Genomic DNA, 230,686 nt, shown 5'->3' with positions numbered 1-230,686 from the left:
ATCTGTTTTTGCTTCTCTTTATAGTCCGCCGGACGGCTTTCCCCGAATTTCTTCATTTTTGCCTCACGGGCCTGTTCAAACCAGTCGGTCTCCTGCGCGGAAAAAACCGCATCAATCAGTTCACCGTCAAACCCTTTCTGGCGTAATTCCCGGCGGATCCTCACCGGCCCGTGCAATTTTCTCACCCCGGCCTGAAAAAACAGCGCGATACTGCGGGTGTCATCCAGATACTGTGAGTCGGTCAGCCGCGCCATCACCCGGGGCAGAACACGCTCTTCCGTCGGGGAGGTTTCCTGCTTTTCGGCTATTTTCCGTTTCAGTTTGCGGGCCAGTTCTGCGCCGGCATATTCCCGCCGTCCCAGCAACCATATGGCATAATGATAAAGTTGTTTTTCATCCATCGTGACACCTGCGTGTTATCCGTTAAAATCGTGATAACATACCATATTCCCACTATATTCAGAGAGACAGACAATGGCACAACTGACCCCGCAGGAAAAAGTATATGTTGATGACCTCGCTATGCAGCGGGTTGATGATATGAACAGCGATGAATTTCTGGTTCGTCAGCTGGATGACAAAATTCACGGGCTGGCATCTCACCTGAAAGCCTATTTTGAAGAGCGTCTGGCTTTCCATAAACAGAACAAAAACTGATCCTGTCCGGGCAGCCGTAACGCTGCCCGCCGCGTTCCCCGCCTGAAATAATCGCCATATAAACAGTTACACTCGTTATCAGCTGATTCTGATAGTTATCCTTCTGTACCTAAAATAAAGTTGAAAACAATTAAAGTTATCTGTGATTGTGCCGATAATGAATAGCAGGATCATTCTGAGTGATTGATTTTTCGCTGTTAATACTGTTAATGATAATTATTCTTAATTGTTACAATCAATCATTATAAAGAAAAAATAATATTAAATACTGCGTTTTTTAACATATATTAAATGAATATTTAAAAATATTAACAACAATCAATGCATAACATCGTAATAACATAAAAACACAGTATATAAATCCATAAGTAACTGTCTGTATCCGGATATTACAGATAAAACCTACCTTTTAATTATAAAATCAGAAAAATACTTCAATTAATCATTTCGTGACTATATAATCTGTTTCGTTTTAGTTATGCCTTCCATTCTGATGTATAAGAAACTTCTTTCCTGTTAACGGTAATAAAAAATTGCTGGGGAAAACTATTTCTTATTGATGCTACTAACTAAATAAACCCTGCTGATTTGTTTTTTCAGAATCAGCTAAAAATCACTATGACTAAAAATAAATTTACAGGTAACGTAATTAATTCCGTTGCCGGATTTATTATATATTCCATCCCGGAGAGGATAATGAATAAAAAATTCGCTCTTGCAGCGTCTCTTTCTCTTATTTTTGTTGCTAACTCTGTGTCTGCGGCGACCACCGCATCCGGTGGTTCCATCAATTTTACCGGCTTCATTACAGATGCTACCTGTACCATTAATAATGGTAATGCAAACATGTCGGTATTATTAGATCCGATTACGGTTAATCAAATCAATCATCCGGGCGCAATAGATGAAGGGAAAAAAGCATTTTCTCTAGAATTATCAGATTGTAACGCCAGCGACAAAGATAAAAAATCACTGCATATTAATTTCGCATCCACCAATCTGATTGCCAATAACGGTAATTATCTGATCAACCAGGAAACGGATGAGAAAGGCAATCATAAAAATGTCGGGATTGCGTTAACGTCACAAAAAAGTGATGAAGTCATTAATTTAAATACGCCATACGATACAAAAATTATGGCTGATAATGGTGTTATGCAGTTTTATGCAAAATATTACAAAGTCGGCAGTGAACCTGCTCAGCCGGGTAAAATCAATACCATGCTGACATATAATCTGTCTTACTTTTGATATTTTCAGGCCTCTTTAATTCAGAGGCCTGATTTTTGAAAATACCTATCATGAAAAAAAGTATCTTAACATTATTATTATTGGCGGTGACATTTGTCAGCCGGGCGAATGTTATTATTAACTCCACCCGTGTTATTTATCCGCAGGGAAGCAAAGAGGTTCCGGTACAATTATTTAACACCGGGACACAGCAGGCATTAGTCCAGGCGTGGATTGATGACGGCAACCCCGATTCCACCCCGGAGACCGCCAATGTTCCGTTTATTCTGACACCGCCGGTGGTGAAAATCGACGGTAAAAATGGTCAGCAGCTGCGGGTGAAAATGACGCCGGTACAGCTTCCGGCAGACAGAGAGTCCCTGTTTTATCTGAATTTACTGGATATTCCGCCGCTGCCGGAGAACAGTGCGGATAAAAACATGATGCAGATTGCTATCCGCTCCCGTATCAAACTGTTTTACCGCCCGTCCGGCCTGACCTTGAGTGCGGATAAAGCCCATACCCGCCTGACATTCACCCGTGACGGTCAGCACTATATTCTGAAAAATGATTCTCCGTATCATATTAATATTCTCGGCCTGAAAGGGACCGCAAACAGCCGTGATCTGGCGGAAGAAGGCACGATGATTGCCCCTTATTCTCAGTTCACGCTGCCTGCCGCAGCCGGATTACCGGCCGGAAATCACTATTCGCTGACACTGATCGACGATTTCGGTGCCATCAATACCTATCCGCTGTCCCTGAACTGAACAGCAGCATGATGCCGCGCCCTGTCCGCCGTTTTTCCGCCCTGATTTCATTGTTGCCGGTACTGCTCAGCACACCGGCAGCCGGGGCCGGGTTTAACACCAACTTCCTTTACGGCGATTCCGCCAAAGCGGATTTGTCACGCTTTGATCGCGACGACACCCTGCCTGACGGTGAATACACCGTTGAAATCAGTGTGAACGGGGAATGGAAAGGGCGTTTTCCGCTGCGTCTGCAACAGAGCGGACACACGATTCTGATCCCGCAGGACGATGTGCCGAAACTGGGACTGCGTGACAGCACACCGCCGCCGCAGGCAGATGAACACGGTTATGTCGCACTGAGCAGTCTGGTGCCGCCGGACAGCTATACCCTGAATACCGGGCAATTTCAGCTGGCACTGAATGTGCCGCAGGCAATGCTGGATACCGTTCTGAAAGGGTATGTCGACCCGTCGCGGTGGGATCAGGGCATTAATGCCGCGATAGTCAGTTATAACGCCAATTATTATCACGCCGCCAATAAACGTGACGGCAGTGATAACGACAATGCGTATCTGACCCTGAACAGTGGTCTGAATCTGGCGGGCTGGCAGCTGCGGGATCAATCCTCAGTGACCTACAGCAGCGGACAGAGCACGCAATGGAATACCAATACCCGTTACCTTCAGCGCGGTTTTCCGGCAATTAAATCGGATTTCCGTGCCGGGGACAGCTATACCTCCAGCGAACTGTTCGATTCCGTCCGTTTCCGGGGCGCAACCCTGAAAACAGATATGCGCATGTATCCCGATGCCTGGCAGGGCTTCTCTCCCGTCGTGCGCGGTGTGGCACAGACCAACGCCCTGGTCAGAATCTATCAGGATGCACAGCTAATCTGGCAGCAGAGTGTTCCGCCCGGTCCGTTTGTGGTCGATTCCCTGCTTCCGACCGGATCCGGCGGGGATTTGCAGGTGGAAGTGAATGAAGCGGACGGGCAGATCAACCGCTTTATGGTGCCCTTCTCCGCCGTCCCGAATATGTTAAAAGAAGGCCTCTTTAAATATGAGCTGAATGCCGGTGAAGTCCGTCTGACAGATACCGCTTACCATCCGGATTTTGCACAACTGAATCTTCAGTACGGCATTAATAACACGCTGACCGGCTACGGCGGTGTGATTGCGGCGGAAAATTATCAGGCGTTTCTGCTCGGCAGCGGGTTTAACCTGCCGATTGGCGCATTATCCGTGGATGTTACGCACTCCGATGCCCGGTTCGGACAGGACATGCCGCGTTACCGGGGCGAGAGCTACAAGGTGGCCTACAGCCGTTTCATTCATCAGACCAATACCAATTTTTCTCTGGCGGCTTACCGTTATTCCACCAGCGGTTATTTCAGCCTCACGGATGCGGTGCAGTATCAGGAACTGCTTAACCGGCAGGTTCTGACCGGTGATCTCTCCCCGCAGTCACAGAGTTACCGCCAGCGCAGTACCTTTAATGTCAACATCAACCAGCGGATCGGTGCGGATTACGGATCGGTTTATCTCGCCGGTACGCTGCGTGATTACTGGGGCGGCCAGGGCAGCACCCGCGAATATCAGCTGGGTTATGCCAATAACTGGCAGGATATCAATTACACTCTCAGCGCAGGCCGGACCCGTTACAGCAAAGACAGCAATAATCCGGCAGACAGTAATCATGAAGAAACGCGGGTAAACCTGACGCTCTCCGTTCCGCTGACGCTGTCCGGGCACAAGGTGTATCTGACCGCAAACAGCATGACAGAAAAAGGCCGCTATCAGAGCAGCAATATCGGCCTGAGCGGTACCGCCGGGCAGAGCAACGCGCTGAGTTATAACGTCAATGCCGCGCATCAGCAGTCCGGCGGCACCACCTTCAGCACCAGCGCCGCTTACCGGGCAGCCCCGGCGACACTGAATGCCTCTTACAGTGAATCCGGCCGTTACCGCCAGCTGGGAGCCGGTGCCACCGGCAGCGTGGTGGCCTGGTCCGGCGGTATTCTCACCGCAAACCAGCCGGGGGAAACCTTTGCGGTAGTGAATGTGCCGGGCACCGCCAATGCCATCGTAAACAATGACCGCAATGTCACCACCAACACACAGGGTCAGGTTCTGGTGCCGTATCTGTCCGCCTACCGCAAAAACGCGCTGATCCTGGATGCCTCACAGGCACCGGAAAATGCGGCAGAACTGCTGGGCAATGTACAGGATATCGTGCCTTATGCCGGGGCGGTAACACTCGTGAACTTCAGAACGGATACCCGGCAGGAATTTTATCTGCATGCCGTGCGCCAAAACGGTAAACCGCTGCCGTTCGGCACAGAAGTCACTGACGGGAACAATAACAGCATCGGCTATGTCGGTCAGAACAGCCTCATTTATATAAGAAGCGAAACACGGCCGGCGCAGATCAATGTCCGTCTGACGGATACCGGCAGCGGCTACTGCCGCATCACATTCACACCGGATCCGCAGAGTGCGCCGCTGCCTTGTGCAGAATAAAGGAAACATCTCCGATGCTCAGAAAAACACATTTATTTGCCGGTCTGCTGATGCTGATCACCGGTTATGCACAGGCGGAGTGCACCAACGACGGTAACAAACAGGCACCGCCGCTGACGGCTGATCTGTCAGAAACCTTTTACCGTCAGACGGAAACCACGCTCTATTTAAATACCCGCTACAGCGGGGAATTCAGCTGTAACGGCTACAGCAGCAGTGTCTCCAACGCCTCTTACCTGCAAAAACGCTCCGTGGTGGTCGGTTTTCAGAACGGGCGTTATCCGGTCGAGTTCAGGGTGATTGACCTCCAGCCCGGCGGCAGCCAAAAATTCGGTTACAGCCGAAATCCGTATCCGGCGGGAAACCTTCAGGCACGTTTTACTCTCAGCGCGCGGGTGATGCCGCAGGGCTCACGCAGTGATGTGACGGTACCCGGCAGTCAGTACCGTTTTGACGGCGCAGTGATTGCCGCTGACACCACACGGGTCGGGATCTTTCAGTTTTTTATCCGTCTCGGGCTGGATATCCTCACCTATCTGCTGGGCGGGCACTGGCCGGAGCACAATGAAGATCTGTTCCTGCAGCCGCTGGATGTCATTTATCAGCCGCGTGAAACCACCTGTACCTTTGATAACGCAGATTTATTAGTCGAACTGCCGCAGGTGGACAGAGCGCAGCTGGTACGTAACAAAACCGCCGGGATGACCCGCTTTTATCTGGATATCTCCTGCCGGGATCGCCTGAACGGCCGCGCCAGCCGTCCGGTAAGAGCCTATCTGGCCAGCAATCAGGTCTGGCTGCGGGATATGAAAACCCTCGTTGATACCTCACAGGGTGCAGCTCAGGGAGTCGGGATCCGGGTCGGTCGTTATGCGGATACCAATGACAACAGTGCGCTGGTCATCAATCCGCCGGGACAGCAGCCGCGCGCTGATTCCTATCTGTTTGAATGGGGAAAGGACAAATTTATTGAAGTAAACAACGGCTTCAGTCTCTGGGCTTACTACTATGTGTATGATGCTGCCCGGCTCAGTGCCGGCCGCATCAATACCACGGCAATCCTCAATTTCGAGTACTACTGAGGGCAAATCCGGATAAACATGACCGGTAAAAACCGCAGAAAAAAGGGAAAAAATGGCCGGTCACCGCGTGAAAAACATTAATTTTCCGGATAATTCCGCCATTTTTGCTGAAATCCGTTATCGTTTAATGTCCGTTTTAACTTACTAATAGTCATACATAAAATCAAAAAACAGAATTTTATCCTGCCAAAACATACCCGATTAATATTAAACGATGGATAATAAGGCTGGCCTTGGTTTTTATATTTTGCTAGTATTCGTTCGATTTTTGTTCAGACAATAAAACGAGGAAAAAGCAATGCCCTCTCTTTCGATGAGGACAAATGCAGTCTTCGCTTTCTTGATTTTACTATTCTTTACCGGTTCAGGCTTTGCCTCAACCAGTACCACGACAAGCTTGCCGTATTCGCATCAAAACACGCAGCAGTTACAAAAAACGCTGCCTGATTTGAAAAAATACGCGTCAGGTACACCCCGTAAGAAAGCGTTTTTAAATGCCATTGTCCCCGCGATTGACAAAGTGAATCGCGAAATCATGAATGACCGCACCTGGTTACTGGAACGCCGGAATGCCAAACACTGGTCACAGAGTGATATTGCAAAGCTCGGAAAGCTTTGCCGGAGCTATGATATGACATGCAGCTCGCCTAAGCGCACCGACTGGAACGCGCTGCTGAGCCGTGTCGATATCCTGCCCACCCACTTCGTTGCCACACAGGCGGCAACCGAGTCAGGCTGGGGAACATCAAAACTGGCTCAGTCCAACAACAACCTTTTTGGTATGCGTTGCGGACGGGGCTGTAGTGCCAAAGCCGGACAGGTTAAGGGCTACTACGCATACAACACTATTGAGGATAGTGTCACGTCCTACATGAAAAATCTGAATACGCACCGTGCTTATAATTCACTGCGTTCAGAAAGGGCAAAACAGCGTCTGGGTGATGATGACTCACTGAGTACACCGGAACTTATCAGTCAGCTGGAAGGTTATTCGCAAAAGGGAGATGCCTATAACCGTTACCTCCGCCAGATGTATGACAGTAACAAAACACTGATCACATCGGCACAGAAGGTCGCCCAAAACACCTAATCGTTCTGTTCACTGTGGCAGACACCGGAAACCCGCACTAATCTGAAGATTACGCGGGTTTTTTTATGGCTTATCATCATTCTTATTGAATCGTGGTTGATAACTTATATTATACTCATCACGCTAATTATGATATTCCCAACAAGCCTGCACAGAGCCTGATATGAATTTCTTTTCATTTGAATTTCTTGCCTCCTTTACTGCCTTTTTTCTGGTTTACTGGCTCTGTCAAAAAAAGACCCGTTTACAGAATATCCTTTTAATTACGGCGAGTTATCTGTTTGTTTTCTCATTTCAGGCAAGCTTCGCGTATGTGCTGGCCGGGTATACCCTGTTTATTTATCTGCTGACAAATGTTCTGAGCAGCCGCCTGTCCGCCCGCGCGGTATACACCCTGCTGGCAGCAGGGATTATCGGCTGTTTTACGGTGTTCAAATACTACGGGTTTATGCAGGAATCACTGCAAAGTGCGCTGCTGCAGGCTGGTGTGGAGGCTGAGCTGCCGGTGCTTTCGGTACTGGCGCCGCTGGGCTTATCCTTCTACGCTTTCCATTCCGTCAGTTATGTGGTGTCGGTCTGCCGCAAAGAGATTGAAAAAGCCCCCTTTTTGGATGTGGTGCTCTATCTCTGCTTCTTCCCGAGCATTGTCGCCGGCCCGATAAACCGCGCCAAAGCATTCATGCCGCAAATACAGGCAATCTCACGGGAAATTATTGATTACAAAAAAGCCCTGTTACTGATCATCCTGGCGATGGTGAAACTGTTTTTATTCAGTGCTTATCTGTCAGAAAACTTCGCCAATCCGGTCTTCAGTTCGCCGGTCAATTACAGCGCCGGGGAGATTCTGGTGGCGGTGTACGCCTATGCCTGGAATATCTATTTCAACTTCTCCGGTTACACCAACCTGGTCACCGGGATTGCCATGCTGATCGGTTTCAGGGTACCGCTTAACTTCAATGCGCCGTACCTTGCCACCAACCTCAAAGAGTTCTGGGCACGCTGGCACATCAGTCTGTCTACCTTTATCCGTGATTATATTTATATCCCGCTCGGCGGTAACCGCAAGGGCTGGCTGCGGATGAACCTCAACGCCTTTATCGCCATGGTGATTTCCGGGATCTGGCACGGTGCCGGGCTGCCGTTTATCATCTGGGGTGCACTGCACGGACTGGGGATTGTGCTGATGAATATCAAACACAAACTGCTGCCGCCGCGTACTGACCCTGCAGAGACACTGTGGCAGAAAACCGGGGTCTGGATCGCCCGGATTTTCACCTTTCATATACTCTGCCTGACCTGGATTTTCTTCCGCAGCGCCACGCTCAGTGATGCCGTCACCATGCTGACACAACTGACCGCTGACGGCTTTATTGCCTCTGTCATGACCAGTGCGCCGCTGATTATCGCCTTCTGGCTGCTGCTGTTTATTTATCCGCAGTGTGTCAGTCTGTATCACCGCGCCGGACACTATTACCGGCGGATCCCGTGGTTCTGGTATCCTTTACCGCTGGCACTCTTTATGACGCTGGTCTTTATTTTCTCTCCTTCAGGCATGCCGGGTTTTATCTATGCGAATTTTTGATTTTACCGAAAATCTCGAACGGGCACTGAAGGTCGTCTTTATTGTGCTGACAGCAGCTGTGGCGCTGGTCTGGCTGAACCAGAACCCGCTGGCCCGGTACTGGGAACAGACTTACCACCAGCCTGCGCCGTGGGCGAAGCTGGAGGGGCATTACGGATGGGATCTCGGGGGTTACCTTCAGGAAGGCGTGGTGGCGGCCGGAGAGACATTGTGGACCTATGCACAGGGCAACCATATCGTTGAGGAAACGGAAGAGGCTGTTCCGGGCAATACCGCGTTTCCGGAGGAGTTTCAGGTCGGGCTGCATTTTATCAACGGCTACCGTTATCCGGCTGCCGCGCTGTCTGTGACCTTCCCTGAACTGCTGAACCGGGAACGTCCGGCAACCGGCAGTCCGGTACTGAAGCTGAATCCGGAACAGATTGCAGAACACATACTGACGAAAAAAGTACCGAAATCACGAATTGCTCTGGAAGCCGGAGATAAAGTTTTCTTCGTCGGCGATTCCCTCATGCAGGGGGTTGCGCCTGTGTTACAATCCCGTCTGGCCAAAACCTACGGTATTGAAAGCATCAACCTCAGCAAGCAGAGTACCGGTCTGACGTATCCGAAGTTTTTCAACTGGCCGGAGACTATCAAAACCACGCTGGCCGCCAACCCGGATATCCGCCTGATGGTGGTTTTCCTCGGCCCGAATGACCCGTGGGACATGCCGCCGGAAGGCGGCGGGCGCTATCTGCGCTTTATGTCGCCGGAGTGGGAGGCGCAGTATCGTAAACGGATTCAGGATATTCTGTTAACGGCCCGGATACAGGATGTGGACGTCATCTGGATAGGACCGCCGAATATGCGCAAAGACAAGCTGTCAGGTGGTGTACACTATCTGAGCGGGATCTATCAGTCGGAAATTAATAATGCCGGTGAAATCTGGTTATCCGCGAATACCATTTTCAAATATCAGGATAAGATCTATTCAGATTACCCCGGTGACGGCAGCAGCACTATCAAGCTGCGCAGCGGCGACGGTATTCACTTTACCTACAAAGGTCAGAAAGCCATCGCTGACACGGTATTTGATCTGATTAAATTTAATGCTGCGCCGGAGGAAACCCCGGCGGCGCAGGAAAAAACAGAACTACATGATGAAACAACAAAAACGCCCGTCGTGGCACCTTAAACCGGCCGGTGCGATAGCCCTGTTTGCCGCAGCGCTTTCCCTGCTCTCCTGCCAGAACGATTCGGATAAACAGTGGATACAGCCGCAGACACCACCGCCGGTGTCGCGCAATGATCTGACCAACTACGGCGATCCGAACCTCAGCCGCCTGGCACACCGCCTGCGGGATCCGTCTGCGCGTGTTCATATTGTCCAGATTGGAGATTCTCACACCGCAGCGGATTTTTTCTCCGGCACGCTGCGTGACAAATTCCAGGCGCGTTACGGCAATGCGGGGATCGGCTTTGTGCCGCCGAGCATTATCGCCGGACAGCGTACGGCAAACTTTGTCTTCACCGAGCCGAAAAAACAGTGGTCATTCCTGACCAGCCGCAAAGATGATGCACCGAATTTCCCGCTGGGCGGCTTTATTATTTCGCCGCTGACCTCACACAGCACCCTGACGATGAAAGAGCGTAACCCGTCCTCTTATCAGTATGATATGCAGGTGCTGTACCAGACCGGTTATCCTGCCTCCGTTGCGGTACGCGGCGGCAAAGGCGGCACGCTGAACCTGGCACCGTCCTCCGCGTGGCGTTTTTCTGACAGTGTGCCGGTGACCTTCCCGGCAGAGATCACGGCGAACGAACAGAGCCCGCTGAATATCGGCGGCTGGTTTATCACCCGCAACCATCCGGGCGTGATGCTCTCGTCTGTCGGTATCAACGGCGCGACAATTGCCATGACGGAAAAATGGCTGCCGCAGTGGGTGAATACCCTGGCGCAGACCGATCCGGAAATGGTGATCCTGGCTTACGGCACCAATGAAGCCTTTAATGACACGCTGGATTTGGATCTCTACCGTCAGCAGCTGACCAATGCCGTGCGCAGCATCCGCAGCACCATGCCGGACGCGGTGATCCTGCTGGTCGGCCCGGGCGACAGTATCAAGAACAAAACCGCACCTGACTGCCGCTCACAACAACCTGCCAATCTGCACAATGTGATACGGATCCAGCAGTCTGTTGCAAAAAGTGAAGGCTTACTCTACTGGGACTGGCAGCAGTTCATGGGAGGGGATTGTGCAATCAACAGCTGGGTGCTGCGTGATCTCGCACGGCCGGACAAAGTCCATCTCTCCGGCCCGGGTTATGAGAAGAGTGCCACCGCACTCTATAACGCCCTGGAATCGCTCCTCAGCCAACAGTAACCGGTTCTCCCGCAGATAAGCTGAGTTATCTGCGGATCCTTTCTCCTCAGCCGTTTACGCTGTGTCCCAGTACCCCGATCATGGCATTCTCATTCACAAACTGAATCATGCCGTTGTCTTTATCGGTCAGTTCCAGTTCTTTATCGTCCTCTGACGGCACCACAATGATAAAACGGCTGCCGTTACGCTCGGCGTTCCTGCGGCAGGTACTGATCCGCATCCCCGAGCAGTCATTCTTAATGGTGAAATGCGGGAACAGGATTCTCAGACGGCGACCGACCATCAGCGCATGACCGGCAGCGCGGGTGTTTTCCGGGATCAGCACCACATCGGTCGCGTTCTGACGCAGCAGTTGTTTGTGGCATTTGCGGATCAGGAAAATAATCGGGTCGAGCATAAAGGCAAAACCGCTGACCGCCACCTCTTTATCCAGCAGATGTGACGCACTGGCATCATAGCGCCCGCCGCGGCATAACAGCTCATCGTGGCTGTCCGGATGCGTGGTGCGCCATTCAAACAGAGTATGGCAGTAATTATTTACCGGATACAGCCCCGGCGTCACACTGTACGGAATTTTCAGACGGTTGAGGGATTCCAGCAGCTGACGGAAGCGGGCGGCGGAAGTCTCAGAGAGAAATTCACTGAGCCGGGGGGCTTTTTTATTAACGATATCCAGCAGCTTGTGCGGTACGGATAATAACTGCTCCGGTTTATCTTTCAGTTTCACCAGCCACGGCTCCTCAAAGAACGGCAGAAACGGCTGATAATAGTCTCTCAGTGCCTGACGGAAATGACTGAATTCATCTTCGCTGCCAACGGTATTTATTTTTAATTCAATGTACGGCGTGAGATGTAATGAACTGAAAAAATCATACTGCATTAAAATATGCTCCAGCTCGATATCAATATTATCGTAACCGAACGCTTCCACACCGATCTGGTGATATTGTTCAAAATCCTGTTTCTGACCGGCCACATTGCGGAACATCGCACCGATATACCATAACTTACTTTTTGACTGTAAACGCTGATGCTGCGCAATCACCCGCAGACAACCCATCGTCCCCTCACCGCGCAGCAGTGCCGGATGGCTGCAGTTAAGTTTGGGCCCGTTATGGTTATCATCCGCAAACGCAGCAGTATTCTTCATATGGTCATCCCAGTACTCCAGCAGCGGAAAGCGGATTTCCTGATAACAATAGCGTGCCAGCAGCTTCGAGGCCCGGTTTTCCAGCCAGATCCAGTCCGCCACATCATTACTGTAATGTTTGCGCGGCCGTCCGCTGTGATGCGGGCGCACTGTCCGGTTCACTTCAAATTCCAGTTTCTGGCAATACTGGTTGGTACCTAGCACGCAATTCTGATTCAGACAGATTTGAATCCGCTCAATAACAGACTGGCTGATGGTGGTATACAAAAAATGCTGGTAATGGATCCCGCGCTCTTCCGGTGTTTTGCCTAATTGCAAATAACACTGGTGTTCAGTCATTCTCGGAATAGTACATTCCCCGGTGTTATGACCGTAGCTGGAATAATTTAAGTTATGTTTATCATTATTTGATGACTGGTCGGATGTGAATGTATCAACATATTGAGAGACCAAAAGAAAATAGGAATTTGCTTCAATCAGACAGCTGTTATAACGCCGATCCCATAATGCACCGGTACGCTGATATTTATTATTGTAATAAGGAACATACTGGCGTCCGATGTGCTGGATAAAGCGGCTTAAGTCTTCTTTTGATTTTGGTGTCAGCAGCAACAATACCGTATCAGCCTTAAGTGAATAGGCATGAAGCTCGCAATCATATGATTCTAAAGACCTGTCCACACAGGTCAGGAAACGGGTGTAATCATTCTCTTCCTGAAAGAGCTTTTCATGATTGTGTCCGTTAAGTTTAATCAGCTGTGGTAATCCCGGAAAGTAAAGGCGCTCTCTTCTTGGCATAGGTCAGCGCTCCAATCGCTAAAAATAATCAATTTATCTAATGAGTAATATAATATAAAACCGGTTTTATTATTTTAACTCATATCATAAAACCCGTTTTTATTTCTGAATGCCATTCTTTTTTATCGTATTGAAAAAAGTATATTTATTTTTTACTTAACCGCTTTGTTAATTCACATATGACAAAAGTAAAATAATAACCACACCAAAAGTTGGATTATTCACGCCAAAAAAGGGGGACAGAGTCACTTACGGAAAAACGGCACATAAAATATTCATTTTCAGCTGAAACTGTTATAGAAGCGCTGTTTTTTTGATCTATATCAAATTTAGAACGACATTTAAAAATTAAGTTTCCCCTATCTCGGTAATTGTCATCGGGTGCACCTTTCCAATTAAACAATCATTACAGGAAAAGCATTATGGGAAACATGAGTGCCAGTTCCGCCCATAAAATGGGGGTGGTCGCGCTGACCCTGGTAACCGCATCAAATATGATGGGTTCCGGTGTGTTCATGCTGCCGACTAACCTCGCGGGCGTCGGTTACATCTCCTTATGGGGATGGTTATTTACAATCATTGGTGTTATCGCATTAGCATTAGTTTTCGCCAAAACCAGTCTTATCACACCGCGTAACGGCGGTATCGTGGCTTACGCCAGCGATGCTTTCGGTCCGTTTATCGGTTTCCAGACCACTGTTTGTTACTGGATCAGTGCCTGGGTCGGTAACGTCGCGCTGCTGGTTGCCGGTGTCGGCTACCTCAGCTACTTCTTCCCTGAACTGAAAAACCCGGCTATCGGCAGTGTCGTTGCTATCGCGATTCTGTGGGGCTTCGTGGTATTAGCCAGCTTCGGTGCCCGTGTCGCCGGCCGTGCGCAGTCATTCACTGCAAGCTGCATGCTGGTTGTTGTCCTGGGTGTCGGTGTGATCGGCTGGTTCTGGTTCGATCCGCAGATGTTCTCTCAGGTTTATAACGGTACCGGTAAAAGCGATACCACAGCCATTATCACTGCAGCGTCTATCGCACTGTGGGGCTTCCTGGGTGTTGAATCTGCTGTGGTTTCCAGCGGCCAGGTCGATAAACCTGAATACACTGTTCCGCGTGCAACCGTTTATGGTCTGCTGATTGCGTCAGTCTGCTACGTCGGCAGCTGCACCGTTATCATGGGTCTGGTTCCGCATGAAGAACTGGTTAACTCTGCCGCACCGTTTGCGGATGCTGCCCGTTACATGTTCGGTGAAACTGCCGGTACTGTTGCGTCTATCCTGAGTATCATCGCCTGCTTCGGTTCTATCTCCGGCTGGTTAATCCTGCAGTCTGAAGGTCCGCGTGCCGGTGCCGATCAGGGTCTGTTCCCTAAATTCTTCTCTGATGTGAACAAAAATGACGTTCCGATGAAAAGCCTGATTTTCACCGGTGTGCTGATGAGCCTGGTGCTGTTAATGACCGCGTCACCAAACCTGGCCAAACAGTTCGAAATCGTCATCCTGATGTCTGTCTTCGCATCTCTGCTGCCATACATGTATGCACTGATTTCTCTGCCAATCATCATGGTTTCCAAAAAAATGAACCGCGGCAGAACCTTCATTTTCTATAACGTCCTGGTGGTTATCGGCATTATCTACTGTGTCTTTGCCCTGTTAGGTTCCGGTTCTGATTCTATGTTCTGGGGTCTGGTCATGATGTCAATCACTATCCCGCTGTTCAGCTTCGTGGCCGCAGGCCGTGCGAAAAAAGGCAACGATATCCTGTACATCAATGACGAACAAAACAAAGCGTGATTTGCTCCGCTTCACAGTCTTCAATTTTGAAAAACAAGAGGTAATTAAGTATGACTCTGTCTATCAATGATCAAAACAAACTTGATGCATTCTGGGCTTATTGCGTAAAAAACCAGTATTTCAACATCGGTTATCCTGAATCAGCGGATTTCGATTACACCAATCTGGAACGCTTCTTACGTTTCTCCATCAACAACTGCGGTGACTGGGGCGAATATTGCAACTACCTGCTGAACTCTTTCGATTTCGAGAAAGAAGTGATGGAGTATTTCGCAGACCTGTTCAAAATTCCGTTTGAACAAAGCTGGGGTTATGTGACCAACGGCGGTACCGAAGGTAACATGTTCGGTTGCTACCTGGGCCGTGAAATCTTCCCTGACGGTACGCTGTACTATTCAAAAGACACTCACTATTCCGTTGCGAAAATCGTTAAATTACTGCGTATCAAATCTCAGGTTGTTGAATCTCAGCCAAACGGCGAAATCGACTATGACGATCTGATGAAAAAAATCGCTGACGATAAAGAAGCGCATCCGATTATCTTCGCTAACATCGGTACCACTGTCCGCGGTGCTATTGATGATATCGCTGAAATCCAGAAACGTCTGAAAGCAGCCGGTATCAAACGTGAAGATTACTACCTGCACGCTGATGCGGCACTGAGCGGCATGATCCTGCCATTCGTTGATGATGCACAGCCATTCACATTTGCTGACGGTATCGACTCCATCGGTGTTTCCGGCCACAAAATGATTGGTTCGCCAATCCCTTGCGGTATCGTTGTTGCGAAGAAAGAAAACGTAGACCGTATTTCTGTTGAAATCGACTACATTTCCGCACACGACAAAACCATCACCGGTTCACGTAACGGTCACACACCACTGATGCTGTGGGAAGCTATCCGTTCACATTCAACTGAGGAATGGAAACGCCGTATCACCCGCAGTCTGGATATGGCTCAGTATGCTGTTGACCGTATGCAGAAAGCCGGTATCAATGCATGGCGCAACAAGAACTCCATCACTGTTGTGTTCCCTTGCCCGTCAGAACGCGTCTGGAGAGAACATTGCCTGGCAACTTCCGGCGACGTGGCTCACCTGATCACCACCGCGCACCATCTGGATACCGCGCAGATCGACAAACTGATCGACGACGTTATCGCGGATTTTAACTTACACGCGGCATAAAAAAAGGCAGTGGTAAATATCCACTGCCCCCTTACGGTTCGTTGCCGGCGCAGACGCCAATCCTGCCGGCAACGCTCTCTAACCTATACAGCGACACAGGATGATGCAAGAAAAAAGACCAAAAAACACGGCTCAGTTCTCTGATCGTGAGATTTTTTGCTCCCTCATCCGCAGCTGGAGTATTTCTGTGAGGACAAAATGGTATGGTTCCCAATGGTAAATCCACCCACCGCATGGGCCTGACAGCCCTGATCATTATGACGGCTTCCAATATGATGGGAAGCGGCGTGTTTATGTTACCCTCCTCCCTCGCGCATATCGGTTCCATCGCGCTGTGGGGCGGACTGCTGACCTTCTGCGGCGTGCTGGCACTGGCGCTGGTGTTCGCCAAGACCGGTGAAATCTCCCCCTGTAAAGGCGGTGTGATTGCCAACATCGGCCGGACATTCGGGCAGTATATCGGGTTACAGACATCACTTTTTTACTGGCTTTCGACCTGGATAGGCAACTGTGCCTTACTGATCTCCGGTGTCGGTTATCTCTCTTATTTCTTTCCGCAGCTTCACACTCCGCTTTACGCCGCTATTACCGCTATTATTATTCTCTGGGCTTTCGTTCTGCTGGGTTTGCAGGGCGCAAAAGTCGTCGGCTATGCGCAGATTTTTACCGGCCTTTGTATGCTCACCGTTATTCTGAGCATCAGTATTTTCGGCTGGACCAGTTTTGATTACACACGTTATATCACCAGTTTTAATGTTACTCAGACCAGTAACACAGATGCTATTTTTGCCGCCGCCGCCATTTCGCTGTGGGGCTATCTGGGAATTGAATCCGCGTCGGTTTCATCCGCCCAGGTGATTCATCCGCACCGCAATATTCCGCTGGCCACGATTATCGGGCTGGTGATTGCCGCCACCTGCTATCTCAGTTCCACCAATGTCATGATGGGGATCCTGCCCCACGAACAGCTTGTTAACTCCACCGCGCCGTTTGCGGATACCGCCCGTTATCTGTGGGGCGAACATGCGGGACAGATTATCTCTGCGCTCGCGATTATTGCCTGCTTCGGCGCACTGCCGGGCTGGCAGATTTTACAGACTGAAGTTCCCCGTTCTGCGGCGGAAGAAGGCACATTCCCGCGTTTTTTTGCCGATGTGAACCGCCACGGCGTGCCGTATAAAGGGCTGATTTGTACCGCCGGGATGATGAGCGCCGTGCTGCTGCTCACCATCTCGCCAAGCCTGGAACAGCAGTTCCGCAACATCATTATTCTTGCGGTGTCCGCCAGTCTGATCCCGTATGCGTTTGCAGTGATTTCCCTGCCGATCGCCATGATCGCCAAAAAAATGCAGTACGGGCGCACCTTTATTATTTACGCCACTCTGAGCCTGATTGGTCTGGGATTTATTATGGTCGCGCTGACAGGCGCCGGTACCAAACCGCTGTTCTGGGGCATGGTACTGCAAATGGTGACCATTCCGCTGTATCTGTTTTTTATTATGCGCCGTGAAAAAAACACTACTGATCCCCGTCCCGGGCTCGCCCTGTCGTACATCCCGGGGATCTGCACTGAGCAGACCGCTGAGATGGCGTTATCGGCTGACAATGATGACAGCCGGAATTTCTCACAGAGAAACTGTATATAGAGGACTAAAAATGGAAAAGATTCAGTCAATCAGAGGGATGAGAAGTGTGCTTCCGGAAGAAACACCGGTCTGGCAGTGGCTGGAAAACCGGATCCGGAATATCACTTCCCGCTACGGCTATCAGGAGGTCAGGCTGCCGATTCTCGAACCGGTTGCCCTGTTTGAGCGCGCGGTCGGTGAATCCACCGATATCGTCTCAAAAGAGATGTATAACTTCCTCGATAAAAGCGGCGAGCACATCACCCTGCGTCCGGAAGGTACCAGTGGTTGCGTCCGGACCGTGATTGAGAACAACATGTGCTACAACACCACGCAGCGCCTGTGGTATCAGGGCCCGATGTTCCGTTATGAGCGCCCGCAGAAAGGCCGTCTGCGCCAGTTCACCCAGTTCGGGGTGGAAACCTTCGGCATGCCGGGGGCAGATGTGGATGCCGAGCTTATCTTTATGGTGAAAGATATCTTTAAGGCGCTCGGTGTGGATAAGCACGTCCGCCTGGAGATTAACTCCCTCGGGACACCGGAAGAACGTTCAGAGCACCGTCAGCAGCTGGTGAATTACTTTATGCAGCACAAAGCGCTGCTGGATGAGGACAGCCTGCGCCGTCTGGAAACCAACCCGCTGCGTATCCTGGACAGCAAAAATCCGGATATGCAGGAGATGATCGAAGCGGCACCACGCCTGCTGGACTTCCTCGGTGAGGAGTCACAACAGCACTTTGATGAGCTGCGCCGCCTGCTGGACAGCGAAAACATTGCCTATGTGGTCAATCCGCGTCTGGTACGCGGGCTGGATTACTACACCCGCACCGTGTTTGAGTGGATCACAGAAGAGCTGGGGTCACAGGGGACAGTCTGCGGCGGCGGCCGTTATGATGGTCTGGTTGAATTATTCAGCGGCAAACAGTTACCGGCTTCCGGGTTTGCTATCGGGATCGAACGGCTGTTACTGCTGATCCAGACCCTCGGCCTGGATAAAGCGATTGTCAATCAGCCGGATATTGTGGTGACGTATGAAGATCCGGCACAGAATGTGGAAGCTCTGTTACTGGCTAACACACTGCGCCATCAGTTACCGCAATATAAAATTCTGAATGATTTCACCCGTGCCAAACTGAAGCGCCAGCACAGCAGCGCACTGAAATCCGGCTGCCGTTACATTGTGACGCTCAACCGTGACGGACAGATAGGCTTGTGGGATCTTACCGCGAACACCAATGAAACGGTGACCACAGACACACTCGCCAATGCGTTACTGAATAAAACCATCACCGCGATGGCCTGACAAACAGGAATAAAACTTAAATAAAGCACTGTTTTCACAGTGCTTTTTCTTTCATGCTTTTACCGTAAAGTGAAAATGGTAAAAATCACTGCGGCAGATAGCCGTGCCGTACTCCAGCACTCTGCCCAGCTTGTCGCGGCTTCTGAGGATAATTTTCATCAGTGAGGCAGTCGGCGGAATAGCAAGCAATTTTGCCTCCTCCGCAGCCGGATGACAGATAGAGAGTGCATACTCCTGCACATCCGGCTCAATCCCCTGCGCCAGCCAGTGCGCATACAGAGAGCCGTCCAGCAGATCAGGGCGCGGCAAAAAGGCTTCCGGGATAAACATGGTTTCCAGCGAGACCGGAATATCATCCACCAGCCGGACACGTTTGATCACCGCCATGGTATCACCTGCGGATAATTCCAGTTCAGAGGCCAGTGAGTCCGGTACAGAGTCCAGCTGACGAATAAGCCACCGGCTGGACACCTTACCGCTGCCGGCGGCCTGCGCGGAAAAACCACCGCCGGACAGATTGTACTGCACCGGCAGATTAATCTGCGTGCCCTTGCCGTGATGTTTCACCACCAGCCCCTGTTTCAGCAGCAAGTCCAGTGCTTTTACCACCGTCACGCGGGATACCCCCAGCGACTGTGACAAACGGCGCTCGGACGGCAGAACACAACCGTGCGTCAGCTGCTTTTGTGTGATGGCTTCTTCAATGCTTTGTTTCAGCTGAAGATATAACGGAACGGTTGATTGCTGATCAAGCCTGTACTGTAAAAAAGTGAGAAAATCGTGTTCCACAAATAGGTTCCTGTCATGCTGCGGATAACGGCTGAAAACAGTGTAGCAACTTTTGTGTCCGCTATCACATACTGATTAAAATCAATTCAACTGGACTACAACTGGACTTATTTGTCGTCTATTATATACTCTATAAAGATAAAGGCTCCGCAGCAGTTTTATACCAATAATACAGTTTGTTGTTTTTCATTCATTCAACACCAGTCCAGATAATAATAAATGACACAATCAGCAGCAGTCCCGTTAAATGTGACAGAAAAACGTATTCTCGGTTGTCTTTACGGGCAGGCAACCGGAGATGCGATGGGCATGCCGTCGGAACTCTGGCCGAAGAGCCGGGTCCGTCAGCACTTCGGCTGGATTAATACCTTCCTGCCGGGCCCTGAGGAGAATATTGCCGCCAACGAGTTTGTTGCCGGGGAATTTACCGATGATACCAGTCAGTGTGTTGCCCTGATGGATGCCATTATTGAGGAGCACGGTGCGGTCGTCCCGCAGACTATCGCCCGTCACATCATGGCGTGGGCCACCCGGATAAAGGCATTTGAAAAAAATATTCTGGGGCCGACATCAAAAGCTGCGCTGAATGCCATACACCAGGGAATACCTTTAGATAAAATAGAGGCAAATGGTGTGACCAACGGTTCCGCGATGCGTGTCGCGCCCGTCGGTTGCCTGATGCCATCATATAATACAGATCGTTTTATTGAGCAGGTCAGGCTCTCATGTCTGCCGACCCACAAATCCGATATCGCCATTGCCGGTGCTGTCGTGATTGCGCGGGCCGTCAGTCTGGCTGTTGAGGGCACTGACTGGTCTGCGATAAAACAGGCTGTCATACCGCTGGCTGACACTGTTCAGCGCCGGTTTGAGTCCACCTTCAGCCCGCTGCTGGGCCGGAGAATAATGTACGCCCTCAATGTGGTCCGCGGGCGCACGGATGAAGAGCAGGCACTGACCGATCTCTATGAGATAGTCGGTGCCGGTATGGATAATATTGAATCTATCCCGTGTGCAATTGCACTCGCGGATTTAGCCAACACCAATCCCGTACGCTGTGCGGTACTGGCTGCAAATCTGGGCGGCGACACGGACACCATCGGTGCCATGGCAACGGCCATCTGCGGCGCAATTCACGGCATTGACAGTTTTGATGCTGACAGTATCGCATTGATAAATCATACAAATAATATCGATTTTACGCCGTATGCCCGCCGTCTGGCACAGTTCAGACAGGAGTATGCCGCGACGAACAGGATGATGTCATGAGTCAGCAATCTGTCCCTTCAGCGTTGAACAACACCGATCCGACCATCGAAGAACTGGGGATCGGCCTGATCCCCCCTTCCAGACAGACCAAAAAACCCGCCGAACTGTTCTTTGTCTGGTGTGCCGCTAATATCGGTATTCTCGGTGTGGTCTACGGCGCAATTATTGTGTCGTTCGGGCTTTCCTTCTTTCAGTCGGTTTTAGCGGCAGTGGTTGGTGTCGCCTCCTTTATTTTAGTGGGGATCACCAGTATCGCCGGTAAAATCGGCCGGACCACCACCCTCACCCTTTCCCGCGCCAGCTTCGGCAAAAGCGGTAATATCGCACCGACCGCTTTCTGCTGGTTTAACCTGATGGGCTGGGAAGCGGTGAATATCATCACCGGTACTCTGACACTGGCGGCGCTGTTTACCGCCATCGGGCTGGGAAGCGGACACCTGATGACAGCTGTTGCGCTGGTATTATTCGGCGGGCTGACGGTGCTGGTCAGTATTCTCGGGCAGAACACCGTTTTGCTGATGCAGAAATGGATCACGCGGATTTTCGGGGCAATGACCCTGTTTGTCGTGCTCTGGCTGCTGGCGACCGCAGACTGGCAGGCGCTGATCAGCCGTCCTTCCGGTAACTGGATCACCGGTTTCCTGCCTGCGGTGTCCATTATCGCCGCCGGCACCGGGATCAGCTGGGCGATTGCCGGGGCAGATTACAGCCGCGACCAGAGCCCGTCCTCATCCCACAGCCGTATTTTCGCCTCGGTGGTCGGCGGGGCCGCGCTTCCTCTGTTGCTGCTGATCCTGACCGGTATTCTGCTGACCGCGCAACTGCCTGATCTGGCAGCGGAAGAGAACCCGGTTGCCGCAATCGGCGGGCTGCTGCCGTCCTGGATGGCCGTGCCGTATCTGGCTGCTGCGGTGGCCGGGATTGTCACTATCGCGGTACTCAGCCTCTATTCCGCCAGTCTCAACCTGCTGAGCATGGGGATCAAACTCAAACAGCGCACCGCCGTTGCCCTTGATGGCGTGATTGTACTGGCGATCGCGATTTATGTTCTGTTTGTTTCCGGTGATTTCCTCGGGCCGTTTATTTCATTCCTGGTCTTCTGCGGATTGTTCCTGGCCTCCTGGGCGGCGATTTTTATCACCGATTACTACTGCAAACACAAAACAGCCGGTTACGACGACGTTTCACTCTACGGCGACACCGGGGTTATCCTGCCGACCTTCCTGTGCTGGCTCGGCGGCTCGGTTGCCGGGCTGCTGGTCACGAAGACAGGCTTTATTAACGGGCCGTTTGCCACCGGTGTGTTTGAAAATTCCAGTCTGGGGCTGTTTGTCTCCTTCCTGGTGAGCATGGCGGCGTACCGCCTGACACTGATGATGAAACCGGTACGGAGTTAATCTGAACAGATGGATGTATCGTTACTGACACCACAGCGCCCGGTCGTGGTTATCGGCGCGGCTTTCGGTGATGTGATGCTGGAAGTGAATGCCCTGCCGCGCAGCGGGGATGATATCAGCGCCCTGCCGCTCGGGCAGCAGATCGGCGGCTGCGCCTTTAATGTCGCCCGTGCCCTGAGTCGTCTCGGCATTGTGCCGGTCAGCGGTATTCCCGCCGGCAACGGCAGCTGGGGAAAACAGGTCACTGCCGCGATGGAAAAGGAAAATCTGCCGGTTCTGCTGCGCCATCCGTCACACGATAACGGCTGGTGTCTGGCGCTGGTCGAGGAAAGCAAAGAACGCACATTCATCACCATCGAAGGCTGTGAACAGCACTGGAGTGAAGAACTGCTCGCCCAAATCCCGGTGCCGGACAATGCCCTGATTTATGTTTCCGGTTACGAGCTGGTCAGTCCGGAAAGCGCGCCGCTGCGTAACTGGCTGCTGGCGCAGAGTGAGGATAAAACCCTGTTTGCGGATTTCGGTCCGCGTCTGCGGGATATTGATCCGGACTTTATTGAAAAGCTGCTGGCGAAAAAGCCGCTGCTGACCGTCAACCGTGATGAGCTGGCGCAGCTCAATCCGCAGGGCGGAAAACAGTCTGAGATACAGACAGATGATGCGCAGGCCTTTGCCGACAGCTACGGCCTGCCGCTGATCGCCCGCTTTGATAAAGAAGGGGCTGTGGTCTGCCAGCCGGGACAACAACCGGTCAGAATCCCGGCCTTTACCGTACCGGTGGCCGACACCATTGCCGCCGGAGACAGCCACTGCGCCGGTGTTCTCGCCGGTCTGGCCTGCGGACAACCGCTCACCGATGCCGTACAGACCGGTAATGCGGTGGCAGCCATTGTGGTCAGTCGTCCGGGATCTGACGGCGCCCCCACCCGCACGGAACTGTGTAATTTTTTACGTCATCACCCCTGAAACACCGCCCGTTTACCCGACAGCGATGTTCACTCAGCCCCCGGATTCCGGGGGTTTTTCTTTCAGTAACTAATCGATGCCAGCAGGTCATCGATGTTTTCGATCACCGCACGGCTGGCTTCTTCCATGGCCGTTAAATGCAGCTCCTCATCATGAAGTGAGCCCTGCGCCCTGGCTTCCAGCGCCAGACGCCCGGAAAGATGCACCAGCCGGTGCGGCCTTTCCAGTTTCCGGTAGGCATCATGGCCGGTAAACTGCTGTCCGTCGTCCGCGTAATACCATTTGCCGAGACGGCACTGTGTGTGGTCATTAACCGATAAATCCGCGTTTCCGTCCAGCAGGCGGCGGTAGATATCCCCTTTCCAGATAACGTGATCCAGCTTGACGGTATTAAGAAACTGCTGAACCGCCACAAACCGGATGATCGCTTCCATCCGCGAGGAACTGGTGATCATATTCTGTAAGCGATCCTCGGCCTGCACCGCGATATCGCGGATGCTGCTCACCAGCTTCTGATTATCTTCCGCATCCGTATAAATCGCTTTGGCATGTGATTTTATTTTGCCGGTAAATGCAGTGATATTGACGGCTTCGTCCTGAATTTCACCGGATAACTGTTTTATCTCGCGGGCGATAACTGAAAACCCGGCCCCCCGGCTGCCGACATGAGAAGCTTCAATCGCCGAGTTAACCGCCAGCAGATTAGTCTGGTTGGAAAGGCGTTCGATATTATTAATGTTCTGATTAATCTGTCCCAGCACAGAGACCAGTTTTTGCGTGTAATCAAGCCCCTTATCCGCGTGCTCACTGATATCATCCAGCACACTGCACAGCTCCTGCATATAGCGGCGTGTTTCGCTGTTATGCAGCGCGATTTCATCCAGTGTGCCCTGCTCCCCGGCAAGCCGGATGCCGGAATCCAGCAGGGAGTTGCGGATAATCTCTATCGCCGCGATCCCATCCAGCAAATGACGGCACAGAATTTCACCGTGATAGTGCTGCTGTTCATCCGTATTTCCCGTCATCACGTGCTCTGACGGCGCCGGATAAACCGCCGGTTCCTCCCAGAAGACAACTGGCTGTTTTTTTTGTAAAAACATCCATTTTTTCATTATATTCAGCATGTTAATTCCGGTTAAGACAGATAATACAACTCAGGGAAATAGCGCGGATTGCCGCCGGGGTCAAATTGACTATCGGCGGAAAAAACAGAGGCTTTATGCAGACGGCGGGAAGTGATAAAAACGGCAGCGGATTTTAATAACCCGCTGCCGGAAAGTGAAAACAGCGATATTACAGGAAGGCGAAGAACAACATACCGACGATGGCACCGGTGGTGCCGAGGATGGTTTCCATCAGCGTCCAGGTTTTCAGGGTTTGTGCTTCAGTCGCGCCGGTAAATTTCCCGAACAGCCAGAAGCCGGAGTCGTTCACGTGGCTCAGTACAATAGAGCCGCCCGCGATACAGACAGACAGAGCCGCCAGCTGTGCGCCGGAATAGCCCAGCTCACCGATAACCGGCAGCACCAGACCAACGGTGGTCAGACAGGCAACGGTTGCAGAGCCCTGGATCACACGAACTGCAGCGGAGAGAATAAAGCAGGCAGCTGCAATCGGCAGCCCCGCACCAATCAGGGATTCACCCAGCGCAGGACCCACACCGGAATCCACCAGCACCTGTTTGAACACACCACCGGCACCGGTCACCAGCAGGATAATCCCGGCAGGCTGAATAGCGGCAGAGCAGATTTCCATGACTTTATTGCGGCTCATGCCACGGCGGATTGCCAGGCCGTAAATCGCCACCAGACAGGCAATCAGGATCGCGAGGAACGGGTGTCCGATAAACACCAGCCAGGCGTGCAGTTTTGAATCCGGATCCACCATCGGCGCAGCAATAGTCTTCAGACCGACCAGCACCAGCGGGAACAGCACCAGCGCCAGACTCAGGCTGAACGATGGCATTTTGTGTTGTCCGAGAGCCGGTTCAGTCAGATCTTCCGGCAGCTCCAGGGTGACAAACTTACTGATAAAGTTACCGAACAGGGGTCCCGCCAGGATCATACCCGGGATCGCCGCACACAGGCCGATCAGGATCATCCAGCCGAAATCCGCATCCATCTGGTCTGCCAGCAGCATCGGAGTCGGCCCCGGCAGCAGGAAGCAGGCAGCAGCGGCCACACCGGCAAACAGCGGGATAGCCAGGCGCACCACATTACCGCCGGTACGGCGGGCAACAGCAAAAACCACGCCGATCAGCAGCACAATCGCCACATCAAAAAACAGCGGCAGAGCACAGATAAGCCCGGCGATCCCCAGCGCGTAATGCGCCCGTTTTTCACCGAAAGAATTCAGCAGCTTGACGGCTATCTGGTCGAGTGCGCCGGTTTCATGCAGGATTTTACCGAACATCGCCCCGAGCGCGACCACTATAGCCAGGAAACCGAGCGTGCCGCCCATGCCGTTCTGCATGGTCTGTGTGATCTGCTCCAGCGGCATGCCGGAGAACAGCCCCGCGCCGATAGCCACAATCATCAGCGCCACAAAGGCGTGCAGCCGCGCCACCATCACCAGGAACAGCAGCAGTAATACCGACCCGGCGGCGGTTAACACCAGGGTTAATGTTGTCATGACTGACCTCCGGAAACCTGTCTGATAATCTGAACCGCGCCCGCAATCACATCCTCAAGCGGCGGCTGAATGTCCAGCACCTGCACATCCTGCTCTGCGGCAGTGTCCGGTGCTTCTAAGGTATCGAACTGAGTGATCAGCATTTCCGGTTTGAAGAAATGCCCTTTGCGGGCTTTCAGGCGGCTTTCGATCAGCTCAAAATCCCCTTTCAGCCAGATAAATGACAGGTTTTTATTCTGACGGCGCAGAATATCGCGGTAGCTTTTTTTCAGCGCCGAACAAACAATCACCGAAAGCTCATTGGTCCGCTGCATAGCAAAAATCGCGTCATTGATGGCTTTCAGCCACGGTTCGCGATCGGCATCATTCAGCGGGTGCCCGGCCGCCATTTTTTCGATATTGGCACGCGGATGCAGGTAATCCCCGTCCAGAAAGGCCGCATTCAGCCCGGTTGCAACCCCGTTAGCCACAGCGGATTTTCCGCAGCCGGAAACCCCCATCAAAACAAAGGCGTGATGTGGTTTTTGGCTATCACTCATAACAATTCCTCTTATGCGGTCATTATCACCGGATATGTTACCGGTAACTATTACCGGTAACATTACCAACGGATATGGTTACAATGCAATCAAACACTGTTTTCAGATGAATAAATTGTGACAGTTATCTCAAACGAAATTCCTGTCACATCAGGAGGGGCCGGGAGCCGTTAAATACTCTCTCCCGGTAATAATTCGAAGCCGACATCCACTATCTGCTGAGGCGGCAGTTCACCGCGCAGACGCGCCAGCAGTACTTCTGCCGCACGGCGTCCCATCAGGTCACGCGGTGTGAGGACACTCGCCAGTTTCGGGGTCATCACACGGCCGACATCATGGCCGTGGAACCCGGCAACCGCCAGATCCTGCGGAATGCGGATCCCAAGGCGCTGGCACTCAAAAACAGCACCGATCGCAAGGTCATCGTTGGTACAGAACAACCCGTCAGCATCCGGATAATCGGCTCTGACCTGGTGCAGTTGTCTCGCCCCGAGCGAATAGGATGAACTTTCCTGCGTCATCACACTACCCGGCTCGAGCCCGGCGTCCCGCATGGCCTGTTCATAGCCCTGAAGACGCATGAATGTCCGTTCGTCATGACGTGCGCCGAGGTAAATCACACGGCGGCAGCCACGCGCAATCATGGCCTGCGTCATTTCAGACGCGGCACGCATGTTATCCAGCCCGACGGCGGAATCATAGCAGGGGGAAACGCTGTCCATCAGCTCAACCACCGGAATACCGGCGGTGGCCAGCATTTTCAGGGTGCGCGGGGTGTGAGAGCGTTCGGCCAGGATCAGGCCGTCGATATTGTAGGACAGCAGGGAGACCAGGCGATCTTCTTCTTTCTCCGCCTGATAGCCGTAGTGTGCCAGCATCGTCTGATACCCGGCGGCATCCGTCACGGTTTCGATACCGCGGATCACTTCCGCAAACACCTGGTTGGTCAGCGAGGGCAGCAGCACGCCGATAGCCCGGCTGGTGGCGTTGGATAAAATATCCGGCACCCGGTTCGGGATATACCCCAGTTCATCGAGGGTACGGGCAATGGTGCCGCGCAGTTTTTCGGAAACCTGTTCAGGGTTGCGCAAAAAGCGGCTGATAGTCATTTTGGTTACACCAACGCGGTCAGCCACGTCCTGTAACGAAGGGCGTTTTTTCTTCATAGTGCTTATCTTAATACAGACTGGTCTGTGTGTCGTCATATCCGCCAAAAGAGGTCGTAGTTATACCGTATTCCGCCGGGAATTTTACCTTGTTTTGACTTACTTCCCTATTTACCGCTGATTTTATTGACTCACCTCATGCTCTGCGCTAACGTCCCGCTGTATAACAATACATATAACGATAATGACGACTGATCACGATGACACTTAACCGCCTCTGTTCCGGATTTCTTTTCTGCTGCGCACTGCTGTTCACTTTCCCGGCATTGTCAGCCGCTGCCGCGCCGGAAACCGCCTCTCAGGTCTTTATTTATGGTCAGCTTCCGCCGCCGGAAGCCATTCACCGCGTGGTCAGCAGCGGCCCGCCGACTGATCAGCTGCTGTTTGCGGTCGCCCCGGAAAAGCTGCCGGGCTTTGCTTCCCTGTCGGTAAAAAATAACCCGTATTTTGCCCCCCGCTGGCGTGCCCTGCCGGTCACCGGACGCCTCTCCGGACGCGGCAGTACCCTCTCTCCGGAAACCCTGCTGGCACTGGCACCGGATGTGATTGTTGACAGCGGACTGACCGATGACACTTACCGCTCTCAGGCCGCCCGTTTCAGCCGCCAGACCGGTATTCCTTATATTCTGTTGTCCGGTAATCTGACACAAACCCCGGATCTGCTGCGTCAGGCCGGTGCATTGCTGGGGGAAGCAGAACGCACGGAACAACAGGCACAGCTGGCAGAGAAATGGCTGCAGGATGCTGCCGCTTTTGCTGATCGCCAGACACACAAACGTCGTTTTTATCTGGCACGCGGCGCGAAAGGCCTGCAAACCGGTCTGCGCGGTTCGATTCACAGCGAAGCACCGGAATTGCTGGGGTTTGAGAATGTCGCGGCTGTCCCGGATATGCAGGGGCTGGCGGAAGTCTCTTTCGAACAGTTACTGCAGTGGAACCCGGATTTTATTATCGCCCAGGATGCCGTGACGTATGACGCGATTATGCAGGGTGAGGTCTGGCAGAGCCTGGAGGCGGTGAAAAATAAGCAGGTCTTTTACTATGCCGGGCTGCCGTCCGGCTGGCTCGACAGCCCGCCGGGACTGAACCGGTTATTAGGGCTGCGCCGCCTTCAGGCACAGTTTGAGCCGGAGAGTGCCGATCTGAAAGCAGATACCGGTTTGTTTTTCAGTCTGTTTTATCACTCACCGCTGCCGGAGGCACAGATTAACAGTCTGTTATCCGCCCGATGACCACTTCCGCCAAAACCCTGTTACTGCTGGTGCTGCTGGTACTGGTCACCGGTATTGCCCTGAATGTTGGTAAGTTCTCACTAACTCCGCAGCAACTGTGGGACGTGGTGACAGCGAAAATTACCGGCAACAGCGGTGCGGACGATCCGGCGCTGAGCCGCGATATGACGGTTTTCTGGCAAATCCGCCTGCCGCGCATTGCCGCCGCGCTGATCATCGGCGGCGGGCTGGCTATCGCCGGGGCAGCATATCAGGGTATGTTCCGTAACCCGCTGGTTTCACCGGATATTTTGGGCGTTTCCGCCGGCGCGGGGGTTGGTGCGATCCTCGGGATTTTTGCCGGTCAGTCAATGCTTACTATCCAGCTGTTCGCCTTTACCGGCGGGCTGTGTGTGGTTGCCCTCGTCTATTCTGTCGCCCGGCTGGCGCGTCAGCATGATCCGGTACTGTCACTGGTGCTGGTCGGGATCGCCGTCAGCGCCCTGTGCGGCTCTGCCATTTCCCTGATGAAAATACTGGCCGATCCCTATACCCAGCTGCCTGCCATGACCTTCTGGCTGCTCGGCGGTCTGTCCGCGATTTCACCGGATGATATTAAAACCACCGCCCCGCTGATTTTCGCCGGGATGGTGCCGTTGCTGCTGCTGCGCTGGCGCATGAACCTGCTCAGTCTGAGTGATGAGGAAGCCCGCGCACTCGGGCTGAATGTCACCGTGACGCGGCTGATTTTTATTGCCTCAGCCACCCTGATCACCGCCAGTGCGGTCTCCGTCGCGGGGATTATCGGCTGGCTCGGACTGATTGTCCCGCATATCACCCGTTTGTTAGTGGGTGCCAACTTCAGCCACCAGCTGCCGGTATCACTGCTGATCGGTGCCATCATGCTGCTGCTGACAGACACGCTGGCACGCACCATTGCCCCGATTGAACTGCCGCTCGGCATTCTGACCTCTGCGGTCGGCGCACCTTTCTTTATTTTTCTGCTGTTGCAGACCCGGAGGAACGGATGAGCGATGTCCTGACCACCTGCGGCCTGGCGGTCGGCTACGGAGAGAAGTTAATACTCACTGACATAAATCTGCAATTACATCAGGGAGAAATTATCTGTCTGCTCGGTGCCAACGGCTGCGGTAAAACCACACTGATGAAAACCCTGCTCGGCCTGCTGCCGCCGAAAGCCGGGGAAATCCGCATTGATAACACACCGCTGCGTGAATGGAGCGCCGCCGCACTCGCCCGCCGCGTTGCCTATGTGCCGCAGGCGCACAACATGCCGTTTTCTTTCCGGGTGGCGGATATGGTGGCTCTCGGACGCAGTGCCCACCTCTCCCTGTTTGCCGCCCCGGGACGCGCCGAACGGCAGATGGCAGAGCAGGAACTGGCCCACCTGGGGATCGCCCATCTGGCACAACGCGCCTATTCCTGCCTGAGCGGCGGGGAAAAACAGCTGGTACTGATTGCCCGCGCCCTGGTACAACAGCCGAGACTGCTGATTATGGATGAACCGGCGGCCAGCCTCGATTTCGGCAATCAGATAAAATTACTGAATAAAATAGAACAATTACGTGAGAGAGGGATCACCGTGCTGATGTCCACCCACCACCCGCAGCATGCGGCCGCCGTGGCGGACAGTATCGTAATGCTCAGCAAAGACGCCCCCGCCTGCCAGGATAAACCTGCTGCGCTGCTCACACCGGAAACCCTGGCGGCACTCTATCATGTGACACCAGAACATATTGCTGCCCACTTCGCGCAGCCAGCTTATAAGGGATGCTCATGACTATTGATGATATCGATTTCGCACAACTCTACCGCGACCATCTCGCACAGGCCGAACGCACCCGTAAAGATCCGGAACACTGGGATAAACGTGCGGAGAAAATGGCACAAAATTGTGCGAACCCCGCCGATCCGTACCTGATCCGCTTTAAAGAAATTGTTGATACCACCGGCGCGAAAACCCTGCTGGATGTCGGCTGCGGGCCGGGCTCTGTCGCGTTACAGCTGGCGGACAGCTTTGAGCAGGTCACCGGTATTGATTACAGCGAAGGAATGCTGAAAGTCGCCCGTCAGCGGGCAGAGACTCAGGGGTGCTCACACGTCACTTTCCGCCACTGCGCCTGGGAAGATGACTGGTCAGCCCTGCCGCCGTGCGATATCGCCGTGGCCTCCCGCTCCACGCTGGTGATGGATTTACAGGCCGCGCTGCTGAAACTGAACCGCCATGCGCGGCTGCGGGTTTACACCACCCACACTGTCAGCCCGACATTTGTCGATATCCGCGTGATCCGCGCCATCGGGCGCACGCCGGTCACGCTGCCGACTTATATTTACGCGGTGAATATCCTCAACCAGCTCGGTATTCATCCCGATGTGGAATTTATCCGCAGCCCGAACTGCCAGAGCCGCGACAATATGACCTTTGAGCAATTTGCCGAAGGGGTGGTCTGGTCTCTGGGACAACTTGATGACCATGAAATGACGCTGCTGCGCCGCTATTACGACCAGCAGGCGGCTGACGGCCTGCCGGTGGTACCCGCCACCCGCGACTGGGCCATGGTTTCCTGGAGTGTGGTACCGGAATCTGCCCTGCTGCTGCCGGGAGGCCGGAAGTGATCTACTACAGTGATGCCTTTCTGGACAGCCTCCTGCTGGAGGACATTCATTACGGCGATCTCACCACCCGCGCACTCGGCATCGGCGCACAGAGCGGGGAAATGCACTTTTCCCGCAAACAGGCCGGTTATGTCAGCGGGCTGACATTGGGTCAGAAATTACTGGAAAAACTCGGCTTACAGACACAATTACACGCGAACGACGGCGATCATACAGAAGCCGGTGCTCTGCTTCTGACCGCCACCGGTCGCGCGGAAGCGCTGCATCAGGGCTGGAAAATTGTCCAGAATGTGATTGAGTGGAGCAGCGGCGTGACACAGATGACCCGCTGCATGGTGGATACCCTTCGTCAGTATCAGCCGGACGCACAGCTGGCCTGCACCCGTAAAAATATCCCCGGCACCAAGCTGCCGGCAACCGCTGCCGTGCTGGCCGGAAAAGGCATCATCCACCGTCAGGGCTGTGCGGAAACTATCCTGCTGTTTGCCAATCACCGCCGTTTCCTGGCAGAGCCGGAAAACTGGTGTGCGGCGATTGCGGCACTGCGCCGTGAAGCGCCGGAAAAGACCATTATTGCCGAGGCGGATAATCCGGATGAGGCGTATCAGGCGCTGAAAGGCCGCCCGGATGTGCTGCAGCTGGATAAATTCAGTCCTGATGATATCCGCCGTCTCGTCAAAGATGCCGCAGTGCTCGCTCCGGGCTGCACACTGTCGGTTGCAGGCGGGCTGAATACGGAAACCATCGGGCAGTATGCGGATACCGGCGTGAAGTTGTTTGTCACGTCTGCGCCGTATTATGCGTCCCCTGCGGACATTAAAGTCCGGTTATATCCGCGCTGACGTAAAACCGCACAACCTTATAGTGAGTTAAGGGATAAACCGGTCAGGTCACTGAACCGGCCGTTTTATCCTTTTGTTTGGCAAGTCGTTATATAAATAAATACATATCGGTAACAGGAAAAATAACAATGAAACGAACTCTACTCTGCTCAGCTATTCTGCTGGCAACCGCGCCTGCGGTACAGGCAGAAAGCACAGATATTCTGACAGTCTGGGGCAGCCCGGTGGCCTCTAATCCGGATGTCATCACACAGCCGCAGATGCAGTCGCTGAACAAAACCAACGCGGCGACAGCGATCAGCACTATGCCGGGGGTGGTTCTCGAAAAATCCGGCAACCGCAATGAGCTGACGGTAAAAGTCCGTGGTTTTGACAGCCGCCAGGTGCCGGTATTCTTCGACGGCATCCCGACGTATGTCCCGTATGACGGCAACCTTGACCTCGGCCGTTTTATGACCAGCGAGCTGGAAAGCATTGAGGTGAGCAAAGGTTATACCTCACTGTTACAGGGCCCGAACCTGATGGGCGGTGCAATCAACCTCACCACCGCCACCCCGAAAAAACCATTTGAGGCCAATGTGGCATTCAGCCAGGGCTTCGCACGCGGCGCGGATAATGCCTATAACACCAGCGCCCGTGTCGGCGCACGCAACGATCTCGGGTTTATCCAGGTCAGCGGCAGCCAGTACAAACAGCGTTTCCTCGGCCTGCCGGGCTCCGATGATGACAATACCCTGGCGGGCAGCAACGGCCGCCGTGCGCACTCCTCATCCGATGATAAACGCGGCATGGTAAAAGTGGGCTGGACCCCGCGTGAAACCGACCAGTATGTCTTTACCTATCTGAAGCAGGACGGCAGCAAAGACAGCTCGCCGTCTGCGGTGCCGGGCAAAGGCAAATACAGCTGGTGGGAATGGCCGGATTACAACAAAGAGAGCTACTATTTCAACAGTACCACTCAGCTGACAGACGGCGTAAATCTCCAGGGGCGTCTGTTCCATGACAAGTTTGAAAACACCCTGCTGATGTATAAAAAAGACGGCAAAGGGTACGATTACAGCTATTACGATGATTTCAGCAACGGTGCCTCTCTCCAGTTAGGGATCGATATGCGCGAAAGCGATCTGCTGTCATTCTCCGCACACTGGAAAGATGACGTTCACCGCGCACAGAAACAGCGTAACGGGGATATTCTGCGTTACAAAGATCGCACTTATTCTGTCGCCACCGAATACCAGTGGGCGGCCACGTCTGATCTCGATTTTATCGGTGCCATCGGTTATGACTGGCGCGAAAGCCGCCAGGCGGATAAAGGCGCGGATGATAATGATCAGCACGCCTTTAACTGGGAAGTGATGTCAAAATACACCTTCGCCAACCAGGATAACGTGCGGTTCTCCGTGTCTGACCGCAGTCGCTTCCCGACACAGAAAGAGCGCTATACCACTGAAAAACCAAAAGACGGTTCGCTGGGTATCATTAACCCGAACCTGAAAGCCGAACGCGCACTGACCTTCGATTTAACCTATGAAGGGAATATCACTGATAAATGGGGCTACCAGGCCAGCATCTATCACAACCGCGTGGATGATGCGATCCTCGCACACACCGTGATTAAAAACGGTGACCGCTACTTCCAGAACCAGAACAGCGGCCGTGTGGATTACACCGGGCTGGATCTGGGCGTGAAAGGCGAAGTCAGTGACTGGCTGAAAACCGGGATCAACTACAGCTACATCCACAGTGATCCGAAAGATGTTGATCATGCGGAAGGACTGCCGAAGCATAAAATGTATGCCTGGGTAAAAGTCACACCGATCGAGCCGCTGACGATCACCCTGTCCGAAGAGTTCCGTGCCTGGAGCTATCAGTACAATGACAGTAATGAGAAAGTAGCCGGTTATGCGTTAACAGATCTGCGTTTTGATTACGACTTCGGTTACGGCATTTCCGCCAATGCCTCCGTCAATAACCTGTTTGATAAATCCTACGAGTACACCAACGGCTATATGGAAGAAGGCCGTAACTTCTGGCTGGGCGTGGAATACCGCTATTAATCAGCAGGATGCTTTTTGTGCAAAGCCCCCCGTTCCGGGGGGCTTTCTGTGTTTTCAGACTGACGGGGAGAGTGTCATTCCGCCGCCCGCCGCTTCCCGGCGGTTGATCTGACGCAGCAGGAAGGTTGCCACCACACCCAGCAGCGCACAGGCGACCGAGAGCATAAAGATATAGCTGTAGCCGGTTTCACCGTATTTATCCAGCCAGTAGCCGGCCACGGAATAATAGAACGCATCCGGGGAAAAGCCGATAAAAGAGGCAAAACCCACCACCGCACCGGTGGTTTTCATCGGGATTTTCGATTCCGCGACAGAGGCAAAATAGATACCGCGGAAGGCAAACAGTAACGCACTCAGCACTACCATATTCACCACCGCAAACCACATAAAGGCATTACCTTTCGGGATCACGAGGAACAGAGCACAGTTCACCGCCATAATAATAAAGCCGGCAAACATCACGCTGATAGATGATCCGACTTTATCCGTCACGATCCCCGCCACCGGAGAGGCCACCATTTTGATCACATAGGTGCGGATAATCGACAGCGCCGTCACCAGGGTAATCGGTACCACATACACCTGTGACAGATACGGGCTGAGATATGTCAGGCTGGAGAACACAACATAGGTGGAGAAAATAATCAGCCCGATCAGCCACGCTTTCGGCATCGTCACCACACTCATCAGCGAACGGAACGTGGTTTTTTCTTCCGGTTCGCCGCTGTCAGCGGTACTGCTGCGGTGCGCGATCAGGAAGAACAGCAGCACGCCGCAGATCACGGAAGCCCCGGAGTAAAGCCAGACCACATAACGGAAGCCGATGGCCGCCTCGGCGAATTTGCCGAAGAAATAGAGTCCGGTGAACGAAATCAGCGTGCCGGATACACCGGATAATCCTTCATAAAACCCGAAGATCCGCCCCTGCTCTTTTTCCGTTCCCTGCATCCGCACCACTTTGATCGATGCGGCGAAGAATGTCAGGATCGTTGTGACACCCCACAGAATGTGGATCAGCAGGATCGTGTTATACGATGGGAAGGTCGCAAACCAGAATCCCAGTGACCCGGAGGCGATCAGCGAGAAAGTGATCAGGTTGCGCAGTGAAAAACGATCCGCAAACCAGCCGCCGAAAAAGTAGGAAAACATACCGATCAAACCATACAGACTGAGCAGGTTACCGATCTCAATGTGTGTCAGTCCCAGCGCCTGCTGCATCGGATCATAAAACGAGGACTTCAGGTAAGGCAGGCTGTACATTGCGGTGGTACCGAATGCCAGCAGAAACAGAATCAGCATCCGTCTGACGCGGGATTGATTTGCCATGTGATTTGCCATAATTATTATCTCTTTTTATCAGCCGTGAACTGCATCCAGGGCCTGGCGGAAATCCGCAATAATGTCTTTTGCTGATTCAAGTCCGGCAGCAATACGGATCAGGTTTTCGCCGTTCATCTGAACCAGGGTGTGCTCTTCGCCCAGGCTGGTGGCAATGGTGGTCAGTTTCAGGGAGTTGACAAATTTGCGGCTCACCTGGTCGCGGGTCAGGCCGTGAATGTTCTCTTTCAGACGGAAAGAGACAATACCGCCGCCGAGGCCGTTCATCTGTGACTGACACAGTTCATAATGCGGATGGTTTTTCAGTGCCGGGTAGCGGACTTCTTCAATCTCACTCTGTGATGTCAGGAACTCCGCCAGTGCCAGACCGTTTTCACAGTGTTTTTTCATGCGCATATCGAGGGTTTTCATCCCGCGCATAATCATCCAGGCATTGTTTGGTGCCAGTGCCGCACCGGTAAAGCAGCATAATCCCGGCCATTTGATCAGCTCGATCAGCTCACGGGAGCCGATAACCGCACCGCCCAGCGTATCACCGTGGCCGTTCATAAACTTGGTCAGGCTGTGAACCACCAAATCCGCACCCAGCTCCAGCGGGCGTTGCAGGATCGGCGTACAGAAGGTGCTGTCAACAATCAGCAGGCTTTTGTTCTGATGGGCAATGTCCGCCACCGCGCGGATATCCACCAGCGCCAGAGACGGATTAAGCGGGCTTTCCACATACACGAGTTTTGTCGCCGGTTTCATGGCAGCGCGGATATTGTCACTGACCGTGGCATCAGTGAAGGTGATTTCCACGCCGAATTTTGCCAGCAGTTCTGTCATCAGCAGGCGGGTGTGGGAGAAGATCCCGTCCGCGCTGACAATATGATCGCCGGTTTTCACCAGTGACAGCAGGGTTGACGCAATCGCCCCCATGCCGGATGCGCTGACAATCGCGCTGTCCGCCCCTTCCAGCATCGCCAGTTTGCTTTCCAGCTCGGTCAGGTTCGGGTTGCATTCGCGGCTGTAGACATAGCCCCATGTCCGGCACAGTTCTTCGAAATGCTCCACAGAATGCGCCGCAAATGTGGCGGTCTGGTAGATAGGACTGGCCAGCGCGCCGGTGGCCGGATCCGGTGAATGACCCTGGTGGATCAGTTTGGTTTCCAAATCATAATCAGTATTTTTTTGCACGACAGACTCCTCATGAGATCAGCATTCTGATCCGCATGTCATCATTTATTATCATTAGTGAGTTCGGGTTGCTGATTCAGGATCAGCGGGGTAATCGTGTGGCGGTAACGACCTTTTTAACCATTGCTGTAATGTGGATAACTATAGACTCTCCAGTTACTATAGAGTCAATTGAGAGATAGTAGATATGCATCACAAAACGGGTAATTATACGGTGGATAAAAGCAAGACAGGCTGAGGAATATCAGCCTGTTTCTGTATTGAAAGCATGAATACCTGTAGCAGGGGGAGAGTTTTACACCAGGCAGCGGGTATCTATTTCACGCCGTTTCACTTTGATCTGGATTTCTGTCAGCAACTGGCGCTGGTCATTGGTGGAAAGCGGGTCAATCACCGGGATTTCATACATCATGTCATCCACCGGAATACGTTTATATTCCGCATAATCCGTCAGCGCTTTAAATGCTGCCGTATTTTCACTGTAAGGCCCCTGATACATCAGGCAGATAAATTCACCGTCGGGAATTTCTGTAATTTTATCCTGCACCTGCGGATTAAACAGGTCGCGCTCGACAATCACAAAACTGTTCAGATAATGCACCTGCTGTGTGGACAGAAATTCCTCGCGGGAGACCAGACCACTGACGCCGCCGTAGAAAATAGAAATGTTTTCCTCGAGGATATTGGCAATCTGCCGCCGCGAGAACTCCATGGTCTCCTCAAAGCTCAGACCGGGCTCATAATTCATCGATAAAATATGACGGCGCGGAATATAACGGCGGGTGATTTTGCCGATGCTCTCAGTATCAATCCCTTTTTCCAGCGTCTCTTTTTTGGTGGAGAGGACTTTTTTAATCAGCTCGAGCTCGCGGATTTTCTCATCCACCACGGAAATTTTCCGGGTCAGCAGGCTGAGGATCTGTGTGTCACTGTCTTCCAGGCGGTGTTTGATTTCTTTCAGCGGCATACCGAGGTATTTCAGATACTTAATAATATCCAGCTGAGAAAACTGATCGATGGTGTAATAGCGGTAGTTACTTTCCTGATCAACATACACCGGCCGGAACAGCCCCAGCTGGTCATAATAACGCAGTGTCTGAATGCTGATTTTATGGAGCTTTGCCATCTCACCGATGGAAAAATATTTCGCCATATTGTGCCGCCTCTGATGAACCTCTCAGGAATTAACCGGCGGCACAATAACGGAAATAAGGGTGATGGTGCAAGGTGTCAGATCACACTCCCGGCGGTTCGCGGGAGATACTGTTGCGTTCCATATAGAGTGTCCGGCTCGGGAAAGCAAAGTCCGCACCGTTGCGGTGCACAATCTCAATAATCTTCAGATACACCGCCTGCTGTGCTGCCAGCCATTCTGCCCAGACCGTGGTTTTGGTAAAGCAATACACCATGATATTGAGGGCAGAATCACCGAATTCATCAAAATAGACCAGCAGAGTCTGGTGCTGATCAATGCTGCTCTCGGCTTTCAGCATAGCCCGTATCTCACTGACAATCTGCGCAATTTTCTCCGCATCTTCATAGCGCAGCCCGATGGTGGTTTTGATCCGCCGGTTGGTCATGCGCCCCGGATTTTCTACACTGATGGAAGAGAACAGCGAGTTCGGAATATAGAGCGGGCGGTGATCAAAGGTAATGATTTTGGTGATACGCCAGCCGATTTCCACCACCGTCCCTTCTATCTGCCGGTCAGGCGAACTGACCCAGTCACCGATTTTAAACGGACGGTCAAAATAGAGCATAATGCCGGAAAAGAGGTTGCTGAGAATATCCTTCCCCGCCATACCGATGGCAATACCGCCGATACCGCCGAAGGTCAGCAGGCCGGAGAAGCTCATGCCGAAGTGTTCACCGTAGAACAGGAACACCACGATCACAATCAGGATTTTCAGTACACGGGAAACAATATGTGCCGAGGTGATATCGCTGCCGCGTTTGATTTGCGCGGCGGCCAGGCGGTTTATCATCAGGAACAGCTTGCGGATCAGCATCAGCACGATCAGTGTGGTGCAAATCATCCCGACCGTATCTGCGGTGATAAAGCGCCACTGAAAATGGTCAATCCCCTGCTCAACGAAATCGCCGAGGATAATCACCCCCAGCGCCCACATGATAAACTGGGAAACATGCACTAATGTGGCATGTTCGCCCTTTTCCCGTTTGCGGTTATAAATCATCAACCCGCCGGAACCGAGCAGACACAGCACCAGCACAATCAGGCTGAGCACATTATTGGAGAGAAATTCTTCGGTAATCACGATAACTCCTTAGTATTATCCTCTCCTTCTAACGGATTTTGCCCGGAAACTCAATTTATCCTGCCATCTGTTAATGATGTTCAGCCGGCTTATTTTTGAAATTGCACATCCGGAACGGTCGTAACTTCGGCTTCGTTTTCAACGCCGAAGTTAGGTTTGCCGATGTATCCCATGTAGTCAGCAATAATCACGGCCGGGAATTTCCGGATAGTGGTGTTGTATTCGCGGACACGTTCGATATAGCGGCCGCGCGCCACGGCGATCCGGTTTTCGCTGCCTTCCAGCTGTACCATTAAGTCGCTGTAGAGTGCGTTACTTTTCAGATCAGGATAACGTTCTGATACTGCCAGCAGGCGGGAGAGCGAGGAGCCGAGTTCAGTCTGCGCCTGCTGGAATTTGGCCAGCAGAGCCGGGTCATTCAGGTCAGTGACATTGATATTCATCTGTCCGACTTTTGCCCGTGCATTCACCACATCCTGTAAGACCTGACGTTCAAAGTCAGAGGAAGCCTGCACGGTTTTCACCAGGTTCGGGATCAGATCCGCGCGGCGTTTGTACTGGTTGAGCATTTCAGAGGCGGAGGCGGTCACCGCTTCGTCCTGTGTCTGGATGCTGTTGTAATTGGAGACCAGCAGTACGCCGACCAGCACCACCACACCCAGTAATCCGATAATCAGTTGTTTCATCGTATTTTCCTTATCTCAGTGGCGACTATTATTCAGGCAATCCGCCAGGGATTCAAGATAAAGCTAACTGATTGCTTTCCATGTGTTATTGGTGATTACGGTGTTACGCTGATAACCGGTAAAAGCAGAAAGCCGCTGTAAACACATCCGTGTTATACGCTAAATCATTTCGTTCAGAGCAAGGCGGCAAGTGAAGACATTTGGGGATTACGGTGCCTGCACCGGCAACGGGCAAAAACAGAAAGTCGCTGTAAACACTTCCGTGTGCGCTCAGGCTCGCCATCCATGGCTCGCATGCTTTCTGTTTTCTTTGCCCGTCACCTGTGCCCGCAGATATTAATACGCTAAATCATTCTGTTCAGAGCAAGGCGGCAAAGTGAGGACATCCGGGGAGCATACATAAGTATGTGACCCGGATGGACGAACGAAGCCAACGCCGCTATGGACGAAAGGATGATGCGTATACGTTAAATCATTTCGTTCAGAGCCAGGCGGCAAATGAAGGGGCACGGGGAGCATACATCAGTATGTGACCCGTGCCCCTGAGTGCGGCCAACGCCGCTATGGGCGGAAGGATGACACGTATTTACCAGGCCCGGACAGCATCGCCCTTATAAACCTCATCGGCCTTTTTCAGCACCTCATCACTCTGGAATGCCGCGACCAGTTTTTTCAGCTTCTCATTGTCTTTATCTGCTGCTCTGACCACAATCAGGTTCACATACGGGGAATCTGCCCCTTCCATAAACAATCCGTCACGGGCGGCGGATAATCCGACCTGAGATGAGAAGTTATTATTGATAATGGAGAGATACACATCCGGATCATCCAGTGTGCGGGTCAGTTGCGGGGTATCGATTTCCGCGAACTTCAGTTTCTTCGGATTTTCGATGATATCCAGGGTGGTCGGCAGATAACCGACGCCGTCTTTCAGTTTAATCAGTCCCTGAGCCTGTAACAGCAGCAGGCTGCGACCGAGTGTGGTGGCTTCGTTGGAAATAGCCACTGTTGCGCCGTCCGGCAGTCCGGCTGCGGATTTGATTTTTTTCGAGTATGCCGCTATCGGAAAGATAAAGGTTTTACCGATGACTTCAAACTGATAGCCGCGTTCTTTGCTTTGTGCCTCATAGTACGGCACGGTCTGGAACGCATTGGCATCCACATCATTGTTGCGCAGTGCTTCATTCGGCAGGACATAGTCATTGAAGGCGATAACATCAACATCCAGCCCCTGCTTCTCTTTGGCAACTTTTACCACTTCTTCCCAGATAGCCTGATCCGGCCCGGTGTTAATCGCCACTTTCAGTGGTTTTTCATCATCATTCTGCGAGCAGGACACCGCCAGTAATGTGGTGCAGGCGAGCAGTGCTGATACAATAATTTTTCTCATACTATCTCCGGAACATATTGTTATGGTTATATTTTATTGACTAATAATCTTATTTCGCACTGTCCAGTGCCGCACTGATATCCGCCAGGATGTCATCAATGTGCTCGATACCGACGGATAAGCGGATCATATCCTGTGATACCCCGGCACGGGCCAGTTCGGCTTCATTCAGCTGACGGTGAGTGGTGGTCGCCGGATGGCAGGCCAGGGATTTCGCATCACCGATATTGACCAGACGGACAATCAGTTTCAGGGCGTCGATAAACTTCGCTCCCGCTTCTGCCCCGCCTTTGATGCCGAAAGACATAATCGACGCCGGGGTACCCTGCACGTATTTCTTAGCCAGTGCATGTTCCGGACTATCCGCCAGACCCGCGTATTTCACCCAGGCGACCTGCGGGTGTTGTTGCAGGTATTGCGCAACACGCAGGGCATTTTCAGTATGACGCTCCATGCGCAGCGCCAGCGTTTCCAGTCCCTGTAAAATCAGGAAGCTGTTAAACGGCGATAGTGCCGCGCCGGTATTACGCAGCGGCGCCACACGGCAGCGGGCGATAAAGGCCGCCGCACCGAAGTGTTCGCTGTAATTCACTCCGTGATAGGAAGGATCAGGCGTGTTCAGTACCGCAAAGCGATCCGCATGTTGCTGCCACGGGAATTTGCCGGAGTCGATAACAATCCCGCCCAGTGATGAGCCGTGTCCGCCGATATATTTGGTCAGTGAATGCACCACGATATCCGCGCCAAACTCAATCGGGCGGCACAGCGCCGGAGAGGCAACGGTGTTATCCACAATCAGCGGAGTACCGTGGCGGTGGGCGATTTCCGCCAGTTTTTCAATATCCGCGATATGCCCCGCCGGGTTGGAAATAGTTTCGCAGAAAACGGCTTTGGTATTGTCATCAATCAGCGATTCCAGCTGTGCAAAGTCATCATGATCAGCAAAACGGACGTCGATACCGATGCGCGGAAAATTATGCGCAAACAAATTATACGTACCGCCATAGAGTTTGGAGACACTGATAATATTGTCACCGACCCCGGCCAGTGTCTGGATAGCATAGGTGATCGCCGCCATGCCCGATGCCACCGCCAGCCCGGCAATTCCGCCCTCCAGTGCTGCCACGCGCTGCTCCAGCACATCATTGGTCGGGTTCATGATACGTGAGTAGATATTCCCCGCGACTTTCAGATCAAACAGATCCGCGCCGTGCTGCGTGTCATCAAAAGCATAGGATGTGGTCTGATAGATAGGAACCGCAACAGATTTGGTGGTCGGATCCGGTGAATAACCGGCATGGACAGAGAGCGTTTCAAGTTTCATGTGTTCTTCCTTACCGCACAGGTGAATATTTTTATTTAGACGTCCGGACGTTTAGACATTCCTTTCTTATACCGGTATTCCCCGCAGAGATCAAAACGGAAGTGGTAAAACAAGATGAATTTTCTTCATGATGAGAGAGAACATGAAAAAGCCGCTGTCAGAAGCGGCTTTGGTTCATAAGAGGGGAAAAATCAGATTTTCATATTGTTGATCAGATTTTCTGCTGTTGCCTTGCGGTTATCAAACTCACGGAACAACATATCCAGCAATTTTTTCTGGAACGCTTTCTGATCATCCGATACTTTATTGTGTGCTGACATGGCGCTGAGCAATACCTCTTTATTTCCGCGGACAACCTCGCCATCCCCCTGTAACCGCGTTCCCATAGACTGAATCGGCTGGGAAAAGAGCTGCCCGACCGTTTGTGATAAACCGGATGTTGTCTGTCCGATAACCCCGCTGACTGTCGTCGCACCCGGATTAACAGGATCGATTCCTTTGATAGACATTTTTGCACCGATAACAGCCATAGTTACCGACACAACGGCACCAACAACGGCTGCTGCTACCTGATAGTCAGCTTCACTGTATTTCAGTTCTTTCAGTTGTTTTGCCTGTTCGACAACCTGTTTTTCCAGTGAGTTACGCCGTTCCTGTTGCTTCGCCGCATCCTGCATCAGAACATTACATAATGTGATGATGGCACTCATGTGTTTATTATCATACTCCGATAATAACGAAGGGATTATATTCTGTAATACCGGCCTGAAATCGCCGGGAACGGCTCTTACGGCAGCCATATTCTGATCAGGGTAACTATTTCCGCTGACTGACCTCACCATTTCAGGCGTAATCGTTTTCTCCGCTGATACCGCCGTTCCTTTTACGCTGACATATTCTCCGGGGATATATTCCGGCGTTGATGCATTACCCGTTATTAAGACAGACATAATAATTTCCTTTTTAAATTAAACAGCCAATGGGCCTTGCTGTAATATTGATTTCATCCGTTGAAAAGATTCTTTACCGCTTTTACTTATTCTTTCATTTAAAGCAATCAGTTCCTGCTGTGATTCAGAGAAGGTTTCCATAATCTGATTCATGATTTCGGTTATTCTGTCCAGTAATTCAAGATCAAAATCCAGATCGGCACGCTGACGGGTAATATCCGCTTTCAGATCTGCCAAAGTAACAGAGCTGACACTATTCACAATGGTTGATGCCAGCATAACTCTTATCAGCATTATTTTTATTTCAACCCAGGCCTGCCTTGCTGCATCTTTAGTTGCCTTTGATACCATTTGCCCGCCGATTTTTCCGGCAATCGGGCCGGCAACAGATGCCACCACCACTAATAAAGCCATGACCACCACAACAGCCAACACCATTGCCACTATTTCCATGGTTTTTTCCAGTTTTTTCAGTTCCTCAGGTGATTTCCCCATCGCTTTGGCAAAAGCCATAACAAACTTTTTAATGGATTTCTGAATAACCTCTACCAGCTTTGTCACCGGCGCCATAATTGTTGCCATAATGTCCGGACCACCGGCGGTTCTGACCATTTCACTGAGAATACTGATTGCAGCCACAACGATTGCAAATTTCATAGCCAGTGCTCCGCCGGTTGCCACCGTCGCTAATGCCATAAGCGTGGTTAATATTGCACCCAGCCATTTAAAGAGGCTCTGAAGACGTTCTGCTTTTTTTATTTTCTTTTCAATTTCCTCAATGTCTTTATCCATTTTCAGTTGTGACATCTTTTGCTGTAATTGCATCAATTCCCTGTCATTTTCCAGTTTTCGTTGTGCAATACTGTCACGCAGATCAGCCAATTTTCCCATCAGAACAGACAACGTATTGTTATAATCTGTTGTTGACTGACGTTGTGTAAACATCAGGTTCTGCACTGCATCCAGGCTCTCCCTGACTGAATCCTGAAGTTCAGCATCTTTATGCAGCATGTTTAATTCAGATTTCAGTGCTGATAAATTTTCAGTCAGTTTTTTTCCTTCATTATCTTTCATTACCGGTAATGCATTTAACAGCCCACAGAAAATGAGCAGTAATTGTGTTTTTTCTGCACAGAATTCAGCATTATCCATGTTTATAAGAAGATTATCCGCATTGAGTTTTGTTCTGATAAATAACACTAATTCTGATTTTGAACTGAATTTTATATTTTTTTCATTAAATAGTTTTTCTGCTGCATCATTATCTTCAGAAGAAGATAAATGATTAAAATAGTAATCTGCCAGACTATCGATATAGTGATTCAGTGACTGAGGAAATTCATTGATTATACCGACAAGATTATACTCTTTCTCTGATGACCACATACCATCCAGTATTTTTTTGCTGAAGTGTTCACGGGTATCAATACTGACATTTTTTTCACCTGAAAGAACATCGGATAAAAAAGCCAGAGATTCCGATACTGTTTTATTTTTTTTAACGTCATGTTCTACTTTCGCCTGATATGCTCTGTGCAGCACCGGATTTATTTTTTTATGTGTTGGCCTGATATGCCGATCACCCAATTCACGAATTAAAGTGTCTGAGTGACGCTTTTCCTGATATTTAGTCACAACCGGCTTATCTGCTGATGGTTTAACCATATCAGAATCAACATCGGATACGCCGGAATGATTTGATTTTATCGCTGTAACATCCATGTTATTTCCCCCTTAAAAACGCAAAAAGCCCTTTAGTTCCTGAGCTAATTCATTAATCATCGTCGTGATCGTTCTGAGCATATTATCGTAATTACTATTAATGGTATTATAACGTTGAGAATACTCATCCAGCGTCATTTGCAACTCTTTTTTAATACCATCTATAATGGTATTGTAAGAATTAAGCTTGTTGTTAATGACAACCCGGATAGCATCAACATGGTCTTTATTTTTTGCCATGTAGCTGTTATTCATTGCCTTTGTATATGTCAGGGTTATCTCGCTCTCTTCATCTTTATTATTTTTATTAATGTCATAACAGTTAATACCGTCAAAGTTTTCAAGTAGAGACATTGATTTTTCAGAAAATTTATTTATCTTAGAAACATGATCATCATCAAAACTTATCTCAAGCCAACGCATTAATGCCCCGGGATGCACAATAACATCTGCCGTTACTGTTATTTTTTCCGGTTTACCTGTCTGTTTATTTTCATCAGCTTTAATTTTTTTTATTATCTGTGTTCCTATTGCCGCTCTTTTATAGGATGACAGAAAAAACGTCATTTTATTATAGGCATCATCATAACTGACACCCGCATCAATCAATGTATCATCTATATAGATACTGCAATCATTTTTATCTTTACCTATAATTATTTCAAACTTACCTTTATACAATGAACAACTTTTTCCCTTATTATTTTCAATATTACCGGTAACCGGAAAATAACCAGAAAGTATATCCTGGAGATCCTGATAGAAACGGTGCTGTTTTATCCTGACTTTTTTTCCGTCATCCTCAGTTCCATCCATAAATTCACCATATGAACTTAGTTTTTTTGCTAATTCTTCATAGAATTTAGTGTATTTCTGCATGACGTCGCGGTAATACTTAACATTAATATTATAGCTGTACTTAGAGGCAACATTCATTCTTTCTGAAAAATAACCAAATGAAATCATATCCCGCTTCATAATGTATTCGTCAATATCCCCGCTGACGTCCTGCATTGTATTCAGCAGTATCTTACCTTCGGATGTCTCAGCATTTATTCCGCGGTGTTCAGCAGTGATTTTCTGAAAACACTTTATTTCATCCAATGCCTGATTTTCAGTTGTTTTTTTATCATTCAAAACAGAGAATATTTTTTCCAGATCAGCATAAAGGGGAAAAAAATGCCCGCTCTCCGTATTCATATACAGCTGACATGTATTTCCGTTATTTTCTCCATTGAGAATTCCGGTGATACTCTCTGACATCAGGATAAAATCACGGTGTTTTTCCGGTTCATTTCTTATTTTCCGTATAACAATATTACTGTTTATTATTCTGTTAAACCAATCAACATGAAGTTGTTTTTTTCTGCCGCTGATTTCACCATGGCGGGATAATACTTCATGTATTTTTTTGAGTGACTGATAGTCGTCAGATAATGCATTATTTTGTTCACTATCCGACGACGTACCACTCCTGATACCTGCATTTATAATACTAATAGTCATTATTTACCTTCTGAATTATCCATATAGCCGGATATAAACTTTCTTTCACTTTCAGTACAGTTCATGGAAAGACAACATTGAAAATGTTCAAACGCGGTTTTATGATCTCCGGAGAAAAGATAGCATTGCCCGAGATAAAAATAGACCGATGCATTATTTTTATCCAGGCTGACCGCCAGTGAATAGAGATTGATAGCTTTCTGATATTGCTTCTGAACCTGCTTTACGGCTGCCAGACCGAGTAAATAATTAATATTATTAAAATCATATAAACATAATGACCGGAAAATTTTTTCGGCCTGATCTATTAAACCTTTGCTGTAATAATCACAGGCTAATGAATATACACCACTAAAATCACGGGGTTCCTCTGGTGAAAACATCTTTAATACTGTCCCGTTTTCCAGATGAGAAAAAATTTGCTCTACTAACGATTTTATATCTGAATTAATATTGTCATCCATAACAACACTCCTTAATAATATCCGATTATCAAGTCAGGCAATACTATCTTATTGTCCTGATAATCACTTTCATAAAATGCGCCTCAGTCACCCTGCTGATGCATTTGGTGCAGATCAGTATCAGCGAGTGCGGCCTGCTCTGCGTCATTCAGCCACAGTAAGAGATCGAGAAACTTATCCAGATCATCATCAATAATGGTGTCAAAGACATGGTATTTCCGGAATAACGTCCGCGCCAGGCGGATATCCCGGGCAACCGGCACCTTGTGTTTTTCGGCGTAACAGCGAACCGCCAGTGCATATGCCCCTTTCTCTTTCACGGTAATCAGCGGCATCACGCCATTTTCCGGATCGAGGTAGATAGCGACAGCAATATGGGTCGGATTAACCACCACGACATCCGAGTTTTTTATCAGTGCTTTGGTTTCCGCATTCAGCAATTCCCGGTGCTGCTGCTTACGGGCAGATTTTATCTCCTGATTACCTTCACTGTTTTTATGCTCCTGTTTAACTTCATGCTTTTCCATCTTCATGTCATTAAAAAAGAAAAAATATTCAATGATGTAATCAATCACCAGCAATGGCACAAGAAGCAGAATAAAAATAAAGATATAGCGGCCGGTGAAATACAAAAAACCGTTACCGGCTTCAGAAAAAGGCGCCCGGATTAGCTGATAAATATCACCGGTATACAGTGATATAAACACATAGCCTGCCGCTAAATACACAATCAGTGAGATCAGTGCTTTGACCAGGTTTTTCAGCGATTTTTTGGTGAAAATCCGTTTAAACCCGGCAATCGGATCAATTTTCTTTAAATCAAATTTAATCGCTTCGGTGGCAACGGCAAAGCGGGTCTGCATCAGAGAGACAAAGCTGACACTCACTCCGCATAATATAATCAGCGGTAACACCATCTGAAAAAGAATATCCGATAACATCTGTATGTATACAGAAAGAGACAGATGATTCACGTTGCGTAATACCGTCTGATAAAAACGGGAGAATGCGGCCCAGTCGGCGACATAAAGCAGATACGCGATACCGGCCGCATAGCCGGTTGTGGAAAGTAATTCTTTATACTTGAACGCATTCCCTTTTTTGGATTCGTCCTTCAGTTTTTTACTGGTGGGTTTTTCCGTTTTTTCAGCCATCGTTTCCCCTCAGAAATTGCGTCACAGGGGACGTATCAAACAGCAGCGTGACATCCGTTACCGTTGTGCTGCAAAACAGCAGCAGTGCCAGCAGAAAGGCGATAATACTTTTTATTGAAAGTGACAAAGAAAACGGATTGAGCTGGGAGTTATATAACGCCAGAATGCCCAGACTGACTTCAGAAACAAATAAGATAATCAGTACCGGCATACAAAACAGCAAAGAGAGCGACAGGCTGTTTACCAGCCAGTCAAACAGCGGCGCATAATGGATCCCCGTCAGTAATGTACCGGGTGGTAACAACCGGAAACTGTGCTGAACAGACGTCATCAGTAATACCAGGCCGTCATTGAGCAGAAAAAAAGAGACCGAAAACAGGTTCATAAAAGTGAAAAATGGTGATGCGTCCGTGCCGGTTGTCGGGTCAGCGGTATCACTGATATTCGCACCACGCTGGTTATCAATATATTCACCGAAGGCGGCAAAAATAAAAAACGGTGTACTGTAAACCAGCCCCATCACCGTGCCGGTAATAATTTCACTCAGTATGCTGACCACCGAAAATTCGGCCGCCGGGCCGTTCCCATTTCCGCTGAGGCAAAGTGCCGTGAGAAAAACGATAATGCCCCGCGTAGTGCGGCTGAGGATAAATTTATCATTCAGAAACGGCAGAAAAGCGAACGCCGTAAATAACCGCACACTGCTGAGCAGCGCGCCCTGAAACAGATCATGAGCCCAGGAGAATAACGGCACCGGGGATTAACCTGCCGCCGTTGCGCTGAGCGCCAGTGAGAACATTTCGCGGGCATAACTGAGCATTGAATCCCCCAGCCAGGTCAGCTGCATTAAGATACAGACAAACACAGCAATCAGCTTCAGCCCGAAAGGCAATGTCTGCTCCTGGATCTGTGTGACTGTCTGCAGAAGACCGACAGTCAGCCCGACCACGGTGGCCACACTCACCGGCAGCAGCGATAACATAATCACCAGATAAATCCCTTTATCTGCCGCATAAATAACATCCATATTATATATCCATAAGGTCGAGGTACTGAGACACCAGACTGGTGGATAACAGCGACCAGCCATCCAGGGCAATAAATAAGATCAGCTTGATCGGCACCGAAAGCGTCACCGGGCTCATCATCATCATGCCCAGCGCCAGCAGAACACTGGACACCACGAGATCGATCACGATAAACGGCAGATAGAGGTAGAAGCTGATCAAAAAAGCGGATTTAATTTCCCCCAGCGCATAGGCCGCCAGCAAAGGGAAAAATGCGATATCACGGGCATCAGTCAGTTCCGGGTCGGTATCCTCATCAACGCCGGTTTGCGCAAAAAAATACAGCAGAGGTTTATCCGCATAACGGAACAGATAATCCCGGTAATCCTGCAACCCTTCATCCGCAAAACGCGATACTGATTCCTGCCGGGATAATTCCACCGGATTTTCAGCAACATATGCATAGGTTTTACTGATCAGAGGGAACATCACCACCATCGCCAGAATAAACGCAACCGCGTTGAGTACCATATTTGACGGCACCTGCTGAACCCCCAGGGCATTGCGCACCATCACAAAGACAATGGAAAATTTGAGGTAACAGGTTCCGGCCGCCAGGATAAAGGGCAGAACGGATGCTGCGGCCAGCATCAGCATCATTGAAACAGCACTGTCAGTCATCATCCGCCCTTATGAAAAATATGATGAATTTCCACAGCGTATTGTTCCCCGATACGCACCAGTTCTCCCTGCGCAAAACGCTGACCGCTGATTTCCAGTGTGATCAGGTGATTATCCGCCGCTGGCAGCGGCAGTTTATCTCCCGGTTGTAATGCCATCAGTTCCGATAACGGAAATACCCTGCGGTACCGCAGAAAATCCACCTGAACCGGCACTCTCCGGCCATCAAAAACGGTGGCTTCCGGCGGGGTTACCGGCGCTTCCGGAACAATCCCGCATTCAGTGATAACCGTTTCGTCCTGCTCCTGTTTCAGTGTCATCTGAAAATAGCCTCCTGCTCTCAGAAATTGCTGGTTTTGTGTAATGAAAAGGATATCGCCTTCATTGATTTGCTGAATCACACCGGTAAATGCCGGGGTTGAACCGATATAAATACCTGCATTCACCGGAACAGAAAAATCCGCTGTCAGCGGCATGCCGGTAATATCAAACCGGCCTTTTGCCCCGATCAGACAGAAATCAATGCCGTCCCCGCTGAATGCAAGCCTGCGTGTAATATTCGACGCAGGAATGACGGTACTGAGTTCAGGGAAATAACATTCCGGTGAGAAAAAAGGCAGTCTGATCGCTTTTTTATGTTCATTAATCAGTTCAGACAAATAATGTTCCGGAATAATTTCCCACGGAATGGTATTTTCCCCGATCAGATAATGAAGAAATGATTTAACATCAATTAAAACATCCAATGTATTCTGTGTATTAATCAGATGACAATGAATGACACGCGCATTAATCTCTTTTTTTTCCGGAAGGTAACAACTCAGATAATCCATTGCCTGGCATGCATCATAATACATTTATTTTTTTCCGTTTATACTATATCAACACCATCAATTTCATTTATCGCGTTTATCGTTTTCAGTCGACGGTTAAGCGGTTCTGACGCAATTTCCAGTTTAAACCGCCCCGGTTTTTCCCGGTAAATAAGTCCCGGTTCAGGCGACTGATATTTCTGTCTGAAATGATAAGAACAATAATAATCAGGTCTGCCGCTTTCAGAGACAGCCTGATTTTTTCCGGTATAGCAGACAACCTGAGCGGTTTTTTCCTGCGCTCCCTTCTCCTGCTCATAATACCGTAACGTGAGACTCTTTTTCTCCGGTGTGGCCCAGGAGGGCCGTAAAACCGGAAATTCCGGCAATATCGGCGTCATATCGGCTGTTGGCATGTTTTCTGTCTCCGGGGGGTATTCTGCCTCCGGGAGGGGTTCCACCGTTATCCTGTCTGCTGCCATGCTTTCAGAAGTCATATTCTCAGGATGCGCATCAGGGCGTTCATCTGCCGGATTTTCACATAAAATATATCCGGGAATAGTATTCTGCCGGGTTGTATTTTTTATCGTTTCCGTTGATGACATCAAAGTCAGAATAACATCATGCCTGTCACGACAATGATAATCACGGCTTTTTATCTTCGGAAGAAGATATAATATATTGCCATCATAATATTTATCATTATAATATTGAATGGATGGGCTGATTACCGTAATATCATTATCGCACCACCTTTTCTCTTTTCTTTTTATCATCACTGACAATAAATCGTTCACCTGTTTATTAACCATCTCCCCACAAAAACCGGATTCAGACTCACTGTAATAACATTCAATATTCACCATGGCTTCCCGCTTATATTTATAATATTAATTTATTGCTCACTGTATTGTTCAAACTTAATAATTTTCTTCTTCAGATTGTTTATCGTTTTATTACTCTCATCGATATCATCTGAGATTTGTGCCAGCAAAAGGGATGATTCATCGACCCGGATACGGATATCCGGGATTTGTTTACGGTATATTGCCTGTTTACGCCGGCGTTCATTCAACGCGATATAAGATAATAATCCGCTGCACTCAAATTCATGAATTTGCTGCTCTAATCCTTTGATTAACAACAGCAGTTTTTCTTTATTTTCCTGCTCCTGCCGGTAGCGCTGATGCAGTTGTGCCAGTGCTGCCTGTACACAACGCTCTTTCAGGCTGAAGTGCGCGATCAGTTGCTGTAATTCATTGCGTGAGCTGTTCAAGTAACCTGCCTGTCTCATCCGGTGCAACAGATTCCGCCGGTGACTGACATAAAAAATGGCGCATCGGCAGCGTCAGCTCAACCGCTTTATCACTCTCCGCATTCAGCCCGGGTTTATATTCCCCGAGCTCCACCAGCAGTTTCAGTTCATTCTGTTTCGCCAGCCGTGTCCGGAAACGCCCGGCGGCTGCCAGATGCTGCGGTGAAACAATCTGTGACATCACACGGCTGATACTGGCCGGGATATCGATCGCCGGATAGTGATTCTGCATCGCCAGCCGCCGGGAGAGATAAATATGCCCGTCGAGAATGGAACGGACTTCATCACCGAAGCCGTCCGGCTCATTTTCACTGTCAAGCAGCACCGTATAAAAAGCCGTAATCACCCCGCTTTTTGTGGCTCCGGGGCGCTCCAGCAGTGCCGGTAACTGCTCAAATACCGATGCCGGATACCCCAGCCGGACAGGAACTTCCCCGGCACTGAGCGCCACATCCCTCAGCGCCCGCCCGTAGCGGGTCAGAGAGTCAACAAACAGCACCACCTCTTTCCTTTCATCACGGTAATATTCCGCCAGTGACGTTGCCACCAGTGCCGCATTACAGCGATCAACCGCCGGTTTATCAGAGGTGGAGCAGACCAGGATACACTTAGCGGCCTGCGGGCTGTTGCGCAGTTCATCAATCAGTTCCGTCACTTCCCGGCCGCGCTCACCAATCAGCGCTATCACAAAAATATCCGCCTGCGCATGCGCAATCAGCATATTCATCAGCACCGTTTTACCACAGCCCGCTCCGGCAAAAATACCCAGCCGCTGACCTTTTCCGCAGGTCAGCAGGGCATCAATGGCTTTCACACCGGTCGGCAGAATTTCCGTGATACGCTGCCGGGAGAGTACATCCGGCGCCTCTCCGCAGACAGGGCGGGTGATCGCCCGGTTATCCGGCTCTGTTATCTCACTCAGACGGGCCAGCGTATTACCGGACGGATCAATCACCGAGCCCGGGATCTGCGGTGTGAATGTCAGCGTCACCGCACGACCGGTCGGCGCAATAACCGTTGACAGCGTCAGTCCCGCAGCCTGTCCGATAAGGCTCAGCAGGGTATTGTGTTCATTAAACCCCACCACCTGAGCCCGGCCGAGCAGGACGCAACAGGTAACATCCTGCCATAACAGGCAAATTTCCCCGATAAAAACATCCGGCAGCGGTGCTTCCAGGTAATACCCGCGGATATGCACCGGAAATGCCCGCTGACTGAGCAGTGCATCCAGCATGATCAGCCTCTGAGGATCAGCGTGTAACACTGCTGACTGAGACGGACAAACTGATCAAGCGCCTGTACAAAAGATTCCGTATCACTCACGGCACTGTGACTGAAGCACCCGACCAGCTCAGCGCCGTTATCCGTCTGGCGCAGTGCCGGTAAGCCGGGATAAAACAGTGCTGCCGGTTGTTCTGTCAGAATATCCAGCAATCCGCCTTTTACCTCCGGCAATAATGCCGGTAAATCCGCAGGCAGCGGCGCCCAGATAACCGGAGATTCATCCGCTACCGCAATATGGATCACCTGCTGTTCACCCAGTGATAATGAGATTGTTGAGTGATTATCGAGAGAACTGCCTTCCGGCACCAAATCCCCGCGTCCGATCAGTTTCATTCCTTCTGTTACCAGTGTTGCAAGATCCATCTTCAGCTTCCTTTTTATGACATTAAACAGAATCAATAACCGACACCTGCGCCGACGGCACAATTTCAGAGAATGACAGTACCGCCATTCCCGGATAGTGCATTTCGGTCAGTTTCCGGACAAAACGACGGACATCCATTGCCGTCAGTAACACGATATCCCGCCGGTGGCGCAGCGGTATCATCACCAGCGCCAGCGCATCATAAAAATGATCCAGCTGTGCCGGTTCGAGATTAATAAATGTGCCGCCCGCTGACTGGCGGATCCCCTGACGTATCATCTCTTCCAGAGGGTTTGACAACACGACCGCCTGCAATACCTGATTACAGGCAAAATGTGCTGAAATATAACGGGCAAGCTGGCTGCGGACATGCTCAACCAGTACCAGCGGATCTTTTTCTTTCTGCCCCCACTGCACCAGCGCGCCGAGAATGATTTTGATATTACGGACAGATATCTGCTCGGCAATAAGCCGCTGAAAGACATCAGCAACACGCTGGACAGACAAATAGCGGTAACACTCTTTCAGCAGTTCCGGATATTTATTCTCCACATTATCCAGCAGTGTTTTGGTTTCCTGAATACCCAGGAGTTCCTGAATATTCTGTGTCATTATCCGGCTGAATTCGCTGAAAAATACCGTAATACCGTGTTCTGTCTCCATGCCTGCGGCCCGGCAGGCTTCCCCGTGTTTTTTATCCGTCCAGATCGTTTTCTCCCCGCTTTCCTGATCAATACTCTCAGATTCAATATTCAGTGCATCAAGGGCATCATTGATTTCAATGATCCGGCAGCGATCCGGATAGCTGTAAATGACCCCGGACTGAATCTCATTGATTAACACCACCGCTTTATGTTCCGGTATTTCGCGGCTGTAATTGATAATGACAGCGGGTAAAAAGAAACCGTAGCGGAAGGCAAATTCCTCCTGCAGCCAGGCTGTCATGTTTTGTTTTTCAAACAGCGCCTGATAACGGTGATGAAGTGTGATAATAAGCGGAATGGCTTCGTTATTTTCCGCCGTCAGTCCGCGTGGCGCAAAATCCCCCGCAGATGATGCAGATATTGCGGCCGGAGAACCGCTGTCAGAGCGGTTTTTTGCCGGATCAGATGCCTGCTTCGGCTTATTTTGTCTGAGGCGCATACCATAAAACAGCATCAGTCCGGCCGCCAGCAGGCCGAAAATACCCGCCGGAAACCCCGGCAGCATCCCCATACACAGCGCCAGTATTGCGGTGACTATCAGGGTAAAATCATGGGAAAACAACTCCCTGACAATATTGGCCCCTAAATTCTGATTGGTACCGCTGACCCGGGTGACAATAAACCCTGCGCTGATAGCAATCAGCAGTGCCGGGATCTGCGCCACCAGGCCATCCCCGATAGTCAGCAGCGTGTAAGTGCTGAGCGCCTCGCTGAACGGCATCGACATTTGCGCCACACCGATACCGATTCCGCCGGCAAAATTCACAAAAATGATGACAATACCGGCGATCGCATCCCCTTTAATAAACTTCATCGCACCGTCAAACGCGCCGTACATCTGGCTCTCCTGCTCCAGCTCTTTACGGCGTTTACGCACTTCTTCGTTATCAATCAGGCCGGATTTCAGATCGGCATCAATACTCATCTGCTTGCCGGGCATACCATCAAGGGAGAAACGCGCCGCCACTTCCGCCACCCGCTCCGAACCCTTGGTGATAACAATAAACTGCACCACCGTGACAATGGCGAAGATAACAAAACCCACCACAATATTTTCGCCGATAACAAATTCACCAAATGACTGAATAATATCTCCGGCATCCGCATCCAGCAGGATCAGGCGGCTGGTGCTGATAGATAATGCCAGCCGGAACAGGGTGGTGATCAGCAAAAGTGCCGGAAAAGAGGTAAATCCCAGAATCCGGGTGATATAAAAAGAGAGCAGTAACATCAGGATAGAAATCACGATGTTCAGCCCGATGAGAAAATCGACCAGCATTTTCGGCAGCGGAATGATCAGCATGGCAATCACCATGACCATAATCAGCAATACCGCGATCTCCGGCCTGCTTTTCACTGCATTGATAAAAGTTGTCAGCATAGCAATCCATTGCCGGTGAAAGTTATAAGATATTAATAGTTCTGCTCATAAGGGCTTTCAGAAAAGAAACCACCTGCTCTTTCCCTGCTTCCTGCAGAAAAAGGACATCCGGTATCTCACCAAAAATCACAATCAGGCGCTGTAAAATAAGCGGCCTGTTTTTGTCATCTTCTGCCGCCGCCAGCAACGATTCTGTTTCCGTCTGAAATGCCTCCGCGTCACCGAGCCCGGAAATCAGTAACTGGTTCAGCCGGGGCTCATCCGCCAGTACCGGCTCTGTACACTTCAGAGAAGAAATTTTCTGATGAAACATATCATTCAGGGAAATAAGCTGATTCAGGGTATGCAGACGGGTGGTCAGTTCCCCGAATTCACTGTGATGGCTGCAACTGGGCAACGCGGCCGCCATATCACACACCAGCGAGTCGCGGACATAATTCAGCAGGCTTCTGACCCGGCTTTTCCGGTACTGTTCCAGCCACACTTTCCACAGATACAAAATATCGAATTTCCAGCTGATGTAACTGCGGTATACCATTCTCAGCTGCGCGCAATCCAGTTGTGTCACCGGTGCATGCAGGCGGATTTTCAGCGCGATATTGATTCCGGCCCGTGTTTCCTGCGCAAACTCACCGTAAAGTAACTGCTCAATTTCCGCATCAATCTCAGCGGCTTCTTCCGCCGAAAACGGCAGCTTGCGCAACAGGGAACGCAGCGCCATGACATAATCACTGGGATCCGGAAACAGGTTGCGCACATAATCGAGAAACTCACGGACAGAACGTCCGCAAGCCGCAAACCACTTCACGACCCGATCCAGTTTTGTCTCTGCGCCCTCCGTACTGCTCTTCTGCTCTGATGCCGGTAACTGACTGATATTTTCATCTTTTCCGTACTGCCGCCGGTTAAACTGTGACAGCACCATCGCCATATCATCCATCATATCCATCAGCTGCTCGGCGTGATTTTCCGTCTGGTTTTCTGCCGGGCGCTGCTCCGCCGCCACATCACCCGCCTGTTTTTGTGGTGCCGCCGACGGACGGAACGCCGCTGCGCCGGGTAAGCTATTGATCATATCAATAGCCCTGCTTCAGTTTCTGCATCATCTTAATACCTTGTTTATTCTCATTATTAAACGGAATATGCCCGGTAATTTCTGTATCGCTGAAAAAATCCTGTTGCAGAATACGGGGCTGCAATAAAAAAAGCCGGACCATTTTTTCTGTCTTCACTGATTCAAACTGAAACAACCGGCCTGCCAGCGGGATATCACCCAGCAGCGGAATTTTGTCATTATGGCGATGGCTATTTTCCCGCGTGTAGCCGCCAATCAGCAGGGTATTGCCCTGTGCGACTCTGGCTATCGTGCTGATATTGGTACGATTAATCACCGGCAAAGCATCTTCTCCGCCTGTTCCGTCAGCATCCTTTTTCTGTGCGCCGTCTTCAAGCTCGATAATCATCTCCACGGATTTCCGCTGATTGGCAATCCGCGGCGTCACATTCACTTTTGTGCCGTAGGTGATGCTTTCCAGAGATGATGTGCGTTCCCCCTGTAACTTACTGTAAAACGTGGTGTTATTGTCAAAAATCGCCGGTGTGTTATCTTGGGTCAGGATAATCGGCCGGGACACCATATTGGCCTGCCCTTTCGCAGATAATGCTCTGATTTTGCTGAAAAATGAAAAACCAGTGAACTGATTAAGCTCACTGAGATTAAAGGCCACTTTCATGTTTCCCGTGCCGTAATCCGCCTGCCAGTTGATACCCAGCTGATCAGCCTCATTTTTTGACACATCAATAATCCACAGTGATAATTCAATCTGCGGCTTCGTGACATCCAGTTGTTTTATCAGCTGATTGATTAAATGCAGGGCATTGCGGTTCCCTTTTAACAGCAGGCTGTTTTCCCCCTGCAACGGCACAATCCGCACCCGCTCCCCGCCCAGCCAGACGGTTTCGGCAGGCAGAGCCTCTTCCTGTTCCGTATCCTGCGGCATCAGACCGGTTTTGGCTGCGGATCCGGAATCCAGTAATTCCCGTAATGCAGATGCCACACCCGGCAATACCAGACTTTTCCCCCGCGACGTTATTTCCCTGTCCTGTACAAAACTGTTTTCCAGCTTAACCAGCTGAATATGCTCATCTTCCGGAGAAATACCCTGTTCCTGCACACTGTACTGCGCTTCGAGTGCATCCACCGCAGAACGGATAAGTGCCAGGTATCGCGGAGGCGCGGTGACATATAAAATCCGCTGCTGACGATCGGATGTCAGCGGATATTGCGCGTCAAACAACCCGGTTTGTTTCAGAAAAGCTGTCAGTTCATTGCGGGTAATGGTATTCAGCGTCAACATGGAAGATTCAATCTCATTGCTGCTGTAAATATAGAGAGTCCGGTTTTCCCGGTATGACACCAGAGCCATCGTTTTCAGCATCTGTGACAATGCGGCCTGCGGGTCGGATAAATCAAAAGTGCCGGAGATCTTCTTCTTTTTCACCGCATCAGACGAAATCATCATGACATCCAGCTTTCCTGCCAGCGCATCAAAAAAATAATCCAGCCGTGTTTCTTTCGCCACATACTGCTCCTGACGCGGCGGTTTTTTTTCGTATAACAGTGTTTGTTCCGCCATGGCCGGCAGAGAAAACAGGCAGAAAAAAAGGCAGAACAGTCCCCCGGTGCTATTTTTTAACCGCATGATTTAAATTCCTTATTTTCCGGGGAGACATACCAAATAATATTTTGATTTCATTTGAGAAATGCGATGCAGAGCAATAGCCGTTATCTGCCGCGATCCGGGTCAGCGAATGTTCTTTTACCAGGATATCCAGCACCGATGCCACACCGCGCCAGTGCCGCAGCTGGTATTTGCTCTGATTACCGATATAACGCTGGCACAGGCGCCTGAAGTGAGTGCCGGATAACCCGTAACGCTGACTGATATCACGGATATTGTTATTTTTACAATCCGCCGCACTGATCAGATGCTTTACCAGCCAGTAATGCTCGGAATGACGCAGTGAATTCAAAAATGTTTTTATCTCGCTGTTTTCATTCAGCATCTCACAGACAACCCGGTATTCCGGATTATCGGCCTCACCCTGAACAGAAAAAATCACTTCATCATTCTGACCGATTGTATTATCAGTAATTTCATCATTATATTTTTGTGTTAAATGATAATGACAGTCTATAAAAGCTAATAGTTTTATACATTTTGACAGCGGAAAACAGCAATCAATCCGTTCACTTTTTCTGCATCCATCTGTATTATATATATCATTATAAATATATATCCGACTCATCTTTTCCATATGATTTCACATCATCCTTTTCATCCGAATATATAACAGATACGTGTATAACGTTAAACAATCATTGAACAAACTAAAATTTATCAGTGAATTTAAAATATAACACTATTTTTTACTACCATTTTTTTATAAAACTCACTACTATTTAAAAAAAAGGTTATCAAAATAATATAAAGCTATAGAATATACGAATCCATCACCTGGAATAATTAATGGAAAAATTATATAACATAATGACAATGGGAGATTCATCCGGAAAAGAAATAACATTTCCTTCCGGTAAATATCATATTAATAATAATGATACCATTGAATATAATGAGGTACAGATACCATTACCTGTCCCTGTTCCGGATTCATCACTGTGCTGTATCGAAATCGAATTATATGAGAACTATTATTGTGTTTCCTGCATCAAACACAGTAACGACGTTATCACGATGGATATCTGTTATAACGCGCCGTTTTATTATCAGGGAATACCTTTTTTCGCTATAAAAGAACAGCATGACACGTGGAACGGGAACATACTGTCAGTAAAAGAAACAACAGGCTGCTGCAGTCTTTCCCGGCGTTCTTTTTTTTATTCTGCTTTGATATTATCGGTCATACTGACAGCGGGCTTCATATCCTGGCACAACAAAAATGATACAGATAAAAACAGTCATACGATAAATCATGAAGATATTATACATGGCCATATGAATAATAATGAATATATTATAAAAAATAATAATATTCTTTTATTCTCATCAGATGAAAACGGTATCAGTAAGATAAAAAATGTTCTTCCGGGCTATACTATTTATTCAGTTAACAAAACAGACATAAAGATAGATAAAAATGATATTATCATCATGCCTGACCTTAACAAAAGAAAAGAAATTATTTATATATATAACGAAACTAAAAAAGTTAACCCCAAAATAGCTGCTATCCCTGATAAGTTCAGGGAGGATATAACCATCAGAACATTATCATTCAGTGATATTGTTAAATTAATAAATGACCGGTTCAGTCAGCACTTAATCCGGTATTCTGTAAAAAAATCGGAGAATATCATTTTTATTTATGCAGATAAAAGGAGAAACAAAGAAACAGATACGATTATTAAGGATATCAATACCACGATATTCTCAGCCCCCGGAAATACACTGGTACAGTACAGGGAAAGCATACCCCGGGACATTCATCCGGGAGTATATAGCTCAGTAAATTATATTCACCTGTCTGATAACCACACAAAATTTCTCTCTGATAATAAATAAGGATATTTATGGCTGATGTAGCAAAGAAAAGTAATGCTATAACATTTAGCTCTCTGACGAAGCAATTCAAATCACCGATTCAGAAAGACAATGAAAAACTGAATAAGCTGATGGATAATTTACAGTCACACGATAAAGATACCGCCAATGCCTACGATATGGCGATGTTACAGGCCTGTTCATCATCACTGAATATTAAGTGCTCGGTACTTTCAGCAATGATCCGCCAGCATAAAGAAAACCTCTCAACACCGATCGGCAATATGCGCTGATTTATGACGTAAAAATGACAGGTCAGCCGCCTGTCATTCACCATAAAAAGGATTTTATGATGTCATCATTTAACCGGACTTTACCTGTCACAACGATCACCGGGATCACTGAATTACTGGCTGATCTCAATGGCCGCGAGCAGTCAGCTCATCAGAATTTGATATTACCGGGAACCGCAAAAAAAGACCTGCGCCGGAAAACACAGGCACTGAGCACGGAGAACGCCGCCACAGAGACCAGTGATGTCATGATGATGCTGGAAAACCAGGCCGTGATGGCCAAATGGCATACGGAGATCAGCTTTTATTCCCGTATGCTGCATCTGACCCTGAATGCCGCCGATACGGTGATTAAGGGTCAGTGATGCGCAATATACTGTTTATATTACTGATAGGCGGGATAAGCCTGCTGCTCAGCGGCTGCAAAGAAGGAACGATTCTGTCATCACTGAATCAGCGTCAGTCTAATGAAGTGCTGGCCGCGCTGCATAAACATCAGATTCAGGCAGTGAAAACGCCGCAGGGAAAAGGTTTGTTTGCCATTTCCGTGCCGGAAGAGCAGAGCCGTCACGCCATTCATATTTTGCAGGAATACCATTTGCCGACTGATGAACGAATTGAGATAGCCGGGATCTTCCCGTCAGATTCACTGATTGCGTCTCCGCAATCAGAAAAAGCCCGTCTGATTTCGGCCATTGAACAGCGGCTGGAGCAGTCGCTGCTGTCATTTGATGCGGTTACCGGGGCCCGTGTTCATCTCAGTTATCCGCTGTCCGGGCCGGGAAGCCCCCGTAAACAGCCGGAAACACCCCGCGCCTCGGTGCTGATTTACCACTCCGGGATTGAGGATGAAACACAGTTCACTCAGGATATTCAGACATTTGTGATGAACGCCTTTAACGGACTGACGGAAGAAACTGTTTCGGTACTCCTGTATCCCGGAAAACCGGTTATTGACCTGCCGCCGCAACCGGAAAACACAGGTCTGTCCCCGTTTTTTCTGCTGTTTCCCGCCGGTTTAATACTGGCTGCGGCCGGTTATGTCCGGCGCGTGCAATTACGGGCATTTCTGATGCGGAAGAAGGTCAAAACGCCATGAATAACCGGTTTGATATACAAGGTGCCGTCGCCCGGGTAATGTACCAGCCTGCGGATTATCTGCACAGCAGCCGCTTATTTGCCGGGTTGTCGCCGGCAGCACAATCAGTGTCATACCGCAGAATGTATAATGCGGCCATTATTGATCACTACCGGCTGCCGTGTGAGCGGGATTTTGATCTCTTTTCTCCGCTGACAATCCCGCTGCTGCGTCACTGGAGCCAACTGCCGGTAGTCTGTCACTTCCTTGACAGCTTTATCCGTCACGCTTATGACCTTCCGGGTGGCGTTGTACCGGATCTGTCACAACAGGCATTTTTATCCCTGATCCCGGCACTACCGCTACCGGCATGGCCGCAAGCTCAGGCACAGCCAGATATCCCGGCGGTACTGCCCGGCCAGGTTGCCATGACGCAATTATTATCCGGTTTTTCCCCCGCGCTGGCGGCCCGCTTTCAGCTGATGACGGATGCGTCCCTGTCACCGGCAGAAATCCGTCTGCCGCACCTGCCCGATTCCCTTTTACCTCTGGTATTACATTATGTGCCGTTCACTGCCTGATCCTCTGCTGTTACATGTTAAACACGGCGTACTGATTAAACGCCGCCACGTCTCTGCACTTTGCCGTCTCAGTAATCTGACCAGGCAGGCAAACCATCATGCTGCCCGCCTGATAAAACAGGCTGAAAACAAAGCAGAACAGCATCGCAAAACAGGCTTTGATGCCGGTTTTCAGCAGGGGCTGACACAGGCTCTGCCTGAAATGGTACGGGTGATAAATGAGTATAAATCGGTGATCCATCAGAACCTCACCGTGGCAATTGACGACCTGGAAAAAGAACTGACCGCATTTTTTGATGATACCGGAATACGTTTTCAGCTGATTCACCAACTGGCTGAACAGTTTGCTGCGGAGTGTGAATGTGAATTAATTCTGCCGGCTGAACTTAAAAAGGGAATGACGGAGTATCCGGATTTCACTGTACCGGTATCTTTTCATTTCAGCCGTAACATCATATTACGTACCGGGAAAAAATTACTTTTTCTGACACCGGAAACGTTTGCCCGTGAAAAAGTCACACAAATAAATAGCTGTATTGTTCCGGACAGCCCGGCGGGTATCTCCGGCAGCTATTTATCATTATACAAAAAAGGATAATAAATATGAAAATAGACAGTATCACCGGAAAGCCGGATATTCAGACCGGCGAAAATCATGAAAAAGCCAAACGATTGCATGACTGGCTTATCAGTAATTTCAATAAAAAGGAAGATATTTATCACGGGCTCAAGTTAGTGGGAACAGATGGATATAATACCGGTAATAATATAAAAGAAAAAATAACGTTATTAATTACCGTTGAAAATAAATTAACAAAAAATCCGGAATATTCTGATACGGAAATATGCAAATCAGTAAGCCAGGTTGGCGGTGACATTGTTAACTATCATGCCTTTTACCAACAATATCTTCTTAAAATGGCAAATCAAAAACAGCTGGGATTAGCACCGGATGTACTTTCCGCTGATTTTGACCAGAATAATAAAAAAGATGACTGGCTTACTGCGTTTAGCTGATAATGCCTGTTGTATCAAAATTGATAACAGCAGAAACAATATCCTGATTTAAATAAATTGTTTACCGTTCAGTAATACCGTTTCTGCTCTGAACTGATTTGAACGCATCTGAATATGCGGCTCATGCGGATGTTCTGATGCTTCAGCTCTGCCGCTGAGGAACCATTCGACCGGCGCATCTAATAATTCAGATAATTCAATAAGATGATGCAGACTGATTTTACTGACACCGCGCTCATAACGGTTAAACTGTTGCTGACTGATATTCAGTTTTTGCGCTAATTTAACCGTAACAATCCCGAGTTCTTTACGTCTTGATTGGATTCTGTGGCCTAAGACTGCATAAAAGTCGGAAGTTTCCATAATGTCTACCTATTTTCTCTATAAGTCGTGAATTCAATTAAGTAGGTTTACTTAAAAGCTATATTTTTTATGTATAAAAACTTTAAATAAGAACAAAGTATTTCTCGCGAAATACTAAAATGATGAATAATTTCGTTTTAATTATGGCGTAATATTTAAATTCAGTTCAATATCGATATCACACTTCAAAGAAATTTAATTATATCTGTCAGATATAAACAGATTTATCTGAATTTTGATGAAGTGCTTAACCAACCAGGTTTATCTATTTAACCAATTAAAAAATTAAGCGCCACAGAAAAACGTGAGAATCTTTATCACGATATCAAAATTTAAAATCACTCTGCGTATTTAAGACTATTCCCTAAGCAAAATAAGACCGGGATTACTAACTAGTCACATAAAGATAAGTTATATTTTCAGTAATATCACTTAGTCATTTTGCGATTAATTCGTCGCCCTGCTTTTTTTATGCTATCCGTAGCATCAGCCGAAATAATGAGAGAATGTAAATCAGGATGTCTGATTATATCCTAATCCATCCACTAACCATGATTCTTTGATCTGACTACATAAAAAGTGAAATAGATCACACGTAACAAAATATTTTTCATCGCTTTACATCAATTAAGTGGCAACGGTCACATTTCAATCACTTCACCGTCTAAAAAAACAACACAACGGTTAGAAAAAGCTCAAAAACCAGCTGGTAAGCTATCCGCAGGATGAGTTGATTGAAAAAACCAGTAACAAATAATGGTATATATAGTTACCTATTTACACACTACTTGTGTCACTTTCGTAATTATAATCATCTAATTATTTTTAGATAGACACGTGTTATGCTGCCCCGAGAAAAAAATATTAAAATCTGACATTCACAGTGAGTGAGTGTTTAATGCTGCATTATGAATATTTCACTTTAATTTCAAGTTTTTATTCTTAACAAAAAAAGATATCCAGCATGATATTGCAGTCTAATTGTATTTTTTTGTAACTTACTTGTTGTATTTGTAATTTTTTATTTATCGCTTTGCATATCACTTTTCATTTACGCCGGAATACGTATAATTATCTATTATATATCAATAAATTAGATGATTATTGATATAAAACAACCCTCTGAGACAGCATTAAATTCACCTTGTGACTGGTATCATTTACCGTTTTTTTATAAAACAGATTATTGATTCAGCTTCTGTTTAATAATTAAAAATATTTCTGCTCACCTGCTTATATATTATTTGCAATGAAATTATTCAGGTTATGTCACTTTATTACAGACATAAAAAAAGCACCTCAGGGGTGCTTTTTCAAACGGAGAGTGAAATCAACGGCCGGCTTTCAGCTTCTGATAATAGTTTTCATAGAGTACACTGGTGTCACCCACATCATCCTGCCATTGCCCTTTACGGATGGTTTCCTCATCCGGATAAAGTGATTTGTCATTGACAATCTCTGCCGGGAGCCGTTTTTTCGCCGCCAGATTCGGGGTCGGATACCCGATAGTCTGTGCGACCTGTGCCGCAATTTCCGGACGCAGCAGGAAATCAATCAGCTTATGTGCGCCTTCCGGATTTTTAGCGTTAGCCGGAATAGCCAGGCTGTCCATCCAGAAGATCCCCCCCTCCTCAGGCCAGACAACATCAATATTCAGGCCGGACTGACGTGCCACATAAGCAGAGCCGTTCCAGATCATCCCGACATTGACTTCCCCTTCCATAAACGGGTTTGCCGGGTTATCGGAGTTAAACGCTAAAATATTCGGTCGCAATTTTTGCAGCTCTTTATAAGCCTGCTCAATTTCTGCCGGATTAGTGGTATTTGCGGAATAACCCAGTTTGCTCAGGGCAATCTGGAATACTTCGCGGGCATCATCGGTCATCAGCAGACTGTTTTTGTACTCAGGCTTCCACAGATCCGCCCAGGAAGTCACAGATGACGGGTCTACCTCATCACCGTTAATCCCGATAGCAGTCGCCCCCCAGATATAGGGGATCGAGTAATCGTTTTCCGGATCAAACGGTTTGTGCAGCAGATTCGGATCCAGGTTATCAAAGTGACTCAGCTTTGATTTATCGATCTTCTGCAGCATTCCTTCATGACGCATTTTGGCGACAAAATAGGTTGAAGGCACCACCAGGTCATAAGCCCCGTCTTTGTAAGTCTTCAGTTTGGTGTACATGCTTTCGTTGGATTCATAGGTGGAGTAAATCACCTTGATTCCGGTCTCTTTGGTAAACTGCTCTAATAACCCCGGCGGAACATATTCCGTCCAGTTATAGAAATAGAGTGTTTTACTGTCATCTGCTGATGCTGAACTCAAGCCTGCTGCCAGAATACCGGCACCAAGCAGCAAGGACCACTTTTTCATTTCAGTGTTTCCCTCAACCCGGGTTAATCAGTGAATATCACAGGCGGTAACGCCCCCTTTGTTAATTAAGCAGAGCAATTATAAAAGCGGAAAAGCGGGGGGTAAAGCAACGATTACGTCATAAAACGGTAACAGAATTGAAAATTCTGCTGCAATGCGGGATTATTCACATAATAAACCGGCGGATCCGCTGAAGACCGCGCCGGTAACAGAACCGTTACTGCTGTTTGTGTGAGCGGTCACGCAGCACAAGCTGACTGATGATGACCATAAACAGCGAAAGTGCCATTAAAATCGTGGCCAGCGCATTCACTTCCGGCGAAACCCCGACTTTTACCATTGAGTAGATTTTCAGCGGCAAAATTTCATAGCCCGGCCCGGTAACAAATGAGGAAACCACCACGTCATCCATCGACAGGGTAAAGCTCAGCAGCCAGCCCGCAATCACCGCCGGTAACGCCAGCGGCAGAATAATCTTGCGCAGAATGGTGAATTCTCCGGCACCCAGATCCCGTGCCGCTTCCAGCATTTTTACGTCAAAATCTTTCAGCCGCGAATAGACCGTGACCACGACAAACGGCAGGCAGAAGGTAATGTGCGAGAACAGTAATGACCAGAAACCGAGCGACACCCCGAGGATCATAAACAGTACCAGCAGGGAAATTGCCATCACGATATCCGGCGACATCATCACCACAAACAGCATACCGCCGACAAAGGGTTTTCCTTTGAACCGGTAGCGGTACAGTGCCACCGCTGTCAGTGAACCGATAACCGTGGCGAATGTGGCAGACAGAATTGCCATCGTCAGTGAATGACCTGCCGCCTGCAGCAGGCTGTCATTATTGATCAGCGTGCTGTACCAGTCAGTCGTGAATCCCTGCCAGTTGATCCCGAAACGGGATGAGTTAAAGGAGTTCACAATCAGGATAACGATCGGGATGTATAAATAAGCATAGATGATGGTCATAAAACCACCGCGTAACAGGCGTCCTATCATTCCAGTTCACCGTTCTTATTCAACATTTTCGCCGCACGGTAATAAACATACAGCAGCAGCCCCATTGCTGCGGTCAGGAAGATACTGGTTGCCGCACCAAACGGCCAGTCACGGATGTTCAGGAACTGACTTTTTATCACGTTACCAATCAGCAGGTTTTTCGCCCCTCCCATCAGATCCGCCACATAGAACAGCCCCATCGCCGGCAGCAGCACCAGCAGACAACCGGCGATAATGCCCGGCATGGTCAGCGGCAGAATAATGCGGAAGAAGGTCTGAACTTTATTCGCCCCCAGATCGCGTGCCGCCTCCAGTAAGGATTTATCGAGCTTTTCAATCGCGGAATAAAGCGGCATCACCATAAACGGCAGCAAAATATAGATAAGCCCGAGCACCACTGCTTCAGAGGTATACATCAGCTTAAAGGGTTTATCGATAAGTCCTGTCCATAATAAAAACTCATTCAGATAGCCGCGTGTACTGAGGAAAATTTTCAGCCCGTAAATACGGATAAGAGAGTTTGTCCAGAACGGGACTATCAGCAGGAATAACATCAGCGGACGATACTTCTGCGGCATCCTTGCAATAAACGCCGCAAACGGATAGCCGATCAGCAGGCAGCAAACCGTGGCAATCACCGCCATATTAAACGAGTGCAGCATCACCTGTGCATACATCGGGTCAAATAAGCGGCGGTAATTGTCGAGGGTAAAGACCATATCGACCAGATTCGCGTCATTGCGTGTCAGGAAACTGGTGCCGATGATCATCAGATTGGGCAGGAAAACAAACAGCAGTAACCAGGCGACAATCCCCGTGATCACGATAGTCTGGAATGGTTTACGTGTCATTTTCATCGCCCAGCACCACCTCCCAGCTTTCAACCCATGTCACGGCAATTTTCTGATTCAGTGAGTGATCCACATCCGGATCATCCTCATTAAAGAACTCACTGACCATCACCCGTTTGCCGTTTTCCATCTCCACTTCGGAGTCCAGCGTCATGCCTTTATAGTTGCGCTCACGGACATAACCGATAAGCCCGGCAATCGGCTCATTATCATGGATCTCTTCAACGCGCAGATCTTCCGGACGCAGCAGCACATGGACTCTCTGCCCCGGCGTGACATCCAGTGTGGTGTAAATATCACACTCGTGCCCTTCAACATTTGCGCGGATCCGCTGTTCATCGATTCGGTGCAGAACATCCGCATCAAAGATATTGATCTCACCGATAAACTGCGCCACAAACAGGTTTTTCGGCTCCTCGTAGATTTCACGCGGGGTACCGTCCTGCTCAATCCTGCCGTCACGCATCACAACGATACGATCAGACATGGTCAGCGCCTCTTCCTGGTCGTGGGTGACAAACACAAAGGTGATCCCCAGCTGACGCTGAAGAGCTTTCAGTTCACTCTGCATCTGTTTGCGCAGCTTGTAATCGAGCGCGGAGAGGGATTCATCCAGCAGCAGCACTTCCGGCTTATTCACCACCGCACGGGCAATGGCAACACGCTGCTGCTGTCCGCCGGAAAGGTGGCCCGGTTTGCGCCCGGCAAAATCCGCCAGCTGCACCATTTTCAGTGCTTCTTCCACACGCTGTGTAATTTCATTTTCCGGGGTTTTCTGCATACGCAGCCCGAACGCAACGTTTTCAAAGACCGTCATGTGCGGAAACAGAGCGTAGCTCTGGAAAACCGTGTTGATATGGCGCTGTTCGGCAGGAATATGGGTGATATCCTGGTCGCCGAGCATAATGGTGCCTTCATCCGCATCCTCAAGCCCGGCGATTAACCGTAAAACCGTGGTTTTACCGCACCCGGACGGGCCCAGAATGGTGACGAACTCACCATGATTAATTGTGAGGTCTAAATGCTTAATAATGTTCTTGTCATCAAAGCTTTTGCTCAGCCCTTTCAGGGTGACAAGTGGTGTCAGAGAGGTTGTCTCAGTCATTTATGCTATTCACTCTATCCCGGAGGTCATGCAGATAGAACCGTAACTGAAAAAAGACTGTTAAAGCAGATTGGTCTACTTATGGCCAATGCCCAAAACCAGTTACGCCGTCAAAAAAAGAAGAGGGCATAATAAACACAGCGACCTTAAAATGAAAGCTGAAACGTCATCACGCCACTAATTTTTTGTTCATCTTTATTCATACATATCTTAACAATCATCCCCCTGATTGAAGGCATTTTCAAACAGGAATGCGATCTTATTGTCCGTGCGCAATATCTGCCGTTTTTGTACCGTAAACTATTAAAATAAATCCATTGTTAGATAAAACCTATCACATCGATAGCAGCAAGCCATTGGCTTCCCCGCGCAGCTTTCCGTATTGTTGTGTTCAACGAAACAGGAGGAATCATCTATGTCTTTAATTAATACCCCAATCAAACCTTTCAAAAACATGGCATTCAAAAACGGTGAATTCGTTGAAGTCACCGAAAAAGACACCGAAGGCAAATGGAGCATTTTCTTCTTTTATCCTGCTGACTTCACCTTTGTCTGCCCGACTGAGTTAGGCGACCTGGCTGACCATTACGACGAATTTCAGAAAATGGGCGTGGATATCTACTCTGTCTCCACTGACACCCATTTCACTCACAAAGCATGGCACAGCAGCTCAGAAACTATCGGCAAAATCAACTATGCAATGATCGGTGACCCGACCGGCGCACTGACCCGTAACTTCGAAAACATGCGTGAACTGGAAGGTCTGGCTGACCGCGGTACGTTCGTTGTTGACCCGCAGGGTATCATCCAGGCGATTGAAATCACTGCTGAAGGTATCGGCCGTGACGCATCTGACCTGCTGCGTAAAGTGAAAGCGGCTCAGTATGTTGCCAGCCATCCGGGTGAAGTCTGCCCTGCAAAATGGAAAGAAGGTGAGGCGACTCTGTCTCCGTCACTGGACCTGGTCGGTAAAATCTAAGACCCCCCTCTCTCCGTCTTCTTTCTTATTTACTGTTATCGGGTGCATTGCACCCGATTTTTTAAGGGAATAATCATGCTCGATAACACAATGAAAGCGCAGCTTAAAGCGTATCTCGAAAAATTAACCCGTCCGGTTGAGCTGGTATCAACCCTTGACGACAGTGCTAAGTCCGGTGAAATCAGGACATTATTACAGGAAATCGCTGAGTTATCGCCGAAAATTACCGTTCGCGAAGATAACAGTGCCTCTGCACGCAAGCCGTCATTTCTGATTGTAAATCCGGGACAGACTCAGGGTATCCGTTTTGCCGGTTCCCCGCTGGGTCATGAATTCACCTCACTGGTGTTAGCACTGTTACAAGTCGGCGGTCATCCGTCGAAAGAAGCACAGGAATTACTGGATCAGGTGCGTGATCTGGAAGGTGAATTCCATTTTGAAACCTATTATTCACTCTCCTGTCATAACTGTCCGGATGTGGTGCAGGCACTGAACCTGATGACGGTGCTTAATCCGAATATTACACACACGGCCATTGACGGCGGTCTGTTTCAGAATGAGATCACCGAACGCAATATCATGGGTGTGCCGGCCGTTTTCCTGAATGGTAACGAGTTCGGTCAGGGCCGTATGACACTGGCGGAAATCGTCAATAAAGTGGACAGCAATGCCGGTAAACGTGCAGCTGACGCCCTGAATCAGCAGGCACCGTATGAAGTGCTGATTGTCGGCAGCGGCCCTGCCGGGGCATCTGCCGCCGTGTATGCCGCCCGTAAAGGGATCCGCACCGGGCTTATCGGAGAACGTTTCGGCGGCCAGGTGCTGGATACCGTGGATATTGAAAACTATATCTCCGTGCCGAAAACCGAAGGCGCAAAACTGGCCGCAGCACTGAAAGTGCATGTGGAAGATTACACCGCAGATGTGATTGATAACCAGAGCATCACCGCGCTGATCCCGGCCACGGAACAAGGCGGCCTGCATCAGTTACAGACCGCGTCCGGTGCCACCCTGAAAGCGCGCAGCGTCATTATCAGTACCGGTGCCCGCTGGCGTAATATGGGTGTTCCGGGTGAACAGGAATACCGCACCAAAGGGGTGACTTACTGCCCGCACTGTGACGGCCCGCTGTTCAAAGGGAAATCCGTGGCAGTGATCGGCGGCGGTAACTCCGGCGTGGAAGCTGCTATCGACCTGGCCGGTGTGGTGGAACACGTCACACTGCTGGAATTCGCCCCGGAACTGAAAGCCGATGCGGTGTTACAGCAGAAACTACACAGCCTGGCAAACGTGGATATTATTGTGAATGCCCAAACCACCGAAGTGCTCGGCGACGGCAGCAAAGTGACCGGCTTACAGTACAAAGATCGTGTATCCGGTGAACTTCACACACTGACACTGGCGGGGATTTTCGTTCAGATTGGCCTGCTGCCGAATACGCAGTGGCTGAAAGGAACACTGGATCTGAACCCGATGGGTGAGATTGTGATCGATGCCCGTAACGAAACCAGTATTAAAGGAGTGTTCGGTGCCGGTGACTGTACCACCGTGCCGTACAAACAAATTATTATCGCAGCAGGCGAAGGAGCCAAAGCATCACTCAGCGCCTTTGATTACCTGATCCGCACCAGTACCAGAACCGCTGAATAGTCCGCTGTTCAGCTGTTGTACCCAAAGGCATCCGGGGGCGGATGCCTTTTTTTATTCTCCGGTAAAACGATTCCTCAAACGGCAGCGGCCTGTCTGTGAACAGCAGATCAAAATACCGGTCAGATTCAAATCAACCACGGGCGGGTACATCAGCACAATCCGGAAGCTGAAAAACACATCTTTAAGCATCACACTATCCCCATCAGAAAGTCACCCGCCTGATTGTAACTATCTGTTTTTTCTTATCCTGCTGATGAATCGTAAAAGGCTGTTTTCCGTTCCGGAAAAGACAGTTTCCTGTCACGATACAACAACACCGCCTGAGAAAAAGACTTTTTTGTTTACTCTGCGGAAAAATACCGGTTATATATAACCATCTTATCCTTTCCGTTTATAATATTATGTTTATTATCACTCTTTTAACGTGTATACAATGATATCTTCTGCCTGCACTGATTAATATTCAGCACCATGCCATATTTAATATATAAAAATATAACTATCTTTATATTTATCACTATAACAGTAAAGATAAATACCATATTATTATGTTTATTTCGTCACACTCTATTCATATACAAACACCGCAGACATACTTTAAGGTATAGCCCTCTCTGTTCTTAAAATCCGATACAATATATACCCGCCAGAGGAGTTCTCATGCGTTTTAAAACATTAATTCTGATTTCGGGATTACTGACCACGCTGTCCGGCTGTACCAGCGCATCACGGCAAATATCACCTCAGCCCGCACAACCAGTGGCAGAGCCGGTAAAATTACTCCCTGCACCGGCACAGAATTCCACCAGTAACAGCTGTATTGATGATATGTATCTGCTGCGCAAAACCAATGCCGGTGATTACCGGGTATTATCCGGAAAATACGGCGAAGTCATGAACGAGTTTAATTTCCTGCGGGAAAATGAAAGCATCATGGATAATGATATTAAAATTTATATGAGAAACAGTCTGACGATAAAACTCGGTAAGGTATGCAGCGATATCAAACTGAGCGCATTCCGCTCAATCAAAAAGAAATCCAGCCTGAATGCCGGTTCGTAAATAAAAAAGGCTTGCATTCAATACAAGCCTTTTTAAAACCCGGTTTTTGTCATTCAGAATTCTGTTCAATAACATCTCTGCAATATTCATAAAACAGAGTAAGAAATGCAAAATAGTCTTTTTCATTGTAATACTGAAGCGCTAAAAAGCGTTTTGCATCTGAATCGCCCTTTCCGGCCGCAATACGCAAATAATACTTTCCCTTTTCAATATCTTTTTTCACACCATAACGTCCGGTGAGATACAGTGTTCCCAGTAAAAACTGGGCATTTGTTTCTCCCTGTATCGCTTTTATATTCAACAACTCAATATTTTGCGACGGTGTTTCCGCAAAACAAAGTAACGGGATAAAAAATAAGGCTATCAAAAACCGGGAATATATTTTCATTTTTCCTTTATCCGTTAATAGTGTGCCGGGGTAACGATCATTTTTGATTTATTGTCTTTTCTTTACCGGCAACAATGGCTTCAGGGGTGACTTTATGGCTTTTATAAGGCTCGGACTGGCCGGTAAAACGCCCGCCGGTAATAATGGAAAATACTTCAGTCCGGCAAATACCATTCAGTTCACCCTTTTGCAGGATTTCCGTATTTTTGGCATTACAGGTTCCCATCATAATGCCATTAACGGCAACATGTTCTGCAGTCACATCACCTTCAATAACCCCTTTTTCCATAACGGAAACTTTAAATGCGCCGGCATTGATATTCCCTTTTACTTTTCCGTATATTTCGATATTACCTCCAGGGGTCATATCACCGGTTATTTCACAACCTGTTCCCACGATAGTAATACTCTTACCCGCCGGCTCATTTTTTACCGGTTCTGCTTTTGCCTGTTCCGCCTTCACAGATTCTGCTTTATTTACTTTATCTTTTTTATCGTCTTGTCTGAATAATGCCATAAAAAAACGCCTTCCTGTTGTGATGAAAAATAATATAAAGAGAAGCAACACGTACATACTCATATGAAAATACAATTCTCTCCCGGAAGAGATAATGGCTATCAGTATTTCTCCCCAGAGAAACCAGAGACCGTATAAATATAAATGTATTTTCATTCGTTCAGCGTCATCATGCTTGCTGGTATACCGGCATATCACTGATACAATTTATATTGATCTGGATACGCATACCATTCTCTTCATCGATATAAAAAATAACATTATCTGCATCATAGTGATATTTAATATGACATTTCCGTTTTACAAATTTCTTCATAATATCTGCCAAGTCAGTTTTCATATCATCAAAAATCATAGATCCTCCTGATATTACGGTTATAAGTAATAATAAAATATACCTGAGCAGAGATGCATAAGATAAACCTATGGTTTTTCATCATAGATAACCATATAACTGTTGGTATTTAATACGCTGTTTTTTTGATTATTTTTCAGATCTTTTTCCAGATCGCCATCGAATTTGATCGGTATATCATCGCCGTCGTTATCGAAAAATGCCTGCCAGGCACCGGCGATTTCATCCGAGTAAAACTGATCACCGGATTTATCACGCTGCACCGGCACTGCCGGTAATGTACTGAACACATCACTGTGCGGGATCCGGCTGCCGGGCGGCAGTTTTCCGGCAGGTTCCGGTAGTGTGGTCAGATCCATCGGAAACGGCATGCCCCGTCTGCCGGATAAAAATCGGTTTCTCAGAGAATCCGGAGACACGGCAACAACCGCCCCGATACCTTCTATTGTTTCCGATATCACCGGCTCAGATTGCCTGATATCCGGCTTTGCTGCAGACGATACGGCGACTGAAACCGGAAAAATAAAGGGTAAAGAAAACAGCAGATATAATCTTATTTTTTTCATATTAAGCGTGTTATATGACATAAACATAAATATGTCCCGGCTCCGGATTTTCAGAGTTAATGATGATAAAATAATTTATCAATAAGTACTTACGATATCCCCATCATAATGATTTCATTCATTATTTATGTATAAATATATTTTATTATTGTTTAAATCATTTTCTGTAATCATGACAGTATGAGGGTTCTATTCTTCCTTCATGCTCACCGACCTTATGATGGTAATAGCTGCCTAATACAGAGAATAAATTATTAACATCGTTTGGTGTCATTTGCAAAGCAGCAAAATAACGCATAAGCATGTCCAGGTTAAAGCAATTCACACCTCTTTCATAACGGGATATCTGTTGCTGGCTGATGCTTAAAATTTTTGAAAGTTCAATACCTGATAACCCGAGCTGTCGGCGTTTATTTTTAAGAGCCTGGCCTATTACACTGGAAATAGGATGAATATTTTTAATCACAAATCCTCCTGACGACTACATTACACTCTGACTGCTATTTTATAAATAAAACAACATATATTCTGTTTTATATGCCATGTGAAATAATAATAATCACTGAAAAGATAAACTAATATATTGAATACTTGTTTAAGACACCTCCTTCTTTAGTTAAATAATTAGCGTGATAATACATTTACACTCCACATAAGAGTAAAAATATTATTTTCAGCATTCATATTGTTTAGTGGCTAAATAATTAAATAGTTAACTATTTTGTTGATCACAATATCACAGCAGCAGAGATTAATGCTCTCTGCTATCCCGTGTATGGATAAACATTATCGTCACTGACATTTCAGCTGTATTTCTTTTTATCACAGGGGGAATTGGTATTACAAAATGGTCCGGATGATCATCTTGCTGCCATTACCTGTTATCGTTAATAGCCCTCTTTATATACGTTATTTTATTTTCATGTAAAGAGTAAATGACTTATGGCGGTGTGTGCAAATTTTTATTCACCTCTCCATTCAAATCTAACAATAGCTTAAACCTATCAATAAAAATTTATCCATATCTAAAAAATAGCATAATAAGTCAAATTTACTAATTACATCAGTAAGTTAAATTGAAGTGACTGTTTTTACACAATAAATACGATTTATCCTAAATATCCCGCCCACTCCTCTCGCGATTACGTTTGAAGCACTCTGTTACAAAATAAGCATTTTTTATTACCTTTGCCACAAAATGGAATACGTACTTACAACATATTATTAAAATTTTACTCCTTAAAATAATACTAAATCAGATGACAAAACCAGAACATTATTCATATAAATCAATAACCACCAAGATAATTAACCATAATCATATCGTTATCACAAAATAAAGAAGCCACAGACATTTCTGCCTGTGGCTTTTATTATTGTTACTGATTAATAGTAACCTTTCTTATTAAGTTGGCTCAACTGATGTTACCGTTCCTTTTGGTACTACCTGAACCTCATTATTCTCATCAACAATAATATCAAATACAATCCATTGTGCTTTCGCAGGTACAACCACATCCGGTGCATCAAAACTCATCATCCTGGATGTTCCTGACTTCAGGACTAAATCCTTATTCAGGAAAAGCAAGACTTTCGCTGTTGATAATTTAGCATCAGCACCTGCGGAGTAGCGTTTAACAAAGTAGGTATAAGTCCCCTTATGCCCTTTCCTGATCGTAATCGTTTCGACCCCGGGTGGACTTTGCTGATCTTTATCCAGTGATGCATCCGCACCCGCCGGATCTTTAGAGCCGGAAGGGTAGTAAACATGGATTCTTGATCCTCCCCCGACAGGCGGAACCAGTAAATGCGCATCCAGATCGTTAGGTGCTTCACTCCACTGCAGAATAATACGGCCGAACTCTGTGCCCAGCGCCGGAGATAGCGCAAACTTAAAGTTGGTATCCGCACCGCTCTTCACGACCATAAAGTCATCGTAGTCGTCGTAATTATTCGCAGTGATCTTAACTGCATACTTTCCGCCAACCAGATCGACCTTAAACTTACCGGTTGCATCCGTTGTCGTCTCGAACAGCAATTCTGTTCCATCTACCGAGAAGATCTTAACGTGTGCTCCGTTAACCGGCTTATCTCCGGCTGCAATCGCATCAATCACCAGCACTGACGTTGAGAACAGCTCTTCAAAGGAAACTTCCTTATCCGCTTTAACCGTCTGGCTTCCCTGTGCAGCACTGATCACAATGTCATAGACCGGTGTCTTGGTACTGGTCAGTTTGACAGTCGCATTACCCGCTGCATCGGTCTGCTGTGAAGTCTCAGATAATTTAGCTGAAGTACCGGCCGTACTGGTCCAGTTAACGGTCACACCACTCACCGCGTTGCCGTTCGCATCACGGACTTCGGCAATAAATTCAAAAGAATCCGTGCCGTTGGCAATCTTCCGTGTCAACGCACCGTTGAGTTTCACATTTGTGATAGTCGCTGTTGCGGCATCACCTGTCAGCGTGACGGTCACAACCGCAACCGGCATCTCAGTTCCGTTAACGGTTACTGTCAGCGGAGCATCACCGGCGGTTTTCCCTTTCAGGGTCGCGGTATAGGTACCGTCCTGGTTATCCGTCACGCCACTGAAGGTGGTACCACCGAGTGTGGTACTGAACAGCACCGTCTGTCCGGCAACCGGGTTATCGTTGGCATCTTTCAGCGTCAGCTTCAGCGCTGAAGTCGCCGTGTTATTTGCCACGATAGTCAGCGGTGTTGCTGTCAGCACGGATTTATCCTTATCCAGATTACTGCTGTCTGCTGTCAGTTTCACCGTAACAGATGCAACTTCCAGTACATTACCGCCCACAGTGACTTTAATCTCCGCATCACCGGCTTTGGTCCCTTTCAGGGTTGCGGTATAGGTACCGTCATGATTATCCGTCACCGTACCGAACGTGGTGTTGGCCAGCGTGGTGCTGAACAGCACGGTCTGTCCCGCAACCGGGTTATCATAGGCATCCTTCAGGGTCAGCGTCACCTCAGAGGTCGCGGTATTGTTTGCCACGATAGTCAGCGGTGCTGCTGTCAGTGAAGATTTATTTTTATCCAGATTGGAACTGTCCGCTGTCAGTTTCACCGTGACCGGTGCCACCTCCAGTACAGTACCGTTGACAGTCACTTTCAGTAACGCATCGCCGGCTTTGGTCCCTTTCAGGGTCGTCGTATAGGTACCGTCCGGATTAGCCACCACAGTATCGAAGGTGGTGTCTGCCAGGTCAGTACTGAACAGCACGGTCTGTCCGGAAACCAGGTTACCGTTGGCATCTTTCAGGGTCAGTTTCAGCGCGGACATTGTGGTGTTGTTTGCCACAATAGTCAGCGGATCTGCTGTCAGGACAGATTTATTCTTATCCAGATTACTGCTGTCCGCCGTCAGTTTTACCGTTACCGGTGCCACTTCCAGTACCGCACCATTGACGGTCACTTTCAGTAACGCATCGCCGGCTTTGGTCCCTTTCAGGGTCGCGGTATAGGTACCGTCCTGATTATCTTTCACCGCACTGAAGGTGGTATCAGCCAGGCCGGTACTGAACAGCACTGTTTGTCCCGCAACCAGGTTGTCATTGCCGTCTTTCAGGGTCAGTGTCAGCACGGACTCTGTTGCATCATCCGCCACGATAGTCAGCGGTACTGCAGTCAGCAATGATTTTTCCTTATCGAGATTACTGCTGTCTGCTGTCAGGGTGACCGTTACCGGTGCCACCTCCAGCTCAGTACCGCCGACAGTCACTTTGATAACAGCGGCCCCGGCTGTTTTACCCTGCAGGTTTGCCGTATAGGTACCGTCCTGATTATCGGTCACTGTACCGAACGTGGTATTGGCCAGGCCGGTACTGAACAGCACGGTCTGCCCGGTCACAGGGTTATCGTTGACATCCTTCAGGGTCAGTTTCACCAGAGACGTCGTGGTATTGTTTGCCACGATAGTCAGCGGATCTGCCGTCAGTGCCGACTTACCTTTGTCCAGGTTATCCTGGTCGCCGATCAGTTTCACTGTCACCGGTGCCACTTCCAGCACCGCACCATTGATGGTGACTTTCAGTAACGCATTCCCGGCTTTGGTCCCTTTCAGGGTTGCCGTATAGGTACCGTCCTGATTATCCGTCACGCCACTGAAGGTAGTATCAGCCAGGCCGGTACTGAACAGCACAGTTTGTCCCGGAACCAGGTTGCCGTTGACGTCTTTCAGCGTCAGAGTCAGCGCGGACTCCGTGATATTGTTTGCCACAATAGTCAGCGGTACTGCGGTCAGTGAGGATTTACCCTCATCCAGATTACTGCTGTCCGGTGTCAGGGTGACAGTGACCGGTGCCACTTCCAGCGCATTGCCGCCCACGGTCACTTTGATCTCCGCAGCCCCGGCAGTTTTACCCTTCAGGAGCGCGGTATAGGTACCGTCCTGATTATCTTTCACCGCACTGATGGTGGTTCCGCCGAGCGTGGTACTGAACAGTACTGTCTGTCCGGACACCAGGTTACCGTTGACATCTTTCAGTGTCAGCTTCAGCGTGGATTCCGTTGCGTCATCCGCCACAATACTCAGCGGAGTCGCTTCCAGAACAGATTTATCGTTATCCAGATTTGAACTGTCCGCTGTCAGGGTGACGGTGACCGGTGCCACTTCCAGAGCATTACCGCCCACAGTGACTTTAATTACTGCATCACCGGCAGTTTTGCCTTTCAGGGTCGCGGTATAGGTGCCGTCCTGATTATCGGTCACTGTACCGAATGTGGTGTTGGCCAGTGTGGTACTGAACAGCACGGTCTGACCGGAAACCAGGTTACCGTTGGCATCCTTCAGGGTCAGTTTCACCTCAGAGGTCGTGGTATTGTTTGCCACGATGCTCAGCGGTGCCGCTGTCAGTGAGGATTTATTCTTGTCCAGATTACCGCTGTCCGCAGTCAGTTTCACCGTGACCGGCGCCACGTCCAGCACCGCACCATTGACGGTGACTTTCAGTAACGCATTCCCGGCTTTGGTCCCTTTCAGGGTCGCAGTATAAGTGCCGTCCTGGTTATCTTTCACCGCACTGAAGGTGGTGTCTGCCAGGTCAGTGCTGAACAGCACAGTCTGACCGATCACCGGGTTGTCATTCACATCTTTCAGGGTCAGCGTCAGTGACGAGGTCGCGGTGTTGTTTGCCACGATGCTCAGCGGTGCCGCTGTCAGTGAAGATTTATCCTCATCAAGATGATCCTTATCCCCGATGAGTTTCACGCTCACCGGTGCCACTTCCAGCACCGCACCATTAACGGTCACTTTCAGTGCCGCCGTACCGGATTTGGTCCCTTTCAGTGTCGCGGTATAGGTACCGTCATGGTTATCTTTCACCGTACTGAACGTGGTGTCTGCCAGATCAGTGCTGAACAGCACCGTCTGTCCCGGGATCAGGTTACCGTAAGTATCTTTCAGGGTCAGTTTCAGTGAAGACGTCGCAGTATCGTCCGCCACGATGGTCAGCGGAGCCGCAGTCAGTACTGACTTATCTTTATCCGGATTAGCGCTGTCCGGTGTCAGAGTAACCGTTACCGGTGCAACTGCCAGTCCGGTGCCGTTAACAATAACCGTCAGCGGAGCATCACCGGATTTGGTACCTTTAAGGGTTGCGGTATAGGTGCCGTCCCGGTTATCCGTTACGCCACTGAAGGTGGTATCTGCCAGTGTGGTGGTGAACTGAACAACTTGTCCGGAAACCAGGTTACCGTTGACATCTTTCAGCGTCAGCTTCAGCGTGGATTCCGCCGTACCATTCGCCACAATATTCAGCGGCGCCGCTTCCAGGACAGATTGATTTTTATCCAGGTTACCGTTATCCGCTGTCAGGGTAACAGTCACCGGAGCCACTTCCAGCACCGCACCATTGACGGTCACTGTCAGTAATGCGTCACCGGCTTTGGTCCCTTTCAGCGTTGCGGTATAGGTACCATCATGATTATCCGTCACGCCACTGAAGGTGGTTCCGCCGAGTGTGGTGCTGAACAGCACCTGCTGTCCCGGAACCAGGTTACCGTTGGCATCTTTCAGGATCAGCTTCAGATCCGATACCGAGGTATCATCCGCCACAATACTCAGTGGTACTGCCGTCAGCGAGGATTTGTTTTTATCCAGATTGGTGCTGTCCGGTGTCAGAGTGACAGTAACCGGCGCCACATCCAGCGGATTACCGCCCACGGTCACTTTAATTACTGCATCACCGGCGGTTTTCCCTTTCAGGGTCGCGGTATAGGTGCCGTCCTGATTATCAGTCACTGTACCGAACGTGGTGTTGGCCAGCGTGGTGCTGAACAGCACCGTCTGTCCGGACACCAGGTTACCGTTCCCGTCTTTCAGCGTCAGCTTCAGTGCTGAAGTTGTGGTGTCATTTGCCACAACGCTCAGCGGAGATGCTTCCAGGACAGATTGATCCTTATCCAGATTACCGCTGTCCGCAGTCAGTTTCACCGTTACCGGTGCCACTTCCAGCACCGCACCATTAACGGTCACTGTCAGTAATGCATCACCGGCTTTGGTCCCTTTCAGCGTTGCGGTATAGGTACCGTCATGATTATCCGTCACGCCACTGAAGGTGGTGCCGCCGAGCGTGGTACTGAACAGCACCTGCTGTCCCGGGACCAGGTTACCGTTGGCATCTTTCAGGGTCAGTTTCAGATCCGATACTGAGGCATCATCCGCCACAATACTCAGCGGTGCTGCAGTCAGCGAGGATTTGTTTTTATCCAGATTGGTGCTGTCCGGAGTCAGGGTCACTATCACCTGCGCAACAGGCAGTTCCGTACCGTTCACGGTCACTTTCAGTGCCGCATCACCGGCGGTTTTCCCTTTCAGGGTCGCGGTATAGGTACCATCCTGATTATCCGTTACGCCACTGAAGGTAGTGCCGCCAAGCGTGGTGCTGAACAGTACTGTCTGTCCGGACACCAGGTTGCCGTTGGCATCTTTCAGTGTCAGTTTCAGCGCTGAAGTCGTGGTGTCGTTGGCCACAATGCTCAGCGGAGATGCTTCCAGGACAGATTGATCCTTATCCAGGTTACCGCTGTCCGCTGTCAGTTTCACTGTCACCGGAGCCACTGTCAGCACAGCACCGTTCACAGTCACTTTCAGTGCCGCATCACCGGCGGTCTTACCTTTCAGCGTTGCGGTATAAGTACCGTCCCGATTATCCGTCACGCCACTGAAGGTGGTGCCGCCGAGCGTGGTACTGAACAGCACTGTCTGTCCCGGAACCGGGTTATCGTTCCCGTCTTTCAGGGTCAGCGTCAGTGATGAAGTCGCAGTGTCGTTTGCCACAATACTCAGCGGCGCTGCGGTCAGTGACGATTTGTCCTTATCCAGATTGCTGCTGTCTGCCGTCAGTTTGACTGTCACCGGTGCGACGGCAAAAGCCTTACCGTTCAGCGTGACGCTGATTTGTGCATTACCGGATTTGGTGCCTTTCAGGGTCGCGGTATAGGTACCGTCCTGATTATCCGTTACTGTACCGAAGGTGGTGTCTTTCAGCGTTGTGCTGAACAGAGCAGTCTGCCCCGCCACCGGGTTGTTATTCACATCCCGCAGCGTCAGGGTGATTGCGGATGTCGTGTTACCGTCCGCCACGATAGTGTCCGGTACAGCTGCCAGTGAGGATTTACCCTTATCCAGGTTACCGCTGTCTGCGGTCAGTTTTACACTCACCTCAGCGACGGCCAGCACGGCATTATTCACTGTGACTTTGATTTTTGCGGTTCCGGATTTAGTCCCCTTCAGAGTGGCAGTATAAGTACCGTCTGCATTATCTCTTACCGCACTGAATACGGTATCTGCCAGCGTGGTGCTGAATACAACTTCCTGACCGCTCACGGCATTATCGTTCGCGTCTTTCAGGCTCAGGGTCAGCGTTGAAGACGTCTTGCCATCAGCCACAATCGTGTCAGGAACAGCAGTCAGCTGAGATTTATCACCACTCAGGTTACCGTTATCCGCGGTCAGTTTTACGGTGACCGGTGTAACTGCGAATGCTTTTCCGTTCAGCGTGATGCTGACCTTCGCATCCCCGGCTTTAACACCTTTCAGTGTCGCGGTGTAAGTACCATCCGGATTTTCGGTCGTACCGCTCACCGTTGTTCCCGCCAGCGCGGTTCCGAAAACCACAGTCTGGCCCGGGATCAGGTTCCCTTGACGATCTTTTAAGATGAAATGCAGCGTTGATGTTGTCTGTCCGTCTGCCACGATCGTCATCGGATCAGCTGTCAGCGAGGATTTCTGAGCATCAGGGTTCGCACTGTCTGCCTTAAAGGTGACAGTAACAGAAGGCTCACTGGTGTTAATCTTCGCTTTAACCGCAACCTGTACCGCACGGGTACTGGTCAGGCTGAAGGTTACTTCACCCTGCTCATTAGTCAGCAGTGATTGTGAAGCCGGAGACGCACCATTATCCGCAGTGAAAAGAACGGCCACATACGGCACAACGTTACCCTGTGCATCGGTGACAATCGCTTTCACACTGTTGACGGATGTACCATCCGCTGCGCTGTTATCTGCGGTTATCGTGAGATTTGATGCCAGAATTTCCGCTGTCGAGCTGTCCGCTGTAAACATCACGGTTTTTGATGCGGATTTGGTATTGACCTGTGCAGTGACTTTAGTGTTACCCGCACGGGTATTTGTCAGTTCAAACAGTGCATTACCGTCCGCATCCGTATTGATCTGCATCTGAGACGGAAGTGCACCGTGATCGGTGACAAACTGCACCGCGATCCCCGGAACCGGGTTATTGTAAGCATCAACAATGGTCGCTCTTACACTGTTTGCTGCCGCACCATCCGCTTTCTGATTATTGGTGACGATAACCAGGCTTGCATCCGTAATGGTTGCTGTGGTTTCATCCGCCACAAATTTCAGTGCGCGTACCGCATCATCGCCGTTAATGCTGAAGGTATAGTTATCAGAACCGGCTTTGGTATTGCTGATACTGACACGCAACTGACCACGGCTGTCTGTCAGACCACTGACCGGCTGGGTCTGATAACGGGCTGTTCCCGGCACTTTGATGGTGACCGGTGCACCGGCTAACGGGTTATTGCGGCTGTCAGTGACAGTCACCAGAACCTCATTTTTCGCTTTACCGTCGGCTTTCGCCCCATCCTGAGTCACGACCGCACTCTGGATCTTCGCGGTACTGATATCCGCGACAAACTGCGAGGTCACACTCTTCGACGTGCCCGTACCCTCTACCACCAGTTTTGAATCCCCGGCAGTTTCACTGCTGAAACGGATAGTGACCTGGCCGTTATCATCAGTCTGCTGGTTCGGATCGGTGACTGTTGCGCCGTTATCCGCTCTGGCCGTTAACGGGAAGTTTTCCACCTGGTTATCGAACTGGTCAGTCACCGTTGCCACGGCGATATTTTTCGCCTGGCCGTCAGCCACCGCTTTGTTATTGGTTAATTCAAGCGTTTTAATTTTTGCGGTACTGAGATCCGCAATATAGACGATCGATTCCGTACGGCTGTTACCGTTACGCATCTTGGCTTTCAGCAATCCTTTACCTGCGGATTTACTGATGATTTTCACGGTCGCCATGCCGTCCGGCCCGGAGATCACGGTCAGGGTCTGGCCGCTGTTGCCGTCTGCATCATAAATGGTCACCCCTTCCGGATTTTTCAGCCCAGACACACTGAAGGTCACCGCTTTATCCGCCAGCACTTCGCCCTTGTCATTCTGTAACAGCGCCACCGCGGTGAACTGATCACGGTTATTCGCCACCAGTGACTGGTTCGGCGTAACGGTCAGCTGAGTAACGGTTTCCACCGACGGGATCACATTCACCCACATTTCTGCGGTGTTGGACGGATTGCCCTCGTTATCCTCACCGACCACCGTCACACGGTAGCCCTGCGGCCCGCCGTTACGATCCATAAAGACATATTCCGGCAGAGTAATATCCGCCGTGGTCAGCCCGGTCTGTCTGATTTCACCGCCGTTTGCCAGCAGTTCAGGTGCTGACCAGCGCAGCGATTTCAGGCCGTATTTGGCCTTCAGCACACTGACCGTCACCGGATGCGTCTGTGCCGCTTCACCGTGCAGTGCCGGCGGCAGGGCGATCCGCAGCAGTTCCTGCTTACGGTACTGCATCACGATGTTGTAGTTTCTGTCGACAAAGTCGTAACGGTTACCCGCCAGGTTACGCATCAGATCAACATTGTCAGTATCCAGCTGCTGTGATAACGGCACGCCGAAACGGTAGGAAAGCTCCATACCGACCTGGCTGTCATTGGAATCACCACGGGAGGTCTGACCTTTAAACGTGATCAGCGGGAACGGGGTGTAACTGAGCCCGAGGGTGGAGACCGACGGGTTACTTTTCAGTTCACCGGAAGAGGTGGTACTGGCCAGGCTGACGCCGTCGCCGAAGTACTGTTCATATTTTGCAAATGCGCCTACCTGCGGATAATCAGGCAGATAGCCCTCCGCACGGATATCAAACCCGTTAGCCGGGCGTTCGTCGTAATCGCGCATTTCATGCAGTGTTGACTGGTGCCAGTCAGTTACCCTGAAGTAGCCGTTAGCCGCAAACTTCAGGTAGTTGGCCCATAACTCACCGCCGACACCGACCCGCGAGTTACTGCCGGTGATATCGTAGTCATAAAAGCTGTTCACGCCCCACATCCAGCCATCTTCATACTGACGATAGCCCAGACCGAGGTTGGTGGTGGTACGTTCTTCATTAGCGCGAAGCCCGATCTGTGAGAAGAACAGGCTGTTCGGGTTATCGATTAACGGCACCAGGACATCAGCATCACCGGTTTTATTACTGCCGAACTGGATGCGGGCATGGCCCACCTGGTTCAGCCAGTCATTAACCTGCTGGTTCAGCAGGTTTTCACCGATACCGCGCACATAACCGAGGGATGCATCCACCGCATCATCTGCGGAGAGGATCTGCCCTGCCTGTGAGGCATTGCCTGCCAGACGGGCTTCACTCTGCGCCGCGTCATCTTCCGGAGAGATATCCGGCAGACCGAGGGTCGGCAACGCACTGAAGATATCGTCAGTCCGCACCGTGTTATCACGCGGTGCAGGGTTTGCCGGGTCCGGCAGTGTGCTGACACTCATCGGGAACGGCATACCGTTCTGTCCGGAGATAAAACCGTTATTCGAACCGGCCGGCATCACACCGTATTCACTGCCGGACGGCATCTCAACGGTAAATCCCTCACCGCTCAGCTTACTGCCGGAGGTGGTTTTTCCGTCCTGCGGTTTCGGAAGCGGAGCCTGAGATGTATCCATCAGTGCATTAAGTCCGTCAAATGTTTCTGACATGATTAATGCATCGTTTTGCTCTGCCGCCTGCGCAACAGATAATGTTGCCGTCGACACCGGAAAAAATAACTGCAAAAAGAGCAACAGATAGGCTGTTACCCTTTTTGTTTTTGAGTAATACGAAGTCACAGGCATGAATACATCCCCGAAAGTAAGATTAAAGCCATAAATTAATAATCAGAAAACACTCTTTCATTATTTCCGCTAATAAGTTCAATCACCGGACACGTTATAAAAATATGTTATTTTTTACTCCCACTAAATGTTTACACATCAAGGGAGTATTTATTTCTTATTGCGTTAATTAATCAGGACGTTATTGCGGTATAAATACACACACCCGCCACCTGTCAAAGGCAGCAGGAAATAAGAGTATCGCCTTGCCGGATTTAATATAAGCAATCAATTTAAATACTTATTATTCGAGTTACACACGCACTATTGAAAGTAAACAATAAGACATATTTTTACATCATTACACAGTATACACAGGGCTCAAAAACAGGTCAAAAACAGACAATAACCATTAACAATCAATGCGTTAAAAAAAATAACAACCAATATAAACCCGAATTACTCCTTCAATGGATTTTTATTTAATTATTTTTTACAAAAAAAAGTAAATACAGACACCCTCAAGGAGTAGATATCATTAATAAATAGCAAATAAAATTATCATTACTTATTATCAGAGTTGATGTTACATTTTATTAAAACATAACAACTCACAAATACCAGTTAAAGGCGTTTAAGTTAATGGTGACTAACTGAGGAAATAAAAAGAAAACACCGTTACCTGATACGGACGATCACTAATACAGTGATACTCATTTAGTGTCCGTCCGTACAGCTGAGTTATTGCACTGATTCTTCCGGGGTTATTATTTAATCTCTGTTGATAACGGGAAGTTGCAGTCAAATGAAACCGATGTTTGCGCACTTCCTGAAGGTGATGAGACATAAAATCCCAGAAATGCTTCCGGAATTTTAAAATTCTCGTCCTTCGTCGAGAATCCCTGAATAGTCATCTTATTCGTTGACGATGACGGTGAGGTTGTTCCGGCATTATTACCGAATAATTTACAGGTCAGCTGAGTGTCGCCATCAGCCGCTGTTTTATCCAGAACCTCATACTTCAGCGTGACATCTTTTGATATTGCGGTTGAAAGCCAGTTAACACAGTCAACCGACACATTATCCACATCATAGTTATAAGGCAGTATTTTCTGATTGGCTGCACCATCATACAAATACAGATTATCCTCAGATAATGACGTTTTAACCGATATGTCTTTGCTGGTAAATTCACAGGCAACCTGCAAATCTTTCATCGTCGTAAAATCTAATGTGTTATTGGTATAACCTGTCTCTGCATAATCTTTACATGTTGACGGTGAATCTGCATTGCAAACGCGCCCCGCCGATGACGTATCGACTGTATATCTGTTGTTGCCGCCGGTCAGTGACGTAATATCTTCACGCGGAATCTCAACAAGCTGCGTTAAATCAACACCATGAGCCTCTGCCACCCGTAATGCATTATAATGAGATGTCGCACTCATCAGTTCCTGATCAAAACTGCCGTCTCCCCGCAAATCAACAAAGCCGGTTTTAATTACTTTACTATTACCGCCGGATGTCACTTTATAATTCAGCACACAGGATTCCAGCTTATTATTTGTATAAGTGCTTCTGCATGTATTTTGATGAAACTCATGACTGGCCAGATATTTATGAACCAGTTCAAATGAAAATATCCTGGTGGTCGTTTTTACATTTTCGACCACATAATGTGCATACGCATTGCCCGACAACACAACCAATGCCATGGCAATTATTTTATTTTTCATTGCATTACCCTTATAAAAACAGAGCTGAATTGCCGGTACAATATTTATACCGGCAATTCAGTAACGGATTAATTGGTTACGATGGCTGACTTCAGAGTAAATTTCACCAGGTCAAATATCAGTGCATAATCTTCAGTGATATCGATTCCGCCTGCATCTTTTGCCGATACAGATAAACTGACATTCTGAATTTTACTTCTGACACCCGGCTTAAATACCCCGTCCGCACCGGTAACACCTTCCGCATTGTCTATCATCACCATTGCAGGCTGTGTTTTTTCGGTAACTTTGATATTCACGCCACTAATCGGGTTATCATTGGCATCAACAACTTTTATTTCTAAGTTATTGACCGATACTGTATCGGCAACCGCATGTTTATCCGTATTTAAATTCGTGATAATCATTTTTGCCGTACTCTTATCCGCGATCAGTTTCACCGTTTTTGATGCAACGCCGAAATCTGCACCATTCACTTTCACTTTGATCTCCGCATTACCGGCTGTTTTTCCTTTCAGAACAGCATTGTACGTACCCTGCGGTGCTTCCGGTTTAGCGGTGATAGTGGTATTGGTTAATTCTGTAGTGAATTCAACAGTCTGTCCGGTGATCAGGTTATTGTTAACATCGCGAAGAACCAGTTTCAGTGCTGACGTTTCTGTGTCATTGGCTGTAATCGTCTCCGGTGTTACCACCAGCTCTGATTTACTGCTGTCCGGATTGTTTTTGTCTCCGATCAGTGTGACATCTTTGGTCAGCCTCGCCAGTTCCGTTCCGTTAACTGTCACAGTGACAGTCGCTGTTCCGGCTTTTGTGCCTTTCAGGGTCGCGGTATAGACACCATCCTGATCCCCCGGTGTCATGGTGATCACCGTATTTTCCAGCGCAGTTTTGAGCTCAACCGTCTGCCCGGTGATCAGGTTACCGTTGACATCACGCAGGGTCAGTTTCAGTACTGATTCATCCGTGTCATTTGCCACGATAGTATCCGGGACCGCCGTCAGCTCAGACTTACCGCTGTCAGGATGATCCTTATCTGCTGTCAGAGTGACCTCTGCCGCAGTGATCGTCAGTACGGTACCATTGACTGTCACACCAATCGTTGTCTTACCGGATGTCGTCCCTGTCAGACCTGCGGTATAGGTCCCGCCGGTATTTTCAGACGTACCGCCGACCGTGGTATTTTCCAGCGTTGATGTGAAAATGACTTCCTGGCCGGTGATCAGGTTACCGTTAATATCCCGCAGAATCAGTTTCAGTCCGGATTCAGCAGTACCGTTGGCGACAATCGTATCCGGTAATGCCGTCAGTTCCGATTTAGTGCCGTCCGGATTATTTTTGTCACCAATCAGTACCACATCAGCGGTAATACCTGTCAGTTCAGTACCGTTTACTTTCACTTTGATCGTTGCTGTACCGGCAGTTGTCCCTTTCAGTGTCGCGGTATAAACGCCGTCCTGAGGTTCGTCATTATCCGTTATTGCCGTATTTCCCAGCGAGGTAATGAACTCCACAGTCTGATCCGGCAGCAGGTTGTTATTGACATCGCGAAGGATAAGTTTCAGTACTGCCCCCTCCTTGCCGTCAGCCACAATCTGGCCCGGTAATGCGGTCAGCTCAGATTTCGTGCTGTCCGGTTTAGTCTTATCACCAATCAGTGTCACATCGGTGGTAATGCCTGCCAGTTCAGTTCCATTTAAGCTGACTTTGATGGTTGCCGTACCGGCCGTTGTTCCATTCAGCGTCGCGGTATAGGTACCACCCTGCGCTTCCGCGTTGTCCGTTATTGCGGTATTTCCCAGTGCAGTGCTGAACAATACGGTCTGGCCGGTGATCAGGTTACCGTTGGCGTCACGCAGGATAAGCTTCAGTGCTGATCCTTCCTGACCGTCAGCCACAATCGTATCCGGTGTTGCTGTCAGTTCAGATTTTGTGATATCAGGGTTAGTTTTATCACCAATCAGCGTCACATCTTTGGTCAGCTCGGTCAGTTCAGTCCCGTTTAAGCTGACTTTGATGGTAGCTGTTCCGGCCGTTGTTCCCTTCAGCGTTGCGGTATAGGTACCGCCCTGCGCTTCCGCATCACCTGTTATTGCGGTATTTCCGAGCGCCGCGCTGAACAGGACGGTCTGCCCGGTGATCAGGTTGCCGTTAACATCACGCAGGATGAGTTTCAGTGCCGAGCCATCTTTACCGTCAGCCACGATCGTATCCGGTGTGGCGGTCAGTTCTGATTTGCTGATATCAGGATGCGTTTTATCACCGATGAGTGTCACGTTCACCGTGGTTGCCGGCAGTTCAGTACCATTGACTTTAACCTTCACAGCCACAACACCCGCCTGAGTTCCCTTCAGCTCTGCTGTATATGTTCCGCCGGTGTTCTCTGCTGCCGGAGTGACGGAGACATTACCCGGATCGGTAATGAATACCACATTCTGTCCGGTGATCAGGTTGTCGTTGGCATCTTTCAGGATCAGTTTCAGTACCGATTTGTCAGCGCCATCCGCGACAATGGTGTCCGGTGTTGCTGTCAGCTCAGACTTACCGTTATCCGGATTCGTGCTGTCTGCGGTCAGTGTGACTGTGGTTCCTGCCACGTTGAATGCATTACCGTTCAGAGTGACAGTAATATGTGCGTCTCCGGATTTGGTTCCTTTCAGTGTTGCGGTATAGATACCCGGAGTGTCTTCACGCGTGCCGCTGATAACGGTACCGCTCAGATCCGCTTTGAACAGGATACCCTGTCCCGGGATCAGGTTACCGTTGACATCACGCAGTGTCAGTGTGAGTACCGATTCCTTTGTATTATCAGCCACGATAGTCGCAGGTGCGGCTTCCAGGACTGACTTCCCGCTGTCCGGTTTTGAGCTGTCTGCAGTCAGTTCAACACTCACTGCATTAACCGCCAGTTCAGTACCGCCGACAAACACTTTAACCGGTGCCGTACCGGCAACAGTGCCTTTCAGGTTTGCGGTATAAATACCGTCCTGATCCTCTGCCGTACCGGAGATAGTCACACCATTCAGTACAGTGGTAAATGTCACCGTCTGGCCGGAAATCAGGTTATCGTTAACATCCCGCAGGATCAGTTTCAGTACCGATTCCTGTGAATTATTCGCCACAATCGTTGCCGGTGCAGCGCTCATCGCTGATTTGTCGCCATCCGGATTCGTGCTGTCAGCAGTCAGTTTTACAATAACCGGTGCAACCGCAAATGCTTTTCCGTTCAGCACAATTGTGATTTTGGCGTTACCGGATTTGGTTCCTGTCAGTGTTGCACTGTAAGTTCCGTCCGGATTTTCCGTCGTTGTACTCACTGTGCTGCCCGTCAGGTCAGATTTAAATTCCACACCCTGAGAAGGGATATTGTTGCCGAATTTATCTTTCAGGATAAATGTCAGTGCTGACTCAGTGCTGCCGTCCGCCACAATGACCATCGGATTTGCCGACAGCGATGATTTACCGGCATCCGGATTAGTGGTATCTGCCTTAAACGTCACCACCGCACTCATATCACTGTTGTTCACTTTGGCAGTCACATTGACCTGCGTTGCCGCGGTATTGGTCAGGCTGAATACGATTTTACCGTTCTCATCCGTCATCAGTGACTGTGATGCAGGCTGTGCACTGTTATCTGTGGTGAAAAGAACCGCCACAAACGGCACAATGTTACCGGAAGCATCCGTTACGGTAACTTCCACCGCGTTCTTCGCTTCGCCGTTTGCCGGCATACCATCCGCCGTAACCGTCATATCCGCAATTCTTGCGGTGGCGCTGTCAGCGGTAAATGTCACATTAACGGATGCCGTTTTACCGTTCACCTGTACCGTGACCTTCGTTTTACCGGATTTGGTATTCGTCAGATCAAAAATGGTTTCACCATTGCTGTCCGTTGTCAGCTGAGACTGCGACGGTTGAGCATTGTTGTCGGTAATGAACTGTACGGTATAGCCCGGGATACGGTTACCATAAGCATCCAGGACAGTCGCCTGTACCCGGTTTGCCGATGTGCCGTCTGCTTTCTGACCATCAGTCACGATTTTCAGTTGTGAGTCAGTGATGGAGGCCGTAGATTCATCCGGTTTAAACAACAACTGTTTGGTGACACTGCTGTTATTGATGCTGAAGGTATAGTCATCAGAACCGGCTTTGGTGTTGGTGATATAAACACGCAGACGACCCTGGTTATCGGTCATTCCGCTTGCCGGCTGAGTCTGATAACGGGCAGTTCCCGGTACGCTGATAGTCACCGGTGCACCCGCCAGCGGGTTATTGCGGTTATCTGTCACAGTCACCAGTACGCTGTTCTTCGCCTGCCCGTTTGCCACCGCACCGTCAGTTTCAGTGGTTACACTGTGAATTTCTGCGGTACTCATATCGGCGACAAACTGCGAGGTCACACTCTTCGACGTGCCCGTACCCTCTACCACCAGTTTTGAATCCCCGGCAGTCTCACTGCTGAAGCGGACAGTGACCTGGCCGTTATCATCAGTCTGCTGGTTCGGATCAGCCACTGTTGCACCGTTATCCGCTCTGGCGGTTAACGGGAAGTTTTCCACCTGGTTATCAAACTGGTCAGTCACTGTTGCCACGGCGATATTTTTCGCCTGGCCGTCAGCCACTGCTTTGTTATTGGTTAACTCAAGTGTTTTGATTTTCGCGGTACTGATATCCGCAATATAGATGATCGATTCTGCACGGCTGTTACCGTTACGCATCTTCGCCTGCAGTGATGCTTTACCGGCGGACTTACTGATGATTTTCACGGTCGCCGTGCCGTCCGGCCCGGAGATCACGGTCAGGGTCCGGCCGTTATTGCCGTCTGCATCATAAATGGTCACACCTTCCGGATTTTTCAGCCCGGAAACACTGAACGTGACAGCTTTATTCGCCAGCACTTCGCCCTTGTCATTCTGTAACAGCGCCACCGCGGTGAACTGATCACGGTTATTCGCCACCAGTGACTGATTTGGCGTCACGGTCAGCTTAGTGATGGTTTCCACCGACGGGATCACATTCACCCACATTTCTGCGGTATTGGACGGGTTGCCCTCGTTATCTTCACCGACAGCGGTCACACGGTAGCCCTGAGGTTCGCCGCTGCGGTTAGCAAACATATAAGCAGGCAGAGTAATATCCGCCGTGGTCAGCCCGGTCTGTTTGATCTCACCGCCGTTTGCCAGCAGTTCAGGTGCTGACCAGCGCAGTGATTTCAGACCGTATTTGGCTTTCAGCACACTGACCGTCACCGGCAGTGTTTGTGCTGCTTCGCCGCGCAGTGCCGGCGGCAGTGCAATCCGCAACAGTTCCTGCTTACGGTACTGCATCACAATGTTGTAGTTTCTGTCGACAAAGTCGTAACGGTTACCCGCCAGGTTGCGCATCAGATCAACGTTATCGGTATCCAGCTGCTGTGATAACGGCACGCCGAAACGGTAGGAAAGCTCCATACCGACCTGGCTGTCATTGGAATCACCGCGGGATGTCTGACCTTTAAACGTGATCAGCGGGAACGGGGTATAACTGAGCCCGATGGTGGAGACCGACGGGTTATTTTTCAGTTCACCGGAAGAGGTGGTACTGGCCAGGCTGATGCCGTCGCCGAAGTACTGTTCATATTTTGCAAATGCGCCTAACTGCGGATAATCAGGCAGATAGCCCTCCGCACGGATATCAAACCCGTTTGCCGGGCGCTCGTCATAATCGCGCATTTCATGCAGTGTTGACTGGTGCCAGTCTGTGACCCTGAAGTAGCCGTTGGCGGCAAGTTTCAGGTAATCAGCCCATAATTCACCACCGACACCGACCCGCGAGTTGCTGCCGGTGATATCGTAATCATAAAAGCTGTTCACACCCCACATCCAGCCGTCTTCATACTGACGATAGCCCAGACCGAGGTTGGTGGTGGTGCGCTCTTCATTGGCACGAAGCCCGACCTGTGAAAACAGGAGGCTGTTCGGATTATCAATTAACGGCACCAGGACATCCGCATCACCGGTTTTATTACTGCCGAACTGAATGCGGGCATGGCCCACCTGGTTCAGCCAGTCATTGACCTGCTGATTCAGCAGGTTTTCACCGATACCGCGCACGTAACCGATAGATGCGTCAACCGTATCATCACTGGAGAGGATCTGCCCCGCCTGTGAAGCATTGCCCGCCCAGCGGGATTCATTCTGCTTCGCATCATCTTGCGGAGAGGTATCCGGCAGACCGAGGGTCGGTAATGCGCTGAAGACGTCATCTGTCCGCACGGTGTTATCGCGCGGTGCAGGGTTTGCCGGGTCCGGCAGTGTGCTGACACTCATCGGGAACGGCATACCGTTCTGTCCGGAGATAAAACCACTGTCTGAACCGGCCGGCATTACGCCGTATTCACTGCCGGACGGCATTTCAACGGTAAATCCCTCACCGCTGAAAGAACTGCCGGAGGTGGTTTTTCCGCCCTGAGGATTCGGAGGCGGTTCCGGGGATGTATCCATCAGTGCATTAAGTCCGTCAAATGTCTCTGACATAATTAATGCGTCATTTTGTTCTGCCGCGTAAGCAACAGATAATGTTGCCGTCGACACCGGAAAAAATAACTGCAAAAAGAGCAACAGATATGCCGTTACCCTCTTTGTTTTTGAGTAATACGAAGTCGCAGGCATGAATACATCCCCGAAATGAGATTAAAAAACTATAAAAAATTAAATGTCAGAAAGTGCTTTTATTTTATCCTTCACACCAATGAAACCGGCGTACTGAACTTTGGTACATAAAGTGTCCAGTTTTTTGTTCAGCGTCATGGATAACACTTCACGGGAGTCTTTATCCATAATTTCTTTATTAACGTTTAAGAAGGTATAGTTCTGATTAATACGTCCGTAGCTTGATGAGAAATCATTAAATTCAGCCTGGTTTACACCTTTAAGGAAATTAAATCCGTCCACACAGGCGTTATTGGTGGATGCAATAACAATCCCCTGAGATGCTAATTGTTTACTTCCCACATACGCCTGTGCCGCGTTATTACCGGTCACATTTGGTGTTGCGGAACGGGTTTGCTGTTTTACCGGCGGATTTTTAACTGCTGCCGTGTTTTTCTTTGCCGGTGATGTTGAGCAGGCAGAAATAACCAGTGAAAGCCCGGCTACAACGAGTGCTTTTTTGTTAATCATCATTTTCATTCATTCCTATTTATAAAATTAACTCTTACAGAGAGAAATTACAGGTTTAATAAAAACACCTGTCTGCTGATGATATGAAGTTAATGCAACATATTATTAACAGCATTCAGATGTCATCAGACAGAAAAAGGTTGGTGATATTAAATACACGCGTAAAGGGAGAGTCATAACAGTTGGATAGTCAGCATTACGGGTTATCAGTGTCATCTGTCTCTTCCGGCCCGGAAATAACAGACTGATAATGGGTGCTGATAATGGAGAAAAGTTCGCTGATCTCACGCTCCGTCATTCCCAGCGCCGCACAATACCTGAGCATGACATCCGGACTGAGCACCGACAGCCCGCGTTCATAGCGGGATATCTGCTGCTGACTGATATTCAGTTTCTCAGCCACTTCCGAACCTGTTAATCCCTGACTTTTTCGCCTTCTTTTTAAGAAAAAACCAACTTCTTTCAATAGAGATATATTATTATCACACATAGCAAAACCTGATTTACCCGGGATATTTAACTCCTTTTAGGTTTATCCGGAATAATTAACGATAGTAATAAACATAAAAATCCCGTTATTATGCACTATATCCACCGGAGAATCAGACCGGAAAGGTAACGATCCCTGTTAATTACTGCATCCTTTATCGGAAAAGAAGCCAGCCACTGCCTTTTATTTTCAGTTGATATTATTCAGCTAAATACAAATTAAGTGAGTTTAATCCCGGTTATTCAGCAGCAATAAAATCACTGATAACAAAATAATACCGATAAATCATCACTATCAGATCGGGTAAAGAATAAGTGAATCCTGAGCAGTCATGCAAATAATCATTCTTCTTTCGTTACCTTAAGAACAATTGGTAAAATCTATCTGTGAGTAACTATAAATAGTAATAACGGGTGAAATAACCATGTAATTTCAGGTTATTATATAAAAACAAACAGGATGGGTAATGATGGCTCGGGAAAAAGGATATTTAAGATAACTCCCTGTATGATTAAACCTGTATCACTTTGTTACAGTTTTTATCCTCTTTTTGTTCATCTGATAATAATAAAATGAATTTTATTATGATTTATTAAATATAACTCCAATAACTTGTATTTTATGATAGTTAAATAAAAACACCGGCCTGTCGGAAGAGGCCGGTGTAATACGGATGCAATATAGCATTAAGAAAAACGATTTTCGTCCCTGTATATTGCAGGGTTATCGGTTATCAGCATCCCCACCCCCCAGTCCGCAAAATGCGCCACCAGCTCCGGATAATTCGGTGTATAGCAAAAAACCTGATAACCGGCTTTTCTCAGCGATTTTGCCGTGTCTTCCCGCAGAAAAAGCCAGTCGCAATGCACACTGAATGCGTCAATCTCCTGAAGCAGTGCCAGAGGCTGCGACGGAATTTTTTCCCAGAGTTGTCCGCGCCGGATGTGCGGCATCCGTTTATGCATATGGCGCAGTGTACGGGTATCAAAGCCGGAAAACAGAATCCGCTCTGCCGGGAAATTCTGCATTTCAAGCACTGCGGCGGTGGCTTCACACAACTGAGCAATCGCATGGTCACTGTCTGTCAGCTCTGTTTTCAGTTCCAGGTTCAAATGCAATCCAAATTCTTCCGCCAGCGCCAGCAGGTCGGTCAGCAGCGGAATTTTTTCCCCCCGGTACACTTCCCCCGCCCATAACCCGGCATCCAGTGCCCGCAGTTCACGTAAGGTCAGATCCGTCACTTTCCCGCTGCCGTTGGTGGTGCGATTCACGGTTTCATCGTGGATCAGTACCGGTACACCGTCGGCGCTGAGCTGAACATCGGTTTCAATCCACAGACAGCCGAACTCTGCCGCCTGCCGGAATGCTGCCATGGTGTTTTCCGGTGCGCGGGCGGAAAAACCGCGGTGTGCTGCAATAATCATAATCTGTTCCTTTATACAGAGAAGCCGGATACCGGTACTATTTGTTTTGCAGCACCCATACTGCTGCTTCTACCCGTGATTTTACCTTCATCTTTTTCATCAGGTTTTTCACATGCACTTTTACCGTACTTTCAGTGATATCCAGTTTACGGGCGATCATTTTATTCGGCTGTCCCTGAGCGATCAGTTTCAGTATGTCGCGCTCACGCGGGGTAAGGCTGTTGATATCCGGCTCATCATCACTGCGCACTTCACGCAGCGCCCCTGCCAGCACTTCAGTCAGTGCCGGGGAGACCACCATTTTACCGGCCGCCGCCTGACGCAGTGCCACCAGCAGTTCCTCCGGCTCCATATCCTTGAGCAGATAGCCATCCGCCCCGCGGCGCAGTGCCGTAATCAGATCTTCCCGGTAGTTGGACACACTGAATACCACCACCCGGCCGGAGAGCGGTTTGCGCCGCAGAATGTCCAGGGTTTCAAAGCCGTTCATGTCCGGCATATTCAGATCCAGCAGAATCAGATCCGGATCGAGTGATTCCGCCAGCGCAATGCCATCGCGACCGTTCCCCGCTTCACCGGCCACTGTCAGGGACGGCTCCATGCTGATTAATTGTCTGACGCCGTTACGCAGCATCGGGTGATCGTCTATCAGCAGGATCGTGGCGGGAGAGGCCGGATCAGCGGCTTCATCCGGATCACTGAGTATAATTTCTCCGGCGGAAAGCGGTACCGCAGTTCTGTTCGTCATTGTTTACTTTGCTCCTGAATCGTCTTCATTTATTCTTATAGTTGTATTCGCGGGAAAGCTTATCAGCACCTGAGTGCCGCCCTGTTCCCGTGTGGTTATCCGGCAGGTTCCGTGCAGTGTGGCTGCACGTTCCCGCATGATGGATAACCCGTAATGATTATTTTTTTCCGGATGTTCCGGGATGCCTTCCCCGTTATCTTCCACGCTGATATAAATCATCTGATCTTCTGACCGGCATATCACCTGCGCCCTCGACGCATTGGCATGCTGGAGGATGTTACTCAGCGCCTCGCGGACAATCTGCACCACATGAATGGTCTGGTGCGCGGAGACCTGGCGCCCGGAGAGCTGAAAATCAAAACCGATGCGGTAACCCATCCGCTGCTCAAACTCCTCCAGTGTGCTCTGTAACGCCGCAAGCAATCCCGGCTCAGTCAGTTTCAGGCGGAAAGTGGTCAGAAGTTCACGCAGCTGATGATAAGCGCCATTCACTTCCTGGCGCATTTCAGTCAGCAGTATCTGACAATTTTCCGGGATCTGCGCGGAATGCATCTGTAAATAGCTTATCTGAATTTTCAGGCAGGATAATGACTGCGCGATAGAATCGTGAAGTTCGCGGGCAATCACTGAGCGTTCATCCATCAGAATCAGCTGTTGCTGCTGCTCATGCTGATACGCCAGCGCAAAAGCAGAGATAATTTGTTTGCTCAGCATCTGCATCATATTCTGCTGCTCACTGTTCAGCTGCTGTCCGGCCGGTAACAGAAGCGTCAATACCCCGTAACGGTTAATCGGTCCGCTCAGATTCCAGGTCAGCTGTTCCTGTGTTTGTGACGGCATACAGCCGCAGTCACCGATTTCAGTAAAACGGGTAGCATTATTATCCTCAAAGATCCGCAGGCACAGTGCCCCTTCCGGCATGATCTGATGCAGGTCGCGCAGAATATCCGTCAGCTGGGTAGTCAGGTCGTTGGTGTTATTCAGCCGCTGCCCGCTCTTATATAAAAAGGCCAGCATCTGGTTTTTTTCCTGCAAATCCTGTGTTTTGACCGCCACCCGCGATTCCAGCTCCCCGTAGAGCGCAGACAGCTCCTCTGCTGTGCGGTTAAGGGTATTGCCGATCATGGTAATTTCGTCGCGGTGGTCATAATCCGCAAAGCGCGGCTGAAAATTCCCCTGCCCCATCGCATCCGCCTGTGCCAGCAGCCGCTGCCACGGATGGAGTATCCGGCGGCGGAAATGCCGTGCCGACAACAGCAGCAGTAAAATCATCAGTGCGATAAAGACCAGCTGAATAGCCGCCACCAGCCGGATGGTGGATTCGGTCTGATGGTCAATGGCAGACACCAGGCTGTCAATCTGACCGACAAACGCAGCCACCGGAACGCGGGCCTCTTCCGGCTGTTTTGCCGCTTCCAGCGCCGGGCGCAGCTTCTGCCGCCAGGTCTGCTCAATAGCCAGAAACTGCTGTTGTATTTTTGCAGGACTCACCGCTTTCATCCCGGCAAGCAGGGTTAAATCAGATTCAAAATCATTGAGATATTGCTGTGAATGCCCGGTCAGCGGGATTTCAGATAAGAAACGGTAGCTCTGCATCCGCAATGTACCGGATTTATTAATCGCATGTGCATTACCCTGCACACTTTCGGTGATCTGATTGGTCAGCCCCATGCCGATCACCGCAAAGACGGTAAGCAGCACCATAAAACCGGTGATTTGTGTGAGAATGGATGTGTGTTTCAGCATGCACTGATGCTCCTCTGAACTGACCGGTTATTTTCTCTGATTTCCCTGAAAAAGCACTTACCACCAAAGTAGTACCCCTTAAAACCCTGAGGGATTAGCCATTATAAACCACACTAATCATACCGATACTAACCAATTGATTTTACTTGTTTTCATCAGATTAACAACCGTACCCCTAAAGTAGAATGACGGTTTTGCGCTTAAAAATCAATCGGTTCACCCTTTGATTAAGATCAGTATCAGCACCTTATAACACACGTAAAACGCCTTTAATTTCAGCATAATTTTGAGGTGTATTATGGCTCAGATCTCCGAAGACAAGGCATCAGCGGGCGTCATTACCGACTGGCGCCCGGAAGATGAAAAATTCTGGGCAGAGAGCGGGCACCGGGTTGCATCACGCAACCTGTGGATCTCCGTTCCCTGCCTGTTACTGGCATTCTGTGTGTGGATGCTGTTCAGCGCCGTTGCCGTCAATCTCCCGAAAGTCGGCTTTAACTTTACCACCGATCAGCTGTTTATGCTGACCGCCCTGCCGTCTGTTTCCGGCGCACTCCTGCGCGTTCCTTATTCCTTTGTGATCCCGATTTTCGGCGGCCGCCGCTGGACGGCGTTCAGTACCCTGATCCTGATTGTGCCGTGTGTATGGCTCGGGTTTGCGGTGCAGAACCCGTCAACGCCGTATGCGGTGTTTGTGATTATCGCCCTGCTGTGCGGCTTTGCCGGGGCAAACTTTGCCTCCAGTATGGGGAATATCAGCTTCTTCTTCCCGAAAGCGAAACAGGGCGGAGCACTGGGTATCAACGGCGGGCTGGGTAACCTCGGTGTGAGTGTGATGCAGCTGGTCGCACCGTTTATTGTGACGTTCGGGGTGTTCAGCTTTATGGGCGGCACCGGTGTGACCCAGCCGGACGGCTCTGAGCTGTGGTTACAGAATGCCGCGTGGATCTGGGTGCCGTTCCTGCTGCTGTTTACTGCTGCGGCCTGGCTGGGGATGAACGATCTCTCGGCCAACAAAGCGTCCCTGAAAGAACAGTTACCGGTTCTGAAACGCAAACATCTGTGGATCCTGAGCTTCCTTTATCTCTCCACATTCGGCTCATTTATCGGGTTTTCCGCCGGGTTTGCCATGCTGTCGAAAACCCAGTTCCCGGATATTGTTATCCTGAAATTTGCCTTCTTCGGCCCGTTACTGGGTGCGCTGGCCCGTCCGCTGGGGGGATTCCTCTCCGATAAATTCGGCGGCATCCGCGTGACCTTTATTAACTTTGTGGTGATGGCGGTTTTCGCCTTCCTGCTGTTTTTCACACTGCCGGGCAAAAATGATGCCGGTTCATTTGCCGCCTTCTTCGGCGTCTTTATGGTGCTGTTTTTCACTGCCGGTCTCGGCAGCGGCTCTACTTTCCAGATGATTGCGGTGGTGTTCCGCAAAATCACCACTGAGCGCGTGCTGGCACAGGGCGGTACCGAAAAAGAAGCCCAGCATGAAGCTATCACCGAAAGTGCTGCCGCACTCGGTTTTATCTCTGCCATCGGCGCTATCGGCGGGTTCTTTATCCCGAATGCCTTTGGTATTTCACTGACACTGACCGGCTCGCCTGCCGGTGCAATGAAAGTGTTCGTTGTCTTTTATGTGGTCTGCATTCTGACCACATGGCTGGTATACGGCCGTAAAAAATAATTAATTCAATTCTGATAATCAGAGCAATGTGAGCGCCCGGCGCTTATCGGGGGATTACCGAATGAGCAAGTTTTTAGACAGATTCCGTTATTTTAAGCAGCGCGGGGAAACCTTCTCCGGCGACCACGGACAAGAGCTGAACGTCAACCGCGACTGGGAAGATGGTTACCGCAGCCGCTGGCAGCATGACAAAATTGTCCGTTCCACCCACGGCGTGAACTGTACCGGTTCATGCAGCTGGAAGATTTACGTGAAAAACGGGCTGGTGACCTGGGAAACGCAGCAGACGGACTACCCGCGTACCCGTCCTGATCTGCCGGATCATGAGCCTCGCGGTTGTCCGCGTGGTGCCAGCTATTCCTGGTATCTGTACAGCGCAAACCGCGTGAAATATCCGATGGTACGCAAACGCCTGATCAAACTGTGGCGTGAGGCGAAAGCACAGCACGCGGATCCGGTCGATGCGTGGGCATCCATTATTAATGATGAGGCAAAAGCCAAAAGCTACAAACAGGCTCGCGGACGCGGCGGGTTTGTCCGTTCCGACTGGCAGGAAGTGAATGAAATGATTGCGGCAGCCAATATTGTGACTGCCAAACAGTTCGGCCCCGACCGTATTATCGGCTTCTCACCGATCCCGGCGATGTCGATGGTTTCCTATGCCTCCGGTGCCCGTTATTTATCCCTGATCGGCGGTGCCTGCCTGAGTTTCTATGACTGGTACTGCGACTTACCGCCTGCCTCCCCGCAAACCTGGGGTGAGCAGACTGACGTGCCGGAATCCGCAGACTGGTATAACTCCTCTTATCTGATTGCCTGGGGTTCCAACGTCCCGCAGACCCGTACCCCGGATGCGCACTTCTTCACCGAAGTCCGTTATAAAGGGACCAAAACGGTCGCTATCACGCCCGATTATGCTGAAATCGCTAAATTGTGCGACCAGTGGCTGAACCCGAAACAGGGTACAGACAGCGCCGTTGCACTGGCAATGGGCCACGTGATCCTCAATGAGTTCCACGCGAAGCGTCAGGCGGAATACTTCACCAATTATGTCCGCACTTACAGTGATATGCCGATGCTGGTAATGCTGGATCCGCGTGCGGAAGGCGGCTATGTGCCGGGCCGTATGCTGCGGGCATCTGATCTGATGGATTCTCTCGGCGAGAAAGAAAATGCTGAGTGGAAAACCATCGCTGTTGATGAAAACAGTCAGCAACTGGTGGCACCACAGGGCTCTATCGGGTTCCGCTGGGACAAATCCCGCAAATGGAACCTGGAGCCGCGTGACGGCAAGAGTGGTGATGAGATCACCATGCAGCTGAGCCTGCTGGATAAGCACGATGAAGTTGCTGATGTCGCTTTCCCGTATTTCGGCGGCATTGAAAATGAGTTCTTCGAAGGTGTGGCACTGGATGAAGTGCTGATGCACAAATTGCCGGTGAAAGTGGTACGTCTGGCAGACGGCAGTGAAGTCCGTGTGGCAAGTGTTTTCGATTTAACCCTCGCCAACTACGGTATTGATCGTGGTCTGAATGATGTGAACTGCGCGTCGGATTACAGCGAAATCAAGGCCTATACCCCGGCCTGGGCAGAAAAAGTGACCGGCGTCAGTCAGCATCACATCTCCCGTATTGCCCGTGAGTTTGCCGATAACGCCGAGAAAACCCACGGCCGTTCAATGGTGATTGTCGGTGCCGGTATCAACCACTGGTATCACATGGATATGACCTACCGCGGCATCATCAATATGCTGGTGTTCTGCGGCTGCGTCGGCCAGAGCGGCGGCGGCTGGTCACACTATGTGGGCCAAGAAAAACTGCGTCCGCAGACCGGCTGGTTACCGCTGGCGTTCGGGCTGGACTGGTCACGTCCGCCGCGCCATATGAACAGCACCTCGTTCTTCTATAACCACTCAAGCCAGTGGCGTTATGAAACTGTTCAGCCGCAGGAGCTTCTCTCCCCGCTGGCGGACAAATCCCGCTTCAGCGGCAGCCTGCTGGACTTCAACATCCGCGCTGAACGCATGGGCTGGCTGCCGTCCGCACCGCAGCTGAACGTGAACCCGCTGACAATCGCGGCGAGAGCAAAAGAAGCCGGTCAGGATCCGCAGGCTTACACCGCAGAAGCCCTGAAGAGCGGTGCAATCCGCTTTGCGGCGGAACAGCCGGACAATCCGCAGAACTTTCCGCGCAACCTGTTTATCTGGCGTTCCAACCTGCTCGGCTCCGCCGGTAAAGGCCATGAATATCTGCTGAAATACCTGCTCGGCACCGAAAACGGTCTGCTGGGTAAAGATCTCGGCGAACAGGGCAGCGTGAAACCGGAAGAAGCGGAATGGGTGGATAATGCCCCGGAAGGAAAAGTGGATCTGGTGGTGACACTCGATTTCCGTATGTCCAGCACCTGCCTGTTCTCGGATATCGTGCTGCCGACCGCGACCTGGTATGAAAAAGATGATATGAACACCTCGGATATGCATCCGTTCATTCATCCGCTGACCGCTGCGGTCGATCCGGCCTGGGAATCCAAAACCGACTGGGAAATCTACAAAGGGATCGCCAAATCCTTCTCTGAACTCTGCCCGGGCCACCTGGGTAAAGAGACCGATATTGTCACCCTGCCAATCCAGCATGACTCCGCTGCCGAAATCGCGCAGCCGTTTGATGTGAAGGACTGGAAAAAAGGCGAATGTGACCTGATCCCGGGGAAAACCGCACCGCACCTGATGGTGGTCGAGCGCGATTATCCGAACACCTATGCCCGCTTTACCTCGCTGGGGCCGCTGCTGGATAAACTCGGCAACGGCGGTAAAGGTATCAGCTGGAATACGCAGGAAGAAGTCGATTTCCTGAAAAAACTCAACCGCACCCGTACTGAGGGCGCTGCGGAAGGCCGTCCGGCAATTGAAACCGCGATTGATGCGGCAGAAGTCGTGCTGTCACTGGCACCGGAAACCAACGGCCATGTGGCGGTGAAAGCCTGGGATGCGCTCGGTAAAGTGACCGGCCGCGACCATACGCATCTCGCTATCCATAAAGAAGATGAAAAAATCCGCTTCCGCGACATCGTGGCGCAGCCGCGCAAAATTATCTCCAGCCCGACCTGGTCCGGCCTGGAAGATGAACATGTCTCTTATAACGCGGGTTACACCAACGTTCACGAGATGATCCCGTGGCGTACCCTGAGCGGTCGTCAGCAGTTGTATCAGGATCATGAATGGATGCGTGCATTCGGTGAGGCCCTGGTGGTGTACCGTCCGCCGGTGGATACCCGCGCGGCACAACCGCTGCTGGGCGCGAAACCAAACGGCTATCCGGAGAAAGCCCTGAACTTCCTGACCCCGCACCAGAAATGGGGTATTCACTCCACCTATAGCGACAACCAGCTGATGCTGACCCTCGGCCGTGGTGGCCCGGTAGTATGGCTGAGTGAGGACGATGCCCGTTCACTGGGGATTGAGGATAACGACTGGATCGAAGCTTTCAACAGCAACGGCGCACTGACTGCCCGTGCAATTGTCAGCCAGCGTATCCCGGACGGTATGATCTTTATGTATCACGCCCAGGAGCGTCAGATTAACCTGCCGGGCTCGGAAGTGACCGGTATGCGCGGCGGTATTCATAACTCCGTCACCCGTGTCTGCCCGAAACCGACCCATATGATCGGCGGTTACAGCCACCTGGCATACAGCTTTAACTATTACGGCACTGTCGGCTCCAACCGCGACGAGTTTGTGGTGGTCCGCAAAATGAAAAATGTGGACTGGCTCGACGGTGAGCAGGATGGTTATCAACAGACCCTGAGCGGGCAGGAGAAAGCATAATGAAGATACGTTCCCAAGTCGGCATGGTATTGAACCTGGATAAATGTATCGGTTGTCATACCTGCTCTGTTACCTGTAAAAACGTCTGGACCAGCCGCGAAGGTGTGGAATACGCATGGTTCAATAACGTCGAAACCAAACCCGGCCTGGGCTACCCGCATAACTGGGAAGACCAGGAAAAATGGAAAGGCGGCTGGATCAAAAACATCCGCGGCAAACTGGTGCCGCGTATGGGTAACAAAATCGGCCTGCTGTCAAAAATCTTCGCCAACCCCGATCAGCCGGAGCTGGATGATTATTATGAGCCGTTCACTTACGACTATGATCATCTGAAAAACGCCCCGGAAGGCAATCTGCCGACCGCCCGTCCGCGCTCACTGATCACCGGTCAGCGCATGACAAAAATCGAAAACGGCCCGAACTGGGAAGATGACCTCGGCGGTGAATTCAGCCGCCGCAGCGCGGACAAAAACTTTGCCGACATGCAGAAAGAGATGTACGGCCAGTTTGAGCAGACTTTTATGATGTATCTGCCGCGTCTGTGTGAACACTGTCTGAACCCGGCCTGTGTCGCGACCTGTCCGAGCGGTGCGATCTACAAACGTGCGGAAGACGGCATCGTCCTTATCGATCAGGACAAATGCCGCGGCTGGCGTATGTGCCTGACCGGCTGCCCGTACAAAAAAATCTACTTCAACTGGAAGAGCGGTAAATCCGAGAAATGTATTTTCTGCTATCCGCGTATCGAAGCCGGTCAGCCGACCGTCTGTTCGGAAACCTGTGTGGGCCGAATCCGTTATCTCGGTGTGCTGCTCTATGATGCGGATCGCATTGAAGAAGCGGCAAGTGCGGATAACGAAAAAGATCTGTATGAGCGTCAGCTCGGGATCTTCCTCGACCCGAACGACCCGGAAGTGATCCGTCAGGCACAGAAAGACGGCATTCCGCTGAGTGTGATTGACGCGGCACAGAAATCGCCGGTCTACAAAATGGCGATGGAGTGGAAACTCGCTCTGCCGCTGCATCCGGAATACCGCACCCTGCCGATGGTCTGGTATGTGCCGCCTCTGTCACCGATTCAGTCTGTCAGCGATGCGGGTATGCTGCCGCACAGCGGCGTACTGCCGGATGTGGAAAGTCTGCGCATCCCGGTTCAGTATCTCGCCAACCTGCTGACCGCCGGGGATACCGCGCCGGTACTGCGTGCCCTGAAACGGATGCTGGCCATGCGTCACTACAAACGTGCGGAAACCGTGGATAAAACCCGCGATATCAGTGCGCTGGAAGAAGTGGGTCTGACAGAAGCCCAGGCACAGGAAATGTACCGCTATCTGGCTATCGCGAATTATGAGGATCGCTTTGTTATCCCGTCATCGCACCGCGAACTGGCCCGTGAGGCATTCCCTGAGCGTAACGGCTGCGGATTCAGCTTCGGTGACGGCTGCCACGGCAGCGATACCAAATTTAATCTGTTTAACAGCCGCCGCATCGATGCCATTGATATCACGCAGAAAACACCGGCAGATGCGCCAATCTCAGAGAGGCATTCATCATGATCAGCTTAAAAATCATCGGCTGTCTGCTGGATTACCCGGGTGAGGAGCTCTGGGCACACCGCGACGAACTGATTGCAGAGATTGAACAGGCGCACGAGCTGCGCCTGACTCAGGCCGCTGCACTGATGTACTTCGTCGCTGAACTGACCTCAGAGCCGCTGCTCGACAGCCAGGCGCGCTACAGTGAATTGTTTGATCGCGGCAGAGCCACCTCTCTGCTGCTGTTTGAACACGTTTACGGTGAATCACGCGATCGCGGCCAGGCGATGGTGTCTCTGCTGGAGCAGTATGAGCAGGCCGGGATCACCCTCAGCAGCCGCGAACTGCCGGATTATCTGCCGGTTTATCTGGAATACCTCTCTGTTATGCCGCCGGAACAGGCCTGTCAGGGACTGAAAGACATCGCACCGATCCTCGCCCTGCTCGGTGAGCGCCTGCGTCAGCGCGAAAGTCATTACCATGAACTGTTCAGCCTGCTGCTGGCAATGGCGGACAGCGACCTGACACTCAGCGCACTGACCCGTCAGGTGGACGGTGAAGCCCGTGATGACACCCCGGCTGCGCTGGATGCGGTCTGGGAAGAAGAACAGGTGACATTCCTGGCCGATAAAGGCTGTGACAATTCTGTTCTGGCACAGCATGAGCGTCGTTTTTCACAGAGTGTCGCCCCGAATTACATTCAGGTGGGTGACGCGCCGGTTCCCCCTGCGGCGAAAGGAGTAACTCCATGAATTTCCTGAATACGTTTTTCTTTGATATCTATCCGTATATCGCGGGTGCGGTGTTTATCATCGGCAGCTGGCTGCGCTATGACTACGGACAATACACCTGGCGTGCCGGTTCCAGTCAGATGCTGGATAAAAAAGGGATGCGTCTGGCCTCCAACCTGTTCCATGTCGGGATCATCGGTATTTTCTTCGGGCATTTCGTCGGCATGCTGACCCCGCACTGGATGTATGAGCCATTTATCACCGTGGCGCAGAAACAGATGCTGGCGATGGTGGCGGGCGGTGCCTGCGGGGTAATGACCCTGATCGGCGGCGGTCTGCTGCTCAAACGCCGTCTGACCAACCCGCGCGTCCGTGCAACATCGTCTGCGGGCGATATCCTGATCATCACCCTGCTGGTGATCCAGGTGATTCTGGGACTGGGCACCATTCCGTTCTCCGCGCAGCACACCGACGGCAGCGAGATGATGAAACTGGTCGGCTGGGCGCAGTCTGTCGTGACATTTCAGGGGGGCGCGTCAGAGCATCTGGAAGGGGTTGCCTTTATCTTCCGCATGCACCTGGTGCTGGGTATGACGCTGTTCCTGATCTTCCCGTTCTGCCGTCTGGTGCATATCTGGAGTGCGCCGGTCGAATACATTACGCGCCGCTATCAGTTAGTGCGCAACCGCCATTAATTAAAATAACAGTCTCATCCTTTAAATGCACAGTTTTGGGTGGCTCCGGCCACCCTTTTTTTATCACCGTGTGATCCTTTCAAAAAAAGTTGAAACAGATAACCACCTCAGAGGCAAAACAGCCGGTTTCTCTGCCGCTGTAACGTGTCACTAACATTTCAGTCATCTTTAGATCAGGAATAAATCCATCAAAATCAATTAAATAAATCACAACCAGCAGAAACACGCTGTTTTATCCCGGTTCCGATGTTCACTTTTGCTATTTTTCACTGCTTTTTTGTTATTAAAATGATTTTGTAATCATTAAAAAATAGTTGAATTTAATATTGACCCACATCACAAAACTGGTATCATACCCCCATCGAAGCAAAACACGCTTACTAACCTAATTCACAAGCAGGAGTTCATTATGAAAAGTATCAAAACTTTCTTCTCTAATCTGACCCGTGCTGCTGCTATCATTGCAAAATACAGCAAAGCATTCTGATTAAATCAGACAGATTTAAGAAAAGCGCCTCCGGGGCGCTTTTTTATTGCCTGCGATCCGGCTTTCAACAAAAGTTGAAGCGACTGACCGGAACTGAGGCACCACCTCTGCTTTATTCGCTGTCGTAACGTGCGTCTAACATTTTCAACATCTTCTTACTGATTATAAAACCCTTACAAATCAATTCAGTAAACAATAACCAGCAGAAAAACACTGCCTTATCCCGGTTCCGATGTTCATTTTTGCTATTTTTCACTGCTTTTTTGTTATTAAAATGATTTTGTAATCATTAAAAAATAATTGAATTTAATGTTGACCCACATCACAAAACTGGTATCATACCCCCATCGAAGCAAAACACGCTTACTAACCTAATTCACAAGCAGGAGTTCATTATGAAAAGTATCAAAACTTTCTTCTCTAATCTGACCCGTGCTGCTGCTATCATTGCAAAATACAGCAAAGCATTCTGATTTATCAGACAGATTTAAGAAAAGCGCCTCCGGGGCGCTTTTTTATTGCCTGCGATCCGGCTTTCAACAAAAGTTGAAGCGACTGATCGGAACTGAGGCACCACCTCTGCTTTATTCGCTGTCGTAACGTGCGTCTAACATTTTCAACATCTTTTTACTGATTATAAAATCCTTACAAATCAATTCAGTAAACAACAACCAGCAGAAACACACTGCCTTATCCCGGTTCCGATGTTCACTTCTGCTATTTTTCACTGCTTTTTTGTTATTAAAATGATTTTGCAATCATTAAAAAATAGTTGAATTTAATGTTGACCCACATCACAAAACTGGTATCATACCCCCATCGAAGCAAAACACGCTTACTAACCTAATTCAAAAGCAGGAGTTCATTATGAAAAGTATCAAAACTTTCTTCTCTAATCTGACCCGTGCTGCTGCTATCATTGCAAAATACAGCAAAGCATTCTGATTTATCAGACAGATATAAAAAAAGCGCCTTAAAGGCGCTTTTTTTATGTCCGCAGTTTTTTCACCAGATAATCAATCAACACCATCATATGCGGCGGCTGATAACGCGACGGCGGATACAGCAGCCAGGCATCCCCGCTGTAACGGGTTTTAAAGGTCCAGTCCGGCAGAACCTGCACAATCTCCCCGCTCTCCAGCGATTTACGTGCCGTAAATACCGGCAGCCCGCCGATCCCTAGGTGTGATTTCACCCCGCCAAGCCGCACGCCACTGTGGTTTGATGAATAACGCCCGTGTACATTCACAGACACCACTTTATTCCCCTGCTGAAAACGCCAGCGGGTATCTGCCGCTTCCTCACTGAGAAACAGGCAGCTGTGATCCTTCAGTTCCTGCGGATGAGACGGAGCACCATGTTCCGCCAGGTATTGCGGCGTGGCGCACAAAATATGGCTGACCGTAAACAGCCGCTTGCCGATAAGTCCCGGCGGCGGTTCATTGGTAATGCGGATGGCAAGATCGATCTCCTCATCAATCAGATCCATATAGCGATCTTCCAGGCGCAGCATCACATTCACACCGGGATTCATTTCGAGGAACTCATTGATAAGCGGATGCACCATAAAGTAACCCAGCGCTTTCGGTGCGCCCAGACGCACCAGCCCGGACGGTATTTCACTGAACTGCCCGCTGGCGCTCATCACCGCGCCCGCAGAATTGACCAGCGCCTGACAGTGCTGATACACAGCCTTACCGCTCTCATTCAGACGCAGCTTGCGGGTCGTACGCTGCAATAACCGGGTATTCAGGGCGCGCTCCAGCCGCGAGACCGCACGGCTGATCGCAGACGGAGTAGCGCCCAGTTGCCGGGCCGCTTCTGAGAAACTGCCGGTTTCCACCACTTTGGCAAATACCGCCATTTCCTCGAGTAATGCGAGGGTTTCATTTGTGATCACAGGGAATAAATCCTTTGCATTTTTGCCGTATTATCATATGACAGTGCCTGCAATACAATGTCAGACAACACGACACAATAATAATGAGGCACACATCACCATGACAGAAAAATGCTACCTGACCAGCCGCACCTTACAAGGCTCCGCCACTGTCCTGGAATGCCGTCCGGCAGAGGACGGGCGCTATGCGGTTATCCTCGATAAAACCCTGTTCCATCCGCAGGGCGGCGGACAACCGGGTGATACCGGCACGCTCGGTGATGCCACTGTGATTCACACTGCTTTTATGCCGGAAGGTATCATTCATTACACCGATATCCCGGTCGCCCCCGGCGAAGTTCAGATGAATGTCGATGCGGAGAAACGTCAGTTGCACTCGCGGCTGCATACCGGCGGGCACCTGCTTTCTCATGTGATGGAAACTTTCGGCTGGAAACCGACCAAAGGCCATCACTGGCCGGATGAAGGGCGGATCCGGTATATTCCTGCCGGTTCCCCGGTGATCGTGGATCAGGAAGATGTCCGCCGTCACTGTCAGGCGCTGATCGACGCGGATCACCCCTGCCATCACTATCAGGATGAGGACGGTATGTTTCAGATCCGGTTTGCGGATTTTGAGCCTTACTCCTGCGGCGGTACACACGTGCAGTCACTCGGTGAAATCGGCACACTGGTGCTGAAATCGGTGAAAACCAAAAAGGGCGTTCTGTCCGTTCAGTACGACGTCGCCTGACGGAGCCTGTCTCTCTGCGGCGGCACTCCTGCCGCCCCTGCTACCTGCTGACCTGCTGACCTGCTGAGGTTATGATAAATCTGTTCAACCAGAGTGAATTTCTGGCGCTTGCGCTCGTCCATTTTTTCATTGTTGTCTCACCGGGGCCGGACTTTGCCGTGACGCTGCGCCAGAGTATTTATCACGGACGCAAAGCCGGGCTGATGACAGCGCTCGGTATCGGTGCCGGGATTTCCGTGCATGTGGTGTACACACTGGCTGGTGTGACAGCCCTGATGCAGGCCACGCCGTGGCTGATGGATACCGCAAAATACATTGGTGCGGCGTATCTTATCTGGCTGGGCATTCAGTTTCTGCGCAGTAAAGGCGCAAGTGCCGTTATCACCCCGGAGAGCCCGGATGCCCGCCCGGCACAAACGGCCGGAAAGGCATTTTGGATGGGATTTCTGACCAACGCCACCAACCCGAAGGCGATGCTGTTTTTCCTGGCCATGTTCACCACGCTGGTCAGTCCGTCCACGCCGGTGACGGTCAAACTGTTCTACGGCGTGTGGATGTGCGGCGTAAATGCGGCCTGGTTTATGGCCGTCTCCGTTCTGTTCTCACACCAGCGTATCCGCGAGCGGTTCCTCGCGCACAGCCGGTTGTTCGACAATGTCATCGGCACTGTTCTGCTGCTGTTTGCCGGGCGGCTTTTGCTGGCGGGCTGATTTTTGGTAATTAATGCTGCCTTTTGCAGTTATCGCCAAATTCATTGCCACGTTAATAGTTTGATATGGTAATGTTTAAGGACGTTAATAATTACGTGTCGTTATGCGCTCATGTATTTACGCCTTGTTGTACCGATGAGGCCGTCCCGGCACTCATCAGTCACCCGGACAGAACGGAGAAGATAATGATTAAACTGAAAGATATAGAACAGGCTCTGCGTCCTCAGCCATCCTACAAAATGCTGATTAACGGCCAGTGGGTCGAAAGCAGTGATCACGCCAAAAGCCAGACATTTAACCCCGCAACCGGTGAATTACTGGCAGATTATCCGGCCGGTACCGCGCAGGATGTTAATACCGCAGTTGCCGCCGCCAAAAAAACCTTTGAAACCTGGCGCCATACCTCCCCTGCTGAGCGTCAGCAATTATTACTGAAAATTGCCGACCGCCTGGAAGCCGAAAAAGAGCGCTTCGCTACCCTGGAATCCCTCGACAACGGTAAGCCGTATAATGAGGCCAATTCCATCGATCTACCGGCCGCGATTGACCATTTCCGCTACTTTGCAGGGGCTATCCGTGCCCATTCCGACCAGGCCGATGTGCTGGATGAAAACACCCTGAGTCTGGTGATCCGCGAGCCGCTCGGTGTTGTCGGTCAGATTATCCCGTGGAACTTCCCGCTGCTGATGGCAGCCTGGAAACTGGCACCGGTCATTGCCGCCGGGGATACAGTGGTAATCAACCCGGCCAGCCTGACCCCGCTGACCCTTCTGGAACTGGGACGTATTCTGAATGATGTCCTGCCTGCCGGGGTGATTAATATTGTCACCGGTCGCGGATCCGTGGTCGGCCAGGCGATTCTTGACCATCCGGATGTGGATAAAGTGGCGTTCACCGGCTCCACCAGCGTTGGTTACACTGTTGCTGCCGCTGCCGCGAAAAAACTGATCCCGGCCACTCTGGAGCTGGGCGGTAAATCCGCGAATATCGTGTTCCCGGATGCCAATATGGAAAAAGCCGTCAAATATGCAGCTATCGCGATCCTGATGAACCAGGGTCAGGCCTGTGAATCCGGTTCACGCCTGTTCCTGCACAAAGATATTCACGACGAATTCCTGAAAAAACTGAAAGCCCGTTTTGAATCTGTCAAAGTCGGTGACCCTATGGCGAAAGATACTCAGATGGGCAGCCAGGTCAGTCAGGGACAGCTCGATACCATCCTCAGCTATGTGGAACTGGCGAAAAAAGAGGGTGCCACCATCCTCACCGGCGGCGAGCGCCTGACCAGTGACGGGCTGGATGCCGGGTTCTTTATGAAGCCGACGATTATCACCAATGTCACCAACCAGATGCGTGTTGCCCGCGAAGAGATTTTCGGGCCGGTACTGGTGGTGATCCCGTTCAGTGATGAGGATGACGTTGTCGCGATGGCCAATGATTCCGAGTACGGGCTGGGTGGTGCGGTCTGGACACAGGATATCAACCGCGCACTGCGTGTGGCAAAAGCAGTCAGAACCGGCCGTATGTGGGTGAATACCTACCATGAGCTGCCTGCACATGCCCCGTTCGGCGGTTATAAAAACTCCGGACTGGGACGGGAAACCCATAAAATGATGCTGGATGCCTATACCGAAGTGAAAAACATCTATATCAGCACCAAGGAGTCATAATTCATCATCATGCAAATGCCCGGCAACGCCGGGCATTTTTTTACTTATTTATTGCCTTTTGCTTCAGGTGGCGGATTTTTCCCGGCAGATCGCGCAATACTGTACATCCGCTGCATCATCATCTGATCCGCAGTTTCCACCACAATAATCACATAGCGCCGCTCTTTCTGGTCATAACGGAAATAGGTACACTCCGGCCTGCCCCGGCGGTTGTAGTAAACCGCACCATTATCTTCCTGATAGACAATACCTTTTTGCTGATTCAGCCATTCATCAAAACGCCAGCGGTATTTCGGGACTGTCACCAGATGAATGATACCTTCCGCATCACTGAGCGGATCACGGAAGCGGTAAACCTCCGTATTATCATCACCACTCTCAATATGAAGGCCGCCGATATCACGGACATAATCGCCGTCCTCCTGCTTTTTCAGGCCGATGGCCATTGTTTCCGGCAGGGTGACGGAGATATTTTCTGTCATTCTGATGGTGTCACCGGAAACCGGCGGGAAACCGTTATCTTTGTAATACTGACGCTGCGTCTCCAGATACCCTTCATAGGCGGAGACTCTGACATCGGACACTGCTTTCATACCTGCCAGTTTTTCGGAGGTGTGATCGGCACGGGAAAGGGTCATTTTCAGGGTGCAGTTAAAAAAGCCGCACGCGCCCTCTTTTTCCGTGGTCAGATAGACGGTTTGCCCGCTGTCCGGTGATGTCCAGGTGGTCTGTATATTATTCAGATCAAACGTATCGCCATGAATCTCACTGTCAAAACGGTTGCCGCTGTTATCCACCGTGACTCTGCCCGGCTCAAACCAGAAGAATGTGGTGTCTTTCAGGCTGACCATGGTGTCGCGGATGGCGGCTTTGACATTTTTTTCCGGATCACTGTTCTCCGGCGCATTATCCGCCGGGTTATCATACGTGACGGTAATATCATCAATCACATAATATCCGTCCGGCGCAGGCGGCGGGGTTTCCTTACATCCGGCCAGCAATGCAATCACCACAGATAAAAAAATACCCCTTTTCATGACTCATCCTTTATTTAATCACCGGAAATCCGTCGTGATCATAGCGCAAAAAATGAGAAATCCTGACCGGAATTATCCTTAAGTGTATTTATCTGCCCGCCATGGGGTATGATAACTCCCCTGTTTGTTCCGGCCGGGGAAAGGACAATGGCCATTATCACAACACTGATCACCGGTGCCTTAACCGGGCTGATTATCAGCACCACCGGTGTCGGCGGCGGGGTGATAGTGCTGCCAATCCTGACGTATCTCTACGGCATGAATGCGCTGATGGCCGTTGCTACCGCCAATCTTCTCTCCATGCTGATGAAAGTCGCCTCCTCCTGGCTGCACTACAAGCTCGGTAATATTCCGCTCCGGCGCGCCATGATTGTGCTGGGAATTATGCTGCCCGCCACCTTCGGCGCCAGTCTGCTGGTGACATGGCTTGCCTCGGTACCGGCCTGGCAGGCGATCACAGAAAAGAGTATTAATCTGCTGGTCGTGGCGGCGATCCTGTTTTCATTGTGGCTGTTTATTCAGCGGATGTTTTTCCCGCCGCCGTTACCGGCGGATACGGCTGAAACCGCCATGTCAGTGCGGGAGTTACTGCTGCCGGGGATCACCGCTGGTGTGGTGCTGGGGGCAACGGGTGTCGGCGGCGGCATTGTGGTACTGCCGATGCTGCTGCGCTATGCAAAGATGGATATCCGTCAGGCGATCGGCACCTCTATTTTTGTCACCACCCTACTCTCCGGCTCTTCCGCTATTGCCTATATGCAGGACGGGCACACCGATGTCCGTCTGGCGTTGTGGCTGTTTGCCGGTTCCCTGCTCAGCATGCCGCTGACCAAAATTCTGCTCACGCGGATGCCGGATCGCGCTTTTCAGTATGCCACGCTGATCCTTATCCTGTGCAGCGCCGTGATGATGACACTGAATCTGTTTTAAACCGTCACCACGCCCTGTGCCTGTAACACCTCCGCCAGACGGCGGATGCCGTCGGTGAGTTTCTCCGCCGGATAGGCGGCAAACCCGAACAATACCCCTTCCTGCGGTGCATCCGGACGGCAGTAACGGGCCAGCGGCTGCATACCCATGCCGCACTGACGCCCCGCCCGGATCACCGTCTGTGCCGGAACACCGTTTTTCATCCTGCACAGCAGATGGATCCCCGAGTCGCTCGGGACAATCGCCAGCAGTGCGGGAAGATACTGATTAATGGCATCCGTCACCGCCTGCCGCCGCTCATAACAGGCTTTGCGCACCCGGCGGACATGACGTGCATAGTGCCCTTCATTAATAAACCGGGTCAGTGTGGCCTGCTCCAGATAGCCGCAGCCGGTATCGGCATAATATTTTGCCACCTCAAAGGCCGGGATCAGGGCTTTCGGCACGACCAGAAATCCCAGACGGAAAGCGGGATAGAGCATTTTGGAAAACGTTCCCGCATAAATTACCCGCTGATGCCTGTCCAGCCCCTGCAATGCCTGGAGCGGACGGTCGGCATAACGGAACTCACCGTTATAGTCATCCTCCAGGATCCAGACATGGTGCTTTGCCGCCCAGGAGAGCAGCGCCGAGCGCCGGGCCAGGCTGAGTGTGCCGCCGCCGGGAAACTGATGTGACGGCGCGGTGAACACCAGTTTCGCGTCCGGCCAGCGGCGCAGGCCGTCATACACATCCATGCCCTCTTCATCCGCCTGTACCGGACGCACTGTCAGCCGCTGAGATAAAAACGCCCCGCGCGCACCGTCATAGCCCGGATCATCCAGCCAGACCTCATCCCCGGGCTGTAACAATGTCTGCACCGTCAGGTTAATCGCCTGCTGGGTGCCATTGACAATCAGGATCTGATCCTCATCGCACTGCAATCCGCGGGTGGCACGGACATAATGACAGATTGCCCGGCGCAGCGGCGGGTAGCCGTGCGGTTCACTGTGCGCATGCAGTGCGTAACGGGACTGACGCCAGACACGGCCGAGCAGCCGCCCCCAGACATCATGCGGAAACAGATCCACACATCCGGTGCCGACCATAAACAGTGCATCAGACGACGCACCGGATGCAACGCGCTGCGACAGCAATGTTTCTGCCAGCGGGCTGATATTGGCAGTCACCTGCTCTCCGGCCGCATCCGCCGGGGATACCACCGGTCCGCTGATGGCGTGATCCGGCAGATTCTCCGCCACAAAGGTGCCCGCGCCGCGCCGGGTGACAAGATAGCCCTCATCCTGCAACCGCTCAAACCCGGCAATCACCGAGTTACGGGAGATCCCCATCATCTCCGCCAGTGCCCGTCCGGACGGTACTTTGCTGCCCGCATGCAGGCGGCCGCTGAGGATCGCCTCACGCAGAGCGTGATACACCTGATCTTTGATGATCCCGTTACCTGTCAGTAATTCGGGAAACGCTGCCGTACCGGATTTTCGCATAGTGATCTGCCGGAAAAGTGGATCTGTTAAAAATACAAAAAGTGTATCTTATAAAGAACCAAGATAACACGTACTCTTCACATCACGGAAAACGCGCGTTTTCTTCACTACAGCAGAATGCAGAATAATGAGGGAAACACCATGAATAATACAATGACATCACCCGCTTTGGATCTGGTGACAGTGGCGCCTGCCACACAGAATGATTATGCGGGCTGGCTGCCGCACTGGCTGGCCTATCAGGAATTTTATAACGTCAGCTTTCCGGAAGAGGTCACGCTGACCAGCTGGTCACGTTTCTTTGATGAAAAAGAACCGATGTTCTGCGCCGTGGCGCGGATGAACGGCAACGTCACCGGGTTCGTGCATTATCTCTATCACCGCTCCACCTGGGCGGAAAAAGAGTTCTGTTACCTGGAAGATCTGTATGTGGATCCGTCTGTACGCGGCCAGCATATCGGTAAGCAGCTGATTGAGTTTGTACAGCAGCAGGCGCTGGCACGTCCGTGCGGCCGGCTCTACTGGCACACCCATAAAGACAATACCCGTGGTCAGCGTCTGTATGACTGGGTGGCAAATAAATCCGGTGCTATCGAATATATTATGCCGCTGAAATAATGGCGGTAATATCCGGTAAAAAGACCCGCAAAGGGTCTTTTTTAGTTTTCTTTATTTTCTGTCCGGCTGCCCGGCGCTTTTCCGCTGATATTCGTGACCGCTCTGATATTAATAACAAACGGTTTAAACGCGAATTTTTTATAACGCTGCAATACATACCAGATACGGAAAAAACGGGAATCACTGTACCGTTTCATATCTGCGGTACTCAGCCCGAAATGTCCCTGAAGCTGATAACTCAGCTGTGCAGTGAAGTGATGAGGTTTGATGTGAAGAAAATCCAGGGTGATTTCTGTCGCCCAGGTATCATTGAGTATTACCGGCGCTCCCTTTTTCAGATCCTGCCAGCGGTTGCAGGCCGGAAACAGTGTTTTATTCAGCCCTTCCCGGAGCAGGTGCTGCAAATCAGCCCCTTCGCGGATCTTTACGCCCTGCCAGTCAATCTGTGCACCAATGATTTTCTTCACTGCCGCCTGCATCGGATTCAGTGCATCCTGATCCAGAATCGTGTCGCGAAAAGCATAATCCAGCGCACGGTCACGATACGGCCTGCCATTGGCATTCTGCATATGGGTGATCAGTTTTTTCAGCACGCCCGGATAACCGCCGGACCAGGTGAATTGTGAGGATAACTGCCGCATCTCATCAAACAGTATCCGGCTGGTCGCTTTCGCACCGAGATTAAAAACCTGCGGCGTGTAGTCTCGTCCCATCAGCAGCGGATGACTGCCTGCTTCCGGTTTCCGCATGGTCCAGGGATCCACCTGCGCGGAGACATCATGCAGCCGCAACAGATCACGTAGCTGAAGTAAATCAAAATCACCGCTGCGCATATCGTCCGGACGATAATCATCCCGGCGGCGCGGCGACTGACAGATTAATAACGGAAATGATAGTGTTGTCATTCTTTCCCTGAATAATCGCTGCATTTTATTTATGCTATGATTATTTTATCATCAGCCGCCGGAAAGATCCCTGCCGTCAGTCTGAAAGCGGAAAAGATAAAAAAGGCCCGTTTCCGGGCCTTCAGGGGGATGATCAGTTCTTAAAGGAACTGATAAACGAGAGGTACTCTTCTTTACTCATCAACGGCTTATATTCAGCCATCAGGGCTTCCGCACCGGCGGCATCATCAAACAGCAAATCAATAATTGTCATTGCCATCATCTGAGCCGGACGGATATAGGCCATATCGTCATCAAAAACGACATAATCTTTGCCGTGCAGCCCGCCGCGCACTGAACCAATCCACGGATGACTGACCGGCATGATGTGGGACAGATCCCCGGTGTCAGTACTGCCGGTCATATGCTCGGCAACCCAGACGTTTTCATCACCAATCAGACCTTCCGCATTCTGCTGTAACAGATCATTCAGTACGGCGTTGTTATACAGCGGCAGATAGCCCGGTAAATCTTTCACTTCCACTTCGGCACCGACAGACATGGCACCCGCCACCAGCGCACGGGTAATGCGCTCGTTGGCATCGATCATCGCCGGTACGTTTGAGGCACGGACATAACTTTCCATGCGCACATCGCTCGGGGTCACGTTGACCAGATCCCCGCCCTGGGTGATGATCGGGTGGAAACGGATATAATCTTTCTCCTGAAAGGTTTCACGGATAGCATTCACACCCATGATACCCATCATTGCCGCATTCAGGGCGTTAATCCCCATATGCGGTGCCGCCGCAGCATGTGCCGGTTTGCCTTTATAATTAATCAGCTTACCGATAAAACCGTTGGTAGTGGTCGAGATTTCAATAAAGCCGTTATCACGCTCAGGTTTGACGCTGGTCAGGTGGATCTGCATTGCCATATCCACATCATCAAACTCACCGAGGGAAATCAGCTCCGGCTTACCGCCGATATAACTGATTTTGCCCTGTTCGATCAGCTTGTTGCGGTAAGCAAGCTCGACATATTCCTCGGCCGGAACGGCGAAGGGCACCACGTCCCCCGCCAGATAGTCCATTGCCCCGGAATCCACCAGCCCCATGGTGACCGCCATCATATTGGCAATCTGCGCATTGTGACCGCAGCAGTGTGCCGCGCCGGTCTGGTCGTCCGCATCAGGGTGTTCAGCACAGATAATGGCATCCAGCTCACCGATCACCGCGACACTGCGTTTACTGCCTTTTCCGCCTTTCAGACGGGCCTTGACCCCGGTGAGCGCCAGCTGATTACGGTAGCTGACACCCAGAGAATCAAATGCTGCTTCGACTTTCTTCGCTGTGCGGGTCTCTTTATAACCCAGCTCAGGCTCTGCCCAGATATTCTCTGCCAGTTTTTTAATGTCACCCTTGCGGGCGGCAATCGCTTCGCAGACTTTGGCTTTCAGTTGTTCTTTGGTCATTGTCATGCTGAATATTTCCCTCTGATCAGATAACGCCACTCCAGGAGAGCGTCAGTTGGCCGATAAGTGCGGCAAATAAGAATGTCCCGGAGAATACCGCCAGTGATACCGGGATAATGCGCCATGAAATCGCTTTGAATTTATCGATATCTTTACCCAGCGAGAGACCCGCGAAGGCCAATACGGTGGTACTGATAACCGCGATAGAAACTTTACCGGTCATGGCAATCATTTCTTTGTCATACGGGAACAGCGGTGAGCACAGACCGGCGGCAATCAGGGAAACCCAGAAGATCACCGGCAGTTTGCCTAACGGCGGGATCATCGCAATCAGGTATGCCGCAAAGGACATACCGCCCAGCAGTGTCATTGCCAGCAGTGTATCGCTGAACACCTGTCCGAAATCGCCGCGGCCGTACATTGACCCGCCGACCGCATCACCGAGTGCGGTAAAGAACACCACCAGAACCAGGATTATGGCTATTTCTGTCATCTTTTTCATGATTAGTTATCCTTATTCAGTATCCGCAGACGCCGTTGCACGTTTTCTTTTCAGCTTGTTGTACAGATAAGACGCAAACGGTAAGGAGAAGAAAATATAGATGTACAGACCTAACACAGAAGACATCAGGTTCGCGGAAGACGAGAACGCCTGAATATCCGCAGCCTGGTCAGGATAGAGTTCCAGCAGAGGGGCAACCGCCGCCGCCAGCATAGATCCGCTGCCGACACCCGCCCCCATCGCCAGAGCAAGCGGACTGAGGATATCCAGACCGGCGATCACACTTGCGAGGATCCCCATCCAGACAGCACCGTACAGCGTACCGCAGATGTACATTGCCATGACACCGCGGCCTTCCGGTGAACTTAAGCCGTATTTGGCTTCGATAATAGCAATGTTCGGCTCACGCCCGACAGAATAGGTGGCACCGACCGCTTCACGACCCATGCCTAACATAATCGCCAGCGGCAGACCCAGCATGATGGTACCGATAAAGTGGCCCACTTCCTGCAGAACCAGCGCACCACCGGCCTGAATGATTTTTTCCCAGGAGGCCCCGACGGAAGTACTCAGCTTGGCGATCAGGATCACCAGTGCCACACTCATGATAGAGGTCGCATGCGCCATGTTCTTTTCGTTGAGGATTTTAAATTTCGGAAAACTGATAATACCACCCATCAGCATGGAGTAGAGCATCGGAAAAACCATCACCAGACTGATTTTAATTTGCCCTATCGCTTCCGCAAGAAGAATGATAAATAAGCTGACCAAAAGCAACTTACTATCTTTTAATATATCCATAGTGTTACCTTTATAGGAATTGTTATTGAGAACTACTCATGTTTATTTATATAAAAACGTACCCTTTCCATATTCATACTACCTGCGGGACTGTTTTCCTGACAATATTCCGAAAATTCCTTAACCATGCCTTTTAGGCATGCCATAGATTAATAAATTAATATTTATTGATTAACCTTGTCTCAACTACTTATTTCGGGTTACTAATTAATATAAAATTTCATAAATTTCAATATGATACAAAATGATATAATTTTGTGAAAAACATTATTTGATAAGTGACATTGGTTTTAATTAAAATAAAAAGAGTAATATTCAAATAAGTCAATAATGTGAAGCGGCTCCTGTTTTTTTAATTTCCGTACACACTTATTTTAATGAGAATGATTTTATATAATGATGAAAAACCCGTTTTAATACTGAATTTATTCAACCATCACCGAGATGAACATCTTATTGCACCTTCTTATCACTGTTATGGCAAAATATTTGACTGGCAGTAAAAAATCATCATTGTAACGGATAACATGAATAAATCAGATACAGATCACATTATTTCATCAATATAGAGACAGGTCACAATATTGACTATTCACCCGCTCCCCGGTACAAAAATCCGGAAAACTGCGTTGTACTAAACGGGTTTCATCCGCAGAGGTATCTCCGGCAGGCTGTTTTTCAGACAAATACAGAGAACGCAGATAAAAGCAGTAAAACTGACCGGCAAGCACCTTATTACGTTACATGATTGTTATTTTTTTGTGATTTTCTTATCTGGCCGGAAATCTGTTTCATCGTGTCTCAAAAATATTTTGCACTTGCTCACACATAATTACTTAAAAAACACATCGGTATCAGAGTATATCCGTATATAAACACAGCGGATAATAAATAAAATTTACTTAACTGTGATGCAGACTATAGTCTTGTCCCGGACAGAAGACAGTGTTTTTCTCAGGGTAAATATGGAGTATGACAGGCATCACAAAATACACGAATGATAAATAAAACTGTACTATCTTATTTTAATAACAGTCAATCACGCTCCATAATTAATTATTAATATAGAACTAACCACTAAAACTAATCACTTTTGTATTTAATTAAAATCAAACACGTTTTGTAAATAGTGACTATCTCCTGATATGAACATATTAAGATTAATATTCGTAGTTAAACGTAGGTCATCATGATAACTAAATATACTTTATCGCTATAAATAGCGATTAATGAAGTATACTAAAAAGACACTCATTTTTTGACACCAGACAATCCACTGTTTTTTAATCGAATTTATGAAAAGATTTTGTTCATCTTCAATATATAATTTCACTCAATTTATGTGTAATGATATTTAAATTTAAATGTTATCGTAATATAAAAAAATAGCAGCCTGCTCCGTATAATTGACACTCTAATAAACAATTATGATAATACTGCGGTATCTAAAAAATATTGTTCATAATTATTATTAAATAATCTCGAATTATAAATAACGGAATTATTTATTTAATTATAGAAATAAAACAGATTATTCTTAAATATTGACGAATACCCCTGATAAAGGAAATAACATGAAACTTCAGAAAATATTACTCTCAGTTGTACTGGGATCTTTATTTGTTGCAGGTACTGCTATGGCAGAAGATCCGGTACAGCCGCCGGAAGTAAAAAGCGGTCTCGGAACTGTACATTTCAAAGGCTTTATTAATAACGTGCCTTGCTCTATCGACAGTAAATTCCTGGATCAGACCGTTGATTTCGGTGAAATCAGCCGTAACGAACTGACCACCGGTACTTACCGTACAGATAGCAAAACATTTAATATCGAACTGAAAAACTGTGATACCAGCACGTATAAAACAGCGCAGATTCAATTCACTGCACCCACCGTTGAACTGAAAGACGGCACGGCAACATCCAAATATGTTGGTCTGGGTTCAATCCAGAATGCCGGTATCGCACTGACAGACAGCGCCGGTAAAGCTATTGAGCTGGGCTCACGTTTCCCTGCTGAAAAATACACCCTGAACGGAGGCCGTGATCAAATCACTCCGCTGAACTTTGCTGCGTATGTGAAAGGTAACCAGTCTACCGTTGCCGGTGAACAGGCAACTACCGGTCACTTCGATACCCCGGTTAACTTCCAGATTTTCTATCAATAACAGAATAGTGACTGAATAGTTTTTGTTTAATATATGCAGTGGTCTGCAAGGACAGCTCCCGCCACTGCATAATAGATTAGCGGCGGCTGGCATATCTCATGAAGCTCAGAACAACAATTAAAATAATAACAGCTTCTGTGGTTGCAGCGATTCAGATAAATACCGCATTTGCGGAAGAAGCCGTTAACTTTAATACATCCTTTTTAGATGCAGACAGTCAGGAAATTGATTTCTCCAAATTCAGCCGGGCTAATTATGTTATGCCGGGTACGTATCTTCTGGCTACAAAACTGAATAATAATGTTATTACCAGTGATGAAAATATTCTTTTTTACGTTCCGGATTATGATCCGGAAATAACTGTTCCCTGTATTACCCCTGAATTATTTTCACAGCTTGCCATGAAAGAAGAGTGGCAGAATAAAGCCGGCTGGACAGAGCAGGATAAATTACAGTGTCTTGATATCCGCACCATTCCTGATATGCAGGCAACGGGTGATATCGCAGGTAATAAACTCAATATCCTGATCCCTCAGGCCTATATGGCTTACAGCGATCCGTCATGGGATCCGCCGGAGCGCTGGGATGACGGTATCACCGGATTTTTATTCGACTATAACGCCACCGCCACGTACAGCAAATACCAGCCCGGCAGTGATAACGATAAAAGCAGCAAAACGGATGTTGTCAGCTACGGTGATACCGGCGTCAATCTCGGTGCATGGCGTGTGCGTGCAGAATGGCAGGCAACCGGCGGCGACAGTGCGGAACACTCAAAACGCTGGCGCTGGAACCAGATCTACGCTTACCGTGCCATCCGCGATCTCAGTGCCCGTCTGATGTTCGGTGAACAGTATCTGACCTCCGAACTGTTTGAAAGCTTCCGCTACATCGGCCTGAGCATGGAAACCGATGAAAATATGTTTCCGCCGCTGCTGCGCGGTTATGCGCCGGAAGTTGCCGGGGTTGCCCGCACCAACGCCACGGTAATTATCCGCCAGGGCGAACGTATCATTTATCAGGAGCAGGTCAGTAAAGGCCCGTTCCGTATCCGTGACATGAACTACATCGGTGACGGCACACTGAATGTCACCATTAAAGAACAGGATGGCAGCGAACAACATTTCACTATCGAAACATCCCGCCTGTCGATGCTGACCCGCCCCGGCCAGTTCCTGTTTAAACTGGCAGCGGGTAAACCGCTGTCAGACGATCACAAAACCGAAGGCCCGGATTTCGGAACAGGGAGTTTTTCCTGGGGGATGAACAACAACACCACACTGTTCGGCGGCGTGCTGGCGGCAACGGATTACCAGAACGTATCATTCGGCATAGGCCGGGATATTGCACCGTTCGGGGTATTTTCCGCGAAAGTCTCCTATTCCCGCGCGGATATGGGGAATGTTGCCGGCAAACAAAATAAAACAGGCGGTTCTTACAGTATCACCTATTCCAAAGAATTCGATGCCATTAACAGTCAGCTGACCTTCGCCGGTTACCGCTTCTCGGAGCGGGATTACATGACCATGAACCAGTTTGTCGATCTGCGCTACCGCGGCGGTAATACCGACAGCAGTAAAGAGATGTATAACATCATCTTTAATAAAGTGTTCCCGTCTCTGCGCATGAACGTTTATCTGAACTACAGCCATCAGACATTCTGGAACAAACCAAGCATCAACAACTACAGTATGACCCTCTCCCGCAACTTTGACTGGGGAGAGAAAAAGAACCTCAGTATGAGTATGTCAGCCTACCGGACAGAATCGGATTCGACAAAAGATAACGGCATCTACGCCAGTCTCTCTGTTCCGCTCGACGACAACAAAGGCATGTTCAGCTACAGCGGCAGTTACAATAAGAACTCTCACAGTAATAACGTTAACTATTACACTGATATTGATAATTCAAGTAACTATTCACTGTCTGCCGGTGAAGGCGACGGTAAAGTCAATCTGGCCGGTTTCTATACCAATGAAGGAGGGAATAACTACCTTTCACTGAGCGGAACCTATATTCAGGATAATGTGATGACAGTATCCGGTCAGTCACGCGGCGGCTTTACCCTGACCCGTGAAGGCGCGGCATTCCACCGCAGCGGCAACAGTATGGCTCCGCGCATTCTGGTGGATACCAGCGGCACACCGGATATTGATGTGCGCGGTACCGGCAAAGCGGTACGGACCAATACCTTCGGCAAAGCGATTATCCCGACCGCGACAGCCTACTCGCGCGGTCAGCTGTCTCTTGATCTCGATGCCATGCCGGATAATGCCGAAGCGCTGACATCCGTACAGCAGGCAACATTAACCTCCGGAGCGATCGGTTACCGGAAATTTAATGTTGTCGAAGGCTATAAAATCATGGGTATTATTGCTATGAATGATAATACTTATCCGCCATTCGGCGCCTCTGTCATGAATGACAAAAATGCGGAGATCGGCATTGTTGCTGATAACGGTTCAGCTTACCTGACCGGGATACAATCGGGCCAGACGCTGACGGTGGCCTGGAACGGGCAGACACAATGTACTGTCCGGATCCCGGAAATAAAGGATGATAACGTTCAGTTTACTATGCTGCTGCCATGCCAGTAAATCCGGCAGCACCGGTTTGTATTTGACAGAATTAACAGATAAATCCGTAAGGAACCCTGACATGAGAAAAGTGACCACCTTATTCTGCGCTGCACTGACCACCCTGGCTGCCATTCCGGTAACCGCACGAGCCGCCATCGCACTCGACAGAACCCGTGTTATTTATAACGAAGGTGATAAAGCCGTACCGCTGACGGTCACCAATGAGCACCTCAGCAAACCGTATCTGGCGCAGTCCTGGATTGAGAACAGCACCGGACAGAAAATCACATCGCCGGTATTTGTTACTCCGCCGGTGCAGCGGATTGAGCCTAACAGCAAAAGCCAGATTAAAGTGCAGCTCTCTCCGGAAGCCGCCTCACTACCGGCTGACCGTGAATCCGTCTTTTATCTGAACGTCCGCGAGATTCCGCCGGCCGTTGAGAAAAGTAACGTGCTGCAAATCGCCCTGCAAACCAAGATCAAGCTGTTCTACCGTCCGAAAGCGATTCAGGTTCAGGAGCGGATGGAAAAAATCGCCGGTGCGGATGGCATCCGTCTGTCGCAGAACGGCGGGCAGTACACCATTGAAAACACCACGCCATACCATCTGTCGGTCACCCGTCTGGATGCCACCGGCGGAAAAGAAGTGAAATTTGAGCCGCTGATGGTATCACCGAAAGCCTCCGCCTCTTTCAGTGCACCTGCGCTGGGTAACGCGCCGGTTATTTATTACGTCAATGACTACGGTGATACCAAACCCCTGAAATTCAGCTGTGCCGGCAGCAGCTGTACCGTACAGTCAGACAGCAAATAATGAACAGGAGGAACCGCCGATGACACTGACCATGCTTTTCCGTACCGGCTGCGCAGCACTGTTGTGCCTGCCGCTGATGGTCTCCGGCGGTTCTTACACCTATATCGATGTGTATGTCCGCGGGGAGATATTTATCGCACCCTGCAAAATTAATCAGGGCGATAATATCCTGATTGATTTTAAGGATGTCTCCACCACCCGGATAGACAACGACAATTACCGCGAAAAACTGGATTACCGGATAGAGTGTCAGGATAACCGTGCCCGCGCCATGAAGCTGTATATCACCGGCACCTCATCCTCCGTCGATTCCCGCTATCTTTCCACCAGTGTCAGTGATCTGGCGGTGAAATTTCTGGCAGATGACAAGCTGATGCCGCTGAATGAAAAAATGACCATTCAGTATCCGGTACAACCCGGCATTATGGTTGTCCTGGCAAAGAAACCGGCAGTAAAACTGCCCGCCGGTGAATTCAGTGCCACGGCCACTATCCATATCGATTATGAATAAGGAATTGTGATGCGACATTTAATCGCACCCCTGATGCTGTCCTGCCTTGCTCTGCCGGTGTATGCCGCTACAGGGGTAGCACACAGTTCTGCTGAAATCCGGATCACCGGAAGGCTTCAGCCGCCGCCGCCCTGTAAAGTGAATAATAACGAAGAAATCCTGGTTGATTTTCAGCGTATCCAGATAAAAACGCTGGAAAAGTCAGATATCCGCAAAGATGTGGATATCCCCTTTGTCTGTGAGCAGGACTCAGAGAATTTCAAATATTTCCTCACCGTTGACGGGCCGCGGGCACAGTTCAATAACAAACTGGTGAAAACCAACCAGAACAATCTGGGCTTTACCGCTGAACTTGCCGGGGTAAAACTGGATTTAGGCAAAGCACACCCGGTAAACAGCCGCAATCTGACATTAACCATTGTGCTGACCAAAAACCCGGACGGGGACGTCACGCCCGGCGCTTTCAGCGGCACCGGCACTGTAACAATGGAGTATTTCTGATGAACCGCCCTGCTGCTTTCAGTCTGTTATTCAGCGGCGCACTGGCATTCTCCGCCGCCTTTATCCCGGCAAGCCATGCTGCCGATAATCTGCGGGTGACAGGGGAACTGTTTAACGACCCCTGTACGCTGCTGCCGGAAAATAAAGATATGCTGGTGGATTTCAGTGATGTCTCCCTGCCGGATCTGTATGAAGGGACTGAGGTGCACAAATCCTTTTCTCTGATCCTGTCTGATTGTGATACCACGGATATGAACCGCTTTAAGGTTAAATTCACCGGGACCGGCACCCCGGATATGCCATCCTATCTCGCTCTGGATCCGTCCAGTGACGCAGGCGGGTTTTCTATCGGCGTGCGGACAGATACTATTCCGCTGATCCCGCTGAATCAGTTTTCCGACGCCATGACCATTGCCGGAAACGGCGAGAACAACATCCGTTTTACCGCGTTTCTGCAGGTTGACCCGAAAGCAAAAGCCGATAAAACCATTAAGTACGGCGCGTTTAATTCCACCGCGTTTCTGACTATCGATTATTTCTGAGGCCGGTATGACCAGGATCTTCCGTTATATCAGTGTGCTGATCACACTCTTTTTATTTATACTGCCCGCGCAGGCGACGCTGTACAGCTACATTATCCGGTCGGAAGGTAAGCCGAAGGATATCGATTATTACTACCGGATTACCGCCTGGACTCCGCCGCCTGCGGGCAGCGTGCATCCTTGTGTGAAAGTGGGTCTGACAAAAAAATGTTACGCCAATATTAATCACCGCCACACAAACGCAGACCGGGGCGGTATATCCTCCCGTAATAACAGCGAATTTCAGGGACGCTGCCGGAATATGAACCTGATGACACTGCCGGATGCTACTGCCGTTTATAACTATATATATAATACCTGTTTCGGCGGACTGCCGTTTGACGGTGAAACCAATCACAAAGGTGATGTTATCCGTAACGAATGCGTGACCCTCTTTTTAACCAGCAGCCCGACCGCCGGTAACGGTTATATGTATCCGGATTCTGTCTGCGGCGTGGCGCCACCACCGGGCGGCATTTGCAGTTTTACTGCTGACTATCCGAGCGCCATTCTCGATCACGGCCGGATTCCGGATAATGAAATTAACGGTGACCAGGCCAGCCAGTACCTGAGAATGAAATGCAGCAAAGATGCCACCGTCCGGATTTACTCGGTGAGTGATACCGAATCCCGCCTGAAGCTGAAAAATAACCTCTACAGCAAACTGACACTGAACGGCTATCCGCTGAACGCGTCCGGCGGTGGTGTGCCTGTTTTTGTGCGCGGTGATTATGAAGCAAACGCACTGCTGAAAAGCACACTGGAAACCACCGGGCCGGTGGAAGCAGGGCCTTTTACCGGCAATATATCCATTATTATGACCATTGACTGATCGTCTTTACGCGCCGGTATGCCCGTACCGGCGTTTTTCCTCCCATCGCCCTTTTCGTGTAGAATAGCCGTACTTTTCACCACCACCGCAGGGTTTCCATGAAGAATGTCGATTATAAATCACTGAGATTGCTGGATCTGATTATCAAAGAGCAGGGATTCGAGAAAGCCTCAGCGAAACTCTTTATCACTCAGTCTGCGGTGTCCCAGCGGGTAAAACAGCTGGAAAATCAGGTCGGTTCCCTGCTGCTGACACGCACCGTGCCGCCAAAGCCGACCGAGCTCGGGCAAAAGCTGCTGGGTCTTCTGTACCACGTTGATTTAATTGAACATGATGCGTTTGATAATGAAAGCGGTAACCACGTGGTCACTATCCCGATCTCCATTAACGCCGACTCCCTTGCGACCTGGTTTTTATCCGCTATCAAGCCGATCCTGGATGATCGCGCCATTCGTCTGGATATTAAAGTGGATGATGAGAGCCGGACACTCGACTATCTGCTCAAAGGGGAGGCGGTCGGCGCAATCAGTATGCAGCCGCTGCCTGCTGTCGGCGGAACCTGTGATTATCTTGGAGCGATGGATTATATTTTTGTCTCCAGCCCGGCTTTTGCGGAAAAATATTTCAGCAAAGGAGTGACCAAAGAGACCCTGCTGCGGGCACCGGTGGTGTCATTTAACCACTCATCAGATATGCACCATATCTTTTTGCAGGAGTATTTCCGTTTAACACCGGGAAGCCTGAACAGCCATATTGTACCGTCATCAGAGGCCTATATTCAGCTGGTACTGCAAAACTCCGCCTGCTGTATGATTGCGGAACATCAGATTAAACATGAGCTTGAATCCGGACGGATGATTAATCTGGTGCCGGAACTGGTGCAGCAAAAACAGCTTTACTGGCACCGTTACCAGCCGGAATCCGGCACATTACAGCGGATTTCACAGGCCATTATTAATAATGCCAAAGATTATCTGACCCAATCCCCGGTGACCGCCTGAGCGGCGGCCACCGCAGGATCTGACGGGGTTACAGAGACTGCCCGGCAGAGCCGAACAGGCGCATACGCTCTTCCACCCGCTCCGCAACCGGCTGCAATCCTTTCATAATCACTTTGCGCGGGTCGTTGATATCATGCGCGCCCTGCTGTTCAAACTGCTCTTTCACAGACAGGCACCACGCATACATATTTTCCGTATTAACGTTGATTTTCGCCGTACCGAGTGAAATGGCTTTCTTCATATCCTCATCCGAAATACCGGTTCCGCCGTGCAGTACCAGCGGCACTTTCACCAGCTGCGCGATATGCTGCATTTCCGCAAAACCGAGCTTCGCCTTGCCTTTATACAGCCCGTGTGTCGAGCCGAGCGCCGCTGCCAGGCAATCCACACCGGTTTCTTCCACCAGCGTCTGACACTCTGCCGGGTCCGCATAAATCACGTGAGAATTCACAATTCCGTCTTCACTGCCCGCGATGGTGCCCAGCTCTGCCTCCACAGACACACCACGGCGGTGCGCGTAAGTCACCAGGCGTTTGGTGATTGCCAGGTTTTCGGCAAACGGCATATGTGAACCGTCGAACATCACGGAGCTGAAACCGGCTTTAATAGCCGCTTCGCAGGCTTCATAAGACTGGCCGTGATCCAGATGCAGTGCCACCGGCACATCTATTTCCAGAAACTCCATCGCATTCACCACAATATCGTGAATACATTTCAGCCCGAGCATATGTTTTATGGTTCCGCCGGAGACACCTAAAATAACCGGGGAACGCAGTTGCTGTGCAACTTTTAATACCGTACCGGTCCACTCCAGGTTATTAATATTAAACTGACCGACGGCGTACTGGCGTGCAAAGGCACGATTGAGCATATTCTCCATCGAAACTAACATCGGATTTCCCCTTGTTGGCGTATAACTGGAATTTAATCAAAAACCAGTATTAATCAAAATAGTGTTTCAGATTTCTTTCGTATTTATTCACCGCATTATGGACATCCGCCAAATCCGGCATTGATTCGCGCACCCCTTTTTTCTCAATTGAGATGGCTGCTGACAGACTGGCAAATAAAATAATATTCTCAATATGCCAGTTATAATGAACCCCGTACGTAAATGCGCCATGAAATATATCACCGGCACCGGTTGTATCAATGGCATTACAGATAAATGCCGGTGATATTGTCAGCATTCCGTTTTGCAGATACGCACAGCCTTTCTCACCCAGCGTAATAAATGCCTCACCCCGGGCCAGTTTATTCAGTTCCGTTAATGCCGTTTTTAACTGAATATCAGTGGTGAATTTATCAATCTCAATCAGATCACGGGCAAAGTTTTCACTGGCGACCAGATAATCGGTATATTTCGCCAGATTTAAATTGCTTTCCCGCAGTGACCCCGCGTCCATCACGACGCGGGCATCAGGCAGACGGGTAAGAATATATTCACTCAGCTCCGGTTCATGACCATCAATTAATACCGTGATGACTTCCCCTTTATCCTCCTGTGTCAGGCGGGCAATCAGCTCATCAATTTTCAGTTTTTCTTCAAATGTCATACGCGGCGGAGAGACCAGTTTGCGCGTAATAATTGTCCGGGAGCCATTTAACTGATTCACTAATACAGATGCCAGCGGTGTGATCATTTCATCGTTAAAAATAACGTAATCGGTATTCACACCCACATCATGAAACTCATCAATAATTTTCTGGCCATAGATATCGTGGTTAAGGTGTCCGGTAAAATAAATATCCTCTCCCCACAATCCCAGTAACCATGCCGCATTGGCACAGGGTCCGCCACCGCTTTCAATAAAATCGCCGGAGAAATTTTTGCTGTTCTCCTCCGGCCAGCGGTTAAGAAAGAAGAACTGGTCGAAGCAGGATAAACCGACAGAAATTACTGCCATAACAACTCCTTAAAACCTTTCGTCAGTATCATGTTTACTTATGTGCGCGGTCTTTTTCCATTAATTCGTCATAGCTCAGGGTATCACCCACCACTTTGACGGATTTAAAGGCAAACGGCGCCAGTAATGCCAGAACCAGAACAAAACAAATCAGGTAAATCGCAATCTGACCGAAGTGGGTAAAGGCTTCACCGATAACAATGCCCCACACCGCGAAGTCAAAGTCTGCAAAGGTACTGTTTTCGAAGCCCAGGTTGCCCAGCGCCGGTAACAGCATGGCCGGTAAGAAGGCGAGGAAAATACCGCCGATAAAGGAGGCGATAATACAGCCCTTTTTGCCGCCCAGTTTGTCCGCAAATACACCGGATGTACCGCCGCAGAAGAAGTGCGGCACCATGCCCGGGATAATCAGCGCCATCCCCAGACCGCCCAGCATCAGCATGCCGACAAGCCCGCCGATAAAGGAGCTGATAAAGCCGATCACCACTGCTGTCGGGCTGAAGGTAAAGAAGACAGCACAGTCGACCGCCGGAATCGAGTTCGGGATCAGTTTCTGGCTGATACCCTGGAACGCAGGCACCAGATCACCCAGGATTAAGCGCACGCCGCTGTAAACAATCGCCACACCCACCGCGAACTGCAGACCGGTCAGGATAGAGAAGATCACCATATTCTGCTCAGTGATGGTGCTGATATAAGCGGAACCGGCAACGATGCTGCACACCAGATAAATCACCACCATCACAATACCGGTCGTTACAGTGGTATCGCGCAGGAAGCCCCATTTTTCGGAGATTTCAGTATCCGCAAATGAGTTTTCCGCTTTACCGGTTTTTGCCGCAATCCAGGCCGACAGGTAATAACCGAGGGAACCAAAGTGCCCCATGGCAATACCGCCGTCTTCCGTTACGCGCTTGGTATAACGCTGCCCGATTGCCGGTGAAATAGCAGACCAGGCACCCAGCAGGAAACCGCCGATAATCACCATTTCCCAGCCTTTGAAATGCGCGGCCTGTAATACCGCCGAGAATAAGCAGGCTAAAAAGAAAGAGTGGTGACCGGTTAAAAAGATATATTTATATTTGGTAAAACGGGCAATCGCCAGGTTGAAAATAAAGCCGAGTAATAAAATACTCATGGTTTCCACGCCCAGTAACTTCTGGGCAACAGACACAATCGCTTCGTTATTCGGAATAACGCCCCGGATATTAAAACCGGCTTCAATAATACCACCGAGCGGATTCAGGTTTGCCACAATAACGCCGGCACCTGCACTCAGCATTAAATAACCGAGGATCGGTTTTAATGTCCCGGTTAATAATTTATTGACCGGTGACCGTAATGCCAGTAACCCCACCAGGGAGATAATCCCCATAAGAAAGGCAGGCTGACTGAATATCTCAGTCAGGAATGAGAGAATATAAGCCATAATTTAATTCCTGTAACAAGAATGAACTATCAGGACTGACTCAGTTTCAGTAAAGCGTCTTTAATATCTTCCGCAATTTTAGCTTTATGCACATAACTGCGGATCACGGCAACTTCACACTGCGGCGGAAATTGTGATGCCAGCTCTTTAATCGTGACATACAGATCCGCTTTCTCACCCACGGCATTGGCAAAATCCACTGAAGCCACATCGGCTTTTATGCCCATCTCCTCACAAATTTTTTTCACGTTATTGGCGGCCATTAATGAGCTGCCGATACCATTGCCGCACACTGTTCTTATTTTAATCATGCTGTCCTCTCTATCGACGTCCGGATAAACTGTAAAATCTGTTCTTTGTTATTCTCTTTTACAAACTCAGTAATATTATTTTCAATCAGATCAGCCACGGTCTGAATCAGATGAATATGGGTATCTGAATCTGTCGCGCTGATAGCAATAATGACATTGACCGGATCAAATTCCTCATGATGAAACACCAGTGGTGTACCGGTCACCACCACGGAGAACGCAGTTTTTAATGCCCCTTTTTCCGGTCTCGCATGCGGCATCGCCACCCCGGTATCCAGCACAATCACCGGCCCGAACTCATGATATACGCGGATCATTTCCTCAATATAATCAGGGGTACAGGCACCTGATTTTTGCAGTAACTCACCGGCATAGCGGATGCCTTCTTCCGGAGAGGCAAAATTCTGATTCAGGGATAACAGCCCGCTCTCAAAATGAATATCCAAAACCGAACTCCTGATGTGATTTTTTCTTATTTTAAAGATGGCTTATTTACGCCTAAATAAATAGCGACGAAGATCACATTCCGGTTTTAAGAATGTGAAGCTGATCTCGTTTGCCTGAAATAACGCTTTATCGTGTAAAGCAAAAAATATTTCTTTTAATTCAATTAATTACTTTTTACAGGAAATTTCGCTGTTTTTATTTCCCGGGCTGAATATGTGGCCTGAGTCATATTTTTACTGGTGAAAATATGATGTTCATCACATTTTTCAGGGCGTTGAGTCGTCACTTTGCGGTGCGGATCAAATTGAGGGGCAAAATTGATTTCTTTTTAACCGGTGATAAAAAAAGAAGCCCGGAGAGGAGCGCTATACCGGACTACAGTGCTGTTATCGGTACGCCTTCCGCCGGTGATAACCGTATTCTCCGTCTCCGTTTCATTCACATAGCGTGTATATAGTCACATCATACAAATATTGACCACAGGTTATCCTTTTTGTAACTTATCGGAATATATTTGATAAGGAATTCTTATGTCTGATACATTCACTGCACTGTTTAAACAAGCGCTCTATCTGCTGGTTAAATATACTCCATTTTTAATATTATTTTCCGGATTAACCATTTGGTTCTATCTTAGCCATATCGGAAGAATAAATATATTCCCTGAGATTCTGTCTTCTTATTCCAGTTTTATCTCAATTTTAGCCTCCCTGTTCTTTATCGGAACAGCATTTAGTATTACATTTATTCTGCCAAGCTTAGTTCTGTTCCTCCTTCATTTAACCCTCAACCAAAAAGACAACTTTAAATACATAAAGAATACACCTATCGTCAGTACATTCATATCCTGTGCTTTTATTGCCATATTATTATCCATATCAGCCTATAATGTCAGTTACAAAAAAGATGTTTCTTTCGACATAACATGGATAACCGTAACTTCAGCATCGTTACTTTATGCCATAATAAATATAGGTATAAACTACACCTACATAAAAAGAAAATCATTGACTAAAAACACATTTTATTTTATTGGAATAACAGTAGCTACAACTGCTTTTATGTCAATATCATCATTATCAATCTCATTCCCCATGTCATTGATTTTAAGCAAAGTCTCTGCTGATAACGCTGTATCATCATTTTTTCTTTCAGTAATTTTATTAACATTTACTTTCTTTTGTTTTATACCGGCATCAATTTACTATCGTCAATTCGATAACAAATTAATTAAACCAGAAAAAAATGAAGTATCATTAATGATTATTTCCATACCTTTGGTTGTTTTCTTTTTGGTTTGTATGCTGGTTCCCGGGTTATCTGTCAGCATTATACACCTATCCCTGAATACCCTTGGTTTTTCAGACTCTCAAACACATTATTACTATATCAGCAACAAAAAATACACTTCAGATATGTTTAACAAAGATGACTGGAATCCTGTCACGCAGGGAACATTTGACAAAAAATTATACATTAAAGGTGTCAGTTTGTTTTCAATGTCAGGGAAAAAACTTATTTGTCCTGAATATACGCATAAGCTTCAAATTGAAACCTACAAAACAGACTTATATAAGCAACACTTTGAACTGGATAAAGATAAAATGAAACAGCTTAAGGCTGCCACACAAAACTGTATCCTGTTTAACAATGATGATATCCAGCAATGGGATACATTATTCGATGATACGGGAAAACTAAAAGGATCTGAATAATTATGGGAGTGGCCGTCCGGCTGCCGGTCAGCAGGGATAAACAGGCCGCACCGGTAAAATAATTTACCGGGCGGCATCACCATTATGCCGCTTTCCTATTCCCGGGCCAGCGCAATTCCGGTAATGGCTCCCTGCTGATAAATAACTTTTTTCCGTCCATCTGACAAATTCACTTTATAAATGCAGCCGGAAAGATCAGCTACATACGCAAGATCATCGTCTGTGTCCATCGCCAGACCGATTGCTTCCCGGAACCCCCGGGCGATAACCCGGTGATTATGCAGCCCCGATTCGTTAAAATCCGCCATATTCAGGCTGTTACCATCCGGCGGTGCCCCCCGGTCAGTCCAATATAATCTGCCGTTCTGTAAATCAAGGCTCAGATCGATAGGTTCCGGCAACCCGGATAACAACACCGAAATATCTGCGTCATTAATTTCTTTGCCATCACTGAATTTATCCAGACTCAACCGGAAAATACGGCCTTGCCCGCCTTTTGATGCCCCTTTTTGAGTCCAGTACAAGTCATTATTTAATGTATCAACGGCAATACCTACACACTGGTCAGCAATATCCGCTACTGTGCTACCCGCAGAACGTCTGCTGACAATTGTCTGTATGTTTTCGCCTGCGGTTGTACAACGCATCACAGCACCACCTTCACGATCACACCAGTACAACTCCTGCCGGGAATGATGTAAAAACAGTTGTTTCCCGGTCATAAATATACCCGGCGGTATCAGTAACTGCGGATTTTCCCCCCGCAACCCGCAACATCCGACAGCACCGTCTTTTTCCGTAAATGGCGCTTCTCCCATGTTTGTCCAGTAAATAACCCGGTTTTCCGTATCAGCCACAATACCGTCGAGCATTCCGGGTACCGGTCCCATAATCACTGTCTGCGAAAAATCCCGCAGATCCAGCCGGATAATCTTATTTCCTTCCGTTTGCAAAAAGTACAGAACTGACTGTGCCATCACGTTTACCCCTCAGAGAAAACAACGGTAAAATTACCGAATCACCTTACCTGATATTTCATTATTGCGGGTTAATGAAAGATATAGCAGTCATCGTTTTTTTAGTAACACAATAACTGCCGCTGCTGTTTCCCGGAGCCCCGGGCAGTGATATAGTGCCGGGGTAAAACCGGCGCACTGCCCGGCGGATGTTTCCCGAACCGGAGATGATTTTGAAAAAACACCCTGAGGACGCCCCTTTCCGGCAGTCACCCGAGGATAATTGCAGATTCACCTTTATCGATCTTTTTGCCGGCATCGGCGGGATCCGGCTGCCCTTTCAGCAACAGGGGGGGCGTTGTGTGTTCACCTCTGAGTGGGATAAATTCGCCCAGCGCACCTATTTTGCCAATTACGGGGAGATGCCTGACGGCGATATCACCCGGATCGCCGCAAAAGATATTCCGGATCACGATATTCTTCTCGGCGGTTTTCCGTGCCAGGCATTTTCACAGGCAGGTGCGCGTCAGGGGTTTAACGACACCCGCGGCACCATGTTCTTCGAAGTTCAGCGCATCATGACGGAGAAACGACCGAAAGCGTTTCTGCTGGAGAACGTCAAACAACTGCGCGGTCATGACGGCGGCCGGACGTTACAGACCATCCTCGATATTCTGCGCGGACAGTATGAACAGACCGTACCGGATAATATTCCGCTGAGTGAGGAGACGCGCAGCGCGTTATCGCAAAAACTGAACTATTGGGTTGATTTCCGTGTGCTGCGTGCCGCCGATTTCGGTATTCCGCAAAACCGCGAGCGTATTTTTATCATCGGTTTCGATCGAGACCAGTTTCCGGATGCGGATTTTGATACCTTATTTTCCTGGCCGGAACCGACTCATCAGCCCACCCGTCTCGGCGATATTCTCCAGAGCAAAAAAACACTGGAGGAAGATGCCGTGCGCTATAAAAAAGATCGTTTTACCATCTCAGATAAATTATGGGCCGGCCATCAAAAACGGAAAAAAGAACATAAAGCCAAAGGTAACGGCTTCGGATATTGTCTGTTTGATAAAAACAGCGAATATACCAACACTCTGAGCGCCCGCTATTATAAAGACGGTTCTGAGATCCTGATTGACCAGTCGCGGGACGGTAAAAACCCGCGTAAACTCACCCCGCGGGAATGCGCGAACCTTCAGGGATTTCCGGAAAATTATATTACTGATGCCGTTTCCCTGGGACAAATTTATAAACAGTTTGGTAATTCTGTTTGTATGACGGTTGTGGAAGCGATTGCGGAACAACTCACTGCAGCATTAGTGCGAGCCGGTGCATTACCGCCGGTAAAATAATCTTCCGGCGGCGTACCGCATATTTTCCCGGCGAAATAGGGTAATCTGGGTTTATTCCTGAAATCAGCGGCTGAAAATCCGATGGATGTACATGACCAAGAAACCCGTTCCCGGAATATGCGTGCCATCCGCAACCGGGATACCAAACCGGAACATCATGTCAGAAAGCTGTTGCATCATAACGGCTTCCGTTTCCGGCTATATCCGGCAGCGTTGCCCGGAAAACCCGATATATGGATGGCAAAATGGCGGACGGCGATCTTTATTCACGGCTGTTTCTGGCATATGCATGATTGTGAGAAATTCCGTCTCCCCGCCACCCGGACAGAATTCTGGCAAAAAAAATTATCAGAGAATAAAATCCGTGATGAAAAATATATCGCAGAACTGCACCGCATGGGGTTACGCACATTAATCATCTGGGAATGTGCCCTGACCGGAAAAACCAAACTGTCTGACCCGATGCTGCTGACATTAATAAAAACCTGGCTGATAAGCAGTGCCGTTTCAGGCAGTATTACGGACTCCGGATTAACGATCACGCCAGGCTGATACCTTATGACACGCACCCAGCGCTTACTCACCTTATTACAGATCCTGAAAGAGAACCGTTATCCGGTCACAGCGGATTCCCTCGCCACGCAATTACACATCAGTGTGCGTTCCGTTTACCGGGATATTGAAACCCTGCGTTGCCAGGGTGCCGACATTACCGGTGAGGCCGGTCTCGGCTATCAGATGAAATCCGGCTTACTGCTGCCGCCGATGATATTTGATGTTAATGAACTGGAAGCCTTAATTCTGGGATTGCGCTGGGTACAGAGTAATGCGGATGATGAACTGAAAGCGTCTGCTGCCCGTGCGGCCAATAAAATTAATGCTGTGGTGAAAAATGAATCCCGTGCTGTTTTCAGCGACAGCACATTATTTGTGCCCGCCTCACAACTGACACAGATTGATAATATCATTGCCGGGAAATTGCGCCGCAGTCTGCGGGAAGAGCTGAAAATCAAACTGCATTATCAGGATAAAGAGGCACAGACCAGCAACCGGATTATCTGGCCGATTGCCATCGGTTATATGAAAGAGGTGCAGGTACTGGCCGCCTGGTGTGAATTACGTCAGAGCTACCGGCATTTCCGGCTCGACAGAATTCAATCCTGTGACGTATTAACCGACAAACTGCCGTACCCGAAAAAATACCTGCTCGATCGCTGGCGAAAAGAAATCCTCTGCATCCCTCCTGACAGATTCTGACACTCCCCTCACTTATGATGATGCCTCAACATATTCAACAGGAGAGCATCATGAGCGGACTGACACTTTATACCAATGCAATGTCACGCGGGAATACCGTCGATTTATTTTTGAAAATTCTGGGTGTGCCGTATCAGCGCACGGAACTGGATTATGGTGCGGATATGCATACCCCGGAATATCTGGCTATCAACCCGATGGGTAAAGTACCGGCATTAACCGACGGCGACCGTGTTATCACGGAAACAGCCGCCATCTGCATGTATCTTGCCGACAAATTTATTGAAAAAGGCTTTGCACCGGCGATTGACGCTCCGGAGCGCGGCACCTATTACCGCTGGTTCCTGTTCACCGCCGGTCCTGTTGAAGCCGCCTTCACCGCCAAAGAAATGGGCCTGGTACTGACAGAAGAAGAACAGAAAATGTCCGGGTTCGGCTCCTTTGACCGGGTAATGGCCTGCCTGGAAACCGGGCTGGCTGAGGCAGCACCCTATTTATGCGGCAACACCATGACTGCCGTTGATGTGTATACCGGCTATTTCCTGATGTTCCTGGCCAAACATGACTTAATTGCCCTCTCTCCGGTCATGAAAGCGTATTTGGACAGCCTGACGTTAAACCCGGCATTTGCCGCAGCCTTCTCCGGAGAATAACAGCAATCCTCCCTGCCATAAGGCGGATGCAAAAATACAGCATCCGCCATTTCTGCACTTTCTTTTACCGTTTATCCGCAGTACAGTTTCCTCATTAATCTCTTTACGGTAACTCACCCGGCAGAGGAAATAATGATAATGAATACTCTGAAAATAATCGCATTCCCGGTTCTGCTTTTTATTTCGGTTTCCGGTTTTGCACAAACGGTTACCGCCCGGGGAGATACATTATCTGACGCAGAAGCCAAAATAGCCCGTCAGGCAGAAAACGCCGGTGCCGGATACAAGATAACCAGTGCCGGGGTCGGCCGGGTCACGTATGTTACGGCCACACTGACACCATTACCGGAACATCTGCAAACACCCCGCAAGATTTCATCTGAAGAAAAATATATTCAAAATAATGTATCACCACACAATGAAAATATAAAAAATTACCGGCTGACTGAAAAGTAAAAAACTATTTTATTCACGGGTATACTATACAGAATAATTCCGGCCTCTTTATTACCCTGCATCATGACAGGCAAAACTCTGCTGAATGTTGCTGCCTGACATACCCGTCAAAAATTATCCTACCGGTATCCGGTAGCCGAATATTAAAACTCACCGTAAATAGTCTGCAGCCACATCCTGAAACACTATTATCCGCTATCCTGACACTTGTTTTTCCGCAGGATAAACGGGTATTTCAGGTTATTTACCTCACAAAAGCCGGTTAATCCGGTTCCTATGGTGAATAATATTGCGCGGCCATTCATGAAAAGCTGAAAACAACATAAAAAATAGGTAATTCACAAAACATCAGAGGAATGATCTGGCCAATCCGGAAAGAAAAGTGTAAGCATGTGTGTATTCACTATCACTGCTTCCGGAGGCGCTATCCGGAAAAGTCGAAACATATAACACCTGCTGAACCATTTCAGTGAAATGCAAAAAACAAAAAATAACCCATTGAATAAAATATAAAAAATGATATTTCACAATTAATTTATGCGGTTTTTTTCTTACACTAATTACACGTAAAAGATCGTTAAAACCGATCAATAATAACGTCGTGATAGTTTTTGCCTATCACGTAGCGCGTATCGATCGTTAATAACAATTTTTTATATTTTTATATGCCTTGTATATTTCATTATCAGATGATAATTATTTATACGCGGCAGGAGAGTAGCTGTAATTAATATTATTACATCCGGATTTGTAATAAATTATTACAGGATATTACGATTTTTATTTTTCTATTAATTAATATCACTCTCTGCTGAATCAGTATCGCTGTCATATAAGGAAGCATATCACACCTGTATCCTGTTATGGCCCGATGAGTGGAATCTATTATGAAAAATAATCAGATATTACTGCATGATGTCGGCGCACTGATACGAAAGTTACGCAAAGAAAAAAGAATGAGCGGTGTTGATCTTGGTGCAGAACTGGGGATCAGTCAACAACAGATCTCGCGCTATGAAAATGCCACGAGTGAAATATCGGTATCAACACTGATTAATATACTTACTGTATTTAATATAACACCTGCTGAATTTTTTACCCGTATATATAATACGGAACATCATTCTTTCAGAAAATACACCACCAGGAGCCGGTAAATACCGGTTAATAAATCTGTTAATTATTGTTGTTACGCATCAGGGAGAACTATCCTGTTTTTCGTCTCACATCAATAACCATAACAATAAAAAATATCTTATTTACATAATTTTTATGTTTTCCGGAAAATAAAAATTATGAAAAGGAATACTATGAAAATTAAATTATTTATCAGGGGATATCAGGGATCCCCTTATTCTGAATTCACCGCATTATCACTCCGGGGCTGGTTAGCCGCCGCCGGACTTCTCAGCCTGAGTACCGCAGTCTGTTTACAGACTGCACAGGCTGCGGATATCGGCAGTCAGAGTGGTACCAATATTACCGTTAACGATGGCGACCGGATCACCGGCGATACCGGGGATGCATCCGGAAACCGCTATGGTGTTCTGAATACTTATAACAATAACTCCGGAACCATCAGCCTTGGTAATAATGTCACTGTTAGCGTGACAGACATGGCCAAATACGCCAAAGGCGTGGTTATTCAGGGAAATAACAGCGTATTAAGCGCCAATGGCTTATCGGTGGATGTAAACGGTAAAAGCGCTATTGGTATTGACCTGTCCGGTAAAAAAGTACAGGCCAACCTGGGAACCGGCACCCGTGTTAACGTTGAAGGAACCGGGATGGCAAAAGGCGTGGTGGTCAGCAATGCCTCCTCACTGACCGCCGATCGCCTCTCTGTTGAAACCAAAGGTGACAGTGGTATCGGCCTGTCCGTTAATGATTACGGCAGTAATGCCCGCCTGGGCAGCGGCAGCACAATCAAAACTAACGGAAGCGGCAGTTCCGGGGTTTATGTCGCCGGACTGAACGGCACATCATCTGAAGGCCCGGCGCATTTTACCGCCACCGGGCTGACCATCGATGCACAGGGATCCAGTGCATACGGTATGAACATCCAGAGTGGCTCAATTGTTGATCTGGGTACCGGCAGCAAAATTATGACCAACGGCTACAACGGCCAGGGCATCTGGAGCTTCGGTAAACTCAAAGCCGATGCCCTGACAATTATTGCGCGGGGTGATATCGCCAACGCACTTGAAGTCCGGGCGGAAACTGCCGACATCGGTGCCGGTAGTCACTTTTCCTCTGAATCCGGCGGTGGTCTGGTCACTAACGGTACCACTGCGACGATTAATTTCACCGGCACAGCGGATAACCGCAATACCATTTTTGCCGGGGGCTCTTACGGAGCATCTGCTCAGTTTTCCGGTGCTAAAATCAATCTGGAAAACACCGATATTACGATTGACCGTAACGGCAGTCTGGCTCTGGGATTGTGGGCGCTGGGCGGCGGCGTCATAACCGGTGAAAATATCTCGGTGACAGGCGCTGCCGGTACCCGTGGTATCTATGCCATGACCAGTAGTCTGATTGATCTGACCGGCGGCCTGACCATTAATATGGCAACCGCTGATCAGATAGCGATTGCCACTCAGCACAATGACGGCTATGCCGCCAGCCGGATTAATGCAACGGGCAAAATGCTGATCAACGGCGGTATTCAGTCACGTGGCGGGCTGATCAATGTGGATATGACATCCGGTTCACAGTGGACCGGGAACGCCTACAGCGATAACCTCAACGGCGGGCAGCTGAACGTCACCATGGACAACAGCCGCTGGAATGTCACGGATGATTCCGGCCTGGATAATCTGGTACTGAATAATACCACCGTCGATTTATCGCACCGGTTATCCGGCACCGGTTACTCAACACTGAGTATCGCCAATCTCAGCGGTAACGGCGCATTCACGCTGCGCACCGATATTGTCGGTGACGGCGATGGTGTCAACAACGCCGGTGATAAACTGGTGGTAACCGGTACCAGCTCTGGTGATCATTCATTAACCGTCTTAAACCGCGGCAGCCTGGCCACAACCGGGAATGAAATTCTGACCGTCGTGGAAACCGCAGATGGTACAGCTAATTTCACTTCCGCGTCTGAAGTCGAGTTAGGCGGCTACCTGTATGATGTGCGCAAGAATGGCAATAACTGGGAACTGTACTCCTCAGGCGCCTATGTTCCGCCACCGGTAGTTCCGGATCCTGATCCTGAGCCGGAACCAAAACCGAAGCCGGAACCTGAAAAACCGAAACCACCGATCACCACCACCGCAGATGCAGGCGGTAATTTCCTGAACGTGGGTTATCTGATTAACTACGCAGAGACTCAGACACTGATGCAGCGCATGGGTGACCTGCGTCAGAACGGCGGAGATAATAATGCATGGCTGAGAGGCTTCGGCGGTAAATTCAATTCCTTTGCCGGCGGTAAAATGAGCGGATTCGGCATGGCCTACGGCGGCACACAACTGGGCTTTGATAAACGTATCTCACCCGACACGCCGCTGTATATCGGTACCTTTGCGGGCTTAACGCAGGGCTCGCCGGACTATCGCGGCGGGGACGGCACTGTCCGCACATACCATCTGGGGCTTTACACCACCTATATGGCAGATAACGGTTTCTATGTTGACGGTATTGCCAAAATTTCACGGCTGAAAAACAAATTCAGCGTATCGGACAGCCAGAACAATACAGTCAGCGGCGACGGCAGCTCAACGGGTGTCAGTTTATCAGCGGAAGCAGGCCGGAAATTCAGCCTGAGCCAGACCGGCAATGGTTTCTATATCGAACCGCAGGCGCAGCTGACCTACAGCCATCAGGGCTCAGCCGGTATTCACGCCGGCAACGGCCTGAAAATCGACCTCAGCAGCTATGATTCCACCATCGGACGCGCCGGTACACTGATCGGTTATGAAACCACAACCGGTGACAACCGGATCAACGTTTACCTGAAAACCGGTTTTGTCAGAGAGTTTCAGGGCAACACCGACTATAAACTCAACGGCTCCCGCGAAGCACACAGCTTCAAAGGAAACTGGTGGAACAACGGACTGGGCATCAGCGCCGGTATCAGCAAAAAACATACCCTGTATGCTGAAGCTGACAGCGCAACAGGCAACCGGTTTGATCAGTACCAGATTAACGGCGGATACCGTTTCAGCTTTTAATATGTGAGGTGCTGTAAGTAAAAAGACGGGGAGGAATCTTCGTCTTTTTTGCTTTCAGGAAAGTCCGGTTTACAGCAGATATCAATGTGAAATATTTCTTCAATACGGTGGCGTTTTTCAGCACCTGTGTTGTCCTGAGGTGAGCATATCACCGCTGTTCAGGTGACCCGATTTATTAAACCATGACAATCACACTTGTTCCGGATAACACCCGGCATATTAACGCCGGTATACTATTGTCCGCTTCCCCTTGCCTCTCATTAATTTCTTGTAATAAAGTGACAGCAGAGTATTGTTTAGAACAGAGATTCAAAGTACTGATAGTTATTTTCCCGGACAGTTTTAACTCTAAGGAGCAAATAATGAGTACATCTAAAGACCTGCAGGTCAGACCCTTAAAAACCCCTTCAGATTTATCTCCGGAAGCGACTAAATCCATCAGCGCTGCAATGAATGCGATACTCGCTGATATTTTCGCTATTTATCTGAAAACAAAAAACTTTCACTGGCATATGAGCGGTCCGCATTTTCGCGATTATCACCTTCTGCTGGATGAGCATAGTGAGCAGCTATATGCAATGACTGATCCGATTGCTGAACGTGTCCGTAAAATTGGCGGTATGACATTACGTTCCGTCAGCCAGATTTCAAAAATGCAAAGAATCAATGATAACAACGCGGACTATGTTGAACCGTTAGATATGCTCGCGGAACTTTGCGAGGATAATAAACAGTTAGCTGCGGAATTCAGAGAAGCACATGAATTAACATCCGGGTATGGTGATTACCCGACAACCAGCCTGATTGAAAACTGGATTGACGAAACGGAGCGCCGTGTTTGGTTTTTATTCGAAGCCTGTCGCGAAGCAAAAACATCCGGCCACTGATTATCAGGTTTTAAAACCAAATTGGTCAAAGCCCCTGTTTCCGGGGGCTTTTCTTTATCGGGAGGCTTACAAAGACTCCCGGGGGTAGTACAAATCTGCTGCAGATGATCTCCTCCCTTTCTTCCGTACCGGTATAAATTTTAGTTCCATACAGCATAACTATGGTTAATAATACTCATTATCGTTATTATTCGTCTTTCCGGGGCACCATGGCTAATTTTTTTTATTTCAAACCTTCGGCTATCACACTTCATGTTTTCGTTGCCCTTTGTGCTGTACCTGCGTACTCACAAACAGCAAACAGTAATACTTCTGACACTGTTGTTGTCAGTGCCGGGGCGCTGAAAGTTGACACCGCATTACAGGAAACACCGCAATCTGTTTCTGTTATTACACAAAAAGAGCTGGAAACCCGTGCACCGCAAAAACTGGATGAAGCACTGCGCTACACCGCCGGGGTAACAGCTCAGCCTTACGGTGCGGATAATGACACTGACTGGTTTAAAGTCCGTGGTTTTGATGCCGCGACCTATCTGGATAACAGTCGTTTATTCCGCGACGGGTATTATACCTGGCTGCTTGAACCTTACGGTTTCGAAAAAATTGAAGTTGTTAAAGGGGCGTCTGCGGTTCTGTTTGGCGAATCTACCCCCGGTGGTGCGGTAAACGTGGTGACTAAAAAACCGCTGTTTACCCCGAAAGGGGAATTTTTCCTTGAAGCAGGAAATAATGATCAGCGCGGATTTGGTTTTGATGTTGCCGGTCATGCCAGCGATGATGGTGATATCCGTTACCGGGTAGTCGGTTTAATGAAACAGGCGGACGGTGAACTGGATAAAACGGATAACAAACGAATTTATCTGGCGCCTTCACTTGCGATGGCGCTTTCTGACGATACCATGCTGACACTGATGGCAACGTATCTGCATGATGACGGTACACCAACCAACCCGTTTTTCCCTGCAGCCGGTACACTGATCGATTCACCTTACGGCAAAATTAAACCGTCAGCGAATCTTGGCGAGCCGGATTATGATAAATACAAGCGCTCACAGTTTTCCGCCGGATATCTGCTGGAACACGATATTGACACGACCTGGCGTTTCTCCCAGCGCCTGAATTATGGTTATAACTCCCTGACGCTGCGCAGTGTGTATGCATTTCCGAACGCAGATACATCTGCAACCTCTCTCGCCCGCGGCGTTGTATTCCGTGACGGTAACAGCCAGAGTATCACATTCGATAACAACCTGACGGGACAGTGGGATTCAGAACGTCTGGAGCACACCCTGCTGGCAGGGGCTGAAATTCAGTATCACCGGACAAAAGGTGATGAACAGGACAGTTATGCATTCAGTCCGATCAATCCGTGGAATCCGGTCTACGGACAATACGTACCACTGGATCCGGCTGACAATATTAACCGGACAATAAATAAAACTCAGGCAAGCCTCTATTCCCGGTATCAAATCAAGCTGGACGGTAAATGGATTGGTGTTGCCGGGATGCGTTATGATCAGGTAAAAACTGAGAATAAAAATCAGACAGCTCATAACGATAAATCCCGGAATGATGGTGAGGTGAGTGTCAATGCCGGGCTGATGTATCTGGCGGATAACGGGTTATCACCCTATACCAGCTATTCACAGTCATTTGAAGTGATGAGCACCATCGACCCTGCGACCGGCGATTTGTATAAACCGCTGAAAGGTGAACAAATTGAGGCCGGCGTCAAGTATACGCCTTCATTCCTCGATGGTTATCTGAATATTGCCTGGTTCAGTATTGAACAGAAAAATGCACTGGTTACCAATCCGGATACCTCTGTTGCCACGCAGACAGGAAAAGTCACATCAACAGGCGCAGAAGCTGAAGGATTTGTGAAATTGACTGATAATGTCAATGTTCAGGCATCCTATACCTACACAAATGCCAAAACAGATAATACCGGTGGTCAGGGACGTAAGCAGACTGCGCTTATCCCTGAGCACATGGCTTCCGCCTGGATCAATTACACACTGCCGGTAACCGGCAGCGGAGAACTGACACTCGGTTCCGGTGTCCGCTATCTCGGTAAATCAAAAGACAATCCGGCGAGCAGTGACCGCACGGTGTCATCTGCGGCATTATGGGATGCTGCGGTAATTTATAAGCTGAACAAACAGTGGCAGCTTCAGGTCAATGTGAATAATCTGCTGAATAAAGAATATATTTCTGCATGTGATTATTACTGTTATTACGGCCAATCCCGTTCTGTTGTCGTTCAGACCAAATACAGCTGGTAGTTATGTTTGCACTGAATGATATCCGTGTTGTCCGTGACGGGAGGGTAATTTTATCCGTCCCGTCCCTGACGATCCCGGCAACAGAACTGACTGTTGTGCTTGGCCATAACGGGTCAGGAAAATCCACCCTGGTTGATCTGCTGGCCGGTCAGACCCGGCCGGATCAGGGGGAAATTTTGCTGAATAATAAAAACCTCACCGCTTACACCAAACGGGAGCTGGCGCAACAAGTGGCATTTTTGCCGCAAAAACTGCCGGTTTCTGCCGGACTGACCGTTCGTGAGCTGGTCAGTCTGGGACGTTTTCCCTGGCGCGGTACATTTGGCCGCCGGCATCCGGAAGATAACATTATCATCTCACAAGCCATGGAGAGTGCCGGTGTCACGGAATTTGCACAAATACCCGCCGATAACTTATCCGGTGGTGAACGCCAGCGTGCATGGGTTGCCATGTTACTGGCACAGCGATCCCCGGTACTGATCCTCGATGAACCGACATCCGCGCTGGATATTCATCATCAATACCAACTGATGAGACTGCTGCAGGATTTAAACCGCACACAGCATACCGGTATCATCGTTATCCTTCATGATCTTAATCTTGCATTGCAGTATGCAACCCATATTATCGCCCTGAAAAAAGGCAAAGTCGCGTTTGAAGGCAATGCTGCACTGCTGGAGGATGAAACCCGTCTTTCCGGATTATATGAAACAGCTATCCGGTTAATACCGCATCCGGGTGCGGAGCAACGAAAAGTAGCAGTCGTATGCAACTGATGTTATTACGTTTAATTCAGTTATCCGCCCTGTTTTTTTTGATGTTCACGGGAACAGGGCTGGCGGCAGTCACAATAAATGATGACCGTGGCGGGCACACGTTTGAAACCATACCGCAGCGGGTCGTGGTGCTGGACTGGGATCTGCTTGAACAAACGCTGTCATTAGGGATAACCCCTGCCGGGGCAACAGAAACCAGCGGTTACCGGCAGTGGGTCGGACTGCCGGTACTGACAGAAAATGTGGCTGACACCGGAACCCGGGCAGAACCGAATCTCGAAAAAATTGCCGGACTGAAGCCGGATGTCATCCTGGCGGGTGCATCACAGGCAGATCTGATTCCGCTGTTAGAGCAGATAGCGCCCGTCGTTTATCTGACCAATTTTTCATCAGCAGATGATGCCGCTCCGGTGGCTATCCGTCACCTTAAAACGCTGGGGATACTTTTTGGCAGAGAACAGCAGGCGGATGAACAACTGGCCGCTTTAACGCAGCGGTTTACGGAGCTGAGCAATAAACTGGCGGCGGTCTATCCGCCGGGTACCCGGGTTACTGTCATTCGCTTTTCCACGCTGACCACCGTTTTTCTGCCGGCTGATAATTCCGCTGTTAACTATGTACTGCGTAACCTTGGCCTGACACCGGCAATCCCCCTGGACGCGCAGCCCTGGGGAATCGCCCAGCGGCGGATCAATGTATTACAGGACGCCGGTGATGGCTATGTTCTCTGGTTTCGCCCTTTTCCGGAAGAAAAAAAACTGGCAGACACCCGTCTGTGGCAAGCGATGCCATTTGTGAAGCAAGGCAAAATCAATGGCGTTGCGCCGGTCTGGAATTACGGCGGTGTCCGTTCATTGCAGCGGATGGCGGATGCCATTACGGATAGTTTACTGGAGATTGCGCCCGCCTCATGAAAATCCGTTACCTTATACTCTTTCCGCTGCTGTTTATTCTGCTGATAGTGATTAACTTGCAGCTTGAGCCCGGATTATCTCCGCAACAGCAACTCAGCCTGATTTTTACGCCGGAAGCGGCACAAACGTTTCCGGCTGTATTTTATCTTTACGGACAATTGCCGAGACTGTGCATGGCATTGCTGGCGGGTGCGACGCTGGGGCTGACCGGCAGCCTGATGCAACAACTGACACAAAATAACCTCACGTCCCCGATGACGCTCGGAACATCATCCGGTGCCTGGCTTGCACTGGTTATTTTATCTGTCAGTTTCAGTGAATTGTCTGCTGATTATGCCGTTCCTGTTGCAACCGCAGGTGCGCTGCTGGCGTTTGCATTTGTCATCCTGATTACAGGAAACCGTAATATTACAGGATTACCACTGATTGTTTCCGGTATGGTGGTCAATATTCTGCTCGGTGCCATTGCAACTGCGGTGATTACACTGAATTCGCAGTTTGCGCAAAATATCTTTATGTGGGGAGCCGGTGATCTGACTCAGGATGGCTGGCAGAATGTCACCGGTGTTATGCCGCGCCTGCTGCCTGTTTTGTTTATTCTGCTGTTCGCCCCGCGGATACTGACGGTATTACGGCTGGGACACCAGGGCGCACAAGCACGCGGATTATCTGTTTTACCGGTATTTTTGCTGTTTATGGTACTTTCCGCATGGCTGGTTTCAGTCGTGATCAGCACTGCCGGTATGATTGGCTTTATCGGATTGCTGGCACCGAATCTTGTCCGGATTGCCGGTGCACGCACTGCGTTACAGGAGCTGATTTTCTCCGTGATTGCCGGGGCGTTTTTACTGTTGTTTGCTGACACCCTGGCTCTGGCTCTCGGGCAACTGATGCAGACGGTGATCCCGACCGGTGTGATGACTGCCGCCATTGGTGCACCTGCACTTATTGTATTCAGCCGCCGCCGTTTCACCGCACAGGATCAGATGACAATTATTCTGAAACCGGTTATTTCTCCCCGTTTTCTGCCGCACGCAATGAGTGTTGTTGTACTTCTGCTGTTTGCAGGGCTGATGACCACGGTCTTTTTTCAGCAATCGGAAACCGGCTTCCTGTGGGAGGCTCCGGAGCCTTTCCGCTGGTCTCTGAGATGGCCGCGGTTATTGTCTGCTGCCGCAGCAGGTGTTGCACTGGCGCTGGCCGGAACCCTGTTACAACGGTTAATTTATAATCCGCTGGCAAGCCCGGATATTCTTGGTGTGTCATCCGGTGCGACGGTTGCACTTATCCTGATAAGCGTATTAACGGGAAATATGATTCAGACTTCCCTCTGGGGAGCAGCACTGACCGGCAGTGCCCTGGTACTCGGACTTCTGCTTTTACTCGGACGCCGGCACCAGTTTGCACCGGCAACATTAATCCTTACCGGGATTGCGCTGACGGCGGGACTGGAAGCCTTTGTGCAGTTCTTTCTGGCGCAGGGGGCATTGAGTAATTACCGGATACTGCTGTGGCTGTCCGGTTCCACCTATCGTGTCAGCGGAGAGCAAAGTGTACTTTTTGCATCCGTGATTGCCGGACTGACAGTGATCATACTGGCACTCAGCCGCCGTCTGACGCTGATATCCATCGGCAGAACATTTGCTCAGGCCCGCGGATTGCATACCGGCCGTACCGCTCTGCTGATGCTGACACTGGTTGCCCTGTTGTGTGCACTGGTGACAGCAACTGTCGGACCACTGGCCTTTACCGGTCTGATTGCGCCACATATGGCGGCGTTGTGCGGTGCTCAAAAAGTGAAATCACAGCTGATTTTTGCCGGTCTGGCAGGCGCCGTACTGATGATATGGGCGGACTGGCTGGGACAAACGCTTATCTGGCCGTCACAGATAGCAGCCGGAACATTGGTCTCTGTCCTTGGCGGCAGCTATTTCCTGGGGTTAATGCTGGTCAGCCGCTTCCGGAAACAATCATGAAACATGACGGGTCCGATACCACCATCAGCCATTTCACCCGGTAACTGCGGAAGTGTTTGTGACTATGCACTGACAGAAAACCGCAGCCGGATTATCCGGGAAACCGGATTACCGGCTGCGGTTTTTCAGATTATCCCAGTTTCCGCAGAGTGCCTGCGGATATTACAGCACTTCCCGCGTCGGCAAATAAGGCGAGTTCACGGGCGCCCGGTTGCGGGTAAATCCGGCTGGACAGCGTTGCATCCCCGTCATTAACAAAGACTTCCGCAGAGGAACGATCAATAAATACCCGGAGTGTCAGCTGCTCTCCTGCCGGTAATGCAATACTACGGTAACTGTTTGAATTATCTCCGGGGTTATATCTCCACAGTATCAGGCGTTTTTGCTGATTATCGGCATATAATTCCATGGCATTGCCCAGCCGTATACCATAACATTCGGCATGACTTTCTGCGGTATTCCAGATTATTTCCAGTTCTGTTGCACCGCAATTTTCAGCTAATACCTTTTTGCCATGTAGTATACCGCTGGTTACCGGGGTACTTTCCCGGCGTAATAACGCTGTTTCACGGACAGGACGCTGACATAACCGGCCATCCCGTTCGAATAATTCCCGCGGCAGTGTCATACATCCGGCCCAGCCTTCCTGTTTTGACGGCATGGGTGATTCCCACATATCCATCCATGCCATGATGATACGGCGCCCGTCCTGCGCGGTAAAAGATTGCGGGGCATAGAAGTCATGCCCGTGATCCAGTTCCTGAAACTTTTGTGTTTGCGCAAATACAGTGCCGGGCTGCCAGTGTCCCCGGAGAGTACCGCTCTGGAAACGATTACGGTACTGATAACCGTCAGGCTGCATACCTTGCGGGGAAAACATCAGATAGTGGTGTTTACCGCAGCGGAAAAAATCAGGACATTCCCACATATAACTGTCGCCGTAATCCGCATGAGCCAGAACACGATCGAATTGCCAGTCTCTCAGTGATGTTCCGCGGTACAGTAATACCTGTCCTGTATCTGAGGCATCGCGGGCTCCCAGAACCATCCACCATATATTATCTTCACGCCAGACTTTCGGATCGCGGAAATGCATGATGCCGTCAGGCGGAGTCAGTACAACGCCCTGTTTCCGGAAATGTATCCCGTCAGTGGTTGTCGCCAGACACTGAACCTCGCGGATAGCACTGTCATCACCTTCATCACCAAGCCAGACATGTCCGGTATAAATGAGTGATAACACGCCGTTATCATCAACCGCACAACCGGAAAAACAGCCGTCACGGTCATATTCTTCCCCGGGAGCCAGCGCTATCAGCTCGTGGTGCCATCGGATCATATCTTTGCTGGTTGCATGCCCCCAGTGCATCGGCCCCCAGTCCGCATTTACCGGGTGATGCTGATAAAAGGCGTGATAATATCCGTTAAAATAGATAAGCCCGTTCGGATCATTCATCCATCCGGCCGGCGGGGCAAGATGAAAGTCAGGATAAAATTCATCACCACGCCGGGAGCGGAGTTGTTCAAGTGCTGATTGCGCGTCCAGAAGTTGTTGTTTCATCATATTACCGTCCGTTTTTCAATGGTGATGTGGCGGGTTCCGGGTGTGCCGGTTTGCGTAAGCAGCAGTCCTGATACTATCGTCATAATCAGAACGACAGAGGCGAGGATCATATAGGTATCGGCGAAGCCCAGGGTGTCGTAACCGTACCCTGCCAGCGGCGACAGAATCGCCGCACATAGTGAGGAAATAAACTGGAATCCGACCAGATAAATCGTTGCTGATAAGCGTTTATCAAATACAGTTGTGATATATTTAAATAGTGAAATCAAAAGGATAGGAAGTTCCACCGCATGCAGTAATTTCATCAGTGAAATAGTGACAGCATCCGCTGCAAGCCCTGACCCGAAAATGCGTAACGCCATCACAAATCCGCTGATAAGCAGGCCGTTTTTGGCTCCGACGCGGTTTACCAGAAAAGGCGCGAGGAACATTCCGCCTGCTTCCAGAAAAACCTGAAGGGAATTCAGGTATCCGAACATTTCATTTCCTTCATTCACATCGGTGAACATGGACGCGAAATATACCGGAAACTGTTGATCATACACATTATAGACACTGACCCCGCAGACAAATATAACCAGTGACCAGAATGAACGCATACGAAGCAGAGCAAAGGCATCTGAGTATGTCAGTGCATTACTTTTTCCGAATTCAAGTTCATTCATTGCGTGAGGCCTTACGTCCCGCAGTGTCCATAATAAAATCAGAAACAGAACTGCGGAAACAGAGCCCATTGCAAAGTTCAGATTAGGGTCGATATTAAATAATATCCCTGCTAAAAATGTGGCACCAGCCCAGCCAAGAGATCCCCACATGCGGGCACGGCCGTATTCAAATCCGGCAATGCGGCTGACCCGTTCAGTGTAAGACTCCAGTGCCCCTATGCCTGCAAAAAAAGTTGCCCCGACATAAACGCCCAGACTGATAGCACCGGAAACAATATTCCACCGTAACAGCGGGGTACAGACAAAAATAAACCACGGACCGCTGATAAGCAGCAGCAAGCCGATAAACAACAGTAAATTTTTACGTAAACCGAGCTTATCCTGAATGAATCCGTACAGCGGCTGAGCACAAAATGCCGTCAGACTGATAACAGAAAAAATAACACCGGTATCGGTTCCCTTCAGGCCGACTTTCTGACTGAGCCAGAGCGACACCAAAGAAAACACAGATGACCATGTCCAGAAGAATGTGAATAACAGGCCGCTCAGAGTCATGTAAGCATAGCGATTAATACGTATTTTATTACTCATGGGCAGATTCTCTTTCGTTGGATTGGTCATATTCTTAATGTCAATGCTGTTTTACGAAAACCCGAATAAGGTGATAACCGGATGTTAATCACTAATGTTAATGTTAACACTAAGGTTTTGTGACTCATGTCACGTTACTCTGATAGGCTGAATAAATAATTATATTATTGGTTGCTATACTCTCTCCGGTCGTCGGGTGACCGTTATTTCCGGGATGAAGGAAGCAGCCAGAGTAATCGGGGGGAAAGGATGGTATTTCTGAAGGATGTGGCGAAGCTGGCTGAAGTTTCCATGATGACCGTATCAAGGGCTATCAACAAGCCGGATAAACTAAAAAAAGAAACACTGGCTCGTGTTCAGGATGCCATCCGTAAAACCGGCTACACGCCGGATCTGTCGGCGCGGATGATACGCAGCACCCGTTCAGGCCAGGGGCCGCGGACGATAGGTGTGTTAGCACTGGATACCGCAACATCACCATTCTGTGTTGATATTATTTTATCTGTTGAGGAAACGGCCCGCTCATACGGCTGGAACAGCTATATCGTCAATATGCTGGCAGGGGATAATCCGGAATCCATTGCGGATCTTTTGCTCTCGCATCGTCCGGACGGAATAATTTTTACCACAATGGGCCTGCGGCAGGTCGAAATTTCAGGACGGATGCTGAAAGTTCCTCTGGTGCTGGCGAATTGTGAAAGTGTTAACACATCGACAGCGTCTTACATACCAGATGATGAAAACGGACAGTATGATGCGGTAAGTGCATTGCTGAAGGCAGGCCGCCGCCGGCCCCTGTGCCTGTACCTGCCGGCTGAACATCCGGCGACAGCCCGCCGTATAAGAGGTCTGACGCGCGCCTTCCGGGACTATGGTGAGGATACCGGAAACTTACTGCATCATTATTTATCTGATGAACATTATGCCGATATTCCGGATGTGGTACGCAGGTATATCCGTCACGGTAAACCGGAATTTGATTCTGTTATCTGCGGAAATGACAGAATCGCGTTTATTGTATATCAGATTTTACTGGCCTGCGGACTGAATATCCCTGCTGATGTTGCCGTGACCGGTTATGACAATATGGTCGGGATCGGAGGGCTATTTATTCCGCCACTGTCGACAGTGCAATTGCCGCATTATGAAATAGGCCGTCAGAGTGCACTGCATATTATTAACGGTGAAACACACCGTGATACCGTTTGTATTTCTTCACCGTGGCTGAGCCGGGCCTCAGTGTGAATAGCCGGAACCGGAAAATACGCCGGTATTCCGCATAGTTTGTGCCGTAAGATTCTCCCTGAATAACGTTACTGTTTTCCGTATTTATCGGGGCTGTATCTTTTGGCACTATAGCTTAATCGTTTTAGCTTAATATAAAATTGTCAGCGGAGTTAATTATGACATCAAAAGTATGGGTTTTAGGTGATGCCGTTGTTGATTTATTAACGGATAAACCGGGTTATCTGTTGCAGCTTCCGGGAGGTGCCCCGGCCAATGTGGCGGCCGGTATTGCGCGCCTTGACGGGAAAAGTGGTTTTATCGGCCGGGTGGGAGATGATCCGTTTGGCCGCTTTATGTACCGGACGCTGACAAATGAAAAAGTGGATACCGCGTATATGATCTGTGACCCCCGCCACCGAACATCCGTTGTCGTGGTGGAACTTGATGAGAATGGTGAGCGGACATTCACATTTATGGTTCGTCCTTCGGCTGATCTTTTTCTGGAGCAGGAGGATTTACCGGTATTTCATGAAAATGAATGGCTTCATGTCTGCTCTATTGCACTAAGCGCCGAACCATGCCGGAGTACAGCATTTCAGGCGATGGCTCAGATATGTGATGCAGGGGGGCGTGTCAGCTTTGACCCCAATATCCGTACCGATTTATGGCAGGATGAAACATTACTGCGGGATTGTCTGCATAAAGCACTGACGTTTGCATCTGTTGTCAAGTTATCGGAGGAAGAACTCTTTTTTATCAGCGGTGAAACGAATATTCAGCGGGGAATTGACCTGCTGGCGGCGAAGTATTCTCCTGAGCTATTACTGGTAACGCTGGGAAAACAGGGCGTCATGGTCTATTGGGACGGAAAAACACAGCATTTCGCGGCAACACCTGTTGTTACCGTTGATACCACCGGAGCCGGTGATGCATTTGTGGCCGGTTTATTGGCTGGTCTTGCAATATACGGACCGGTGGAGGATGAGCAGGTGCTAAGTACGGTAATCCGGCAGGCTCAGGTCTGCGGTGCCCTGGCAACAACAGCGAAAGGGGCTATGACTGCATTACCTTACCGGCGGGAGTTGCTGAATAGCCTGTAAATAAAATCCGTTTGTTATTCTTTTACCGGGTTTTGTATAACAGAGCCGGATGAACGTTCCTCTTGAGCTTGTCGCCAATAACCGCCGGGACTGTTTTTTCCTCAGTGATGAATATTTCACACAAAAACAGTCCCTATATTGAATCCCGCCCCGAAACCCGGGTTCGTCATGACGGAGTTAATCATCGGATTGGCTATTATTCAGTTTGCGCAAAAAAGGGCTGATAATGACCGAAAAAAACCTGCACTCAGGAATTAACTCAGGCAGGTTTATCGGTTTCTCATTGCCCGGAACCACTTTTTACCGGATAAATACAGGCCGGAGAATTAAGGATGCTCCGGTTATCAAAGCGATTTATGCCGGGCTGGAATTATCACCCCGGGCCGGAAACCGGCAGAGCGGATTATCCGTATTTTATCCCGGTTAAAAGAAGAACGCAGGTTACCGGAATATATCCGGGTGGACAACAGATCTGAATTTATATCAGATAAACGGAGTCAGCTTTGTACAGAAAACGGGGTCACGCTGAATTCTATTCAGCCGGGAAAACCACAGCAAAACGGGTTTATTGAGCGTTTTAACGGATCATTCCGCCGGAAATTTTTAAATGCATATTAGTTTAAATCACTGAGCCATGTGAAAGAAATGGCCTGGTTCCGGATGCAGGATTACAACCGGAAAACTCTAATCAGAACTGTTTCAGACAAGGGGGATTGTAAAATTAAAATGTTATTTTACAATAAGTTATAAACTAAAGATGCAGAGGAAAACAGCCGGATAGTGAATTTCAGGCACAAAAAAACCACCTTGCGGTAGCTTGATTTCACTTAAGAATGCCGAAGGCCGGAATCGCAATGGTTAGTAACCTTTTGTTTTCATTTTAAATAATGGGAAAAACATCAGAGATGACCCTGTAGATGGCCTATCCTAACTTTCCTTAATGTTTAATTATAGTTAGAATATTAAATTTGTATCTTAAAAAATTAATATTTAATGACTCATTATCCCTATATGATATACATAATCACCACTTCAATTAAGAGGTAGTGATTATATAAGCATAAAGATATATATTAAATTGAAAAAATACCAACTATGTATTATTAATTTTCAATTGTGGTGTTTTTACAGCATTTCTTTTTTCCATGGCTAATTGATCTTTTACAGGAATATGCAACTTTTCGGAGATCCATGCTTTATCTTCATGATTAGTATAATGCATATGAAGATGCGTAATTATAATTTCTTGTAATAACCTCCGTGTCATTAAATTATCTTTAACTAATAGCCATATAGATTCAATATGAGCCCTGTTTATTTTTTTAGTAAACTCAAGCTGAATAGTAATCTCTACTAGCTTGCTAATCTCCGTGCCAAAATTATCGGATAATTTTGAATAATAACTAGATAAATCTTTATGACCAACAGAATGTGCTATTTTTTTTATTACATTCAATGACATTATATAGCTATATGTCCAATAAAACATGCTAGCTTCTCTTGCTATTTTTTCAGTTGTCCAGTTTTTTTTCTCCGAAATTAATCTATGAACTTCAGATATTATCTCATCCTTAAGCTCTCGTGTTATACTATAATAAAAACCTAAGAATCTAAATCCTATTGAATACGTCTCCATTCCTAATTTCTCTAATTGTGGAATTGGAATGGAACCTTTTCTATTTCTTATTATTTGTCCTAAAACCTCAACCGCTTTATAAGAACGGTTAACATCTAATAAATCCTTATTAACAGCACAAACATCCTCATCCTCATCCTCATTCTCATCTTTTACCTCATCGCCATCACTTTCAGTTAATATAAATTCTCGTTCGTAACGATCTTGGCATTCTAGAGCTTTTGCTCTTTCTTCTTCAACATCTTTTGTTTTATCAATAACTATTTGAGGTATTTCAATAGCCATTTCATTCAAAAAATCCACATCATTTTTTCCTAAAGTAGCATGATTGTGCTCTCTAAATATATTACTTAGCTTAGAAGTAATGCAGTTGATTATATTAATATCCTTAGTATGGTGAGTAATAAATATTAAAATATTTGCATTTTTTTCTGTGTAAATTTTATCGCACAACTCTTCAATAACAGGAATTATTTCATCACTGGAAATTTCAGTTATTTTTTTTGCTGCAAAAAAATAATATATATATTTATACTGAAAACTTAATGAACCTATCCAAAGATTAATTATCTTAGATTTCTTTAAATTATCTAAAATTTCCTCATGTGAGGTAATATAGTAATTGTCTGAATAATAATCCTTAAACTCATTTAACTCATCTTGAGTTATTTTATGATTTCCCTTTTTATAAATAAAATACGCCAATTCACCTAAATAATTAAAGTAGTCATTTAGTTCATTAGGTTTTACATTTGCTTTATTGAATGACTGAATAATTAAGGAATGATAGCAATGGCCATAAGATGTTAGCGAAAAATCACTCTGAGTATTGGTTTCTAATATCTGTAAAATCATCAAAATGAATACTGGCTTACTAGGAACAATATTTTTCATTAAGATTGAGTCTATATTTCTCTTTAATGAATCATTTTGAGCCTGTACATCATCAATAATAGATGTCTCATCTATTCCTATTTGATTCCATTTTTCAACTAGTTCTGTCTTTTGAGTGTGGCTAAACTCTGTAATTTCATAAGTAGTAAAGTCATCAAAATCTTTCAAAAGCTGATCGCTGAACCTTATTTTTGAATCAGCAATAACAATTATACTATTAAAACTACTTACCAAATTAGAAATAAGGTTTCTCTGAAATTTCTCATTCATTGGTGATTCAGTTATATCATCAATAATGAGTATTAAATTATTTCTGTCAATGACACCTGTTGATAAATACTGTTCTCTCATAGCACTATCAATTACATTATTTATTTCTGATGTTTTTTTAAACAGCTCACCCTTAATTAATATTGGAAATCCGCCTGCTTCATAATATTCTCTGAATAAAATTTTAGATAGCGTAGATTTTCCTGATTGTTCACTTCCTATAAGAAATATTTTATTATTAGCAATGTTCTTATAATTTAATGCAATTTTTGAATTCACAAAAAGGTCATAATTATCAAATTGATAACTATATTTTTTTAAGTCAGGATAAATGAAAAGATCCTCAAGATAAAGATATTCTTTTCTTCTATGCTGGATAGTAAAACCGAGATCAGAAAGATAATCTTCAAATACACTATTTAATGAAACCTTTTTTTTATTACTATTTACGTTTTGTGCACAAGTGACTACCACATTATTACCTTTAATTTCACTAATAACTTTATTTATTCCTTTAGCTATATCAAGGTATGCTTTATTAATATTTTCATATGATGCTGCTGGTTGAGCATCATCTGGTAATGCATTATATTCAGATAAAACTGATGAACTAAAAGTACAATAATCAAGTATTACAGGAATTATTTTTACTGCGTCATTATTATATTTTCTTTCTAACGCCCCGCCCAATTCGATTTCATTACAATATTTAGAGTTAAGGAAACTTTGTGAGATTAAAAAAATAAAAATATCACACTCCTTTATTTTATTATCTATGATATCATTGAATTTATCTCCACCTAATAACTTTTTATCATACCATATTTCCAAATCTTTATTAGTCTCTAAATATCTAATTATATTATCTCTATGATTTTCATCATCACGACTATAACTAATAAATGCCTTCACTTTACTATTCAAAGTTAGCCTCACTTTTTAAAAATATAAACAAACAAATAAATAATATAAATAAAAAAGACAGTGGTATTAATTATATAGTAGATGTCATAGTATTTTAGTCTGTAAAAATTATAGATCATGATGGAAATAATGAATAAAATAATAATAATTGGAAAAACTATTTTATAAAAAAATGAAATCATCGTTCTATAGAAGGAATTGCTGCTCTTATAAAACTCTCCTTCAAAAGTAAATAACTTTGTTCCTACAAATTCCTTATTTAACTCAGATTCTATTAAATTTAAATACTTGTAGCACATATTAATAAAAAAACAAGACTGAGTGTACTTAACAAATAATACAAATGACAAAATCACAAATGTTAAAAATAATATTTCATCACCTGGCAATCTATTATTGTCAAGCTTACCAACACTAACTAAAACACCATTAATAAAATCAGAATTCATACTCTGGAGAGCTATTAAAATCATTGATAAAACCAAGAGATAAAATAAAAAATCTCTTTTATTTCCTGCTGATTTCAATATAGATACATTACTTTTATAATGTTCATATATTAAATTACATTTATATTCATCCACTAGGCACCCACCATTCATTACCTATAATTATAATATGAAACAAATCATATGCATGATAAATACATTTAAAAACTTATCAATAGAATTTTAATAAAATGTTACTAATCAATGATATGAATTAATTCCATTTTTTGTATAAATTGCGCCACGATGTTTAGATATATTTTTAGTTTGCCGCAAAAAACATCAATTTATTTTATAAATCGATATATTATTCCAAAAAAAATAAATGTACGCATTTTATCGGAATTAAATGCTGATAACTTCCCTGGGTATCACAACCTTCTCAGTCTCAAGAGAATTAGTAGATATCCCTTGTATAGACCTATCTTCCCGCTACCAACTAAGAATACTAACTTACATTGCCTTTATCCCTCATAGCAGCTATTCTAATTTTATCCCCCATAGGGGATATTATTAAAATATCCGCCACAGAGGATAAAAATGAAAATCACATCACCGACCGCACTGGCTAATGCTGTCAGAGATCAGCGAAAAATCAGTAAGATGAGTCAGACTCAGACTGCTGAGCTGATTGGTATCAAACAGACAACCGTTTCTGATTTCGAGAACAAACCTGAATCCACTAAGCTGGAAACGTTGTTCAAGATCCTTGCTGCTCTGGATTTGGAGCTTCATGTTACGAAACGTGGCTCAGCTCCGGATGAGAAAAAGACCTGGAATAAGGAGTGGTAAGAGATGAAAGTACAGGCACTGACAGTCGCCATGAACGGTGATGTGGTAGGTACACTGTATCGGGATGGTACGGGTGCTATGTCATTCGAATACACGCCGGAGTGGCTGTCTGAGCCCGGTTCCCGTGCTATTTCATTATCACTGCCTCTTCAGCACAACAGAATCAGAGGTAAAGAAGTATTTAATTTCTTCAGCAACCTGCTGCCGGATTCAGAGACGATTATTGCCAGGATGCAGACACGGTTCCATGTTGATACAACGCACCCGTTTGATCTGCTGGCAAGTGTCGGGCGTGACTGCGTGGGCGCAATTCAGTTATATCCGTCAGGCAACGAGATGCCATCTGTCATGGAAACACAAGCTGAGCCACTGGATGAGCATCAGATTGAAACACTGCTTGATGGTTATCAGACCGCACCTCTGGGAATGGAAGAAGATGCTGATTTCCGTATTTCTTTAGCCGGAGCTCAGGAAAAAACAGCCCTGCTCTGGTATCAGAACTGCTGGCAACGACCACAAGGCAGCACACCGACCAGTCATATTTTTAAACTTCCTATTGGACGGATAGAACAAAACAATATTGACCTGCGGGAAAGCTGTGAAAACGAATGGCTGTGTTTACGCATCGCCAAAGCCTTCGGATTTCCGGCAGCCAATGCTGAATTAGCCGTATTTGGTCAGAAAAAAGTGCTGGTCGTAGAGCGTTTTGACCGGAAGTGGTCACAGAACGGCTGGCTGATGCGTTTGCCTCAAGAGGATTTTTGTCAGGCTCTGGGGGTTTCACCGGCACTGAAATATGAATCACATGGTGGCCCGGGGATCTCGGATGCAATGAATCTGCTGTTAGGTTCCCGCTTTGCTACTCAGGATCGTGAGTTATTTTTTAAATCACAGATTCTGTTCTGGATGCTGGCCGCTATCGACGGACACGGAAAAAACTTCAGTTTGTTTATCGAACCTGAAACATCGTTCAGGATGACACCGCTTTATGATGTGATGTCTGCATTTCCTATTTTTGGCAGCAGGAGCATTCCGCTTAAAAAAGCCAAAATGGCAATGGCGCTGTACGGAAAAAATAAACAATATAATTTTGCGATGATACAACCACGGCATTTTATCAGTACCGCCGCACGGGTTGGCTTTTCTCAGGATACCGCCCGTCATCTTATGCTTGAAATGGCTTCCCGCACAGATAAGGTGATTACTGCTGTTACCACCGGGTTACCGGCAGATTTTCCTCCGCATATCAGTGATGCAATTTTCAAAGGATTATCCGGACAGGCAGCCAAGATCATTAAATGGAGTGAAACCGATTAATCACTATTAGCTTAGCAAGCAAAAATCAACAGTTACCCCAATAACCTACCCAGAGCAGCGTTCATTTCTACTGCTGATACACGCTTTATCAAATTTACACATAACCTCCTGTGTAATCGCTCCGATGCGGAATAAGCCAGACACTGAGCTGTGGATGGCTTCAAACGCCGGGCTTTTAAATGTAACCCGCAGTTCAATGTCCCGCGAACTTTCACTGTTAATCTCTTTATCAATTTCGTATTCATTTAACATGATGAATTTAAATGATTTATTGATGGTGGTCATAGCTATATCCTGCCATTTTTCTGCTCAAAAAAACACTACCTTTTCTGACGATTACTTCCCCCCCAATTCTCAATCACCCGATCTACTCCGGAAATCTTTTAAAACCAAAATACAATTACCGATGCTAATTATTAGCGACCTAATTCCGGGTATTTCCTGGCTTTACAGCAGAGCGACCTTTTACGGCCATTTTCAGGATGCGTAAACCCGCTTGAACCTGCCGGGTATTCCCCCTACGGTGATATGCGTAACTCCGCTGTCACTGACAGCAGCCAAAGCCAATGTTTCCCGTGACCTGCAAGAAACGCCTTCGGGTGGTCACATGCCAATGTCATTGTGGTCTGCAACTGACGCCTTCGGGTGACCGCAGTATGCCGTAAAAACAATGCTGTTAAACGTCTGACAGGCGCAATGAGTCTCAGGCGTCACTTTTACGCAGTGAAAGTGACGCCGCTGCACAGACCGCCCTCAGCCCTTGTGAGACACCACTTACACACATCGTCATGCCTCTGACACCACTGTCAGCGTCTGATAAATCACCAAAAAGGAGACCATAACCACACTGAACCGATACCGGGGACGGGCTGCTCAGCCCGTGGGGATAACCTGCTTATGCAGGCGGCTGCACAGAGTGCAATACCGATGCCCCGTAATACCTCAACCTCTGCCCGCTCCGGCGCACAGGTATCGTTCAGCACACCAAACCACGCGCCGGAGACACGCAGTCAGCCGCAATACAGGGAATCCGTATGAGTAAATTAACCCGAGAAATGACCACGCTGGCGAAACAGGCCGGTGGCAGTTTCAAAACCGTGCATGACCGTATCCGGATTATGGAGAGATTCAGCTGTCATCTGCTCGCGCTGAACATCCAGATCAAAGATATCCGGCATCTGAAATCAAAGCATATCGAACAGTTTATTGCGGATCGCCTGTCATCCGGGATCACCCTGCGCTCATTGCAGAATGAAATGGCCGCCCTGCGCTGCGTTCTCCGGACAGGCGGCAGAGATAAGCTGGCTGAATCAGAACGGCTGACCAATAAGGCGCTCGGATTAAGCGGAGCGAGCCGTGCCGGAACAAAACTGGCAATCCCGGATGATCACTTTCAGGCCGCACTGCGACAGGCTCAGGCGCGTGATGAGGGCTTTGCCTGTGCGCTGCAACTTGCCCGTCTGTTAGGTCTGAGATCACAGGAGGCGGTGCAGTGTGGTGCGTCAATAAACAAATGGAAAAATCAGATAAACACTTTCCGCTCAACCGTCACCGTTGTGTTTGGTACAAAAGGCGGCCGTCCGCGGGAAGTACAGATTATCGACCGGGACGCCCTGAAACAGGCGGTGGAAAACGCGCTGCGGGTTGCGGAAGGCCGCAACGGCAGACTGATCGATAAGCCGGATTTAAAGGCCGCGATGAATTACTGGCGCACACATACCGCACGTATCGGGCTGACCGGCTGCTACTCGCCGCACAGTCTGCGTTATGCACGGGCGCAGGATTCTATCGCGCATTACCTGTCTCAGGGCTATTCCCGCACGGAAGCCAGGGCGCTGACATCGATGGATTTAGGTCATGGTGATGGCCGTGGCCGTTATGTCGAGCGCGTTTACACACAAAAAGAGGATTGATGATGTCTGATTACACGTTATTGCGGGTTCGGGATGTGATGAAGAAAACCGGCTTTAAGCGGTCATGGGTTTACGTGCAGATGGAGCGCGGGAAATTCCCGCGCCCGGTCAGAATCGGCGGCCGCTCCATCGCCTGGGTGGAAAGTGAAATAAATGAATGGATTGCATCGTACATAAAAAAACGTGAGGACGCACGCAAGTGATTATTTTTTATTATTTTCTGACAGGCTGTTTACGTTATACTACCGGCGCTGCGGCACAATCCGCAGCCGGAATTGGCGTTCCGAAGTTTCAATTGATCACCTGAAACATCAGCAGCATGTTTCCGGTGATAGCTCGTACCTACCTGCATTCAATGGTAGTCCGGGCGGGGCTTCCGCAAGGAAGGCCGGTATCAATTGGACCCGGTAACGCCAACCCCGTTCGGGCTGCCACCAACGAGATTGGCGTCTCAGGTGGCAGCATCAATATAAGTCCAATTGAGGCTGCCCTATGGCTACTACCCTTACCTTCTCTTACCCGCGATTCTTTCTTACTTCAGCGGGGGTGCCTTATGTATGATCACACCCCTCTCACGCCTGAAGAACTCTCTGACCAGTGCTGTGCCCTCGCGTTTGCCATTATCCGGCTTGAACATCCCTATGCTGAAGAACTGCTGATGTACGTCCTGTGGGAACGTATCAATACGCTTAATACCCTGCTGACAACGGAGGTGAGCAGTGATGAATAAATCAGTGACTGATGTTGTGGCGCGAGGACGCACGCAAGTGATTATTTTTTATTATTTTCTGACAGGCTGTTTACGTTATACTACCGGAGCTGCGGCACAATCTGCAGCCGAAATTGGCGTTTCGAATCTCCCCACGGTCTCCGGAAACATCAGCAGCATGTTTCCGGAGATTGCCCCTATCTGCCTGTATTCAATGGTAGTCCGGGCAGGGCTTCCGCAAGGAAGGCCGGGATCCGTTGGGGCCGGTAACGCCAACCCTGTCCGGGCTGCCACCAACGAGATTGGCGTCTCAGGTGGCAGCATCATGTCGACCCCGACGGAGGCTGCTATATGGCTACTATCCCCACCTGCATTTACCCGCGATTCTTTCTTACTTCAGCGGGGGTGCCTTATGTATGATCACACCCCTCTCACGCCTGAAGAACTCTCTGACCAGTGCTGTGCCCTCGCGTTTGCCATTATCCGGCTTGAACATCCCTATGCTGAAGAATTGCTGATGTACGTCCTGTGGGAACGTATCAATACACTTAATACCCTGCTGACAACGGAGGTGAGCAGCGATGAATAAATCAGTGACTGATGTAGTGGCACGATGCCGCCACAACTGGGCGGCAGTGATGGCGATGATGGATATTCCCCTGCCACCGGATAGCAGACACGGCCCCTGTCCTGCCTGTGGCGGGAAAGATCGCTTCCGGTTTGATGATAAAGCCGGTCGCGGTACCTGGTTCTGTAATCAGTGCGGCCACGGTGACGGGCTGGATCTGGTGGCACTGGTAAAGCAATGCAGTTTGTCCGAAGCGGCGCAACTGACAGAAAACCAGGTGTTGGCAGTGTCAACACCGCCCGCCAGGGAAAAAACCCATCACCGCCGGGTGCCGCAGGAGAGAATCAGCCAGCTCCTCAGCCACAGCGAAATGCGCGAAAGCCCTTATCTCACGGAGAAAGGACTCTCTGCCCGGTTGCCCTGCCTGACCGCGCAGCAAACCCTGCAAATCAGTGATATCACCTTCGGTGAAGGCAGCCTGCTACTCACGCTGAACAATACCGCCGGTGATCTTACCGGAGCTCAGTTGATTAACCCGGCCGGTGAAAAGCGGCTGCTGCCCGGCTCTCAGCTTAAAGAGGCGTTTATCACCGTGCAATTTCCGGAAGCACCGGAGACCATCATTATCACGGAGGGTTATGCGACCGGTCTGACGCTCAGCCTGATTAGTACCTCAGCGGCCATTGTGGCTGCGGTTTCAGCCAATAATCTTATCAATGTCGCGAATGCGTTACGTAATCAGCACCCGGAGGCCATTATTATTCTGGCAGGCGATCATGATATCCGCACTGACGGTACGGCCAATACCGGCAAAACTCTGGCAGAGAAAGCCGCCCGGGCGGTGAATGGCTGGGTTTCACTGCCGCCGGCGGCCTCGCAGTGTGACTGGGATGATTTCCGCCGGCAGCACGGTATTGAGGCCACCAAAGCCGCCTTTTATAAACAGCGTTACCAGCCGCAGCGCGTCCCGGTGAGCTGCATTGATTACAACGCGCCGCCGTTCCGCACCTCTCTTCCGCTGCGTAAAGGCTCTGACGGCTTTGATACGCGTCAGGATTATCTCATCAAGGGCTATCTGCCCGGTTCCTCCGTTGCCAGTGCTTATGGTGCCAGCGGCTCTTACAAATCCTTTCTGGCGGTCTCGTGGGGATGCCATATCGCGACCGGCAAACCGTGGGCGGGCAAGCCGGTCACACAGGGCGCGGTGATTTATGTTGTCGGTGAGGGCGGGATCGGCGTTCCCCGCCGTATCCGTGCATGGGAACAGACGCTGAACGGCGGCAGCCCGATAGATTCACTCTACCGTGTGGATTGTCCGATCTTCCCGGCCAGCCCGGACAGCGTGCAGCAGGTGATACAGGCTGCCAATGATGTGAAAACCACAACGGGTATGCCGGTACGCCTGATCATCCTCGATACCCTCGCCCGCTGTTTCGGTGGTTCGGACGAGAACGCAGCGAAAGATATGGGGGCATTCATTCAGGGATGCGATTTCATCAAAGCCGCCACACAGGCCACCGTGCTGGTTATCCATCACTCCGGCAAAGATCAGGATAAAGGCGCGCGGGGTTCCAGTGCGTTCCGTGCCGCGCTGGATGTGGAGTTCCATGTACGCCGTGAGGGCGAAGATCCGGCCATTATCCTCAGTTGCACCAAAATGAAAGATGCGGAAGAACCGCCGCGTCAGGCCTATGACCTGCACTCTGTGGATTTGTATGTGGATGAGGACGGTGATCACATCACCTCGCTGGTACTGAATGATGAAGGACGGGAGGTCCGGGATGACGACCCGGCATCTGATCCGGATCTGGCCGGTGTTCCGCGCCTGACAGATAACCATGTCGCTCTGTGGCAGGCTATCCGCTCACGGACAGCCAAAGGCGAAAGCTGTACCCGTGCCGTGCTGCGTGACGATATGAAAGCAATGAATTTTGATGTCTCCAAAAAGTTCTCCCGCTGGCTCGATAAGCTGGAAAAAGACAATCTGATCGCATTCCGGGGCGAGGAAATCATCCCGCTGCCACATCAGACCAAAGTGGGGGACTAAACGGGGGAATAGTGGGGGAAGCTGTCCGGAGAACCACAAAAACCGGTGTTTTCCCCCACTTCGCACGTATATATAGGACCTAAGTGGGGGAAATGCTGTAATTTCATTATAAACAGTGAGTTATGGAGATTCCTGAAAATGAAGTGGGGGAAGAAGTGGCACCCTGCTATGTGGGGGACGAAGTGGGGGACGTTTTCACGTTTTTTCCCTGGCAGGCGCCGTTAAATTCCCCAGGTTTTACAGGCAATACATCAGCACCGGCCACCCAAAAAATGGCCGGTGCTGTGGTGAAGAAAGTTACCCTCCCTCAAACTCATACGGCACAACAAATTCCCGGCTGACTGCATCGAGATAATCCGCCCACCATTGCATCATGAGCTTTCGCTCCACAATATGCTCGGCCTTGTGAATATAGGCGGCACGGACGGTGTTGCGTTCCTGGTGGCTCATCTGCCGTTCGACCGCGTCCCGTGACCATTTTCCTGACTCAATCAGGGCGCTGCATGCCATGGTGCGGAAGCCGTGGCCGCACAGCTCGGTGGCGGTGTTATAGCCCAACGTCCGCAGGGCGTTGTTTACGGTATTTTCACTCATCGGTTTTATCAGGCTGTGATCGCCGGGAAAAAGCAGCCCTTCTCCGCCGCTGACGGCACGGATTTCATCCAGAATCAGCAGTGTCTGACGCGACAGCGGCACAATGTGTTCTGACTGCATTTTTGCGCCGCGATAAGAGAATTTCACACCGGGAATTGGTGTGCGCTGCGCCGGAATCGTCCATATGGCGCGTTCTGTGTCGAATTCAGACCAGCGGGCGAGGCGGATTTCACTGGAGCGCGAGAACGTCAGCAGCGTGAACTGTATCGCCAGTTTGGTTAACTCACGGCCGTTGTAATAATCCAGCTTTGTCAGCAGCTCCGGCAACCGTTCCAGCCGTAGTGCCGGACGGTGAGTCACACGCGGCGGCATCAGCGCTCCCGCCATGTCTTTTGCCGGATTACGGTCAATCAGGCCGCACTGAACCGCATACCCCATAATGTCGGTGATCCGCTGTTTCAGCCGCGAGGCCAGCTCAAGGCGGTCATTCGCTTCCACAACCCGCAGTGGTGCCAGCAGATCTTTGGTTTTCAGCGTCCCGACATGCTGATCACCGATTTCCGGGAGAACATGTTTTTCCAGATCGCGCCAGACCCGCCGGGCGTGTGTTTCTGACCAGCGCCGCCGTCTGAGCATCTGCTGTGACCATTCCCGCGCCATTTTCTCAAAGGTATTCAGCGCGTCCTCTTCGGCTTCTTTTTCCGCGATACGTTTCTGCTTCGGGTGAACACCGTCCAGTATCATCAGACGAGCCTCATCGCGTTTCTCACGGGCGCGTGACAGCGACACCAGCGGATACCCGCCGAAGGCAATCCGGCTCTGTTTGCCGTCAAATACGAAATTAAAATACCAGCGCTTTGTACCGGCCGGATTCACCTGAAGATACAGGCCATATTCGTCGGTCAGTTTGTACATCTTTTTACCGGGTTTTGCGTTCCTTGCTGCTATGTCGCTTAATGCCATAAGTCCGGATCACTCCTTTGTCGAATTGGTGTATCGCATCGTGGCTTTTACGTATTTCAGAGACAACAAAGAAGTCTATTTGCGAAATCAAACATTTATTGTGCGGGTGACAGAGAGGCGCAGAACAGTGTGGACAACCGAAAACAATGCAGGATAAATAAACCGGTGTAATGGCGGGTTAATGCAGCCGGTAAGGTGAAATTTAATGCATTGTTTTTATTTGGAAAAATAAAAACACTGTTTTTTTACCGGGATATATCGATGCCGTTATTTATTTCATGAACGCATTTTCATTATTTATTGATAGTGAATCTATTAATGTGCGCCCTTTTCAGCCCTGAAATGGCCCCCTTTTTCCGGGTCAAAATGTAAATCGAAGCGAATTGACCACAAAATTGACTTTTTTTGCCCCGGTAGCGCCCGGACGGCGACGGCGTAACAGGAATGCGTTACACGAACCCGTAATAAAAAATTAAAATGTTATTTTACAGTAAGTTACAAACAAGAAATGCAGAGAAAAACAGCCGGATAATGAATTTCAGGCACAAAAAAAGCCACCTTGCGGTAGCTTGATTTCACTTAAGAATGCCGAAGGCCGGAATCGAACCGGCACGCCCGTGGGCGGTTGATTTTGAATCAACTGCGTCTACCAATTCCGCCACTCCGGCACAGAAGTGTGTTCTGGAAAACGTCGTTATTATACTTGCGGCACTCTGTGGTGCAACAACTATCACAGAGGCGGTTTGCTGAGTGGTTAAAAAGACGGCGTTTCAGCAGGATGCGGGATTTGTGCGGTGGCGGGAGAATCCCGCTTTATTTCCGCACTGAATAATAATATTTTTTTATTTACCGCGATTGTGCCCCGGATGAATAGACTTCAATACAATTGCTTATATAATCCTCTCCGGTTCCCGATAAATGTGAGGTGGGTATGGGCTTTGCCGGATGGGTTGCGACAGGTATTTTTATTGGTATCGTCATTGGTATCCTGTTACGTATCTTCAAAAAATAACTGACTTACAGTGTCATATCCCTGTGTCTGCATGGAAGGCTGTTGAATTATCATGAGTAAATTACACCGTCATATTGTGCGCCTGACGCCGTTATCGCTGCTGGCTATCGCGCTGTCCGCCTGCTCTTCGCAGCCGGAGAAACACAGTACAGCGCCTGCCGAACGTCCGCCGCTTGACTGGTCTATTGTTGAAAGCAATCCGGAAGCGCTGAAGCTGGCACCGCAGCTGGTCGATGAGGTAGGTGAGAAAATTTTCTCCGAAACCGATGCCCGCGGTATGTTTATGGTGGTGATTGATAATAACGAAGTGTTTCACCGCAGCTACGGCGAGACCCGTCCCGGAAATGGTATTAAGCCACGGACGGATTCGCTGATCCGCATTGCGTCCGTCAGTAAGCTGATGACCAGCGAAGTGATGGTGAAGATGGCGGATGACGGCCTGGTGAATCTCAATGATCCGCTGCAGAAATACAGTTATAAACAGTCCTCCGTGCCGTCCTATAACGGCAAGCCGATCCGCCTGTTCCACCTGGCGAGCCACACCAGTATTCTGCCGCGTGAGCAGCCCGGCGGAAAGTGGGGTCGTCCGGTGTTTACCTGGCCGAGCCGTGATCAGCGCTGGACCTGGCTGAAAACCGCCAAACTGACGGCCCAGCCGGGAACAGAGGCCGCGTATTCCAATCTGGCCTATGATTTACTGGCAGATGCGCTGGAAAAAGCCGGAAATCGTCCGTACAGCGAGCTGTTCCGCCACTATGTGACACAACCGGCGGGTATGAAAGATACGACCTATAATCCGTCTGCCGCGCAGTGTAAGCGGCTGATGGTCGGGTTTAAACCGAGTGATTGTTACAGCACGCTGGCGGCTATCGGCAGCGGCGGTGTGTACTCCACCCCGGCGGATATGCAGAAGTGGATGCAGCGCTTCCTCTCTTCCGGCAACACGCAGCGCAAAGCGACGGCCACCAAAGAGCAAACCATCTATTTTAAACGTGGTCATCTCAATGAGATCAAAGGGATGGATGTTGCCGGTGAGGCCGATGGTCTGGGTCTCGGCTGGGTGTATCTGGCACCGGTCGGGGATATTCCGGCGATTTATCAGAAAACCGGCGGCGGCGGCGGATTTAATACCTATATGGCGATGATACCGGAGAAAAATATCGGTGTGTTCGTGGTGATGACCCGCAAAGACGGCAGTAAATTCAGTCCGTTACCGAATGGTGTCAATGACCTGGTCCGCTCCCTGGCAGATCTGCATACCCGTAATTACCTGTGATACATAAGAGCATGCCCGCATCAGGCGCGGGCATGTTCTGTATATGCAGTGACGGTTTTCATCAGAAACCGATCCAGTAACCGGCTGTCGTGATAATACGGCGCTTCCGGTAACGGGTTCTCAGCCTCATTCAGCACATCCTGAATCAGCCGGTCAACCGCCGGCCGCCGCACTCCATAGTGGCTTTCACCGGACGACGTTTTCAGTATCAGTAATTCTCTGATCTCAGCCATTACATCCGTATCGGTTATCGTACCCGCCACCAGCGCGTCAAATGCCATCGGCGGCAGACCTTTCCCGGCGGCTATCCAGCGCAATGCCATCACCGGCCTCAGGACATAAAAGTATTTTTTCAACCTGACCTGCTCTGCCAGCAAATGCTCCTGCGTGTTGCGTTTTGCCATCGACAGGTAGTGATAGCGTGCCTTGCGGACAGAATAAAACTGCCCTGCAAGCGCTTTTATTTCCCCGGTGAATGCTTCATCCTGATAATACACCACCGGCGAACTCAGCCATTCAATCAGCGCAGGATTTGAGTTTCTCAGCAATCTCAGTGCCTTGGATAACTCCCATCCCGCCACATCCAGCTCATCGTCAATCGGTTTTTCGATCACATCCCGCTTTTTGTCGAGCGCGAGATACCAGTCCGGCTGATGCACATAGATAAACCGCACATCATAATCACTGTCGGGGGAGGCAAAACCCCACCCGCGACTGCCGGATTCACAGGCATAGAGCACTTTTACACGGTGTGTTTTTTCGATCTGCGCCAGTGTCTCTTTTATCCGTTCCCGCATGGCAGCGGAGACGGCTCCGTCATATTTCTCTGTCATTTTCTACCCCTTCACACACACTACCTGACGCAGTGTATGCACAATTTCCACCAGCGATGACTGTGCGGTCATCACCGCATCGATATCTTTGTACGCCATCGGGATCTCGTCGATCACATCGCTGTCCTTACGGCATTCCACATGGGCGGTGGCGCGCTGCTGGTCTGCCACCGAGAAGCGTTTTTTCGCTTCGGTACGGCTCATCACACGACCTGCGCCGTGGCTGCATGAGCAGAAGCTTTCTTCGTTTCCGCGTCCGCGCACAATGTAACTTTTCGCGCCCATCGAGCCCGGAATGATCCCCATCTGGCCTTTTTGTGCCGATACCGCCCCTTTTCGTGTTACCAGTACTTCCTCACCGAAATGCTGTTCTTTCTGCACATAGTTATGGTGGCAGTTCACGGCTTCCTGCTGTGTGGTGAACGGTTTGGTGATCTCGCGGGACAGCGCTTCCAGCACGCGGTACATCATCACTTCACGGTTATGACGGGCAAAATCCTGCGCCCAGCCGACCGCTTCCATGTAATCATTAAAATGCACACTTCCTTCTTCGAAATACGCCAGGTCACGATCCGGCAGGTTGGCAATATGTGTCTGCATATCTTTTTGTGCCAGCGAGATAAACAGGTTACCAATGGCATTACCGACACCGCGTGACCCGCTGTGCAGCATCACCCAGACGAAATCTGCCTCATCCAGGCACAGTTCGATAAAGTGGTTCCCGGTTCCCAGCGTTCCCAGATGTTTGTAGTTGTTGGTATTACGCAGTTTCGGGTACTTATCGCAGATACGGCGGAACTGCTCATCCAGCTGCATCCAGTGGTTATCAACGATATCCGGGACATTTTTCCAGGTTCCCTTATCCCGTCCGTGACGTTCAGTAGTACGTCCGTGCGGTACCGCGGCTTCAATGGCAAAGCGGATATTTTGCAGGCTGTCCGGCAGATCAGACGCGGTCAGCGAGGTTTTCACCGCGATCATTCCGCAGCCGATATCCACCCCGACAGCGGCCGGGATAATCGCGCCTTTGGTCGGGATAACACTGCCGATAGTCGAACCTTTTCCGACATGCACATCCGGCATTACCGCCAGATGTTTAAAAATAAAGGGCATTTTTGCCGTATTCTGCAATTGCAGCACTGCTTTCGGATCCACCGGCACACCGTTAGTCCACAATTTTACCGGCGCACTGTTTTCCTGAATCAATTCATTAAAATCACGATTTATCATTGTTACATTCCTTTCGTTTGGTACCGGTAGTATTGCGATAAGTGTGCCAGTTTTGTTTAATCAAAAAATAATTATTTATCTTATTGATATTTAGCATGTAATTTATTTTACTTCTTTTTGAGATAACATCCTGCCCTGAAATCCCGTATGCTGTTTTTATCTTTTAATATCGCCTTTTATCCGGAAAGATAAATTATGTCATCCGCAAAGAAAAACGTTGTAATTGGTGTTCTCGGCACCGTGCTCGACCGGCGCGGCAAGAAAGCCAACCGCTGGCATAAATGGCGGCCGAGTATCGGGCTGTGTCAGCAGCCGGATCTGCATGTTGACCGCTTTGAGCTGGTTTATCAGCCGGGTGATATGCAGACCGCAGGCCGGGTAAAAGAGGATATAGAGCAGGCGTCCCCGCAGACAGAAGTGATGCTGCGTGAGGTGGGTATTGCCGACCCGTGGGATTTTGAGCAGGTGTATACCGCATTGCTGGATTTTGCCACTCACTACCCGTTTGATACTGAAAATGAAGAGTATCTGGTGCACATCACCACCGGCACCCATGTGGTGCAGATTTGCTGGTTCCTGCTGACCGAAGCCAGCTATCTGCCCGCGCGTCTTATCCAGACTGCACCGCGCCATGACGCGCGGGATAAAGATCCTGCCGGGGTGTATACCATTATTGACCTCGATCTCAGCCGCTATACCCGGATCACCGGGCGCTTTCAGAAAGAGCAGCAGGCTCAGGTCGCGTTTCTGAAGTCCGGCATTGCCACACGCAATGCCGGATTTAATACCATGATCGATAAAATCGAGCGTGTTGCTCTGCGCTCCTCCGCCCCTGTTTTGCTGACCGGGCCGACCGGTGCCGGAAAATCATTCCTGGCACGGCGGATTTATGAACTGCGCCGCAGCCGCCATCAGGTAAAAGGGCGTTTTGTGGAGGTCAACTGTGCCACACTGCGCGGCGATAATGCTATGTCCGCCCTGTTCGGCCATGTTAAAGGGGCATTTACCGGGGCGGTTCAGGCGCGCGGCGGGCTGCTGAAAGAGGCCGATGGCGGGATCCTGTTTCTGGATGAGATTGCCGAACTGGGTGCCGACGAACAGGCAATGCTGCTGAAAGCCATTGAGGAAAAACGCTTTTTTCCTTACGGTTCGGATCATGAAACAGAAAGTGATTTTTCCCTGATCGCCGGTACACACCGCAATCTGGCACAGCGGGTCAGCGAAGGGCTGTTCCGGGAAGATTTATACGCCCGCATCAATATGTGGACCTTTGCCCTGCCGGGGCTGGCACAGCGGCGCGAGGATATTGAGCCGAACGTGGATTATGAGCTGGCGAAATACAGACGTGATCAGCAAACCCGTGTCCGCTTTGATACTGATGCCAGACAGCACTATCTGGCCTTTGCCTGCTCATCACAGGCTTTGTGGCGCGGTAATTTTCGTGAACTGAGTGCCTCTGTCACACGGATGGCAACCTTTGCGGAGAACGGGCGGATCACCACAGCACTGGTGCAGGAAGAAACCGGACGGCTGAAAAGCCAGTGGCACAGCACGGAAACAGCGGTGACGCTGCCTGCCGGAGTGGGAGAGATCGATTTATTTGATCGTCAGCAGCTGGAAACGGTAATTGCCGTCTGCCGCCGTTCACAGACACTTTCTGATGCCGGGCGCACACTGTTTGCCGTTTCCCGTCAGCAGAAAAAACAGCCCAATGATGCTGACCGGCTGCGGAAGTATCTGGCCCGCTTTAATCTCAGCTGGGAGCAGGTTACCGGCCGCTGATATGACAGAGCCGGTCAGCATACACTGACCGGCTCTGTATACGGATATCCGCGACTGCCGCTTACTTACGTTTGATCAGCATATACAAACTGATCGCCAGGAACAGCAGGCTCGGCAGCAGTGCACCCAGAAATGGCGGGAACTTGTAGGTGAGACTGAGGGAGCCGAAAATTTCATTGGAAACGTAGAACACGAATCCGCAGGCAATCCCCGTCACCACCCGCACACCCATCGGTACGGAGCGCAGCGGCCCGAAGATAAACGACAGTGCCATCAGCATCATCACGGCCACGGAAAGTGGTGCGAACACCTTTTTCCACAGGTTCAGCTGATAACGCCCCGCATCCTGTCCGCTCTGCTGTAAGTAATCAACATACTGATACAGGCCGCTTATCGACAATGCTTCCGGATCCAGTGCCGCCACACTCAGTTTTTCCGGTGTCATCTGCGTCTGCCAGGTCATTGACAGCTTCTGCTCACCGGTAATCACATAGATATCTTTCAGCACCGATTCCTGCACCTGGCTCAGTGTCCAGGTACCGGAATCCGAATTGTAATCCGCCGCCGCCGCACTGAGGATGGATTTCAGTTTATGGTCGCCGTTCATCCGGTACAGTGTGATGCCTTTCAGCTGCGTCTCACTGTCAACGCGCTGAATATAAATAAAGTCACTGCCGTCTTTGGCCCACATCCCGCGGTTGGTCGCCAGCAGCGAAGCACCGTTTGTTTTCTGTGCGCGGTAGTTACGTGCCCACTGTTCACCGGACGGCGCCAGCCATTCACCGACAATCATGGTCAGGATCACCAGCGGGATAGCGGTTTTCATCACCGAACCCGCCACCTGGAGACGACTGTAGCCGGAAGCCTGCATCACCACCAGCTCACTGCGGGTCGCCAGCGCGCCCAGTCCCATCAGTGCCCCGAGCAGTGCAGCCATCGGGAAGAAAATCTGAATATCCTTGGGGATACTCATGATGGTATACAGCCCGGCATCCCAGGTGGAGTATTCCCCCTGGCCGACTCTGCGCAGCTGATCGACAAATTTGATAATCCCGGATAATGACACCAGCATAAACAGGGTCATCATAATGGATTGCAGAATCGTCCGCCCGATGTAGCGGTCAAGAACAAGTACTTTAAACATCAGGCAACCCCCTGAACACGGGCAGAGCCAAAGCGCAGACGGCGGACGGCTGTGGTATTCCACAGATTCAGCACCACCGCGAGAGCCAGATAACTGAGATTAACCACCCACGGCCAGACCATCGGATCCAGCCTGCCCTTCTCGCCGCTGGAACGCAGCGAGCTTTGCAGCAGGAAGAAAATCAGATACAGCAGCATTGCCGGCAGCATACTCAGCACCCGGCCCTGGCGCGGGTTCACCTCGGAGAGCGGCACCACCATCAGCGCCATCACCACCACGGAGAAAATCAGGGTCAGACGCCAGTGGAACTCCGCGCGGGCGGCTTTGTCTGTCTCTTTCCACAACTCAGACAAGGTCATCTGCTGGTAGTTACTGTCACCGGTTTTTGCATCACGGTGATCAACAATCGCCTGATAATCGGTAAAATCCGTGATCCGGAAATCGCGCAGATACGCGGTGCCTTCATAGCGGGTGCCTTTATCCAGCACCACCACCTGATTACCGTTCTCTTTTTCGGTCATATGTCCGCTGTCCGCCACCACAATGGACGGGCGCTGTTCGTTTTTCGCCCAAATCTGGGCAACAAAGACATTACTGAAGCGGTTACCGTCCACATCCCCGAGATAGAGCACCATACTGCCGTCATCAGAGACTTTAAACTGCCCGCCGACCATGGCTGTCACACCCGGGTTGGCTTTGACTTCCTCCAGGACCTTTTCCTGATACTGGGATGACCACGGGATCAGCCAGACCACGTTGACAGCGGCCACAACGGCGGTAAAGAACGCCAGGATCATGGCGGCTTTCACCAGTACATTATTACCCAGACCACAGGCATGCATCACGGTGATTTCGCTTTCAGTATAGAGTTTACTGTAGGTCATCAGCAGCCCGAGGAAGAGGCTCAGCGGCAGAATAAGCTGCGCCATCTCCGGGATACCCAGCCCCAGCAGCGACACGACGAGTCCGGCCGGGATGCTGCCTTCAACGGCGGCACCCAGGACTTCAACCAGTTTTTGACAAAAGAAGATAAGCAACAGGATAAACAGAATCGCAATCTGTGCTTTTAATGTTTCTCTTACCAGATATCTAATAATGATCACGCTTAATACGCCTGTGAAAACTTGTGTTTTTGCATGAAAATAGCTAACTTCGTTCTGTGTTGACTATTTGTGTGCATTATTTTGCCGGCCTGAGGATGATTCCGGTATCAGACTACATTTTTTCCTTCCTGTCAGGAAAGAAACGGAATTTTCATGAGATTCAGGACTCATAAAGTGCGCACACAGCTTATCATAAACTGTTTATAATCGATGGTGCAGATTAGTGCGAACGCTACATTTTAGCGGCAGCAGATGTCTTTGTCTTTAAGATTCAGGAGAGCGCATGGAGTTTAGTGTAAAAAGCGGCAGCCCGGAAAAGCAGCGCAGTGCTTGTATTGTGGTCGGGGTTTTCGAACCGCGTCGTCTGTCTCCTGTCGTGGAGCAGCTCGATAAAATCAGCGACGGCTACATCAGTGCTCTGCTGCGCCGCGGCGAGCTGGAGGGCAAGGTCGGGCAGTCACTGCTTCTGCACCATGTCCCGAATGTCCTGTCCGAGCGTATCCTGTTAATCGGCTGCGGGAAAGAACGTGAACTGGATGAACGCCAGTACAAACAGATTATCCGGACGACCATCAATACCCTGAATGAAACCGGGTCCATGGAAGCCGTCTGTTTTCTGACCGAGTTACATGTCAAAGGCCGCAATAACTACTGGAAAGTCCGGCAGGCGGTTGAAACAGCCAAAGAATCTCTCTATGTCTTTGATCAGCTGAAAAGTAACAAAACCGAATTACGCCGTCCGCTGCGCAAGCTGGTCTTCAATGTACCGACCCGCCGCGAACTGCCGACCGGTGAGAAAGCAATCAGCCACGGTCTGGCGATTGCCGCCGGTATCAAAGCCGCGAAAGATCTGGCCAATATGCCGCCGAATATCTGTAATGCCGCTTATCTGGCATCTCAGGCGCGTCAGCTGGCAGACAGCAACTCTCCGGTGCTCAGTACCCGGGTGATCGGCGAAGAGCAGATGAAAGAGCTGGGGATGCTGGCCTATCTGGCGGTCGGCCAGGGGTCACGCAATGAATCCCTGATGTCGGTGATTGAATATAAAGGCAATCCGGATCCGGAAGCGCGTCCGATTGTGTTAGTCGGCAAAGGCCTGACCTTTGACTCCGGCGGTATTTCCATCAAACCGGCTGACAGCATGGATGAGATGAAATACGACATGTGCGGCGCGGCAACCGTCTACGGCGTGATGCGCGTGGTCGCGGAGCTGGGTCTGCCGCTCAATGTGATCGGGATTCTCGCGGGCTGTGAAAACATGCCGGGCGGTAATGCCTATCGCCCGGGGGATATTCTCACCACCATGTCCGGCCAGACGGTGGAAGTGCTCAATACCGATGCGGAAGGCCGCCTGGTACTGTGTGACACCCTGACCTACGCCGAGCGTTTTGATCCGGAAACCGTGATTGATATCGCCACACTGACCGGGGCCTGCATGGTCGCACTCGGTAACCACTTCAGCGGCCTGATGGCAAACCACAATCCGCTGGCGCACGAGTTACTGAATGCCTCTGAACAGGCGGGTGACCGCGCATGGCGTCTGCCGCTGGCAGAAGAGTTCTACGAACAGATCGAGTCTAATTTTGCGGATCTGGCAAACACCGGCGGCCGCCTCGGCGGCGCTATCACTGCGGGCTGCTTCCTGTCCCGTTTTGCCACCCGTTATAACTGGGCGCATCTGGATATCGCCGGCACCGCATGGCGCTCCGGAAAAAACAAAGGTGCGACAGGCCGTCCGGTTGCACTGCTGTCACAATTCCTGTTAAATCGTGCGGGTATCAGCACCGACGACTGACCGGAATTGCCGGGCCCTTGCGGCCCGGAAAAAGCATAAAGGTAACGGGGGATTGTGCTATCCTGAGCAATCCCCTTTTCTGCTATCAGAGATATTATGAAAAACGCCACCTTCTACCTGATGGAACAGCCATCCCCTTTTGATGACCTTGAGGCCCACGAGTGGCTGACCTGTCATCTGGCGGGTGAAGCCTGGCGCAGCGGGAAACGGGTGCTTATCGCCTGTGAGTCACAACAGCAGGCGGAGAAACTGGATGAAGCCCTCTGGGCGCGGGAGCCCGATGCCTTTGTTCCGCATAATCTGGCCGGAGAAGGCCCGCGTTACGGCGCTCCGGTTGAACTGTGCTGGCCGCAGAAACGCGGAAATTCCCCGCGTGATTTGCTGATAGCCCTGCTGCCGCAGTTCACAGATTTTGCGACAACCTTCCGTGAAGTGATAGACTTTGTGCCTATCGATGAACACTTAAAACAGTTGGCGCGCGAGCGATATAAAATCTATCGCAGCGTCGGCTTTACGATGACCATGGCCACGCCGCCAGCTTACTGATAAACAAAGATTAAAAATGGAAAAGACAACCGACAACCAACAGGCCTGCGAGCCATCCCTGGATAAAACCTATAATCCGGCGGAAATCGAAGGTCCTCTTTATACCCACTGGGAAAAAAGCGGCTATTTCAAACCGAACGGCAGAACAGACAAAGAAAGCTTCTGTATCGTGATCCCGCCGCCGAACGTCACCGGTAACCTGCATATGGGCCATGCTTTCCAGCAGACCATTATGGATACCATGATCCGCTACCAGCGCATGCAGGGTAAAAACACCCTGTGGCAATCAGGGACTGACCATGCCGGTATCGCGACACAGATGGTTGTTGAGCGCAAGATCGCCGCAGAAGAAGGCAAAACCCGTCACGATTACGGCCGCGAAGGCTTTATCGATAAAATCTGGGAATGGAAAGCGGAATCCGGCGGTAATATCTCCAACCAGATGCGCCGTCTGGGTAACTCCGTGGACTGGGAGCGTGAGCGCTTCACCATGGACGACGGCCTGTCAGCTGCCGTCAAAGAGGCGTTTGTCCGCCTGTATAAAGATAACCTGATTTACCGTGGTAAACGTCTGGTGAACTGGGATCCGAAACTGCACACCGCAATTTCTGACCTGGAAGTGGAAAACCGTGATGTCAAAGGCTTTATGTGGCATATCCGTTATCCGCTGGCGGATGGCGCGAAAACCGCAGACGGTAAAGATTACCTGGTGGTCGCCACCACACGTCCGGAAACCATGCTCGGTGATACCGGCGTGGCCGTTAACCCGGAAGATCCTCGTTACAAAGATCTGATCGGCAAAGAAATCATTCTGCCGATCGTCAACCGCCGCATTCCGATCCTCGGTGATGAACACGCGGATATGGAAAAAGGCACCGGTTGTGTGAAAATCACCCCGGCACATGACTTCAACGACTATGAAGTCGGTAAACGCCACCAGCTGACCATGATTAACATCATGGACTTCGACGGCAACATCCGCACTGAAGCGGAAGTGTTTGATACCAACGGCGAAGTGACTGACGCCTGCAGCAGTGAAATCCCGGCCGCTTACCGTGGCATGGAGCGTTTCGCCGCCCGTAAAGCGATCGTTAAAGAGTTCGGAGAGCTCGGCCTGCTGGAAGAGATCAAACCGCACGACCTGACCGTACCTTACGGCGACCGCGGCGGCGTGGTTATCGAACCGATGCTGACCGACCAGTGGTATGTGCGCACTGCCCCGCTGGCGAAAGAAGCCATCAAAGCGGTGGAAGACGGCGATATTCAGTTCGTGCCGAAGCAGTACGAAAACATGTACTTCTCCTGGATGCGTGATATTCAGGACTGGTGTATCTCCCGTCAGCTGTGGTGGGGTCACCGTATCCCGGCCTGGTATGACAATCAGGGCAACGTGTATGTCGGCCGCGACGAAGACGAAGTCCGCCGCGAAAACAATATCCCGGCGATGGTTGAACTGCGCCAGGATGAAGACGTGCTGGATACCTGGTTCTCCTCCGGTCTGTGGACATTCTCCACCCTGGGCTGGCCGGAAAACACCCCAGAACTGAAAGCATTCCACCCGACCAGTGTACTGGTCAGCGGCTTCGACATCATTTTCTTCTGGATCGCCCGCATGATCATGATGACCATGCACTTCATCAAAGATGAAAACGGCAAATCGCAGATCCCGTTCAAAACCATCTACATGACGGGCCTGATCCGTGATGAGGAAGGTCAGAAGATGTCGAAATCCAAAGGGAACGTGATTGACCCGCTGGATATGATCGACGGTATCTCCCTGCCTGAACTGCTGGAAAAACGCACCGGTAATATGATGCAGCCGCAGATGGCGGAAAAAATCGCCAGGCGGACTGAAAAACAGTTCCCGGAAGGGATTGAAGCCCACGGTACCGATGCCCTGCGCTTTACCCTGGCGGCACTGGCCTCTACCGGCCGTGATATCAACTGGGATATGAAACGTCTGTCCGGTTACCGTAACTTCTGTAACAAGCTGTGGAACGCCAGCCGTTTCGTGCTGATGAATACCGAAGAGAAAGACTGCGGTCAGAGCGGCGGTGAGATGGAATTCTCCCTGGCCGACCGCTGGATACTCGCGGAATACAACAATACCGTGAAAGCATACCGCGAAGCGCTGGATACTTACCGCTTTGATATTGCATCCAATATTCTGTATGAATTCACCTGGAACCAGTTCTGTGACTGGTATCTTGAGCTGTCCAAACCGGCCGTTCATAAAGGGACCGATGCTCAGAAACGTGCGGCGCGTCATACCCTGATCACCGTGCTGGAATCCCTGCTGCGTCTCGCCCACCCGATTATTCCGTTTATCACGGAAACTATCTGGCAGCGCGTGAAAGTTGTCACCGGCGCGGAAGGCGATACCATCATGCTGCAGCCGTTCCCGGAATACGATGCTTCTCTGAACGACGAACAGGCACTGCGTGACCTGGAGTGGATCAAAGAGACAATCGTTGCGGTACGTAATATTCGTGCTGAAATGAATATCGCACCAAGCAAGCCGCTGGAAGTGATGCTGCGCGGGGCAAGTGCTGATGCACAGCGTCGTGTTGCGGAAAACAGCAACTTCCTGAAAGCCATGGCGCGTCTGGAATCCGTCCGTGTGATGGCCGAAGGTGAAACCGCACCGGTTTGCGTGACCAAGCTGGTGGAAGGCGCGGAAATCCTGATCCCGATGGCCGATCTTATCAATAAAGACGACGAACTGGCGCGTCTGGATAAAGAGCTGGAAAAAACGGAAAAAGAGATCGCGGCTATCGAAGGCAAACTGGCGAATGACGGCTTTGTCAGCCGTGCGCCGGAAGCAGTCGTGACCAAAGAGCGTGAGCGTCTTGCGGCAAACCGTGAAGCGAAAGAAAAGCTGATTGCTCAGAAAGCGACGATCGCTGCACTGTAATCGTCACTGAACAGCAAAAACAATCCCGTTAACGGGTTCATGCCGGTCACCTCAGGTGACCGGCATTATTTTCAGTGAATAACACGATGATATAACATCTTATTACATGGACATTTAAAAAGGACTATTTCGTGCTGACGTCATTACGATCGTATACCCTTTCAGTTTTCCTGTTTTTATTTACCGGCTTTCTGGCAGTCTCACCGTTATTTGCCTCTTCATTTGAACTGCGGGATGAAACCCTGGCTGAAGCACATCAGCGGTTTAAAACAAACATTACCGAACAAAGTTTTGATAATACCGATGCTCCCTGGCAGGCACCTTCCGATATATTCAATCTTATCACTTACCCTGCAAAAGCAGGGAATATGTTCGCTTATTTAACACCGCCACCGGTAAAAGAAAATACCCGGCTGCCTGCGGTAATATGGCTTAACGGCGGCTATGGCGGCATTGGTGGTGATGACTATTTCTGGCAGCCGAAGCCGGTTAATAATGACCAGACTGCCGCAACGTTTCGTGATCCGGAGATAGTACTGATGATCCCGAGTTTTCGCGGTGAAAATACCAATCCGGGTCGTTATGAGATGTTCTTCGGTGAAATAGAAGATATTGAATCAGCGAGGCAGTATTTAACAACGCTCCCTTATGTCGATCCGGATCGTATTTATATTGCCGGTCACAGCACAGGCGGTACAAAAGCATTACTCGCCAGTGAATACAGCGATAAATTCAGAGCCGTTTTTTCATTAGGTGGTATTCCGGATCTGAAGCTGCGTACTGCACACAGTATGTCTGTTGCTATTCCATTCGACACAAATAACGAAGAAGAATTTAATGTGCGGTCGGTATATCGCTATATTAAATCCATCAAACGCCCGACCTTCTACTTTGAAGGCGGTGACTATATGTGGCAGGAATTTGCCGATATGCAAAGAGACGCAAAGCAGAATCGTATTCCGTTGTATATTTATCATATAAAAAATGGTGATCACTTTGATATTATTGTTCCTGTCAGCCGGTTAATTAAAAAGAAAATACTCAGCGATACTGATACCAGTAAAGAAACAAATATCCGGTTTACGAAAAAAGATATTGAATGGATCAATCAGCAGATCCGCTGACACAGACGTAAAAAGTATTTATACCTGATACCGGTCACCAGACGTGGCCGGTATTCCTCCCCGTTCCGCAGTCACCTGTTTACTTTGCGTGATAATTATTTATTATCATATTTATCGTTTCATACGATATTCACAGTAATCGCCCCTCAGGTTTATCCCCCGGCTTTACTTTTCACAATAAAAATAATGAGATAATGATATCCATGACAAGCAGCACAACAGAAAACCACACCCTCCGTCTGATCCGTCCGGAAGATAACCCCGGCATCGCACAGGTTATCCGTGAAGTCTCTGCCGAACACGGCCTGACCGCAGACAAAGGCTTTGCGGTCGCTGACCCGATTCTGGACACGTTATACGAGGTTTACAGCCAGCCGCGTGCCGCCTACTGGGTCATTGAAATAGATGGAGAGATCCTCGGCGGAGGCGGAGTTTCCGGCCTTGCCGGTGGTGACGGGAAAACGGCGGAATTACAGAAAATGTATATCTCTTCCCGACTGCGCGGCAAAGGTCTGGCGAAAAAAATCGCCCTTCAGGCGCTCGAATTTGCCGAAGCGGAAGGCTACCACCAGTGTTATCTGGAAACCACTGCCGATCTTCAGGCTGCGATTAAGCTGTATGAAAAACTCGGGTTTATCTTCCTTGATGCCCCGCTGGGCGACACCGGCCACAGCGACTGTGAAGTCCGGATGCTGAAAGTCTTTTGAAAATTCCCGGCGCTTTTCTGATAGTTTCTCTCCGCTGTTTCTCTTACAGTCACTGCATATGTGATGAATATCACGTTTTATAACTGACAGACAGGAGATCAGGATGATCAGCACGATTCACGGAATGAATGACCTGTTATGTACCGCCGTAACGCTGAAAGCACCGGCAGAACGCCCGGTCTGCCGCATACAGGACGATGAACAGACAGAGATACAACAGAAAGGATGGCAGGGAGAGAGCAGGAGCCCGCAGCTCAGAACACAACAAGGCCCGGTACTTTATCAGACCATTGAGGCGATGAAAGAGGCGGAAGATGATATCAATATTCAGGATATTGAATTTTTAGGCTGTGCGCCGCTGCGACCGATGGTACGTGATAATCAGGCCGACTCACGGCGTGAACGCACTGCCCCGCTGAAGTCTGTTTTTTCAGTCACCGCCTGACCGGCAGACACAAAAAAAACCTGCCGCGGCAGGTTTTTCAGTCATGGCAGATGATCAGTGTAACGGCGCCTCATCAGCATCGTCGTCGTCATCTTCATCTTCGGCATCCGGGTCTTCAAAATAGGTGCCCCAGCCGTCGTAATCCACATCCATTTTTTCTGCCAGACGCGCCAGCTGCTCGACCTGAGCATCGATATGTTCCGCCGTCAGCCCGCATTCACTGATGATATCGCAGCATAACACCACCTGGCCGCCTTCCACTTCCAGCTCCTCGGCGTCCGTCACTTCATAACCCAGTTTGAACGCTTCAACTGCTGCTTTTTCCAGCTTATCGTAATTCTCACTCGAAAAATGGTGTTCAATGGTGTATTGCGCATCAGGGTCGCTGCCGTCTTCCAGCAGTTCTGCAATAATCGCACGGGTTTCTTCGCGCTGCTCTTCTAAAAATGCATCTAATTCTGACATGGCCATGTCCTCTGATAAGTGATACCCGCGCATTCTCCCACAGCCGCGCCAATTGAGCCACCCATAATAAAAAAGAATTTCCCGCCGGTGTTGCAATTGAATTTTTATTGATTTATGTTGAATATAAATTCACCGGAGAAACAACTATGAACCCATTTTATCAACAGTCATTTTTGCGGTTGCTCGACTATAAACCTGCCGATATTGAAGAACTGCTCAATCTTTCTGCTTATCTGAAACATGCCAAAAAAACCGGCTCGGAACAGCCGCTGATGAAAGGCAAAAATATTGCGCTGATTTTTGAAAAAGACTCCACCCGGACCCGCTGTGCCTTCGAGGTAGGTGCTTACGATCAGGGTGCACAGGTGACATACCTGGGGTCATCCGGCAGTCAGATAGGCCATAAAGAATCGATCAAAGACACCGCCAGAGTGCTGGGCCGGATGTATGACGGCATTCAGTTTCGCGGCTATTCCCAGAAATCTGCCGAAGCGCTGGCGCAATATGCCGGTGTTCCGGTCTGGAACGGGCTGACCGATGAGTTTCATCCGACACAGCTGATTGCGGATTTACTGACCATTCAGGAGCATGTGAAAAAACCGCTGTCCGACGTGAAATTTGCATATTTAGGCGATGCCCGCAATAACATGGGCAATACCATCGCTGAAATGGCCGCCGTAACCGGGATGGATGTCCGCCTGGTGGCACCGGCAAGGTGTCAGCCGTCAGAAACCCTTATCACGCAGTGCCGCAAAGCCGCTGAACTCACCGGCGGTAAAATCACCCTGACCGCCGATGTGGCAGAGGGCGTGAAAGATGCGGATGTGCTGTACACCGATGTGTGGGTCTCCATGGGTGAGGCGAAAGAGGTCTGGGCAGAGCGGATTAAACTGCTGACACCGTATCAGGTGAACCGGGATGTGGTGGATAAAACGGGCAATCCTGATGTTATCTTTATGCACTGCCTGCCGGCGTTCCACGATACGGAAACCACCATGGGGCAATCCCTCGCGCAAGAGTATGGTTTTACCAGCGGGATTGAGGTCACCAATGAGGTGTTTGAATCAAAACACAGCGTGGTGTTTGACCAGGCAGAAAACCGGCTGCATTCCATCAAAGCGGTGATGGTTGCATCTCTTTCAAAAAACATACAATTTTAGATTCACCGGCAGCGTTGCATAAATTTCATCCGAAAAAGTGATGCCAAACGCTTGCGCCGGGTTGCCGATTGCGTATAATGCCCCGCAATTTTGTCGGGAGGAAACAATGGTCATTGTGATTATCAGCACCGTACAGCCGGTGCCGGACAATGTGACATATCACGGACAGCCGCAGTGCGGCAATGTTTTCCATTCCCCCGTATTTATTTCAGAACCCCTCAATTGAGGGGTTTTTTTTTGCCTGGCCGAACACATGAGGAGACCCCAATGGCAAATCCGTTATACCTGCGCGATATCATCTCGATTAACGATCTCAGTCGTGATGAGCTGGAACTGGTATTAAACACTGCCGCGGCGCTGAAACAACGCCCTCAGCCTGAATTACTGAAGCATAAGGTGATCGCCAGCTGCTTCTTCGAGGCCTCAACCCGTACGCGGCTTTCCTTTGAAACCGCCATTCAGCGTCTTGGCGCGTCTGTTGTCGGCTTTTCAGACAGCAGCAACACCTCGCTGGGCAAAAAAGGCGAAACCCTGGCAGACACCATGAGCGTGATCAGTCAGTACGCGGATGCCATCGTAATGCGCCACCCGCAGGAAGGGGCGGCACGGCTGGTGTCTGAGTTCTCCGGTAAGGTGCCGGTAATCAACGCCGGTGACGGCGCGAATCAGCATCCGACACAAACGCTGCTCGACCTGTTTACCATTCAGGAAACCCAGGAGCGTCTTGAAAACCTGCATATCGCCATGGTCGGTGATCTTAAATACGGGCGCACGGTACATTCACTGTCACAGGCGCTGTCAAAATTCCGCGGCAATCACCTGCATTTTATTGCCCCGCAGGCACTGGCAATGCCGAATCACATCCTGCATATGCTGGATGAAAACGGCGTGGCGTACAGCGAACATCATTCTATTGATGAGGTACTTCCGCAGCTGGATGTGCTGTATATGACCCGCGTGCAGAAAGAGCGCCTCGATCCGTCGGAATATGCCAATGTCAAAGCCCAGTTTGTGCTGCGTGCGGCTGATCTGGCCAATGTGAAGCCGAACCTGAAAGTACTGCATCCGCTGCCGCGCATCGATGAGATAACCCCGGATGTGGATAAAACACCTTACGCATACTACTTCCAGCAGGCAGGAAACGGGATCTTTGCCCGTCAGGCGTTGTTATCTCTGGTGTTAAACGAAACTTTCCCGGCTTAAGGAGCACATCATGACTCAGGATCATAAATTACTGGTTGAAGCCATCAAATGCGGCACCGTTATCGACCATATTCCGGCAAATGTGGGATTTAAACTGCTCTCCTTTTTCCGCCTGACCGAGACGGACAGCCGTATTACTATCGGGCTGAACCTGCCGTCCAACAATATGGGGCGTAAAGATTTGATTAAACTGGAAGATACCTTCCTGACCCCGGAACAGGCCAACCAGCTCGGTTTTTATGCCCCGAAAGCCACAATTAATATTATCGAAGATTATCAGGTGGTTAAAAAACTGCCGATTAACCTGCCGGAGCGGATTGAAGGGGTGATTGTCTGCCCGAACAGCAACTGCATCAGTCACAATGAGCCGGTGGAAAGCAGCTTCACTGTTAAGTCCATTGCGCAGGAAATTGTGTTAATCTGTAAGTACTGTGAGAAAGAATTTGATCACCACGCAATCATTAATAACCAATAAGATAGATCCAGGTCAGTTGTCCGGGAAAATCAGACGATTATAATGAGGGCGTTTTTAAAAGCTTAACAGCAATAATCATCCTACAGGAGTCCGTAATGACTAAAGTAATCGCAACAGAAAACGCACCAGCAGCAATCGGCCCATACGTACAGGCAGTAGACCTGGGTAACATGGTAATGACTTCAGGTCAGATCCCTGTTGATCCGAAAACCGGTGCCGTTGCCGACGATGTTAAAGCGCAGGCACGTCAGTCACTGAACAACATCAAAGCTATCATCGAACAGGCTGGTCTGAAGGTTACGGATATCGTGAAAACAACTGTTTTCGTTAAAGACCTGAACGACTTTGCTACTGTAAACGCAGAATACGCGGCTTTCTTTGATGAGCACAAAGCAGTATACCCTGCACGTTCTTGTGTTGAAGTTGCGCGTCTGCCAAAAGACGTTAAATTAGAAATCGAAGCAATCGCAGTCCGTAAATAATTACTGCGTTTTCTGAGAACGTCAGTAAAAAGCCACCTCTGCAAGAGGTGGCTCTGAATTGAGCGCCTTTACAGGGGCTCTGTCTGTTATGCATCATAAGGATATGTATTATTATCTTTAATTAAATTTTTTACACTGATATTCATAGCACTTAAAAATAATCAGCCACCTTCTTCCGTTATATAGCGATATTTTATAATACAAAAGCGCTGTCATGTTTTAGGAAATTAAAATCAAATACCATTGATAACCTATTACATTAACGGTATATAAAATTACTGCAGAAATTTGTTTTCATTCCGGATACTAAAGGTGAATATTGCTTTTACCGATGTGTTTACAGACAAAAGCGGTCAATTATAGTCTCTTATTCACAAATAAACCACCTACTGTTTATTTCATAACCTTGATACAATTTGCCATAATAATATTGTTTATAATTTCTCATTTCTTTTCAATAAAAATCAGAAATGTTTCAGGCGTAAATATCAGCGGTAAGTATCGGAATTAATGATCTTCTGTCATAAATGGTATCCTATAACTGGTTTTTATCATTAAAATGCTAATTCAAGGTGGAATATGTTAGAAAAAGTAAAAATATCAACAGGAATGCTCTTTATCCTGATTGCGTTTCTTTTGATGCAGCTTATATCATCATTTTATTTTTTCAGGTTTATAAACTCACAGAATGAAATAAATAATACGATGACCGTTCAGTCAGAAAAAACCCATGTACTCGACCGGGTCTGGATTGGATTCTTAGAAAACAGATCATTACTTAATATTATATCCAAAGGTGTAATGAAAGGTGTATATGAAAATGACGAACAGAAAAACAAACGACTTGATTATGCTGAAGAACAAGTAGAAAAAACAAAATCAGATTGGTCAGCATTTAAATCAATGCCGACAAAATTTGGTGAAGACCTTGAAAGAAAAATGGATGCTGCTTTTAATGAATATCATGGTGCCCAGCTTGATCTGATTCATTATTTACGCAACAATAAGTTAGATGATTTTGATAACCAACCTACCAGTGACTATCAGAATACATTCGGGAAATTATATGAGAATTATTATGCTGAAGATGTTATTTATCATGACAACCTTATTCAGAATAGTAAAAGTAATGAAACACTGACAATATGGATAACAATATTACTGCTTGTCAGTATTTGTATTACTATCATTTTAGTCTGGTTTGGTATTCGTCGTTTACTTATTTTACCTATGAATCACTTCCTGGAAAGCATTCAGCATATTGCAAAAGGTAATCTGATAAGACCGATTGATGTGACAGGGAGTTATGAAATCAAAAAACTGTCTGAAACATTGCGTGACATGCAGAATGAGCTTTCCAAAACTGTCAGTGATGTCCGTGATGGTGCCAATGCGATTTACAGCGGTGCCAGTGAGATCGCTGCCGGTAATAACGATCTCTCTTCACGGACTGAACAACAGGCTGCATCTCTTGAAGAAACCGCTGCCAGCATGGAAGAGCTGACCGCCACTGTGCGTCAGAATGCCGATAATGCCCGTCAGGCCAGTCAGCTGGCGTTAACCGCCTCCGAGACCGCAGAGCGCGGCGGGAAAGTGGTGGATGATGTTGTGGATACCATGCGCGGCATCGGCGACAGCTCGAAGAAAATCGCCGATATCATCAGTGTGATTGACGGTATCGCCTTCCAGACCAACATCCTGGCACTGAATGCCGCCGTGGAAGCCGCCCGTGCCGGTGAGCAGGGCCGCGGATTTGCCGTTGTCGCCGGTGAAGTGCGTAATCTGGCTCAGCGCAGTGCGCAGGCCGCCCGGGAAATCAAAACCCTGATCGAAGATTCAGTCGGCAGAGTCGGTGCCGGGGCTGTACTGGTTGAGCGCGCCGGTGAAACAATGGATGAAATTGTCAGCGCCGTTACCCGCGTCACCGATATCATGAGTGAGATAGCCTCTGCCTCGGATGAACAGAGCCGCGGGATTGACCAGGTGGGTGTGGCGGTGACGGAAATGGACAGAGTCACCCAGCAGAATGCGGCATTAGTTGAGCAATCAGCCGCAGCGGCTGCGTCACTTGAAGAGCAGGCAAGCAGACTGACTCAGGCGGTGTCCGTATTTCATATACAGGCCGGAGAACTGAAGGACGGTACCCAAACCAGCATTATGGCGCCGTTACAACGCCCTGCGCTTAAAAAGCCCGCTGATAATGCCGATGACAACTGGGAAACATTTTAATGTGCAGATACTGAGACAGGCAATGGAATCATTACGTCATTACACACGGCAGTGCTGAATTATTTTTACCTCTGTTTGCCCATGCTTCATGGGCTTTTTTTATAACAGTGGCGGATGAATAAATAAAATCATGAATAGCGGATTTTAAAAGATAAAGAGTGACATGACGATTAAATAGCAGCAAGTTATCACTGCATCCTATACCCGTAAATTTTCCAGCAGCTGGTCAAAAGAAACGCTGACTTTTTCATAAGTGGCCTGCGGATCATCACTGTGTACAATCCACATGGCACATTCATACAACCCGCCATTAATAAACAGTGCCAGCACATCCGGTGCCACCTGTTTTATCCGTCCTGCTTCCATCAGGTGTGTCAGACGCCGGGTGATCCCCTGCACACAGGCCAGTTCGTGGGATTTGAGAATGGAGAAATCCAGTACCGAGGCCGCATCACGGAACATAATCCGCTGGACTTCCGTCTCCAGACTCATTGCCAGATAGCCCTGGCAGCGGAATTTGAAAGCAGACCACTCATCGGCCTCACCTTTTTCTGCGGCATCCAGGCGTGCATCGAGTTCGCGATCCAGATCCTGCAACACTGCCAGAAATAATCCTTTTTTATCACCAAAGTGATGATACAGCGCCCCACGGGTGAGACCCGCCTGAGCCGTCAGGTCATCCATCACCGTCGCGGCGTACCCGGCCTCACCAAATTGCTGGCGTGCAGTACGGATAAGCTTGGTCCGCGTTTCTTCTATCATCTCTGCACGTGGCTTGTGGCTCATTTTATCACTCCTGCGGTTAACCTTTTCAGCCGGGGGATTATAGCACTTTTTTATTGACATACATTGCGTATGTCAATAGATTCACATACGCAATGTATGTTAATTGCATTACAGCCGGCTATCTCCGGCAGTTAAAAATTATATCCGTCTGTAATATACCGGATATCTGTGAGGTTGTTATGTTCAGCTCTTATCGCGTCATCTTTCAGCATCCCGGCACCAAAGCCTTTTCAGGTGCGGGATTTATCGCGCGGATGACCGTCTCCATGATGGGGATTGGGATCATTACCATGATTGCCCAATTGCGTGATTCTTTCTTTATGGCCGGGGTAACTGCGGCTGTTTATACCTTTTCGGCGGCATTCTGCGCCCCGCTGATCGCCCGGCTGGTGGATCGCTACGGACAGAGCCGGATCCTGCCGAAAACACTGGTGATCAGTGTTCCCGCGACTGCCGCCCTGCTGTTATGTACGGTGTATGATGCCCCTGACTGGGCAATCTGGCTGTCTGCTGTTTTTGTCGGGGCGATCCCGAGCATGCCCGCCATGATCCGTGCCCGCTGGACACATATCTATAAAGGTGATCCGCGTTTACAGACCGCCTACTCTTTTGAGTCGGTGCTGGATGAAATCAGCTTTATTATCGGGCCGCCGCTGTCAGTCACGCTCTGTATCGCCCTGTTTCCGCAGGCCGGTCCGCTGGCGGCAATTATTTTTCTGATCATCGGGACCGCGCTGGTGGTTTGTCAGAAACGGACTGAGCCGCCGGTGCACAAACGTGACGGGCTGGCAAAAGGCACCGTGCTGCGTCTGCCTGCGATTCAGCTGCTGATGGTGGTGCTGCTCGCACTCGGGGTGATTGTCGGGACGGTGGATGTGCTGGCTGTTGCTTTCGCCAATGCACAGGGGTATCCGGAGGGTGCCAGCTACGTTCTGTCTGTCTATGCCGCCGGTTCCTGTATCGCCGGGTTTATCTTCGGTGCTATCCGGCTGCCGTTCAGCTATACAAAACAGTTCGTCTTCACTGCCGCCGCCACACTGCTGACCACCCTGCCGCTGCTGCTGGTCACTAACCTGACCGGTCTGGGGCTGACCATGTTTGTCGCCGGTTTCTTCTTCTCACCGACCATGATCCTCGCTATCGGTTTTGTCGAGCGTGAAGCGCCGCCTAATATGCTGACAGAAGGCTTTACCTGGCTTATTACCGGGCTGGCGGTCGGTGTGGCACTCGGCTCTGCCGGTGTCGGTATGATCATTGATACTTACGGCATTGATGCCGGGTTCCTGCTGGCTATCGCTGCAGGGGTCTGTGTACTGCTCACCGCCTGCATCGGTTATGTTTTCGTCTTCAAAGAGGATAAAAACAGCACTGATAAGTGACAGAAATAACTTTTACTATAATTTTCAGCAATCAAACCGCACATTTTTACACTTAACCGGAGTGTGCGGTTTGCCTGATGTCGCCAGAATTCTTTGACTTACATCAATTTCTATCGCCTTATTCCGGAGGAAATCTATATCTAGTGCTATATAATACAAAGCACACTAGATATAGTATTTATTCACAGTGTTATCCACAACACCATCAACCCGCATGATGACAGGTTTTGTCCTGTGGATAACCAAACTGCCGGAGAGAAGCAAAGTGCACACTATCGTGATTAAGCGTGATGGATGTCAGGTAAATTTTGATGAATCACGCATCCGGGATGCCATTAAAAGAGCCGCCAAAGCCGCACGTGTTAATGATGATGACTACTGCTCTCAGGTTGCCTCCCGGGTAGCCTCCCTGCTGGGTGACCGGAAAAAGGTGGATATCGGTGAGATCCAGGATGCCGTAGAAAACCAGTTAATGTCAGGTGATTACAAAGAGTTAGCAAGAACTTACATCGAATATCGTCATGATCGTGACGTGGCGCGTGAACTGCGCGGCCGTCTGAATAACGAGATCCGCGGGCTGGTTGAACAGAGTGATATGTCCATTCTCAACGAGAATGCGAATAAAGACAGCAAGGTGATCCCGACACAGCGTGACCTGCTGGCAGGTATCGTTGCCAAGCACTACGCAAAACAGCACATTTTACCGCGTGATGTTGTTATTTCGCACGAACGCGGCGAAATTCACTATCACGATCTGGACTACGCCCCGTTCTTCCCGATGTTTAACTGTATGCTGATCGATTTAAAAGGCATGCTGACTCATGGCTTTAAAATGGGTAACGCCGAGATAGAACAGCCTAAGTCCATCTCTACCGCAACGGCGGTAACAGCACAGATTATTGCTCAGGTGGCCAGCCATATTTACGGCGGCACCACTATTAACCGTATCGACGAAATTCTCGCGCCCTTTGTCACCGCCAGCTATAACAAACATCTGAAAACCGCAAAAGAGTGGCAGATCCCGGATGCGGAAGGTTATGCCAACGCCCGCACAGAAAAAGAGTGCTACGACGCTTTCCAGTCACTGGAATACGAAGTCAACACACTGCACACCGCCAACGGGCAGACCCCGTTTGTCACCTTCGGTTTCGGGCTGGGCACATCAAAAGAATCCCGCATGATCCAGCAGGCGATTTTACGTAACCGTATCGCCGGTCTGGGTAAAAACCACAAAACAGCGGTCTTCCCGAAACTGGTTTTCGCCATTAAAAAAGGCCTGAACCACCAGTATGGTGATCCGAACTACGACATCAAACAACTTGCATTAGAGTGCGCCAGCAAACGGATGTACCCGGATATCCTGAACTACGACCAGGTGGTGAAAGTGACCGGTTCCTTTAAAACCCCGATGGGCTGCCGCAGCTTCCTCGGTGTCTATGAAGAGAACGGTGAAATGATCCACGACGGGCGCAACAACCTCGGGGTTATCAGCCTGAACCTGCCGCGTATTGCCATTGAATCACAAGGCAGCGAAGCGGATTTCTGGTCACTGCTGGATGAGCGTCTGGTGCTTGCCAAAAAAGCTCTGATGACCCGTATCGCACGGCTGGAAAATGTCAAAGCCCGTGTTGCGCCAATCCTGTATATGGAAGGTGCCTGCGGCGTGCGCCTGAAAGCGGATGATTCTGTCACCGAAATCTTTAAAAACGGCCGCGCCTCGATTTCACTGGGTTACATCGGTATCCATGAAACCATCAATGCTCTGACCGGCACTGAAACGCACATGTATGACGACGAACAGCGCCGCGCCCTGGGTGTCGCCATCGTGGAACGTCTGCGCCGAGCAACGGACGAATGGAAAGCCGAAACCGGCTATGGTTTCAGCCTCTACAGCACCCCGAGTGAAAACCTGTGCGACCGCTTCTGCCGCCTGGATACCGCTGAGTTCGGGATTATCCCGGGTGTGACAGACAAAGGTTACTACACCAACAGCTTCCATCTCGATGTGGAGAAGAAGGTTAATCCGTACGACAAACTGGATTTCGAAGCACCGTATCCGCCGCTGGCGAACGGCGGTTTCATCTGCTACGGCGAATACCCGAACCTCCAGCACAACCTGAAAGCGCTGGAAGATGTCTGGGATTACAGCTACGACCGCGTTCCGTACTACGGAACCAACACGCCGATTGATGAGTGTTATGAATGCGGATTTGCCGGTGAGTTTAACTGCACCAGTAAAGGCTTTGTCTGCCCGAAATGCGGTAATCACGATGCTTCCCGCGTCTCTGTCATCCGCCGTGTGTGCGGTTACCTCGGCAGCCCTGATGCGCGTCCGTTTAATGCCGGTAAACAGGAAGAAGTGAAGCGCCGCGTTAAACACCTGAATAACGGACAATTAGGCTGAGTTGTGAATTATCATCAGTATTATCCCGTTGACGTGGTCAACGGGCCCGGTACACGATGCACCCTGTTTGTCTCCGGTTGTGTGCATCAGTGCCGCGGCTGTTATAACCAGAGCACCTGGCGCACTGATTCCGGTGTGCCGTACACCCGTGAACTGGAAGACACGATTATCGCCGACCTCTGTGACACCCGCGTGAAACGTCAGGGGATCACACTGTCCGGCGGTGATCCGCTGCATCCGCACAATGTGCCGGAGATTCTGGCACTGGTGCAGCGCATCCGCCGCGAGTGCCCGCCGGAAAAAGATATCTGGATGTGGACAGGGTATAAACTGGATGAGCTGAATGATGCCCAGCGGGAAGTCATTGAGCATATCAATGTGTTAGTCGACGGGAAATTTGTGCAGGATCTGCACGACCCGATGCTGATCTGGCGCGGCAGCAGTAACCAGGTTATTCACTATCTGCGCTGAAACCCGCGCTGAACCGGGACCAGTGCAGTTTCTTTCCGAATCCCAGCGTATTATTCACCATCTTTATCTCATCCAGCCGCAGCCCCCGCAACGGGGTTTTTGCGGCAACAGCCACCGGAAAACGGCGGCAGTAACGGGCTCTCGCCTGTTTTTCCTCTTCCGCAGACAACGTTGTCACCTCGCCTCTGAACTGGATACCGCGGATTTTTGCCACAGTCACCGTCTGGGCGGAAATGGTTCCCGCCACCAGCGGATTCTGCTGCATCAGGGTGCCGTGCCGGGTATGCGGTTCAGTCAGGAAATAAAGTATCATCGTTTCCGGATCTGCAACATAAAAGCAGGAAGCGCACCACAGGTCATCACCGGCGGAGGCACACAGCGTAAAGACATGATTTTTCTTCAGATAAGACAGGATTGAATCGTGCGGTAATTCCATACAGTACCCCCCAATAAAACCACACCGGCTGATAGAGTATATCATCCGGTGCTGGTTCAGACAGTCCCGTCAGACGGGCTGTATTGTATGGCAAATCTCAGGGATTATTTATACAGTTCTGCAGTACCACCCATCAGGTTTTCACCACCTGCGGAGATGATACGGAAAGAAGTTGCGCCAGCTTCATCAGCTTTTTTGGATAAGGCAGCGGTCACATCAGCCAGGGTATCAACATCGCTGACAGAGACAACACCGACAGGTGCCTGTGTGCTATGTTGTACTTCTGTAGCAGCCATTGAACCAAATGAAACGGCACTTAAAGCTAAAATTGCAGGGATTACTGTTGAAATTTTCATAATATGATTCCTTAGAATAAATGTAATATCATGAGACGTTTTTGTCTCTCTCTGTGATGTGAGTCATATTATGCTCCTCCGGCAAAAAAGAAAATTAGCTATTTCTGCTGTAGTTATTCAATAAAATTGATGATGTGGGTTTTAATAAATCCGTGAAAAGAATTACCATAGTGAATACCACTGATTAATTAGTTAGTTGCGTGACTATTCCGCGACGAAAACCACCAAAATATTCGCCTTTCATATAAATGATAAAACGCACGATTACACAAAAATGAACAACAACACAGACATAAACACGTGGTTTCTTTACATAATCAGGACAGAATCCGGATATCTTTACACAGGGATCACCCGTGATGTCGCACAACGTGTGGCGACACATCAGTCCGGAAAGGGAGCAAAATACCTGCGGGGGAAGAGCGGGCTGCATGTCGTGTATCAGGCCGCGATGGCGGATCGCTCAACCGCATCAAAAGAAGAATACCGGGTCAAACAGCTGACAAAGAAGAAAAAAGAAAGGCTGGTCAGTGACCAGCCTTCCGATTTGACGACATACCTTAACGGTGGCGATTATTCACAGCTGTCAAAATGATGTGAGAAATTAACCAGTCCGTGATAACGGTCTGCGGCATCATTTTCCAGCGGGTAGATAAGAAAATACGGTGCGGTATCCGGCCATTTGCAGTGCAGATCAAACTCTGCTGCCGGTTTAAACCCCCACTTACCGTAGATCTCAGGATCACCCAGCACCACAACCGCGCCGTAACCGAACTCATTGAGGCTGTCCAGCCCCTCATAAACCATCTGCTTCGCAATGCCCTGACCACGGTAAGCCTCAGCCACTGCCAGCGGTGCCAGGCCGACCCACTGGCAATCCTCGCCTTCCACGTCCACCGGTGTGAAACCGGCGTAACCGACCACCTGCCCTTCATCATCAGTAGCAACCACACCCAGGGTCAGCAAACCATCTTCCCGCAGGGCATGCAGGAGATCGGCTTCATTGTCACGCCCGAACGCGCTGCGCAGCAGTGCATCGATACCGGCGGCATCAACCGGAATTTCTGTACGGATCAGCATGAGGTCACCACTGCCGGTGATTCAGCCCCGTCTTCCGCCAGCCCGGCCTGAATAAAGTCAGCCAGCTGCATTAATGCGCTGCGCAGCAGCGGCGGCATACCGTCGAGGTCAATCGAGTCCATCAGGTTTTTGACATACAGACCCAGTTCAGTATCTCCCTCAATGCGCAGACGGCGCTGAAAGAACAGAGTATCCGGGTCTTCCTTGCGGGCAGCGATCAGTACCAAATCATTAGCATTACCGCTGAAGCTGACGTCTTCCTGTTCATCCGCACTGACCACCAGACGGCCGTCGCGGTTACTGATATACCAGTGAAGCGCCAGGTCACGGACTTCCACTTTCAGCCATTTATTTTCCAGAAAATCGAGATCACCTTCTGTCAGCGCCTCTTCAAACTGACGCGCCAGAACCTGCTGAAGAACCTGTTTTTGCAGGGTAAACGGCGTTAATTTCAGCGGAAACCGCAATAACGCCGGCCCGTTGTGTACGAGCGAGGAACGAATTTTGGCAAACACCGTACTGACTCCTTAATCTGAATTACTGCGCCATTGTGCCAGAATCTGCGGAAATAACTCAGGATTCCGGTCAATTTTTCGTGTCATTGTTTCTATTATATACCCGATTTTCTTCCTGCCGCAGAGAACATCCCGCTTTTATATCCGCAAACCGGGTGATTTTTTGTGGTAAATGTTCACTAACCTGCCTCAGGTCAATACCTTTTTTAGCCTGCCATTTACAATTTCCGATCATTTTTATTATTCAGTCTGAGAGTCTCACCATGGAACTATTGTGTCCTGCCGGTAATTTACCCGCACTGAAAGCCGCCATTGATAACGGCGCGGATGCGGTTTATATCGGCCTGAAAGATGATACTAATGCCCGTCACTTCGCCGGTCTGAATTTTACTGAAAAGAAACTTACCGAGGCGGTGGATTATGTTCACCGCCACCGGCGTCACCTGCATATTGCGATTAACACCTTTGCCCATCCGGACGGTTTCAGCCGCTGGCAGCGGGCGGTGGATATGGCCGCACAACTGGGGGCAGATGCCCTGATCCTCGCGGATATCGCCATGCTGGAATATGCTGCGGAGCGCTATCCGCACATTGAGCGTCATGTCTCTGTGCAGGCATCGGCTACCAATACCGAAGCTATCCGTTTCTATCAGCGCAACTTTGATGTGCACCGTATCGTGCTGCCGCGTGTGCTCTCAATCCATCAGGTAAAACAGCTGGCACGCACCAGTCCGGTGCCGCTGGAAGTCTTCGCTTTCGGCAGCCTGTGCATTATGGCGGAAGGCCGCTGCTACCTCTCCTCCTATCTGACCGGGGAATCCCCGAATACCGTCGGTGCCTGCTCTCCGGCACGGTTTGTCCGCTGGCAGGAGACCGCGCAGGGGCTGGAATCACGCCTGAATGATGTGCTGATTGACCGCTACGGTGCGGATGAGAATGCCGGTTATCCGACACTCTGCAAAGGCCGTTACTGCGTGGACAGCAAGCCTTACCATGCCCTGGAAGAACCGACCAGCCTTAACACCCTGGAATTACTGCCGGAACTGATGGCGGCGAATATCGCCTCAGTGAAAATTGAAGGCCGCCAGCGCAGCCCGGCCTATGTGACTGATGTGGCGAAAGTATGGCGTCAGGCAATTGACCGCTGCAAGGCTGATCCGGACAACTATGCACCGGATGCCGCGTGGATGCAGACTCTCGGTGGTATGTCAGAAGGACGCCAGACCACACTCGGTGCCTATCACCGCAAATGGCAGTAACGGAGAGAAAAACGATGCAATTTTCATTAGGTTCAGTCCTCTATTACTGGCCGAAAGCGACACTGGAACAGTTTTATCAGCAGGCAATGCAAAGCAGTGCGGATATTATCTACCTCGGCGAAACCGTGTGCAGCAAGCGCCGGGAAATGAAACCCGATGACTGGATAAATCTCGCTAAAACCGTTGCCGGAAGCGGCAAACAGGTGGTTATCTCCACGCTGGCGCTGTTACAGGCGCCGTCTGAGCTGAAAGAGATCGCCAAACTGGTCGATAACGGCGAATTTATGATCGAAGCCCATGATTTCGGTGTGATTAATATGCTGTACGAGCGCGGGCTGCCGTTTGTCGCCGGACACGGCCTGAACTGCTATAACGCCCCGGCGCTGAAAATCCTGCAAAAACAGGGGATGACACGCTGGTGTATGCCGGTGGAGCTGTCCCGTGACTGGCTGGTGAATCTGCTGAAGCAATGTGAAGAGCTGGGGATCCGCGACAAATTTGAAGTGGAAGTGATGAGCTACGGCCACCTGCCGCTGGCCTACTCCGCCCGCTGCTTCACCGCCCGTTCGGAAAACCGCGCCAAAGATGACTGCGAAACCTGCTGTATCAGCTATCCGCAGGGGCGCAAAGTCCTCTCACAAGAAAATCAGCAGGTCTTTGTCCTTAACGGGATCCAGACCCAGAGCGGTTACTGCTATAACCTCGGTAATGATCTGCGTTCCATGCAGGGATTGGTGGATATTGTGCGCATTTCCCCGGATGCGCCGGATGATCTGGCCGTCATTGACCATTTCCGTCAGAATGAAACCGGCGCACAGCCGCTGGATCTGGCACAGGCACAAAACTGCAACGGTTACTGGCGCAAAGTGGCGGGGCTGGAACTGGTGGAGTGATATAGCATTCATCCCGTAATGACAGTGAAGAACACATTATTCACTGTCATTTTCATTTCCCGAACCGGTCGTTAAACCGCTTATAACTGACCCTTCTTGTCATCCTTGAATTACAATGGGGACAAAGATGTTCTTTTTTACCCTCTATCGTCCATGTATGGTATTTCTTTTTAAAACCTTGTCCACATACACCACAGCGCCTTGGTTTAAAAATCGTATTAAGAACAGCAAGAAAGATAATAATACCAATCACCCATTCCATAAATATTCCCCTGAAATACCTGAAACTGAAAATTTAACTTTAATAAAAAAAATAATGTATTAAAGTGTCCTGAGTACCAATAACGCTTAAATTATATTTAAGCTATCGATGTTGTGATTAATTTATCAGTAAACACAGGAGCTATAATGGAAATCAAACCAGGACCAAAACCTGTTACAGACACAACAGGAAAAGAAGACAGAAGACAGCGTGTTACCCCTGAAAATAAGGGAAAACACCCAGACCTTAAACCACATAAACATAAGAAAGGTGATTAATATCTGCCTGTCATTGATTAAACCATCAATGGATAATGTTTATTATTATAAATAAATCATAACGTTAAAATTTATTTATAAAAAAGGGCGAACTCTTATCGTTTCGCCCGTTTGTTTATTATTTTTACCTGCTTTGTATCATACTGATTTCTGACGCTTTCGCCGGAACATCCGGCGCAGGGAATGTGTGATACGCCGTAATTCCCCGTCACGTAACATACCGATAAAGACGCCGAGCAGCGTATAAATAATCCCGAGCACCAGCATCATAATAATATCGTTCTGCACACTGCTGAACGGTAAATCCATCTGGTTGATACCGGCAATCGCCTTGGTCGCCCAGGTGGACGGCAGCGCGGAAGCAATAAATCGCACCCAGTCCGGCATGGCCTGTAACGGCCAGATAGTGCCTGACATATAAAAGACCGGAGTGGTCACAAACGCCAGCGTCAGGTAAATCATCTCCACACTGCGCAGGCATTCGGTAACCAGTTTTCCCAGCCCCAGAACCCCCAGCAGGAACGGGAATGTCAGCAGCCATAATTCATACATCGGCGCTTCCTGACGGTACCCCAGTACCCACGGCCACAGCGCAAAGAAGACCGTCGAGAGAAACAGCCAGATAGGCAGCAGCGCACTCAGCGCCCCCAGGTAGACCGCCAGCGGCGGTTTCCCTTTCGGTGTGCTGCGCACCGCGATACTGACACGGACACAGGCTATCAGCAGTGTGTGCTGCAACAGCATCACCAGCAGTCCCGGCAGCGCAATGGCGGCAAAACTGACGCCCGGGTTATACATCCCGACCGTTTCCGACTGAATCGGCGCAATCAGTATTGATGCCTGCTCCGGTGTATAACCGTTTGCTGTCAGGATTTTGGTATTGTAATCCGCCAGGATCTGCTGATATGCCTTACTCAGTTCCTGCTGAATTTGCCCGCTGGCGATACGGTTGGTGCCGTCACCAAAGACCGGTACCGTGATATTTTTGCCCTGTAAGAGATTGCGCTCAAAATTCTGCGGAACAATGATGATCGCAAACAGATCACGCATGATCATATCCTGCCGGGCCGTGGCCAGGTTGTCATAACTGTGCAGTTCGACTTTTGCGGTGGCATCCAGCTCCCGCACCAGAGAACGGCTGGCCACCGTATTATCCTGATCCACCACCGCAACCGGTAAATCCCACAGGACCGGATGCACATAGACCAGGCTCATGACACACAGCGAGATAATCAGCAGCATCCACATCGGTTTTTCCAGCATACCGAGCAGTACTTTCAGGAAGGTCTGGAAATAGAGTTTCATACCGCGCCTCCTCTCTGCAATGCCAGCCGTTTCGGCAGGCGGTTACGGATCAGGAAAGTGGCTCCCACCGGATAGAGCAGCAATAACGCGCAGACATACAGGATATGCTGCAGCGAGACTTCCCGCAGGAAGATATCAAACATGGCGTTCAGTGCATGTGTCAGCGGCTCGATGTTCGCGATAATCCGTGCCGGCAGAATCATAGACAGTTCCGGCACGGTCATCCCGGAAAAGGCCATTGCCATACTCACCAGCATCCCGATCATACTGTAAGCCATCATCGGATCACGGGTGAATGTGTAGAGGAGCAGACCGATACTCTGGGCAGCCATCACATAAAAGAAACCGACCATCAGCATATAAACCGGATTCCCGGTCACTTTCGCCTCAAACACGGTAACCAGGACAGCGAGTTCGATCATCAGCAGTACCGTGAAAAACAGCGTATAAGGTGCCAGCTTGCCCAGTACACCGCTGAACAGCGGTTTAATGGAGTGCAGCATGGTGCTGCGTGACATGGTGTAAATGGTGCAGGTCACCACAAATAACTGAAGCATATGGATTGTTGCGGCAAACTGCTGATAATAAATATAACTGCCGCTGGCGTTAAACAGGGTGTCATAGGACATCGTCACCTGTGCCAGTTTCGGGACGTTTTTCCCCATTTCAGAGGCGAGGACAGACCGGTACTGGCCGTTCAGTTCGGCAATCAGTCCGCTGAAGTCCTGAGTGGCGTAGCTGCCGGAAGCATAAAACAGGGCATTAAAAAACATCCGGGTTGTCGGTTGTTTACCGGACAGCACATCACTTTCAAAACGCGGCGGGATCACCAGAATGGCGTAATCTTGCGCACTCCCCATGCGCTCAAGCGCAACATCTTTATCATCCTGCGGCGTGATACTGGCATGTGATGCCGCATTCAGGTTACGTACCAGGGTGCGTGAGAGCGGGCTGTGGTCATAATCAATGGCGGAAACCGGTAAGTCCAGTAATGTGCCTTCCGAGAAGTTGGCACTGACCAGTGCAAACAACATCAGCGGAAACAGCCAGCTCAGCCAGTGAAACACCGGACTGCGCACCGCCATCCGGGTTTCCTGTGAGAATGCGTTGCGGAAACCGCGCCATATTGCCGGAAATCTCATTACTTATCCCGGCGCCACAGCGCACTCATACCGGGTCTTAATCCGTCGACCGGCTGTACCGGATAGAGACGAACCTCAAAGGTCTTCAGATCAAAATCCCCGGTGGCGCGGGTGGCGCGTTTGGTGGCGTAATCCCCCATAGGTGCGATATAGCGGACTTCAGCCTCAATTTCCTGATTTTTCAGTGCCGGTACCGTCAGGGTGATTTTGTCGCCTTTTTTCACATCCGCGAGAATGTCCTCACGCAGGTTATAGACAAAATACGCTTCCGGCAGGCGGATAATCGTCACCAGCGGGCTGCCTGCATTAAACAGTTCACCGATTTCAGCCGGAATCGGCCCGATTTCACCGGTCACCGGTGCGGTCACGGTCAGCTCGTCCTGCTGGACTTTTAACTCCGCCAGTTTCTGTTCTGCCTGACGCAGTGCCGCTTCGTAACGCTGGCGCTGCTCGGTGCGGTCACCGTTTTTCGCCTGGTCAAGTTGTGCTTTGGCGGCCAGTACGCCCTGCTGCGCCACATCACGGGCGCGGCGGGACTGATCAAGCTCGGTTTTTGATACATAGCCTTTTCCGGCCATGCTGCTCATACGCTGAAAATCACGTTGTGCATTCGCCAGTTCAGCCTGAGACTTCGCCAGCTGTGCCGCATAGTTACGTACGCTCTCTTCACGGGTACCGTTCAGAGATTCGGTTAACTGTGCCTGTGCCTGGTCGCGGGCAGCCACCAGCGAGGCGACCTGTGCTTCCAGTTCAGGGCTGGTCAGACGAATCAGCGCCTGTCCCTGTTTAACGTCGTCACCGCGCTCAATCAGACGTTCAACAACACGTCCTTTCGCTTTCGAGGAAACAATGACCTCCGGTGCATCGACTTCACCCTGCAGTAAAAGATACTGGTTGTGGGCACGAAAAAGTGCAGCCATCGCAATTAAGACCAGCATCAGCAGGATCAGATAGATTGTTCTTTTTTTCATTATTGATTTCGGCCTTAACTATCATTTGTGAAACTATTCGGAGTGGAATCATCCCGAATGAAATTGTTCTGGATAAAACGATGAAGAAGGGGAAGGTTTCAGTATTACTGATTTCTGATGAAACCGTTAAGATATTTGTGCGCCAGATCACAGCACAATACTATCAATCTTAGCGCCACGCACCTGTTGTACAACTCTTTTTAATATAAAATCTCAGATAGTTACAAATAATCTTCCCCCGGCAAGTGATCCGACAGAAAAATGTATGACTACAATCTGATTTTCCTGCTGCTTCAGCAGATGTGTGTGTATCTGGTTATCGCCTGGGTGCTCAGTAAAACGCCGCTGGTACTGCCGGTCTTACAGGTGACTGTCCGCCTGCCGCACAAGCTGATGTGCTATCTGATTTTCTCCGTTTTCTGTGTCATGGGCACCTATTTCGGGCTGAATATCAATGACTCTATCGCCAATACGCGGGCTATCGGCTCGGTACTCGGCGGTCTGCTCGGCGGGCCGTCTGTCGGGCTGCTGGTCGGTTTTACCGGCGGATTGCACCGCTATTCTCTCGGCGGGATGACGGCGTTCAGCTGTATGGTGTCCACGATTGTCGAGGGACTGATCGGCGGCCTGGTACACCGCTACTATATGAAACGCGGACAAATCAACAAACTGTTCAATCCGTGGACAGCAGCCGGTGTGACCTTTGTTGCCGAACTGGCGCAGATGGCGATTATTCTGTTACTGGCGCGACCGTTTAATGAGGCCCTGAGTCTGGTGAAAGATATTGCCGCACCCATGATTATCGCCAATACCATCGGTGCCGCCATGTTTATCCGCATCCTGCTGGACAGACGCGCTATCTTTGAAAAATACACCAGCGCCTTTTCCGCCCAGGCGCTGAAACTGGCGATCAGTACAGACGGTGTGCTGCGCCAGGGATTTAATGAGACCAACAGCCGCCAGGTGGCACAAGTGTTGTATGATGAGCTGAATGTCGCCGCCGTGGCTATCACGGATACGGAAAAACTGCTGGCCTTTATCGGTGTCGGGGCGGATCACCATCTGCCGGGTACGCCGATTGCTTCCCGTTATTCCCGGCAGGCCATTGCCCATAATGAGGTGGTCTATGCCGACGGTAACGAAACGCCGTACTGCTGTTCGATCAACCCGCACTGTAAACTCGGCTCTACGCTGGTTATCCCGCTGACCGGGGAAAATAAGCAGGTGGTCGGTACCATCAAACTGTATGAAGTGAAGAACCGCCTGTTCAGCTCCATTAACCGCACGCTGGGAGAAGGGATTGCCAGCCTGTTGTCAGCACAAATCCTGGCCGGGCAGTTTGAACGAAGTAAGCAGTCACTACTGGAAACAGAGGTGAAATTACTGCATGCCCAGGTGAATCCGCATTTCCTGTTTAATGCCCTCAATACCTTACAGGCGGTGATCCGACGGGATGCGGAACAGGCGCGGCATCTGGTGCAGAATCTTTCCACCTTTTTCCGCAAAAACCTGAAACGCCCGGGGGAGATTGCCACCCTCGCCGCCGAAATTGAGCATGTGAATGCTTACTTACAGATTGAAAAAGCCCGCTTCCGTGAACAGCTCAGTGTGGATATCGCCATTCCGGATGCGCTGAAACAGGCCAGTCTGCCGGTCTTTTCGTTACAGCCGATTGTGGAAAATGCGATAAAACATGGTACATCACAGATATTTGAGCAGGGAAAAATTACCATAACCGCACGGGCGGAGGGCAATACCCTTGTCATCCGGATCACCGATAACGCCGGACTGTATCAGCCCACCGGAATGAGTGACGGGCTGGGTATGGGACTGGTCGATAAACGTATCAAAGTCCGCTATGGTAAACAATACGGTCTCAGTGTTCACTGCGAACCGGAAGTAAAAACAACGATTATTCTGACCTTACCCTTCGACTCACCGGCAGGTGCGGCAGCACCGCCTGATAACTAAAAAAATGATAATGACACCATGAATGTTTTAATTGTTGATGATGAGCCACTGGCCCGGGAAAACCTGCGATTACTGCTCGATGCGTATCCTGACATCCATATCCTGGGTGAATGCACTAACGCCATTGATGCCATCGGTAAAATCCATCGTCTGAAACCGGACGTGGTGTTTCTGGATATTCAGATGCCCCGTGTCACCGGACTGGAGATGGTCGGTATGCTCGACCCCGGCCACCGGCCTGCGATTGTCTTTCTCACTGCTTTTGAGGAATATGCGTTACAGGCTTTTGAGGAGGATGCGTTTGATTATCTGCTCAAACCGGTGGAAAAAGAGCGCCTGGACAAAACCCTGAACCGGCTGCGCCAGGGACAGATCCGCCCGGCGGAGATCCCGGAACAGACAGAGCAGCTGCGCTATATCCCGTGCAGCGGCCACAACCGTATCTGGCTGATGCCGGTTGAGGATGTGGTCTATGTCAATTCCCGTATCAGCGGCGTGTTTGTGATGAGTGCGCACGGCCAGGAAGGGTTTACCGAGCTGACACTGCGCACTCTGGAAACCCGCACACCGCTGCTGCGCTGTCACCGGCAGTATCTGGTCAATCTGACCCGCCTGCGGGAAATCCTGCTGGGCGATAACGGCCAGGCGGAACTGATCCTGAGTAATGATGAAACCATCCCGGTCAGCCGCCGCTATCTTAAACCCCTGAAAGAGGCTCTGGGGCTGATTTAATACAAAAATCCGGACACATAAAAAAGCCCGGCAGGGATATCCCCGGCCGGGCTTTTTATGATTCAGAGAATCAATTATGCATTGTTACTGCTGTTGCTGCTGCGGCGGCGCGGAGCAGCATTGCCACCCTCTTCGCGGCGGAAGCTGCGGCGCTCGCCCTGCGGACGGCGATCGCTGTTACCACGGTCAGAACGCTCACCGTCACGGCGGTTACCACCACCGAAACTGCGGCCACCGTTACCACCACGGTCATTACCACCGCTGCGGCGTTCACGGTTGAACGGCTTCGCATCACCGACTAATGTCATGTTCATTGGTTTGTTCATCACACGGGTACGGGTGAAATGCTGTAACAGATCCGTCGGCATACCTTTCGGTAATTCGATAGTTGAATGAGTATCAAACAGTTTGATGTTACCGATGTAACGGCTGTTGATATCCCCTTCGTTAGCAATCGCGCCCACAATGTGGCGAACTTCAACACCATCGGTACGGCCCACTTCAATGCGGTACAGTTCCATGTCACCCACGTCACGGCGTTCACGGCGCGGTTCTGAACCACGCTCCGGACGATCACCGAAACGACTGTTACGATCATTGCGGTCATTACGGCGGCGATCATCACGATCGTTGAACTCACGGCGCGGACGACGTGGTGCATCCGGCGGCAGGATCAGTTTGCGCTCGCCTTCTGCCATTTTCAGCAGAACCGCGGCCAGGGTTTCCATATCGATATCGGCTTCAGACTCATCGCTGTCTGCCGGAACCAGTTTTTTCAGCAGTGCACGATACTGATCCAGGTTACTGCTTTCCATTTCTGCATGGATAGTGGCAGCAAATTTTTCCTGACGGCGCTGGCTGATCATCTCTGCATCCGGTAATTCTACCTCAGGGATGGTCAGTTTCATGGTGCGTTCAATGTTACGCAGCAGGCGGCGTTCACGGTTTTCCACGAACAGCAGTGCGCGACCTGCACGACCTGCACGACCGGTACGGCCGATACGGTGAACGTAAGATTCCGCATCCATCGGGATATCGTAGTTAACAACCAGGCTGATACGCTCAACGTCCAGACCACGGGCAGCAACGTCTGTTGCAATCAGAATGTCCAGGCGGCCGTCTTTCAGGCGCTCCAGCGTCTGCTCACGCAGGGCCTGGTTCATGTCACCGTTCAGTGCCGCGCTGTTATAACCGTTACGCTCCAGGGTTTCTGCCACTTCCAGAGTCGCATTTTTGGTACGGACGAAGATAATCGCCGCATCAAAATCTTCCGCTTCCAGAAAACGGACCAGTGCTTCGCTCTTACGCGCACCGTAAGCAGTCCAGTAGCTCTGGCTGATGTCCGGACGGGTAGTCACGCTGCTCTGAATGCGCACTTCCTGCGGATCTTTCATGAAACGGCGGGTAATGCGGCGGATAGCTTCCGGCATGGTTGCAGAGAACAGCGCGGTCTGGTGATTTGCCGGGATCTGGCTCATGATGGTTTCAACGTCTTCGATGAAGCCCATGCGCAGCATTTCATCTGCTTCGTCCAGTACCAGACCTTTCAGGTTGGATAAATCCAGGGTGCCGCGTTTTAAGTGATCCAGCAGACGGCCCGGCGTCCCGACAACCACCTGCGGCCCCTGACGCAGAGCACGTAACTGGACGTCATAACGCTGACCGCCGTACAGGGCGACCACATTCACGTTACGCATATGTTTGGAGAAATCAGTACAGGCTTCCGCAACCTGAACCGCTAATTCGCGGGTCGGTGCCAGCACCAGAATCTGTGGTGCTCTCAGGTTCGGGTCAATATTGTTCAGTAACGGCAGGCCGAACGCCGCCGTTTTACCGCTACCTGTCTGTGCCATACCAAGGACATCACGTCCGGCAAGCAGGTGCGGAATACATTGTTGCTGGATCGGGGACGGCTTTTCGTAGCCCAGGTCGTCCAGTGCAGTCAAAATATCAGCTGATAAACCAATGTCAGCAAAAGAGATTTCAGTCTCAGTGGTCATGTAAAGGTGCCTCATACAAAATGGCGGCCAGTCTACACAACCCATCGGAAAGCATGTCGGTTGTTTTCATTTAAAAGTGTGAACTGGCTCAAATAAAATTATAAAACGAACAAAAATCCCCCCATCACTTTCGCAATGGTGAAAAATTAACGGGTTGAAGTGTGTTCGTCAGCTATTGTGGATCTGAATCCGTCAGGTCCTGTTCTTCATCACCTAACAGAGCTAATTCCAACAATGCGTAGCGGTGCTCAACGAAATTGTGTGCGTTGTTGGCAACCGTCAGCTTGAACAGCGTTTCAGCGCTGTCCGTATCCCCCAGACTCAGGTAGTATTTACCTAAATAGAAGTAGGTTTCACTGAGATGTTCAGCGAGCGAAGTGTTATCCGTTGAGAATTCCTTCAGCCGATCAAGCAGTGTCTTTTCACTGATGTCGCCGAGATAGAATTCAGCAATATTCCAGCCCCATTGTCCGCCTTTCGCCTGCTGATAGCGCTGACGTAAATCGGTCAGTGCCTTCTTCGGATCTATCTCTTTATCGACGAGATAAAGCCACAGCGAGCGGAACGGATCGTTTGGATCATCCTGATAAAACGCCAGCAAATCATCCCGCGCCACCGGATACCGGCCCCCGTAATACAGGGCAATACCGCGGTTCATACGCGCGTAGTTATAAGTTGGATCAAGCTCTAATACAGAATCATACGCTTCATAGGCAGCATCAAAGTTGCCTGCCTGCGTAAAATAAATGCCCAGGTAATTAAATATCTCCGGAATATCCGGACGCATTGATAACGCAACGGTAAAATCGTTACGTGCCAATGCACGCAATCCGAGGCTGTCATACAACACACCACGCTGATAAAGCAGCTGGGCGTATTCGTCCTCAGTTAATGACCGGCTTGCCAGTATTTGTTCCATTCGGGCGAGGATCACTTCCTGCTGTAATGATGGCTGCAGGGGTACTGCAAGTAAATCCCCGGAGTGCCAGTTTTTACCGCTGCTGCATCCTGCGATAAAAATTATAGCTGCAATGCTCCACCAACGCAGAAAAAAATTCATTTCCTACTCCCGAAGTCAGATCCCTAAAAGGATAATCCTCTGACTGACAATAACCGAGTGCATTTTTGCTTTTTTTGCCGAATGGCGCCCTTTTTACAGGACGCCACGACTTACGTCAAATTTTATTCAGCGTTATTTGCATCAGGGGTTGCATCCGAAGCCGGTACAGCCTCCTGACTGACTGCTTCTTTCATGCTCAGGCGGATACGACCCTGACGGTCGATTTCCAGTACCTTGACCGGTACTTCCTGACCCATTTCCAGATAATCTGATACTTTTTCAACGCGCTTGTCAGCGATCTGAGAGATATGCACCAGACCTTCTTTACCGCCACCGATAGCCACGAAAGCACCGAAATCAACAATACGGACAACTTTACCGTTATAGACACGGCCGACTTCCACTTCTGCGGTGATTTCTTCGATACGGCGGATAGCCATCTTCGCTTTATCACCATCAGTTGCAGCAATCTTCACGGTACCGTCATCTTCGATTTCGATAGTGGTGCCGGTTTCTTCGGTCAGGGCACGGATCACAGAACCGCCTTTACCGATAACGTCTTTAATTTTGTCCGGGTTGATGCGGATGGTGTGAATACGCGGTGCAAACTCAGAGATATCAGCACGTGGTGAGTTGATAGCCTGCTCCATCACGCCCAGAATGTGCAGACGCGCACCTTTGGCCTGATTCAGAGCCACCTGCATGATTTCGCTGGTGATACCTTCGATTTTGATATCCATCTGCAGGGCGCTGATACCGTCACGGCTGCCCGCCACTTTAAAGTCCATGTCGCCGAGGTGGTCTTCATCACCCAGGATATCAGACAGAACCACGTACTTGTCGCCTTCTTTCACCAGACCCATTGCGATACCGGCAACCGCTGATTTCACAGGAACACCTGCATCCATCAGTGCCAGAGATGCACCACAGACTGACGCCATAGAAGAAGAACCGTTGGATTCGGTGATTTCTGACACCACACGCACGGTGTACGGGAATTCTTCCTGAGACGGCATCACTGCCAGCACACCACGTTTCGCCAGACGGCCGTGGCCGATTTCACGACGTTTCGGTGAACCGACCATACCGGTTTCACCCACGCAGTACGGAGGGAAGTTGTAATGGAACAGGAAGGTGTCAGTGATTTCACCCATCACCTGATCCAGCGTCTGTGCATCACGGGCAGTACCCAGCGTTGCGGTTACCAGCGCCTGAGTTTCACCACGGGTGAACAGAGAAGAACCGTGAGTACGCGGCAGAACACCGGTGCGGACATCCAGTGCGCGGACCATGTCTTTTTCACGGCCGTCGATACGCGGCTCACCGTTCAGAACACGGGTACGGACAACAGATTTCTCAACCGCTGCCAGGATGTCGCTGATTTCATGTTTCAGTTCGCCGGTCAGCTCTTCGCCGCGTGCGGCAAATTCAGCTTCCAGTGCACTGATGGTGGCATCTTTAATGATATCAACCTGTGCGTAACGATCCTGTTTCTCAGTGATACGGTAAGCATCACCCAGTGCTTTTTCAGACAGCTCAGCAACGCGGTCATGCAGAGTCTGATTAACAGGCTCAGGCTGCCAGTCCCACTTCGGTTTACCGGCTTCAGCAGCCAGTGCGTTAATATTTTCGATAACAATCTGCTGCTGCTCGTGACCGAACACGACCGCACCCAGCATTTGTTCTTCAGTCAGCAGCTGTGCTTCTGATTCAACCATCAGAACTGCACCTTTGGTACCGGCAACAACCAGATCCAGTTTGCTTACTGCTAATTCGTCAGTGGTCGGGTTCAGAACATACTGGTCATTGATAAAACCAACACGTGCCGCACCAATCGGGCCGTTGAACGGAATACCGGACAGTGCCAGTGCCGCTGAAGCACCAATCATTGCCACGATATCAGGGTTAATCTGCGGGTTCACAGATACCACAGTTGCGATGATCTGAACTTCGTTCAGGAAACCTTCCGGGAACAGCGGGCGTAACGGACGGTCAATCAGACGTGCAATCAGGGTTTCACCTTCGCCCGGACGGCCTTCACGGCGGAAGAAGCTCCCCGGAATACGGCCGGCAGCGTAGGTACGCTCCTGATAGTTTACGGTCAGCGGGAAGAAGTCCTGGCCCGGTTTCATTTTTTTCTGGCCGACAACGGTAACGAATACCGCAGTGTCGTCCATGTTAACCATTACAGCTGCTGTCGCCTGACGGGCCATCATGCCGGTTTCAATAGTGACAGTGTGCTGACCATACTGGAATTTACGGATTGTCGGATTTAACAAAATAATATCCTTCTGGGTCTCTCACCCCGGCAGGGGTAAGTAGTGAAATGGTTCCTTCAGATACATCCTCGCGACTAATGACAACCTTTTCCTGTTGCCGGAAAGTGCTCTCATTAGCCGCGCGAATAGCTGTACCGAAGAATCGTTATTATTGCGGCAACAGCTTAATGTGCCGCATTCAGAAGAAAAGGGGCCGTCGGCCCCTTTCCACTGAAACTTGTCTGAATTAGCGACGCAGGCCCAGACGCTCAAGAATTGAGGTGTAGCTTGCTAAGTCTTTGCCTTTCAGATAGTTCAGGAGCTTACGACGCTGAGCTACCATGCGCAGCAGACCACGACGGCTGTGGTGATCTTTTTTATGCTCAGAAAAGTGACCTTGCAGGTGATTGATCTGTGCAGTCAGCAGCGCGATCTGAACTTCGCTTGAACCGGTGTCGTTTTCGCCACGACCGAAATCAGCGACAATTTTCGCTTTCGCTTCAGTGCTTAGAGACATAATAGAACTCCAAATATACTTTGATTAATAAAATTGAGTGCCGATCTCTAATTCAGCATCTCAGGGAAATTGCCGCGTTATTCTACGCCGCCCGCGCCCTGAACGCAAGATATGGCGGCACTTATTCCGCGTATTCCACGACAAGGCGGCGCGGTGCCACCAGGCCGTCCTCACTGATCACCGCAAGGCCGATAAACTGTGCATCATCACCCTGCGTTACGCGGGTTAATGTCTCCGGTGCCAGGTCGTGTGAAGCCCGTACCGGCTGTCCCAGCTTAAAATATCCGGCGGTCACATCCGTCAGATTGACCTGCGGGAAATGAGACACGGCGGTATCCATCGGCAGCAGCAGCGGATCCAGAGCGGTTTCAAGGGGTGTTTCTGATTCATCCGCCACCCGGCGCATGTCCTGAAGCTGTTCCAGTGTCACCATCCGTTCTGCCGGATACGTGGCCACCTGCAACCGGCGCAGCATGGTCACGTGAGCACCGCAACCGAGTTTCTCACCGAGATCATCAATGATAGTGCGGATATAGGTGCCTTTCGAACAGTGAATCTCCAGCTCCAGTTCATCCCCTTCATGGCGGATAAACAGCAGTTCATACACTGTGATCGGGCGGGCTTCCCGCTCTATGGTGATGCCTTTGCGGGCATACTCGTACAGCGGACGTCCCTGATGTTTGAGCGCGGAATACATGGACGGCACCTGTAAGGTATCGCCCCTGAATGACTCCAGGGCAGCCGCAAGCTGTTCCGCCGTGAATGTCAGCGGGCGCTCACTGATCACCTCACCCTGCGAGTCTGAAGTGTCCGTACGCTGCCCCAGGCGGGCAATCACACGGTAACGTTTGTCGGAATCCAGCAGAAACTGTGAAAATTTGGTCGCTTCACCGAGGCAGACCGGCAGCATACCGGTTGCCAGCGGATCCAGCGCGCCGGTGTGACCGGCCTTGGCGGCATTAAACAGACGGCGGACCTTCTGCAATGCATCATTGGATGAAATGTCCTGCGGTTTATCCAGCAGGACAATGCCGTTGATATTACGGCCACGACGACGGCGTGCCATCAGTTACCCTCTTTGTCGTCCGCAGATTTACGCATATCCTGGTCGTGTTTGATCACATCAGACACCAGATTAGACATACGCATCCCTTCGACCAGAGAGCTGTCATATTCAAATTTAAGTTCCGGAATAATGCGCAGGCGCATCTCTTTCCCCAGCAGGGAGCGAATGTAGCCGGAAATATCATTTAAGACTTTGATACCTGTTTTCACCTGCTCTGAATTATGGTCTTCATCCATAAAGTTCAGAAAGGTCACAAATACCGTGGCATAGGCCATATCGCGGGATAAATCCACGCCGGATACCGTTGCCATCCCCACACGGGGATCTTTAATTTCACGCTGCAGGATAATCGCAATTTCTTTCTGAATTTCCTGTGAAACGCGCTGAGTACGGCTGAATTCTCTCGCCATAGTTTCTCTCCTGAAAATTCGGGGGGCCATAAGCCCCCCAATTATACCATGTTATGTCATACCGTCAGGTGATCAGATAGTACGTTGAACTTCAATCACCTGGAAGACTTCAATCATGTCGCCCGGGCGGACATCATTGTAGTTCTTGACACCGATACCACATTCCATCCCGTTACGGACTTCAGCAACGTCATCTTTGAAGCGGCGCAGAGATTCCAGCTCACCTTCATAGATAACCACGTTGTCACGCAGAACGCGGATAGGGTTGTTACGTTTGATCGTTCCTTCCGTCACCATACAACCGGCGATGGCACCGAATTTCGGTGAACGGAACACATCACGGACTTCTGCCAGACCCATGATTTCCTGTTTGAATTCCGGCGCCAGCATCCCGCTCATTGCCTGTTTGATTTCATCAATCAGGCTGTAGATTACGGAATAGTAACGCAGGTCAACGCTTTCGCTTTCAATCAGGCGGCGTGCTGATGCATCCGCACGGACGTTAAAGCCGAGGATAATCGCGTTGGATGCCGCAGCCAGCGTGGCGTCAGTTTCAGTGATACCACCCACACCGGAACCGATGATTTTCACTTTGACTTCATCAGTCGACAGTTTCATCAGTGAATCGGTGATAGCTTCACAGGTACCCTGCACATCGGTCTTCAGAACGATATTCAGTTCAGAAACCTTACCGCTTTCCATGTTAGCAAACATGTTTTCCAGTTTGGCTTTCTGCTGACGTGCCAGTTTCACATCACGGAATTTACCCTGACGATAGAGTGCCACTTCACGGGCTTTCTTCTCATCACGGACAACGGTCGCTTCATCACCGGCAGACGGCACATTGGACAGACCCAGGATTTCCACCGGAATGGACGGACCCGCTTCGGTGACATCCTGACCCAGTTCGTTACGCATCGCACGGATACGGCCGTATTCAAAGCCGCACAGGACGATATCGCCTTTGTTCAGTGTACCGCTCTGTACCAGGATAGTCGCGACCGGACCACGGCCTTTATCGAGGTAAGATTCGATAACCACACCGCTCGCCATACCGGCACGCACTGCTTTCAGTTCGAGAACTTCAGCCTGCAGCAGGATAGCGTCAAGCAGATCGTCGATACCGATACCTTTCTTCGCGGAAACGCTGATGAACTGAGTCTCGCCGCCCCACTCTTCAGAGAGGATGCCGTACTGAGACAGTTCGTTACGGACGCGATCCGGATCGGCTTCCGGTTTATCAATTTTGTTCACCGCAACCACAACCGGCACACCCGCTGCTTTCGCATGCTGGATAGCTTCGATAGTCTGCGGCATCACGCCATCGTCCGCTGCAACAACCAGAACAACGATATCCGTTGCCTGCGCACCACGGGCACGCATGGAGGTAAACGCGGCGTGTCCCGGAGTATCCAGGAACGTGATAGCGCCTTTATCGGTGGTCACATGGTAAGCACCGATGTGCTGGGTAATCCCGCCCGCTTCGCCGGAGGCGACTTTGGTGGAACGGATATAGTCCAGTAATGAGGTTTTACCGTGGTCAACGTGACCCATGATGGTCACAACCGGCGCACGTGGTTCAGCCTGTGCTTCACCCATGTCACGGTCGTTCAGGATCGCTTCTTCCAGCTCGTTCTCACGGCGCAGGATAACTTTGTGACCCATTTCCTCGGCAACCAGCTGTGCGGTTTCCTGGTCAATCACCTGATTGATAGTCGCCATCGCGCCCATCTTCATCATGGTTTTAATAACCTGAGAACCTTTCACCGCCATCTTGTTGGCTAATTCACCAACAGTGATAGTTTCACCGATAACCACATCACGGGTAACCGCTGCAACCGGCTTGTTAAAGCTCTGCTGCAGTGAGCTGCCTTTACGCTGTTTCTTACCGCGCGGCAGTTGCGCACGGGCTTCTTCACGATCGGCTTTCTCAGAGTGACGGTTGTTTTTCTTCTGGCGGACGTTTTTCGCGCCGCGGCTGCGGCCGCGGTTATCGCCTTCAACTTTCGCATCACTTTCATCTTCCGCTTCACGGGCGTGAGCAGAGGTGGTGGTGTGATAGTCCGCGCTTTCTGTTTCTTCGCTGACAGGAGCAGACCATTTCTCGCCGTTTTCTTCGGCCAGACGGCGCGCTTCTTCCGCGGCACGTTTTACTTCAGCTTCAAGTTTGCGCTGCTGTTCTTCTTCAGCTTTGCGTTTGATTTCAGCGGCTTCGGCTTCGCGGCGCACTTTTTCGCTGTTTTCCCGGCTATCCGCCGGGGCTGATTTCGCTTTATTTTCTTTCACGTTATTCTTTTCCGCTGCTTCACGCTTAGCCGGTTCTGCCGCTTGTTCAGTTACTTTCGCTGCTGCCGCTTCGCGTTTTGCCTTTTCTTCAGCCTCACGTTTGGCTTGCGCCTCTTGTTTGGCCTTTTCTTCGGCTTCACGACGGGCCTGCTCTTCAGCTTCGCGTCTTGCCTGCTCTTCCGCTTCACGCTGTGCCTGCTCTTCCGCGGCTTTTGCCTGTTCAGCGGCATCGCGGTTTACATATGTGCGTTTTTTGCGGACTTCAATATTAACCGATTTGCTCTTGCCACCGGTTACCGGAACACTCAGCGTACTGCGAGTTTTGCGCTGAAGTGTTAATTTACCCGGCTGACTTGCCCCGCCCTGTTCGCGGTTCAGATGGGCCAGCAGGGCCTCTTTCTCTTGCTGGGAAACGTTATCAGACGCCGTTTTTTTGATGCCGGCATCAGCAAACTGCTGTACCAGGCGCTCTACGGAAGTCTGAATTTCGTCTGCCAGTGATTTTACCGATTCTGTCATGCTGCTCCTTCCCGCTACAAATTAAGATGCATCGTCGCCAAACCAACAGATATTACGCGCTGCCATAATGAGTTCACCTGCTTTCTCATCATTCAGACCTTCGATATCTGTGAGGTCATCGATACCCTGCTCTGCGAGATCTTCAAGGGTACAAATACCACGGGAAGCCAGGGTGAATGCCAGTGTGCGGTCCATGCCTTCAAGGTTTAACAAATCATCCGCCGGTGTGGTACCTGACTGGCTCTCTTTCTGTGCCAGTTCGAGCGTTGTTAAAGCGGCTTTTGCACGTTCGCGCAGAACTTCAACGGTTTCCTCTTCGAGGCCGTCGATTTCCAGAAGTTCGCTGACCGGCACATACGCCAGTTCTTCCAGTGTGGAGAAACCTTCTTCCACTAATAAAGTTGCGAAATCTTCATCGATGTCGAGATGCTTAACAAAAGTTTCAATGGAAGCGTGTGCTTCCGCCTGGTGTTTCGCGTTAAGTTCCTCCGCAGTCATGACGTTCAGTTCCCATTTGTCATCACCACGATGTTTTTTCAGCAGTTGTGCAGCGAGACGCACATTCTGGCCGTTACGGCCAATGGCCTGTGCAAGGTTGCTGCTTTCAACAGCAACGTCCATTGTGCATTTGTCTTCATCGACAACAATGGATGCAACATCTGCCGGAGCCATTGCATTAATCACGAATTGCGCCGGGTTGTCATCCCACAACACGATATCAATCCGCTCGCCGCCCAGCTCACCGGAAACGGCCTGAACGCGGGCGCCGCGCATTCCCACACATGCCCCGACAGGGTCGATGCGTTTGTCATTGGTTTTCACCGCGATTTTCGCACGGGAACCGGGATCACGGGCAGCCGCTTTAATTTCAATAATCTCTTCGCCGATTTCCGGCACTTCGATTTTAAATAATTCGACCAGCATTTCCGGACGGGAGCGGGTCACAAATAATTGTGCACCACGGGCTTCCGGACGAACATCATACAGAACTCCGCGGATACGGTCACCCGGACGGAAGTTCTCACGCGGCAGCATATCTTCGCGCATAATGACCGCTTCCGCATTATTCCCCAGATCGAGGGTAATGTTTTCGCGGTTCACTTTTTTCACCACACCGGTGATGATTTCGCCCTGCTGCTCGCGGAACTGATCAACCACCATCGCACGTTCGGCTTCGCGTACTTTCTGTACGATAACCTGTTTTGCGGTCTGAGTGGTGATACGGTCGAAGGTGACAGATTCAATCTGATCTTCGATATATTCACCTAACTGAATGCCCGGCGTTTCATAATCAGCCGCTTCCAGTGTGATTTCACGGGTCGGCTGAGTGACTTCTTCTACCACCATCCAGCGGCGGAAGGTATCAAAATCACCGGATTTACGATCAATTTCAACACGAACATCAATTTCCTGTTCGTATTTTTTCTTGGTGGCGGTTGCCAGCGCAGTTTCAAGTGCCTCAAAAATTTTCTCACGAGGAAGCGATTTTTCGTTAGAAACTGCCTCAACAACAGCCAGAATTTCTTTATTCATCCTAGTTGCCTCTTTTGAACTTTATATTAAAAGTGGGGTACCAGGTTAGCTTTCTGGATGTTGCCAAGTGCGAACACTTCGTCTTTGCCATCCACTGTAACCGTGATCATTTCACCGTCAACGGCTTTGATAATACCCTGCCATCTGCGACGGTTCTGCATTGCAATTCGTAAAGTCAGTGAGACTTCCTCACCGGTAAACCGCTGATAATGTTCTGCCGTAAATAACGGACGCTCCATACCCGGAGACGAAACCTCAAGGTTATAAACGGTTGTAATAGGATCTTCAACATCAAGAACGGCACTGACCTGGTGGCTCACGTCCGCGCAATCATCAACAGTGATACCCTCTTCACTATCAATAAAAATACGCAGTGTTGACACGCGGCCGCGGATAAACTCCACGCCGACAAGCTCAAAACCGAGTGCTTCGACAGGTGCAGTGACCATCTCTGTTAATTTCTGCTCTAATGTGGACAAGACCACCCCCGGGACATAAAAAAAGGGCATAACGCCCAGTATCTCTGTTGACTGATAACAAAAAACCCCGAAATTTCGGGGCTTTATGCAACTGGACCCTGTGTACATCACACTTCTTAATCTTTTTTCCAAATCAGGGATAACGTAAGAGTTGTTGATACAATCAACATTGGAAAAAACGATTTGTTATAAAGAAGTGGTTGCGGGAGCCGGATTTGAACCGACGACCTTCGGGTTATGAGCCCGACGAGCTACCATGCTGCTCCATCCCGCGTTCGAAACGTGAAAAATTCTACGCTGATCACCTGCAAAACGCAAGTGTGAAACTAAATGGTGCCGAGGACGGGACTTGAACCCGTACGCCCGTTTTGTAGGCACTACCACCTCAAGGTAGCGTGTATACCAATTTCACCACCTCGGCACTGAACTGCTCTTTTTTACGGGACTGACTGATGGTGTGTATCAATCCCGTTTAAAACTTTCTACTTCAGACTTGCAACAATCAGCGCGGAATATCGCTGTTAGGAGCTGCTGGTGCTGCGGGAACATCTGTTTTCTGTTCTGTCTGCACCGGCTGAGCGAGATTATCAAACTTGCTGCCTGTACCGGTTTTATTGCTGGTCATGTTGCCCAGAATTAAACTCAGTACAAAAAACAGTGTTGCTAAAATGCCTGTGGTACGGGTCATGAAGTTACCTGAACCCGAAGAACCAAACAGTGTTGCAGACGCGCCTGCACCGAACGAAGCACCCATGTCCGCACCTTTCCCCTGCTGCATTAAGATCATGCCGACTAAGGCGATCGCAACAAGTAAGAAAACGACTAAGAGAGCTGTATACATAAACGTGTACCTATTCCTCGTACGGTATACCGACTGATTCGGTATCAATCTGCACACTCACCGGTAAAATAAATTACCTTGCTGAGCGGGTCAGAATACTAACCAAACAAACGCGGACACGCAAGTCTATTTTAAGCCAGGCGCATCGGTTGCGGAAAAAAACAACAATAAGGGGCGGATTCTGACAGAGCCGGGGAAAAACCGCAATAATTTTTTCCGGCTCTGCCATTCACATCATAAATAATTATACGCATTTCACCGCGTCTGCAATGCGGTTTGCCATTGCAGTGACCTGCGCTTCATCTTCCCCTTCCACCATCACACGGATCAGCGGTTCAGTACCGGATTTACGCAGCAGCACACGGCCTTTGCCGTTCAGCTCTTTTTCCACTTCCTGCGCCACACGGGTGACTTCCTCACTTGCCAGCGGGTCATGCTGACCGGCAAAACGGACGTTCACCAGTACCTGCGGCAGCAGTTTCATACCGCTGCACAGGTCGTGCAGACTCATGTTGTTGCGTACCATGGCACTCAATACCTGAAGACCGGCCACAATACCGTCACCGGTGGTGGTTTTGTCCAGCAGGATGATATGACCGGAGTTTTCCGCGCCCAGACGCCAGCCTTTTTCCTGGAGTTTTTCGAGCACGTAACGGTCGCCAACTTTTGCGCGCTCAAACGGAATACCCAGCTGTTTCAGTGCCAGTTCCAGTCCCATGTTACTCATCAGTGTACCGACAGCACCACCGCGCAGTTGTCCCTGACGCAGTGCTTCCCGGGCAATGATAAACAGGATCTGATCGCCGTCCACTTTCTCACCCAGGTGATCCACCATGATCAGGCGGTCACCGTCACCGTCAAACGCCAGACCGACGTGTGCGCCTTCAGCGAGAACACGTTCCTGTAACTGACGGACATCCGTTGCACCACATTTTTCGTTAATGTTGATACCGTTCGGATCACAGCCGATTGCAATGACTTCCGCGCCCAGTTCACTCAGGACGTTCGGTGCAATGTGATAGGTTGCACCGTGTGCGCAGTCGATCACCATTTTCAGCCCGTTCAGGCTCTGCTCGTTCGGGAATGTCCCTTTACAGAATTCAATGTAACGACCGGCGGCATCCACAATACGGTTTGCACGCCCCAGTTCGGCGGATTCCACACAGGTCAGTGGTTTTTCCATTTCGGCTTCAATCGCTTCTTCCACGTGATCAGGCAGCTTGGTGCCGTCAATGGAAAAGAATTTGATGCCGTTGTCATAATACGGGTTATGAGAGGCGGAGATAACAATACCGGCCTCGGCACGGAAAGTCCGCGTCAGATACGCGACCGCCGGTGTCGGCATCGGGCCGGTAAATGAGGCGGATAACCCGGCGGCGGCAAGCCCGGCTTCCAGGGCGGATTCCAGCATATAGCCGGAAATACGGGTGTCTTTGCCGATAATAATTTTACGTGAGCCGTGACGTGCCAGCACTTTCCCGGCCGCCCAGCCCAGTTTGAGCACAAAATCAGGGGTAATCGGGCTGTCACCCACTTTTCCGCGGATGCCATCAGTACCAAAGTATTTGCGATCACTCATTGTCGTTTGTTTCCTTCGCTAAACGGGTTGCTTCCACCACTTTCATGGCCTGGACAGTTTCTTTCACATCATGGACACGGATAATCTGCGCACCTTTCATCGCGGCAATCACCGCACAGGCCACGCTGCCGGCAACCCGTTCATCCGGGGGAATATCCATCAGCTGACCAATCATAGATTTTCGTGACATGCCGGCGAGAACCGGTAACCCCAGGTGATGAAACAGGTCTAATTTATCCAATAACTGATAATTATGCGCCAGTGTTTTCCCGAAACCGAAGCCCGGATCGAGAATTATGTGATTTTTTTCAATGCCGGCCGCCACACAACGCGCGACCTGTGCTTCAAGATACGTATACACCTCGCGCACCACATTCTGATAGTGCGGTGCCTGCTGCATGGTACGCGGTTCTCCCTGCATATGCATCACACAAACCGGCAGACCGCTCTGTGCCGCCGCCTGTAAGGCTCCCGGCTCACTGAATGAGCGGATATCATTGAGAATATGAGCCCCTGCATTTGCGGCTTCGCGGATCACCAGCGCTTTTGAGGTATCCACTGAAATCCAGACATCTGACTCACGGGCAATTGCTGCCACAACCGGGATAACCCGCTCCGCTTCCTGCTCCGGACTGACTTCCGCCGCACCGGGACGGGTGGATTCACCGCCGATATCAATGATCGTCGCGCCTTCCGCAATCATTTTCCGGGCATGTTCCAGTGCTTTGCCGGGAGTGTTGTGTGTACCGCCGTCTGAGAATGAATCCGGGGTCACATTGAGGATCCCCATCACCTGCGGCGTTGCCAGTGAAAGTGTCTGACCGCGTGCGGTAAGTTTCATAATCCGGCCTTCTTACTGTTTATTATTTCAATCGTGAGGTGATTGTAATGCCTGACTCCGGCGGGATAAAGATATAAAAAAACCCGGCAGATTTTCCGCCGGGTTTTTCACATTACTGCTTCATACAACTGAATGATGAATTATGACTGCTTGTTGTCGTCTTCAGACGGCGCAGCATTGTTGTCATCTGATGATTCAGGTGCTTCCTGAACCGGAACCTGGTTACTGCTTTCCGGCGGACGGGTATCCGCTTTCGGCTTATCACCTTCCCAGCCCGCTGGTTCACGGACCGGCACACGGTTCATCAGATCATCAATCTGTGGTGCATCAATAGTTTCATATTTCATTAATGCATCTTTCATGGTGTGCAGGATATCCAGGTTATCCATCAGGATCTGACGCGCACGTTTGTAGTTACGCTCAATAATCCCGCGGATTTCCTCATCGATAGTCCGGGCAGTTTCATCAGACATGTGCTGTGCTTTTGACACAGAACGGCCTAAGAATACTTCACCGTCTTCATCCGCATACAGCAATGGCCCCAGTTTTTCGGAGAAGCCCCACTGTGTCACCATGTTACGGGCAATGTTCGTTGCCACTTTGATGTCGTTGGATGCGCCTGTGGACACATTTTCCGGCCCGTAGATAATCTCTTCCGCCAGACGACCGCCGTACAGGGTGGAAATCTGACTTTCAAGTTTCTGACGGCTGGCACTGATCTGATCCCCTTCAGGTAAGAAGAAGGTCACACCCAGCGCACGCCCGCGCGGAATAATGGTCACTTTATGAACCGGGTCATGCTCCGGTACCAGACGACCAATGATAGCGTGACCGGCTTCATGGTAGGCAGTCGAGGCTTTCTGCTCTTCTGTCATCACCATAGAGCGGCGTTCCGCACCCATCATGATTTTATCTTTTGCTTTTTCGAACTCGACCATGGTCACAACACGTTTATTACCGCGTGCCGCAAACAGCGCAGCTTCGTTCACCAGGTTAGCGAGATCCGCACCGGAGAAACCCGGTGTACCACGTGCCAGCACAGACGGTTCAACGTCAGGCGATAACGGCACACGGCGCATGTGTACTTTCAGGATTTGCTCACGACCGCGTACATCCGGCAGACCGACCACGACCTGACGGTCGAAACGGCCCGGACGCAGTAACGCAGGGTCAAGCACATCCGGACGGTTGGTTGCCGCGATAACGATAATACCTTCGTTACCTTCGAAACCATCCATCTCAACCAGCATCTGGTTCAGTGTCTGCTCACGTTCATCGTGACCACCGCCCAGACCCGCACCACGCTGACGGCCGACGGCGTCGATTTCATCGATAAAGATGATACATGGTGCTGCTTTCTTCGCCTGTTCGAACATATCACGGACACGGGACGCACCCACACCCACGAACATTTCGACGAAGTCAGAACCGGAAATGGTGAAGAACGGGACTTTCGCCTCACCGGCAATGGCTTTTGCCAGTAACGTTTTACCGGTACCCGGCGGCCCCACCATCAGAATACCTTTCGGAATTTTACCGCCGAGTTTCTGGAAGCGGCTCGGCTCACGCAGATACTCCACCAGCTCGCCGACTTCTTCTTTGGCCTCATCACAACCGGCCACATCCGCAAAGGTGGTTTTGATCTGATCTTCGGTCAGCATGCGAGCCTTACTTTTACCGAAGGACATCGCACCTTTACCGCCGCCGCCCTGCATCTGGCGCATAAAGAAGATCCAGACGCCGACTAACAGCAGCATCGGGAACCAGGAAATGAAAATGGTTGTCAGGATACCCGGCTCTTCCGGTGGTTCACCGACCACAGTGACGTTTTTGTTCAGCATGGTGTTAAGCAGCTGATTGTCCTGCATCGGCAGGTACGTCGTGTATTTGGAGCCGTCTTTTTTACTGACGTTAAGATCACGATTGGAAATACGGACTTCGCGCACCTGATCCTGTGCTAACTCAGTGATGAAGGTAGAGTAGTCCACCTTACGACTGTTTGAATCGCCTGGGCCAAAACTCTGGAACAACGACATCAGCACTACTGCGATGACCAGCCAGAGAATTAGGTTTTTCGCCATGTCACTCAAGGGATTAACCTCTTATTACATCTGTGTTAACAAATAACGCACAGGGTACTACACTTTCCACCCTGTCGCTACAATGTATACTTCACGCGATCGGGCCCGCGAAGCATCGGGTTTACGGATTTTCACTTTCGTGAACAGGGAGCGAACCTCCCGGAGGTACTCGTCAAAGCCATCTCCCTGAAAGACTTTAACAATAAAACTGCCCCCCGGTGCCAGAACAGAACGGCACATATCAAGTGCCAGCTCAACCAGATACATCGCGCGCGGAATATCAACAGCCGGTGTTCCGCTCATATTTGGTGCCATGTCTGACATAACAACCTGGACTTTTTTATCCCCCACGCGCCCCAGCAGAGCATTGAGCACGTTTTCGTCACGGAAATCGCCCTGAAGGAAATCCACGCCGACGATGGGATCCATCGGTAACAGGTCACAGGCGATAACACGCCCGGACTGACCGATGTGATTAACAGCATATTGTGACCAGCCGCCGGGTGCGGCACCCAGATCCACAATAGTCATACCCGGTCTGAAAATATTATCGCCCTGCTGAATTTCTTCGAGCTTAAACCAGGCACGAGAGCGAAGCCCCTTTTTTTGCGCCATCTGAACATATTTATCACTAAAATGTTCCTGTAACCAGCGCCCGGAGCTTGCTGAACGTTTTTTATTGGCCATTGTGTTTTCCGACTAACCTGTTATTTCTGACTCAGTTTTTTCGCATAACCGGACAAAAGTCCCGTTACCGCAGACAGTACTCCTCACCTAATGATGGTGATAAGCATGATATGGCGGTAGAATACACCGTTTTCAATAGTTATTAAGCAAAAAAAACGATGAACCTCACTAAAAAACAAGTCCAGCACCTGAAAGCGCTCGCTCATCATCTGAACCCGGTTGTCATGATTGGCAACAACGGGCTGACTGAAGGCGTACTCGCAGAAACGGAAGTCGCTCTTACACATCATGAGCTTATCAAAGTTAAAATCGCGGGCGAAGACCGTGAAATGAAAACCTTGATCGCTGATGCGATTGTGCGTGAAACCGGTGCTTACAATGTGCAGATTATCGGTAAAATTCTGGTGCTCTACCGTCCGTCGGAAGCCCGGAAGATCATTTTACCTAAATGATAATTGCATATTTATAAAAAAATGCCACCGGCAGATGATTTCTGACGATATCGTCCGGCCGGTGGCATTCCTTTCAGATTTTCTTCATATCCGGGCCGCCTCAGCGCTCAGCCGCCCGAATGTAAAGTTCAGTAAAAACACCTTTCACTGCATTTTTCTGATGAAATATCCGTATTGTGCTGTTTTTTTACGGCACTGCTTACAGGTATTCCACATTGATCACTTCATACTCCACTTCACCGCCCGGCGTCTGGATAACAACGACATCATCCACCTCTTTGCCGATAAGGCCGCGGGCAATCGGGGAGTTCACTGACAGCAGGTTTGATTTGATATCAGCTTCATCATCACCCACGATGCGGTATGTCTGCTCTTCATCCGTTGCGACGTTAAAAACGGTCACCGTCGCACCGAAAATAATCCGGCCATTGTTAGTCATTTTGGTGACATCAATCACCTGCGCATTGGAGAGCTTGGCTTCGATCTCCTGAATACGGCCTTCACAGAAGCCCTGCTGCTCACGGGCTGCATGATATTCTGCGTTTTCTTTCAGATCGCCGTGCTCGCGGGCTTCCGCGATATCAGCGATAATTTTCGGACGGCGCTCATTTTTGAGAAATTCTAATTCTTCACGCAGTTGGTCTGCGCCGCGTACCGTCATAGGGATTTGTTTCATTCTCTACCTCTGAATCATTCCTAAGTAATAGTCATATCATCCTGATTAAACGATAACAGTACCTTATGCACCTTATGTGGCACACTACTATTAAGTAAAACCATGTAAATCTGCGCTGATACGGCCATCGCACTGCGGATGCTGTCAGCGCGGTTGACACGTTGTCCGCGCGGGCTGAACTGAAATCCTGTTCCGGTATTCTATCCCGGAGCGCAATGCGGGTCATCGTTTACTTTTACCGGTCCGTGGCTTTAGTATAACGGGCTCTCACCCCGTATTGTGATGGATAGGTCGCTCAATGAATGTTTTTACCCGGCTCACGTATGCAATGGGATTGTCAGTATTACTGGCCGCCGGTGCGGCAGCCACCCCGGTCGAACAATATACCCAATATCTGCCTGCCGGTACAAACCTGGCAATGATTGCACAAAGGGTGGGTGATTCTCAGCCAATCGTGGAATATCAGGGGCAGCAGATGGCACTGCCCGCCAGTACCCAGAAAGTGGTGACGGCGCTTGCCGCATTGTTGCAGCTGGGGCCGGATTTCCGCTTTACCACCAGTCTGGAAACCAAAGGGCATGTTGAGGGCACTACCCTGAAAGGGGATTTAATCACCCGTTTTACCGGTGATCCGACCCTTACCCGTCAGCAGATCCGCAATATGGTCAATGAACTGCACAAAGCCGGGGTACAGGCCATTGACGGTGACCTGGTGATCGATATCTCTGCCTTTGCCAGTCATGACAAAGCACCGGGCTGGGTATGGAATGATTTAACCCAGTGCTTCAGCGCCCCGCCGGGTGCCGCGATCATCGACCGCAACTGCTTTTCAGTAACACTGCACCCCGGTGATAAACCCGGTGATACCGCGTATATCCGCACGGCGGATTATTACCCGGTCACGATGTTCAGTGAAGTCAAAACCCTGGAGCGCGGCTCTGCCGAAGGCCGTTTCTGTGAGCTGGATGTGGTGCCGGGTGAACTGAACCGCTATACCATCACCGGCTGTATGAATCAGCGCAGTGAACCGCTGCCGCTGGCATTCGGTGTGCAGAACGGCGCAAGTTACGCCGGGGCAATTGTCAAAAATGAACTGATCCACGCCGGGATCACCCTGAGCGGCAACGTCCGCCGTCAGACGCACCCGGAACAGCCGGGCACCGTACTGATACAGACCCAATCCGCCCCGCTGCATGCCCTGCTGACCAAAATGCTGAAAAAATCCGACAATATGATTGCCGATGAAGTTTTCCGCACCATCGGCCGCAGCTATTACGGCGTGCCGGGCACCTGGCGTTCCGGTCAGCAGGCCGTCCGTCAGGTACTGAAAGAAAAAGCCGGCATTGATATGGGCAATACCGTGATGGTGGATGGCTCCGGATTATCCCGTCACAACCTGATCACCCCGGCGACCATGATGGAAGTGCTGCAGTTTATTGCCAAACATGATGATCAGCTGCAGTTTATCAAAATGCTGCCGCTCTCCGGCTATGACGGCACACTGCAATACCGCGGCGGCCTGACAGAAGCCGGCGTTAACGGCAAACTCTCCGCCAAAACCGGTTCATTGCAGGGCGTCTATAATCTGGCCGGCTTCCTCACCACCGCCAGCGGACAGCGTATTGCGTTCGTGCAGTTTATTTCCGCTTATGCCGTCCCGCCTGCCCAGCAGCGCAGCCGCCGTGTGCCGCTGGTTCGCTTTGAAGGGCATTTGTATAAGGATTTATACCGGAATTACTGAGTTGACAACAAAGCCCGGCACCAAGGCCGGGCTTTGCTCTGAAAAAATGGCCCGCTCCTTAAGTTAAATATACATAAAGACATCAGATGAAATGCCAATCAGAAAAGAAACGCCCTGTGAAGTCATGCAGTATGATCAGTAAAAAAGATAAAAAAAGATTAAAGAGAGCCAGGGGTCATATATATTTCGTCAGTATAAAATCAAGCGTGTTATCAACCATACACGCGAGTGTGGTTATGTTTTTCATGGTATTGCTGTTTAAAATAACAAGCCCAGATCCTTTTTTTATTGATGTGATCATATCACTATCAGTTTCATTTATGGTTTATTTATTCATGTCTGCACATTTGTTTGGCAGCATTTTTTTATGCATAAAATTATCAGTGTCTTACTTTCGCATTCTGAAAAGAAAGCATCTGGACTAATCATCAAGTAATTCAGGTATAATTAGTTTTAATTTATATGTGCTCATGCCGGATTGATATAAAAAAACAGGTTTAGACATTTGCTTGAATTTAAATGTGAAATCAGAATGTAATGTATATCAAAGAAAGAACCCGCCTTTATCACCAAACTAATGCTACATTGGTGTTGGATAAACAACTCAAATTCAGGTAAAAACAGGGGAATTAATTACCGCATATTTCTATTGCGTTAATCTGAAAAAATGGCTTAATCCTTAAGTTAAATATACATAAGGGAATAAGATGACGCATCAGGCTTAATTACCGATGCATTTGATAAAGAAGAAAAGAAAAACCCTGTAAAATCATTCAGATGATGGTGTATAATTGAAAAAAATCGAACTGACTTGACTTGAAAAATAACGCCTGGATAATAAATCTCGGCGTTTTATAAAAACAGGATGTGGCATGATAAATAAAAAAGAAAAGATAAAATTAAAAAAACAAAAAAACACTCCACTGTACGGTAATATAAAGATCAGTGTAGAAACTAACATACAAACTACTTTGATCGCTATTGCCTTTTCAATGTTTTTTATTTTCAGTGAAACCGTAACAGCGACACTAACAAATAAAATATTATACTCGTTACTATCAGTTATATTTGTTTATTTGTTTATTTGTTTATTTGTTTGGGTCATGGTATTCATTTCGAGATATACGATTGGCCACGAAACTAACAATTATTTATATAAAAATAAAGAAATTAATCATCCGCTTCTTCAGAAAGTAACAATCTTAATCTATTACCACTCATGCCTGCATTATAGAGAAATAAAGGCCTTGGCATTTGTTTAAACTTATGTGTAAAATCAGAGCGCAGCGCATGCCAAAGAAAGAACCCACCTTTATCACCAAACCAACGTTCCATTAGCGTTGGGTAAACAACACCATTTCGGGTTGAGACTGGGAGGTTTAATAGCCTTTTTGGGTTTTTTAACTTAACTAAAGCACC

At 49.5% G+C, this 230,686-nt stretch carries 192 protein-coding genes, 3 tRNA genes and 6 pseudogenes (1 of these 201 cut by a window edge); 101 read left to right on the top strand and 100 right to left on the bottom strand.

Features of this window, described 5'->3' with window-relative positions:
• On the bottom strand, positions 1-401 hold the 5' portion of the coding sequence (locus U868_RS0106240; protein WP_025152542.1) for a regulatory protein RecX. Its footprint begins 55 nt before the window's first position; only the first 401 of its 456 coding nucleotides appear in the window; the start codon lies at positions 399-401; the stop codon falls past the left edge of the window.
• A gap of 73 nt (positions 402-474) precedes the next feature.
• Here U868_RS0106240 and U868_RS0106235 point away from each other — a divergent pair, with 73 nt between their 5' ends.
• The 9 genes from U868_RS0106235 to U868_RS0106190 all read left to right on the top strand — a co-directional run bounded on the left by U868_RS0106235 (position 475) and on the right by U868_RS0106190 (position 11,278).
• Positions 475-657, top strand: a complete 183-nt coding sequence (locus U868_RS0106235) for a hypothetical protein (protein ID WP_025152541.1) — start codon at positions 475-477, stop codon at positions 655-657.
• Between the two features lie 696 nt (positions 658-1,353).
• Positions 1,354-1,908, top strand: a complete 555-nt coding sequence (locus U868_RS0106230; RefSeq protein WP_025152540.1) for a fimbrial protein — start codon at positions 1,354-1,356, stop codon at positions 1,906-1,908.
• 50 nt (positions 1,909-1,958) lie between these two features.
• Complete coding sequence (locus U868_RS0106225; RefSeq protein ID WP_025152539.1) at positions 1,959-2,657, top strand: fimbrial biogenesis chaperone; 699 nt, start codon at positions 1,959-1,961, stop codon at positions 2,655-2,657.
• A gap of 8 nt (positions 2,658-2,665) precedes the next feature.
• On the top strand, positions 2,666-5,158 hold the full coding sequence (locus U868_RS0106220; protein WP_240182671.1) for a fimbria/pilus outer membrane usher protein: 2,493 nt from the start codon (positions 2,666-2,668) through the stop codon (positions 5,156-5,158).
• Positions 5,159-5,172: 14 nt separating this feature from the next.
• The gene (locus U868_RS0106215) at positions 5,173-6,240 is read left to right on the top strand and encodes a fimbrial protein (protein ID WP_025152537.1); all 1,068 of its coding nucleotides are present in this window, start codon (positions 5,173-5,175) and stop codon (positions 6,238-6,240) included.
• A 298-nt stretch (positions 6,241-6,538) separates the two neighbouring features.
• A complete protein-coding gene (locus tag U868_RS0106205; protein ID WP_025152536.1) occupies positions 6,539-7,330 on the top strand; it encodes a protein bax in 792 nt (263 codons plus the stop codon).
• A 163-nt stretch (positions 7,331-7,493) separates the two neighbouring features.
• A complete protein-coding gene (locus U868_RS0106200) occupies positions 7,494-8,912 on the top strand; it encodes an MBOAT family O-acyltransferase (RefSeq protein ID WP_025152535.1) in 1,419 nt (472 codons plus the stop codon).
• The gene (locus U868_RS0106195; protein ID WP_025152534.1) at positions 8,899-10,089 is read left to right on the top strand and encodes an SGNH/GDSL hydrolase family protein; all 1,191 of its coding nucleotides are present in this window, start codon (positions 8,899-8,901) and stop codon (positions 10,087-10,089) included. The genes U868_RS0106200 and U868_RS0106195 overlap by 14 nt, the downstream gene beginning before the upstream one ends.
• Positions 10,055-11,278 carry an SGNH/GDSL hydrolase family protein gene (locus tag U868_RS0106190; protein ID WP_025152533.1) on the top strand — a complete coding sequence of 408 codons (1,224 nt, stop codon included), beginning with the start codon at positions 10,055-10,057 and terminating at the stop codon, positions 11,276-11,278. Before U868_RS0106195 ends, U868_RS0106190 begins: the two co-directional genes overlap by 35 nt.
• Before the next feature lie 46 nt (positions 11,279-11,324).
• Here U868_RS0106190 and U868_RS0106185 read toward each other — a convergent pair whose 3' ends face one another.
• Positions 11,325-13,226: an ATP phosphoribosyltransferase regulatory subunit gene (locus U868_RS0106185; protein ID WP_025152532.1), complete on the bottom strand. Its 1,902-nt coding sequence runs from the start codon at positions 13,224-13,226 to the stop codon at positions 11,325-11,327.
• Between the two features lie 422 nt (positions 13,227-13,648).
• Between U868_RS0106185 and hdcC the strand changes: the two genes are divergently transcribed.
• The 4 genes from hdcC to hisS all read left to right on the top strand — a co-directional run bounded on the left by hdcC (position 13,649) and on the right by hisS (position 19,125).
• On the top strand, positions 13,649-15,010 hold the full coding sequence (hdcC, locus tag U868_RS0106180; protein ID WP_025152531.1) for a histidine-histamine antiporter: 1,362 nt from the start codon (positions 13,649-13,651) through the stop codon (positions 15,008-15,010).
• A gap of 50 nt (positions 15,011-15,060) precedes the next feature.
• Positions 15,061-16,197 (top strand): histidine decarboxylase, encoded by a 1,137-nt coding sequence (locus U868_RS0106175; protein ID WP_025152530.1) that lies wholly within the window; start codon positions 15,061-15,063, stop codon positions 16,195-16,197.
• 203 nt (positions 16,198-16,400) lie between these two features.
• Positions 16,401-17,843, top strand: coding sequence for an amino acid permease (locus U868_RS0106170; RefSeq protein WP_025152529.1), 1,443 nt, complete (start codon positions 16,401-16,403; stop codon positions 17,841-17,843).
• Between the two features lie 10 nt (positions 17,844-17,853).
• Positions 17,854-19,125: a histidine--tRNA ligase gene (gene hisS / locus U868_RS0106165; protein WP_025152528.1), complete on the top strand. Its 1,272-nt coding sequence runs from the start codon at positions 17,854-17,856 to the stop codon at positions 19,123-19,125.
• A 51-nt stretch (positions 19,126-19,176) separates the two neighbouring features.
• Here hisS and U868_RS0106160 read toward each other — a convergent pair whose 3' ends face one another.
• Positions 19,177-19,914: a GntR family transcriptional regulator gene (locus tag U868_RS0106160; RefSeq protein ID WP_025152527.1), complete on the bottom strand. Its 738-nt coding sequence runs from the start codon at positions 19,912-19,914 to the stop codon at positions 19,177-19,179.
• A gap of 249 nt (positions 19,915-20,163) precedes the next feature.
• Between U868_RS0106160 and U868_RS0106155 the strand changes: the two genes are divergently transcribed.
• Genes U868_RS0106155 through U868_RS0106145 form a run of 3 tightly spaced genes read left to right on the top strand, consistent with a single transcriptional unit; the run spans position 20,164 to position 23,546 of the window.
• Positions 20,164-21,183: an ADP-ribosylglycohydrolase family protein gene (locus U868_RS0106155; RefSeq protein ID WP_240182679.1), complete on the top strand. Its 1,020-nt coding sequence runs from the start codon at positions 20,164-20,166 to the stop codon at positions 21,181-21,183.
• Positions 21,180-22,580 carry a purine-cytosine permease family protein gene (locus U868_RS0106150; RefSeq protein ID WP_025152525.1) on the top strand — a complete coding sequence of 467 codons (1,401 nt, stop codon included), beginning with the start codon at positions 21,180-21,182 and terminating at the stop codon, positions 22,578-22,580. Before U868_RS0106155 ends, U868_RS0106150 begins: the two co-directional genes overlap by 4 nt.
• Positions 22,581-22,589: 9 nt before the next feature.
• Positions 22,590-23,546 (top strand): PfkB family carbohydrate kinase, encoded by a 957-nt coding sequence (locus U868_RS0106145; RefSeq protein WP_025152524.1) that lies wholly within the window; start codon positions 22,590-22,592, stop codon positions 23,544-23,546.
• A gap of 62 nt (positions 23,547-23,608) precedes the next feature.
• Here U868_RS0106145 and U868_RS0106140 read toward each other — a convergent pair whose 3' ends face one another.
• From U868_RS0106140 to gntR, 4 genes are all read right to left on the bottom strand, one after another.
• Positions 23,609-24,670 carry a methyl-accepting chemotaxis protein gene (locus U868_RS0106140; RefSeq protein ID WP_025152523.1) on the bottom strand — a complete coding sequence of 354 codons (1,062 nt, stop codon included), beginning with the start codon at positions 24,668-24,670 and terminating at the stop codon, positions 23,609-23,611.
• Between the two features lie 169 nt (positions 24,671-24,839).
• On the bottom strand, positions 24,840-26,177 hold the full coding sequence (gntU, locus tag U868_RS0106135) for a gluconate transporter (RefSeq protein ID WP_025152522.1): 1,338 nt from the start codon (positions 26,175-26,177) through the stop codon (positions 24,840-24,842).
• Entirely contained in the window at positions 26,174-26,716 is a 543-nt protein-coding gene (gene gntK / locus U868_RS0106130) for a gluconokinase (RefSeq protein ID WP_004241234.1), read from the bottom strand. The genes gntU and gntK overlap by 4 nt, the downstream gene beginning before the upstream one ends.
• A 170-nt stretch (positions 26,717-26,886) precedes the next feature.
• The gene (gene gntR / locus U868_RS0106125; protein ID WP_025152521.1) at positions 26,887-27,882 is read right to left on the bottom strand and encodes a gluconate operon transcriptional repressor GntR; all 996 of its coding nucleotides are present in this window, start codon (positions 27,880-27,882) and stop codon (positions 26,887-26,889) included.
• Positions 27,883-28,082: 200 nt separating this feature from the next.
• Between gntR and U868_RS0106120 the strand changes: the two genes are divergently transcribed.
• The 6 genes from U868_RS0106120 to U868_RS0106095 all read left to right on the top strand — a co-directional run bounded on the left by U868_RS0106120 (position 28,083) and on the right by U868_RS0106095 (position 34,629).
• Complete coding sequence (locus tag U868_RS0106120) at positions 28,083-29,114, top strand: ABC transporter substrate-binding protein (protein ID WP_025152520.1); 1,032 nt, start codon at positions 28,083-28,085, stop codon at positions 29,112-29,114.
• Positions 29,111-30,124, top strand: coding sequence for a FecCD family ABC transporter permease (locus tag U868_RS0106115; RefSeq protein WP_025152519.1), 1,014 nt, complete (start codon positions 29,111-29,113; stop codon positions 30,122-30,124). Before U868_RS0106120 ends, U868_RS0106115 begins: the two co-directional genes overlap by 4 nt.
• Positions 30,121-30,894, top strand: coding sequence for an ABC transporter ATP-binding protein (locus U868_RS0106110; protein WP_025152518.1), 774 nt, complete (start codon positions 30,121-30,123; stop codon positions 30,892-30,894). The genes U868_RS0106115 and U868_RS0106110 overlap by 4 nt, the downstream gene beginning before the upstream one ends.
• The gene (locus tag U868_RS0106105) at positions 30,891-31,730 is read left to right on the top strand and encodes a class I SAM-dependent methyltransferase (protein ID WP_025152517.1); all 840 of its coding nucleotides are present in this window, start codon (positions 30,891-30,893) and stop codon (positions 31,728-31,730) included. Before U868_RS0106110 ends, U868_RS0106105 begins: the two co-directional genes overlap by 4 nt.
• Positions 31,727-32,572 carry a ModD protein gene (modD, locus tag U868_RS0106100; protein WP_025152516.1) on the top strand — a complete coding sequence of 282 codons (846 nt, stop codon included), beginning with the start codon at positions 31,727-31,729 and terminating at the stop codon, positions 32,570-32,572. Before U868_RS0106105 ends, modD begins: the two co-directional genes overlap by 4 nt.
• Before the next feature lie 128 nt (positions 32,573-32,700).
• On the top strand, positions 32,701-34,629 hold the full coding sequence (locus tag U868_RS0106095) for a TonB-dependent receptor plug domain-containing protein (RefSeq protein WP_025152515.1): 1,929 nt from the start codon (positions 32,701-32,703) through the stop codon (positions 34,627-34,629).
• 54 nt (positions 34,630-34,683) lie between these two features.
• Here the strand turns inward: U868_RS0106095 and U868_RS0106090 are convergent, their stop codons facing one another.
• From U868_RS0106090 to U868_RS0105975, 24 genes are all read right to left on the bottom strand, one after another.
• Positions 34,684-35,955 carry an MFS transporter gene (locus tag U868_RS0106090; RefSeq protein ID WP_025152514.1) on the bottom strand — a complete coding sequence of 424 codons (1,272 nt, stop codon included), beginning with the start codon at positions 35,953-35,955 and terminating at the stop codon, positions 34,684-34,686.
• A gap of 30 nt (positions 35,956-35,985) precedes the next feature.
• Positions 35,986-37,143, bottom strand: coding sequence for a trans-sulfuration enzyme family protein (locus U868_RS0106085; protein ID WP_025152513.1), 1,158 nt, complete (start codon positions 37,141-37,143; stop codon positions 35,986-35,988).
• Between the two features lie 295 nt (positions 37,144-37,438).
• Positions 37,439-38,296, bottom strand: a complete 858-nt coding sequence (locus tag U868_RS0106080; protein ID WP_025152512.1) for a MerR family transcriptional regulator — start codon at positions 38,294-38,296, stop codon at positions 37,439-37,441.
• 82 nt (positions 38,297-38,378) lie between these two features.
• Positions 38,379-39,416, bottom strand: coding sequence for a mechanosensitive ion channel domain-containing protein (locus U868_RS0106075; protein ID WP_029990769.1), 1,038 nt, complete (start codon positions 39,414-39,416; stop codon positions 38,379-38,381).
• Between the two features lie 92 nt (positions 39,417-39,508).
• Positions 39,509-40,105: a LemA family protein gene (locus U868_RS0106070; RefSeq protein WP_025152510.1), complete on the bottom strand. Its 597-nt coding sequence runs from the start codon at positions 40,103-40,105 to the stop codon at positions 39,509-39,511.
• A gap of 586 nt (positions 40,106-40,691) precedes the next feature.
• On the bottom strand, positions 40,692-41,495 hold the full coding sequence (locus tag U868_RS0106065; protein ID WP_025152509.1) for a MetQ/NlpA family ABC transporter substrate-binding protein: 804 nt from the start codon (positions 41,493-41,495) through the stop codon (positions 40,692-40,694).
• A 49-nt stretch (positions 41,496-41,544) separates the two neighbouring features.
• On the bottom strand, positions 41,545-42,819 hold the full coding sequence (locus U868_RS0106060; RefSeq protein WP_025152508.1) for a bifunctional O-acetylhomoserine aminocarboxypropyltransferase/cysteine synthase: 1,275 nt from the start codon (positions 42,817-42,819) through the stop codon (positions 41,545-41,547).
• 191 nt (positions 42,820-43,010) lie between these two features.
• A complete protein-coding gene (locus tag U868_RS0106055; protein WP_025152507.1) occupies positions 43,011-43,769 on the bottom strand; it encodes a hypothetical protein in 759 nt (252 codons plus the stop codon).
• A gap of 18 nt (positions 43,770-43,787) precedes the next feature.
• Positions 43,788-45,491, bottom strand: a complete 1,704-nt coding sequence (sctE, locus tag U868_RS0106050; protein ID WP_025152506.1) for a type III secretion system translocon subunit SctE — start codon at positions 45,489-45,491, stop codon at positions 43,788-43,790.
• A 12-nt stretch (positions 45,492-45,503) separates the two neighbouring features.
• On the bottom strand, positions 45,504-46,997 hold the full coding sequence (locus U868_RS0106045) for a hypothetical protein (RefSeq protein WP_025152505.1): 1,494 nt from the start codon (positions 46,995-46,997) through the stop codon (positions 45,504-45,506).
• Positions 46,997-47,461 (bottom strand): tetratricopeptide repeat protein, encoded by a 465-nt coding sequence (locus U868_RS23475; protein ID WP_025152504.1) that lies wholly within the window; start codon positions 47,459-47,461, stop codon positions 46,997-46,999. The genes U868_RS0106045 and U868_RS23475 overlap by 1 nt, the downstream gene beginning before the upstream one ends.
• 83 nt (positions 47,462-47,544) lie before the next feature.
• Positions 47,545-48,615 carry an EscU/YscU/HrcU family type III secretion system export apparatus switch protein gene (locus U868_RS0106035; RefSeq protein ID WP_025152503.1) on the bottom strand — a complete coding sequence of 357 codons (1,071 nt, stop codon included), beginning with the start codon at positions 48,613-48,615 and terminating at the stop codon, positions 47,545-47,547.
• On the bottom strand, positions 48,608-49,369 hold the full coding sequence (locus U868_RS0106030) for an EscT/YscT/HrcT family type III secretion system export apparatus protein (RefSeq protein WP_025152502.1): 762 nt from the start codon (positions 49,367-49,369) through the stop codon (positions 48,608-48,610). The genes U868_RS0106035 and U868_RS0106030 overlap by 8 nt, the downstream gene beginning before the upstream one ends.
• 6 nt (positions 49,370-49,375) lie before the next feature.
• On the bottom strand, positions 49,376-49,642 hold the full coding sequence (sctS, locus tag U868_RS0106025; protein WP_025152501.1) for a type III secretion system export apparatus subunit SctS: 267 nt from the start codon (positions 49,640-49,642) through the stop codon (positions 49,376-49,378).
• 1 nt (position 49,643) lies between these two features.
• A complete protein-coding gene (locus tag U868_RS0106020) occupies positions 49,644-50,306 on the bottom strand; it encodes an EscR/YscR/HrcR family type III secretion system export apparatus protein (RefSeq protein ID WP_115660419.1) in 663 nt (220 codons plus the stop codon).
• Positions 50,303-51,160: a FliM/FliN family flagellar motor switch protein gene (locus U868_RS0106015; RefSeq protein ID WP_025152499.1), complete on the bottom strand. Its 858-nt coding sequence runs from the start codon at positions 51,158-51,160 to the stop codon at positions 50,303-50,305. Before U868_RS0106015 ends, U868_RS0106020 begins: the two co-directional genes overlap by 4 nt.
• 14 nt (positions 51,161-51,174) lie before the next feature.
• Positions 51,175-51,981, bottom strand: a complete 807-nt coding sequence (locus tag U868_RS0106010) for a hypothetical protein (RefSeq protein ID WP_025152498.1) — start codon at positions 51,979-51,981, stop codon at positions 51,175-51,177.
• A gap of 29 nt (positions 51,982-52,010) precedes the next feature.
• Positions 52,011-52,391 carry a hypothetical protein gene (locus U868_RS0106005; protein WP_240182670.1) on the bottom strand — a complete coding sequence of 127 codons (381 nt, stop codon included), beginning with the start codon at positions 52,389-52,391 and terminating at the stop codon, positions 52,011-52,013.
• Positions 52,372-53,664, bottom strand: coding sequence for a type III secretion system ATPase SctN (sctN, locus tag U868_RS0106000; RefSeq protein ID WP_029990761.1), 1,293 nt, complete (start codon positions 53,662-53,664; stop codon positions 52,372-52,374). The genes U868_RS0106005 and sctN overlap by 20 nt, the downstream gene beginning before the upstream one ends.
• 2 nt (positions 53,665-53,666) lie before the next feature.
• Positions 53,667-54,077 (bottom strand): type III secretion system protein BsaR, encoded by a 411-nt coding sequence (locus U868_RS0105995; RefSeq protein WP_025152495.1) that lies wholly within the window; start codon positions 54,075-54,077, stop codon positions 53,667-53,669.
• Between the two features lie 22 nt (positions 54,078-54,099).
• Positions 54,100-56,163, bottom strand: coding sequence for an EscV/YscV/HrcV family type III secretion system export apparatus protein (locus tag U868_RS0105990; protein ID WP_025152494.1), 2,064 nt, complete (start codon positions 56,161-56,163; stop codon positions 54,100-54,102).
• A 22-nt stretch (positions 56,164-56,185) separates the two neighbouring features.
• Positions 56,186-57,238, bottom strand: coding sequence for a type III secretion system gatekeeper subunit SctW (gene sctW / locus U868_RS0105985; RefSeq protein WP_025152493.1), 1,053 nt, complete (start codon positions 57,236-57,238; stop codon positions 56,186-56,188).
• Between the two features lies 1 nt (position 57,239).
• Positions 57,240-58,865: a type III secretion system outer membrane ring subunit SctC gene (sctC, locus tag U868_RS0105980; protein WP_025152492.1), complete on the bottom strand. Its 1,626-nt coding sequence runs from the start codon at positions 58,863-58,865 to the stop codon at positions 57,240-57,242.
• Positions 58,849-59,286 carry a helix-turn-helix domain-containing protein gene (locus tag U868_RS0105975; protein ID WP_240182669.1) on the bottom strand — a complete coding sequence of 146 codons (438 nt, stop codon included), beginning with the start codon at positions 59,284-59,286 and terminating at the stop codon, positions 58,849-58,851. The genes sctC and U868_RS0105975 overlap by 17 nt, the downstream gene beginning before the upstream one ends.
• A 407-nt stretch (positions 59,287-59,693) precedes the next feature.
• Between U868_RS0105975 and U868_RS0105970 the strand changes: the two genes are divergently transcribed.
• The 7 genes from U868_RS0105970 to U868_RS0105940 are packed head-to-tail and all read left to right on the top strand — an operon-like array spanning position 59,694 to position 63,697.
• The gene (locus U868_RS0105970) at positions 59,694-60,749 is read left to right on the top strand and encodes a hypothetical protein (protein ID WP_025152490.1); all 1,056 of its coding nucleotides are present in this window, start codon (positions 59,694-59,696) and stop codon (positions 60,747-60,749) included.
• A gap of 8 nt (positions 60,750-60,757) precedes the next feature.
• The gene (locus U868_RS0105965; protein ID WP_025152489.1) at positions 60,758-61,021 is read left to right on the top strand and encodes a hypothetical protein; all 264 of its coding nucleotides are present in this window, start codon (positions 60,758-60,760) and stop codon (positions 61,019-61,021) included.
• 56 nt (positions 61,022-61,077) lie between these two features.
• On the top strand, positions 61,078-61,386 hold the full coding sequence (locus U868_RS0105960; RefSeq protein ID WP_240182668.1) for a hypothetical protein: 309 nt from the start codon (positions 61,078-61,080) through the stop codon (positions 61,384-61,386).
• Positions 61,386-62,120, top strand: a complete 735-nt coding sequence (gene sctJ, locus U868_RS23470) for a type III secretion system inner membrane ring lipoprotein SctJ (protein WP_025152487.1) — start codon at positions 61,386-61,388, stop codon at positions 62,118-62,120. Before U868_RS0105960 ends, sctJ begins: the two co-directional genes overlap by 1 nt.
• Positions 62,117-62,680 (top strand): hypothetical protein, encoded by a 564-nt coding sequence (locus tag U868_RS0105950; protein ID WP_025152486.1) that lies wholly within the window; start codon positions 62,117-62,119, stop codon positions 62,678-62,680. Before sctJ ends, U868_RS0105950 begins: the two co-directional genes overlap by 4 nt.
• Positions 62,661-63,278, top strand: coding sequence for a hypothetical protein (locus U868_RS0105945; RefSeq protein ID WP_025152485.1), 618 nt, complete (start codon positions 62,661-62,663; stop codon positions 63,276-63,278). Before U868_RS0105950 ends, U868_RS0105945 begins: the two co-directional genes overlap by 20 nt.
• 5 nt (positions 63,279-63,283) lie before the next feature.
• Positions 63,284-63,697 (top strand): hypothetical protein, encoded by a 414-nt coding sequence (locus U868_RS0105940; RefSeq protein WP_025152484.1) that lies wholly within the window; start codon positions 63,284-63,286, stop codon positions 63,695-63,697.
• A 48-nt stretch (positions 63,698-63,745) separates the two neighbouring features.
• Here U868_RS0105940 and U868_RS24430 read toward each other — a convergent pair whose 3' ends face one another.
• The 5 genes from U868_RS24430 to potA all read right to left on the bottom strand — a co-directional run bounded on the left by U868_RS24430 (position 63,746) and on the right by potA (position 69,390).
• Complete coding sequence (locus U868_RS24430) at positions 63,746-64,060, bottom strand: helix-turn-helix domain-containing protein (protein ID WP_025152483.1); 315 nt, start codon at positions 64,058-64,060, stop codon at positions 63,746-63,748.
• A 1,330-nt stretch (positions 64,061-65,390) separates the two neighbouring features.
• Positions 65,391-66,434 (bottom strand): spermidine/putrescine ABC transporter substrate-binding protein PotD, encoded by a 1,044-nt coding sequence (gene potD, locus U868_RS0105930; RefSeq protein ID WP_025152482.1) that lies wholly within the window; start codon positions 66,432-66,434, stop codon positions 65,391-65,393.
• A gap of 217 nt (positions 66,435-66,651) precedes the next feature.
• Positions 66,652-67,434 (bottom strand): spermidine/putrescine ABC transporter permease PotC, encoded by a 783-nt coding sequence (gene potC / locus U868_RS0105920; RefSeq protein ID WP_025152481.1) that lies wholly within the window; start codon positions 67,432-67,434, stop codon positions 66,652-66,654.
• Complete coding sequence (potB, locus tag U868_RS0105915; protein ID WP_025152480.1) at positions 67,431-68,291, bottom strand: spermidine/putrescine ABC transporter permease PotB; 861 nt, start codon at positions 68,289-68,291, stop codon at positions 67,431-67,433. Before potB ends, potC begins: the two co-directional genes overlap by 4 nt.
• Entirely contained in the window at positions 68,275-69,390 is a 1,116-nt protein-coding gene (potA, locus tag U868_RS0105910; RefSeq protein ID WP_025152479.1) for a spermidine/putrescine ABC transporter ATP-binding protein PotA, read from the bottom strand. The genes potB and potA overlap by 17 nt, the downstream gene beginning before the upstream one ends.
• A gap of 415 nt (positions 69,391-69,805) precedes the next feature.
• On the opposite strand from potA, the gene ahpC reads away from it, so the two are divergent.
• The 3 genes from ahpC (at position 69,806) to U868_RS0105890 (ending at position 73,081) form a co-directional block, all read left to right on the top strand.
• Positions 69,806-70,369 carry an alkyl hydroperoxide reductase subunit C gene (gene ahpC, locus U868_RS0105905; protein ID WP_025152478.1) on the top strand — a complete coding sequence of 188 codons (564 nt, stop codon included), beginning with the start codon at positions 69,806-69,808 and terminating at the stop codon, positions 70,367-70,369.
• 75 nt (positions 70,370-70,444) lie between these two features.
• A complete protein-coding gene (gene ahpF / locus U868_RS0105900) occupies positions 70,445-72,019 on the top strand; it encodes an alkyl hydroperoxide reductase subunit F (protein WP_025152477.1) in 1,575 nt (524 codons plus the stop codon).
• A 660-nt stretch (positions 72,020-72,679) separates the two neighbouring features.
• Positions 72,680-73,081: a hypothetical protein gene (locus U868_RS0105890; RefSeq protein ID WP_025152476.1), complete on the top strand. Its 402-nt coding sequence runs from the start codon at positions 72,680-72,682 to the stop codon at positions 73,079-73,081.
• 49 nt (positions 73,082-73,130) lie between these two features.
• Here U868_RS0105890 and U868_RS0105885 read toward each other — a convergent pair whose 3' ends face one another.
• From U868_RS0105885 to narX, 13 genes are all read right to left on the bottom strand, one after another.
• Positions 73,131-73,469: a tetratricopeptide repeat protein gene (locus U868_RS0105885; protein WP_025152475.1), complete on the bottom strand. Its 339-nt coding sequence runs from the start codon at positions 73,467-73,469 to the stop codon at positions 73,131-73,133.
• A 37-nt stretch (positions 73,470-73,506) separates the two neighbouring features.
• Complete coding sequence (locus U868_RS0105880) at positions 73,507-74,142, bottom strand: bactofilin family protein (protein ID WP_240182667.1); 636 nt, start codon at positions 74,140-74,142, stop codon at positions 73,507-73,509.
• A 13-nt stretch (positions 74,143-74,155) separates the two neighbouring features.
• The gene (locus U868_RS0105875; protein WP_025152473.1) at positions 74,156-74,341 is read right to left on the bottom strand and encodes a hypothetical protein; all 186 of its coding nucleotides are present in this window, start codon (positions 74,339-74,341) and stop codon (positions 74,156-74,158) included.
• Between the two features lie 68 nt (positions 74,342-74,409).
• Positions 74,410-74,802 (bottom strand): hypothetical protein, encoded by a 393-nt coding sequence (locus U868_RS0105870; RefSeq protein WP_240182666.1) that lies wholly within the window; start codon positions 74,800-74,802, stop codon positions 74,410-74,412.
• Positions 74,803-75,064: 262 nt separating this feature from the next.
• Positions 75,065-75,373: a helix-turn-helix domain-containing protein gene (locus U868_RS23460; protein WP_051583026.1), complete on the bottom strand. Its 309-nt coding sequence runs from the start codon at positions 75,371-75,373 to the stop codon at positions 75,065-75,067.
• Between the two features lie 939 nt (positions 75,374-76,312).
• Entirely contained in the window at positions 76,313-86,212 is a 9,900-nt protein-coding gene (locus U868_RS25260) for an invasin domain 3-containing protein (protein ID WP_162817213.1), read from the bottom strand.
• A gap of 881 nt (positions 86,213-87,093) precedes the next feature.
• Positions 87,094-88,062 carry a hypothetical protein gene (locus U868_RS0105855; protein WP_025152469.1) on the bottom strand — a complete coding sequence of 323 codons (969 nt, stop codon included), beginning with the start codon at positions 88,060-88,062 and terminating at the stop codon, positions 87,094-87,096.
• 68 nt (positions 88,063-88,130) lie between these two features.
• Positions 88,131-94,577: an Ig-like domain-containing protein gene (locus U868_RS0105850; protein ID WP_162817212.1), complete on the bottom strand. Its 6,447-nt coding sequence runs from the start codon at positions 94,575-94,577 to the stop codon at positions 88,131-88,133.
• Between the two features lie 174 nt (positions 94,578-94,751).
• On the bottom strand, positions 94,752-95,225 hold the full coding sequence (locus U868_RS0105845) for a hypothetical protein (RefSeq protein ID WP_229064302.1): 474 nt from the start codon (positions 95,223-95,225) through the stop codon (positions 94,752-94,754).
• Positions 95,226-95,418: 193 nt separating this feature from the next.
• Positions 95,419-95,625 carry a helix-turn-helix domain-containing protein gene (locus U868_RS24040; protein WP_051583025.1) on the bottom strand — a complete coding sequence of 69 codons (207 nt, stop codon included), beginning with the start codon at positions 95,623-95,625 and terminating at the stop codon, positions 95,419-95,421.
• A gap of 773 nt (positions 95,626-96,398) precedes the next feature.
• A complete protein-coding gene (locus U868_RS0105835) occupies positions 96,399-97,136 on the bottom strand; it encodes a glycerophosphoryl diester phosphodiesterase (RefSeq protein ID WP_025152465.1) in 738 nt (245 codons plus the stop codon).
• Positions 97,137-97,173: 37 nt separating this feature from the next.
• Positions 97,174-97,884: a two-component system response regulator NarL gene (gene narL, locus U868_RS0105830; RefSeq protein ID WP_071997695.1), complete on the bottom strand. Its 711-nt coding sequence runs from the start codon at positions 97,882-97,884 to the stop codon at positions 97,174-97,176.
• Positions 97,885-97,887: 3 nt separating this feature from the next.
• Positions 97,888-99,630 (bottom strand): nitrate/nitrite two-component system sensor histidine kinase NarX, encoded by a 1,743-nt coding sequence (narX, locus tag U868_RS0105825; protein ID WP_025152464.1) that lies wholly within the window; start codon positions 99,628-99,630, stop codon positions 97,888-97,890.
• Positions 99,631-99,928: 298 nt separating this feature from the next.
• Here narX and U868_RS0105820 point away from each other — a divergent pair, with 298 nt between their 5' ends.
• The 5 genes from U868_RS0105820 (at position 99,929) to narI (ending at position 108,095) form a co-directional block, all read left to right on the top strand.
• Positions 99,929-101,311: a NarK family nitrate/nitrite MFS transporter gene (locus U868_RS0105820; protein ID WP_025152463.1), complete on the top strand. Its 1,383-nt coding sequence runs from the start codon at positions 99,929-99,931 to the stop codon at positions 101,309-101,311.
• Positions 101,312-101,372: 61 nt separating this feature from the next.
• Positions 101,373-105,134, top strand: coding sequence for a nitrate reductase subunit alpha (locus U868_RS0105815; protein ID WP_025152462.1), 3,762 nt, complete (start codon positions 101,373-101,375; stop codon positions 105,132-105,134).
• Positions 105,134-106,690: a nitrate reductase subunit beta gene (narH, locus tag U868_RS0105810; protein WP_004241167.1), complete on the top strand. Its 1,557-nt coding sequence runs from the start codon at positions 105,134-105,136 to the stop codon at positions 106,688-106,690. The genes U868_RS0105815 and narH overlap by 1 nt, the downstream gene beginning before the upstream one ends.
• Positions 106,687-107,421, top strand: coding sequence for a nitrate reductase molybdenum cofactor assembly chaperone (narJ, locus tag U868_RS0105805; RefSeq protein ID WP_025152461.1), 735 nt, complete (start codon positions 106,687-106,689; stop codon positions 107,419-107,421). Before narH ends, narJ begins: the two co-directional genes overlap by 4 nt.
• A complete protein-coding gene (gene narI / locus U868_RS0105800) occupies positions 107,418-108,095 on the top strand; it encodes a respiratory nitrate reductase subunit gamma (protein ID WP_025152460.1) in 678 nt (225 codons plus the stop codon). The genes narJ and narI overlap by 4 nt, the downstream gene beginning before the upstream one ends.
• 1,475 nt (positions 108,096-109,570) lie before the next feature.
• Here narI and U868_RS0105790 read toward each other — a convergent pair.
• Positions 109,571-110,482 (bottom strand): LysR family transcriptional regulator, encoded by a 912-nt coding sequence (locus U868_RS0105790; protein WP_025152459.1) that lies wholly within the window; start codon positions 110,480-110,482, stop codon positions 109,571-109,573.
• A gap of 100 nt (positions 110,483-110,582) precedes the next feature.
• On the opposite strand from U868_RS0105790, the gene U868_RS0105785 reads away from it, so the two are divergent.
• The 3 genes from U868_RS0105785 (at position 110,583) to U868_RS0105775 (ending at position 113,595) form a co-directional block, all read left to right on the top strand.
• A complete protein-coding gene (locus U868_RS0105785) occupies positions 110,583-111,215 on the top strand; it encodes a metal-dependent hydrolase (protein ID WP_025152458.1) in 633 nt (210 codons plus the stop codon).
• A gap of 71 nt (positions 111,216-111,286) precedes the next feature.
• Positions 111,287-111,925, top strand: coding sequence for a LysE family translocator (locus U868_RS0105780; RefSeq protein WP_025152457.1), 639 nt, complete (start codon positions 111,287-111,289; stop codon positions 111,923-111,925).
• Between the two features lie 185 nt (positions 111,926-112,110).
• Complete coding sequence (locus tag U868_RS0105775; protein WP_025152456.1) at positions 112,111-113,595, top strand: aldehyde dehydrogenase family protein; 1,485 nt, start codon at positions 112,111-112,113, stop codon at positions 113,593-113,595.
• Positions 113,596-113,639: 44 nt separating this feature from the next.
• Here the strand turns inward: U868_RS0105775 and U868_RS0105770 are convergent, their stop codons facing one another.
• Positions 113,640-114,632, bottom strand: coding sequence for a hypothetical protein (locus U868_RS0105770; protein WP_025152455.1), 993 nt, complete (start codon positions 114,630-114,632; stop codon positions 113,640-113,642).
• 147 nt (positions 114,633-114,779) lie between these two features.
• On the opposite strand from U868_RS0105770, the gene U868_RS0105765 reads away from it, so the two are divergent.
• A complete protein-coding gene (locus U868_RS0105765) occupies positions 114,780-115,562 on the top strand; it encodes a sulfite exporter TauE/SafE family protein (protein ID WP_025152454.1) in 783 nt (260 codons plus the stop codon).
• On the opposite strand, the gene U868_RS0105760 is transcribed toward U868_RS0105765, so the two are convergent.
• Positions 115,559-117,046, bottom strand: a complete 1,488-nt coding sequence (locus U868_RS0105760; protein WP_025152453.1) for a PLP-dependent aminotransferase family protein — start codon at positions 117,044-117,046, stop codon at positions 115,559-115,561. The two genes, U868_RS0105765 and U868_RS0105760, sit on opposite strands and share 4 nt — an antisense overlap.
• A 141-nt stretch (positions 117,047-117,187) precedes the next feature.
• Here U868_RS0105760 and U868_RS0105755 point away from each other — a divergent pair, with 141 nt between their 5' ends.
• Positions 117,188-117,664: a GNAT family N-acetyltransferase gene (locus U868_RS0105755; protein WP_025152452.1), complete on the top strand. Its 477-nt coding sequence runs from the start codon at positions 117,188-117,190 to the stop codon at positions 117,662-117,664.
• Positions 117,665-117,705: 41 nt separating this feature from the next.
• On the opposite strand, the gene U868_RS0105750 is transcribed toward U868_RS0105755, so the two are convergent.
• The 4 genes from U868_RS0105750 to U868_RS0105730 form a co-directional block, all read right to left on the bottom strand.
• A complete protein-coding gene (locus U868_RS0105750; protein ID WP_025152451.1) occupies positions 117,706-118,569 on the bottom strand; it encodes a DUF3289 family protein in 864 nt (287 codons plus the stop codon).
• Positions 118,570-118,702: 133 nt separating this feature from the next.
• The gene (locus U868_RS0105740) at positions 118,703-120,028 is read right to left on the bottom strand and encodes an amidohydrolase (protein ID WP_080694322.1); all 1,326 of its coding nucleotides are present in this window, start codon (positions 120,026-120,028) and stop codon (positions 118,703-118,705) included.
• A gap of 19 nt (positions 120,029-120,047) precedes the next feature.
• The gene (locus U868_RS0105735; RefSeq protein ID WP_025152449.1) at positions 120,048-120,524 is read right to left on the bottom strand and encodes a hypothetical protein; all 477 of its coding nucleotides are present in this window, start codon (positions 120,522-120,524) and stop codon (positions 120,048-120,050) included.
• Between the two features lie 12 nt (positions 120,525-120,536).
• Positions 120,537-121,325: a DUF3100 domain-containing protein gene (locus tag U868_RS0105730; protein ID WP_004241147.1), complete on the bottom strand. Its 789-nt coding sequence runs from the start codon at positions 121,323-121,325 to the stop codon at positions 120,537-120,539.
• 1,574 nt (positions 121,326-122,899) lie between these two features.
• On the opposite strand from U868_RS0105730, the gene U868_RS0105725 reads away from it, so the two are divergent.
• The 8 genes from U868_RS0105725 (at position 122,900) to U868_RS0105690 (ending at position 130,309) form a co-directional block, all read left to right on the top strand.
• Positions 122,900-123,490, top strand: coding sequence for a fimbrial protein (locus U868_RS0105725; protein ID WP_025152448.1), 591 nt, complete (start codon positions 122,900-122,902; stop codon positions 123,488-123,490).
• A gap of 98 nt (positions 123,491-123,588) precedes the next feature.
• Positions 123,589-126,087, top strand: a complete 2,499-nt coding sequence (locus tag U868_RS0105720) for a fimbria/pilus outer membrane usher protein (RefSeq protein WP_025152447.1) — start codon at positions 123,589-123,591, stop codon at positions 126,085-126,087.
• A 61-nt stretch (positions 126,088-126,148) separates the two neighbouring features.
• Positions 126,149-126,883 carry a fimbrial biogenesis chaperone gene (locus U868_RS0105715; protein WP_025152446.1) on the top strand — a complete coding sequence of 245 codons (735 nt, stop codon included), beginning with the start codon at positions 126,149-126,151 and terminating at the stop codon, positions 126,881-126,883.
• A 19-nt stretch (positions 126,884-126,902) separates the two neighbouring features.
• Complete coding sequence (locus tag U868_RS0105710) at positions 126,903-127,394, top strand: fimbrial protein (protein WP_025152445.1); 492 nt, start codon at positions 126,903-126,905, stop codon at positions 127,392-127,394.
• 9 nt (positions 127,395-127,403) lie between these two features.
• On the top strand, positions 127,404-127,895 hold the full coding sequence (locus U868_RS0105705) for a fimbrial protein (protein WP_080694321.1): 492 nt from the start codon (positions 127,404-127,406) through the stop codon (positions 127,893-127,895).
• Positions 127,895-128,437: a fimbrial protein gene (locus U868_RS0105700; protein WP_025152443.1), complete on the top strand. Its 543-nt coding sequence runs from the start codon at positions 127,895-127,897 to the stop codon at positions 128,435-128,437. Before U868_RS0105705 ends, U868_RS0105700 begins: the two co-directional genes overlap by 1 nt.
• Positions 128,438-128,444: 7 nt before the next feature.
• Positions 128,445-129,308, top strand: coding sequence for a hypothetical protein (locus U868_RS0105695; RefSeq protein WP_025152442.1), 864 nt, complete (start codon positions 128,445-128,447; stop codon positions 129,306-129,308).
• A 98-nt stretch (positions 129,309-129,406) separates the two neighbouring features.
• Positions 129,407-130,309 carry a LysR family transcriptional regulator ArgP gene (locus tag U868_RS0105690; RefSeq protein WP_025152441.1) on the top strand — a complete coding sequence of 301 codons (903 nt, stop codon included), beginning with the start codon at positions 129,407-129,409 and terminating at the stop codon, positions 130,307-130,309.
• A 28-nt stretch (positions 130,310-130,337) separates the two neighbouring features.
• Here U868_RS0105690 and fba read toward each other — a convergent pair whose 3' ends face one another.
• From fba to U868_RS0105665, 5 genes are read right to left on the bottom strand one after another with little or no spacing between them, the layout of a single operon-like run.
• On the bottom strand, positions 130,338-131,201 hold the full coding sequence (gene fba, locus U868_RS0105685) for a class II fructose-1,6-bisphosphate aldolase (protein WP_025152440.1): 864 nt from the start codon (positions 131,199-131,201) through the stop codon (positions 130,338-130,340).
• A 49-nt stretch (positions 131,202-131,250) separates the two neighbouring features.
• Positions 131,251-132,216 carry a carbohydrate kinase family protein gene (locus U868_RS0105680; protein WP_025152439.1) on the bottom strand — a complete coding sequence of 322 codons (966 nt, stop codon included), beginning with the start codon at positions 132,214-132,216 and terminating at the stop codon, positions 131,251-131,253.
• A gap of 34 nt (positions 132,217-132,250) precedes the next feature.
• Positions 132,251-133,645, bottom strand: a complete 1,395-nt coding sequence (locus U868_RS0105675) for a PTS ascorbate transporter subunit IIC (protein ID WP_025152438.1) — start codon at positions 133,643-133,645, stop codon at positions 132,251-132,253.
• 29 nt (positions 133,646-133,674) lie between these two features.
• Positions 133,675-133,956: a PTS sugar transporter subunit IIB gene (locus tag U868_RS0105670; protein ID WP_004234686.1), complete on the bottom strand. Its 282-nt coding sequence runs from the start codon at positions 133,954-133,956 to the stop codon at positions 133,675-133,677.
• Complete coding sequence (locus U868_RS0105665) at positions 133,953-134,402, bottom strand: PTS sugar transporter subunit IIA (protein ID WP_004234684.1); 450 nt, start codon at positions 134,400-134,402, stop codon at positions 133,953-133,955. The genes U868_RS0105670 and U868_RS0105665 overlap by 4 nt, the downstream gene beginning before the upstream one ends.
• Positions 134,403-134,933: 531 nt before the next feature.
• On the opposite strand from U868_RS0105665, the gene U868_RS0105660 reads away from it, so the two are divergent.
• A complete protein-coding gene (locus U868_RS0105660; RefSeq protein WP_025152437.1) occupies positions 134,934-136,118 on the top strand; it encodes a hypothetical protein in 1,185 nt (394 codons plus the stop codon).
• A gap of 95 nt (positions 136,119-136,213) precedes the next feature.
• Here U868_RS0105660 and U868_RS0105655 read toward each other — a convergent pair whose 3' ends face one another.
• Positions 136,214-137,095 (bottom strand): hypothetical protein, encoded by an 882-nt coding sequence (locus tag U868_RS0105655; protein ID WP_051583024.1) that lies wholly within the window; start codon positions 137,093-137,095, stop codon positions 136,214-136,216.
• A 212-nt stretch (positions 137,096-137,307) separates the two neighbouring features.
• On the opposite strand from U868_RS0105655, the gene U868_RS0105645 reads away from it, so the two are divergent.
• The 12 genes from U868_RS0105645 to fhuB all read left to right on the top strand — a co-directional run bounded on the left by U868_RS0105645 (position 137,308) and on the right by fhuB (position 151,814).
• Positions 137,308-138,429: a DNA cytosine methyltransferase gene (locus U868_RS0105645; protein ID WP_025152435.1), complete on the top strand. Its 1,122-nt coding sequence runs from the start codon at positions 137,308-137,310 to the stop codon at positions 138,427-138,429.
• A gap of 81 nt (positions 138,430-138,510) precedes the next feature.
• Positions 138,511-138,981 carry a very short patch repair endonuclease gene (locus tag U868_RS0105640; protein ID WP_025152434.1) on the top strand — a complete coding sequence of 157 codons (471 nt, stop codon included), beginning with the start codon at positions 138,511-138,513 and terminating at the stop codon, positions 138,979-138,981.
• Positions 138,982-138,987: 6 nt separating this feature from the next.
• The gene (locus U868_RS0105635; protein WP_025152433.1) at positions 138,988-139,686 is read left to right on the top strand and encodes a helix-turn-helix transcriptional regulator; all 699 of its coding nucleotides are present in this window, start codon (positions 138,988-138,990) and stop codon (positions 139,684-139,686) included.
• A gap of 50 nt (positions 139,687-139,736) precedes the next feature.
• Positions 139,737-140,339 (top strand): glutathione S-transferase family protein, encoded by a 603-nt coding sequence (locus U868_RS0105630; RefSeq protein ID WP_025152432.1) that lies wholly within the window; start codon positions 139,737-139,739, stop codon positions 140,337-140,339.
• Positions 140,340-140,477: 138 nt separating this feature from the next.
• A complete protein-coding gene (locus U868_RS26320) occupies positions 140,478-140,795 on the top strand; it encodes a DUF1471 domain-containing protein (RefSeq protein WP_025152431.1) in 318 nt (105 codons plus the stop codon).
• Positions 140,796-141,682: 887 nt separating this feature from the next.
• Complete coding sequence (locus U868_RS0105620) at positions 141,683-141,952, top strand: helix-turn-helix domain-containing protein (RefSeq protein WP_025152430.1); 270 nt, start codon at positions 141,683-141,685, stop codon at positions 141,950-141,952.
• 153 nt (positions 141,953-142,105) lie between these two features.
• On the top strand, positions 142,106-144,976 hold the full coding sequence (locus tag U868_RS0105615) for an autotransporter outer membrane beta-barrel domain-containing protein (protein WP_025152429.1): 2,871 nt from the start codon (positions 142,106-142,108) through the stop codon (positions 144,974-144,976).
• 362 nt (positions 144,977-145,338) lie between these two features.
• Positions 145,339-145,863 carry a Dps family protein gene (locus tag U868_RS0105605; RefSeq protein WP_025152428.1) on the top strand — a complete coding sequence of 175 codons (525 nt, stop codon included), beginning with the start codon at positions 145,339-145,341 and terminating at the stop codon, positions 145,861-145,863.
• A 209-nt stretch (positions 145,864-146,072) separates the two neighbouring features.
• Entirely contained in the window at positions 146,073-148,148 is a 2,076-nt protein-coding gene (locus U868_RS0105600) for a TonB-dependent siderophore receptor (RefSeq protein ID WP_025152427.1), read from the top strand.
• A gap of 2 nt (positions 148,149-148,150) precedes the next feature.
• A complete protein-coding gene (locus tag U868_RS0105595; protein WP_025152426.1) occupies positions 148,151-148,924 on the top strand; it encodes an ABC transporter ATP-binding protein in 774 nt (257 codons plus the stop codon).
• 41 nt (positions 148,925-148,965) lie between these two features.
• On the top strand, positions 148,966-149,838 hold the full coding sequence (locus U868_RS0105590) for an iron-siderophore ABC transporter substrate-binding protein (RefSeq protein ID WP_029990741.1): 873 nt from the start codon (positions 148,966-148,968) through the stop codon (positions 149,836-149,838).
• A complete protein-coding gene (gene fhuB / locus U868_RS0105585) occupies positions 149,835-151,814 on the top strand; it encodes a Fe(3+)-hydroxamate ABC transporter permease FhuB (RefSeq protein WP_025152424.1) in 1,980 nt (659 codons plus the stop codon). The genes U868_RS0105590 and fhuB overlap by 4 nt, the downstream gene beginning before the upstream one ends.
• A gap of 130 nt (positions 151,815-151,944) precedes the next feature.
• Here the strand turns inward: fhuB and U868_RS0105580 are convergent, their stop codons facing one another.
• Together U868_RS0105580 and U868_RS0105575 are read right to left on the bottom strand one after the other, a co-directional pair.
• Positions 151,945-153,378, bottom strand: coding sequence for a glycoside hydrolase family 32 protein (locus tag U868_RS0105580; RefSeq protein ID WP_025152423.1), 1,434 nt, complete (start codon positions 153,376-153,378; stop codon positions 151,945-151,947).
• Positions 153,375-154,634 carry an MFS transporter gene (locus U868_RS0105575; RefSeq protein ID WP_025152422.1) on the bottom strand — a complete coding sequence of 420 codons (1,260 nt, stop codon included), beginning with the start codon at positions 154,632-154,634 and terminating at the stop codon, positions 153,375-153,377. Before U868_RS0105575 ends, U868_RS0105580 begins: the two co-directional genes overlap by 4 nt.
• Before the next feature lie 249 nt (positions 154,635-154,883).
• On the opposite strand from U868_RS0105575, the gene U868_RS0105570 reads away from it, so the two are divergent.
• The 3 genes and pseudogenes from U868_RS0105570 to U868_RS24425 form a co-directional block, all read left to right on the top strand.
• A complete protein-coding gene (locus U868_RS0105570; RefSeq protein ID WP_025152421.1) occupies positions 154,884-155,879 on the top strand; it encodes a LacI family DNA-binding transcriptional regulator in 996 nt (331 codons plus the stop codon).
• Positions 155,880-156,037: 158 nt separating this feature from the next.
• The gene (locus U868_RS0105565) at positions 156,038-156,961 is read left to right on the top strand and encodes an aminoimidazole riboside kinase (protein ID WP_025152420.1); all 924 of its coding nucleotides are present in this window, start codon (positions 156,038-156,040) and stop codon (positions 156,959-156,961) included.
• 390 nt (positions 156,962-157,351) lie between these two features.
• Positions 157,352-157,576 (top strand): annotated as a pseudogene (locus tag U868_RS24425) (integrase core domain-containing protein); the annotation flags it as partial.
• Positions 157,577-158,054: 478 nt separating this feature from the next.
• Here U868_RS24425 and U868_RS0105550 read toward each other — a convergent pair.
• Positions 158,055-160,685, bottom strand: a complete 2,631-nt coding sequence (locus tag U868_RS0105550) for a TIR domain-containing protein (RefSeq protein WP_025152418.1) — start codon at positions 160,683-160,685, stop codon at positions 158,055-158,057.
• Positions 160,686-161,713: 1,028 nt separating this feature from the next.
• On the opposite strand from U868_RS0105550, the gene U868_RS0105540 reads away from it, so the two are divergent.
• On the top strand, positions 161,714-161,965 hold the full coding sequence (locus U868_RS0105540; RefSeq protein WP_025152416.1) for a helix-turn-helix domain-containing protein: 252 nt from the start codon (positions 161,714-161,716) through the stop codon (positions 161,963-161,965).
• A 3-nt stretch (positions 161,966-161,968) separates the two neighbouring features.
• Positions 161,969-163,282, top strand: coding sequence for a type II toxin-antitoxin system HipA family toxin (locus U868_RS0105535; protein WP_025152415.1), 1,314 nt, complete (start codon positions 161,969-161,971; stop codon positions 163,280-163,282).
• Positions 163,283-163,351: 69 nt separating this feature from the next.
• Here the strand turns inward: U868_RS0105535 and U868_RS24420 are convergent.
• Positions 163,352-163,480, bottom strand: a pseudogene (locus U868_RS24420) (helix-turn-helix domain-containing protein); the annotation flags it as partial.
• 699 nt (positions 163,481-164,179) lie between these two features.
• Between U868_RS24420 and U868_RS25450 the strand changes: the two are divergent.
• The 9 genes and pseudogenes from U868_RS25450 (at position 164,180) to U868_RS25860 (ending at position 168,519) form a co-directional block, all read left to right on the top strand.
• A complete protein-coding gene (locus U868_RS25450; RefSeq protein ID WP_162817211.1) occupies positions 164,180-164,320 on the top strand; it encodes a hypothetical protein in 141 nt (46 codons plus the stop codon).
• A complete protein-coding gene (locus U868_RS0105520) occupies positions 164,317-165,195 on the top strand; it encodes an integrase domain-containing protein (protein WP_025152413.1) in 879 nt (292 codons plus the stop codon). The genes U868_RS25450 and U868_RS0105520 overlap by 4 nt, the downstream gene beginning before the upstream one ends.
• On the top strand, positions 165,195-165,398 hold the full coding sequence (locus U868_RS0105515; RefSeq protein ID WP_080694318.1) for a helix-turn-helix transcriptional regulator: 204 nt from the start codon (positions 165,195-165,197) through the stop codon (positions 165,396-165,398). The genes U868_RS0105520 and U868_RS0105515 overlap by 1 nt, the downstream gene beginning before the upstream one ends.
• Positions 165,399-165,514: 116 nt before the next feature.
• Positions 165,515-165,709 (top strand): annotated as a pseudogene (locus tag U868_RS26145) (ash family protein); the annotation flags it as partial.
• 39 nt (positions 165,710-165,748) lie between these two features.
• Positions 165,749-165,925: a hypothetical protein gene (locus tag U868_RS25880; protein ID WP_234420384.1), complete on the top strand. Its 177-nt coding sequence runs from the start codon at positions 165,749-165,751 to the stop codon at positions 165,923-165,925.
• Positions 165,918-166,277: pseudogene (locus U868_RS25875) on the top strand (ash family protein); the annotation flags it as partial. The gene U868_RS25880 and the pseudogene U868_RS25875, both read left to right, overlap by 8 nt.
• A gap of 39 nt (positions 166,278-166,316) precedes the next feature.
• Positions 166,317-166,493, top strand: coding sequence for a hypothetical protein (locus U868_RS25870; protein ID WP_234420384.1), 177 nt, complete (start codon positions 166,317-166,319; stop codon positions 166,491-166,493).
• A pseudogene (locus tag U868_RS25865) lies at positions 166,486-167,376 on the top strand (primase-helicase zinc-binding domain-containing protein); the annotation flags it as partial. The gene U868_RS25870 and the pseudogene U868_RS25865, both read left to right, overlap by 8 nt.
• 66 nt (positions 167,377-167,442) lie before the next feature.
• A complete protein-coding gene (locus U868_RS25860) occupies positions 167,443-168,519 on the top strand; it encodes a helicase RepA family protein (protein WP_240182677.1) in 1,077 nt (358 codons plus the stop codon).
• A gap of 297 nt (positions 168,520-168,816) precedes the next feature.
• Here the strand turns inward: U868_RS25860 and U868_RS0105490 are convergent, their stop codons facing one another.
• Entirely contained in the window at positions 168,817-170,076 is a 1,260-nt protein-coding gene (locus U868_RS0105490; protein WP_025152409.1) for a tyrosine-type recombinase/integrase, read from the bottom strand.
• Between the two features lie 586 nt (positions 170,077-170,662).
• Positions 170,663-170,744: transfer RNA gene (locus tag U868_RS0105485), tRNA-Leu, on the bottom strand.
• A 396-nt stretch (positions 170,745-171,140) separates the two neighbouring features.
• Here U868_RS0105485 and ampH point away from each other — a divergent pair.
• A complete protein-coding gene (gene ampH / locus U868_RS0105475) occupies positions 171,141-172,364 on the top strand; it encodes a D-alanyl-D-alanine-carboxypeptidase/endopeptidase AmpH (RefSeq protein ID WP_025152408.1) in 1,224 nt (407 codons plus the stop codon).
• Between the two features lie 20 nt (positions 172,365-172,384).
• On the opposite strand, the gene U868_RS0105470 is transcribed toward ampH, so the two are convergent.
• On the bottom strand, positions 172,385-173,197 hold the full coding sequence (locus U868_RS0105470; RefSeq protein ID WP_025152407.1) for a nucleotidyltransferase domain-containing protein: 813 nt from the start codon (positions 173,195-173,197) through the stop codon (positions 172,385-172,387).
• A 3-nt stretch (positions 173,198-173,200) separates the two neighbouring features.
• The gene (locus U868_RS0105465; protein ID WP_025152406.1) at positions 173,201-174,427 is read right to left on the bottom strand and encodes an RtcB family protein; all 1,227 of its coding nucleotides are present in this window, start codon (positions 174,425-174,427) and stop codon (positions 173,201-173,203) included.
• Positions 174,428-174,622: 195 nt separating this feature from the next.
• Between U868_RS0105465 and rtcR the strand changes: the two genes are divergently transcribed.
• Positions 174,623-176,209 (top strand): RNA repair transcriptional activator RtcR, encoded by a 1,587-nt coding sequence (gene rtcR / locus U868_RS0105460; RefSeq protein ID WP_025152405.1) that lies wholly within the window; start codon positions 174,623-174,625, stop codon positions 176,207-176,209.
• A 61-nt stretch (positions 176,210-176,270) separates the two neighbouring features.
• Here rtcR and lptG read toward each other — a convergent pair whose 3' ends face one another.
• Both lptG and lptF read right to left on the bottom strand, forming a co-directional pair.
• Positions 176,271-177,353 (bottom strand): LPS export ABC transporter permease LptG, encoded by a 1,083-nt coding sequence (lptG, locus tag U868_RS0105455; protein WP_025152404.1) that lies wholly within the window; start codon positions 177,351-177,353, stop codon positions 176,271-176,273.
• Positions 177,353-178,456: an LPS export ABC transporter permease LptF gene (gene lptF, locus U868_RS0105450; RefSeq protein WP_025152403.1), complete on the bottom strand. Its 1,104-nt coding sequence runs from the start codon at positions 178,454-178,456 to the stop codon at positions 177,353-177,355. Before lptF ends, lptG begins: the two co-directional genes overlap by 1 nt.
• 283 nt (positions 178,457-178,739) lie before the next feature.
• Between lptF and pepA the strand changes: the two genes are divergently transcribed.
• The 6 genes from pepA (at position 178,740) to U868_RS0105420 (ending at position 185,987) form a co-directional block, all read left to right on the top strand.
• Positions 178,740-180,251, top strand: coding sequence for a leucyl aminopeptidase (gene pepA / locus U868_RS0105445; RefSeq protein ID WP_004234614.1), 1,512 nt, complete (start codon positions 178,740-178,742; stop codon positions 180,249-180,251).
• Positions 180,252-180,347: 96 nt separating this feature from the next.
• Positions 180,348-180,797: a DNA polymerase III subunit chi gene (locus U868_RS0105440; protein WP_004234612.1), complete on the top strand. Its 450-nt coding sequence runs from the start codon at positions 180,348-180,350 to the stop codon at positions 180,795-180,797.
• A 58-nt stretch (positions 180,798-180,855) separates the two neighbouring features.
• Positions 180,856-183,711: a valine--tRNA ligase gene (locus U868_RS0105435; protein WP_025152402.1), complete on the top strand. Its 2,856-nt coding sequence runs from the start codon at positions 180,856-180,858 to the stop codon at positions 183,709-183,711.
• A 131-nt stretch (positions 183,712-183,842) separates the two neighbouring features.
• Entirely contained in the window at positions 183,843-184,835 is a 993-nt protein-coding gene (locus U868_RS0105430; protein WP_025152401.1) for an alpha/beta hydrolase family protein, read from the top strand.
• Between the two features lie 203 nt (positions 184,836-185,038).
• The gene (locus U868_RS0105425) at positions 185,039-185,542 is read left to right on the top strand and encodes a GNAT family N-acetyltransferase (protein WP_025152400.1); all 504 of its coding nucleotides are present in this window, start codon (positions 185,039-185,041) and stop codon (positions 185,540-185,542) included.
• Positions 185,543-185,645: 103 nt separating this feature from the next.
• Entirely contained in the window at positions 185,646-185,987 is a 342-nt protein-coding gene (locus U868_RS0105420; protein WP_025152399.1) for a hypothetical protein, read from the top strand.
• Positions 185,988-186,041: 54 nt separating this feature from the next.
• Here the strand turns inward: U868_RS0105420 and rraB are convergent, their stop codons facing one another.
• Positions 186,042-186,458 carry a ribonuclease E inhibitor RraB gene (gene rraB / locus U868_RS0105415; RefSeq protein WP_024474281.1) on the bottom strand — a complete coding sequence of 139 codons (417 nt, stop codon included), beginning with the start codon at positions 186,456-186,458 and terminating at the stop codon, positions 186,042-186,044.
• Between the two features lie 140 nt (positions 186,459-186,598).
• On the opposite strand from rraB, the gene argF reads away from it, so the two are divergent.
• The 5 genes from argF (at position 186,599) to U868_RS0105385 (ending at position 192,001) form a co-directional block, all read left to right on the top strand.
• Positions 186,599-187,612, top strand: a complete 1,014-nt coding sequence (argF, locus tag U868_RS0105410; protein ID WP_025152398.1) for an ornithine carbamoyltransferase — start codon at positions 186,599-186,601, stop codon at positions 187,610-187,612.
• A 267-nt stretch (positions 187,613-187,879) separates the two neighbouring features.
• Positions 187,880-188,815 carry an aspartate carbamoyltransferase gene (pyrB, locus tag U868_RS0105400; RefSeq protein ID WP_025152397.1) on the top strand — a complete coding sequence of 312 codons (936 nt, stop codon included), beginning with the start codon at positions 187,880-187,882 and terminating at the stop codon, positions 188,813-188,815.
• Positions 188,816-188,825: 10 nt separating this feature from the next.
• Positions 188,826-189,290, top strand: coding sequence for an aspartate carbamoyltransferase regulatory subunit (pyrI, locus tag U868_RS0105395; RefSeq protein WP_025152396.1), 465 nt, complete (start codon positions 188,826-188,828; stop codon positions 189,288-189,290).
• A 95-nt stretch (positions 189,291-189,385) separates the two neighbouring features.
• On the top strand, positions 189,386-189,772 hold the full coding sequence (gene ridA, locus U868_RS0105390) for a 2-iminobutanoate/2-iminopropanoate deaminase (RefSeq protein WP_004234600.1): 387 nt from the start codon (positions 189,386-189,388) through the stop codon (positions 189,770-189,772).
• A gap of 579 nt (positions 189,773-190,351) precedes the next feature.
• Positions 190,352-192,001 (top strand): methyl-accepting chemotaxis protein, encoded by a 1,650-nt coding sequence (locus U868_RS0105385; protein ID WP_025152395.1) that lies wholly within the window; start codon positions 190,352-190,354, stop codon positions 191,999-192,001.
• A gap of 198 nt (positions 192,002-192,199) precedes the next feature.
• On the opposite strand, the gene U868_RS0105380 is transcribed toward U868_RS0105385, so the two are convergent.
• Positions 192,200-192,787, bottom strand: a complete 588-nt coding sequence (locus U868_RS0105380; protein WP_025152394.1) for a TetR/AcrR family transcriptional regulator — start codon at positions 192,785-192,787, stop codon at positions 192,200-192,202.
• A gap of 179 nt (positions 192,788-192,966) precedes the next feature.
• Between U868_RS0105380 and U868_RS0105375 the strand changes: the two genes are divergently transcribed.
• The 3 genes from U868_RS0105375 (at position 192,967) to nrdG (ending at position 197,041) form a co-directional block, all read left to right on the top strand.
• The gene (locus U868_RS0105375) at positions 192,967-194,166 is read left to right on the top strand and encodes an MFS transporter (RefSeq protein WP_025152393.1); all 1,200 of its coding nucleotides are present in this window, start codon (positions 192,967-192,969) and stop codon (positions 194,164-194,166) included.
• A gap of 217 nt (positions 194,167-194,383) precedes the next feature.
• A complete protein-coding gene (nrdD, locus tag U868_RS0105370) occupies positions 194,384-196,570 on the top strand; it encodes an anaerobic ribonucleoside-triphosphate reductase (RefSeq protein ID WP_051583027.1) in 2,187 nt (728 codons plus the stop codon).
• Positions 196,571-196,573: 3 nt separating this feature from the next.
• On the top strand, positions 196,574-197,041 hold the full coding sequence (gene nrdG / locus U868_RS0105365; RefSeq protein ID WP_025152391.1) for an anaerobic ribonucleoside-triphosphate reductase-activating protein: 468 nt from the start codon (positions 196,574-196,576) through the stop codon (positions 197,039-197,041).
• Here the strand turns inward: nrdG and U868_RS0105360 are convergent.
• Both U868_RS0105360 and U868_RS0105355 read right to left on the bottom strand, forming a co-directional pair.
• Positions 197,022-197,477: a YhbP family protein gene (locus tag U868_RS0105360; protein WP_025152390.1), complete on the bottom strand. Its 456-nt coding sequence runs from the start codon at positions 197,475-197,477 to the stop codon at positions 197,022-197,024. The two genes, nrdG and U868_RS0105360, sit on opposite strands and share 20 nt — an antisense overlap.
• 104 nt (positions 197,478-197,581) lie before the next feature.
• Entirely contained in the window at positions 197,582-197,833 is a 252-nt protein-coding gene (locus U868_RS0105355) for a YdgH/BhsA/McbA-like domain containing protein (RefSeq protein ID WP_025152389.1), read from the bottom strand.
• A 274-nt stretch (positions 197,834-198,107) separates the two neighbouring features.
• Here U868_RS0105355 and U868_RS0105350 point away from each other — a divergent pair, with 274 nt between their 5' ends.
• Positions 198,108-198,428 (top strand): GIY-YIG nuclease family protein, encoded by a 321-nt coding sequence (locus U868_RS0105350; protein ID WP_025152388.1) that lies wholly within the window; start codon positions 198,108-198,110, stop codon positions 198,426-198,428.
• Here the strand turns inward: U868_RS0105350 and U868_RS0105345 are convergent.
• On the bottom strand, positions 198,407-198,913 hold the full coding sequence (locus tag U868_RS0105345) for a GNAT family N-acetyltransferase (protein WP_004241403.1): 507 nt from the start codon (positions 198,911-198,913) through the stop codon (positions 198,407-198,409). The two genes, U868_RS0105350 and U868_RS0105345, sit on opposite strands and share 22 nt — an antisense overlap.
• Complete coding sequence (gene ubiT / locus U868_RS0105340) at positions 198,907-199,428, bottom strand: ubiquinone anaerobic biosynthesis accessory factor UbiT (protein WP_025152387.1); 522 nt, start codon at positions 199,426-199,428, stop codon at positions 198,907-198,909. The genes U868_RS0105345 and ubiT overlap by 7 nt, the downstream gene beginning before the upstream one ends.
• 263 nt (positions 199,429-199,691) lie before the next feature.
• Here ubiT and ubiU point away from each other — a divergent pair, with 263 nt between their 5' ends.
• The 3 genes from ubiU to U868_RS26140 all read left to right on the top strand — a co-directional run bounded on the left by ubiU (position 199,692) and on the right by U868_RS26140 (position 202,120).
• The gene (gene ubiU, locus U868_RS0105335; RefSeq protein WP_025152386.1) at positions 199,692-200,687 is read left to right on the top strand and encodes a ubiquinone anaerobic biosynthesis protein UbiU; all 996 of its coding nucleotides are present in this window, start codon (positions 199,692-199,694) and stop codon (positions 200,685-200,687) included.
• A gap of 14 nt (positions 200,688-200,701) precedes the next feature.
• A complete protein-coding gene (locus tag U868_RS0105330; protein WP_025152385.1) occupies positions 200,702-201,580 on the top strand; it encodes a U32 family peptidase in 879 nt (292 codons plus the stop codon).
• A gap of 408 nt (positions 201,581-201,988) precedes the next feature.
• A complete protein-coding gene (locus U868_RS26140; RefSeq protein WP_260242126.1) occupies positions 201,989-202,120 on the top strand; it encodes a hypothetical protein in 132 nt (43 codons plus the stop codon).
• A gap of 138 nt (positions 202,121-202,258) precedes the next feature.
• Here U868_RS26140 and U868_RS0105320 read toward each other — a convergent pair whose 3' ends face one another.
• From U868_RS0105320 to U868_RS0105310, 3 genes are read right to left on the bottom strand one after another with little or no spacing between them, the layout of a single operon-like run.
• Positions 202,259-203,425 (bottom strand): ABC transporter permease, encoded by a 1,167-nt coding sequence (locus tag U868_RS0105320; protein WP_025152384.1) that lies wholly within the window; start codon positions 203,423-203,425, stop codon positions 202,259-202,261.
• Entirely contained in the window at positions 203,422-204,567 is a 1,146-nt protein-coding gene (locus tag U868_RS0105315; RefSeq protein ID WP_025152383.1) for an ABC transporter permease, read from the bottom strand. The genes U868_RS0105320 and U868_RS0105315 overlap by 4 nt, the downstream gene beginning before the upstream one ends.
• On the bottom strand, positions 204,567-205,538 hold the full coding sequence (locus tag U868_RS0105310; protein WP_025152382.1) for an HlyD family secretion protein: 972 nt from the start codon (positions 205,536-205,538) through the stop codon (positions 204,567-204,569). Before U868_RS0105310 ends, U868_RS0105315 begins: the two co-directional genes overlap by 1 nt.
• A gap of 261 nt (positions 205,539-205,799) precedes the next feature.
• On the opposite strand from U868_RS0105310, the gene U868_RS0105305 reads away from it, so the two are divergent.
• On the top strand, positions 205,800-207,509 hold the full coding sequence (locus tag U868_RS0105305; RefSeq protein ID WP_025152381.1) for a sensor histidine kinase: 1,710 nt from the start codon (positions 205,800-205,802) through the stop codon (positions 207,507-207,509).
• An 18-nt stretch (positions 207,510-207,527) separates the two neighbouring features.
• Positions 207,528-208,241 carry a two-component system response regulator BtsR gene (btsR, locus tag U868_RS0105300; RefSeq protein WP_025152380.1) on the top strand — a complete coding sequence of 238 codons (714 nt, stop codon included), beginning with the start codon at positions 207,528-207,530 and terminating at the stop codon, positions 208,239-208,241.
• 74 nt (positions 208,242-208,315) lie between these two features.
• Here the strand turns inward: btsR and U868_RS0105295 are convergent, their stop codons facing one another.
• From U868_RS0105295 to rlmE, 17 genes are all read right to left on the bottom strand, one after another.
• Positions 208,316-210,241, bottom strand: a complete 1,926-nt coding sequence (locus U868_RS0105295) for a DEAD/DEAH family ATP-dependent RNA helicase (protein ID WP_025152379.1) — start codon at positions 210,239-210,241, stop codon at positions 208,316-208,318.
• Entirely contained in the window at positions 210,231-210,296 is a 66-nt protein-coding gene (locus U868_RS26315) for a hypothetical protein (protein ID WP_225875391.1), read from the bottom strand. The genes U868_RS0105295 and U868_RS26315 overlap by 11 nt, the downstream gene beginning before the upstream one ends.
• A gap of 117 nt (positions 210,297-210,413) precedes the next feature.
• A complete protein-coding gene (gene nlpI / locus U868_RS0105290; protein WP_004234572.1) occupies positions 210,414-211,301 on the bottom strand; it encodes a lipoprotein NlpI in 888 nt (295 codons plus the stop codon).
• A gap of 122 nt (positions 211,302-211,423) precedes the next feature.
• A complete protein-coding gene (pnp, locus tag U868_RS0105285) occupies positions 211,424-213,580 on the bottom strand; it encodes a polyribonucleotide nucleotidyltransferase (protein ID WP_025152378.1) in 2,157 nt (718 codons plus the stop codon).
• Positions 213,581-213,806: 226 nt separating this feature from the next.
• On the bottom strand, positions 213,807-214,076 hold the full coding sequence (gene rpsO / locus U868_RS0105280; protein ID WP_025152377.1) for a 30S ribosomal protein S15: 270 nt from the start codon (positions 214,074-214,076) through the stop codon (positions 213,807-213,809).
• Positions 214,077-214,197: 121 nt separating this feature from the next.
• Positions 214,198-215,142: a tRNA pseudouridine(55) synthase TruB gene (gene truB / locus U868_RS0105275; RefSeq protein WP_025152376.1), complete on the bottom strand. Its 945-nt coding sequence runs from the start codon at positions 215,140-215,142 to the stop codon at positions 214,198-214,200.
• Positions 215,142-215,552, bottom strand: a complete 411-nt coding sequence (rbfA, locus tag U868_RS0105270) for a 30S ribosome-binding factor RbfA (RefSeq protein ID WP_004234563.1) — start codon at positions 215,550-215,552, stop codon at positions 215,142-215,144. The genes truB and rbfA overlap by 1 nt, the downstream gene beginning before the upstream one ends.
• A gap of 72 nt (positions 215,553-215,624) precedes the next feature.
• A complete protein-coding gene (infB, locus tag U868_RS0105265) occupies positions 215,625-218,357 on the bottom strand; it encodes a translation initiation factor IF-2 (RefSeq protein ID WP_025152375.1) in 2,733 nt (910 codons plus the stop codon).
• A gap of 21 nt (positions 218,358-218,378) precedes the next feature.
• Positions 218,379-219,890, bottom strand: a complete 1,512-nt coding sequence (nusA, locus tag U868_RS0105260; RefSeq protein WP_004234558.1) for a transcription termination factor NusA — start codon at positions 219,888-219,890, stop codon at positions 218,379-218,381.
• 26 nt (positions 219,891-219,916) lie between these two features.
• A complete protein-coding gene (rimP, locus tag U868_RS0105255; RefSeq protein ID WP_004241392.1) occupies positions 219,917-220,369 on the bottom strand; it encodes a ribosome maturation factor RimP in 453 nt (150 codons plus the stop codon).
• 197 nt (positions 220,370-220,566) lie between these two features.
• Positions 220,567-220,643 (bottom strand) — tRNA-Met (locus U868_RS0105250).
• Between the two features lie 57 nt (positions 220,644-220,700).
• Positions 220,701-220,790: transfer RNA gene (locus tag U868_RS0105245), tRNA-Leu, on the bottom strand.
• A gap of 81 nt (positions 220,791-220,871) precedes the next feature.
• Entirely contained in the window at positions 220,872-221,210 is a 339-nt protein-coding gene (secG, locus tag U868_RS0105240; protein ID WP_025152374.1) for a preprotein translocase subunit SecG, read from the bottom strand.
• A gap of 244 nt (positions 221,211-221,454) precedes the next feature.
• Positions 221,455-222,789, bottom strand: a complete 1,335-nt coding sequence (gene glmM / locus U868_RS0105235) for a phosphoglucosamine mutase (protein WP_025152373.1) — start codon at positions 222,787-222,789, stop codon at positions 221,455-221,457.
• Entirely contained in the window at positions 222,782-223,630 is an 849-nt protein-coding gene (gene folP, locus U868_RS0105230) for a dihydropteroate synthase (protein ID WP_025152372.1), read from the bottom strand. The genes glmM and folP overlap by 8 nt, the downstream gene beginning before the upstream one ends.
• A gap of 140 nt (positions 223,631-223,770) precedes the next feature.
• The gene (gene ftsH, locus U868_RS0105225) at positions 223,771-225,720 is read right to left on the bottom strand and encodes an ATP-dependent zinc metalloprotease FtsH (protein WP_025152371.1); all 1,950 of its coding nucleotides are present in this window, start codon (positions 225,718-225,720) and stop codon (positions 223,771-223,773) included.
• 48 nt (positions 225,721-225,768) lie between these two features.
• On the bottom strand, positions 225,769-226,398 hold the full coding sequence (gene rlmE / locus U868_RS0105220) for a 23S rRNA (uridine(2552)-2'-O)-methyltransferase RlmE (protein WP_025152370.1): 630 nt from the start codon (positions 226,396-226,398) through the stop codon (positions 225,769-225,771).
• A gap of 158 nt (positions 226,399-226,556) precedes the next feature.
• On the opposite strand from rlmE, the gene yhbY reads away from it, so the two are divergent.
• Complete coding sequence (yhbY, locus tag U868_RS0105215) at positions 226,557-226,850, top strand: ribosome assembly RNA-binding protein YhbY (RefSeq protein WP_004234544.1); 294 nt, start codon at positions 226,557-226,559, stop codon at positions 226,848-226,850.
• 199 nt (positions 226,851-227,049) lie between these two features.
• Here the strand turns inward: yhbY and greA are convergent, their stop codons facing one another.
• Positions 227,050-227,526, bottom strand: a complete 477-nt coding sequence (greA, locus tag U868_RS0105210) for a transcription elongation factor GreA (protein ID WP_015422313.1) — start codon at positions 227,524-227,526, stop codon at positions 227,050-227,052.
• 328 nt (positions 227,527-227,854) lie between these two features.
• On the opposite strand from greA, the gene dacB reads away from it, so the two are divergent.
• Positions 227,855-229,267: a serine-type D-Ala-D-Ala carboxypeptidase gene (dacB, locus tag U868_RS0105205; RefSeq protein ID WP_240182676.1), complete on the top strand. Its 1,413-nt coding sequence runs from the start codon at positions 227,855-227,857 to the stop codon at positions 229,265-229,267.
• 1,170 nt (positions 229,268-230,437) lie between these two features.
• On the opposite strand, the pseudogene U868_RS25445 reads toward dacB, so the two are convergent.
• A pseudogene (locus U868_RS25445) lies at positions 230,438-230,686 on the bottom strand (DUF4225 domain-containing protein); the annotation flags it as partial.

The sequence above is a fragment of the Morganella morganii H1r genome (assembly GCF_000633515.1).
Lineage (GTDB): Bacteria > Pseudomonadota > Gammaproteobacteria > Enterobacterales > Enterobacteriaceae > Morganella > Morganella morganii_B.
The sequence above is the reverse complement of the archived record's forward strand: the minus strand, read 5'-3'. Positions and strand labels throughout refer to the sequence as shown.

Bases quoted from the DNA above. Each gene is read 5' to 3' on its own strand.
- U868_RS0106235 (WP_025152541.1), top strand. From the start codon at position 475: ATGGCACAACTGACCCCGCAGGAAAAAGTATATGTTGATGACCTCGCT.
- U868_RS0106230 (WP_025152540.1), top strand. From the start codon at position 1,354: ATGAATAAAAAATTCGCTCTTGCAGCGTCTCTTTCTCTTATTTTTGTT.
- U868_RS0106225 (WP_025152539.1), top strand. From the start codon at position 1,959: ATGAAAAAAAGTATCTTAACATTATTATTATTGGCGGTGACATTTGTC.
- U868_RS0106220 (WP_240182671.1), top strand. From the start codon at position 2,666: ATGATGCCGCGCCCTGTCCGCCGTTTTTCCGCCCTGATTTCATTGTTG.
- U868_RS0106215 (WP_025152537.1), top strand. From the start codon at position 5,173: ATGCTCAGAAAAACACATTTATTTGCCGGTCTGCTGATGCTGATCACC.
- U868_RS0106205 (WP_025152536.1), top strand. From the start codon at position 6,539: ATGCCCTCTCTTTCGATGAGGACAAATGCAGTCTTCGCTTTCTTGATT.
- U868_RS0106200 (WP_025152535.1), top strand. From the start codon at position 7,494: ATGAATTTCTTTTCATTTGAATTTCTTGCCTCCTTTACTGCCTTTTTT.
- U868_RS0106195 (WP_025152534.1), top strand. From the start codon at position 8,899: ATGCGAATTTTTGATTTTACCGAAAATCTCGAACGGGCACTGAAGGTC.
- U868_RS0106190 (WP_025152533.1), top strand. From the start codon at position 10,055: ATGAAACAACAAAAACGCCCGTCGTGGCACCTTAAACCGGCCGGTGCG.
- U868_RS0106185 (WP_025152532.1), bottom strand. From the start codon at position 13,226: ATGCCAAGAAGAGAGCGCCTTTACTTTCCGGGATTACCACAGCTGATT.
- hdcC (WP_025152531.1), top strand. From the start codon at position 13,649: ATGGGAAACATGAGTGCCAGTTCCGCCCATAAAATGGGGGTGGTCGCG.
- U868_RS0106175 (WP_025152530.1), top strand. From the start codon at position 15,061: ATGACTCTGTCTATCAATGATCAAAACAAACTTGATGCATTCTGGGCT.
- U868_RS0106170 (WP_025152529.1), top strand. From the start codon at position 16,401: ATGGTTCCCAATGGTAAATCCACCCACCGCATGGGCCTGACAGCCCTG.
- hisS (WP_025152528.1), top strand. From the start codon at position 17,854: ATGGAAAAGATTCAGTCAATCAGAGGGATGAGAAGTGTGCTTCCGGAA.
- U868_RS0106150 (WP_025152525.1), top strand. From the start codon at position 21,180: ATGAGTCAGCAATCTGTCCCTTCAGCGTTGAACAACACCGATCCGACC.
- U868_RS0106145 (WP_025152524.1), top strand. From the start codon at position 22,590: ATGGATGTATCGTTACTGACACCACAGCGCCCGGTCGTGGTTATCGGC.
- U868_RS0106140 (WP_025152523.1), bottom strand. From the start codon at position 24,670: ATGCTGAATATAATGAAAAAATGGATGTTTTTACAAAAAAAACAGCCA.
- gntU (WP_025152522.1), bottom strand. From the start codon at position 26,177: ATGACAACATTAACCCTGGTGTTAACCGCCGCCGGGTCGGTATTACTG.
- gntK (WP_004241234.1), bottom strand. From the start codon at position 26,716: ATGAGTGATAGCCAAAAACCACATCACGCCTTTGTTTTGATGGGGGTT.
- gntR (WP_025152521.1), bottom strand. From the start codon at position 27,882: ATGAAGAAAAAACGCCCTTCGTTACAGGACGTGGCTGACCGCGTTGGT.
- U868_RS0106120 (WP_025152520.1), top strand. From the start codon at position 28,083: ATGACACTTAACCGCCTCTGTTCCGGATTTCTTTTCTGCTGCGCACTG.
- U868_RS0106115 (WP_025152519.1), top strand. From the start codon at position 29,111: ATGACCACTTCCGCCAAAACCCTGTTACTGCTGGTGCTGCTGGTACTG.
- U868_RS0106110 (WP_025152518.1), top strand. From the start codon at position 30,121: ATGAGCGATGTCCTGACCACCTGCGGCCTGGCGGTCGGCTACGGAGAG.
- U868_RS0106105 (WP_025152517.1), top strand. From the start codon at position 30,891: ATGACTATTGATGATATCGATTTCGCACAACTCTACCGCGACCATCTC.
- U868_RS0106095 (WP_025152515.1), top strand. From the start codon at position 32,701: ATGAAACGAACTCTACTCTGCTCAGCTATTCTGCTGGCAACCGCGCCT.
- U868_RS0106090 (WP_025152514.1), bottom strand. From the start codon at position 35,955: ATGGCAAATCAATCCCGCGTCAGACGGATGCTGATTCTGTTTCTGCTG.
- U868_RS0106080 (WP_025152512.1), bottom strand. From the start codon at position 38,296: ATGGCGAAATATTTTTCCATCGGTGAGATGGCAAAGCTCCATAAAATC.
- U868_RS0106070 (WP_025152510.1), bottom strand. From the start codon at position 40,105: ATGAAACAACTGATTATCGGATTACTGGGTGTGGTGGTGCTGGTCGGC.
- U868_RS0106065 (WP_025152509.1), bottom strand. From the start codon at position 41,495: ATGAGAAAAATTATTGTATCAGCACTGCTCGCCTGCACCACATTACTG.
- U868_RS0106060 (WP_025152508.1), bottom strand. From the start codon at position 42,819: ATGAAACTTGAAACGCTCTCTGTCCATGCCGGTTATTCACCGGATCCG.
- U868_RS0106055 (WP_025152507.1), bottom strand. From the start codon at position 43,769: ATGTCTGTCTTAATAACGGGTAATGCATCAACGCCGGAATATATCCCC.
- sctE (WP_025152506.1), bottom strand. From the start codon at position 45,491: ATGGATGTTACAGCGATAAAATCAAATCATTCCGGCGTATCCGATGTT.
- U868_RS0106045 (WP_025152505.1), bottom strand. From the start codon at position 46,997: ATGACTATTAGTATTATAAATGCAGGTATCAGGAGTGGTACGTCGTCG.
- U868_RS23475 (WP_025152504.1), bottom strand. From the start codon at position 47,461: ATGGATGACAATATTAATTCAGATATAAAATCGTTAGTAGAGCAAATT.
- U868_RS0106035 (WP_025152503.1), bottom strand. From the start codon at position 48,615: ATGGCTGAAAAAACGGAAAAACCCACCAGTAAAAAACTGAAGGACGAA.
- sctS (WP_025152501.1), bottom strand. From the start codon at position 49,642: ATGGATGTTATTTATGCGGCAGATAAAGGGATTTATCTGGTGATTATG.
- U868_RS0106020 (WP_115660419.1), bottom strand. From the start codon at position 50,306: ATGATGACTGACAGTGCTGTTTCAATGATGCTGATGCTGGCCGCAGCA.
- U868_RS0106015 (WP_025152499.1), bottom strand. From the start codon at position 51,160: ATGTATTATGATGCATGCCAGGCAATGGATTATCTGAGTTGTTACCTT.
- U868_RS0106010 (WP_025152498.1), bottom strand. From the start codon at position 51,981: ATGGTGAATATTGAATGTTATTACAGTGAGTCTGAATCCGGTTTTTGT.
- sctN (WP_029990761.1), bottom strand. From the start codon at position 53,664: ATGCTGGATGCACTGCTCAGTCAGCGGGCATTTCCGGTGCATATCCGC.
- U868_RS0105995 (WP_025152495.1), bottom strand. From the start codon at position 54,077: ATGGATCTTGCAACACTGGTAACAGAAGGAATGAAACTGATCGGACGC.
- U868_RS0105990 (WP_025152494.1), bottom strand. From the start codon at position 56,163: ATGCTGACAACTTTTATCAATGCAGTGAAAAGCAGGCCGGAGATCGCG.
- sctW (WP_025152493.1), bottom strand. From the start codon at position 57,238: ATGATCAATAGCTTACCCGGCGCAGCGGCGTTCCGTCCGTCGGCGGCA.
- sctC (WP_025152492.1), bottom strand. From the start codon at position 58,865: ATGCGGTTAAAAAATAGCACCGGGGGACTGTTCTGCCTTTTTTTCTGC.
- U868_RS0105970 (WP_025152490.1), top strand. From the start codon at position 59,694: ATGGAAAAATTATATAACATAATGACAATGGGAGATTCATCCGGAAAA.
- U868_RS0105965 (WP_025152489.1), top strand. From the start codon at position 60,758: ATGGCTGATGTAGCAAAGAAAAGTAATGCTATAACATTTAGCTCTCTG.
- U868_RS0105960 (WP_240182668.1), top strand. From the start codon at position 61,078: ATGATGTCATCATTTAACCGGACTTTACCTGTCACAACGATCACCGGG.
- sctJ (WP_025152487.1), top strand. From the start codon at position 61,386: ATGCGCAATATACTGTTTATATTACTGATAGGCGGGATAAGCCTGCTG.
- U868_RS0105950 (WP_025152486.1), top strand. From the start codon at position 62,117: ATGAATAACCGGTTTGATATACAAGGTGCCGTCGCCCGGGTAATGTAC.
- U868_RS0105945 (WP_025152485.1), top strand. From the start codon at position 62,661: ATGTGCCGTTCACTGCCTGATCCTCTGCTGTTACATGTTAAACACGGC.
- U868_RS0105940 (WP_025152484.1), top strand. From the start codon at position 63,284: ATGAAAATAGACAGTATCACCGGAAAGCCGGATATTCAGACCGGCGAA.
- U868_RS24430 (WP_025152483.1), bottom strand. From the start codon at position 64,060: ATGGAAACTTCCGACTTTTATGCAGTCTTAGGCCACAGAATCCAATCA.
- potD (WP_025152482.1), bottom strand. From the start codon at position 66,434: ATGAAAAAGTGGTCCTTGCTGCTTGGTGCCGGTATTCTGGCAGCAGGC.
- potC (WP_025152481.1), bottom strand. From the start codon at position 67,434: ATGATAGGACGCCTGTTACGCGGTGGTTTTATGACCATCATCTATGCT.
- potB (WP_025152480.1), bottom strand. From the start codon at position 68,291: ATGAAAATGACACGTAAACCATTCCAGACTATCGTGATCACGGGGATT.
- potA (WP_025152479.1), bottom strand. From the start codon at position 69,390: ATGACTGAGACAACCTCTCTGACACCACTTGTCACCCTGAAAGGGCTG.
- ahpC (WP_025152478.1), top strand. From the start codon at position 69,806: ATGTCTTTAATTAATACCCCAATCAAACCTTTCAAAAACATGGCATTC.
- ahpF (WP_025152477.1), top strand. From the start codon at position 70,445: ATGCTCGATAACACAATGAAAGCGCAGCTTAAAGCGTATCTCGAAAAA.
- U868_RS0105890 (WP_025152476.1), top strand. From the start codon at position 72,680: ATGCGTTTTAAAACATTAATTCTGATTTCGGGATTACTGACCACGCTG.
- U868_RS0105885 (WP_025152475.1), bottom strand. From the start codon at position 73,469: ATGAAAATATATTCCCGGTTTTTGATAGCCTTATTTTTTATCCCGTTA.
- U868_RS0105880 (WP_240182667.1), bottom strand. From the start codon at position 74,142: ATGAAAATACATTTATATTTATACGGTCTCTGGTTTCTCTGGGGAGAA.
- U868_RS0105875 (WP_025152473.1), bottom strand. From the start codon at position 74,341: ATGATTTTTGATGATATGAAAACTGACTTGGCAGATATTATGAAGAAA.
- U868_RS25260 (WP_162817213.1), bottom strand. From the start codon at position 86,212: ATGTCAGAAACATTTGACGGACTTAATGCACTGATGGATACATCTCAG.
- U868_RS0105855 (WP_025152469.1), bottom strand. From the start codon at position 88,062: ATGAAAAATAAAATAATTGCCATGGCATTGGTTGTGTTGTCGGGCAAT.
- U868_RS0105850 (WP_162817212.1), bottom strand. From the start codon at position 94,577: ATGTCAGAGACATTTGACGGACTTAATGCACTGATGGATACATCCCCG.
- U868_RS0105845 (WP_229064302.1), bottom strand. From the start codon at position 95,225: ATGATGATTAACAAAAAAGCACTCGTTGTAGCCGGGCTTTCACTGGTT.
- U868_RS0105835 (WP_025152465.1), bottom strand. From the start codon at position 97,136: ATGATTATTGCAGCACACCGCGGTTTTTCCGCCCGCGCACCGGAAAAC.
- narL (WP_071997695.1), bottom strand. From the start codon at position 97,884: ATGACGAACAGAACTGCGGTACCGCTTTCCGCCGGAGAAATTATACTC.
- narX (WP_025152464.1), bottom strand. From the start codon at position 99,630: ATGCTGAAACACACATCCATTCTCACACAAATCACCGGTTTTATGGTG.
- U868_RS0105820 (WP_025152463.1), top strand. From the start codon at position 99,929: ATGGCTCAGATCTCCGAAGACAAGGCATCAGCGGGCGTCATTACCGAC.
- U868_RS0105815 (WP_025152462.1), top strand. From the start codon at position 101,373: ATGAGCAAGTTTTTAGACAGATTCCGTTATTTTAAGCAGCGCGGGGAA.
- narH (WP_004241167.1), top strand. From the start codon at position 105,134: ATGAAGATACGTTCCCAAGTCGGCATGGTATTGAACCTGGATAAATGT.
- narJ (WP_025152461.1), top strand. From the start codon at position 106,687: ATGATCAGCTTAAAAATCATCGGCTGTCTGCTGGATTACCCGGGTGAG.
- narI (WP_025152460.1), top strand. From the start codon at position 107,418: ATGAATTTCCTGAATACGTTTTTCTTTGATATCTATCCGTATATCGCG.
- U868_RS0105785 (WP_025152458.1), top strand. From the start codon at position 110,583: ATGACAGAAAAATGCTACCTGACCAGCCGCACCTTACAAGGCTCCGCC.
- U868_RS0105780 (WP_025152457.1), top strand. From the start codon at position 111,287: ATGATAAATCTGTTCAACCAGAGTGAATTTCTGGCGCTTGCGCTCGTC.
- U868_RS0105775 (WP_025152456.1), top strand. From the start codon at position 112,111: ATGATTAAACTGAAAGATATAGAACAGGCTCTGCGTCCTCAGCCATCC.
- U868_RS0105770 (WP_025152455.1), bottom strand. From the start codon at position 114,632: ATGAAAAGGGGTATTTTTTTATCTGTGGTGATTGCATTGCTGGCCGGA.
- U868_RS0105765 (WP_025152454.1), top strand. From the start codon at position 114,780: ATGGCCATTATCACAACACTGATCACCGGTGCCTTAACCGGGCTGATT.
- U868_RS0105760 (WP_025152453.1), bottom strand. From the start codon at position 117,046: ATGCGAAAATCCGGTACGGCAGCGTTTCCCGAATTACTGACAGGTAAC.
- U868_RS0105755 (WP_025152452.1), top strand. From the start codon at position 117,188: ATGAATAATACAATGACATCACCCGCTTTGGATCTGGTGACAGTGGCG.
- U868_RS0105750 (WP_025152451.1), bottom strand. From the start codon at position 118,569: ATGACAACACTATCATTTCCGTTATTAATCTGTCAGTCGCCGCGCCGC.
- U868_RS0105740 (WP_080694322.1), bottom strand. From the start codon at position 120,028: ATGACAATGACCAAAGAACAACTGAAAGCCAAAGTCTGCGAAGCGATT.
- U868_RS0105735 (WP_025152449.1), bottom strand. From the start codon at position 120,524: ATGAAAAAGATGACAGAAATAGCCATAATCCTGGTTCTGGTGGTGTTC.
- U868_RS0105730 (WP_004241147.1), bottom strand. From the start codon at position 121,325: ATGGATATATTAAAAGATAGTAAGTTGCTTTTGGTCAGCTTATTTATC.
- U868_RS0105725 (WP_025152448.1), top strand. From the start codon at position 122,900: ATGAAACTTCAGAAAATATTACTCTCAGTTGTACTGGGATCTTTATTT.
- U868_RS0105720 (WP_025152447.1), top strand. From the start codon at position 123,589: ATGAAGCTCAGAACAACAATTAAAATAATAACAGCTTCTGTGGTTGCA.
- U868_RS0105715 (WP_025152446.1), top strand. From the start codon at position 126,149: ATGAGAAAAGTGACCACCTTATTCTGCGCTGCACTGACCACCCTGGCT.
- U868_RS0105710 (WP_025152445.1), top strand. From the start codon at position 126,903: ATGACACTGACCATGCTTTTCCGTACCGGCTGCGCAGCACTGTTGTGC.
- U868_RS0105705 (WP_080694321.1), top strand. From the start codon at position 127,404: ATGCGACATTTAATCGCACCCCTGATGCTGTCCTGCCTTGCTCTGCCG.
- U868_RS0105700 (WP_025152443.1), top strand. From the start codon at position 127,895: ATGAACCGCCCTGCTGCTTTCAGTCTGTTATTCAGCGGCGCACTGGCA.
- U868_RS0105695 (WP_025152442.1), top strand. From the start codon at position 128,445: ATGACCAGGATCTTCCGTTATATCAGTGTGCTGATCACACTCTTTTTA.
- U868_RS0105690 (WP_025152441.1), top strand. From the start codon at position 129,407: ATGAAGAATGTCGATTATAAATCACTGAGATTGCTGGATCTGATTATC.
- fba (WP_025152440.1), bottom strand. From the start codon at position 131,201: ATGTTAGTTTCGATGGAGAATATGCTCAATCGTGCCTTTGCACGCCAG.
- U868_RS0105680 (WP_025152439.1), bottom strand. From the start codon at position 132,216: ATGGCAGTAATTTCTGTCGGTTTATCCTGCTTCGACCAGTTCTTCTTT.
- U868_RS0105675 (WP_025152438.1), bottom strand. From the start codon at position 133,645: ATGGCTTATATTCTCTCATTCCTGACTGAGATATTCAGTCAGCCTGCC.
- U868_RS0105670 (WP_004234686.1), bottom strand. From the start codon at position 133,956: ATGATTAAAATAAGAACAGTGTGCGGCAATGGTATCGGCAGCTCATTA.
- U868_RS0105660 (WP_025152437.1), top strand. From the start codon at position 134,934: ATGTCTGATACATTCACTGCACTGTTTAAACAAGCGCTCTATCTGCTG.
- U868_RS0105655 (WP_051583024.1), bottom strand. From the start codon at position 137,095: ATGGCACAGTCAGTTCTGTACTTTTTGCAAACGGAAGGAAATAAGATT.
- U868_RS0105640 (WP_025152434.1), top strand. From the start codon at position 138,511: ATGGATGTACATGACCAAGAAACCCGTTCCCGGAATATGCGTGCCATC.
- U868_RS0105635 (WP_025152433.1), top strand. From the start codon at position 138,988: ATGACACGCACCCAGCGCTTACTCACCTTATTACAGATCCTGAAAGAG.
- U868_RS0105630 (WP_025152432.1), top strand. From the start codon at position 139,737: ATGAGCGGACTGACACTTTATACCAATGCAATGTCACGCGGGAATACC.
- U868_RS26320 (WP_025152431.1), top strand. From the start codon at position 140,478: ATGAATACTCTGAAAATAATCGCATTCCCGGTTCTGCTTTTTATTTCG.
- U868_RS0105620 (WP_025152430.1), top strand. From the start codon at position 141,683: ATGAAAAATAATCAGATATTACTGCATGATGTCGGCGCACTGATACGA.
- U868_RS0105615 (WP_025152429.1), top strand. From the start codon at position 142,106: ATGAAAATTAAATTATTTATCAGGGGATATCAGGGATCCCCTTATTCT.
- U868_RS0105605 (WP_025152428.1), top strand. From the start codon at position 145,339: ATGAGTACATCTAAAGACCTGCAGGTCAGACCCTTAAAAACCCCTTCA.
- U868_RS0105600 (WP_025152427.1), top strand. From the start codon at position 146,073: ATGGCTAATTTTTTTTATTTCAAACCTTCGGCTATCACACTTCATGTT.
- U868_RS0105595 (WP_025152426.1), top strand. From the start codon at position 148,151: ATGTTTGCACTGAATGATATCCGTGTTGTCCGTGACGGGAGGGTAATT.
- U868_RS0105590 (WP_029990741.1), top strand. From the start codon at position 148,966: ATGTTCACGGGAACAGGGCTGGCGGCAGTCACAATAAATGATGACCGT.
- fhuB (WP_025152424.1), top strand. From the start codon at position 149,835: ATGAAAATCCGTTACCTTATACTCTTTCCGCTGCTGTTTATTCTGCTG.
- U868_RS0105580 (WP_025152423.1), bottom strand. From the start codon at position 153,378: ATGATGAAACAACAACTTCTGGACGCGCAATCAGCACTTGAACAACTC.
- U868_RS0105575 (WP_025152422.1), bottom strand. From the start codon at position 154,634: ATGAGTAATAAAATACGTATTAATCGCTATGCTTACATGACTCTGAGC.
- U868_RS0105570 (WP_025152421.1), top strand. From the start codon at position 154,884: ATGGTATTTCTGAAGGATGTGGCGAAGCTGGCTGAAGTTTCCATGATG.
- U868_RS0105565 (WP_025152420.1), top strand. From the start codon at position 156,038: ATGACATCAAAAGTATGGGTTTTAGGTGATGCCGTTGTTGATTTATTA.
- U868_RS0105540 (WP_025152416.1), top strand. From the start codon at position 161,714: ATGAAAATCACATCACCGACCGCACTGGCTAATGCTGTCAGAGATCAG.
- U868_RS0105535 (WP_025152415.1), top strand. From the start codon at position 161,969: ATGAAAGTACAGGCACTGACAGTCGCCATGAACGGTGATGTGGTAGGT.
- U868_RS25450 (WP_162817211.1), top strand. From the start codon at position 164,180: ATGCAGGCGGCTGCACAGAGTGCAATACCGATGCCCCGTAATACCTCA.
- U868_RS0105520 (WP_025152413.1), top strand. From the start codon at position 164,317: ATGAGTAAATTAACCCGAGAAATGACCACGCTGGCGAAACAGGCCGGT.
- U868_RS0105515 (WP_080694318.1), top strand. From the start codon at position 165,195: ATGATGTCTGATTACACGTTATTGCGGGTTCGGGATGTGATGAAGAAA.
- U868_RS25880 (WP_234420384.1), top strand. From the start codon at position 165,749: ATGTATGATCACACCCCTCTCACGCCTGAAGAACTCTCTGACCAGTGC.
- U868_RS25870 (WP_234420384.1), top strand. From the start codon at position 166,317: ATGTATGATCACACCCCTCTCACGCCTGAAGAACTCTCTGACCAGTGC.
- U868_RS0105490 (WP_025152409.1), bottom strand. From the start codon at position 170,076: ATGGCATTAAGCGACATAGCAGCAAGGAACGCAAAACCCGGTAAAAAG.
- ampH (WP_025152408.1), top strand. From the start codon at position 171,141: ATGAGTAAATTACACCGTCATATTGTGCGCCTGACGCCGTTATCGCTG.
- U868_RS0105470 (WP_025152407.1), bottom strand. From the start codon at position 173,197: ATGACAGAGAAATATGACGGAGCCGTCTCCGCTGCCATGCGGGAACGG.
- U868_RS0105465 (WP_025152406.1), bottom strand. From the start codon at position 174,427: ATGATAAATCGTGATTTTAATGAATTGATTCAGGAAAACAGTGCGCCG.
- rtcR (WP_025152405.1), top strand. From the start codon at position 174,623: ATGTCATCCGCAAAGAAAAACGTTGTAATTGGTGTTCTCGGCACCGTG.
- lptG (WP_025152404.1), bottom strand. From the start codon at position 177,353: ATGTTTAAAGTACTTGTTCTTGACCGCTACATCGGGCGGACGATTCTG.
- pepA (WP_004234614.1), top strand. From the start codon at position 178,740: ATGGAGTTTAGTGTAAAAAGCGGCAGCCCGGAAAAGCAGCGCAGTGCT.
- U868_RS0105440 (WP_004234612.1), top strand. From the start codon at position 180,348: ATGAAAAACGCCACCTTCTACCTGATGGAACAGCCATCCCCTTTTGAT.
- U868_RS0105425 (WP_025152400.1), top strand. From the start codon at position 185,039: ATGACAAGCAGCACAACAGAAAACCACACCCTCCGTCTGATCCGTCCG.
- U868_RS0105420 (WP_025152399.1), top strand. From the start codon at position 185,646: ATGATCAGCACGATTCACGGAATGAATGACCTGTTATGTACCGCCGTA.
- rraB (WP_024474281.1), bottom strand. From the start codon at position 186,458: ATGGCCATGTCAGAATTAGATGCATTTTTAGAAGAGCAGCGCGAAGAA.
- argF (WP_025152398.1), top strand. From the start codon at position 186,599: ATGAACCCATTTTATCAACAGTCATTTTTGCGGTTGCTCGACTATAAA.
- pyrB (WP_025152397.1), top strand. From the start codon at position 187,880: ATGGCAAATCCGTTATACCTGCGCGATATCATCTCGATTAACGATCTC.
- pyrI (WP_025152396.1), top strand. From the start codon at position 188,826: ATGACTCAGGATCATAAATTACTGGTTGAAGCCATCAAATGCGGCACC.
- ridA (WP_004234600.1), top strand. From the start codon at position 189,386: ATGACTAAAGTAATCGCAACAGAAAACGCACCAGCAGCAATCGGCCCA.
- U868_RS0105385 (WP_025152395.1), top strand. From the start codon at position 190,352: ATGTTAGAAAAAGTAAAAATATCAACAGGAATGCTCTTTATCCTGATT.
- U868_RS0105380 (WP_025152394.1), bottom strand. From the start codon at position 192,787: ATGAGCCACAAGCCACGTGCAGAGATGATAGAAGAAACGCGGACCAAG.
- U868_RS0105375 (WP_025152393.1), top strand. From the start codon at position 192,967: ATGTTCAGCTCTTATCGCGTCATCTTTCAGCATCCCGGCACCAAAGCC.
- nrdD (WP_051583027.1), top strand. From the start codon at position 194,384: ATGACAGGTTTTGTCCTGTGGATAACCAAACTGCCGGAGAGAAGCAAA.
- U868_RS0105360 (WP_025152390.1), bottom strand. From the start codon at position 197,477: ATGGAATTACCGCACGATTCAATCCTGTCTTATCTGAAGAAAAATCAT.
- U868_RS0105355 (WP_025152389.1), bottom strand. From the start codon at position 197,833: ATGAAAATTTCAACAGTAATCCCTGCAATTTTAGCTTTAAGTGCCGTT.
- U868_RS0105350 (WP_025152388.1), top strand. From the start codon at position 198,108: ATGAACAACAACACAGACATAAACACGTGGTTTCTTTACATAATCAGG.
- U868_RS0105345 (WP_004241403.1), bottom strand. From the start codon at position 198,913: ATGCTGATCCGTACAGAAATTCCGGTTGATGCCGCCGGTATCGATGCA.
- ubiU (WP_025152386.1), top strand. From the start codon at position 199,692: ATGGAACTATTGTGTCCTGCCGGTAATTTACCCGCACTGAAAGCCGCC.
- U868_RS0105330 (WP_025152385.1), top strand. From the start codon at position 200,702: ATGCAATTTTCATTAGGTTCAGTCCTCTATTACTGGCCGAAAGCGACA.
- U868_RS26140 (WP_260242126.1), top strand. From the start codon at position 201,989: ATGGAAATCAAACCAGGACCAAAACCTGTTACAGACACAACAGGAAAA.
- U868_RS0105320 (WP_025152384.1), bottom strand. From the start codon at position 203,425: ATGAAACTCTATTTCCAGACCTTCCTGAAAGTACTGCTCGGTATGCTG.
- U868_RS0105315 (WP_025152383.1), bottom strand. From the start codon at position 204,567: ATGAGATTTCCGGCAATATGGCGCGGTTTCCGCAACGCATTCTCACAG.
- U868_RS0105310 (WP_025152382.1), bottom strand. From the start codon at position 205,538: ATGAAAAAAAGAACAATCTATCTGATCCTGCTGATGCTGGTCTTAATT.
- U868_RS0105305 (WP_025152381.1), top strand. From the start codon at position 205,800: ATGTATGACTACAATCTGATTTTCCTGCTGCTTCAGCAGATGTGTGTG.
- btsR (WP_025152380.1), top strand. From the start codon at position 207,528: ATGAATGTTTTAATTGTTGATGATGAGCCACTGGCCCGGGAAAACCTG.
- U868_RS0105295 (WP_025152379.1), bottom strand. From the start codon at position 210,241: ATGACCACTGAGACTGAAATCTCTTTTGCTGACATTGGTTTATCAGCT.
- nlpI (WP_004234572.1), bottom strand. From the start codon at position 211,301: ATGAATTTTTTTCTGCGTTGGTGGAGCATTGCAGCTATAATTTTTATC.
- rpsO (WP_025152377.1), bottom strand. From the start codon at position 214,076: ATGTCTCTAAGCACTGAAGCGAAAGCGAAAATTGTCGCTGATTTCGGT.
- truB (WP_025152376.1), bottom strand. From the start codon at position 215,142: ATGGCACGCCGTCGTCGTGGCCGTAATATCAACGGCATTGTCCTGCTG.
- rbfA (WP_004234563.1), bottom strand. From the start codon at position 215,552: ATGGCGAGAGAATTCAGCCGTACTCAGCGCGTTTCACAGGAAATTCAG.
- infB (WP_025152375.1), bottom strand. From the start codon at position 218,357: ATGACAGAATCGGTAAAATCACTGGCAGACGAAATTCAGACTTCCGTA.
- nusA (WP_004234558.1), bottom strand. From the start codon at position 219,890: ATGAATAAAGAAATTCTGGCTGTTGTTGAGGCAGTTTCTAACGAAAAA.
- secG (WP_025152374.1), bottom strand. From the start codon at position 221,210: ATGTATACAGCTCTCTTAGTCGTTTTCTTACTTGTTGCGATCGCCTTA.
- glmM (WP_025152373.1), bottom strand. From the start codon at position 222,789: ATGAGTGATCGCAAATACTTTGGTACTGATGGCATCCGCGGAAAAGTG.
- folP (WP_025152372.1), bottom strand. From the start codon at position 223,630: ATGAAACTTACCGCACGCGGTCAGACACTTTCACTGGCAACGCCGCAG.
- rlmE (WP_025152370.1), bottom strand. From the start codon at position 226,398: ATGGCCAATAAAAAACGTTCAGCAAGCTCCGGGCGCTGGTTACAGGAA.
- yhbY (WP_004234544.1), top strand. From the start codon at position 226,557: ATGAACCTCACTAAAAAACAAGTCCAGCACCTGAAAGCGCTCGCTCAT.
- greA (WP_015422313.1), bottom strand. From the start codon at position 227,526: ATGAAACAAATCCCTATGACGGTACGCGGCGCAGACCAACTGCGTGAA.
- dacB (WP_240182676.1), top strand. From the start codon at position 227,855: ATGGGATTGTCAGTATTACTGGCCGCCGGTGCGGCAGCCACCCCGGTC.